Genomic DNA, 230686 nt, shown 5'->3' with positions numbered 1-230686 from the left:
ATATAAATACTCAAATAACTCATGATTTAGAATTGTTTGAAAATACACCGGTTGTTGAAGATGTTGAGTCTGATAACAAAGTAATTGCCACAACAAAGCAGTCCCATGAAAATGAGCCAATATCTAATTTATCTCCTCAAGACATTTTAAAACTTAAAGAACAATCTCTAGAGGGAGAATGGAATTTAGAAAAGTGGGAATATTGGTTTAGAAATAGTGAATTGTCACCTGCTGTTCAAGAACTTGCACAGCATGGATTAATGACTGGTGAGATTAATGGCAAGTCTGTATTTCATATTCCTCAAGAATACGAGAGAATGCTAACTCAGCTTCAACATGCATTAGAAGATGCTTTGAAATTGCAATGGATCAATACGCAATTTTCTGTGCAATATAGGAAGATGGATTCCGTGACGCCTTTCGTTATGCAAGCGACACGGAAACAAAAAGCATTTGATCGGGCCGTGGAGCTACTCAATCAAGAGCCTACAATTAAAAGTTTGATAGACACTTTTGATGCAGAGTTAGCCAATGTTCAGCTCAAGCCCTAATTCAGAAAGTAATAACTAAAGTAAAAAATCGATTTAGTTATAAACTAATAAGTTGATATTGCTCAAGTACGTTTCTCATTTCTTCTGAAATAGCCGTGCTTTTTCTGCTTTTACGGTCAACGAATACATGCACAAAATGTCCTTGGGCTGCTGCTTCATCCTGATTTTGTTTAAAAATTGCGAGTTCATATCTGAGCGATGAATTACCGATTTTGCCAATCGCAACACCGACTTCAATAATTTCTGGGAAAGAAAGTTCCTGTTGAAAGCTACAGGCTGAATCCACCACTAAACCTATGATTTCACTGTTATGGATATCGAAACCTGTTTTTTGAATCAGTAATGAATTAGCAGCGGTGTCAAAATAACTGTAATAAGTCACGTTATTGACGTGTCCATAAATATCATTGTCCGCCCAACGGGTTTGTATTGGGAAAAAGAACTTGAATTGGTCACGTCGTTTTAAAGTCGGTTTGCTCATGCATAAATCGCCTGATAAATATTGAGTGCATCTTGTTCAGTCATCTCTCTTGGATTGTTCTGCAAGAGTCTTGTTTGAAGCATCGCATCCTTGGCTAGTTGTGGAAGTTTAGCTTCTGGAATGTTCAATTCATTGAGTTTTAAGGTTAAACCGCTTTGGTCAAGATGGTTTTGCATATGATCGATAAATAGATCACATAGGCCATCCGTACAACCTGTACTGCGAGGGTCGAGCAATTGCATTAATTCAGCATAGTGTTGCTTCGCATTAGGTGCATTGAATTTAAGCACTTCAACCAAAACTAAAGCATTTGTATGCCCGTGTGATAAATGAAAATGTCCACCTAATGGGTAGGCAAGTGCATGAACTGCACCGACTGGTGCGTTTGCAAATGCTTGTCCCGCAAGCATTGAGCCAACCAACATGTTTTGGCGTGCTTCCATATCTGAACCGTTTTTTAGGACTTTGGCTAAATTTTGGTTGAGAAGTTTTAATGCGTTCTTTGCCAGCATATCTGCGTAGAAATTTTTCTTGATATTTGATGTATATGCCTCTATAGCATGTACCATTGCATCAATACCTGTTGCCGCTGTGATGTGTGCAGGTAGACCTTGAGTGAATGTTGCATCCAGAATAGCAACATCTGCGTATAGGATTGGGGAAACAACGCCCATTTTTGTGGTAGCGCCAGTGGTCACAATAGAAATAGGTGTGACTTCAGAACCTGTTCCAGCAGTGGTAGGTACAAGAATAAGTGCTAAACGTGGTGATTTTGCTTGGTTAATACCATATATCTCACCTAAATTTTGTTGTTGATTCGGATGTGCAAGTAAAGCGATGATTTTTGCGACATCCATGGAGCTACCGCCACCAAATCCGATTACAACATCTACTTTTTCTTGTCGAGCAAAATCCACAGCTTCTAACACGATATGTTCAGGGGGATCTGCTTGAATATCTGAATAGATGACAAAGTCCAGACCAAGTTGATCTAAAATGGTTAATATCGGTAAATGAAGTTTATGCTGCAACATACCAGCATCAGTAACCAATAAAACTTTATGGTACTGATGTTGAGATAGAACATTTTTTAGCTCTTGTATTGAACCTAGCCCTGCAATGATGTTTGGGACAGTTTGAAATTGGAAATGGTTCATACATATATCCTTATTTTTTCATAATAAATACAACATTTTTATATGTGGTGGCTATAGGTTTCAGGACTTAAATAAATTAACATAAGACGCTTGTTAAAGTGTACCAATGAGGTGATTATGCCATCCAAAACGCCATATAAGGTGTTGTGTGTCTGTTTAGGAAATATTTGCCGTTCTCCAACAGCAGAAGCGATTCTCAGACATTATTGTGATGTGCATGGTTTAGATGTGATTGTCGATTCTGCTGGAACTAGCAATTACCATCCAAATAAAGCTCCAGATTTACGCAGCCAACAGCATGCAAGTAAACGCGGTTATGATCTATCGACTATACGTGCTAGACAAATTACATTGAATGATTTTCTTGATTTCGATTTGATCTTGGCAATGGATCATGAGAATTTCAAAGATGTGCAACACTTGAAGACTCAGGCAATTTATCAGTTTGGTTCTAATCAAGTACGTTCAAAAATTGCATTAATGAGTGAGCATGATCCTCAATTTACGCGGCAAGCCATACCTGATCCTTATTATGGGGGAGCGGAAGGCTTTGATCGCGTACTTAATCAGTGCGAATCAAGTAGTTTGGCTTGGGTCAACATTTTAAAAAATCAAATCAGTGCAGGGTAATAGGATTCAACACAATATGCATATACAAGAGCACATTCAGCTTAAATCATTGAATACCCTGAACTTAGATTCTACAGCATCACACTATGTGCAAATCAATCATGCCAACGAAGTCGTTGAAGCTTTAGATTTTGCTAAACAGAATAATCTCAATGTTTTAGTGTTATCTGGAGGGAGCAATATGTTGTTGCCTCAGTATATTCAAGCTCTTGTACTGCACTTAAATATTCAAGGTGTTGAGGTTGTTCGCGAAGATAATCACACAGTTACTGTAAATGTTGGTGCAGGGCAGTCTTGGCATGATTTCGTTTTATATACAACAAAGCAGCAATGGTTTGGTTTACAAAATCTTGCGTTAATTCCTGGGTTAGTTGGGGCCTCACCTGTACAAAATATTGGTGCTTATGGTGTTGAAGTTGGTGAATTTATTGAGTCTGTTCAAGTCTATGATCGTGAGTTAGGGCAATTTACCTCTATTTCCTCTGAGGATTGTAAATTCGCATATCGACATAGTATTTTTAAAGATTTTCCGAATCGTTATATTATCGTTTCTGTCACCTTTAAGCTATTGAAACAAGCTGATTTAAAACTGAATTATGGTGATCTAAAACAAGCTGTTGGTGATGAGCAAAGCGCTGAAAACTTACAAAAGCAAGTTATCTTGATTCGACAAAGTAAGTTGCCTGATCCTAAAGAGTATCCAAATGTGGGGAGTTTTTTTAAGAATCCTGTTCTCAGTCAAATGAGCTTTGACAAAATTGCACAACAATTTCCAAACATTCCTCATTATCCACAAGCAAATGGTAGTGTTAAAGTTGCCGCTGGATGGTTGATCGATCAAACAGGTTGGAAAGGTAAACAATTAGGTTCTGTTGGAATGTTTCACAAACAAGCCTTAGTTTTAGTCAATTATGCTGATGCAACTTTGACTGATGTAAAAAATGCATATAAAGCCGTGCAACATGACGTAAAGCAAAAATTCAGTATAAGTTTAGAACCTGAACCAGTGCTGTATGACGAGCAAGGTTTGATCCAACCACACGGTGAATGAGGAGAATATGGCGAAAGTACATTGGATGGTGAGTTTAGTACGAGTATTTACAATACTTTTTGTACTATTAGGCTGTTTTGTACTTTTTTTATATTCACCATTTTATTCTCAGTTAATTGTCAAAGGATTAAATTACTTTGTTCCTGTAGAAGTTAATCAAGTTGCAGCACAAAGCCAAAAATCTGCTGCGTTGAGTGAGCATGAAACTTTAGAGCCTGGTTCAGATCTATGGATTGCAAGACAAGCTTATTTAAAGCTTATGGAAAAGACCTTTCAATCAGAAAAACCTGAGGATTTGGGGCTGATCCAAGCTCGTTATAAAGTGTTGCAACAGTTAATATTAGAAGAGCAAGAAAAAGAAAATGCTGAAGAACCCAAGCAGGAAATTCCTCTGTTAGCTCAGGCAGCATCATCAGCTCAAGAGCAAGAAAGTTCTGCAAGCGCAGCAGGTACACCTTTTGATTTTTTGCAATCGGATACAGCCAATACCAAAATACAAATGGAAAAGTATTTAGACTTTTTACAAAGCTATCCTATTGATTTATCTGCTTCTGAGGATTCAGCTGAGCAAACAAATACAGATTTGCTCGAGTTGAAAAAAAATAAAGTTGAGACAAAGACTTCAAGAAATAGCTCTGAGCCTTATGCGATTGTTGTATTGGGTGGTGGATTGACACTAGGCGCAAATGGCAAAGATATTGTGGTCAATAATTACACACGCCTGCGCTTGGAAAAGACATTAGAAATAGAGAAAAAATATGATTTGCCGATTGTGCTGAGTGGTGTTGAAGCACCATATATGCAAGCTTGGTTAAATGAACGAGGCATTGAAGCAAAATTACTTGAAAAAAGAAGTATGAATACCTGCGAAAACTCTCGGTTTAGTTCTTTGTTATTACAAAAAAAAGGCGGGGCACCAACGGTACTTTTGATCACGGATGAATACCACATGCCTCGCACACGTCGTTTATTTGCATTAAATGGTATTGAGACTGTTCCAGTGATTGCGCCTATGCCGACGCAATTAACGAAATGGCGTCCTAGTGAGCAAAATTATGATCATAGTCGACGAGCAAACTATGAGATGTTAGCTACAATTCGTGATATGTTGTTTGGCTCTAGTGATTGTCGGGAGATACCATAATGTCAAATATTCCATTTCTAAATCCCACGATCTTAAAGCAACTTGATTTACCTATTCCAAATCGAGAAACCACTCCTCAAGTTCTTGAACCACTAGATTTGACAGTAAGTTTTGAACCAACTAAGCCATTACAAGCATATCGTAAGCTGTATGGTTTGCATTTGTTGGAGTGTGAGCATTGGCAAGGCTATGTAGAAATGCCATTGTTTCGTTTACATGTACAGGTCTTTCAACCCAAAATAGAAAAAATACAGGGTACTGTGTGTTTATTACATGGTTATCTGGAACATAGTGGGATTTACCAACCGATTATCAAAGAAATCTTGGATCAAGGATTTAGTGTAATTACCTATGATCTTCCTGGTCACGGTTTAAGTAATGGTTCACCTGCTAGTATTCAGAACTTTGATCATTACCAACAGGTTCTTAATGCTGTTTATGACGCAGTTCATCATGCAAAACAATTGCCACGTCCGTGGTTGGGAATCGGGCAAAGTACTGGCGGTGCAATATGGATGCATCATCTATTAGAATTTGCCGAGCGACGTGAAGATCCAATAGTTGATCGTGTATTGTTATTATCACCATTAATACGTCCAGCGAAAACGGCTTGGTGGCATAACTCTGTCGGGTTAGGGATTATACGCCGTATAAAAAGCCAAGTCCCTCGACACTTCCGTCGCAATAATCATAATCCTGAATTTTTGCGATTTGTGCGTTTAAAAGATCCATTGCAACCAAGAATGATGGGAATGGATTGGATTCTTGCGATGTCGAAATGGATGTTGGAAATGGAACAACGTCCAGCTTGTCGTATTCCTGTTTGGCTAGCACAGGGTGCGCTCGATCAAACTGTAGATTGGCGCTATAACATTGAATATATACGTCGTAAATTTAGACTACAAACCTTGTTGATGCTAGAAGAAGGTTCACATCAATTAATCAATGAACGTGCAGATATTCGTGCTGCACTAACAGGTTTAATTCCAGCTTTTTTACATGCTAAGCCAAATCATTATTATTACTAATATTTCTTTTTTACCAATGATTTAGATGATACAATTTTTAACAATATAAAAAATATGAAAATTTAAATCATAGGGGTATGCATGATAAGGGGTGCATCTTGGAGCTTCTTTAGCTCTATTCTTTTATGTTTTTCTACGTCTGTTTTTGCTCAAGATCTATACAAGTGTGTTTCTCCACAGGGCACAACTTATCAAAGTCATCCTTGTGCTGCGAAAACTACTCAAAAAACGGCGTGTATGGGCTCGATTTCAAATGGCTTTGAGCATGATTGTAGGAAGAGCGAGCTTCAGCGGCAACGCACAACTGAGAATGAAAGAAATGCCTACACTCAAGATTCTGCACTAAATAAAACTAAGGTAGCTATAGATCAGTCTTCTGAGTTTCAACGAGGCATTGTGCAATTTCCTGAATGTAAACAGCGAATAGATACCTTACAACGCTTAGCGCGTTATGCTGGTAGACAGATGCAGATCATCGAGAATAGTCGGCAGATGTATGCAGCAAGAATATGTACGGCTGAAGGTAGTATCTATATGAGTTGTAATGCAATCACAAACACATTACTCACCCAAAAAAGTTCAACGTGTCCATTCAAGCGAACTTAAATATTTAGCAACAAATTTTTTGATACTAAGAATATGGGGATATGCAATGAAAGTTGTTTTTATTGTTATAGGGTTTATTTTTATAATTTTTTTTATGCTTAATCGTTGCTCTCATCAGGAGTTACCTGCAAATACTCAAGATGCAAATAATCCAATTGCGCAACGACAGAATATTCTAGACCAAATCGTTTTGTTGCAACCACTCAAACAATATGCCAGCAAAGATTATGAATCTATACAGCAAACGGCAAATGGTGTCGTAAATGTAAATGAGATTGAAGCAAGCGTGAGTAGTACATTGTGGTGGAAGCTTAGAGAAATAATAGAGAAAAAAGCAGATGATGAGGGGCAACGTTTATGGGCGAATGCTTATCTTCAACAACTGTATGATGCCAAACGGAAAGGCGATTGTTTCCCAATTTCATTCCCTTTATATAGTAAAACTTCACCGCAACAACGCAGAGCTTTATTAAGTCAGAACACTCAGCAGCAGTCTAGGGAAGCATTAACTTATATATTGACTCATAATGGAAAGCGTTCGGTTGTTGATCGTATGCAAGCGCCAGAGGCATGGTCTCAGGTTGCTGATAAACTTAGACAAGACTATGGTGCTGAAGCAGATTTAATCAATTTAGGTGAAACTGCTGAGGATAAGAATAAACAATGTGAAGTTGTGGTGAGGACTTTTGAATACATTCTTTCACTACCGCAAGAACAACAAGGTCCTGTGATACGCTGGTTTTTAGATAAGCATATTTCTGTAGGCATTTTTTAATAAGATTGTAGATAAAAATGATTAAAAATTTATTTCTTAAACAGACAAGTTTAAAGTTTCTAGCTGTTGTATTTATTCTTGTAGGATTGGTGGCATGTGGTAAAACAACGCATGAACCAAAGGTGGGGGAATATGGTGAAGCATTGGTTAATTCAGTGCGTCTGACATCTAGTGAACTAGAGCAGCTAAATCAAGCTGTTATTAATAAACCCAAAGATACGTTTGATCGTCCAAGTGTTGCTATTGGTTTTCTTGGGGAATCGAATAAGAATCCTTATCGGTTTGTGATAGTTGCTAAAGGTATTGCACCAAATGAAGGTGAGGTCAATTTAAAGTGGATAGGAGGAGTCCAGAGTGAAACCTCTAATGGATATCAACCGCAAATCTTTCAATCAGATGATAAACATAAGTATGAGATGAATGAACCTGTACTGTTAATTGCCAGTTCAGATCCATTTTCCATCAGTGAACAGAGTAATGGTGTTCACTACGATGTTCATGCTGAATTGATGGAGGCATCGAATATTCAGTTTCAATCTGTAGAAGTTCAAATTTGGCAGGGTAAGGGTAGTCTTTATAGTTGGACGTATTATTTAAAATTCCTTGTAATTTTGATGATTCCAATTTTTGCCATATATCGATTAGTTAGCCGCTAAACCATATTTTTTAAACTTGGGCCACTCAAAGAGTGGCTCAATTTCGTTAGAAACTTTTTGCATTAGCCAATTTCCACATACGATAATAGAAATTCTCATCATCGTTTAAATCAGCTTGTAGTAATTCATTTTCTTTTAAGAAAAAATGAATCTGGGCATAATTTTTGATTTCACGATCATTCATACGCTGAGCGAGATGATGTGCTTTGATATCTGATGGATGTTTGAGTCCTGCCGCAGCGATCATTTCTGATAATGCATGCAATGTATTTTTGTGGAAGTTAAACACTCGTTCAGCTTTACTTGGAACATCAATTGCCTTCTGGCGATCTTTATCTTGCGTTGCAACGCCGACTGGACATTGGTTGGTATGGCAACTTTGAGCTTGAATACAACCAACAGCGAACATAAAACCGCGTGCAGAATTGACCCAGTCTGCACCTAAAGCAAATGTACTTGCAATGTCAAAAGCACTAATGATTTTTCCACTCGCACCAACTTTAACTTGGCTGCGTAGACCTGCGCCTACAAGTGTATTATGAACAAATCGCAATCCTTCTCTTAAGGGTGTGCCAATATAGTCACTAAATTCAATCGGTGCCGCACCTGTTCCGCCTTCTGAACCATCAACTACTATAAAATCAGGAACAATTTTAGTTTCCAACATGGCCTTAACAATACCCATGAACTGCCATGGTTGACCGATACAAAGTTTAAAACCGACAGGTTTACCACCTGATAAATCTCTTAACTCTTGTATGAAATGCATCATCTCAATAGGCGTATTAAAACTAGGATGCTTCGCAGGCGAGATACAATCATGTTCTCTTGAAACTCCACGTATTTGTGCAATTTCTTCTGTAATTTTATGCTTGGGTAATATGCCACCATGCCCAGGCTTAGCACCTTGAGATAGTTTCAACTCGATCATTTTGATTTTAGGATTTTTAGCTTGTTGAGCAAATTTTTCAGGATCGAAAAGTCCTTCCGCTGTTCTACAACCGAAATAACCGCTAGCAATTTGCCAAACGATATCACCACCATGTTCTAGATGATAAGGGCTGAGACTGCCTTCACCTGTATCATGATAAAAGTTACCCAATTTGGCACCTTTGTTTAAGGCTCTAATGGCATTTGCGCTTAAGCTACCAAAACTCATAGCGGAAATATTCATGATGGAAGCACTATATGGCTGTTTACATTGGTTATTTCCAATCAGTACACGAAATGTTTCTGTATCTGCAGGTGGGCACGGCGCAATCGAATGCACAATAAATCTATAGTTTGGCTCATATACATCGATAATTGAACCAAAGGGCTTATCAGCATTTTCATTTTTTGCACGTTGATAAACCAAACTTCGCTGCATACGAGAAAAAGGTAAGGCATCCTGATCCGCTTCTATAAAGTATTGGCGAATTTCAGGACGGACATCTTCGAAAATGAAACGAAAATGACCAATGATTGGGTAGTTTCTTAAAATGGCATGCTTTTTTTGAAGTAAATCATACAATCCAACCACGCTTAACAGGCTCGTAACCAACCATAAGCCATTTAATAAAGTGTCAGAAATGAAGTAGTAAATACTATGTGGCGTGTAGATTGTTTTAAACCACGTAATGCTAAGTGCAATAAATATGCAAAGAAACCAAATCGAATGTCTAGAGAAGAATGTATTGAGTAATTTATGTCTTATCGCTTGGGCTGGGCTAGCCATAAACAATCATGCCTTTTAATCATTTTTGATAATAGCACCATGCCAAGAACTGATTATTACCTCAAGTAATGAATTGTTAGATATGAGAATTGTTCTCTAGAATGTTTTAATATTCCATCAATCTTTACGCTTTGAAACTTCTTAAGGATATTTTGATGTGAAAAAGTATCACCAGCTCGTAGCATTTTAAGTAGATCGAAATGATTTTAAATCATTTATTAGTACTGAAAAAAGCATAAAAATTACATATAACATAATTTAATTATGTATTGCATAAATTAAAGCTTTCTTGTAGCATTAATTCATCGTAGAAAACCAAAACAATTTTGTGTTGTTCTGGCTAGTTTTAGGAACGTGAAAAGAACATGGATGATTGAAAAGAATTCTATCTATCCAACTCTTTGATCGATAGTTCACATGATTTGTTAAAGGTAGTTATTGCAACCGAAAATTAACAAAACATGTTGTACAGTATTAAAAACGGATGAATTTATCTAAATAAGGGAAACTAGATGGACATTTTAGATAACCCATTAGAGCTATGTGGATTTGCTTTTATTGAGTTTGTTTCGACGGAAAATGGATTAGATCAAATCTTTGAAACAATAGGCTTTTCCAAAGTCGCAAAGCATAAATCTAAAAAAGTTTATTTATGGCGCCAAGGTAATATCAATATTATTTTGAATTATCAGCCTGAATCTTATGCTTCATTCTTTTATAAAGAGCATGGACCATCAGCATGTGCGATGGGTTTCAGAACTCGTGATGCAGCCAAAGCTTTCAAGAAAGCAATCGAACTTGGTGCAGAACCGATGTATTCACAAGCTGGTCCAATGGAACTCAATATTCCTGCGATTAAAGGAATTGGTGGTATGCCAATCTTCCTTGTAGATCGTGATATTTACGAAAACGATTTTGTATTCTTTGATGATGTTGAGAAAAATCCAAAGGGTGCAGGTCTTAATGAAATCGACCATTTAACTCATAATGTTTACAAAGGACGTATGGAGTATTGGGCGAATTTCTATGAAAAGATTTTCAACTTCCAAGAGATTCGTTATTTCGATATTAAAGGCGAATACACAGGTCTTACTTCTAAAGCATTGACAGCACCAGATGGTATGATTCGTATCCCTTTAAATGAAGATTCAGATAAAGGAAATGGTCAAATCGCTGAATTCCTCGCAGATTTTAATGGTGAAGGCATTCAACACATCGCATTTATTACAGATGATTTACTTTCTACGTGGGATAAGTTGAAAGGGCTTGGTCTTGAGTTCATGACTCCTCCACCTGAAACGTATTACGAGATGTTGAAAGAGCGTTTACCAGAGCATGGTGAGCCAACTGAAGAGTTGAAAAAGCGTGGTATTTTGCTCGATGGCAATACCAAAGATGGTCAGAAGAAACTACTTCTTCAGATTTTCTCGCAAAATATGCTTGGGCCAGTATTCTTTGAATTTATTCAACGTAAAGATGATGATGGCTTTGGTGAGGGTAACTTCAAGGCTTTATTTGAATCGATTGAACGTGATCAAATTCGTCGTGGTGTATTAGAAGCGAAGTAATTTGCTGCTATGAACAAAAAAGCCAAGAATCAAATTCTTGGCTTTTTTTACTATCTAGTTTGAATGAATTGATTAATTGCTGCGACTTCATTCTTAAACAGTTCAAGTTTTTCACTGCCTTCGTGTAGCGGTAGAAACATTTCACTGTCTAGTGCCACAATACAAAATTCCATCGCTCGTTGAGCATTGAAAATAGGTAAGCCAACGGCATTGATCCCAACAAGTAGATCTCCTTGAGCGATCGCCATTCCATGATGCAAAATTTTGTCTTTCATAACTAAAAAATCATCCCATGTTTGTGGTTTGATTGCATAGTGGTTCAGTGCAGCTTTAGTCCATTCTGCATCCATTAATGGTTTCACCACAGCTTCAGGTAAATAAGAAGCAAAAACTCGACCCGCTGCCGAATTGACTAATGGCATGATTGAACCGACTTTGGTTACGATTGAAATGGGATGGTTAGATTCAATTGACTGTACAACCAGTGGTCCTTGAGGCGACCATTTACTGATTTGGATACCACAACCAATTTTACTTTGAAGGTTATAGATCAAGTGCTGAACTAATTGCAAAACATCAGTATGTTGAATGCAACTCAAACCTAAACGCCATGCTTGATCGCCTAGAGCGTATTGACCATCTTCAAGCTGTTTCGCATAATTCATACGAATTAAGCTTACTAAATAGCGGTGAACTTTAGCAGGATGCATATCAAGCTTAGTTGATAAATCCTTTAAAATAATCGGTTTATTATGTTCTAACAGCGCGTTTAATACGGATAAACCGACTTCAAGCGATTGAACCCCACCAGATAATTTTTCTTCAATCATTCAACAACCCTTCATTTAAATTTTATCTAGCAGTAATGGTCAAATCTGTATAAATACATCAGAATTTCGATTAAATAATGCCTGAGCATGATGCAAAATTGAAATCATCTTTTTAAATGACTCAAATTAAAGAATTGTATAAGCATACAGTGGTTTGAGCGTAGATCATATTTGATTTTCAAGATGATAGCATGACATTAAATGAATTAAGTTTACTCATTTTTTGCATTAAAAATCGGCATTGAGCACTTCTCTCAATACCGATTAGATATCTATTTAAGTCATTCAGAGTTTGATTAGAATATATCTATCAAATTTCTTTATGCGCCTAATTCTTCCTCATGTAAGAAATGTGTATGGTGTGGCGCACGTTTGGTACGACTCCATTCCTCAAGCATCTCGACTTTCATTTCTTCTGTGATACGGGCAATTTTTGCATCCGCGTGTACATCGTTATAAGTTAACTCTAAACGATGTCCGTTTGGATCAAAGAAATAAATCGAATGGAAAATACCATGATTCGTTACACCTAAAACTTTGACACCATTTGCTTCTAAATGCTCTTTAGCACGTAGTAAAGTTGCTTGGTCTTCAACTTCGAATGCGATATGTTGAACCCATTGTGGCGTGTTTTCATCACGTCCCATTTCAGGTTGAGTAGGCAATTCAAAAAATGCTAATACATTGCCTTGTCCTGCATCCAAAAATAAATGCATATAAGGATCAAAAGCTTTAGTCGAAGGGACGTGGTCTTCTGCGAATGCTAGGATGAAGTCCATATTGAGCATCTGTTTATACCAATCCACGGTTTCTTTTGCGTCTTTACAACGATAAGCAACGTGATGAATTTTTTTAATTTGGAATGTCATCATTAAACTCCTTTTATCCTTATTCCCAATCTGCTTGTTGTTCTGGCGCAGCATGAAGAAAAGCTGGTAGTGTCAGGCAATATTGATAAATTGATTCGATTTTTGGAAATGCCGTAAGATCAACTTTAAAACGCTTGGCATTGTAAACTTGTGGTATTAAGCAGCAATCTGCAAAGCTAGGACGCTCGCCAAAGCAGAACTTTCCATTGGAAGCTTGCAACTGTGCTTCGAGACTATGGAAGCCTTCTAGAATCCAGTGCTTATACCAATGACTTTTTTGTTCATCGTTTAAATCAAGCTCATTTTGTAAATATTTCAAAACCCTTAAGTTATTTAACGGGTGAATATCCGATGCAATGGCTTGTGAAAAAGCACGAACTTTTGCGCGTTCAATTAAGTTTTTTGGAAGTAAGCTAGTATCTGGATAGTGCTCTTCCAAATATTCCAAAATACTTAAAGACTGTAAAAAAGCTTGGTCTTCGTCTATGAGTGTGGGTACAAGACAGCTTGGATTTAAAGCTTGATATTCAGCACTACGTTGTTCATTTTTAACTAAATGTATTGCTTCAGTCTCGTAGCTCAAACCCTTTAGATTCAATGCAATACGGACTCTAAATGCTGCTGAACTACGAAAATAACTATACAGTTTCATACTGTTCAGCCTCATGCTCAGCGAACGCAAATGTATGTGCGGCTAATATTGTATTTTCAACTTGACCGAAACCAACGCGAATGTCGTCTTTCTCACAGTAACCTTTCATGATGACGCGATCACCATCTTCAAGGAATCCGCGTTTTTCTCCGTTTGAAAGCGTTAGAGGTTTAGTTGTATTCCATGTTAATTCGAGCAAACTGCCATATGAATTCTCAGTCGGTCCAGAGATTGTGCCAGAGCCCATTAAATCACCAACTTGGACATTACATCCTGCAATAGTGTGATGTGTCAGTTGTTGAGCCATCGACCAATACATGTATTTAAAGTTAGTCTCACAAATGAGGTCTGTTTCTTTTGAGCGGGGACTTTGAACTTCTACACTGAGTTTGATGTCAAAACTATTTGCAACATTCTCTTGTAAATAGCAAAGTGGTTTTGGTTCTTGAACAGGTCCTTTGACTTTAAACGGTTCAAGTGCTTCCATCGTCACAACCCATGGTGAAATCGCACTCGCAAAGGTTTTTGCATTAAAAGGCCCTAATGGCACATATTCCCATTGTTGGATATCACGTGCAGACCAGTCGTTGAGTAAAACCATACCAAAGATATGATCCCAAGCATTTTCAATTGCAATAGGTTGACCGAGCTGTGTAGGTTTTCCGACGATAAATGCCGTTTCTAATTCGAAATCAAGTTTACGAGTCGCAGAAAAAATAGGGCGTTCGTCATTAGGTAACTTGATCTGTCCTGAAGGGCGAACGATATCCGTACCACTCACAATCACTGAGCTTGCACGGCCATTGTAACCGACTGGAAGTTCGCTCCAATTAGGCAGTAGTGCATTTTTAGGATCACGGAACATGGTACCTACATTGGTTGCATGTTCTTTAGATGAGTAGAAATCTGTATAACCTGGTACATGAATAGGTAAATGTAAAATAACGTTGTCTTGTTTGATTAAGACACGTTCTTTAAGTTCAGCATTATCTCGTAATAATGGATTCTCAGCAGATAAAAGAGCTTGTAAAGCTTTACGTACGGATTGCCACGAACTTTTACCTGATTCGATAAACTTATTCAAAGTTGGTTGATTAAAATAATTTTCTTTTCCATTAATTTCTAATAGCCCTTGTTCAGCAAGCTCTGCCAAATCAAGTACCCAATTACCGATTGCTACACCGACATGCTTTTCACCCTCAGGTGTTTTACTAAAAATACCGTAGGGTAAATTATGAATTGTGAAATCTGATTGAGGGTCAATTTCAATAAATGAAGTAAGTTTTTGAGCCATCATCTACTTTCCTTGTCTTTAATTTTGCTATGTCGTAGCTAAAAAATGCATTTGAGTTTGATTAATATTATTAAAAACATAGATGTAGAAGTGTTTTTAATGAATTTTGAGTCTTAATCAAACTACTAAAGTTTGCTGAATATCTTCCATCATACTTAAAAATTATAATTACGCAATACATAATTTAATTACTTATATCATAATTATTGTTATTTCTTTAATTTTCTGCTTAGATGCGCACTTACGAGAAAAGTAGATTAAATATTTTTCTATTTCATATAGGCAATAGTGATTAATTTATGATATACGTAATTTAATACAATAAAATTACGTGACAAGGATGAGAATAATCATATGTCAAAACTTGAGCAAGGAAACCTGAAACACGGTTTAAGCAATCGGCATATCCAACTTATTGCACTTGGTGGTGCAATTGGTACAGGATTGTTTCTTGGGATCTCACAATCAATCAAGCTAGCAGGACCATCAGTCATCCTGGGGTATGCAATTGCTGGATTTATCGCTTTTTTGATGATGCGACAATTAGGTGAAATGGTTGTACAAGAACCTGTAAGTGGTTCATTCAGTCATTTTGCTTATAAGTACTGGGGTTCATTTGCTGGCTTTATGTCGGGATGGAACTATTGGGTACTCAATATTTTAGTTTGTATGGCTGAATTAAGTGCGATTGGACTTTATATCCAATATTGGTGGCCAGAAATTCCGACATGGGCATCCGCACTGGTGTTTTTCCTTTTAATTAACGGTATCAATTTATTGCATGTTAAGCTTTTTGGTGAAATGGAGTTCTGGTTCTCTATCGTCAAAATTCTAGCTATATTAGCAATGATTGGCTTTGGATCTTATTTGTTAGCCACAGGTACAGCTGGACCTCAAGCTGGCATTAGTAACCTTTGGGCTCTGGGTGGATTTTTTCCATTTGGTGTTGAAGGTTTAGTAATGGCAATGGCTGTGATTATCTTCGCATTCGGTGGAATTGAATTGTTCGGTATCACAGCTGCTGAAGCTCGTGATCCAGATAAAACATTGCCAAAAGCGGTGAATCAAATTATCTATCGAATTCTGATTTTCTATATTGCGACGCTTTTTGTACTTTTTGCATTATTCCCTTGGAACCAAATGGCAGAAGGTGGTAGCCCATTTGTCATGGTATTTGCGTCATTGGATAGTCAAGGCGTAGCTACGATGCTCAATTTCGTTATTTTGACTGCAGCAGTGTCTGTTTATAACGGTACAAGCTATTGCAGCAGCCGTATGTTATTGGGTTTAGCTCAGCAAGGTAATGCACCGAAGTTCTTAAAGAAAATCAATAAAAATGGTATTCCAACAAATGCCGTATTGGTTTCAGCATTCGTAACAGTATTATGCGTGATCTTGAATTATATTTTCCCTGAAAAAGCATTTGGTTTATTGATGATGCTTGTGGTTGCAGCGATTGTGATCAACTGGATTGTTATTTCATGGACACATTTAAAATTCCGTAAAGCTATGTTGGCGCAAGGTGAAACAACTAAATTCCCAAGTATTGCGTATCCATTCAGTAACTATTTGTGCATCGTATTTATGCTGGGTATCTTGGTGGTTATGTCACTGACAGCTGATATGCGTATCGCAGTGATGATGATACCTGCATGGATTTTATGTCTAATGCTTGCGTATGCAGTGAAGTTGCGTAAATTGCGCAATGCTGAACCAAACGTGGTTTTGAATCCAGATGTTTAAATAGCACATTTCATAATGCATCTAAAAGGACTGAATGAATTTTCGGTCCTTTTTTATTTGTGTATTTTTCAGTTGGAGTTGTTATATCTATTGAGCAGAAATACGTTAAAATTTGAGCCTTATAAAATGAACATGCTAGTTGTTCATTTCAATCTTCAAATAGCAAAAGGCATTTGCATTGTTCCAGTCTTTAAACATCCAAACCCGACTGGGTGGTTTCTATCTGTTTTACTATTCGATAGTTGGAACATTCATGCCGTATTGGAACTTGTATTTACAAGACCAAGGCTTTAATTATCAAGAAATTGGTATTTTGTCTTCTATCGCAATTATTACGCGTTTTTTTGCACCATTAATCTGGGGATGGATCGCTGATAAGTCTGGTAAGCGAATGCTATTGGTTCGGATTGCAACGTGGATGGAAGCTTGTATTTGGTTTGCAATTTTTGTGATTCCAAACAGTTTTCAATCCGTTGCTTTGCTGATGTTGATCTTTAGTTTTTTTCAAAATGCAATCTTGGCTCAATTTGAGGGTGTCACTTTATTTTGGTTAGGTGAAAAAAGAGCGGAACTATATGGAAAAGTAAGGAAGTGGGGTTCTGTCGGTTTTATTGTAGGTGTTTTTGTGATTGGTGCGTTGTTGGAAATTATTCCAATTTCTATGTTGCCGATTTTGCTTTTAGCTGTTTCATTTCTTGCATTTTTATGGTCTTTTAGTATTAAAGAGCCTATACATGCGCCGAGTTCACAAAGGAAATTAGAGTCACTCATTCCTGTATTAAAAAAGCCGACTGTTGCAGCATTTTTTACGATTGAGTTTATTTTACTGTTTTCTCAGGCACCTTTTTATAGCTTTTACAGTAATTTCTTGAAAGAAATAGGATTTAGCACGACTCAAATTGGCAGTTTATGGGCAGCAGGTGTGATCGCTGAGATAGTGATGTTTGCTGTAGCGCAAAAGTTGTTCTTCACACGGTTTTCATGGCGTTCATTAGTGGCAGTGTGTCTAATTTTGACCAGTTTGCGCTGGTTTTTGGTTGGTGTTCTTACAACCAATTATTTCGGGCAGTTTCTAGCTCAATGCCTTCATGCATTTAGTTTTGGTTTATTCCATTTAATTGCAATGAAAGTGATTTTCCAAAACTTTTCACCTGAGCAACAAGGTCGTGGGCAGGCACTATACAGTACGATGTGGGGACTTGGAGTGGCTTCAGGAAGTTTACTGGCAGGGCATTATTGGCAACAATTAACTGGCGCAACAATTTTTTTATATGCAAGTGTAGTGGTGTTATTCGGATTATTGCTGATCTATTGGCTGCCGAATCGGGTGGAAGCAGCAGCCAAAAGTTAATTTAAATTTTAATATTTTGATACTGAGGCATCCAAGGTTGTGCTTGTTCTAATTGTGCTGCTAGTTTCAGTAATTGATCTTCACGTCCGAAAGGCGCAATAAATTGACTCCCTAAAGGCAAACCATTTTTATTCCAATATAGCGGTACGGACATAGCAGGTAAGCCCGTGACATTTGCTAATTGAGTAAATGGAACCCAGCTCAAATTATCCTGAACCATTTTATCGACGAGTTTTCCTTGAGCTAAATAATGTGCTTTCCCGACTTTGAGCAAAGCTTTTAAAATCGGCTTTTGCCAAGCAGAAGTAACAATTTCTCCATTTTTAGGAGCAACAGATGCTGTTGAGGGGGTTAGATACAGATCATATTGCTCAAAGAACAAGTTCATCTGTGTACTGTAGCTTCCCCAATTATTTAAAGTATGAATATATTCGGTTGCACTCGTTTTTGCTCCAAACGCTGCTAAAGCCACCGAATCAAGTTCGAAATCATCATCGGTCGTGTCTGACATTAATTTGATCTGTGCTTGCATATATGAGAATTGACTGAACCATGTAGTAATAAAATCTTTTGCGAGTTCAAGTCCATTAATTTGTGGGCGATCTTCAACAACAATATGCCCAAGTGATTCTAATAGTTTTGCTGTATGTTCGACGGCTTGCATCGCATCTTTCGATACCTTGGTGCCGATTGGGGATTGGGTATTAAAAGCAATTCTTAATTTCTTAGGAGCTTGTTGAATAATATCTATATATTTTTGTTCAGGTGATTGAATCCTAAACAGAGAGCTTTGTTCTGGCCCATGTACAGCATCAAGCATTGCTGCGCTATCTCGGACTGATTTAGACAAAACATGCTGCATTGCAGCACCATGCATCGCTTCACTGTATTGAGGTCCCCAAGGAGTTCGTCCTCGGCTCGGTTTTAATCCAAATAGTCCACAATAGGATGCAGGAATGCGAATAGATCCACCACCATCCCCAGCACCAGCAATAGGAACAATTCCAGCTGCTACAGCAGAAGCAGACCCTCCCGATGAGCCGCCGCTATTATGTTTTAAGTTCCATGGATTTCGGCATGCACCCCAAGCTTCAGGTTCAGTAATTCCTTTGATTCCGAACTCTGGGGTATTCGTGCGACCAAAAGTGATAATCCCCGCATTTTCCCAACGATTGACAATTTCTGCATTAAAGTCAGGCGTATAGTTGAATTTCTTTAGTGAATTGCTTCCATATGACGTTGGAACACCTTGGTATTCTTGAAATAAGTCTTTAACTAAAAAGGGAACACCAGCAAACGCCCCGTGACGCTCTTGCTGAGCGCGTTGTTTGGCTTGTTCATACATTGGAATGATAATGGCATTAAGTTTAGGATTTACCTTTTCATTACGCTCTAATGCAATCTTCAAAAGTTCAGAAGCATGGATCTCTTTATTTTTGACTAATGCGGCTAGTCCGAGACCATCATATTGTACATATTCAGAAAAATTCATGGCTTTTATCCCTAAAGCTAACTCTTTATAAAGTAAACAATATCTATTTTTTAAATATCTAGAATACCCGAAATAAATCGGATAACAATCAAATAAAATCCATATAAAAAATATTGTGTTTATATGGTTATGATTGGGTGATTTTAAATAAAAATATGCTAACTTAAGCCTATGCGACGTTAAGATGACGACTTTATTAAATCTATGAAAAATATTTATATTATTGGATTATTATGGGCTTGCTCGACATGGACTATGGCGGATACAGTCGTAACTGATAAAGCAACAACGGTACAACAAGCAGCGAAAGCAAATGCGATCCGTGTAACTACACGCCCTGAAATTATGGGGTTGTGGGGAATGGAAATTCCAAATAATAAGAAGTGTACCGAATACTACAATTTTCGAGGAATGAGCGATGTTGTGATTAAAAGCGGTAATGAGTGGTCATATGGCTTATATGACTATCAACCTTCAGAAGATCACAAAGAACGATTACCTGCTTTAATTTTGCAAATTAAATATGATAATAACGAAACTGATTGCTCAGGACAAAAACAGGATCAGACTGGAGAGGTTTCTCAATATTTCGTGAAATGGTCAAACGAACATACGATTGATTTCTGTGCTAATGAGAAAGGTGAGAAGTGTTTTGCGACCTTGCGTCGTGTGTTGCCATAATTTGTAGTTGATATAAAAAAGCCTCTTAATTTCTTAAGAGGCTTTTTTATTATGCTTTCTCAGCTTGCGGTTCAAGCTGCTTTAACAAATGTTTTTCTAAATAGTGAATATCCATTGCTTGTTCACAAAAGTTTTTATCTTTTAAGATTAAATCTTTGTGTAATGGAATATTGGTTTTGATGCCTGTCAAAATCATTTCATCAAGTGCTTGACGCATACGAGCTAAAGATGTTTCACGGTCTTTGCCATATGAAATTAGTTTTGCAATCATCGAGTCATAGTATGGCGGAATGCTATAACCCTGATAAATATGAGAGTCTAAGCGAATTCCTGCGCCACCAGGTGCATAAAAACTTTCAATTTTACCTGGTGATGGTAAGAATGTCGTTGGATCCTCTGCATTGATACGGCATTCGATCGCATGACCTTTCACTTCAACTTCATGCTGTTCGATATCTAGACCTAGACCTGCAGCAATTCGAAGTTGTTGTTCAATGATATCAATTCCAGTCACCATTTCAGTAACAGGATGTTCCACTTGAACACGTGTATTCATCTCGATAAAGAAGAATTCACCATCTTCAAACAAGAACTCAAATGTCCCAGCACCACGATATTGCATTAGCTTACAAGCATTTACACAAGCTTCAAGAATATCCGCACGCGCTTGTTCAGGTAAGTTTGGAGCAGGTGCTTCTTCTAGAACCTTCTGATGGCGACGTTGCAATGAACAGTCACGATCATATAGATGAATCGCATGACCATTACCATCACCTAGTACTTGTACTTCAACATGACGAGGTTTTTGCAGGAAACGTTCCATATAAACTGTATCGTCGCCAAACCACATCTCAGCATCACGTTGAGCGGCTTGAACAGACTCAAGTAATGTGTCGACACGTTCAACAATACGCATACCACGACCACCACCGCCAGCTGCCGCTTTCACGATCAATGGAAAGCCGATCTCACGTGCTTCAGCCAATGCATTGTGAATGGTAACAGCGTGATCACAGCCAGGAACAGTAGGTACGCCAGCTTTTTTCATTGCAATAATCGCGGAGACTTTATTCCCCATCAAACGAATATGCTCAGGTCGAGGACCAATGAAAATGAAGCCTGAGTTTTCTACAATTTCTGCGAATTCAGCATTTTCTGACAAGAAGCCATAACCAGGGTGAATCGCATCAGCACCTGTAATTTCTGCGGCAGTAATAATTGCAGGAATATTCAGATAGCTTTCGCTACTTGTACCTGGTCCAATACATACAGCTTCATCGACAAAGCGTAAATGCATTAAATCTTTATCTGCGTCTGAATAGATACCGACAGTTTTAATACCAAGTGTTTTACAAGCCCGAGTTATTCGTAAGGCGATTTCACCACGGTTTGCAATTAATACTTTCTGCAACATAGAAATCCCCAACTTATTAAGCGCGGTAGCGGAAAAGCGGTTGGCCGAATTGGATGACTTCACCATTTTTTACAAGAATTTCTTCAATCACACCGCTCTTGGTTGCTTCGATCGGGTTCATGATTTTCATTGCTTCGATGATTCCGAGTGTTTCACCAGCAGAAACGGTTTGACCGACATTAACAAATGGTGCTTCACCAGGGCTTGCAGCGGCATAGAACACACCAACCATTGGTGATGTTTCAACAGCACCACGAGGAGTTTTTGCTGCTGGAGCCGCTGGAGCTGCCGTTGTAGGCGCAGCCGCCACAGGTGCAGCAGCATACACTGGAGTAGGGCGAGTCAATGAAATAGATTGATCTCCTTCCTTAACTTCAATGGCTTGTAAGTCAGATTCAATCATCAAATCGATGAGTTTCTTGATTTTACGGATATCCATGAGTGCATGTTCCTACAATGTCTAAATTAGTTAGAAGATTGAATTTTTTCAATAGCGTAATCGAGTGCGAAGGAATAACCCTTAGCACCTAGGCCACAAATTACGCCAATGGCTTTATCGGATAGAAAAGAGTGATGTCTGAATGCTTCACGAGCGTGAACATTGGACAAATGAACTTCAACAAAAGGGATTGCAACACCCAATAATGCATCTCGCAAAGCGACAGAAGTGTGGGTGAGTGCAGCTGGGTTAATGATGATAAACTTTACACCTTCAGTTTGTGCTTGATGAATACGATCAACAATTGCACCTTCCCAGTTGCTTTGGAATGTTTCTAATGTAAGAGATGAATCTTTGGCTTGAGCAATTAATTGTTGGTTAATATCGTCTAGCGTGAGATAACCATATACTTCTGGTTCTCGCTTACCTAGCAAGTTCAAATTCGGTCCGTGAATCACCAAAATGGTTGAGCTCATTTAGCCTGCTCCAATTTTAAAATTGCAAATTTAATTTGCAAGATGTCTGCAAAGTTTGCTTATTATGGCACAAAATTCTGCAATTTTTTTATAATTTCTTTTACTGAGTGAAGAAAATTGCATGCCAAGCATGGTGCATATAATGAAAACTTTGCAAGGAAATCGCAATGTTAAAATATGACAAAAAATAGGTTTATTTATTTTTAAAACATTTTAAACCGAACTCACCCGAATCGTTCATGAGATTTGTGTAACTGATGAGTCAATCACTTATAAGTCTTATTTTGATCATAACTTAAGTGAGTGAAAGTGTTGATTTTTTAAACATGATTGAGGCGATATTTAAACATCTCTTAAGATTAAAGCATTGTTTTAATGGGAGTTGTATTGTGCTTTTGTCTACTGCAATCGAGTATGAGAAAATTGCTTTTTGATATTAGAAAATTATGAAAGCTTATAAAATGTTCACTTTGAAAATAGTATTTCTCTTAAACAATTATGCAGATTCGTATAAATTGTAAGTTGGCAAAAATGATGAATTTTCACATTTGTTATGGCAGTTAATGACATGAAAATGTCCGAAAAAGATATCTATTGCTTCGATAATATACTTCCTACTTAAGAGACAACTTTCGATTGGCGTAGTATCTCTTATGGGTCTTTCAAAGCTGTCTTTCAATTGAAGACAGCTTTTTTTTGTCTTTAATTTACTGATGCTGTTTTATAAATCTGAGGTAGTAGACAATTTTGAGCGAGTTCAGTAGATATTTCGGATGATGATTCTAAGGCATTCCATTGCTGCATTTGCTCAAACAACCATTCAAAGTCAGTGACTTTGGGTTGTGCATCATTTTCAATCAGATGGCGAACTATATTTTGTATGGCATGATATTTCTCCACATGCACTTCTTCAGAACATTCAAACTGAATAATATCGAATTCGACTAAAAGGTCCCAAATTGGCGCAAAGTCTTCAATCGATTTAAGCTCTTGCTGTGCTTTGATTAAAGCTCGAGTGAGTGAGATTAATGTATTCGGATGCTGTTCTGCCCAATCATGTGTCACAGCAAGTACTTTATCTGCGACATTTGGGATAATTTGCTGACTTGAACATACAATTTGTCCTAATCCTGCTAGTTCAGCTTGGGTATTCCAAGGCTCACCCACACAGAAACCATCGACTAAATGAGTGCTTAGTGCTTCTACCATATACGATGGCGGTAAGGTTTTTACTTGAATGTTTTTTGCAAGTTCCCTATCTGCCAAAGCAAGCCATTCTTTTAAACAATAATGATGGATAGAATGTTGAAACACATGCGCGAGTGAAACAGGATGATTTTGTTTAAGATAATCTGCTAACTTTTGAGCAGATTGTTCCGCAGTATCGTCTTTTTGAATCTGTAATTGATAACATAGTTTCTGACTCAGGCTAATAAAAGCACGGCTCTCGCTTAAGACCAATGGTGTTTGTAAGGGAATACCTATCTGATCATTGCCAATTGCAGCAGCAGGTAACATAGCAGATAAGCAATGTGCAGCATCGAGTAAACCAAATGCCAGTCGATCGCGTAAACTTGCCCAAGAAGCCTCTTTGATCAGGCGAACATTTAATCCTTCTTCATCAAAAAAACCGCGTTGTTTAGCCCAAAGCAGTGCTACGCAATCAAGTAAAGGAATATAACCAAGTTGCAATTCTGTTTTTTCTAAACTGCTCATTTATTCATCCTTTAGTTGATTGTTTAAAAGCTCTTGTGCATCGAGTAGACGACGTGCCATTTCACCGATGGTCATACGATGACTCATCGCATTTTTTCTTAATAATTGGAATGCTGTATCTTCAGTGAGACCGTGAAGTTGCATCAGTAAAACTTTCGCTTTTTCAATATCTTTTCGATCTGCGAGTTTTGTTTTTGCATCTTTTAGATCACATTCAAGTTTTTTATGCTTTTTATATTGCTCAATCGAAATGTCCAGAATGGTATGTAAACGACTTGGATCGATACCATCAACAATATAGGCAGTGATGCCTGCATCAATTGCTTGTTTGATGGTGTCTTTGTCAGTGTTTTTAGTAAAGAGTACAGTGGGTAGGTCAAAGTTACTTACACAGCTTTCAATAACGTCACGATGTGGATGATCCATATCGAGCAAAATGACATCTGCTTGAAGATGTTCCAATTTGAAAATATTCAGGTGATCAAGAGTAAAGCAAGCAACAACATCAAAATCATGTTCAATTAAACAAGTTTTGATGTATTCAGCTCGGGCTTGATCATCATCAATAAGTGCGATTCTGAGTTTCGGCATAAGTATAAAGATCAAACGATAAGTGTGTGTGCATTTAAGACGATGCACGATGAATGTTGTTTTAAAAGCAAAATTGGTGCCATTGGAGTTATTCTTATTCGGTGCAATCGCTCCTTTAGCATCTACATTATGCGCTTTATTGTATCGTTCATTGATTTCAGAACCAAAGAAAATTTAGAACTATGTTTTAAAACCATAAAATGTATTGTTTTGGTGCGTAAAAAGAGTTCTTTTGAAGCAGAAAGAATTGTGCTTTAAAACGGGTCATCCTCATAAAGCCCTATTTTGTATAGGGGTAAAATGTAGTGCTTAAGCTATTTTTATTTATAAAAATCATTAAAAAACAATAATTAATATAATTTATTGCTTTGCTTTCTTAAAGTTGGCATAGCATTTGCTAAATATTTATTGAGTCAAAGACGACTTTCCAAAAAATTGTAAGACGGCCAACGATGTCCGATCTGATCGGTTTGTTCACACAGATTGCTGTGTCAACAAAGCAATATACGTTCAGTATGGGAGATGGCAATGTCTTTAGATTTATCGGCAAAAAAAGCCACATCAATAAAGTTATTTAACTTTTCTGCACCAGCGATGCGGGCATTCCACATGAGTTGGCTTGCTTTCTTCGTTTGTTTCTTTGCTTGGTTTGCATGTGCACCTTTAATGCCAGTCATTGCAGGTGAATTTCATCTGACTAAAGATCAAATCGCAAATATCAATATCGCAGCAGTCGCAATTACCATCTTAGTCCGTTTGATCGTTGGTCCTTTATGTGACAAGTACGGACCACGTAAAACATATACCGCTTTGTTGATTATCGGCAGTATCCCCGTTTTTGGTGTCGCTTCTGCAAATAGTTATGAATCATTTCTGTTCTTTCGCCTATTAATTGGTGCAATTGGTGCGAGTTTTGTGATTACGCAATACCACACTAGCATCATGTTTGCTCCAAATGTCGTGGGAACTGCAAACGCAGCCTCAGCTGGTTGGGGTAATGCTGGTGGTGGGGCAACACAAGCACTCATGCCGTTATTACTATCTGCATTGGTGATGTTTGGTGTTGAGCAAGCATTTGGTTGGAGACTCGCACTAATCGTTCCAGGTGTCATGATGGTGATCGTAGGTTTCCTTTACTGGAAGTTTACTCAAGATTGTCCTCAAGGTGATTTCAAAGAGTTACGTGCTCAAGGTGTAGTTGTTGGTAGCGATAAAAAAGGTGGTCTAGCAATCTTAATGCATGCTGCACGTAACTACCGCGTATGGATTCTCTTCTTCTCATATGCAGCTTGTTTCGGTATCGAAATCTTTATCCATAACATCATTGCAATGTACTACGTCGAACACTTTAGTTTTGGATTAAAAGAGGCTGGTTTAGCAGCAGGTATCTTTGGTTTGCTCGCATTATTTGCCCGTGCATTGGGTGGGATTCTTTCAGACAAAGTTGCACTCAAAAAAGGCTTGGATGGTCGTACTAAAGTACTGTTTGGATTGATTCTTGGCGAAGGGCTTTTCTTAATGTTGTTCTCGCAAATGAATGGACCTGTACTCGCTATTCTCGTAATGACGGTATTTGCATTATTCACACACATGGCATGTGGTGCGACTTATGCGCTTGTTCCATTCATTGATCGTGAAGCGCTAGGTGGTGTTGCAGGCATCATCGGTGCAGGTGGAAACGTTGGTGCAGTGGCAGCAGGTTTCTTACTGAAAGGTATGTTGGATATTCAAACTTGTTTAATGGTTTTAGGTGGCTTAGTGGTCATTGCTGCGAGTTCGGTCATGCTTATCCGATTTTCGGTAGAGCATAAAGAAAAAGAACAACGTTTATTTGAACAAGCAATTTTAGAACGTGGCTCAGAACAAAACAGCGCAGCTTAATCTCAGATTAGATTTTAGGAGAAACACAATGAAATTAGTGATGATTGGTCACGGTATGGTGGGTCATAAATTCATCGAAGCCATCTTAGAGAAAGCTGATGATGAATTAGAGATAACAATTCTTGCTGAAGAACCACGTATTGCATATGACCGCGTACATTTGACTGAATATTTTTCAGGTAAAACAGCGAAAGATTTATCACTTGCTCGTTTCGATTTTGCCGATGCTCATGGTATCGATTTAAGACTAAATACCAAAGCTATTGCAATTGATACAAAAGAACAAACAGTGACAACTAGTATGGGTGATGTCATCAGTTACGACAAACTTGTACTGGCAACTGGTTCATATGCTTTCGTTCCGCCAATTGCAGGTAATGATCGTGAAAATTGCTTTGTATATCGTACCATCGAAGATTTAGATGCGATCCGTGCTGCAAGCCTAAACGCGACATCAGGTGTGGTGATCGGTGGTGGTTTACTCGGTTTGGAAGCGGCTAAAGCTTTACGTGATTTAAATCTTGAAACACATGTAGTTGAATTTGCTCCACGTTTGATGGCGGTTCAAATCGATGATTTGGGTGGTAAAGTATTACGCCGTAAAATCGAAAACTTAGGTGTAAAAGTTCACACACAAAAAGCAACGCAATGTATCGAAGCTGGCAATAATGCTAAGCATGTAATGAAATTTGCTGATGGTAGTGAGCTTGAAACGGATGTGATTTTATTCTCTGCGGGGATTCGCCCACGTGATGAATTAGCACGTTCAAGCGGTTTAGCACTTGGGGAGCGTGGTGGTATCAAGATCAATGATTACTGCCAAACCTCTGATGAAAATATTTACGCAATTGGTGAATGTGCGCTTTGGGACAATAAAATCTATGGTCTCGTTGCGCCGGGCTATGACATGGCGCGTATTGCAGCCAAGCATATCTTAGCTGAAGAAACACATTGTTTCGCTGGTGCTGATATGAGCACTAAGTTGAAATTGATGGGTGTAGATGTGGCATCGGTTGGTGATGCTCATGGCATGACACCGAATTCGCTTAGCTATTTCTATGCTGATGAAGATGCATTAGTTTATAAGAAAATCGTTGTAGATGCAGATAAAACCAAATTACTGGGTGCAGTACTTGTTGGTGATGCAAAAGAATATAACGATCTTTTACAAATGATGTTGAATGGTATCGCATTGCCAGAAACACCTGAAAGCTTAATCATGCCAGGATTTGCTGATTCTGGTGCGAAAGCGGGCGGTAGCGGTGTGGATTTACTTCCAGACAGTGCAACGATTTGTTCATGTAACAACGTGTCGAAAGCAGATATTTGCCAAGCGATTTGTGATGGTTCGACCTCTTTAGGTGCTTTAAAGAAATGTACTAAAGCAGCAACAGCATGTGGTGGTTGTGCGCCATTAGTTACTCAAGTTTTAAAGTCTGAGTTACAACGTCAAGGTGTAACGGTTAATAACCATGTTTGTGAGCACTTCCCATATTCACGCCAAGAGATTTATCACTTAGTCCGTGTAAATGAAATCAAAACGTTTGATGATTTGATTCAACAACATGGTCATGGTTTAGGTTGTGATATCTGTAAACCAATGACAGCGAACATTTTGGCATCGTGCTGGAATGACTTTGTATTGGAACCAACGCACGCAGGTCTACAAGACAGTAATGACTACTACTTGGGAAATATCCAAAAGGATGGTTCATACTCAGTTGTACCGCGTATGGCAGGTGGTGAAGTTACTCCAGATGGTTTGATTGCTGTAGGTCAAATTGCTAAAAAATATAACCTGTATACCAAAATTACAGGTGGTCAACGCGTTGATTTATTTGGTGCACAACTACACGAGCTACCATTTATTTGGGAAGAATTGAATGCAGCAGGCTTCGAGTCAGGTCATGCTTACGGTAAATCATTGCGTACAGTGAAATCATGCGTAGGTAGCACGTGGTGCCGTTATGGCGTAGATGATTCTGTTGGTTTAGCGATTGAATTAGAAAATCGCTACAAAGGCTTACGCTCACCGCACAAACTAAAAATGGCTGTCTCGGGTTGTACGCGTGAGTGTGCTGAAGCACAAGGTAAAGATGTTGGTGTCATTGCGACAGAAAAAGGCTGGAACTTGTATGTGTGTGGTAATGGTGGAATGAAACCACGCCATGCAGAGCTTTTAGCTTCTGATCTAGATACTGAAACTTTGATTCGTTATATCGATCGCTTCTTTATGTTCTATATCCAAACTGCTGATCGTTTACAACGTACCAGTGTATGGCGTGACAACATGGAAGGTGGTTTAGATTATCTCAAAGCTGTGATTGTTGATGATTCGCTTGGTCTTGCAGAAGAACTTGAAAACCGCATGGCGCATGTCATTGGAACGTATCAAGACGAATGGCGTACTGCGGTAGAGAATCCTGAGATTCGTAAACGCTTCCAAACTTACATTAATGCAAGCGCTGAAGAGCAAGCTGATCCATATATTCAATTTACTGAAGTGCGTGATCAGATCCGTCCATTAAATGAAGCTGAGCGTTCAGTTGATCGTATCCCGATGGTAGAAGCATAAGGAGAATCAAAATGACAAATCTAAAAGACATGAATATGCTTCCAGAAAATCAATGGATTGATGTGTGTCATCTTGATGACATCACGCCAAATACAGGTGTAGGTGCACTTATTGCAGGTCAATCCGTTGCTTTATTCCGCGTAGGGAACGAAAAACGTATTTATGCATTAAGTAATAAAGATCCGTTTAGCCAAGCAAATGTAATGGCGCGCGGTATTATTGGTGATTTGCAAGGTGAGCGTGTTATTGCCTCACCGATTTACAAACAACACTTCAGTTTAGCAACAGGTCGATGCCTAGAAGATAAAGATCAAAAGCTTTCTGTTTTTCCAACCAAAATCGAAAATGGTCGAGTTTGGGTAGGTACTGTTCCGCAAAAAACTTATATTACCAATAATGGTGTTTCTCAAGAAAAACTGAAGCTCGTTTTGATTGGTAATGGTTTGGCTGGAATGCGCTGTCTAGAGGATTTACTCGACATGGCACCTGATCGTTATGATGTGACGGTGATTGGTGAAGAGCCTTGGGGTAACTATAACCGTATCATGCTTTCACCAGTGCTTTCTGGTGAGAAAACTATTGATGACATTATGTTGCATCCACATGCATGGTACAGCGATAAGGGCATCAAATTTATTGCTGACGATCCTGCTATAAAAATCGATCGTACTCGTAAAGTAGTGCATACACAAAAAGGCGAAAGTGTCGATTACGATCGTTTGATTATTGCAACAGGTTCATCTCCATTTATCCCACCTGTACAAGGCGTAGATTTGAAAGGTGTGATCAGCTTCCGTGATATTTATGATGTCAATACCATGATTAAATATTGCGAAACGAAGAAAAATGCTGTGGTGATTGGTGGTGGTTTGCTTGGCTTAGAAGCAGCTTACGGTCTCAAGCAACGTGGCATGAATGTCACTGTTCTTCATTTGATGGATCGCATTATGGAGCGTCAGCTTGATGGTCGTGCGAGTCGTATGTTGCGTCAAAGTATTGAAGAAAAAGGGATTAATATTATCACTGAGGCAAATACTGAAGCATTGATTGGTAAAGATTGTCATGTTAACCAAGTACGTCTGAAAGATGGCACAGTGTTGGATGCCGACCTTGTCGTATTTGCTGTAGGTATTCGTCCGAATATTGCTTTGGCTCAAAGTGCTGGTTTACGTTGTAATCGTGGTATTTTGGTCAATGATACGATGCAAACATTTGACCCAAGTATTTATGCAGTGGGTGAATGTATTGAGCATCGTAATCAGACTTTTGGTCTTGTAGAGCCATTGTGGGGACAAGCATTTATCTGTGCAACACACTTGGCAGAACACGGTAGTTTAACTTTCAAATCACCAACCGTTCCGACTCAGCTTAAAGTTAGTGGTGTTGATGTATTCTCGGCTGGAAATTTTGAACCGAAAGAAGATTACGAAGACATTATCCTGAATGATGAAAAACGACAAATTTACAAGCGTATCATTATTCAGAAAGATAAAGTCATCGGTGCAGTACTGTTCGGTGATACTGAAGATGGCATGTGGTATGCGGAATTGATTGCAGATCAAACACCAATTTCAACATTTAGAAATAAATTGTTATTTGGTAAGGATTTTGCAATGAAGAAAGCAGGTTAATCATCTTTGGGGTTTAGGTTCCTCGGTGCCTAAACCCAAACAGAACGTGAAATTCAGGCATAGATGAAATAGGTGAAGGGGCAGTCATGAACAGTATTCAAAATTTAGAACACAGTCGCTCCGATCAAGCAGAAACAATCATTACAAAAACAACGTGTCCCTATTGTGGGGTTGGATGTGGTGTTGATGTAACGGTAAATCATAAAGCACAAGGAACAACGGTTCAGGTTGCTGGTGATTTGGAACATCCATCTAATTTTGGACGCCTTTGTATTAAAGGCAGTAATTTGGCGGATACTCTAGGATTAGAGACTCGCGTTTTGCATCCGATGTTTGGTCGTAAGAACCATCGTAAGGTAACGACATGGGATGCAGCCATAGAAAAAATCGCAGATCAATTCCAAACTTGTATCGATCAACACGGTCGTGACAGTGTGGCATTTTATGTATCAGGGCAGCTATTGACTGAGGATTATTACGTCGTCAATAAGTTTGTGAAAGGCTATCTAGGTACAGCCAATATCGACACCAATTCACGTCTGTGCATGTCTTCAGCAGTTGCAGCGCATAAGCGTGCTTTTGGTGAGGATATCGTGCCAGCAAGTTACGAAGACTTTGAATTTACCGATATGGTGGTGTTGGTGGGTTCAAATACTGCATGGTGTCATCCTGTACTTTACCAACGCATCATGCAGGCTAAAAGTAAAAATCCAGATTTATTCGTTGTTGTGGTTGATCCCCGTTTTACCAGTACATGTGAACAAGCAGATTTGCACCTTCCAATTTTACCTGGACAAGATGTCGCATTGTTCAATGGTTTATTACAGTATTTATATAAGAATAACTTTATTGATCAACATTTTGTCGATACACATACAGAAGGTTTGGACACTTTACTAGAATCTAGTCAGACTGAAGCTGATTTTGACTCAGTCGTGAAACGTACGGGAATTTCAGCAGAAAAGCTAAAATTCTTCTTCGAAAAATTTGCCACCAATGAAAAAGTTGTGAGCTTATTTTCAATGGGTGTGAATCAATCTTCTCAAGGGGTGAATAAAGCCAATAGCATTATCAATTGCCATCTTTTGACAGGGAAAATTGGTAAGTTAGGTGCTGCGCCATTCTCAATGACAGGTCAACCGAATGCCATGGGTGGCCGTGAAGTGGGTGGTTTAGCCAATATGTTGGCAGCACATATGGACATCGATAATCCATCACACCAAACACTTGTACAAAACTTTTGGAACAGTCCTGTGATTGCCAATCAAGCGGGACTGAAAGCAGTTGACTTATTCCAAGCGGTGGAGTCCGGGAAAATTAAAGCCATATGGATTATGGCAACCAATCCTGTGGTGAGTTTACCTGATGCGGATCAAGTAAAACGCGCATTGAACAAATGTGAGTTTGTCGTGGTTTCAGATATTTGTGCTGATACAGATACCACAGCTTATGCGGATGTGTTGCTTCCTGCGTTAGGTTGGGGTGAAAAAGATGGAACGGTGACCAACTCAGAGCGCCGTATTTCACGTCAAAGAGCTTTTTTACCTGCTCCAAAGCAAGCAAAAGCAGACTGGTGGGCCGTTGCTGAAGTTGCTAAAAAATTAGGTTTTTCTGGTTTTGATTTTAACAATGCATGTGACATCTTTAATGAACACGCAGCCTTATCTGCGTATCAAAATGCAAGTTTGGATCAACGTGATCAAGTTGAAAACTTTCGTTATTTCAACCTAAAAGGACTAATGAATTTGTCTTTGGATGAATATGATCATTTACGTCCGATCCAATGGCCCGTTTGGGAAAAAGGTCAAAGTACTGCGGTTGAGCAGTTATTTGATCAAGGTTTGTTTAGCCATAAAAGCAAAAAAGCAAAACTGATCCCGACAGTTGCAATTGATCCTGTGCATGCAATTTCTGAAGATTATCCATTGGTGTTGAATACAGGACGTATTCGTGATCAATGGCACACCATGACGCGAACAGGTTTATCAGCAAATCTGACCACTCACCGAGCTGAACCATTTTGTGAAATTCACCCGAATGATGCTTTAAAATTTGGTATTCGTGATAAAGCATTGGTTGAAGTGAAGTCGCAATGGGGCAGTTGTGTTCTGCGTGTCACTTTGGCTCAAGGTGTTCGCCGTGGTCAAATTTTTGCACCGATTCATTGGACTGAGCAAGTTGCCTCTGATGCTCGTGTCGGAAAAGTAGTTAATCCAGTTGTAGATGCAATATCAGGCGAACCTGAGTTTAAACATACGCCTGTTGCAATTCAGCCATTCCATACGACATGGCAAGGTGTTTTGTATGTCCGAGATGGGTTTGAACAACAAATCAAAACCTCATTGCAAACATGTGCATGGTGGGCAAAAGTTAAAATAGCCAAAGCAGTTCGTTTTGAAATTGCAGATCGCCACAACTTTGATCAAACGCAGAAGAATTTAAAAAGTTTCTTGCCTTTTGTAGATGAAACTTATGAATGGTTGAGTATTGAAGATGTTTCAGCGCAAATGAGTCATAGCATCATTCTGAAAGATGGGATTTTGATTGCCAGTCTTTATATTGCGCCATCGGATATGTTGCCTGACCGTGATTGGGTTGCGAGTTTATTCAAACGTGAGCGTTTAAGTGCATTACATCGTAAAGCACTGCTTGCTGGTATGCCGATGTCAGCCGCAAATAATGATGGACCATTGGTTTGTAGCTGCTTTAAAGTAGGTAAAAATAAGATCATTGAAGCGATTAAGACGCAGAATATTACTCATGAAAAACAAGTGACAGCTTGTCTAAAAGCGGGTGGTAATTGTGGTTCTTGTTTACCTGAGATCAGAGGTTTGATTAAAACCTGCCAGTTGGAGGCGGAAGCATGAATACAGATTTTCCCGCTACAGATCTCGTGATCTTGGCGGGAGGACAGGCACGACGAATGAATGGGATGAACAAACTATTGCAACAGTTTGATGATCAGATTCAATTGTCAAAAATTTGTCAACGCTTTAAATCGGAAGTTCAGCAGATATGGGTCAATAGTCATCGTGATAGCTCGATCTATAAAAGCATAGAGCCGACTGTTGAATGTTTTTCTGATGATCAAAACGGCTTTTTAGGGCCGTTGATGGGAATGAAAAGTGCATGGTCGCGTGTACAAGCAGAATATGCATTATTTATTCCTTGTGATGTGACTTATATCCCAAATCAAGTCCTTGCAAAGCTGCATAGGGCTTTAGAGAAAAATCCGCAAGCATCAGTTGCGTATGTAAATATCAATGGCGATGCCTTGTATCCATTTTGCTTGTTAAAAAGAGCTAGTTTGTCGATATTAGAAAACCAGCTCGCTGCAAATAAATTAAGTTTAAGAGAAACTTTTAGGCAACTACACGCTCAACACGTTGTCTTTCAAAAGCAAAGCCTGTTTTGTCATAGCATCAATTCATTGGATGAGCTTCAACAATACAAGCAGATGAAAGCTTTTAAACAGATGTTTGTTTCAAACTGATCGGTTAAAAAAGCTTTCTTATTTAGATGTTTATATGGATGTTTAGATTATGGATTTTTGCAAATAAATTTCCATTTCTTCAACTGGAACCATACCACCACCAGTTGCCCAAACAATGTGATTAGCATTATTCATTTGTTGCGCAGTCAGTTGATGCATAGCAGCATATTCTTGGTGCTGACTGATTAAGATTGGACCTAACATTCCAGCTAAGGCTGATGGTTCCAGTTTTAAATTTTCAGATTGATTGAGTAGCCCCAATAATTTATACATGCTTTGATCATCCAGTGTGTAGAAAGCATCGAGTAGTCTCTGCATCGCTCGACCCACAAATCCAGATGCACGTCCTACTGCTAAGCCATCTGCTGCGGTAATGTTATCAATGCCTAGGTCTTGTACTGAGATTTGATCATGTAAGCCTGTTGCTACACCTAGCAACATGCATGGTGAATGAGTTGGCTCTGCAAAAATACAATGTACGTGATTACCCAAAGCCATTTTTAGTCCAAATGCAACGCCACCAGGGCCACCACCAACCCCACAAGGTAAATAAACAAATAAAGGATGGTCATGATCAACCGTAATATTTTGAGATTCTAATTGTGCTTTTAAGCGTTCACCTGCAACGGCATATCCTAAAAATAAAGTTTTTGAATTTTCGTCATCAATAAAAAAGCAATTTGGATTTTTTAATGCTGCTTTACGACCTTCTTCAACTGCAACACCATAATCCTGTGCGTATTCAATAACGGTAACACCATGTGATCTTAATTTATCTTTTTTCCACTGACGCGCATCTGCCGACATATGCACAGTGACATCAAAGCCAAGTTTTGCACTCATGATACCAATCGAAAGTCCTAAATTTCCTGTAGAGCCAACGGCAATACTGTATTGACTAAAAAAATCTCTAAATTCTGGACGATCTAATTTTGAATAATCATCTTCAATTGTTAATAAACCTGCTTGAAGGGCAAGTTTTTCAGCCTGATAGAGCACCTCGTAAATACCGCCACGTGCTTTGATCGATCCTGAGATTGGCAAATGACTGTCCTTTTTTAGCCATAATTTTCCAGTGATATCTTGTTTGAAATGAGCTTCAAGTGTTTGCTGCATCTTTGGAATAGAAACCAGTTCAGACTCAATAATTCCTTTGCTTATCTTAGTCTCAGGAAATACGGACATCAGATAAGGAGCGAAGCGAGCTAAACGATCACGGGCATCATCAATATCATTTTGATTAAGACCAACAAAAGGTAGCCCCATTTCAAGGGTCGTAAAATTTGGATTCAACCAAATTGTTTCTTTAAGCTGAATGAGATCAACAACAACAGAGTGTTCTGCAACAAGGGCTTCAATTTGTTTCGAGTTCATTGGATTATTCATAAGATCTTTCTATTATGGTGAGGAATCGTTAAAGAAATTCCATTCTTTTTAGATATTCATGTATTAAAGGGTTTGGATCAATAAAAATTATATTTTTATGACAATAATCTTGGTCATTTATCAGAACTCTGCTAAGTCAAGTTTTAGCTTTATTTCGGGTGAGTGTACTTGATCTTTTATCAAATAAGTTCTATTTTAGAACTTATTTGATTTTAAGTGGTTGTCCAAATAATTTATTGGGATTTAAGATCATGTTTGGGCAATTAAAATTCAGAAAAATAATCGAGATAAGTGCTTGTCTTGCTTATTTCATCATTTGTAATTTGAGCCTTATTCGCTTTTAAAATCAAAAGACCTTTAGTGAATGAGACTGCAAATCATAGGGAGAATAAAATGCCAATGTCGACTAGCGCTGCAAGACAGGATGTGACTGCTTGTATTTTATGTTCTAGAAACTGTGGTTTAAGTGTTGAAATTGAAAACAACCAATTTAAGAAAATTAAAGGTGATGATCAGCATCCGTTTTCACAAGGTTACATTTGTCAAAAAGCAGCGCGTTTACAGCATTATCAACAACATGCAGATCGTTTAACTCATCCCTTGAAGCGACAAGCTGATGGTTCATTTCAAGAAATTCCTTGGGATCAAGCGATCCAAGAAATCGCAGATCAATTAGTAAAAATTCGTGATGTACATGGCGGAACAGCATTTGCATCGGTTGGTGGTGGTGGACAAGGCAATCATCTAGGAGCGGCTTATGGTCGCCAACTATTGTATGCAATGAAAAGCTTTTATGCCTATAACTCACTTGCTCAAGAGAAAACTGGTGATTTCTGGGTAAATGGACGTTTGTTTGGCAGTCAAGCATGTCATACCACTGAAGATGTTGAACATGCGGATTATGTTTTATTTATTGGAACCAATCCGTTTCAAGCACATGGTATTCCAAATGCTCGTGATACTTTAAAACATATCAAGAAAGATCCAAACCGAACAATGGTTGTATTTGATCCGCGTGTTACTGAAACGGCTAAGCAAGCTGATATCCATGTGCAATTAAAACCAGGTACAGATTCCTATTTGATGTCTGCAATGATTGCGATCATGTTACGCGAAGATTTGTATGATCAAGCATTTATTCAAAAGCATACGCATGGGTTTGAGCAAGTTAAACAAGCATTTTCAGCCATCCCAATTGAGCAATATATTGAGAAGGCAGATGTTTCAGTTGAATTGATCTATCAAATTGTCCGTGATTTTGCCAAAGCTAAGCGTGGTTGTGTTCGTATTGATTTAGGGATTCAGCATACTTTAAACACAACATTAAACGGATATTTGGAAAAACTACTTTATTTACTCGCAGGGCATTTTGGTAAACAGGGAACGAATAACTTACATACTATGTTTATTCCGATCTTGAGCAATACTGATGAGCGTAATCCTAAATATCGTCGTACGGTTCATCATAAGATGTTCCCAATATCAGGTTTTTTCCCACCAAATATTTTGCCTGACGAAATTTTAAAAGCAGGCGAGAAGCGAGTACGTGCAGTCTTTGTAGATAGTTGCAATCCATTGCTCACCTATCCAGATACCGCAGCTTATGAACAAGCATTCCAGTCATTGGAGTTGCTAGTTGTGGTTGATGTTGCAATGACAGAAACAGCGCGATTAGCCCATTATGTGTTGCCAGCGCATAGTCAATTTGAAAAGTGGGAATTTACGGGCTTTAATTTGGAATTCCCACAAAATGGTTTCCATTTACGTCATCCGCTTTTTAAAGCTCAAGCCAATACGCTGCCTGAACCAGAAATCTATACTCGCTTACTTGAAGCCATGGGTGCTATTCCCAAACAATTTCCTTTACTGAATAAGATCGCGCAAAAGGATTCCGCTAAAACAGCATATCTAGGTTATTTTGCTGCACTTGCTGCCAGTTTTGTGAAAAATAAAAAGTTAGTCCCATTTGCGGCATCTATTGTTTATCGAACACTTGGGCAGACACTACCAAATGACGCCGCATCAACGGCTTTATTATTGCCTTTGTGTATGCAGTATTCTGCTCAGTATTATAAAGCTGTCAAACAAGCGGGTTATAAAGGGAATCGTTTAACATTAGGCGTAAACTTATTCCAAGCGATATTGCAAAAACGTTCAGGCGTGATTCTCTCTAAACACAACTATGATGATGTCTGGGATTTAGTCGCTTATAAAGATAAAAAGATTCATTTAGTAATCCCTGAAATGTTGATTGAGCTAGCACAACTGAATCAACAAACTCAAGGTACAAGTGATCAGTTTCCATTTGTCTTATTGGCAGGTGAGCGCCGTAGCTATAACGCAAACCAAATCTACCGTGATCCAGCATGGCGTAAGGTTGATGCAGAAGGTCGCTTGAGAATGAATCCTGAAGATGCAGTTCATTTTGGCGTAGAGACAGGTCACTCATTACAGTGTATTTCGGAACATGGGCAGATTGCAGTGGTTGTAGAGATCGATGAGGGAATGCGAAAAGGGGTTGTTTCGCTGCCACATGGCTATGGTTTACGTTATAACGGGGGGCAGGCGATCGGACCTGAATTGAATCGATTAACTTCGTTAAAGCATTGCGATCCTTTATCGAAAACCCCATATCATAAATATGTGCCTGTACGACTAGAGAAGCCTGCGGCATAGTTGATAGATTGAGTTGATTTGCACTATTTTATTGCGTTTAAATTTATATATGTTTTGAAATAGTGCAATTTCATTTAACGATAATCTGCTATAAATCATCAGATTTTGCTCTAGTATTAAAATGATAAGTTCATTCAACTAAACACAGACTATATGATTGATGAATTTTAGAAATTGGAATAATAATTGCTTAAGTAAAATTCTCATATGTTCAGGAAAATAGATACGCACACAACTTGTGCTGAACAAGATGAGAAAATTCACAATATGAGTGCATATGATGAAGCATGAAATACCTGAAACGAATTTACCGATCTTACAAGATCAGTATGGTCGTATTAAGCGTAAGTTACGTATTTCGGTGACAGATCGTTGCAATTTTAAATGTGTGTATTGTATGCCTGAACATCCTGAATGGATGAAAAAGCAAGATTTATTAAGTTTCGAATCCCTTTTGGTTTTTTGTACTTATATGGTGAAACAAGGCATTGAGAATATTCGTATTACAGGTGGGGAACCTTTAATGCGACAAGGAGTTGTTCATTTCATCCGTGACTTACAGCAACTAAAAAAAATTGGTTTAAAACGTATTTCAATGACGACTAATGGTCATTACCTAGCGAAGTACGCTGATCAATTAAAAGCTGCTGGTTTGGATGATTTAAATATCAGCCTCGATAGTATTGATGCAAAACAATTCAAAGCACTAACCAAGAAAGAACTTAATCCTGTACTAGAAGGAATAAAAGCCGCTCAAAAAGCTGAAATCCCTTTTAAAATTAATTGTGTTTTAATGAAAGATCACAATGATGATCAAATTCTACCGATGGTGAGATGGGCAAAAGATCAAAATATTCCATTACGTTTTATTGAGTTTATGCCGCTAGACGGTGATCAACATTGGACAAAAGATGCTGTAGTAAGCGAAGCAGAAATATTAGCGCGATTAAAACCTCATTATGCTATTGAGCTACTTCAACAAAATCATGAACCAGCACGCCAATATCGATTAGATGATGATTATCGAATTGGCATCATTTCGACGATTACCCACTCATTTTGTGGTGAGTGCGATCGTATTCGTCTAACTGCACAAGGTGAACTATTCAATTGTTTATTTGCTCAACAAGGTTTGAATATCAAAAACGATTTGTTGAACACCATTAAACAACATATTGGTTTATCTGAAGTGTCATATCAAATGTTAGATCAAAAAATTAAACCTTATATCTGGCATAAGGCCAAAGGTTATCACGCGATACAAAACCAACAAGTACGTAAAATTAGTATGCACATGCTTGGAGGTTAGATTGAAAAATATGGAGAGGGTATGCAAACCATAGAAATTAAAATAGAAGCTTTTGGAGAGATAGAAAGATTACTACCCAAACCACTTCAATTTGAGTTTGCTAAAGAAAGTTTAATTTTAGATGTTTTAAATCATATTGTAGATCGTTATCCAGATGCTACAAAGGCTATGGATAAATGTGCTTGCGCGATAGGTGAAGATATTGTGACACGTCAGACCATACTAAATTCATCATGCACAGTGGTACTTTTGTCACCTGTTGCTGGAGGTTAGAAATGCGTGAGTTTTCAAGAGTTCAAGATCAAGCATTAAGTTTAGATATTTTTGATCCTATTCAGTCATTTCCTGAATGTGGCGGGATTGATGTTTTCATAGGAACAGTACGAAACCATCATGAAGGAAAAGCAGTAAAAGCACTTAAGTATACCTCTTACACGCCTGTCGCAGAAAAGATGATTCGTGAGATAGAACAGGAAATTAAAGATAAATATCAAGTTTCTTATGTTCGAGTGATTCATCGTATTGGTTATTTGGATGTGAGTGACACCGCAATTATTGCAATTGCGTATGCTGCGCATCGCCGTGAAGCATTTCAAGCTTGTGAAGAGGCTGTTGAGCGAGTCAAGCATGAAGTTCCAATTTGGAAAGAGGAGTTTTTCACAGATGGAACAAGCCATTACGTTGAAGGCTGTTGTATTCGAAAAGATACTACTGATAATCTTCAATCGAAAAAGCACTTGAGTTCTCCTTTATCAAAAGCAGAATCAACAACGCATCAGCACCATGAACATTGTGCACATGACCATACACACGATTAAATTTAGGAAGTAGAGATGAAAAATGTTGGGATGAAACCCGAAAGTTATCGTGTAGCTGAAGCACAAGCTGTCTTACATGCACCTGCACATTGTATTCAACTCCTACGTGACGGAAATACTGAAAAGGGTGATGCGCTGAAAACTGCACGTATTGCAGGTATATTGGCAGCGAAACGAACGGATGAGCTGATTCCACTTTGCCATCCACTACCGATTTATCGTGCCGATGTTGAATATGAATTAAATGATGATCATGTCGTAATTTTAACCACTGTAGAAACGATTGGTCCTACAGGTGTTGAGGTGGAAGCACTCACAGCTGCCAGTCTTGCAGGTTTAACGTTATATGACATGTTAAAACCGCATTGTGAGCCAGAAGAGCTTTGTTTAGATCAATGTAAATTACTCAAGAAAAAAGGCGGAAAATCACATTTCAAACGTACCTTACGTCAACCTGTTTCTGCTGCAGTGATTGTTCTCTCAGATACTGTGGCAGCTGGTCGCAAACCTGATACGGCAGGAAAGTCAGTTGTTGATACTTTGACAGAAGCTGGTTTTGATCCAATTCATTATCAAATTCTGCCTGATGAATCTGATCAATTAAAGGATCTAGTGTTAGAGCTGACCAAATCTTATGCATGCATTATGACTGTTGGTGGTACAGGAATCGGGAAGCGTGACATAACGGTAGATACGCTTGAGCCATTGTTAGAAAGAAAATTAGATGGTTTGATGGAAGCGGCGCGTTCTTTTGGACAGAAACGTACGCCATATGCGGCTATGTCGCGTGGGGTGGCTGGTTTTATTGATCGTTCGTTAGTAGTGACTTTACCTGGTAGTCGTGGCGGCGCAAGTGAATCAATGGCTGCAATTTTGCCAGCTCTAGTACATATCTTTGATGTTTGCCGAGATTTGCCACATCCAGGGGGATATGAGTAATGTCAGGATGTGGTGCTGAGAAAGGGTTGATCAGTATTGATGATGCTTTGGCGTTGATTCAGTCAACGCCTAGCGCATTGACGGTAGAGCAACTGCCATTAACCGAATGTCTGAATCGTTATTTGGCTCAAGATGTGTATTCTGGGGTCGATTTACCTACTTTTTCACAAAGTGCTGTGGATGGGTATGCAATATGTTCATCCTCTGAAAATCTTCAAGATTCAGTATTTGAAGTCATTGGAGAGATAAAAGCAGGAAGTGAACTTGATCATCAACTTCTGCAGGGACAAGCCATACGTATTTTTACTGGGGGTAAGATTCCAACTGGCACAACACATGTCGCTAGACAAGAAATTGTAAAGATCGAATCAAATAATAAAATCCGATTAGTCGAACATATTCAGCAACAAGCAGATATTCGTTTTGCAGGCGAGGAAATTCAATTAGGTCAGAAGATCGCTGAATGTGGTCAGAAAATTAATATTGGTGCGCTTGCAGCATTGAGTATGATCGGTGTACGAAGTATTGCTGTATATCGACTACCTAAAGTCGCTGTACTCGTCACTGGTGATGAAGTTGCTGAAACACCAGAAGATTTAAAAGCTGGCAAAGTTTTTGATGCAAATGGACCTTTATTAAAAGCATGGTTTGAAGATTACGGCATAGAGGTAAATATTCTGCACATAGCAGATGAGTCTCAACGTGTTACTCAATGTTTTAACCAATTAAAACAACAATATGATGTGATCATCACCACAGGTGGTGTATCTGTTGGGGACTATGATTTTGTCCGTCCTTGTTCATTTGAAGCAGGTTTCGAACAAATATTTTGGAAAGTTAAACAAAAACCAGGTAAACCACTTTTCTTCGCCCAATATATTGAAGATGAGCATCGCTGTTTTTTACTTGGCTTGCCTGGAAATCCAGCTGCAGTTTATGTTTGCATGCAAATCTATGGCAAGGTTTTATTAGATGCATTGCAAAATCAAGATCAATCAGTCAATTGGTTTAGCGGAACATTAACACACGAGCTTAAATCTGATGCACGTGAGCGTTTTTTAAGAATGCAGGCTTATTACGAACATGGACAATTAAAATTAAAAAGTCTAGCTAAGCAACAATCACATATGCTCAGTAATTTAATGCAAGCAAATTGTTTGGTTCGAGTTCCTGCAAATACTAAACTTGAGATTGGACAAGAATTAACAGGTGTATTTATAGTGACTTAATTTTTTGATTACATTATGTAACTAGATTTATTTTTTAGGTGCTGTTGACGAGTTCTGATATTGCATCTAATGAATAAACTGGTTTAGTGTAATGTCAGTATTGTTGTTCTTCTAAATAATACGGTTCAAGACATGGATGGTGTCTTTTAATACTTTAAAAAATAATTAGGTGATAATAATGAAATGGGAAGAAATCGGTGAGCAACCATGTTCTGTTGCTAGAACACTTTCGGTTTTAGGTGATCGTTGGACAATGTTGATTCTACGGAATGCTTTTATGGGTATACGCCGTTTTGATGATTTCCAGCGCAGCTTAGGGCTAACACGTCATGTGTTATCAGAACGTTTAAAACGCCTCGTAGAGCATGAAATTTTAGTTAAAGTTCCTTATGTAGAACGCCAAGAGCGGTTTGAATATCAACTTACTGAAAAAGGACTAGACTTGTATCCAATCATTCTTTCGATGGTACAGTGGGCTGACAAATGGATGGATAAAGGGTTAGGTAAGCCGATAGAATTTACACATAAAAATTGCGGCAAGAAAATTAGCCCCAAAGTGGTTTGTTCTGAATGCGAAGAGCCTATTCATGTAAAAGATGTAAGAGTTGCAGCGGGACCAGGATATTTCGCTTTCGTGGAGCAAAAGAAGAAGACAGCTTAATTCAAATTTCTTCTTGTTCTATCTCATGTTTTATTACGTGAGATAGAACTTCAAAAATTTTAGGGTTTAAGCATTGTGCGACGTTAAATCTAATAAAGTTTTTGTAATTTTTATTTTGACTGAAAGCGTTACCAGGCGCTAAAACAATACCTTTTTCAAGACATTTTTGCGCAATTATTGAGCTATCTAGATTTTCATCTAATTTACACCATAAAAAAATTCCAGCTTGAGGTTTTATCCAAGGCCGAATACCTAATTGTTCTAAGTTTTTTATTGTGTAATCCATTGCCTTAGCAAGCCGTATTTTTAAATCTTCGAGGTATTTTCTATAATTGCTATCCGTAAGTGCAAAATAGACAATCTCTGCAGACAGATGATTTCCTCCAAAACTAGTCGCTATTTTTATATCAGTTAAATCCTCTATCCAATCTAACTTACTTGCAATATAACCTGTCCGTATAGAGCCAGAAAGTGTCTTTGAGAAACTACCAATTTGTATGACTCGGCAAAGTCCATCCAACGCAGCAAGTCTAGGGGCTGGATTTAATTCAAGATCAGCGAAAATATCATCTTCAATTACAATAAGGTTAGAGTTTTCGACAAGTTTCAGAATTTGATAAGCCATTGTTGGAGTTAATACAGACCCTGTTGGATTATGAATACCTGAATTGGTGATATACAGTCGGGGATTATAAGTTGTGATGGCATTTGCGAATGCGTCAAGATCTGGCCCTATTTGAGTATATGGAATGCCAATGATCTGAATTTGATGTACTTTTAATAATGCATGAAAATTAAAATAGCATGGATCATCAACTAAAACGACATCATTTGGCTTAAGAAAGTAACGGCAAATCAGATCAATTGCTTGAGTCCCTGAGTCAGTCAGCAGAATCTGTTCAGATAATGCCTCTATGCCACGATTAGATAATTTGCGAGAGATCAATTCTCTGAGCGGTCGCAAACCAAGTGGTGTTGAATAATCGGTCAGAATATTGTTATGAGTTCTAGAAACCGTTCGAATGGCTTTTCGTATATTTTCGTGTGGCATCCAATCATTTGGTAACCAGCCACAACCCGGTTTTAATACATTTTCTTTTGCTTCTAAAGACTGCCTAGATATCCATAGTGGATCAATATTACGATCAATAAATCTGGGATGAATTTCAGAAATAGACAAAGGTGCTAATGGAGCTGAAACAAAAAAACCGGAACCTGTTTTAGATTCAATGATGCCTTGTGCAGCAAGTCGTTCATATGCTTCAACAACTGTTGATATTGATAAGCCGAGCATTTTGGCTAAAGCACGCACAGAAGGTAGACGTGAACCTGTCATTAGAGAACGTGTTTTAATTTGCTCATTAATATAAGAAATCACAAAATTGATCTTTGTATTCTTCATCTAATATTCGCCAACTGTATTGTGTTCAATACCAATACAGTTATTTAATATTGTACTGTATTGTCTATGGAGCATTCACCTTATCACAGTTTAGATTCTCCTTATAGATTCGGAGAATATATATGAAAGCTGTGAGTAATGGTTGGTTGAATGGATTTCTTGCAGTTGTGATATTTGCAGGCTCACTACCAGCTACTAAAGTTGCTGTGATGGATATGAGTCCAACTTTTGTAACAGTTGCGAGAGCTGCAATTGCAGGTGTATTGGGGTTATTTTTACTTATTTTATCTGGTCAGAAGTTACCAAAACGAGAGGACTGGATTGGTCTTTTATATGTTGCAATTGGTGTGGTTATTGGCTTTCCACTCTTTACAGCTTTAGCAATGAAATATGTGAGTGCAGCACATACTATTGTTTTTATTGGTTTACTTCCACTTGCTACAGCAATTTTTGGAGTGCTACGTAATGAAGAACGACCAAGTTTAATATTTTGGATATTTTCAATCTTCGGCGCTTTAATTGTCTTCGTCTTTATGTTGTTCCAAAGTCATAGTTGGTTATTTAACTATGGTGACTTTCTTATGTTGCTGGCGATTTTATTTTGTGGTTTTGGTTATGCCGAAGGAGGAAAACTATCTAAACATTTGGGAGGTTGGCAAGTGATTTGTTGGGCATTGCTGATCCCGCTTCCCATCATGTTATTTTTTTCCTATTCATATTTACCAGCTAATTTTGAGTTGATCTCGCTGAAAGCTAAATTAGGTTTAGCTTATGTATCGATATTTAGCATGTTGATAGGTTTCTTCTTTTGGTATAGAGGTTTGGCGCAAGGTGGGATTGCAGCTATAGGGCAATTACAACTACTACAGCCTTTATTTGGATTGGCAATAGCATCAATTTTTTTACAAGAACAAGTGAGTCTATCGATGCTTATAGTGACGATTTGTGTAATTGTGTGTGTTGCTTGCGCCAAAAAATTCTCTTGAATCAGAAATATTTACAAACAATTTGCAGGTTTGGGAACACCCGCCAATCGGCTTAAGTGGCGTGCAACTAAACCTGTATTGAACTTCTGCTGTAGTTCAGCATTGTTAATCTCAGGGTTTACCGTTTTCATTAAAAATTTTATTAGTGGTCGGGTAGCTGGAGAATGTCCAAACTGTTGATAAAACTGACGTACAGCATTTAAAACCTCAAAATGCCATTCTGTAAGCTCCAAATCTAATGATTTAGCAAGCTCCTTAGCAACTTCATGGTTCCAAACGGTATAGTCAACTAAATGTCCGTCTTGATCTAGTTCTAATTGCATAAAATAGCCTAAGCAAAAATTAAAAAATATCTTATTTAAGTGTAACACAATGATTAAATTCTAAAATTAAATCAGCAAAATCAGAGTATTGCAAAATGTTGATTTGCGTGTGATTAGTCTGATTTAGTAAATTAACATCTGAATCTAAACAATATATGCTCCGATAATTATTAAAAATTTCATCAGGTACAGCTAACAAAGCTTCACCCATGATCACGATCGGGTCGTCAACTAATGCAAATTGATATAGCTCGCTCCAAACTTTCGCCAGATTGCTATATGGTGCCTGAATGGTAATTAATGTTTTTTTGTTCATGGGGAAATCTCAATCACCAATATAAGACATGATCAAATGATCGAACGAATTCAGGAAGCAGGTTAACCAGTTCTATATCTTGATCAGAATTTTGAACCTCATGACGATCTTTATTTTTTTCTTCAATCAGAATTGGTGTCAAATCATAAAATTCAAAACTTTCCACCATATTGGATGCAATTTTAAAAGCATCACGGAATTGATTAAATTGTAGCTTATTGTTTAGTAGGCTAATTGCAGCGTCTTTGAATAATACTTTGACAGATATACCAAAGGTTGCTAAAACCATAGTAGCAGATAAACTTTCGTTGATTTGCAAACTGGTCAAATTGGGCTGCGTTAGGATGACGAGTACAGTTTTCACACAATTTACCTTTTAAAAGCAACACTCTAATAAAGAACTTAGAATTAAAATTGAATTAACCGCGAACAGCTTTGCACAGCATCAGCTAATTCACCGAGACCGACTAACTCAAATCCTTGAGCTAAGTTGTGATGTTGTAGCGAATGACGTTGCGCATTGTCCGCATCAGTGATTCCTCTAGCGAGAGCAGCACTGACACAGACAGGGAGTCGAATACCAAGTTTTTGCCATTCATGTTTCAAATTACGTTGATCATCAGGAAACCACTGAAAATCATTCGCGACTTGAACACCATCTTGGTAAAAGAAAACACGAAACTCTTCATGCTTGTCTTGCAATGCTTGAGCTAAACCAAAAGCATGCCAAGCGATGATAGACGTTGGTGCTGAGGTAATTAATAGTAGTGTACTCATTGAACATTCACTATAGATATAGTCGGCAAATGATGGACATATTAAAAAGAAGGTAAGTATACAATGATTTTGGTGACAGGTGGTTTAGGCTTTATTGGTTCCCACATTGCCTTGAGTTTATTGGCTCGAGGTCATGAGATCGTCATTGTTGATAACTTAGCTAATTCTACATTGCAAACTTTGGAACGCCTAGAGTATATCTCAGGTATGTATATACCATTTGCCAAGCTCGATGTCCGAAATACACCTGCATTAAATAAAGTCTTTGAACAATACTCAATAGACACTGTTATTCACACGGCAAGTTTTAAATCTTTAGAAGAATCCGTGTTAAAACCACTTGAATATTATAACGATAATGTCAGTAGTATTATGAGTTTACTCCGTGCGATGCAACGGATGGGTGTTCGGCAACTAGTTAATATTTCCAGTTTAGCCGTTTATGGTAAATCAGATGATCAATTGATTGAGGATACGGAATTTAATTATACCTATTCAAATCCTTATATCCGTTCGCAACAAATGGTTGAAGACATCATCGCTGATACTTACAAAGTCGACCATGATTGGAAAATGGTAAATCTAAGATTGTCTAATATTGTTGGTGCATTTGAACATGGGGTTTTAGGGGAATACGTTCCGCAATTGCCTAAAAATATCGTACCACTCGCTTTGCAGGTTGCCGCGATGCAAAGAGAGTGCATTGAACTCCAAAATCAGGCAAATACTACTGATGGTACTGTTGAGCGAAGTTTTTTGCATGTATTGGATGCTTGTGATGCTGTATTAGCATCTTTACATTGGTTATCAACTCAACAAGGTTGCTTAGAGAGTTTTAATATCGCCCATAATGATTTAACTTCAATAAGCAAATTAATTGAAGAAATTAGTAAAGTAACCAAAATGGAGATACGCGTGCAGCCGGCTGTTTATCAACATGAGGAGCTTAGTCAGCTTGGGGCGAATATCGATAAGGCTGCGAAAATATTGAATTGGACTCCTAAGCGTTCTTTAACCCAGATGATTGAGGATGAATGGAGATTTTATCTCAATATTTTGAAGGGCAACTAATAAATAATGATTCTTATTTACATTTATAGCTGCTTTCATTAGGATAGAAATATAAGCCAAAGCACCATCCGCTCTAGCCCATTTATAAAAGTTTATTGATTGAATTTGAGGTGTTTTATGCAAATGCGAATTGAACATGACACGATGGGTGAGGTTGCAGTTCCAAACAATGCTTTATGGGGGGCGCAAACTCAAAGAAGTTTGCAAAACTTCAAAATAGGAAATGAAAGATTACCAAGAGCAATGATTCGTGCGATGGGGCTTGTAAAGAAAGCCGCAGCAATAACTAATGCTGAGTTAAAACAACTGCCTCAAGAGTTAAGCCAATATATCGTAGATGCTGCTGAAGAGGTGATTGAAGGCAAGTGGGATGATCAATTTCCACTTGTAGTGTGGCAAACGGGCTCGGGTACGCAAAGTAATATGAATTGCAATGAAGTGATTGCAAATATTGCAAATCAGAAGCTTGGTCATGCTTTAGGTACCCAAAATCCTGTACATCCAAATGATCATGTAAATCGAGCTCAATCGACAAACGATTCTTTTCCTACAGCGATTCATGTTGCTGCCGCACTTCAAATTAATGAATTATTAATCCCTGCCGTTGAGAAGTTAAAAGATACTCTGCACGCTAAATCAGAAGAATTTAATGTCATTGTGAAGATTGGACGTACACATTTACAAGATGCAACGCCGCTTACATTGGGTCAAGAATTTAGTGGCTATGTCTCACAGCTTGAACATGGACTTAAGCGTTTAAACCAGGCATTAGCTGGTTTGTATGAATTACCACTTGGTGGAACGGCTGTTGGCACTGGGTTGAATGCTCATCCAGACTATGCAGTTAAAGCAGCTGAACAATTAAGTGGTTTGACGGGACTACCTTTTATAACAGCACCTAATAAGTTTGAAGCATTGGCAGGAAGAGATGCTGCCGTATTTGCCTCAGGTGCTCTAAAAACGCTAGCTGTCAGCCTAAATAAGATCGCGAATGATATTCGATGGTTAGCCAGTGGACCACGCTGTGGTTTTGGGGAGTTGCGGATTCCTGAAAATGAACCTGGCTCTAGCATTATGCCTGGCAAAGTCAATCCAACTCAAAGTGAGGCTATGACGATGGTTGTTGCTCAAGTGTTAGGAAATGATACGACGATCAATGTCGCAGGTGCATCGGGTAATTTTGAGCTAAATGTTTTTATGCCTGTGATTGCCTATAATCTTTTACAATCTATTCAATTGCTTGGCGATGCTTGTAATAGTTTTAACGATCATTGTGCAGTAGGAATTGAGCCAAATCGAGATAAAATTGATTATTTCTTGCATAATTCATTAATGTTAGTCACTGCACTTAATCCTGTGATTGGTTATGAAAATTCAGCCAAAGTAGCTAAAACAGCATATAAAGAAAATAAAACCCTTAAGCAGGTCGCTGTAGAACTTGGTTTAGTCTCCGAAGCACAATTTGATGAGGTAGTTAAGCCAGAAAATATGGTCTCTCCAAACACAAAATAAAGCACTTTAAATATATCAAGAAGAAAACCTCACTTTGCTGAGGTTTTTTATGAGTAGTTTTTATAAAGTGAACTGCGTACAATACGCTTTTGATTTATTTGACTGTTGCTTTGTTATGCTCAAAATCTATTTAACAGATACTCAAACTCATATCCAATTTTCAGATATTCCAAATGAAAATCCTGTTAAGTTTCTGTTAAATTTAAAAAAAATATTTCCTAGTACAGCCGATTTATTATTACCTGTACTACCTGAAGACAACAATTTAGAAAACGTAACATGGGAAGCTACATCGAGTGATTTTGATGTATTTAAAAAGCTTGTTGAAGGTTGGGGGATTATTGAGCTACGCCTGAGTGCAATCACAACATATAAAGATAAGAATTTTGCGAATGATTTAGTGAAGAAAGCGCAGATCAGACGTAAGCAAATTTCCCAAAAGCATCCTCAGTTATCATTGATTGAGCTTGATTATATTTTAATGCACGAAATCCATGCTTTGATTGATGCTGAATTAGTAATGATTGGAGAAAAATTTTATTTACCTAAGTTAAGAGAACTTTGGAAAGGAAATTTCTCTGAACAAATTTTGCAATGCAAATTCTAAAAATCTAAAGCAGACAAATCGTCTGCTTTTTTTATTCTTGAGCAAATTTAGAGTAGAATAAAGAACGACCTACAAAGAATTACAACATATTCATGTCTGTATTTCACTACGGCATATATATTGCTTATAGGGATATAAATATTATTGCGGGAGAGAAGTTCTTCAATGAACTCGCCGAAGGAGCAACGACCCCGGAAACTCTCAGGCAAAAGGACTGTAATAATATAAATACAATCTGGAGAGCAGTGCTCTTAATGTAGAAACAACACAATTTATTTTCTACACAAAACACTCACCGAAGGGGAAGGCTTAATGATTAATTGGTAATCATCTGCCGAAACTCTCAGGTACCATGACAGATGGGGCTATACAAAAAAGGAATGCTTTGCATTTCTAGGAGTTAGCTATGCCTCATGTTGTTGTTATTGGTGCGGGGATTACGGGTGTAACGTCTGCATATGAATTAATAAAATTAGGTTATCAAGTGACGGTAATTGATCGTCATCTATTTCCAGCGATGGAAACCTCTTTTGCGAATGGGGGGCAGTTATCCGCTTGTAATGCTGAAGTCTGGAATCAAAAAGCAACAGTGCTAAAGGGCATTAAATGGATGAGTAAAAAAGATGCACCATTGTTGCTCAATCCTTCTTTCAGTGTGCATAAATATCGTTGGTTGGTCGAATTCTTAACACATATTAAAAACTACAAAGCAAATACCATTGAAACAGTGGGTTTAGCACTTATGGCTAGACAACGTCTTTTTGAGGTCGCTGAAAAAGAGAATCTGTCATTCGATCTTGAAAAGCGTGGCATTTTGCACATGTACCATACAAAAGAAGATTTCGAAATTGCAAAAAAAGTGAATGATATCTTAGTAGAAGGAAAACTTGAGCGTAATGCAATCACTCCAGAGGAAATGAGAGCAATAGAGCCTACGTTGACTGGAGATTATTATGGTGGATATTACACAGCTGGAGATGCGACTGGAGATATCCATAAATATTCAGTAGGCTTAGCACAAAAAACTGAAGAATATGGTGTTAATTATCGCTTTGGATTGGATGTTGTAGACGTAAAATGTTTACAAGACAAAGTGATTATTCAATGTAAAAAAAGCTCTGAAAATATGGATGCTGAATCTGAAGAGCACACTGAAATTGAAGCGGATTTGATTGTTGTGTGTGGTGGTGTGGGAAGTTATCAGTTAGCAGATATGCTTGGAGATAGCGTCAATGTGTATCCAGTGAAAGGATACTCAATCACAGTGCAACTCAAAGATGAACGTAGTGTCAAGAATGCACCTTGGGTCAGTCTGTTAGATGAAAGTGCAAAAATTGTGACATCACGCTTGGGCGCAGATCGTTTCCGTGTGGCTGGTACAGCTGAATTTAATGGCTATAACCGTGATATACGTGCTGATCGGATTCAACCATTAATCAATTGGGTTAACCAAAATTTTGATATTTCTACAGAGCATTCAGTACCTTGGGCGGGATTGCGTCCAATGATGCCAAATATGCTGCCTGTCGTTAAGCAAGGTCGACAATCACGTGTTTTCTATAATACGGGACATGGACATTTAGGATGGACCTTATCAGCAGCTACCGCTGTGATTATTAGTCAAGAAATCTCACAAAAATTTCCAAACTAAATTAAAAATGCCGATGTTTATACATCGGCATTTTTTCATAATTCTTCTTAATCATATAAACGATATATTCCTGTAAAACGCTCACATCCTTTTTGATCACTTTTAATAACAAGTAGAGCTTTTTGAAAATCAAACTGATATTGGCATTTCTTTTCATTATCAATAATTTGGTTCTTTTTTTCGGGTGTGCTGTATGCAAGCAGAGACATAGTTTGAGTTTCAATGCGATTGTTTGGATTGCGGTAGGCTATACCTTCAATTTTTAGCTTATCTTTATCAAGTTGATGAATCTGTAAATGCACAGGAAGCTCAGACAATCTACCATTCTCAAATTTTAAATAATGTTGCGTGAGCGTTTGATTCATCGATGTATAAAAGTTCAAATCATCAAAACGCAAATCAAATTGTTGCTGAAAACATGTCTTTGATTTGCATTGTTGAATTTGATTAAGCCAGAGTTTTTGTGTGTCGTGTAAAAGTTGCAAAGGTGCATCTGTAACAAGATAAGCTGTTAAAAACTTATTATTTAGCTTTTGAACATTATCAGAATGTTGCTGTAAGCAAATTTTCTTTCCTTGAAATTTGCTATTAGTGCAATCGATAGATTTCGCGTACACAAATGTTGAGCAAAAACAACTCAATGTAATAATGTAACCCGTTTTCTTTAATTGATTTCTTACAGTGTTAAACAGCATAATCACTTATACTTTCAGTCTAATTTGCTCAACGTACTATAGCGAAATAGAAAGCCTGAATACAAGATTTGTTCGGTATATTGTAAAAGGAAAATCATATGGTTGCTCAAATTCGTATTGGACAAGGGATCGATGTACATGCGTTTGAAGAAGGTGACTTTGTAACTCTAGCAGGTATTAAAATTCCACATACTCAGGGTTTAAAAGCACATTCAGATGGTGACGTTGTATTGCATGCGCTTTGCGATGCGTTATTAGGTGCATTAGCATTAGGTGATATTGGGCAGCATTTCCCAGATACTGATCCACGATACAAAGGTGCTGATAGTCGAGTTTTGCTTAAGCATGTGTATCAGTTAATCTTAGATCGAGGTTATCATCTAAATAATGCAGATATTACAGTTGCATGTGAGCGTCCAAAGCTTGCTAAGCATAATTTAGAAATGCGCCAATCTATCGCTGATGTATTAGAAGTGGATGTGACGCAAATTAGTATTAAGGCAACAACAACAGAACAGCTTGGTTTTACTGGTCGTCAAGAGGGTATTTTAGCGACAGCGACGGTTTTAATTTCTCATCAAGTAAAATGATTTGTGTTAATCAGTGACTGTTCTAATTCTAATGTTGATTTTCTTCCTTGTAGCTGTAATGAAACACTGTGAATTAGACCAGTCCAAGTTTCATTAGGTTCCCATACCTGATGAAGTAACTCTTGGGCAGTTGGCATATCCATATCCATATAATACTGACGATATAAATAAATCAAACAACTCGCACGCATATTCTCTGTGCAGTGTAGCCAGACAATTTCATTTTTAACAAGATGGTCGATTAAATCTAAAACAAGTAAGCATTGATCAGAGCTTGGAACTTCCCAGTCAATTGGAATGTGTATGTAATTCAGCCCGATATCTAAGCAAATTTGATCTTGGTGATTGAGATGATCTGCAGATTTACTAGTAGATAGATTAATAACGGTACTGCACCCATATTCTTTAATATGATGAAGTTGATCTATAGTGGGTTGCGCCGAGTTAAATAAGTGCTCATGGACAAAGGAAAAGTGTGGTACTTGTGATAAAGCTTGTTCTAAGGAAGTCATAATATCTACTATTTAATTAGTTTGCTTCTCAAAATATGAGAAATTTACACTAAAGTATTTAATCTAATATACGTCTTTTACTTCAAGTCTTCAATTTTTGTCAAAAAAAACAGCATCAATTGATGCTGTTTTTTTCATTTAGTCTTTCTTTAAATTTTCATTAAGCAAGAATTCCATTAATGCTTTTTGTGCATGCAAACGGTTTTCTGCTTCAGACCAAACCACAGAGTTTTTGTGATCAAGCATATTTTCTGAAATCTCTTCGCCACGATGAGCAGGTAAGCAATGCATAAACAAACAGTCTGGATGTGCTAAATCCATGAGTTTTTCATTTACTTGGAAGTCAGCAAATGCTTTTTCTCTTAATTTTTGCTCTTCTTCTTGCCCCATGCTTGCCCAAACGTCTGTCACGATCAGATCAGCATTCACTGCTGCATCTTCAGCTTTATTGAAAACTTCAACACAGTCGGCAAATTCAGCTAAAAATTCAGGTTTCGGTTCGTAACCTTCTGGGGATGCAATTTTGAGTTTGAAACCCATCATGTGTGCAGCTTCGATATACGAATTACACATGTTATTGCCATCACCAATCCATGCAACTGTTCGACCTTTGATACTACCTCGATGCTCTTCATAAGTTTGCAGATCTGCAAGAAGTTGGCAAGGGTGATGATCGTCAGTGAGACCGTTGATTACAGGTACAGTAGAATAAGACGCAAAGCGCTCTACGATGTCATGACCGAATGTGCGAATCATAACGATATCTAGCATGCTTGAAATTACACGAGCTGAATCTTCGATTGGTTCGCCACGACCAAGCTGAGTATCGCGCGGAGATAGGAAAATGGCATTACCACCGAATTGGCAAATTCCAGCTTCGAATGAAATACGAGTACGTGTACTTGATTTTTCGAAGATCATTCCCAAAACTTTACCAACAAAAGGCTGGAATACCGTATTGCTATGTTGCATGCGTTTAAGTTCATGAGCACGATCTAAAATGCGTTGCAATTCTAAAGAAGACAGGTCTCTTAAAGTCAGGAAATGCCGAAGCGCCATAATTACTCCCACAATAATTATTGAATAAAAACAATAATTAATTGTTGTTTAATGGGTGGTGAACAAAAAAGGAATTGACTACTATACTATACGCTCAAGAAAAAGCAAAAGAATTAGACTTTTTGATGAGCTTTTAGAAACAAATCAACAGAAAAATCAATATAATCAAATATTTCTTTGTCTTCAGCGGGTACATCTAGACCCATCAAAATACGCCATTCAACATCCCGAAGAATTCCAAAATACATCGTGGCTGAAAATTGTGGCTTTTCGCAAAAAATTTCACCTGAATGATGAGCTTGTTCTAGCGCAAGTGATACACTATTTTGAATGTTCATCGCACATTTATTATAAAGATAGTGGGCAAGGTCGGTATTGTTCTGTGATTGCTCAAGAAACATACGCATGAATGCAATATTTTTAGGCTGTATGATGTGTTGATAAAATCTTTGCAGCGTTTGTACAAGGTAATTTCTTAAGTTTGTAACATTACAAATGTATGGTAAACATATATCTTTGAAGAAGACTTCGCGGCGGTAATCGCAGATCGCAGTGAAAAGCCCTTCTTTATTGCCAAAATACTTATAAATTGATGTTTTTGAACCGCCAGCATGATGAACAATATCATCTAAAGAAACAGCGTCATAACCGCGTTCTAAGAACAGATCAGTTGCACAAATCAGCAGTGCAAGTCGACGCTCTTGCCCACGACGAGTTTGAGGTTGTTCACAACTTGGATAACAAAGATCAGTCATTACTCTGGCTTAGATATAGCGGGATTTTTAATAGTATATCAAAAACCCTATGTAAAGTATGGTTATGAGCTAGATCAATGTTTCAAAACGTCTCAAATAAAAAGCGAGTCACATTGACTCGCTTTTTATGGTTTATGCACTGCGCACTTCGTCATCATCCTCGTCATCAGCAGAGTCCATACCAAGCTCCTTTAACTTTCTGGTCAAGGTATTACGTCCCCAACCTAAAAGTTCAGCCGCATGACGTTTACGACCACGAGTTTGTTGAAGTGCTGCATTAATCAATGTTTTCTCAAACATTGGGGTGGCGATGTCTAAAAGTTTCATTTCGCCATTTTTAAGTTTTTGAATTGCCCATTGACCCAATAACTCATCCCAGTGATGAACAGCAATTCGGTCTACGATTGCAGGACTAGTCGTTGCAACAGATGCAGTTGGATCATTGTTCGATTTTTGGAGAGGAACTTGCTTCAATTCAGCAGGCAGATCTTCAGGATAGACTTCACGACCTGTGATCATGACAGTTAACCAACGGCAGGTATTTTCTAATTGACGGACGTTGCCCGGCCAAGGTAACTGCTGCATGTAATCTGTGGTTTCAGATCTAAGAATTTTAGGGCTTACACCAAGTTCTTTGCCTGCACGAGCAAGGAAGTGTTGAGCAAGCATCGGAATATCTTCGCTGCGATGTGCAAGCTTTGGAATATGAATGCGAATAACATTTAGACGATGATATAAGTCTTCACGGAAGCGACCTTCGTTCACTAATTTTTCAAGGTCTTGGTGCGTTGCAGCAACAATACGCACATCGACTTTTACTGGAACATGCCCGCCTACACGATAGAACTCACCATCAGCAAGTACGCGGAGTAATCTAGTTTGAGTCTCAAATGGCATATCACCAATTTCATCTAAAAATAGTGTACCGCCATTTGCTTGTTCAAAACGTCCTTGATGTTGAGTGTTAGCGCCTGTGAAAGCACCTTTCTCATGTCCAAATAACTCAGTTTCAATCAAGTCTTTTGGAATAGCAGCCATGTTTAATGCAATGAAAGGTTTTGCACGACGTGGTGAGTGTTTGTGCAGAGCATGTGCAACTAACTCTTTACCTGTACCTGATTCACCGTTAATTAATACGGTGATATGAGATTGTGATAAGCGACCAATTGCACGGAAAACCTCTTGCATTGCAGGAGATTCACCAATGATTTCTGTAGATTGCAGAGGTGCTGCTGCTTTGGTTGCTTCTTGTTGCTGTAGCTTATTGAGATGTAGAATCGCACGATTAACTAAAGCGAGTGCTTCATCAATATCAAATGGTTTTGGTAAATACTCAAAAGCACCCGTCTGATAACTTGAGACAGCAGACTCCAAATCTGAGTGTGCAGTCATAATGATGACTGGAAGTTCTGGATGAGTATTTTTAACTTTAGATAAGAAAGTTAAACCATCAATTCCTGGCATCCTGATATCAGTTAGAATGACATCAGGAGCTTCATCGTGTAAACGTTCAAGCGCTGTTTGTGCTTCTTCAAAATTGGTAACGTCAAAACCTTCTTCTTTGAATGTTTTTTCAAGTACCCAACGCATGGCACGATCGTCATCAATTACCCAAATTTTATTTCGTGACACGGTCTGACTCCCAAGGTAGATATAAGCTAAATATGGTTTTTCCAGGAATGGATTGACATTCAATCATTCCGTTATGTTGATGCATAATATTTTGCGCGATACTGAGGCCTAAGCCTGTACCTTTTGCTCGCCCAGTGACTAAAGGGTAAAATACTGATTCTAAAATACTTTCTGGTACACCTGGTCCATTGTCCTCAATATCTACTCTTACCGTTGAACGGTTTAAAACACCATTTATGGTGACGAGACGTTGGATACGAGTGCGAAGGGTAAGCTCTGGTTCAGAATCTACGAAAAATTCTTTATTTTCAGTCATCGCTTGCACAGCATTTACACTGATATTCAGCATGACTTGAATAAGTTGATCTCGGTCAGCCATAACATCTGGCAGAGATAAGTCATAATCACGTGTGATCTTAATTTTTTTCTTGGTCTGGTTCGCGATTAATGATCTAACTCTTTCTAATGGCTCATGGACATTAACATGTTCATAACTTGGTAATTGGCGCGAACCTAACATGGTATCAGCTAGATTAGTCAATCGATCAACTTCATTAATAATGATATCTGTAAATTCTCGATAACTATCATCACTTAAGCTTCGTGCAAGTAATTGTGTTGCTCCACGTATGCCTGCCAATGGATTCTTAATTTCATGAGCAACACCACGAACAAGTTGACGAGCAACTTGATGTTGTTGCACTAAATTTTCCTCTTTCGAAATTTTAAGCATTCGATCGATAGGGTTGAGTTCAATTAATAATAATGGGTGATAGCTTTTACCTGAATTTAATTGGGAAACGGTATAGTCAACATGAATCGGTTTGAAGTTGACATTAATTACCGCTTCACGTCGGGTGTAATGCTGACCACTGTTTAAAGTATTAAGCAAGGCTTCGTAAGTATTAAAAGTATCATCATGTGCATGGAGCAAATTTAAGACAGGTTGACCTGATGCGCGCAATAAACTGATATCAAACAATGCTTCACAAGCTGAATTCAGATAAAAAATATTTAGCTTACTATCGACCAATAAGATGGCAGTCGTCAGATTATCTACTAGAAGTCGATAGTCGATAGTGGTGTGTTGATCCATTTGTGAATCGTCCTGTATTAAAATGGCGCAATTAATATCAATATAAAAGAATAGCCATTAACGTAATGAATCTTAATAATGCAAAATACAAGCCAACTTTGTATTAGCGGAATTTCAATAACTTATTTCGTTAATGTTCTATTTATACGTTATTTTTCACATACATTAAGTTATTTTGAAATTTTATAGTGTTCTAAATTGGTGCAATGTTGGTTTTTGTTAAAAATACTGGTTGTATTTTGGTGCATTACACAAAGAGATGGCTTTGCAGCTATGCGGAAGGCGAGAAAAGACATACAATACGCCGATTCAAGTGGAGCGCAGATTCATGAAGACCCCCAAAGTCGGTTTTGTATCTTTAGGTTGTCCTAAGGCATTGGTAGATTCTGAACGAATTTTAACTCAGTTAAAGACTGAAGGTTATCAAGTTGCATCAGATTATGACGGTGCAGATTTGGTTGTTGTTAACACCTGTGGTTTTATTGAATCTGCAGTACAAGAGTCTTTAGACGCGATTGGCGAAGCCATGAGCGAAAACGGTCGAGTTATCGTAACAGGTTGTTTAGGTAAAGACGAAGACAAAATTCGCCAAATGCACCCAAATGTACTTAAAGTAACAGGTGCGGCAGCATATCAGGATGTAATGGAAGCAGTACATGAGTATGTACCTGCACCGCCAAAACACAATCCTTTTATTGATTTAGTCCCTGAACAAGGTGTGCGTTTGACACCTAAACACTACGCTTATTTGAAAATATCAGAAGGGTGTAATCACCGTTGTACATTCTGCATTATTCCAAGTATGCGAGGTGATCTAGTATCTCGTCCAGTAGGTAGTGTATTAGATGAAGCAGCAGCATTAAAGCGCGCTGGTGTCAAAGAAGTTCTTGTGATTTCTCAAGATACTTCAGCTTATGGTGTGGACACCAAATACAAATTAGATTTTTGGAATGGTCAGCCTGTTAAAACCAAGTTTTACGACATGTGCGAAGCGTTAGGGCAACTTGGTATTTGGGTGCGCCTACATTATGTCTACCCATATCCACATGTTGATGCAGTAATTGATCTAATGGCTCAAGGGAAAATCCTGCCATATTTAGATATTCCTTTTCAGCATGCCAGTCCGCGCATCTTAAAATTGATGAAGCGACCAGCTCATAGTGAAAATACGTTAGAGCGTTTGAAGTTGTGGCGTGAAAAATGCCCTGAATTGGTGATTCGTTCTACCTTCGTGGTTGGTTTCCCAGGTGAAACAGAAGAAGACTTCCAAATATTACTTGATTGGTTAAAAGAAGCTCAGTTAGATCGCGTAGGTTGCTTTACTTATTCACCTGTGGAGGGTGCAACGGCAAATGATCTTCCTGATCACGTACCTGAAGAAATTAAGCAAGAACGTTATGAACGTTTTATGGAAGTCCAACAAGAAATTTCTGCTGCAAAACTACAAAAGCGTATCGGTCAAAAGATGACTGTGCTTGTAGACAGCTTGGAAGATGAATTTCCAGTAGCGGTGGCGCGTTCTTACGCGGATGCACCTGAAATTGACGGTAATGTTTTTGTAGAAGATATTGATAAAAGTGTGATTAAAGCAGGTGATCTGCTTGAAGTCGAAATTACTGATGCGGATGAATATGATTTATTTGCAAAGTTAATTCAGATTAAGTCTGCTTAATATTAAATGCGATAAAAGAATTTATGAGATTGGTCGGTTTGGAGTAAAAGTATGTCAGCTTCTAAAAATCCACGTTATGCACGTATTTTGTTAAAGCTTTCTGGTGAAGCTTTAGCGGGTAATAAAGATATGGGTATTGATGCCCAAGTCCTTGATCAAATGTCGCTTTCGATTGCTCACTTGGTTGGTTTAGGAGTACAAGTCGGAATTGTAGTTGGTGGCGGTAACTTATATCGTGGAAGTCAGTTACAAAAAGACGGTTTGGTTGGGCGTGTAACTGGTGACCAAATGGGGATGCTGGCTACAGTTATGAATGGTTTGGCAATGCGTGATGCATTAGTTCGTCGCAACATTAAAACACGTTTAATGTCTGCTCTTCCGATCGGAACAGTTGTTGAATCTTATTCAAGTCGTGATGCGATTCGTCATTTAAGCCAAGGTGAAGTTTGTGTGTTTGTAGCAGGAACGGGAAATCCGTTCTTTACAACTGATACAGCAGCTTGTTTGCGTGGTATCGAGATTGAAGCAAACCTTATTTTGAAAGCGACGAAAGTTGATGGTGTCTACAACAAAGATCCAAGCAAATATGACGATGCTGTGAAGTACGATAACTTAACTTTCGATCAAGTACTTGATGAAAAACTTGGTGTAATGGACTTAACTGCGATTTGCTTGTGTCGTGACCATAATGTTCCATTGCAAGTTTTTGATATGAACAAATCTGGTGCATTGCTTTCTGTAGTAATGGGCGAAAAAGAGGGTACTCACGTTACGAACTAATGTACGTGAGACCGAAAGCTCTTTATACTAATGTTTAAATATTTTGTAATACCTAATGAATAAGTAAGGAAGATCATATGATTAACGATCTCAAAAAAGATAGCGAACAGCGCATGCAGAAAACACTTGATTCTTTAGAACAAGGTTTTGCTAAAGTTCGTACTGGACGTGCTCACCCATCAATTTTAAATGGTGTGATGGTTCCTTACTATGGTTCTGACGTTCCTTTGAATCAAGTTGCTAACGTAGGTGTTGAAGATTCTCGTACGCTTATTGTTCAGCCATTTGAGCGTACAATGGTTTCTGCAATTGATAAAGCAATTCGTGAAAGTGATTTGGGTTTAAACCCAATTACAGCTGATTCAATTCGTGTACCTTTACCTGCGTTGACTGAAGAAACTCGTCGTGACATGCAAAAAGTTGCTCGTAATGAAGCTGAAAATGCAAAAGTTGCTATTCGAAACATTCGTCGTGATGTTTTAGGTGATATCAAAGCATTATTGAAGGAAAAAGAAATTTCTGAAGATGATGAACGCCGTGCTGGTGAAGATATTCAAAAGATCACAGATAAATATGTTGCAGAAGTAGATAAACGTCTAGCTGCAAAAGAAGCAGAATTAATGAAGGTCTAATTTTTATGACCTTACAAGAAGAACCGCTTCTTCCAAAACATGTTGCCATCATTATGGATGGCAACAATCGTTTTGCAAAAAAAAATAAATTGCAAAAAGGTGATGGGCATCGTGAAGGTAAGAATGTCCTTGATCCGATCGTTGAACATTGTAAAAGAGTGGGTGTTCAAGCTTTAACTGTTTTTGCATTTTCAAGTGAAAATTGGAATAGACCTCAGTTCGAAGTTGATTTGTTAATGAAATTGTTAGAAGACACAATTCATGAACAATTACCTCGAATGGAAAAATTCAATATAGCATTACGTTTCATTGGTGATCGTTCTAAATTATCAAATGAATTAAAAGATTTAATGTTATATGCAGAACAAAAAACGGCATCTTTCAATTCTATGACTTTAACGATTGCAATCAGTTATGGCGGAATGTGGGATATGGCGCATGCAGCCAAGTGTATCGCTCAAGATGTTGTAGATGGAAAAGTTCAAGTAGATCAGATAAATGTTGATTTATTCGATAAATATGTCAGTCTAAATGACTTACCTGCCGTAGATTTATTAATACGTACAGGTGGGGATTATCGTTTATCTAACTTCTTACTTTGGCAAGCGGCATATGCAGAATTGTATTTTACAGATACATTATGGCCTGAGTTTACAGTAAAAGAATTAGACCACGCTTTTGATGTATTTTCAGGGCGAGAAAGACGTTTTGGTAAAACATCTGAACAGATTCAACAAGCGAAAATAGAGAATTAATAATGTTAGAGCGGATTATAACCGCATTGGTATTAGTTGCTGTTGTTTTAAGTTGCATGTTTGCAACGCAATCACATTATCCAATGTTTATTCTTATGATCTTAGCTGCGGGGGTGGCTGGATATGAGTGGTTTAAACTTATGCCTCATGGCGAAGCACTGGTTTCAAAGCCTAAAGCTTGGATTTATGGTGGATGCGTAGCAGCAGTTTCAACTCTTGCGTTGTTTTTTGATGATGTTGCTTTATTACTGTGGGCTGCATCTATTTTAACTTGGCTAGGTAGTATTTACTGGGTCAAAAACTTCCCTGAATCTGATAACTGGTACAATGTATCTTTGTATGCCATAGGTTTTATCCTAATTTCTGCTGCGGTCACCGCATTATATTCAGTTTGGCATAGTTCGCCATGGTGGTTAATGTATTTGTTCCTTCTTGTTTGGGGAGCGGATAGTGGTGCATATTTTGTCGGTCGTAAGTTTGGTAAGAAAAAACTTGCTCCAACAGTTAGCCCAAATAAATCAGTTGAAGGATTATATGGTGGTGTTGCGACGACAGTAATTATTATGTTGGTTGTACAATATTCATATTTAAATTTAACTGCTATTCAACTTATCCTATTTTTAGTTCTATCAATCATCACAGTCTTTGCATCTGTTCTAGGTGACTTGTTTGAGTCAATGATTAAACGCCGTGCTGGAATCAAAGATTCTGGTCGCGTTTTGCCTGGACATGGTGGTGTACTTGACCGAATTGATTCTTTGCTTGCGGCAGCACCAATTTTTGCTGCAGGTATGTATATTTTGAAACTCATTGGTGTAGATCTTTAAATGACGCAAGCTGTATGTATATTGGGTGTCACTGGTTCAATTGGTCAAAGTACATTAAAAGTATTGGAGCAGCATCCAGACCAATACAATGTGTTTGCAGTCTCTGCATATAGTCGTTTAGATGAACTTTTAAAAATATGTAAGCAACATCGTCCAAAAGTTGTTGTTGTGCCTAATGAAAAAGCACTTGAGTTAAAACAACTTTTTAATCAAGAAAATTTAATAAATATAGAGATACTCACTGATCAATCTGGCTTGATTGCAATCGCTGAACATGCCGATGTTGATATTGTCATGGCAGCAATTGTGGGTGCTGCAGGATTACTTCCTACTTTGGCGGCTGTAAAAGCTGGCAAAAGAGTACTCCTAGCAAATAAAGAATCATTAGTTATGTCAGGTGATATTATGATGCAGGCTGCACGTCAGCATGGTGCATTATTATTACCTGTTGATTCTGAGCATAATGCGATTTTCCAGTCTTTACCGCATGATTATCTGGATGTAGAAAGAACAGGACAGCCTCAGTTAGGTGTTTCTCAAATCTTATTAACGGCTTCAGGTGGACCTTTTTTAAATCATACTCTTGATCAATTAAAAGATGTGACACCTCAACAAGCTTGTAAACATCCGAATTGGTCAATGGGACAAAAAATCTCAGTCGATTCTGCCACTTTAATGAATAAAGGTCTTGAGCTTATCGAGGCTTGTCATTTGTTTTCAATTTCAGAACATTTTGTTACAGTCGTGGTTCATCCACAAAGTATCATTCATTCAATGGTGCAATATGTGGACGGTTCAACTTTGGCACAAATGGGAAATCCTGACATGTGTACTCCAATTGCACATGCGTTGGCTTGGCCAAAACGTTTAAAAACAGATGTTCCTGCATTAAACCTATTTGATGTAGCTCACTTAAATTTTCAATCTCCTGACATTATTCGTTTTCCTGCATTAGATCTTGCACGTCAAGCCATGCGTGCTGGTGGGTTGGCACCAACTGTACTCAATGCTGCAAATGAAGTTGCAGTAGCAGCATTTTTAAAACAGCAGATAGGTTTCACACAAATACCACAAGTCGTCGATTATGCTTTGCAAAATGTACAAAATGCTAAAGCAGAAAATATAGACATCATTTTGCATACTGATATGATCGCAAGACAAATTGCTGAAAAACACATTGTGGATATAGGAGGCTAAATCGTATGAATGCACTGTTTATGATTGTTGCAGCGATTTTGTTGCTTGGTCCATTAATTGCGATTCATGAATTTGGTCATTATTGGGTGGCACGTAAACTCGGCGTAAAAGTTCTAGTATATTCAATTGGTTTTGGTCCTACTTTATTAAAATGGCAGTCTAAAAAATCAGGTATTCAATATCAATTGTCAGCATTACCACTTGGTGGCTACGTAAAAATGCTAGATGAACGAGAGGGAAATGTTGCTGCTGAAGATTTGCCGTATGCTTTTAATCGTCAGTCTCCTTGGAAGCGTATAGCTATTGTTGCAGCAGGTCCTTTAATCAATTTGATCTTTGCTATTTTCCTATTTTGGATTCTATTTTTACCTGCTCAAGAACAGCTTAACACGCGTATTGGTAAAATTATGCCAAACACACCAGCTGCTCAAGTTGATTTAAAAGTTGGTGATAAAATCATAGAGGTGGATGGGCAAACAACGCCGACATGGGAAAAATTAAACTATACGCTTGTTGATAGAGTTGGCGAAACTGGACAAGTTTCAGTTGTTGTTGATCGGAATGGTACTGAGAAGCAATTTAGTTTACCGATTAAAGATTTTTTAAAGGATCAGAGCCAATCACCATTGGATGTTTTAGGCTTTCTTCCATACCGTCCAGTGATTCCTGCAACTGTTAAAGAGCTAAGTGAAGATGGTGCAGCGATTCGTCAAGGCATGAAAGTTGGTGATCGTATAGTTTCGATCAATGGTGTCGCCATGAAAGATTGGTTCGATGTTGTTGATGTAGTGCAAAAATCTCCTGAAAAATTACTCAATATTGCTGTTGATCGTAAAGGTCAAATTGTTAACTTACAGGTTATGCCTCAAGGTCAGCGCGATAATATGGGGAATGTATCGGGCGTGCTTGGTGTGAAAAGTGATGTGGGTAAGATCACAATCCCGAATGAATACAAGCAAACAATCCAATATTCACCACTAGAAGCTTTAGGTGTTGCAGTTGATAAAACTGTTCAGCTCTCTAATATGATTTTTAACTCAATTGTTAAAATGGTGCGTGGTTTAATTGGTTTGGATAATTTATCTGGTCCAATTACGATTGCAAAAGTTGCGGGTCAGAGTGCTGAAATGGGATGGCAAACATTTATATCCTTTATGGCATTGATGAGTGTAAGTTTGGGTATTTTAAATCTATTGCCTATTCCTATGCTCGATGGTGGTCATTTAGTTTATTACTTTATCGAAGCAATTCGTGGTAAACCTGTTTCTGAACAAATACAGATATTTGGTCTAAAAGTTGGTATGGTACTGCTCGGTAGCATGATGCTTTTGGCTTTATTTAACGACTTCATGCGCTTATAAGCGCAAATGGAATTTAACTTACTGGAAAATATATGGGCATGCGTCACACACATTTATTAATGCCTTTGGCACTGGTTAGTGCGATGGCAGCGGTACAACAAGTATACGCAGCAGATGAGTTTCTTGCACAAGATATACGAATTGATGGCCTTGTGCGTTTAACACCTGCGAGTATCTATTCGATGTTACCAGTAAATAGTGGCGACAGAGTCAGCGATCCAATGATTGCCGAATCGATTCGTACTCTTTATGCTTCAGGTCTTTTTGATGATATTAAGGCATTTAAAGAAAATAATGTCCTTGTTTTCAAAGTGATTGAACGCCCTGTAATTTCAAAATTGGAATTTAAAGGCAATAAACTTATTCCTAAAGAAGCCTTAGAACAAGGTTTGAAAAAGATGGGAATTGCTGAGGGTGAAGTTTTCAAAAAATCTGCTTTGCAGATTATTGAAACAGAACTTGAGCAGCAATATACACAACAAGGTCGTTATGATGCTGATGTAACGGTAGAAACTGTTGCTCGACCGAATAATCGCGTTGAATTAAAATTGAATTTCAACGAAGGTACTCCAGCAAAAGTTTTTGATATCAATATTATTGGTAATACGGTATTTAGTGACAGTGATATTAAACAGGCTTTTGCTGTTAAGGAAAGTGGTTGGGCATCTGTCGTTACACGTAATGACCGTTATGCACGTGAGAAAATGGCTGCGAGCTTAGAGGCTTTACGCGCTTTATATTTAAATAAAGGTTATATCAACTTTAATATTATTAACTCGCAATTGAATATCAGTGAAGATAAAAAGAATATCTTTATTGAAGTATCAGTTGATGAGGGTAGCCAGTTTAAATTTGGCGAAACAAAATTCTTAGGCGATGCTTTATATAAGCCGGAAGAATTACAAGCTCTAAAACTTTATAAAGATGGTGAAACTTATTCACAAGAAAAAGTGAATGCTGTAAAACAATTATTGCTTCGGAAGTATGGTAATGCTGGTTATTACTACGCTGAGGTAAACGTAGTTCCTGAGATTAATAATCAGACTGGTATCGTTAATTTAAATTACTATATCAATCCAGGTCAGCAAGTTACAGTTCGTCGTATCAATTTCACTGGTAATAGTAAAACAGCTGATGAAGTTTTACGTCGTGAAATGCGTCAAATGGAAGGTGCATTGGCAAGTAACGAGAAAATTGATCTCTCTAAAGTTCGTTTAGAACGTACAGGTTTCTTCAAAACTGTAGATGTCAAACCAGTTCGTGTTCCAAATTCTCCTGACCAAGTTGATTTAAATGTGAATGTTGAAGAACAACATTCAGGTACAACAACTCTTGCTGTGGGTTATTCTCAGAATGGTGGTATTACATTCCAAGCGGGTCTGAGCCAAACTAACTTTATGGGTACAGGAAATCGAGTATCTGTTGATTTATCTCGTTCTGAAACTCAAGATTACTACAACCTCAGCGTAACTGACCCATACTTTACAATTGATGGTGTAAGCCGTGGTTACAACGTCTACTATCGTAAAACCAAGTTAAATGAAGATTATAACGTTAATAACTATGTAACTGACAGTTATGGCGGTAGTTTAAGCTTTGGTTATCCTATCGATGAAAATCAAAGCTTAAGTGCTTCTTTGGGTGTTGATAAGACCAAAGTTAGAACGGGTCCAAGTGTTTCAACTTATATTCGTGACTATTTATTAGCGAATGGTGGTAAAGCTACGGGTAAGTCTACTTGGTGTCCAAGTGGTAAATTTGAAGAAGATCAAGATGGGAAAGTTAAAACTGATCCTGTAACCGGTTTACCTATATGTGAGGGTGGTTACGAAGACTACGAAAGTGCATTTGAAGGCGAATTCTTAACCTATATGCTTAATTTGGGTTGGTCTTACAATACACTGAATCGTCCGATTTTCCCAACTTCGGGTATGTCACATCGAGTTGGTTTAGAAGTTGGTTTACCAGGCAGTGATGTTGAATACCAAAAAGTGACTTATGATGCGCAGGCATTTATGCCATTAGGTAATAATTTTGTACTACGTGGCTATGGTAAGTTGGGCTATGGTAATGACTTGCCGTTCTACAAAAACTTCTATGCAGGTGGTTATGGCTCTGTACGTGGTTATGAAAACAGTACTTTAGGTCCAAAATATCCGAGTGTCATTTTCCAAGAAACAGGAAAAAATGACCCGAATCCGGAAGAAGTTGGTGGTAACGCCCTAGTACAATTTGGTACTGAACTTGCGATACCTTTGCCATTCAAAGGTGATTGGACTCGTCAAGTAAGACCTGTAGTGTTTGCTGAGGGTGCACAAGTCTTCGATACACAATGTGATGTGCCTAAAGGCGATCTTTTAGTTGATGGTAATAGTGTTGATATCAAACAATATTGTAAAGATAACTATAAGTTTGATTTTGGCAACATGCGTTACAGTGTTGGTGTTGGTTTTACTTGGATTACGATGATCGGTCCTTTATCTCTAAGCTATGCATATCCGCTTAATGATAAGAAAGGCGATGATACAAAATCTATTCAATTTGAAATCGGTCGTACTTTCTAAGTACGACTTTCCCCTAAAAATATAGAAAAGGAAGTAAGAAATAATGAAAAGATTATCAATATTGATGGTTGCTTTAGGTTTAACGGTTACAGCAAATGCAGGTGGTATTGCGGTTGTAGACTTAGCTAAAGTCGTTGAAAGTAGTACATATCTAAAGCAGCAAAATGCGAGTTTAGGTCAATCGGTAAAACCTACTTCGACTAAACTAGAGCAGTTAGGTAAAGAAATTGAAGGTCTTCAACAGAAAGCTCAATCAGCGAATCAAGCTGACTTACAAAAACTTTCTGCTCAATACCAAGCTAAAGTTAATGAATTCAATACAACTCAACAAAGTTTACAAACTAAAGTACAGTCATCTCTACAAACGATGAATACAACTTTTGAAAATCGTGTAAAGCAAGCTGCTGAACAATTGAGAAAAGAGAATAACTTAGACTTTATTTTAAATAAAAATTCTACGATTGCCTCTGACGCTCAGTATGATTTAACTGATAAAATGATCCAAAAGGTCAATGCAATGAAATAATCAATGAATAGACGTAGTTATCGTTTAGAAGAGATTGCTCACCTTGTACAAGGTGAGTATATCGGTCAAAAAGATTTTCAGATTCATAATTTAGCAAGTTTAGAAAACGCACAGAATTATCACATTTGCTTTGTAAATGGTGAAAAATACTTAGCACAAGCTCAGGCTAGTCAGGCGGGTGCATACATTGTCACTGAAGCATTAAAAGAACAATTAAGCTCAAAACACAACTTTATCGTTGTTTCAAATCCCTATTTAGCTTTCGCTATGCTCACACATGTATTTGATAAAAAAAATGTGCAAAGAGGAATCGAAAGTACTGCTCAAATTCATCCTTCTGCCATCATTGCTGATGATGCCTATATTGGTCATTATGTTGTGATTGGAGAAAATTGTGTTGTTGGAAGTAATACCGTTATTCAATCCCAAGTCCATCTAGATGATGATGTGGAAATAGGAAAGGATTGCTTCATTGACTCTCATGTAACCATCACTGGTGAATCTAAACTCAAAGATCGTGTACGCATTCATGCTAATACGACGATTGGTTCAGAGGGATTCGGTTTTGCACCATATCAAGGTAAATGGCATCGTATCGCTCAATTAGGTTCGGTATTAATCGGTAATGATGTTCGAATCGGTTCAAATTGTTGTATTGATCGTGGTGCATTAGATAATACTATTCTCGATGATGGTGTCATTATTGATAATCTTGTGCAAATCGCCCATAACGTACAAATTGGTCAAAACACAGCGATAGCTGCGAATTGTGCAATTGCAGGAAGTGTGCGAATTGGCAAAAACTGTATCATAGGTGGTGGAAGTGCGGTTGCGGGACATTTAAATATTGCGGATAATGTGACGTTGACTGGAATGTCAATGGTCACAAAAAATATTTCTGAAGCTGGAACGTTTTCTTCTGGAATTGGTCTTTTTGAAAATAACCATTGGAAAAGAACGGTTGTACGCCTAAGACAATTAGCAGATGTGCCATTGACCCAAATCACTAAAAGGCTTGATCATATGCAAGCTCAATTAGAGTCCCTTGAATCAACCCTTAAGTTACGTAAATAATTTATTATGACTGAGTCAACATCTCCAGCATTTACTATGCCTGAATTACCGATGGATATTCTTACAATTCGTGAATATTTACCTCATCGTTACCCATTTTTATTAGTTGATCGAGTTACGGAAGTTACTGAGAATAGTATCGTTGGTTATAAGAACGTATCTATTAATGAAGAGTTTCTCCAAGGGCATTTCCCGACATATCCAATTATGCCTGGTGTTTTGATCATTGAGGCTCTCGCTCAAGTGTCTGGAATTTTAGGTTTTGTTTTAACCAATCAGAAGCCAAAAGCAGGTTCATTGTTCCTTTTTGCAGGTGCGGAGAAAATAAGATTTAAGAAACAAGTTGTCGCGGGCGATCAGCTTATCTTAAAATCTGAGCTAGTTATGCAAAAACGTGGCATTTACAAGTACAATTGTAGTGCCAGTGTTGACGGTAAGATTGCCGCGACGGCTGAGATTATTATTTCCCATCAGAAAATTGAGCAGACATGAGTAGTCAAAATTTAATTCATCCAACCGCAATTATTGACGCATCTGCAGAAATTGCATCTGATGTACAAATTGGACCGTATTGTATTATTGGTCCAAATGTAACTATTGATGCAGGCACAAAATTACGTTCGCATGTTGTGGTCGGGGGATTTACTAAAATTGGAAAAAATAACGATATTTTCCAATTTTCGAGTATCGGGGAAATTTGCCAAGATTTGAAATATCAAGGCGAAGAGACATGGTTAGAGATAGGCGATCACAACGCTATTCGTGAACATTGTACCTTACACAGAGGTACTGTTCAGGATCAAAGTATTACCAAAATTGGTAGCCACAATTTATTAATGGTAAATACCCATATTGCCCACGATTGTGTTATTGGTAATCATAATATTTTTGCTAATAATGTTGGTGTAGCGGGTCACGTACATGTAGGTGATCATGTGATCGTAGGTGGAAATGCTGGTATTCATCAGTTCTGCCGAATCGATTCGTATAGCATGATTGGTGGTGCGGCGCTTATTCTTAAAGATGTGCCTGCTTATGTGATGGCTTCAGGTAATCCTGCACATGCATACGGAATGAATATTGAAGGTATGCGTCGTAAAGGATGGTCAAGAAATACGATACAAGGTTTAAGAGAAGCGTATAAGTTGATCTATAAATCAGGTTTGACGACTGAACAAGCGATTGCGCAAATTCGAGATGAAATTCTTGAAAATACGCCTGAAGCACAACTCTTTATTGATTCATTAGAAAAATCAACTCGCGGCATTGTTCGTTGATTTATATCTGATTGAATTTGAAAAAGACACTTAGGTGTCTTTTTTGTTTTTTATATCTTAACTTTCTAAAAATTTTTGGCGATACGGTTTGGGTGATAATTCATATGTACGTTTAAAAGCTTGGCTAAATGCTGTTTCAGACGTGTATCCCACCATATTGGCAATTTGTTGAATAGAGTAGTTACTTTTGCGTAAATACTTGCTTGCGAGTCTCATACGGTGTTGCTGTAGATAGGCAAGGGGTGATTCTCCAATCACCTCATGAAACAGGCTTGCAAACTTTGAGCGAGACATACAGCATTGTTCCGCAAGGCTTTCAACAGTCCATGCTAATTCAGGTTGATTATGAATTGATGCTAAAGCATAGCTCAGTTCTGGATGATTAAGTGCACTCAGCCAGCCATGTTTAGTTGAAATATTTTGAATGTGGTCTCTAATACATTTGATCAGTAAAATACTTACAAGATGATCGATAATGATATCTCGACCTGCTTGAATATTTTGTGTTTCGAGGGCTAGAAAATGCAAACCGATTTGTAGCCATTCAGGCGCAGTTGTTTCGCCATGTTGTACATGAATGACTTCTGGCAAGGCTTGCATGAACGGACGAGCCATGATGGTATCCATTTGACAACGGACGGTTAGAATCAGATTTTTTTCTACTGACTCGGTACCAAACTCGATGGCTTCATTTTTATGTCCATCAAACAAATTAGAAATATCTAAAGCATTAACTAACTTTCTTACCGCATTATCAGCTCCAGTATGTTGCTTTCCAGAGGTTATAATGACAATTTCACCTGCGTTCGCAGTTAAACTATTTTGTGAATTTAATTGAATATAAACAGATCCAACCAAAACGATGTGGACGATAAGAGCAGGTTGCTCATGACATAAAAATGACCATTCTCCTTGTGTTTTCAAGTAGATATATTCGGTTCGATTGAGATGTATATCATCAAAAATTTTACTTAAAGCATCCATAAGAACAATAATTTTATATTTCAGTTAGATTATAGGAAGCAGGGTTAATAATTCAATATGTGTTTAAGGGACAAAAACAGGGTGGATTATGCCAAAGACGCTGACATAGGTTTTTTGGACGTTTGCTACTGTCATGTCAATCATTTTCAATCAAAATATGTATATATATACAAAGACATGGATATGATTATGAATGCGCCAGTAAATGTAGAGCAGCCACTTGCGCCTCTAGCAAAATCAAAGTTAGAGTTGGATCGTAAACGTTATTTATGGGCAATTAGTCCTGCATTACCAGTGATTGGTATTGGGATATTAGGTGGTTACCAACTTGCACCACGCCCACTGAAAAAGATCTTTGCTTTAGGTGGTCCTATCTTACTTCATATTGTGATTCCTGCAATTGATACTATCGTAGGGAAAGATGCAAATAACCCAACATCTGAGGAAGTGAAGTTACTAGAACAAGATCCATACTATGCTCGTCTTGTTAAAAGTTTCATTCCTTTACAATATGCTGCAAACATTTATGCGTGTTATTTAACTAGTCGTAAAGATACTTCTTTCCTAGATAAAATTTTACTTGGTATTTCAATGGGTGCGATTAACGGTATTGCAATCAATACTGCGCATGAGCTTAGCCATAAGCATGATCGTCTTGATCATATTTTATCGCACTTAGCGCTTGTACCAACTGGCTATAACCATTTCCGCGTTGAACATCCTTATGGTCACCATAAACGTGCTGCTACACCAGAAGATCCAGCATCTTCTCAAATGGGCGAAACGTTCTATGAGTTTTGGCCACGTACAGTTTTCGGTTCTTTGAAATCTGCGATTGAGATCGAAACGACTCGTCTAAAACGTAAAGGCAAAGAGTTCTGGTCATTAGACAATGAGTTGCTTCAAGGTTGGGGAATGAGCGCAGCTTTCCATGGTTCTATGGTTGGTATATTCGGCAAAGGCGTGATTCCTTATTTAGCGACTCAAGCATTCTACGGAATCAGTTTGTTTGAAGTGATTAACTACATCGAACACTATGGTTTGAAACGTCAAAAAGATGCAAATGGTAAGTATCAACGTACAATGCCAGAGCATAGCTGGAACAACAATAATATCGTAACGAACTTATTCTTGTATCAATTACAGCGTCATTCAGACCATCACGCGTATCCAACACGTCCATTCCAAGCATTGCGTCATTTCGACGAAGCGCCAGAATTGCCAAGTGGTTATGCAAGTATGCTATTACCAGCACTCATTCCACCTCTATGGTTTAAAATGATGGATAAACGAGTTGTTGAACACTACAAAGGTGATTTAAACAAAGCGAACATTTATCCTAAACGTCGTGCGAAAATCTTTAAGAAGTTTGGTGTTGTTGATCAATCGCTTGAACAAACATCTTTAGAGACTGTAACTACGGAATAAGCTGAAAAGCTGCTCCCAAAGCAGAAGCACCAATCAGAGATGATTGGTGCTTTTTTATTTTCTTGTATTAAAACCATTAAAAACAAAGGCTTTATATTTTTAATACTGTATATCTATTTAGATATTTAACTTTAAAAAGAATTTCTGATTATTTAAGAGGCAAACATGACAAAACATTATGATTATATTGCTATAGGTGGTGGGAGTGGTGGTATTGCATCAGTCAATCGAGCGGCAATGTATGGAATGAAATGTGCCTTGATTGAAAGGTCTGAAATTGGTGGAACATGTGTAAATGTCGGTTGTGTACCCAAGAAAGTAATGTGGTATGCAGCACATATCGCTGAATCAATCCATAAATATGCTGAGGATTATGGATTTAATACCCAAATAGAATCTTTTAATTGGCAAACTTTAGTTAAAAACAGACAAGCCTATATAGATCGAATTCATCAATCATATGAAAATAGCCTAAGTAAAAATAATGTGGATTTGATACAAGGTGCTGCCCAATTTGTAAATCAAAATACAATTGAAGTGAATGGTGAAATTTTCACTGCTGATCATATATTGATTGCAACAGGCACACAGCCATTATTGCCTAAGATTGAAGGTGTTGAATATGGAATTGATTCCAATGGCTTTTTTGAACTGAGTGCTTTACCAAAAACAACAGCAGTTATTGGTTCTGGATATATTGCTGTTGAGCTTGCAGGGGTATTAAATGCATTAGGCTCACAAGTTGGATTGTTCATTAGAAAAGATTTTCCTGTCAGAAGATTTGATCAGTTCTTAAGTGAAACTTTGGTTGAGGTAATGCAAGCTGATGGCGTGAAAATTCATACACAAGCTATCCCTCAAAAAGTGACTAAAAATATTGATGGTTCAGTTAATTTACATCTCGAAAATGGTGAGGTGCATAAAGTCGATTGCCTAATTTGGGCGACTGGACGCGAGCCACATACAGCAAATCTAAATTTAGATAAAGCAAATGTTCAGTTGAACGATCGTGGTTATATTGAAGTTGATAAATTCCAAAATACAACTCAGAAAGGGATTTATGCTGTTGGTGATATTACTGGAAAAATGGAACTCACACCTGTTGCTGTTGCTGCAGGTCGGAGACTATCTGAACGATTATTTAACAATAAACCAAATGAATATCTAGATTATGAAAATATCCCAACAGTGGTGTTTAGCCATCCACCGATAGGAACTGTTGGTATTGCAGAACAAGAAGCGATTGAGCAGTACGGAGAGCAGTCAGTAAAAGTCTATAATTCTTCTTTTACCGCTATGTATAGTGCAATTACACAGCATCGCCAGCCAACCAAAATGAAATTGGTTTGTGTTGGTGAAGAGGAAAAAATTGTGGGTATCCATGGTATAGGTTTTGGCATGGATGAAATACTACAAGGTTTTGCAGTCGCTTTGAAAATGGGGGCAACAAAAAGAGATTTTGATAATACCGTTGCAATTCATCCGACTTCTGCGGAAGAGTTTGTGACGATGAGATAAACGAGAATTATATTTCAAAAAAAGGACGTTAATTTAACGTCCTTTTTATTAGTTTTCGAATTAAGCCAAATTATTTCAATTCGCTCGATGATTTACCCAATTCTCGACGTGCGATGATCAATTGCTGAATCTGTTGAGTACCTTCAAAAATATCTAGAATTTTTGAGTCACGTGCCCATTTTTCCAGTAATTCATCTTCACCATAACCTACACTTGCAGCAAGTTCTACACATTTGAGCGTGATTTCATTACCAACACGACCAGCTTTAGCTTTGGCAATAGAAGCTTCTTTTGAGTTTGGTTTTTTGTTGTCTGCCATCCATGTGGATTTAACCATAAGCAGGCGAGCAGCTTCCCATTCAGCTTCCATCCGATAGATTTGCGCAGCTAAGTTTGAAGTTTGTAAATAAGGTGTTTTATAGTCTGGATCAAGCTGATCTTTGAAGATTTCTTTGATACGTTCGAGTGATGCTTTGGCACAACCAATCGCCATTGCTGCAACGAGAGGGCGTGTATTATCAAAGGTTTCCATAACTCCAGCAAAACCTTTTGCGACATCTATCTCAGGATTACCTAATAGATTGGCAGCAGGAACACGACAGTCTATGAAACTAATGACAGCAGTATCTGATGCTTTAATTCCTAGTTTATGCTCCAAACGTTCAACTTTCATTCCTGGCGTACCTTTGGGTACAACAAAGGATTTTATAGCTGCACGACCAAGCTTTTTATCTAGTGTTGCCCAAACTACAACTGAATCGGCACGATCACCTGAAGTGACAAAGATTTTTTCGCCATTTAAGATGTATTCATCACCATCTTGAGTTGCAGTCGTACGAATAGCAGCTGAGTCCGAACCACAACCTGGTTCAGTAATTGCCATGGCTGCCCAAGTCCCTTTAAAACGTTCAAGTTGCTCGTCATTTGCTACTGCCGCTATAGCAGAGTTACCCAAGCCTTGGCGAGGCATACTTAACAATAAACCCGTATCGCCATAGCACATTTCGATAATACCGAGAGCAGTCGACATATTATTGCCGTTTTTGTTACCTGACTCAGTTTCTCCACGTTTGCCAACGGCAGCACCTGCATTTATTCCTTCACCACCTTCATTCATGCCATCAATTAATGATGCCAACATATCCAATTCTTTTGGATAGGTATGTTCGGCTTTGTCATACTTTCTTGAAATTGGGCGCAGTACATTCAAAGCAACTTCATGTGCCTGATCGACCATCATTTTGAATTTTTTAGGATTTTGTAAATTCATTGTAATATCCTCGAATGATCAATTAAGCATGTAAGCCAGAATGTAAGATTGCAGTAGCACGCAAATCACGATACCAACGTTCAACAGGGTGTTCTTTTGTAAAACCATGACCACCTAGGATCTGTACACCATCCGTACCGATTTTCATAGATTTTTCAGCGCACAAAAGTCTTGCAAGGTAAGCTTCACGATGAAATGGTTGACCCGCTTCAGCTAAGCTTGCTGCATTGAGCACCAACATGCGCATTGCATCAATTTCAATAGCCATATCTGCAATCATGAAGGCAACACTTTGACGATGAGATATAGGCTCACCGAAAGCTGTACGTTCATTTGCATATTTGATGCAGTATGCTTTGATCGCCTCGCACGTACCTACAGCCATCGCACACCACATCAAGTTACCCAGATCTACAAATGCTGTGTAATCGAAATCAGCATCACCTAATCGTAAAGCTGGAGTTTGATTGAACTGTAAGGTAGCAGTTTCAGCAGCTTTTAGACCCATCGCTGGATTTGATTTGATGGCAATACTTTCATCACATTGCACGACAAAAATATCAGGTTGACCGTTATATTCTGCACTGACAAGGAATACATCAGATGTATTACCTAAAACGACTAAAGTCTTTTCACCTGTGATATAGAATTGACCATTTTGTTCGGTGGCTTTCGTTTTTAATTGGTATGGATTAAATGCAGGGGTTGCTTCTTGAAATGCAAATGTCGCTGTAATATCTGTGTCTTCAGCAAAACAAGGCAAATACATACTTTGTACTTGTGTTGATCCCCAACGAGTGATGGCATTGATCACGCTGAATGTGCTTAATAATCCAGCTGTAAGACTGAAATCACCTTTAGCTAAGTTTTCAGCAATTAGGATATTACTGACAATATTTTGTTCTGCGGCAACACCACCTAAAGCCTCAGGTAATGCATAGTAGTTCAAGCCTAAATCAACCAAATGCTGCCAAAGTTCTTCGGGGAATTGTGCATTGTGATCTGCATCATGTGCTAAATTGTAAAGCACTTCCTGAGCAAATTGTGACATAGCATCTGATGTCATTTGTTGCTCTTCAGTCAATCCTAAATCAAATAGATTTTTATTAACTTGATTTGGTAAACGTTGTTTGTCAATTGGTTGCGGTTTAAAAGCTTTCTGAGTTTTTGTTAGAACTTTAAAACCAGTTTTTGAACCTTGGTATAGAGACTTTTCTACAAACTTTCTTAATTTGAGTTGATCGAGCACTTCGCTTCCTGCGATTTTAGTGATCAATGATAGCCCGAGACCTTGAGCCTTATTCATCATATTTGACATGATTTTATCCTAGAGGATGATTGTGAATTTATGCTCGCATGCTAAAGCTAAAAAAACTATGTCTTCTTTGACGTGTCAATATTAGAAAGATAAAGGATTAATTAAGTGAATAAAGATAGATAAGTTTATGTTTTTAAATAATTTAAAAAAATGAAAAAAAATTATAGCAAAAAAAAATTGACCAAACTGACAGAGCAGATTGGTCAATATGACTGAATTAATTTGGTTTATGCAAATTGACGAATCATTTTGCGAACATTTGTCTTCGCCTCGATCACTGTCATGAAGGTATAAGCACCAATGAACTTACGGCTAATAAACATAAATTCTTTAGGAGGGACTGAGAAATAACGAGAAGCCATAGACTGAGCAGCTTGTTGCATTACGCGACTATGTAGTTGGCTTTTTTTCCAATCATAACGATCTTGTTCATCCATCACACCAGCAGGCATATCAGGATTATTGCTTGGGTTACTAAAAGCTTCGGTCGCAATTAAAAACACATCCGCCATACCTGGTTTTACACTTTCAGGCATCGAATCAAAAAATTCATAACCTGTCATCGCTTTAACCATAGCAGTTTTGTCATGATCATATCCTGCATGGATAAGATTCCGTGCGACAGAAAGTAGATTGTCATCAAATTGGCGAATTGCACCGAAGTCTAGCAATACAATCTTATCCTTTACATCATCACCATTGCCTAAGCGGACAAGGTAATTACCAAAATTAGGATCAGTTTGCATCTCACCCCATTCGAACAGCTCACGTACTGCAATTTCTAGTGAAGCTTCACCAAGTTGATTACGGCGCTCTTGAGGTAAAGAAAGCATAACAGGGCTGTTGATAGGTACTCCACGCTCAAATGTCATACACAGAACTTTGTCAGCACAGAATTCATCAACAATTTGTGGAACAATATAACGCGGGTCATCTTTCAAGCGTTCTGCGAAACGTCGAGTTGTCGCTGCCTCAATGTCATAATTCACTTCACGGTGCATCATTTCACGAACTTCATCAAACCACTGGTCGAACTCACGTGTTTGAGGAACCATTCGTGTGAGCTTCAGCATGTTTTTGAAAAGATTCATGTCAGAATCAATCGCTTCTGCAACACCAGGGTATTGAATCTTCAATACAACTTCTAAACCATCAGATTTACGAATCGCACGGTGAACTTGTGCCAATGATGCAGTACCGATTGGTTCATGATCAATCGTTAGATCATTGAGTTTTGAACCTAATTGCTCATGTAAGTGCGCTTTGATTGCAGGCCATGCTAAAGCAACAGTTTGATTATTTAGCGTATTGAGTGCTTGAGTGATTTCTTCTGGTAAGAAATGTTCACCATATAAAGCCATCATTTGTCCAATTTTAACAATTGAACCTTTTAATTTTCCAATTTCAGAGACCAAATAATGGGCTTGAACAGCCATCGCTTTTTTACGTTTCTTCTCTTTTTCTTCCTCACTAGAAAACATAGAGGTAGCACTTGCAGTTGCCCAACGAGTTCCAGCAAGTAAAGAAGCTTTTGCAATAGATAAGCGACGATCCACAGACGAGGTTTTTAGATTCTTGAGCTTATCGTTCTGATCTGACATGAAAGAAAAATCCTATGCTGAAATCGGAGGGGGAGGAAAGCCGAGAGTTAAATTGTAGTGGATATTACAGCGTTTGAACGTATTAAAATAGTTCAATCGCTTGAATTATCAGTCTAAATTTGTGATTTAAGTCAACAATATCTAAATAGCCTAAGCAAATTGGAGATGGCTTAAGTCAGCTATTTATACATATGTACTAAATTTTAAACTGAATTTTAAGGGCTGATTTACGTATTAGAGCTGCTCGGTTTGTATGTATATGCTTAATCAACATACGTTTGACAATACTATGATGAAAACCTAAAGCATGAGCTTTCACGATAATAATACTGGGTAATGTGAAGAAAAAGTACTTGGTGTCGTCTAAAGTCGCATTCTCGAAAATACCTTCTTCAACCAAAGTATCACGGAGAAATTGTTTTTCAGCTTGAACGGTAGAAGAAGATTCGTCATCCCAGTAGCTCTGACGCATCGCCATCAGATTATTATGTTTATAACTCATGAAGTTTTTGCGCCATTCTTAATTGCATTCAGTCTTTATATAAGGTTTGTAAAATAATTATCAAGAACTCTATTCAAAATAGCCTAAGCAAATTGAAAATATTTTTTTTAAAATGCTACACTTATCAAACTTAAGAATCATCGAAATAACCCAGATATCAAATGACACCAGCTTGTAAGTTATTGGAAAAAAACAAAATAGCATTCTCGATTCATGAATATGAACATGATGCTAACGCGAAGAGTTTTGGTTTAGAAGCTGCTGAAAAACTCAATTTACGTGTAGAAGAAGTCTTCAAAACATTAATGGTCACAGATGAAAAAAACTATTTTATTGCGATCTTACCTGTAAACCATCAACTCAATTTAAAAAAAGTTGCAGCAGCGGTGGGATGTAAGAAATTACAAATGGCAAATCCTAAAGATGCTGAACGTTTGACTGGTTATTTAGTTGGTGGAATTAGTCCATTAGGGCAGAAGAAACGTCTAAAAACCGTCATTGATGCGACGGCGCAGACATTTAATAAAATATATGTCAGTGGTGGGAAAAGAGGGCTGGATATTGGTTTAGATCCTAATGATCTAGCAAAGTTATTAAATGCAACTTTCTCTGATCTATTGGATAGTTAGAGACTTTATCAGACATCTATAGCTTATACTTTAATACTTCAATCTACTAAAACAATAAAATTTCAGATTCTCATTAGAATATATAATAATGAGAATTATTATCTTTTGTATCTATAATCATCTATTTCTTTATTTTATCTATATTAATCAATGTCTTGAATAATAAACTGCTAGGAAAATATTGTAATTGCTATTATAAATGATAATTATTATCATTAATTTAATCTTATATGCAGTCGTTGCTGTATTTGAGAAGTGTTTTGAGCTCAAACATTCGAAAAAAAACTAACTCTCTCTTTATAGAGGATACCGACAGATGCAATCACTTGCCAATCGGTTGGCGATACAACATTTCGTCAACGCATATACGCAAGAAACTGGCAAAGGTCACTTGCTTAATAAAACACAGCAAAGTCCGCAACAACAAGCGTTTAGCCAAGGTTTGACGCTGTTATCTATTCCGATTAATTCTATTCATGCTCAATGTGATTTCCCATTATCTTATGTCAGCCGAGTTGGTAGACATCGGTTAGCTAATCTTCCTCAAATCGTAATTTCAGGTCAGCCAAAATCATTTAGTCCAGTTGCAATCGTTGGGTTGTTACTTGAAGAACTAGTTTCTGAATCGTCTTTACCTTTGGATGCTGCTTCTTTAGTAGAGAAGTGGATTCAAAGCCGTGATGCATTGCAACAGTTTTTAATACAACGTGAAGCTGATTTTGATGACTTGGTTAAAGCTGGTCAAAGCTTTATTGAAACTGAACAGGCATTGATTTTGGGGCATAGCATGCACCCAGCGCCGAAAAGTAGAACAGGTTTTGTGCATGAGGATTGGCTAAAGTTTTCACCTGAACACAAAGGCAAGACACAACTTCATTATTGGCTAGTGCACCAAGATTACATTGCGGAAGGTAGTGCGACTGATGAACCTATTTCAGCGCAATTAAAAACGGCATTACAGTGGTATTTATCTGAAAATGATCTCAATCTAGTTAAAACCCATAGCGAATATAAATTACTCCCATTGCATCCTTGGCAAGCTCGCTATTTACAGGGTAAAGCTTGGTTTGAACGTTTGAAGCAAACAGGGCAATTGATTGATTTAGGTTTACGTGGCTGGCAATTCTCTCCAACAACATCCATTCGTACATTGGCAAGCTTCAACGCTCCGTGGATGGTGAAGCCATCTCTTTCTGTGATGATTACCAATTCTATTCGAGTCAATTTAGCCAAAGAATGTCATCGTGGTGAATTAACACATCGTCTTTGGCACAGTGAGTTTGGTCAGAATATTCTAAAAAAATGTCCAAGTTTAAAGGCAGTCAATGACCCAGCTTGGATCGCCTTGAAAATTGATGATGAAGTGATTAATGAAAGTATCTGCATTTTTAGAGATCAGCCTTTCCATCCTCAACAGCAAGTCACTTGTATTGCTTCCTTGTGTCAGGATCATCCAAGCAAATCTTTAAATCGTTTTAACGCATTATTTGCCAAAATTTCAAAAGCTCATCCTGAGAGGGGTTTTTCAGAGATTGCTTTAGATTGGTTTACTCGTTTCCTCGAAATCAGTTTGCAACCCTTGATGTATTTATACCATCGTTTCGGTATGGCATTTGAATCACATCAGCAAAATGTGTTGTTGGAGCTGGAAAATCATTTTCCTAAAACTTTATGGCTGCGTGATAACCAAGGTTTTTATTATATTGAAGAGTTTGCGACAGAAATTCTACAAGCGCTGCCTGAGCTGAAAGAAAAAGCCTTTGCGGTAGGTCCGAAAGATTTTGTTGATGAACGTTTTAGTTATTATTTCTTCGGCAATACTTTGTTTGGGATTATTAATGCCATCGGTGCGACAGGCTATATCACTGAAGATGAATTGTTAGCGCATTTAACTGAATTTTTAGAAGAACAATTACAACAATATCCTGATAGCACCTTATTGCAAGGATTACTGTTCAATTCAACTCTGCCTTATAAGGGTAACTTGCTGACACGTTTGCATGAGTTAGACGAATTGATCGCGCCTGTCGAAAATCAGTCTGTTTACGTGCAACTACCAAATCCACTGCGTATTTCACAGAAGGATGTCAGTTATGCTTGATTTTATTGGAATTGGTCTAGGACCTTTTAATTTAAGTCTTGCTAGTTTGTTACAAAACAAAAGCTCACTCGATTACGTGTTTTTTGAGCAAAAGGCACAATTCGATTGGCATGCAGGTATGCAACTACCTAATACGGTATTGCAAGTACCGTTTATGGCTGATTTGGTCTCAATGGTTGATCCAACCAGTCCATTTAGCTTTCTAAATTATCTGCGTCATCAGCAACGTTTGTATAAATTTTACTTTTTAGAGCAGCCACATATTCCGCGTTGTGAATACAACCACTATTGCCAATGGGTTGCAGAACAACTTGATTGTATCGAATACCAATCTCGTGTCTTGAGGATTGAACCCCAAACGATAGGTTTTAAAGTAGTCGTTGAATCAAATGGTGTTCAGCAAAGTTATTTATGCCGTCATTTAGTGATTGGAAGTGGTAATGTGCCATATTTGCCTGAATGTTTGGCAAAGATTCAGAAAGTCCGTCCGCAACAATGTCTGCATTCAGCACAGTATATGACGCATGTAGATACAGATTTACATGGCGATGTTGTTGTACTAGGTTCGGGGCAATCCGCAGCTGAAGTGTTTATCGATTTGTTTGACGAACAGCAAGATACCGACAATCATCAGTTTGATTTGCATTGGTTTACCCGTTCTCAAGGTTTCTTCCCAATGGAGTATGCGCCATTAGGTTTAGAACATTTTAGCCCTGATTATGCACAACATTTTTATGATTTGTCTGCACAGCAGAAAGAACAGCAGTTAAAACAACAAGCCTTGTTATACAAGGGGATTAGTGCAAAAACCATTCGGGAAATTTATCAAAGGCTTTATCACCGTAGCATTGCAGGTCAAAGCATACAGACACATTTACATACTCAATGTGATTTGAAAGATGCGGAAGTATTGGATACACAAAAAATCCGACTGCATTTCGAACATCGTGCTACAGCTCAGTCTTTTCATCTCGACTGTGATTTTCTTGTAGCCGCAACGGGTTATTTCACACCTGATTTTGGTTTTATGCAGTCACTCAAGCCATACATCGAACTTGATCATAAACAGCGTTGGCAGATTACAGAAGACTATCGCGTTGTACACAGGTTGAATGGCCATATCTTTGTTCAAAATCAAGAAATGCATAGTCATGGTGTCGGCACGCCTGATTTAGGTCTTGGTGCTTATCGTGCAGCAACGATCATTAATCAACTGCTTGCTGAACCTCTTTATGAATTAGGCAATCAAGCGCAGACATTCCAACACTTTAATCTCACTCAAAATCCAAAAATTTGTATGGCAGACGACAAAGCACAATCAAAAGAGTGCGTTTGTGAAAATTCTGCCAATAAAAACCATTCAATTTTCAAGAAAACAGAACAAAACGTGATGACAACGCACCCTAATCGTCGTGGTGCTAATACACGGACACAAACTGCTTCTGTACATTCAACTTATGAGAAACTGATATGAACTTTGCAACTTTAAAAATTAATCAGCAGCAATGGCGTGCCGCAGGGCAACGTCTTATTGAAATGGCGATTGCAGAGTTTCTATATGAAGAAATTATTGAAGTTAAATCATTGTCAGCAGGTCGTTATCGTTTAGATTTAGGCAATCGTCAGTATGAGTTTCAAGGACATCAATATCTACTCGGACATTGGAATATTCAGGAAGCTTCGGTACGTGATGTGACTCATAGTCAGGAAAATGATCAACCTGCTTGGAACTTACATGAGTTCATTGTCGCAATGTCTGACAGTTCTAATGTTAAGCCATTTACCAAAGCGTATTTGATCAAAGAAATGAATAATACTTGGCTGGCAGAAGCACATTTGTTCAATGAAACACGTTTGCCAAGTATAGCGGTTTTGACTGAGCCTCATTACAAAGTTGAAGGCATGCTACGAGGTCATCCTTGGCTCATCATGAGTAAGGGGCGTATGGGTTTTGGTTATGATGATTATCTTAGCTTAGCGCCAGAACTTTCTCCTGAAGTTAAAGTGTTGTGGTTAGCTGTACATCGTGATTTAGCAGAGTATCGAAGTACTGAAGATTGGAGTGCCTGCGGTTTATATCAACATGAATTTGATGCCAATGAACTACAGCAGTTCATCAATATTCTCCAAGAAAAAAACCTAGATCCTCAAAATTACTTTTTGATTCCCGTACATGCTTGGCAATGGCATCAATGGCTTGTTCCGACTTATGCCAATGAGATTGTGGATCAGAAAATTATTGAACTGAATATCAGTCAAGATAGTTATGTGCCAATGCAGTCCATTCGTACATTATGCAATACATCAAATCTACAACGTCATTACATTAAACTGCCAGTCAGTATTTTTAATACTGCTGTTTATCGTGGATTACCCTCAAAACGTAATCTTGCTGCTCCAGCAGTGACCGCATGGTTAAAACAGATTCATCAACAAGATCAAGACTTACAAAATACAGGTGTGATTTTCTTGGGTGAGGTTGCAACTTTAACCATTCACCAGCCATGTTTTGACCGCATTGACGGCGCACCATATCAATTTAAAGAACTATTCGGTTGTTTGTGGCGTGAAAGTGTTGATCGCTATGTTGATTCATCACAACAAGTTCTCTCTCAAGCAGCTCTATTACATCGTGATATTTCTGGTCAATCGATCCTGAGCGTGCTGATCAAAGCATCAGGATTAAGTCCTTTAGCTTGGTTAGCTCAATTTGCTCAAGTGTGCATGAGTCCATTGTTACTTTGCTTGTATCGCTATGGTTTGGCATTTTCACCACACGGCGAAAACACGATGTTGGTACATGAAAATGGTGTGCCGAAAGCCATGGTATTAAAAGACTTCATTGACGACATCAATTTAGTGGATGAGGATTTTCCTGAGTTAACCCAGTTACCATCTGAAGCAGACTTATTACTCCGTCACGAAGCGACCGATCTAAGCCATTTTATTTTCACAGGTCTATTCATGGTGCATTACCGTTATATCTGTAATGTGTTCTTGCAAGACTATCCTGAATATTCTGAGCTTGATTTTTGGCAGACCATTTCCAACACGATTGTTGAGTTTAACCAAAGACATCCAGAATTGGCTGAACGTGCTGATAAATTCGCCATGCTGCGTCCAAGTTACACCAAAATTTGTCTAAACCGTGTACGTCTATTTACCACAAGTTATAACGATGAAGCAGAACGTCCTGTTCCTGTCTTCCTTGATCCTATTGCAAATCCAGTTAGCCCAGAAACATTGAAAACATGGGCAGAACAACCTCGCCAAGCGAAAGCTGGCTAATTTTATTCGTCATTTTATAGGTTCGATATGAAAACAATCTCTCAGCAATTACCAGATTATTTTGAATACTTTGAAGATGGTACACAGTACTACTTACGCCAAGTGCAATATCCACAGGATATTCCTTTATTACATCAATGGATGCATGAGCCACATGTAATTCCTCAGTGGCAGTTAAATAAATCGGAACTAGAGTTACAAGTTTACTTCGACAAAATGTTAGCAGATGACCATCACCGTTTATTAATCGTTGGAATTGATGGCAAAGATGTGGGCTATACCGAAATTTATGAAGGTAAACGAGATCGTTTAGGCCGTTATTACGATGGTGATGACAATGATCTCGGTTGGCATCTCCTGTTTGGTGACAAATCTGTGTTTGGCAAAGGCTTCTTGCGCCCAACCATTCGTTTACTCAGCTTTTACATTTTTGAACATTCGAAAGCTAAAAAAATTGTGGGTGAGCCAGATCATACCGTTAAACCTTATGCAGCAGTGGTGGCAGAGCTTTGTTATGAAAGCCAACGTTTAATACCGATGCCTGAAAAAACAGCGATGTTGTACTACTGCTTCAGAGAAACTTTCTATAACAAGTTTGGGGATTATTACCAAACATCACAACAACAGCTAGCAGATCAGCCAGCCAAACTCCTGAGTGTTACATGAGCTTATATATCAATGAAATGCATATCTTAGACATGCGCTTTGCGGCGAATGTCTCTATTGCAGAATTTGAACAATGGTTAGCACGGATTCAGCACTATTTCGAACATAAGCAAAATTTCGTGTTGATCATGCAAACCGATGTAAATACTGAATTTCCTGAAGAATATAGAGCAATCCAAGGCAAATGGTATAAGCAATATAAACAAGATTTTTACCAATATTGCTTGGGTTTTGCTCGTATTGCTCAAGATGAAGAAGATCGTATTCGATTGGATACACCAGCTCTGCACAAAGCTTGGCATGTTCCATATTTTGTGAGCGTAGATAAAGCTGAAGCCACACAATGGGCTTTGCAGAGGTATTTATGAATCAAAATTCATTAAATATTCAGAAAGTCTCAGCCTTGAGCCTGAGTGTCGTGGTGGTTTTATATCTCGCGCATGCCTTACCACTGTATTTTTATAATGTGGCCTTACCTGCGATTCTGCGCCATCAAGGTGTAGATTTACGTTGGATTGGTATGTTGTCGCTGCTCTATATTCCTTGGGCATTCAAGTTTTTTTGGGCACCACTAATCGATCGTTTTTATTTCAAAAAACTCGGTAAACGTAAAACTTGGCTTTTGTTTACGCAAATAGCTTTGGTGTTGGGGGTCGTTGCTTTGGCACTTACCCAATTCGATTACGGTCTTGGTGTATTTGTTATTGTCGGTTTATGGATTTCAACTTTTGCTGCAACTCAAGATATCGCAATTGATGGCTATACGGTCGAAACCTTTTCAGAATCTGAGTATCGACTAGGCAGTATGGCACAAAGTATAGGTGTTGCGCTTGGCAGTATGGTTGGTGGAGCAGCAACTTTATGGCTGTATCAGCTTTATGGTTGGCAAACTGCACTGATTTCCTTAGCCGCAATGACAGCATTGACGATGTTGGCTATTTTCCGAATTAAAGAAAAATCAAATGCAGAGAAAATCTCAAAACAGCAGCCAAGTCTGATCCGTGCATTTAAACGTCCAGAAATGTTATGGGCATTAGCCTTGATCGTATGTTATCGAATTGTCGAAGCACCAGCTATGGCGATGCTTAATCCGATGCTGATTGATCAGAAATGGTCGTTGGCACAGATCGGCGTGCTGATGTCAGTAATAGGTGCAGGGATTGGATTATTAGCCGCTGTTTCAGCTGCATTTTTATTAAAAAAAATAGCCGCAACACAATTGCTGATCTGGGCTGGTTGGGCACGCAGTTTGGTTTACGCCTTGTTGGGTGTAGCCGTTTTGCTCAGTTGGTTGAATCAATGGCATTTACTTCTTTGTGGCTTTGTCATTGTCATTCTTGCCATTCGCTACATCGCAATGACAGCTTTGTATGCACATTTCATGCAGACCAGCTCCAAAGAACAAGCTGGTACTGATTTTACGATTTTAGTTTGCTTCGAACTATTGGTTTATTTCATTGGCGGTGCAGTCTCAGGTTTCTTAGCCAAAGCATTTGGTTATGGAAACTTCTATCTCATTCTCGCAGTTTCATCTGTTTTAAGCGTGTTGCTTAGTCAACTGCTTATTCGCAAAGCAAAACAAACGCAACAACTCATCTAGGGGTCATTTATGAAAGTTCGTTCACTTTCGACATCATTAACACTGCTCAGCTTGGCGATCAGTACGCAACTTTATGCTCAAAATGTCGAACAGACTTCAACCGTAAATCAAAGTGCAACGGTTAAGGCTGAGAAGCCAACTCAACTGGCACCGATTGTTATGACAGCAACTCGCTCAGCTCAAAGTATCGCTGAGATTGCGGGAACTGTTTACAGTATTAGCCAAGAAGACATTGCAAAACAAGCTGCTGCTGGTAAAAGTACCGCAGATATTTTAGGACTGTTGGTTCCATCTTTAACACCAAGTTCAGGTACGACCAGTAACTATGGGATGACCATGCGTGGTCGTACAGTGCAATATATGATTGATGGTGTTCCGCAAACGGGCTCACGCGATAGTTCACGCCAATTAAATAGCATTAGCCCAGACATGATCGAACGTGTTGAAGTCGTGTCAGGTGCAAGTAGTATTTATGGTGCAGGTGCTACAGGTGGGATCATCAATATCATCACCAAAAGAGGTTCGGGTGATGGTGTAAATTTTGAAACCAAACTCGGCGTTACTTCTGGTGATAATTTCAAAAGTGATGCTTTAGCTTATGAAGCGTTTCAGTCTGCATCATTTAACCAAGGGGATTGGAGTGGTTTCTTAGGTGCGAGCTATACACAACGCGGTGAAATTCAAGATAGTCGCGGTGATCGTGTAGGTCCAGAAGTTGCACAAACAGATCGTCAAGATACTGAAACTGTAGATGTGAATGGTCGTTTAAGCTGGCAGTTGGCAGATAAGCAAAAATTAAGTATTGGTGCGCAATACTATAATGATGAGCAGGACAGTGAATATGGCGCTGATTATGGTCCAGGCTTATCTGTTTTACTTCTAGGGGCAAAACCTAGTCAAAAAGCTGTAAAAGGTTTAGAGCTTGATACTCAACCACGTACTAAGCGCAGTGCAGTAAATGCTCAATATGAAAATCAGGATTTTCTTGGTCAGACTTTAAATGCAGAGGCCTATTATCGTACTGAAAAAGGGCGATTCTTCCCTAGTGCAAATGCTTTAGCACATGCATCCATTCCAGGTGGAAGTACATTTATTGTTACCCAATCTGAAACAGATATTGATGTTTTTGGTGCTCGTTTAGCACTTCAAAGTAAGCTCAATCTGGCAGAACGTGCATTAAATCTAATTTATGGTGTGGATTACGATAAGGAAAATGGCAAACAAACAGCACAACTTTATGATCTAAATACTTTTATCAGTAGTAATGGTCTTAAGTTTAAGCCTTTAAATAATTATGCTTTTGGTCCTGAGGTAGATACTGAAAAGCTTGGTTTCTTCTTACAAAGTCAATTTGAAGCAACTGATCGCTTAAATCTACAAGCAGGTATTCGTCGTGAGCGCATCGATAGTGATGTTAAAGACTCAGTTCCATATTCTGAAGCAATGGTTGCCGATTTCGTTCCAACATACCAAGCTAAAACCTTAAAAGGTGGTTCAGTTAAGCATGATGCAACACTCTTCAATGTGGGCGCACTTTATCATTTAACAGATGCACAACAGGTGTTTGCAAACTTCTCGCAAGGTGCAAATTTACCTGATGTACAACGTATGCTAAGAGATGTTCCTGCAAACTTTGTCGTAAGTAACCAAACAATTGATCCAATCAAAGTAAATAGTTTTGAGTTGGGCTGGCGTCTACAAGATGATGCGTTAAGTACAGGGATCACGGCGTTCTATAACAAATCTGATAAGTCATTGAAATTTGGTCCTCCAAGTTTTGCAATTGAAGTTATTGATACAGATGAACGTGTGTATGGTGTTGAAGGTAATGTCAAATATACCGTTTCAGATGATTGGAATGTGGGTGGGACTTTAGCTTATACACGTGGTCAGTTCAAAAACTCAAATGGTAAATGGCAAGAGTTAGATGCAATTCGTGTAGCACCTTTGAAAGCAACGGTTTATTCAGACTGGCAATTCAATGATGGTTTAGGTTTACGAGTACAAGCTTTGGCTATTGATGGTACGGATGAAGCACGTAAAGATGCGATTGCGAATGGTAGTACTCGTCCTCCAGCAGAAATCAAAGGTTTTGCAGTGATGGATGTGATTGCCAATGCAAAAGCAGGTCCAGGAACTTTAGGTTTTGGTGTATATAACGTGTGGAATACGGACTATAAGTCTGTTTATAGCCAAGCAGTTTCAACGGTTTACGGCGATATTTCGAGCTTGGCTGCTCAAGGTCGTACCTATGGTTTGAGCTACACTCTCAAGTACTAATCTTATCCAGAAGGCATCTTTTAGATGCCTTTTCTTTTGATGAATTTCATGATGAACAATCATTTAAAATTTTTAGCTTTGGCTGCGTTAATCAATGGAACGTGTTTTTCCATGATTCTTCCTTTACTGGCACCTTTGACTCGACAGCTACATTTATCCGAATTCCAAGGAGGAGTCATCGTATCCGCAGGGGCGATCTGTATGGCGATCGCTTCAATATGGATCGCAAAGAACAAAAGTAATCAGTCTCCGCAAAATTTAGTGAATTATGGTTTTATGGGAATGACCATAACATGGGCGCTTTTTACTTTCATACTGGCTTTGGGCTTAGAGGCGATTTTGCCATCAGTATTGATTTTCATGTTGTTGGTTTTAAGTCGTGCTTCGACTGGCATTTTTATGGCAATGCCACAAATCGGTCTGCAAAGTTATGCCATGACAGAATCAACTGAAACAACGACTCGTAGCAAGAATATGGCATTGTTTGGTGCGATGAACAGCTTTGGTATGATTGTCGGACCTTTGGCGACTTCGTTGTTATTGTATGGTGGACTATTATTTCCGATGTGGTTCGCGGTTGCTTTACTGGCATTAGTCAGTTTGGCACTCATTATATTTTTTAAGAAAACGGCTGATATAAGATCAGATGCAGATAAGACATCAGAACAAAGTTCAAATACAGTTTTGAATCAGCAAAATATTATCAAACATAGTTTAATTTGGTTGGCTTTAGGTTTTTCTACTTATGTTGCAATCGTGACATTAAACATGACTGCTGGATTTTATATCCAAGATAAATTCTTTCTGAGTAGTCAGCAAAGCGCAGTGTATTTCTCTCAATGTATGGTTATTGTTGGTATCTGTCTGGTGGTGACACAGTTGCTGATCGTAAAAGTGATTAAGCTACAACTACATAGTCTTGTATTAATCGGCATTTTGACCATGTGCTTTGGGTTGCTACTATCTCTTTATGCACAAAGTATTGTGGTATTTCAAGCCAGTTATATTTTCTATGGTATTTCAGTCGCTTGCTTATTACCTGCATTTACAACAGGGGCAGCACAAGCAGTCATACAAGATTCACAAGTAAAAATGGCTGGATATTGCACTGCAACTCAAGCTTTTGGTTTGATTTTTGGTCCTCTAGTTAGCACTTATTTATATCAATTTGATCAAAATCTACCTTTCTATTTTTTATTCGCTTTAATGATATTGGTTGGGATATGTATAGGGTGGATTTTAATCAAAAAGGAACAAGAAGTGAGTTCTTTTGTCGAAGATTAAACGCTTAATATGATTAAAAATCACTCATACATTCTTTTAAAAAGCAAGAAAACTTACATAACTACATCTTAGGACGTAAACATAGATGGCTATTTGGTTATTTATTAATCAAATTTATTTCATTTATTTAACGGTCGAAATTTAAGCTCATTTCTGGGTTAGCCTATTAGAAGTAAAACAATATAAGAGGAGTAAAGATGTTGATTTTTCATGATTTTCCTGTTCAAGGGGCACTTTTTGATATGGATGGAACAATGTTTGATACAGAGCGATTACGCTTTGAAACATTGAAACAAGCATCAGAAGAGCTTATTGGACAGGAATTTTCAGATGAATATTTAATGCAGTGCTTAGGTCTGAGCGCAAAAACTGCAGAGCAACTTGCAAAGAAATTTTATGGGGAAGATGTTCCATATCAAGTGATTAGAAAACGTGCTGATGAGCTTGAGTTGGAATCTGTGCGTCACAATGGTGTTCCAATCAAAAAAGGTTTAATTCAAGTTTTAGAACGATTACGTAAATCTGGTCTAAGAATGGCTGTTGCAACATCAAGTAGACGTGCGATTGCAGAAGAATACTTAATTAATGCCAACGTTTATAAATTTTTTGATCTGTTAGTTTGTGGGGATGAAGTTGAAAAGGGAAAACCTCATCCAGAAATCTTTATTACCGCTGCGCAAAAACTAAATTTACAACCTAGTCAATGTTTGATGTTTGAAGATTCAGAAAATGGAATCTGTTCAGCTCATGATGCGGGTGGTATTACGATTTTATTTAAAGATATTAAAGAACCAAATGATCGAATGTTAGCGAAAGCAAATTTTTATTATCAGGATCTGTATGAATATTTAAATGCTTTAGATCAGTACATCCCTGAAATGGATATGCCACAATTACAAGAACCATTTCCGCAAAGTTTGAATCAATTAACCGTTGGGATTCATGGTTTTGGTGCAATTGGAGGTGGATATATTGCTCAAATCCTTTCGCATTGGGATGGATATACGCGTCCAAAACGTATTTTGGCTTCCACGCGTAATAAGTTGTATTTGGAATCAGTAAATAGTCTTGGTAGCTACAGTATTCGATATGGGCAATCATCTTTTGATGAGCGAATTGATAACTTGACCGTTATTGATGCTGATAATGACAAACAGATGCTTGAAATGTACGCGCAATCTAGTCTTATAGCGTTATGTTTGCCTGAGCATGCGATAGCATCTGAATCAAAAATAATTGCCAAAGGTTTATTGGCTCGTTTCATGTCACAAGACTTGAATAATCATGAACCAATCACTTTTCTAATTATTTTAAACAAGGTCTGTGCGAAATATTTGGTGCTCAAATATATTCGTGAAGCTTTGCTTGAGATCACGGATGAAGATGTTGCTGAGCATATTCTAAGTGAGCATTATTTTTGTGATACGGTGGTCAATCGCATGGTCTCTAAATTGAGTGATCAAGCCTTGTATCGCCAACTCAATATTAAGCATCGTTTATTTAAACAGTATCAAGCCGATTTAAATGAAGAAACGATTGAGTTATCAGATGAAACAGCATTAACTGAAAAACAGGAACGTCAGCTCAGCCAATCATTAGTGGAAATGCGCGAACAGTTCCAAGCGGGGCAGTTTTTACAAAATATGGATTTAATTTTATTCCATAGCGAAACAGATATGCCGATCTATATTGAAAATCGAAGTCCGCTGTTAAATAAAATGCGCCAAATGATCTTAGTTGATCAAATCTCAGATATTCAAATCATTAAAAATCGCCTCTGGAATGGCTGTCATGCCATGATCGCTTGGCAGGCGAGTCTTATTAATCATGAAATGATTGGAATTGCTTTAGCTGATCAGAAGATCAAGAAATTTGCTGAGCAATTGGTGGGTGAAGTGAAATCAGGATTGGTAAATCTTGTTCCGAATCAAGCTAAACAACTTGATCGTATGGCTGAAAGTTTCATGAGCTCATGCCGTTCTGCTTATAAAGATCCATGTGAGCGTGTTGCTCGTGATCCATTGAGAAAACTGAGTTACAACGAACGCGTACTCGGCAGTATTGAAAATCATATCGTGCAACAATTGCCATATAAGTACTTATTACAAGGTGCTGTTTCGGGTTATGTGTATGCGGTTAAGCTTTTAGAAATTCCTGTTGATGAAGTGACTACGCATTTACAAAACGCTATCGAGCAAATGGATATTACTGAGCATGAAAAGAAAGATTTGTTTGAGTTGATTTATACAGCAATGTCTGCTGAATTAAAGATTTCAGAGCTAGGGCAATCTTTTCGTGTTAAAAATGCCGAGTTTGAAACAGCCTAAATGATTTTTAAAATTATTTAATCTTGCCAGTAAATTATGTTTGAATAACACAACTGTCAGATCGTTATTGTCGTTGTGTTATTACAAACATCTACCCAACTCGTAAAAACTGAAATTCGCGACTATCCAGAATGGCATCATGGTCGTACAGATTATGCTTTGTGGTATATCGAAATTGATCAACCAGAGTTAGTTGAATATTTAGATGCGATCAAAATACATTTCTCAGATTTCCTTATTACGTCGAATCAACGTCAGTATCACATTACGTTATTCGTGTGCGGTTTTATAAATACCCATCTTTCTCCATACAATGATGATTTTTCAGCTGAACAATTGTCACTACATCTAAAATCTATCAATCAATTACAACTTGATCCCTTTGAATTAGAACTCACAGCGATCGATAGTTTTAGTAGTGCTTTATTTATTCAAATCATCGATCGAGAAAAAATTTTAGAAAAAATCCGTTCTCAGCTTGCACTTGTCTCGAATGAAATAGCGGCACTGCAATATTGTCCACATATTACGATTGGACTTTATAGCGATGCATGGAGTAGTGATCTTGTTATAGAGCGAATAAAAAGCTTTGAAGCCAAAAGAATTAAAATTCAAGTGAATCAATTAACTTTCGGTTATTATAAGGCTCAGATTTTACAAGGATTACTGTATCCTTATCATCAATTGGTATTAGGTTAATATGTTGCAATTAGTTTTGGGTGGTGCACGTTCAGGTAAGAGCCGATTGGCTGAAAATATAGCTCAGCAGCGTGGAATCCCTGTGATTTATGTCGCCACGGCGCAAGCTTTAGATGATGAAATGCAGCAAAGAATTCAACATCATCAACAGCAAAGACCTAAGCAATGGAAACTTTGTGAAGAGCCTATTTTTCTGGCGGATCAATTATTAAAACTAGATCAAGAACATCAAATCATTTTGGTTGATTGCCTTACCTTATGGTTGACCAATCTATTGTTAGCTGAAGATCAAGATTTGCAGCAGCAACAGACAGAAAAGTTATTAGAAATATTACCCAAACTTAAATCTGAGATTATTTTAGTCAGTAATGAAACTGGGCTAGGTGTCGTGCCGATGGGTGAAATTAGCCGTCGATTTGTGGATGAAGCTGGTCGATTGCACCAAGCATTAGGGCAGCTTGCTCATAAAGTGATGTTTTGTGTTGCAGGCTTTCCAATGATTTTAAAAGATGAGAATTAATATGACTGAACAAAATGCTTGGTACACAGAATCGGCAAAACAAATTGATTTGGAAGCAAAACATCTAGCCGAACAACGACAACAACAACTCACTAAACCAACAGGGGCTTTAGGAGAGTTAGAACAGCTTGCGATTCAGCTAGCAAGTTTACAGGGTACAGTTCATCCCCAAATTCAAAAACCTTGGATCACGATTTTCGCAGGTGACCATGGTGTAGTTGAAGAAAGTATCTCAGCTTATCCTCAAGCGGTGACAGGTCAAATGCTTCAAAATTTCGCGTCTGGCGGTGCAGCAATCAGTGTTATTGCAAAACATCATCAGGCACAGTTACAAGTGATTGACTGTGGAACGGTAGGCGATCCCTATGATTATGTCGGTGTAGATCGACATTGTATTCGTGCAGGAACAGCCAACTTTGCTCAACATGCTGCAATGACTGAACAAGAATGTTTTGCTGCATTAGCATTAGGTAAAGCCAGTGTGGAGCTAGCTCAGTCAGAACAGGCTGATATCTTTATCGCTGGTGAAATGGGGATTGGCAATACTTGTTCTGCTTCAGCCATCGCATGTTTGTTGTTGAATGAAGATGCAGCACAACTGACAGGTGTCGGAACAGGAATTAATAATCAACAATTACAACATAAAATTGCAGTCATCAATCAGGCAATTGAACTCCATCAATCTAATGTTAAGAATGATGCTTTGAAAATTCTAGCTGCCGTGGGTGGTTTAGAGATTGCTGCCATGACAGGAGCATATTTACGTTGTGCTCAAATTGGTTTGCCTATTGTGGTGGATGGTTTCATTAGTTCCGTTGCAGCATTATGTGCTGTTCGCATACAGCCAAGTTGTCGTGACTGGATGCTATTTGGACATCAATCAGCAGAATATGGTCATGTTCGTATTCTTAAAGAATTAAAAGCGCAGCCAATTTTAAAAATGAATCTAAGATTGGGTGAAGGAAGTGGTGCAGGCGCAGCATTGTCAGTGCTGCAATTGGCATGTGTTTTACATAATCAAATGGCGACCTTTGCCGAAGCTGCAGTGACAGGAGATAAAGTTGCGCCTTGATCTACTGCGACATGGTGAAACAACTTTAAGCCATACTTTACGTGGGCATACTGATGATGAACTAACAGAAAATGGTTGGTTGCAGATGCAATCAACCATACAGCAATATGTCGCTGGAGGTACTAATTGGGATGTTATTTTTAGTTCACCTTTACAGCGTTGTCATGTCTTTGCGATCAATTTAGCAGAGCAACTCGAAATACCTTTGCAATTAAATATGCATATCAAAGAAATGTATTTTGGTGATTGGGAAGGTATTTCGACTCAAAGCATTTATGAAAATGAGCCCGAGTTATTGGCAAATTTTTGGCAATTTCCAACAAAATACCATGCACCAAATGGTGAGTCTTTAGAGCAATTTTTACAGCGTGTTCAAGTTGGCTTTGATGAAATCCACACTCAAATGAAAATACACCAATGGAATAGAGCATTAGTTGTTACGCATGGTGGTGTGATTAAATTACTCACTTGTTTAGCACGACATAAACATCTCAATGATGTATTAAAAATGTCTGCTGAGCTTGGGCAATTGTATTCAGTAAAAATGTATAAAAACGATAGTCTCAGTTTTGAGGAAATCAAAGAATGACACCATTTTGGATCGCTTTGCAATTCTTGACTGTTTTACCCATCGAACTAAAACAGATACCAACTGCAAAGCAAAATGGTCAATCTGTACTTTTTTTTCCACTTGTAGGGTTGCTAATAGGATTAATTCTATTTGGACTTTCAATCCTTCTCGTAAAATTACCGATTATTCTTGTTGCAATCATTATTTTAGTGATTTGGATTTGGCTTACAGGTGGACTTCATTTAGATGGTCTAGCGGATACAGCAGATGCTTGGGTAGGTGGTTTTGGTGATCGGGAACGGACCTTAAAAATCATGAAAGACCCAAGTTGTGGTCCTATCGGTGTTCTAAGTTTAGTTATTGTTTGCTTGATGAAGTTTTCAGCTTTATATGTCTTGCTAGAACAACGGCTCTCTGCATTTTTAATCTTAATACCCATGCTGGGTCGCAGTGTTCCTTTATTTTTATTTCTCACAACACGATATGTTCGAGCAAATGGATTAGGGCGGTCAATAACGGATTCTATTCCTAAAACACTAGCATGGATGGTTTTTGTCATTACATTAGCATTACTTTGTGTATTTAAATCGATGGGATTAGTTGCTTTAATCAGCTTTCTATTATTATTGGTTTACTTAAGATTTTTATTTATTAAGAGAATCGGTGGCATCACTGGCGATACGATAGGTGCTGCCATAGAGTTGAGTGAGACAGGTTTAATATTAACTTTTGTGATCGCTTCCTTTTATATCTAAGTGAATTTTTATAGGCTTGATCCTTCTCAAATAAGAAGGATCAATTCCGCTTTAACGTTTTCGAATTGCCAATACACTTCCCAAGATTACCAATACTGTAATCAGTCCCGCAATTGTTGCCAACAGAATGTCTCTAAGCGTTTTATCGATCGGTAACCATGTCCACTTATGCAAATATGCAAAACTAAAGCCCTCTATAGCATCTTGCTGATTTACTTGCGCTGCAATGACACCACTACTTGGCTCTATATAAAGTCTAAGCTGATCATTTAAGTTGGTTTCAACCTTGATCACAGGTAAACGTTTGTTGATAAAACCATATTCACCGCCAAAACGAGTTACCCACGAACTTTGAGTAAAATGCTCTAAAGGTAAGTTTAAATAATACGCTGCCAAATATTTGCTCTGCTCAAGAGGATTCAATTTTCTAGCATGTTTTGCATCGATTAACTCAATCGTTGGTGCAGCGTCTTTTGCACGATGATGGTGATCATGTTCTTTCGCTGCGGTCATGCTCCTTTGTAACTGAGGCTTTCCAGTCAATTGAATCATCCAGCCTGCATGAGCTTGATTTTGATTAAAAGCAATCGGTACAAGATTGAGTCGCTGAATTGGGCGTTGAACTGCCAATTGCCATGCTTCAGGGTTTAAATCTTGCGTATGGAAGATGGGCTGAATATTTACAAGTTCAGGTTTTTTATGCCAAACATGATAAAAACCACTAAACACCCATAACAAGATAAAAACACTTAAACTGATGGCCAGATAACGATGAAAAAATCGAATTGGTTTTTTACCTAAACGGTGATTTTTACGATTGTGAATTTTGAAGAACAACCCGATTCCCATCAAGGTCAAAGCAAGAATGCCAATTAAAGCAATTTGTATCAAAAAACTTTGTCCTGTCCACGGTTGATCTCCCCAAGTCCATGTATGTCCTAAGCGGAAGATCCGTGCCATCCACATTTTCTGATCATTGGAAATCGTTGCTAATCGAGATTGTGCTGGATCGACATAAGCTCTTAAACCAGTATCAAAATCTACACGCCAAACAGGTAATAAACGATTGACGCTTGGATAATCATCGCTAAATTGAGTGACCAGTTCAGCAGAAATAATCTGTTGTTGGCTTAAGCCGGTGTACCATACTGCAAGACGTTTTGCATCTTTTAATTCGGCATCCTCAATAAGTTGCCCAGTATGACGATCAAAATATTCAGCAATATTTTGATTAGGTTTTAAAACTCGATAAGCGATAAGATCTTTATTAAGTTCAATAATTTGTAGTGCAGAAAATTCGGTAATTTTCTGTATTTCTAAGACTTGAGGAACGGACAATCCATCCCTCAAATCAAGCTGTTGGGATGGAGGCATACGTTTTGCAGGTTGTGGTTGGGTTGCACTCATAATTGGATGCAACACACCAGTTAAAGACCACATCAAAACGAGAATGCCAAGTACCATTCCAAAGCCACGATGAAACTTTAGTAGCTTTTTCAATTGGTTGGCATTCATGACTTATTTCCCAAAATGATAACGTAATCCTAATAAATAAGTCCGTGGTGCAGCAGGCGTATAACTGGCTTGGTTATTACTAAACGAGGTACTTTCTGCATAAAGCACATCAGCTGCATTGAGAATTTGCCCATATACCTCATAGGCATTTTTACGATAATTTGCACGTAGGTTTAGAATCGAATGTCCATCATACTTTTCTGTATTGGCATCATTGATCCAGTATGAACCGACATACATACCTTCGACTGAAAGTAATAGTTCTGGTATAGGTTTAATTTGGTACTCGATTGTGCCAAAGCTTTTTGGAGAGCTAGGCATTGTATTGCCGCTATAGTCGAACGCTAGTGATGGTTGAAATTCTTTATATTCATGTTTTGCGATACTGCCTGACAGTTTTAAACGTTGGTCATATTGTTCGCTGAGTTTCCATGTTCCACCAATTTCGATACCTTGATGTAAGGTTTTTCCAGCATTGCGAGGTTCACGTGTGTTGTCTGGTTTAGTATAGCTAAGCACTTCATCTTTACCCTCTAGACGATACAAGGTAATTTCGCCATCTAAGCGATCATCCAATAACTTGAAACGCAAACCTAGATCAACGTTATTAAAGGTTGCTTCTTTCAGGTCAGGTGTGACTAAATTTGCTCCATAAAGACTGCTCACTTCAGGTGGAACAAAGCCTTGTGACCAATTGCTGTAAAGATCTAATTCAGGCGTAATATTCCAAACAAAACCAAGTTGTGGACTGGCTTTGTGAAAATGACGTTTTTCATCTGGAGCACCTGTCACTTTAGAAGGAATAAGCTTATTGTCAAGGTCATAGCTGATCCAGTCATAGCGAGCACCGCCGACTAAGTTTAAGTTTGATAACGCTTGCCAATTTGCTTGTGTGTAAATCGCTTGGTTATTCACATCAACATTAAAATCACGCAGTAATTGGCGTTGTTTAAACCCTGTATAAACACGTGTTTGAGGATCGCGAAACACCTCGATATCATTGGTTTTTGCTTGGTTCGGCGAATACTCCGACATCGCACCAATAATTAATTTCACAGGGTGAAAATTAATGGAATGTTGTAAATTTAAACCATAAGACTGAAAGGCGTTATATGTAGTTTGGCCAGTATATGTCCCAGTAGGTTTGCCATTCTTAACATCAGTACGGATGTTATAACTTGGATTCTGTTCAGTGGTGTTATCACGATAATACAGTGTCGCTTGACTTTGGTTTTGATCATTCCAACTGTGGTTCAATTGAGATGAAAGTCTTGTTGCATCAACTTCACGATAAGTAAAGGTTTGGTAACTGTAACCAGGTCGTTTACTGAAATCATCAGCATTTAAACTACCTGTCATATCTGCTTTGAGATGATTATAGCTAACGATGTTTTTAATTTGGGTGGCATCAGATATGCGCCAATCATGTCTTAAAGTTATACTTTGCTTATTACTTTCAGCATGATCTTGCCAACTATCACCGCGATCACTGGCATAGCCTGAAACTCTAAAGCCATGCTCCCCAAATTCAGTATCAAAGGTATTGGATGCACCTAGATCTAGACGGCGATAACCTTCAGAACTAGCACTTAGACCTAACTCAGCTGTTGGATTTAAACTAGGAGCTTTTGTAAGAAAGTTAATCGTGCCGCCAATTGCATTACTTCCATATAAGCTACTCGCTGGACCACGCAGAATTTCAATACTATCAATCCCAGCCAAATTTACTTCATACAGTGCATTATGGTTAAAAACACCTACAGGACGCACAGATATACCATCTTCTAAATACTGATAAACAGCCGCAGTCGTGATTGGTTGGCGTATAGACATCATGTGCTGTTCATTACCCAAGTCATTCATCAAAACACCTGGTGTTTGATTCACTAACTGACCAATAAATGTCGCATGTTTATCTTCTATATCTTGCTTGCTGATTTTGCTAATTGCAGCAGGAGTATTGCTAATCGATTCTCCCTCACGGCTTGCAGTGACAACAATGGTCGCTAAAGTTTGTGTTTCATCTTTTGATGAAGTTTCAGCTAAAGCAATGGAACTATAAGTAACAGAAAGGCACGCAGCAGCTAATACTGACAAACGAAATTGAGTATTCATATCAAACTCTATAAAAAAGCAATAAACAAGGCGGTACCGCAGTTCTCACTGGATACGATATTTACGGAATTGCGTTTTATAGAGCGAGTGGAGGTGCTTGTTTAATTGGGAAAATATAGTAGATATGTGGTATATGCAGATCTTCTGTCCACGCATAGCATAGGCATCGTACACGAGTAAACCAAGCCAATAAAAATACAAAAATAATTGCAATAAAAGGAACAATTGCAGCAGCGTCAACACCATAAGTACATAAAGGACAATGCTTCATGATCTTGCTTGCAAGCGCAAAAACTTCTTTAGCATGATCACTAAGTAGATTATGTTTTTGATGTTGAAGATGCTGTTCATGCTGCGTTTTATCGTGCATAGCATGATGGTGATGACTTGAATGGCTATCTGAATCTATTAAGCTATTTTGAATATTTGTAACTTGGCAGTGACTCGGCATTGCATACAGTGCAGGTACAACGCCAATATGAACCATCGTGGGTAAGAAAATATGCCAGAGTAAACAAACCAAAGTAATCGCACCAAGAGAGGTACGCCACTTTAGCAAATGTTGACGGAAACTGGACTTCATATCAATGATACGACACAGTGGAAATGTGGCAGCAGTATAGTTAAAAAAATGTTACAGTTCAAAAGAAATACTATATTTAAGAATACAGATATATGCCAGATTACAGTATAAATTTTCCAGATTTTTTCGATGATGAAGAATGGATAATACAATCTAAAGGGTGGATCATTTTAGTATTCACGTATAAAAATGAAAATTATGAATTAAGTTTCTATGACCCTGTTCGTTTGATGCAAACAATAAATGATGATTTAAATTCGAGTCAATATTTTTTACAAGAGAATTTAATAGTCATTCCAAACGTAAATAAGATAAACATTGAGAACGTCATTCAGGATTTTGTAAGCCATCCTCAACTAATAGAAAATTTAAAAATAAAAACAGACTCATAAGAGTCTGTTTTTTTTATATCAATTATTTATTAACGATTTGGTAAAACGTCTTTTAACGCTTCATGCATCTCTAATAGTGCTTTTTCAGTTGTTTCCCAGTCGATGCAGCCATCAGTTACTGATTGACCATAAACAAGATCACATAAGTTTTCAGGAATATCTTGACGACCACCTTTCAAATGACTTTCAACCATGATGCCTACGATTGACTTATTACCATCAAGAATCTGCTCTGTGATGTTTTTAAGAACCAAAGGTTGTAAGTACGGATCTTTGTTTGAGTTAGCATGACTAGTATCGATCATAATCTTATTGCTTACTTTAGCTTTTGCTAAAGCAGCTTCAGCTTCAGCAACAGAAGTTGCATCATAATTTGGCTTACCGTTACCACCACGTAAAACTACGTGTGCATAAGGATTGCCCTTAGTATTGATAATTGCAACTTGACCGTTTTCATTTAAGCCTAAGAAGCTATGACCGTGTTTTACTGATTGCATTGCATTCGTTGCAACTGTTAAACCACCGTCTGTACCATTTTTAAAGCCAACAGGTGAAGATAATCCCGAAGACATTTCACGATGTGTTTGACTTTCTGTTGTACGAGCGCCAATCGCTGACCAAGAAATTAAATCTTGGTAGTACTGAGGTGAGTTAGGATCAAGTGCTTCAGTTGCACAAGGCAAACCTTTTTCATTTAATTCTAGTAAAAGACCACGACCAATATGTAACCCTTTTTCAATATTGAAAGAGTCATTCATATCAGGGTCATTAATTAAACCTTTCCAACCTACTGTTGTACGTGGTTTTTCAAAATAAACACGCATAACTAAATAAAGCGTATCTTTTACTTTTTCGCTCAGCTCTTTCAAGCGATCAGCATACTCATTTGCAGCTTTAGGATCGTGGATCGAACAAGGGCCAATAACGACAAACAAGCGCTTGTCTTTACCATCTAAAATATTACGTACAGTTGCACGTCCTTGTAATACAGTTTGCGACGCAGCCTCAGATAAAGGAAGATCAGCTTTCAGTTCCGCAGGGGTAATTAAAGTTTGAATGCTTTTAATGTTAACGTCGTCGATATCTGGCTGAGAAACTGGATTTGACTGTAGAGTATTCATTGCTGTCACAAATTTAATCAAAAGAAGAGGTTATTTTGTCTACGAATATAGCACGAAAAGCCGACTGATTAACTAGTTATAATCATATTTTGTGTAGAAACAATCGGCATTTTGCTACTTAAACTGCGCTTGTAGAAGTTGTTGTTTGCTGAATGATGACAGCTTGTTGAGTTTCTACTGGCTTTGGTTTCGCTTTGATCGGGTTAACCATAAAGTTAATCCCTAGCGCAAATAATGTGATACCTAGAATTTTACGAATCAAACGTTCTGGCATATGCGAGCTGATCAATGTGCCTGCAATAATTGCTGGAATAGAACCAACCAATAACCACATCAATAATGTAAAATCGACGTTTCCTGAAGACATATGGCTTAGGCCAGCAACTGCTGTCAATAATACTGCGTGTACAACATCGGAACCAATAATACGAATCATAGGTAGATTTGGGAACATAATTACTAAAGCCATGATACCAAAAGCACCAGCACCTACAGATGATAGTGTAACGAACACACCTAAGATGATCCCCATGATGACAATATAATGGCGTTTATGTTGTAAAGCATGTTGCTCGCTTTCCATATTTGCTTGTTCACGATTACGGAAACGGTCAAAGAACTTTTCAATTTGCGCACGAAAGACAATCGAGATACCTGTCAAAGTCAGCATAAAACCAAGTACCATCGTTAATACAGCTTTGTAGTGCGTTGATTGACTTAAATAATGTTCTAAAACCCATGAGGTTGCGAATGACGCAGGAATACTACCGATTGCTAGCCAAATAACGATTGGCCAAACGATATTGAGTTTCTTTGCATGAACAACTGAGCCACAGAATTTAGAGATTGATGCATAGAGCAAATCAGTACCAATTGCGATATGTGGTTCAATTTTGAAAAGGCTAATAAGAATAGGAGTCATCAAAGAACCACCGCCAACACCTGTGATACCTACACAGAAGCCAACCAAAACCCCAGCCATGATAAATTCAATAGGACCAAACATTACCAATATGCCTAATTATGCAAAAACAGGCATATCTTATGCTTTTTTGAGATAACTCGTTGTGATGAATAATGATTTACTTATGCAAAAAAAAGCTAAAGGAAGATTTTTTAATGTCATTTGTGTTTGACTTTAGGTGTTAAGACACGATTGATTTTTAAAACCAATAGGAAGGTGATCGGTGTTGCAAATATCCACCAACTGACAAATCCGATCGATTTTCCCTCAATCCAACATAATAAACTTCCTGAAATTAGGAATAAAAGAAAAGCTAAGATTCGAAATTGCACTTGATAGGTCATCATTATTTTTTGATATTTCAAATGAACATTAGACTGTTGTTTAGAACTACAACGATACAAGATGAACATACCGATTAAAGTCAGTAATAAACTAAAGAAAATCACACATTCACTCCATTTTTAATCAGTTTGCTTTTAATTTTCTGAGTTGACTTGATTTGTATTGGCTGAATGTTTTTATAAATGAATGCTGCAAAACAAGCACAGGCAACAAAGAATAGATCAACACGTAGAAATAACCAGTAACTTTCCAAGTTTGCTATAAGGTCATGATTAAGCAAATAGAACAGGTTATATAAGGGCAAACTGAAAGCGAGCAGAGCAAAGATCACAATCTGAGATTTCCATAAATATTGCTTAGGTGTGAATAAAGCCAATACAAAACTAAGCATCCAAACGCTAAAAAATGTATAAATTTCATAATTAAGATCAGCGCTAGGACTTGATATCAACCGATTCACTAAAAAATAGCTCAGCATAGCAATCGGAAGACCAAGAAAACTTGCAATATTTAAGCGATCAACAAGGTAGTAACCAACATGGAATTTTGGGGATTTATACTGAATTTGTCGTTTAAGACTCCACAGCAATAGCCCTGACGCAATCATCAGACAGCCAAGAACTCCTGAGCAAAAAAAGGCAAATCTTAAAAAAGGTTGGGCAAAAGTTGCCATGTGAAGTCCATAAACTCCAGCATTCAAAGTAGCTATAGCACTATTATTTCTAGTATTACTTAATATCTTTCCCGTTCCATCAAATACGATTTGCGGTTGATTTAGCGTGATTGAACGATCTTTAAGTTGTTTGATCGTTATTACGGCTTGATCCGTATTTGGATTTTTAACTTCAAAAGTAGCAAGTGATTGATCTCCCCATTGTTGTTTGATTCGAGTCAAAAGATCCTCTGTCGATATCATGTTACTAATTTGAAGGGATGTTATCGTATTTGAATTCGTAGCTACGGTTCGTATTTCAGTGAAATATTGATAAGGATTTTCTGGATAGAGTTTTTTCATTCCCCAAGGAAGATATAAATAAAAGAAAATGGCTAAGCCTGTAAACGTTATCGTCAGAAAAAAAGGAAGAGCTAAAACTGATGTCACATTATGAAAATCAAGCCAAGACCGTTGTGATTTAAATGTTCTGAGTGTAAAGAAGTCGGTAAATATCTTTTTGTGGGTAATAATGCCAGATACCAGTGCAATTAACATGATGAATGCTGCAAGGCTTGCGATGAGCCTGCCAATAAACACAGGCATGCCGTATAACTGAAAATGAAAATTGTAAAAAAAGTCGCCGCCTTGAGTATGAGATAATTGAAGTTCTTTGCCTGAATTAGCGTCTAAGCTTTTACTTTCGTAACCACCACTAGCTTTTTCCCAATAAATTTTGTTTACAGGTTCTTCAGAATTAGCAACTTTTAAATACCACGTTTTAGCATCACTAGCATTTTGGGATAGGTAATGAGTTGCAGTTAGGATTGCCGTATCCTGATTGATTTGATATTGCGCAAGTTGTGGCTGCATCCATAAAGTGATTTGATGCCGATAGTAGGAGCTTGTACCCATCAAGAAAATAGCAAATAGCAGCCATCCGAAAATTAAGCCCGTCCAAGCATGTAGCCAAGCCATTGACTGGCGAACACTTTTATTCTGCATTTTTTAATTCAAACCTGCTGATAAGCCAAATAGAAATATGGTGAGTGCGAAACTTGTTAGGGCGAGCTTAGATAAAGAAGTAAAACAAAATCCAACAATGATAAAGCTGAGATAAAAAAATATGGAAATGAATGCTGCTAGATAAATTGCTTCAGCCTTGGCTAAAGAAGCCTGAAAAACTTGAGTAAGGCTCATACATAAAAAAGCTGTGCATACATACCCGATCACAAACGTTAAAAAGAAGCGGAATAAAACATTTAGTTTATCGCTATATGTATTTAAAGAAGTCTTAGGCATGAGTTCACAATGATGTTAAATAGAATGGATTACATATGAAAATGATTCTTGTTTATATTAATGTGTTAATCAATTCTATTCAATTTGACTTTGATCGTAAATATAAATGGATATATAAATAATTAATGCTAATACAGATGATTCATAATATTCACTAATCAAGAACAAATTGTCATCTTTGATGCGATTCAATGTAAAATCATTTTGTTAAAATATTTCAAACATTTGAATGGGGCAGTTGTCTTGTTAAAGCAAAAACTAAAAATTGGGATCGTCGTGGGTGAAGTTTCTGGTGATACGCTAGGAGTTAAACTCATGCGTAGTTTTCGCGAACAAGGCATAGATGTTGAATTTGAGGGTATTGGTGGTCCGCAAATGATCGCTGAAGGTTTTCATAGTTATTACCCTATGGAAATACTATCTGTGATGGGAATTGTGGAAGTCTTAAAAGACCTAAAAAAATTATTTGCTGTACGTGATGGTCTAGTTGAACGGTGGGCTGAACGTCCCGTAGATATTTTTATAGGAATAGATGCGCCAGATTTCAATCTACGTCTATCTAAAACGATTAAAGAAAACAATTTACCAATCAAAACAGTTCAATATGTGAGTCCTTCAGTTTGGGCTTGGCGTCAAGGACGAGTTCATGGCATTAAACGAAGTATAGATTTAGTCCTTTGTTTGTTTCCATTTGAAAAAACATTCTATGAAAATTATGAGGTGCCAGCAGCATTTGTAGGACACCCTTTAGCAAAACAATTACCTCTCAAGAATCCGATTATTGAAGCGAAACATCAATTAGGTTTAGCCGCAAATAAAACTCACATCGCATTACTTCCTGGTAGTCGTCGCGGTGAAATCGAACGATTATTACCATTGTTGACGGATGCTGCCGAGATTTTACATCGTAAATATCCAGAGCTTGAGTTTCTGATACCTGCAATCAATGATGCTCGTAAGCAACAGATAGAGCAGGGTTTACAGAATGTTGGGACGAGCTTAAAGGCTAAAATTCATGTTTTAGAAAATTCAGATGCTGAATCAAAAATTGGACGTATGGTGATGAATGCGAGTGACATAGTTGCTTTAGCATCTGGTACAGCGACACTTGAAGCGATGTTATTGCACCGTCCGATGGTGACATTTTATAAATTAAACTGGTTAACCTATCTAATTGCGAAATTTTTAGTCAAAATTCCATATTATTCTTTGCCCAATATTATTGCTGGCAAAAAGGTAATTGAAGAGTTAATACAAGCAGATGCAACGCCACAGCATTTAGCAACTTCAATTGAAAAATTGATGGATCACGAAACTGCACATATTCAAATGATGCAACATCTTAGTATGCATAAGCAGCTCATCTCAGGGAATACTGAAGATCCAGTCAAAGCGATATTGAACTGTTTGACTTCTTGATAAATAAAAAGGTGGCAACGTAGCCACCTTATTTAAGTCATTCAAGCTCGAAGAATCAGTTCATAGCCTGTATATTTTCGAATATTGATCACTCCAATATCAAGTATCAGGTATTGACCTTTGATACCTTGTAATACACCACGTATTTTTGGAGTCTTATCCAAATTTAGTGATTTTATTTTTTCAGGATATTGTTCCACAGGGTATATAAACTCATGTGGTATTTCATTTTCTAGTAATTCTAGATTTTCATTGAACTCTAGATTTTGACTGAACTCATCACGAATACTTTGAATTTTAGGTGCAAATTCCTCAATGATCTGATCCCGCTGTTCGATTAAATTTAGTGGCTCAGCTTCGCCTTTAAGCAATTTACGCCAATCTGTTTTATCAGCGATTTGAGTGCCAAATAATGTTTCTAAATGTCCTGATAAACGGCGTGAACCCACTTTCATGATTGGGAGAGCTTGTGTCGCACCTTGATCTAACCAACGTGTTGGCATATTCACGATACGGGTGATTCCGATTTTTAAGGCACTAGAGTTCGCTAAATAAACAATATGTGGTTGGAAGCAGACATTGTGTGCAAAATCATTTTCACGGCATGTACCTAAATGATAATGACAGGTTTCAGGCTTCATAATACACAAGTCACATTCAGCTTTTGTTTTAAAGCATTTAAAGCAATGTCCTTGCGAATATGATTTAGGTGTTTTTGCACCACAAGATGTACAAAAAATATTTCCAGTCCATTCAATCTCTAACTCTTGACCCAACACAAACGGTAGATCAGTTTCTGAACGATCTAGGATAAATTTATATTCAACATTTGCCTTGCGTGTTGATTGATCAGTTACACTATGCGTTTTGAGTGCTGCATGCATTTTATGGCAAATGCCCTGTAGTTCCATTAATAAACTCTCATCTTTCTCAATCAAGGGTTGCAGTATGGCTGAACAAAATGTCATCACTTCTATGCTAGACGATTTATCTAAAGAACAGCCGATTCATACTGCACTTTCTATAGGTCAGAAAATTGACCAAAATGCTTCTATTCAATGGAATTATTTTAACGTAACTGACTTTTTAAATCTGCCTTTTACACAGCGATATGATTTAGGTTTTGTATTATTTGATACAGAAGAAATGCAAACTATCAGTGATTCTCAAAAATCCCAACTATTAGTCAAGCTTCGAGATTTGATGGCAAAACGTATTGTTGTCGTGAGTAAATTAACTGATGAAAAGTTACTGCGTTCACTTGGTTTTACTCAATTGATTGATAAAACCACACATGAAAGCGATTTTGCTTTATGGCAGTTTAATATTTTGACTTATAAACATGTTCCTGACTGGTTCAACTCTAAGTTCTGGGCAAATCCTGAAAACTGGGATAAGTTCCGCTGGTGATCAGGTTGGATTTAGCCAAACTAAATCCTTGCTTTTGATTGCAAGTTCTTGCAAAAATTAACAAATCATCTTTGTTTTGTTTTTTCAAAGCAGCGTATTCTTTTGGAATAAATAATTCCAAAGGATAAGTCATGACGGATTTAGCAAACATTGTTGAAATACTGGCGAAACAAGCTTTAGGTGGACAACAGCAAACGACTGGGCAAAGTGGTTTGGGCGGAATTTTAGGTTCAGTTTTAGGTCAACTTGGTGGACAACAACAAAATAATCAAAACCAACAACAAGGCGGTTTAGGCGGAATTCTTGGTTCAGTATTAGGTCAGTTAGGTGCGGGGAATAGTGGTAATTCTACTCAGACCAATAGTAACCGCAGTGGTACAGCACAAACGTTATTGATAGCAGTTTTACCCTTAATTCTTGCATGGATTCAAAAACAAGGCGGTTTGCAAGGTGCTTTAGACAAACTAAAAAATGCAGGTTTAGCAAATCAGGTCCAAAGCTGGGTCGATCCACAGCAACAAAATGCTCAAGATGTTCCAACTCAAAATATTCAAAATTTATTTGATGATCAAGATGTTGAACAAGTTGCACAACAAACACAAGCGCCTAAACAGGCAATTTATGGTGCAATAGCATCAGTTCTACCACAAGTTATTGATTCTTTGACACCACAAGGCTCTAGTACAAATCCTCAAGAAGCAAATCAAGATATTCAGAATGTTTTAAATTTAGTAAGTGGATTCTTAAAGAAGTAAGTAATCAAAAAGAAAAGGGCATTCAAATGAATGCCCTTTTTTTGTAGAACGATAATCTCAATTTAGAAATTATATTCCATACCTGCACCTACAACAGTACGTTTGTTGTCTTCATCTTGCCAATCACGTTTTTGTTGAGCAACAATACCGTAGAAACGAGCTTGTTTGTTGAAACGGTAGTCTAAGCCAACGCCGTATTGGTCAAGTTTACGATCTTCAAAACCATCACGAGCAGTAGTAGCTGATTGGTATTGACCTTTTACAGCAAATGGAGTGTCACCAATCTTATAAGTAAGAGCAGCTACCCAAGCATCTTCTTCCAAACCTTTGTAGTTCGCAAGAATATCTTTACCATTTGTGTCTTTTTTACCAGTATTAAATGCTGTTAAATCATCTTTAGGCTCAGCATGTTGCCATAAAGCACCTAGAACTAAACCTTTAGCACCAATTACGCCAAAGTCCATAGAACCTGTCACACGGTAAGCATCAGAGTAAATATCTTTTAAGCTGTAAGCATTGTATTTACCTTGAACGCCCGAGTTACCTGCAACACCAAGAGCTAAACCAAGATCTTTGTTTTCGTAGTTAACAGAAGCAGAAACTGAATCACCGAAGCTATCACGCTTATCATCGTAACCAGAAGCACCTTCTTTCGAGTCAGAAGTATTTTCACCTTGTTGGAACATTACATTGAAAGTAAGACCAGCAAGTAATTTAGGGTCAGATTCAAAACCAATTACGTTGTTAAGGCGATCTTCACCATACATTGTATTTGTAATATCAAGAATTGTGTGGTCGTTATAAATATCTTGGTTGTTGCCAGCAGCAGTTTTAAAGTAAGAGTCAAATTTACCCACTTTAAGTGCACCGATACCATCAGATTTAAGACCGATGAAACGGTTACGAGCGCTAAGGTCTGTGTCTGAACCAGAACCATCAGTTGAAATAGCCCATTCAGCTAAATAGATTGCAGAAAGTTTGTCAGTTAATTTTTCTTCACCCTTAACGCCAATACGTGAAGCATTAGAGTTAACTTCAGTAACGTCACTTTCCCCATCAAAGTTTTTGTTATCAACATTGTCAAGTGTTACGTTTAACTTACCATACAATGTTGGTGCTGCTTGCGCTGCATTCATGGCTAAAGTTGCTACAGTAGCAGCAAGAAGCAATTTTTTCATTGAGATTTCTCCAAAACACTTTTTTGTAAATGGCTAATGCCTTAGTTACTGTTATAAGCTTGCTTGTGTACAAAAAGTTACACAGCTCACTGACTTGTATGCAGTATCGGAAAACTTTGTGACAGAGAAGTGAAAGAAAGATGACAGTTTGATGACGATTTATATTTGGTAATAATTATATTTATTATTGATTTTTATAGTAATAATAAAAAACGAAGTTATAACTTCGCTTTTTATTATGTGAAAAATTACAGTGCAGCTTTAATTTTTTCTGCTAATTCTTTAATTTTTTCTTGATCGCCCATCTTGGCAGCATGACGCCCCAATTCATGTACTGAACTTGGAATTAAGTGAAAATGCACATGAGGAACAGTTTGCCCAGCAGAAGCACCAGACAATTGCATTAAAACAATACCTTTTGCATCTAATGCAGTTTCAATCGCTCGAGCAATCTTTTGCACAATTTGAATGGTGTATGCAGCAGCATCCGCAGGTAAATCGAGTAGAGTTACTGCAGGTGTTTTTGGGATAACGAGCGTATGACCTTCCGCTTGGGGCATAATATCCATAAATGCGAGTACTTGATCATCTTCATAGACCTTAATCGCAGGTAATTCGCCACGTAAAATTCTCGCGAAAATATTTTGGTCATCGTATGCCATGATTAATCCTTTATATGATGTACTAAGTTAAAAAATTGCTCCCTTAATGATTTCAATAAGAGAGCTATAAATGAACTATTTAAGTAGTTTTATTTGCAATTAAGCTCTTTTTGCCGAGCTTTGATTTGATCGAGACGTTGTTGCTCTTTATCTGAAAATTTTGGCTTAGTCGTATGGCAGTTTTCATTACCATATTTAGCTTTCGCATCAGCGTCTTTAAAACAGAATCCTTTTGATGCATAGATGAGGTTGTAGTCATCTTGCAACTTTTTACATTCTTGTTCTGGTGTGGCAGCTTGGAGATTAAAACCAGTAAAAGAGATTAATCCTGCAATAACTGCAACCGTAAACTTATTCATGAGGTGTTCCTCTATTCAAAAAGGTATAAATCAAGGCTTTATGAAACGATATTCATATGGCATTTGATCCCTACGTACTTACCAATATAAGGCTTATTCATGAAATTTCAATCAATGTGTATTGTTTGAGTGTAATTTTTACTTCATGATTTATTCATATTCAAAAATAAAAAATATATTTTTCATTGACTTAAAGTAAGTTAATTAGCTTTAAATGTAATTTAATAATCTCAAGTTATAAGCATTGAAATAAATGTAATATTTAAAGCACCACATATTTATGCAATGCTATCTAATAAATTTCAGATATCAAAAGTGTCGATGAATAGAATATTGCATAAATAAAGGGTCTTATTTAAGCGTGATTTTAGTCCAAGATTCATACATTTTAACTGCAGCTGAGAAGTCACTATTGGATTCAGCAGTTAAGCTTGCAGCTTGAATGAGACTTTGTGCCAAAGATAATATAGGTGCAGGTAATTTTGCATCGTGTACCAAATCTAGGGCAATTCCCGTATCTTTTGCTAATAAAGGCAAGGCAAAAGTAACAGGAAACTCTCGACTTAAAACACGTTGAGGGAAAATATTCTCAGTGACTAGACTTTTGCCACTAGAAGCATTAATACAATTCAAGGCGGCATCTAGATTTACGCCATGTGCTTTTAATGTTGTAAAACCTTCAGCTACTGACCATAAATTTACAGCGAGCAACATGTTATTAATTGCTTTTACTGCAAAGCCTGCGCCAGACTCGCCTACATGTTGAATAAGTTTTCCTAAAGCTGACATAGCAGGATAGGCACGTTCAAATGCATTAATATCACCACCTACCATAAATGTTAAGGTTGCATTTTCTGCACCTATAGTTTGACCACTGACGGGTGCATCCAAAAATGCTACATCTTGAGCTTTGAGCTGTTCAGCTAGACGACGTGCTGCATCAGGGACACCACTGGTACAATCAACCCAAATCGAACCTGATTTGATGTTGATACTGTTTATTAGGTTTTCAACATCTTGGCTGGTCGGTAAGCAAGAAAAAATCACATCGGCTTGCGCTGCTTGTTCGAGTTCAATGGCAATTGTTCCAAATTCTGTTGCATGTTGTTCGGCTTTACTAAAATTTCGGTTCCAAACATAAACGGTGTCGAAATATTTTGGTAAATGAGCAGCCATGCGATATCCCATGGCACCTAAACCGATAAATGCAACAGATTGAGTCATAGTTTACCTTTTTAAATGTGTTGAACGTTCTTCTAGCCATTTTGTAAGTGTCGGCCAAAACTCGATTGAGCTATTTTGACTAGACATTAAACCTAAGTGTCCGCCAGGTATAAGAGTAAACGTGACATCTTGGCTATTTGTCAACTGAGTTAATGGAAAAGCAGCATCAGCCGTTACCAGTTGATCACTTTTCCCAGCGCCAACTAATAGAGAGCAGTTGATACCTTTTAATTCAATGGTTTTGTTTTTTAGTGTGATTGCACCATTTTTTAATGGGTTCTGCATCCAAACATTAAACAGCATGTCTTGATTAATGCCACCAGGATAATCAATCATATTGTTAAGAAAATGACTTAAAGTTGCATCTTCCTGAACCAGTTTTAGATTATCCAGATTTTTAAGCAGTTGGATATTGCCGTCGATCCAACCTTTAGGATCGAGTAACTTAAAGCCCAAAGAATTTAAAAAACCTGGTGAATGAATCATGAGTTTTGGGAGACGATTATAAATATAGTCTTTAATCGTCGCATTACGTGTTGTCACATAGGCGAGCGTTTTATATAGCTTACCAATATAACCTGATGCATAACTATCAATTGGACTACCCAATACGATTAAATTTTTTACTGCATCTGGTTGATGGCGTGCTGTATATAGCGTGACAAAGATGCCAGCCATACTCCAACCATGTAACGAGATTTCTTTAGATTTCGAATGCTTTTGAATTGCTTCAATGCAACGTGGAATGAACTTATCTATGAATGATAAGAAATCAATATGATAATTTTTATAAGTTAATTTACCCCAATCAATCAGGTACACGTCAAAGCCGCTTTCTTGAAAGTGTTTAACTAAAGAACGGTATGGATATAAATCGTATATATCCATATTAATCGCAAGTGGTGCAACGAAAACAAGAGGTTCCTTATAACGCTTGTTTTCAGAAGCATAGAATCTGACACGTGTTTGTTTAAATTCGGCAATAACTTGATAAGGTGTAGATTGAGATAAGACTAATTTGTCTGCTTCAAATACACGCATAGCGAGATGTTTAAAATTTATTTTTTGCTGTTCCACAAGCGATTTCATCTTTTTAAGTCTCATCATGAGTCAAGATTGCACGAAGTCTAAGCGATTATTGTATCTTTCGCCTTGACCTTAAATACCTTAGGCGCTCAAAATGTTGGCACATTTAGGCGGAATTTAATAACACTTTGTAATATGAATTTAATTTTTGTGCGTAAATTAATCAGATAGGATTCTAGAAGAGAGCAATAGTGATCTTATTGCTTGGTTTTATATTCAAATGTGAGAAAATTTTAGCCAAAGTTAAAATGGGCAGAAACCTATGGGTTCATTCTTTGCAATTTGCAAAACTGTCCAGAGTATAGAATAGAGTGTTCCTGAACCCATTAATCATAAGGCATACAAAACGATGAATCCAAATGATGATTTAGAATATCAACTAGATACGCTTGCAATTCGTACTGGTCATAACCGTACTTTTGAAGGTGAGCATAGTGAACCTATTTTTTTAACCTCATCGTTTGTATGTGAAAGCGCTGCTGATGCTGCTGCGAAATTTTCAGGTCAAGTAGCAGGCAATACTTATTCTCGATATACCAATCCAACAGTACAAGCTTTTGAGAAGCGATTGGCTACGCTTGATGGTGCTGAGCGTGCAGTTGCAACAAGTTCTGGTATGGCTGCTGTACATGCAATTTGTATGGCGTATTTGAAAGCGGGTGACCACGTCATTTGTTCACGTGCTGTATTCGGTTCAATTATTGCCTTATTTGAAAAATATGTAGCTAAATTCGCGGTTGAAGTCACTTTTGTCGATTTAGACGATCTTGAGGGTTGGAAAAGTGCCTTACAGCCAAATACTCGTTTGTTATTTATAGAAACACCATCAAACCCTCTAGCGCAAGTTGGTGATATGCAGGCGATTGCAGATATTGCACATGCACATGGTGCTCTTTTCGCTGTAGATAACTGTTTCTGTACCCCAGCATTACAGCAACCCATCAAATTCGGGGCAGATTTAGTTCTATATTCTGCAACTAAATATATTGATGGTCAGGGGCGTGCACTGGGTGGTGCCGTTGTTGGTAAAAATGATTTACTTGAAGAAGTCAATGGTGTGATCCGTACACTAGGCAATTCAATGAGTCCTTTTAATGCGTGGATATTCTTAAAAGGCTTAGAAACATTGAGCTTACGTATGAAGGCGCATTGTGCGAGTGCTCAGATATTAGCTGAATGGCTCAAGCAGCATGATAAAGTTGAAAAGGTATATTATGCTGGATTGCCAGATCACCCTGGCCATGAATTGGCTAAGAAACAGCAAAAAGGTTTTGGTGGGGTTGTCTCATTTGTTGTGAAAGGAGAGCGTCAAGGTGCTTGGACTGTAATTGATAATACAAGATTCTTATCCATTACAAGTAATCTTGGTGATGTCAAATCAACAATTACACATCCTGCGACGACCTCACATGGTAGAATGTCGGCTGAAGCCAAACAAGCAGCAGGTATTGAGGAGGGTTTAATCCGTGTATCTGTTGGTTTAGAAGATATCAATGATATTATTCGTGATCTGTCACGTGGTTTAGATTTAATTTAACGAGAGAAAGTTATGAACATTAATATGCTCATGCAGCAAGCTCAGCGCATGCAAAAAGACATGGAAACAAATCTTAAAAAAGCCAAAGAAGAGCTTGCGAAAACTGAAGTTCATGCTGAAGCAGGTGGTGGCTTAGTTAAAGTAACCATGACTTGTCGCCATGTTGTAAAACGCATCGAGATCAGTCCTGATTTATTGCAAGATGAAGCGGACATGATTGAAGACTTGATCGCAGCTGCGATGAATGATGCTGCTCGTCAAGCTGAAGCGATTTCAGAAGAAAAATTGCAAGGTGCAAACTCTGGTATGGGTTTACCACCGGGCTTATCTGGCTTGTTCTAATTGATTACTCCCTAAGTTTGAAAAATAAGCTTAGGGGGATTCTTTCTACAAATATTCGAGTTAATTTGTGTTTAGTGAACGATTTGAACAATTGGTTCAAGCATTGCGTATTTTGCCGAGCGTAGGTCCTAAGTCTGCACAGCGTATGGCATTACATTTATTGATGAAGAACCGTGAAGGTGCTTTTGCACTCTCGTATGCATTGCATGAGGCCTCGAGTCATATTCACGAATGCAGAATTTGTCATTCACTCACTGAAAATGAAATTTGTGATATTTGTGCCTCGACAGAGCGTGATTCAAATTTACTGTGTGTGGTTGAGTCACCCGCTGACGTTATGGCAATTGAACAAAGTGGAAGCTTTAGAGGTAAATATCATGTTTTAGGTGGGCATCTATCGCCACTTGATGGTATTGGACCTGAGGAAATTGGCATCCCATATTTAGTGCAGCGTTTAAGTGAAGGTCAAATTGAAGAAGTGATCCTAGCAACTAATGCAACAGTTGAGGGGCAAGCAACGGCACATTATTTGGTAGAAGCGACAAAACACTTGCCAATACATATGACTCGAATTGCACAAGGCGTACCTCAGGGTGGTGAATTGGAATATGTAGACAGTCACACTTTGAGTCAGGCTGTACATAATCGAATGCGTATGAAATAAGACTAAGGTCGATATAATTTATATATTTATTTTAAATTCATGCTGTTAATTTAAACAAATAATTAAATTTTACATTTTGTCTTACATTATCATAGCTATAATTATTTAAATTTGTGGCACTATTGGCTGGCGAAATGGACTTTCGCTGATTTACAAATGGAATAGGGAGTAATTTCATGTTTTGCATGTGGAATACTGAGTAAATTTTTGCATCTGATCTCGCTTGAGCAATAACTGCAATGAAATCGTTGCATCGCTATGTTTTTAATTTTTTTACTTGAGCAATTATGTTTCAGTTTATCCAACAGCAAAAAGATCTAGCTGTTCTCCTCAATCAAATGGAACATTGTTCCACATACGCACTTGATACTGAGTTTATTAAGGTTGATACCTTATATCCGAAATTAGGCGTTTGCCAAATCAATGTAAATGATCAGGTTTCGTTGTTAGATGGCGCTGCCCTAGATTTATCTGATTTTTGGCGTAAGGTTTTTGAAGCTCAGCAGAATATCTTTCATGCATGCGGTGAGGATATTGATCTGATTTATCATTACGCAGATCAAAAGCCATTAAAAAATGTATTTGATACGCAAGTCGCCATGGCTTTTCTTGGTCATGGTTTGCAGGTCAGCTATCAAAATGCATTAAAAACTTGTTTGAATATTGATATCGATAAAGACCAAACACGTTCGGACTGGTTAGCACGTCCACTTAGTCAAGAGCAAATGAGTTACGCCGCAAATGACGTACTATATTTAAATAAGCTGGCAGAAAGACTGAAGTTTGATCTTCAAACAAAGGGTTTATATTCCTATGTTTTAGAGGATTGCCAAAATTTGACTAAAGAAATCGCATTAGAGACACCATTATCTGAACTTTATACGGATATTGGTAATTATCGTCACTCTAGGCGTGAGTTGATGCAATTACAACAATTAAGCATCTGGCGTGAACAAATTACCAAAGCGATGAATCAACCGCGTAGTTTCATACTTAAAAATGCCACAATGATTGATCTAGTGGAAAAGAATCCGCGAAATACTTTTCAGTTGGCACAAGTTAAAGACATGCGACCAAATATTGTTCGTGAGCATGGTAAAACAATTTTAGATCTACTGAAATTTTTACCCCCTGAAGATGAATGGCCATTGCGTTTGGCGCGTCCTGTCAAAAATAACTCCAAAGAAATTGCACCTCGTGTTGATCTATTGATCGAAATGGTGGTCAATAAAACAGGTATTCCAAAGGAAGTGTTGTTACGTAAGAAGTGGTTAAATGCGATTTATGAGCATGTGGTCTTTCATCTCGATGAGCAAGATTTACCCAGCTATTTATTAGGTTGGCGCTATGATCTTTTGACAGAGCCGTTAATTGCACTTTTCAAAGAAGATATTGAGTTTTTAACAACTCAAATGAAGATTTCTAGGTAAATAAGAACAGTATAAAATACGACTGTAGCGTTAACATTCCTTAATGTACCTACAGTTTTTTTCATGTATGCTGTTTTTGATTGATAATGGTTGTGAGTAAACATGCACTGCGATATTTATAGATCGAGTAAAAAAGACGAAATGTATATTTATATTGCTCGTCCAAACTATCCTGAGGATAAAGATCAAGAGAATCCTCTAGAAGTCGTTCCTGAAAATGTCTTGCAAGCTTTTGGTAAAGCAACATTTGTAATGCACTTAGAGTTGCATGCTGAGCGTAAGCTTGCACGTGCAAATGTATTGCATGTATTAGACTCTTTGCAAACCAAAGGCTTTTTTATTCAAATGCCACCAGAAGGTCTTATCAACCCGAATGCTGTAGAACCTGAGGGATTACGCGGTGCTTGAGACTCTAACGGCAATATGGTCACAAATTCTTTCGGTCTTTGATCAATTTCCAGAAGAAAATGTAGCCATTATTGTTTATGTGACTGGAACATTGATTGCATTATGGTGCTGGTATCGTTTGATGTCGCGTTTACCGAATCCAGTAGGTGGAATACTTTGGATTATTGTTTTTGCAATTTTAGTCACACCAACCATCTCTGAGGGGCCTAATTCTGCATTAGCCCCAGCAATCTTTGGACTGATCTTCGGTGTACTTACCAAAGAGCATGTTCTTATTTGGTCAAATTTATCCTTAATTTTATTTGTAATTGGATTAGGATTACTGGTTGGGTTTTGCTGGTCTAAATACACTGCAAATAAAACAGGACACACGGTTTAAATCTACACACAGTTAAATATAGAAAAATAAGGTTTTAAAATGTCTGCTGATACACAACACTTTACTGGTACAGATCAATATATCGCAACCGATAGCCTCAAACTTGCTGTCAAAGCTGCACGAGCTTTACAAAAGCCTTTATTAGTTAAAGGTGAGCCAGGGACAGGTAAAACTTTACTTGCTGAGCAGGTTGCTGAAAGCTTAGGTTTGAAATTGATTACTTGGCATATCAAATCAACGACTAAAGCACAACAAGGTTTGTATGAGTATGATGCTGTATCTCGCTTACGTGATAGCCAGTTAGGTGATGATCGTGTATATGACATTAAAAACTATATTAAACCAGGTAAGTTGTGGGAAGCATTTACCAGCGAAGAACGTTGTGTATTGTTAATTGATGAAATTGACAAGGCAGATATTGAGTTCCCAAATGATTTGTTGCATGAGCTCGACAAAATGTCGTTCTATGTTTATGAGACAGGGGAAACAATTACCGCAACTCAACGACCTATCGTTATCATCACTTCAAATAATGAAAAAGAACTTCCAGATGCATTCTTACGTCGTTGCTTCTTCCATTATATTGAATTCCCTGATGAAGCAACCATGCGTGACATTATTGCTGTTCATTTCCCTAGTATTTCTAATACATTGGTGAGCGAAGCATTACAAATATTCTTCAAGTTGCGCCAAGTGCCAAACCTGAAAAAACCACCATCAACATCTGAATTGATTGATTGGTTAAGCTTACTTATGGCTGATGATATGCCTGAAGATGTGTTGCGCAATCATGACAAATCAAAAGCAATTCCGCCACTGTATGGTGCTTTGATTAAAAATGAACAAGATGTGCAGTTACTCGAGCGTTTAGCTTTTATGTCACGCCGTTAAGAGTGTCTACCAATGTTTGTGAGACTGTTTTACACCTTACGTAAATATGGCGTTCCTGTTACCACACGTGAATTGATTGATCTTAATCAGGCTGTGGCTTCAGGTCTTGTTTTCGCAGATCAAGACGAGTTCTATCAATTGGCTAAAACTGTCTTAGTCAAAGATGAACGATATTTTGATAAGTTTGATCGTGCTATGAAAGATTATTTTGATGGCATTGAAACTTTCGATTTAGATGAATTGCTTAAACAGGTTCATAAACTACCTAAAGATTGGTTTGATCTTGAGCTTTTAGAGAAACATCTAACACCAGAGCAACGTGAAGAACTACAAAAGGCCGGTTCCCTCGAAGAATTGATGAAAATGTTGGAAGAGCGTTTACGCGAACAACATAAAAAGCATCAAGGTGGCAATCGCATGATTGGTACGGGTGGAACTTCACCTTTTGGCGCCTTTGGTGATCATCCAGAAGGTGTGCGTATTGGTGGGCCAGGACGCAAACGTTCGGCTGTAAAAGTATGGGAGCAACGTAAATACCAAAATCTTGATGATGATCAGGTTTTAGGTACACGCCAAATGCAAATTGCTTTACGTCGCTTACGTAAATTTGCACGACAAGGCGCTGCAGAAGAGTTAGATGTAGATGGTACGATCCGTGAGACTGCAAAACAGGGGATCTTAGACGTACAACTGGTTCCAGAGCGCCGTAACCGTATTAAGGTTTTGATGCTATTTGATGTTGGTGGCTCCATGGATGCTTATATTGCTGAATGTGAGAAGTTGTTTAGCGCTGCCAAGTCAGAATTTAAGACACTAGAGTATTTCTATTTCCATAACTGTCTCTATGACTATGTTTGGAAAGATAATCATCGTCGTAGTTCAACGCGTATGAATACATGGGATTTATTCCATACATATGGACGTGACTACCGTGTCATCATCGTAGGTGACGCGAGTATGGCACCTTATGAGCTAAAGTCAGCGGGTGGTTCAGTTGAATATATGAATGATGAAGCTGGTGAGGTTTGGTTAAGACGATTACGCCAACATTTTGATAAAACAGCTTGGTTAAATCCTGAAGTAGAAGGCTATTGGCATTACACACAGACTATTGGCTGGATTAAAGAGATTTTTGAAAATCATATGTATCCGATGACCCTCAAGGGGATTGAAGATATGACACGATATTTATCACGCTAAAAATTGACATTAATACTTTATAAGAATAGGAAAAGACATGGAACATCAAATTAATGGCATTGCTTTGCCTAATGAATTAGGCTTTTTTGGTAATTTTGGCGGTCAATTTATTCCTCCTCATTTAAAAGAGGCAATGGACGAAATTAACAATGCTTATGAAGAAATTCGTCATACAGCTGAATTTCAAGATGAACTTAATGATTTGTTTAAAAATTACGTTGGTCGCCCAAGCCCTTTATTTCATGCGAAACGTCTATCTGATCAACTAGGTGGAGCACAGATTTATTTAAAACGAGAAGATCTTAACCATACTGGTGCTCATAAAATTAATCACTGTTTAGGTGAGGCTTTGCTTGCTAAATATATGGGCAAAAGCAAGGTCATAGCTGAAACTGGTGCAGGACAGCATGGTGTTGCTCTAGCAACTGCTTGTGCATTAGTCGGTATTCCGTGTGAAATTCATATGGGACAAGTAGATATCGAAAAAGAACATCCAAACGTCGTTAAGATGAAAATTTTGGGTGCAAAGTTGGTTTCAGTTACTCAGGGTACTGCAACTTTAAAAGATGCAGTTGATAGTGCTTTTGAAGAATATTTAAAAGATCCTAAAAATTATATTTACGCGATTGGTTCTGTAGTTGGTCCGCATCCATTTCCCAAAATGGTACGTGACTTTCAGTCGATTATTGGAAATGAAATTAAAACTCAAGCAAACGAACGTTTTGGACAAAACCCTGATTATGTAGTTGCATGTGTAGGTGGTGGGTCAAATGCAATTGGTGCTTTCACTGCATTCTTAAATATCCCTGAAGTAAAACTTGTTGGGGTTGAACCAGCAGGTCATGGCTTAGATACGGATAAACACTCAGCTACACTTACATTGGGTAAGCCAGGTCAAATTCATGGTATGGCGTGTTATGTGCTTGAGGATGATCAAGGAGAACCCCTACCTGTACATTCGATTGCATCAGGTTTGGATTATCCTGGTGTAGGACCACAACATAGTTTTCTTAAAGAGTTGGGACGTGTTCAATATGAAACAGCAACAGATCAAGAGTGTTTAGATGCATTTATGACGCTTTCGCGTGTCGAAGGTATTGTGCCTGCTCTAGAAAGCTCCCATTCGGTGGTTTGGGCATTACGTGAAGCACCTAAAATGGATAAAAATACGAAGATCGTCGTGAATCTTTCTGGTCGTGGAGATAAGGATTCAGACTATGTTGCTCAAAAGTTGGGTTTGTAATTTTCTACCTTGATTTAAATTTCATAAACCGTTTCTAGTCTGTAGAAGCGGTTTTTTACTGTTAAATAGGCTTGAATCCCGTTAGAATAAAGCGTTTTTGCTATTTGCATTTTGGAGACGCCTAAGTGGAGCGACCTACAATCAGCCCTGAACATTTACAAGAAGCGGCTGAAAATTTAGTAACCATTCGAGATTTTATTCGTTTTGGTGTAACCGCACTTCGTCAATATGACGCACACTTAGGACAAGGTACTGAAGATTATTTTGCAGAAAGTTCAGCTTTAGTTTTACAAACTTTATCACTAGAGTGGAATGCAGATTCAGAAATTCTAGATGCGAAACTTTTGCCGAGTGAAAAGGCTGAATTCCTCAGTTTGTTAGAACGTCGAATCAACGAACGAGTTCCAACCTCATACTTATTGAATTTGGCATATTTCTTTAATAAGCCATTCTATGTCGATGAGCGTGTTTTGATTCCGCGTTCACCAATTGCTGAATTAATTGAACAGCGTTTTGCACCATACTGCTTAGATGAAAATGGACAAATGCTTGAAGCTTTAAATAGCTTACCTGTTAATCCAAATCCAAAAACACCGCAACGTATTTTAGATATGTGTACAGGTTCTGGTTGTATTGCAGTTGCATTAGCCTATGCATTTCCTGATTCTGAAGTAGATGCTACTGATATTTCTAAAGAAGCTTTAGAAGTTGCTTCCATTAATACAGAACATCACAACAAACAATATCAAGTTGCATTACTGGAATCTGATTTGTTTGCAAAAATTCCAGCTGAAAATCAATATGACCTTATTGTCAGCAATCCACCATATGTGGATGCAGAAGATATGGCCGATTTACCAGAAGAATTTTTGCATGAACCTGAATTGGCACTTGCTGCGGGTCAGGATGGTTTGGATTTAGTGCGCAAAATGTTAGCTCAAGCTGCTGATTATTTGACTGAAGATGGTCTAATCGTCATCGAAGTGGGTAACTCAGAATGGGCAATGCGCCAAAACTTCAATACAGTTGACTTCCATTGGCTCACTTTCCAAAAAGGCGGTTCTGGTATTTTTGCATTAACTGCTGAACAATGCCGCCGTTATAAAGAAATATTTCAGCAATCAGTTCAAAGTTAAGGGGCTAAAACATGGCAGGGAATAGTATTGGGCAACTCTTTAAGGTAACAACTTGTGGTGAATCGCATGGTGCTGGCTTAATGGCAATTGTCGATGGAGTGCCACCAGGTCTTGAACTGTGCGAAGCAGATTTACAACGTGATTTAGATCGCCGTAAGCCAGGTACCTCTAAGTTCGCAACACAACGTAAAGAGCCTGATGAAGTTGAAATCATATCTGGTGTTTTCGAAGGAAAAACAACCGGAACCTCGATCGGTTTACTAATTCGTAATACAGATCAAAAATCAAAAGATTACGGTAATATTGCTCAAACTTTCCGCCCTGGTCATGCTGACTATACATACACGCAAAAATATGGTTTCCGTGATTATCGTGGTGGTGGTCGTTCAAGCGCTCGAGAAACAGCAATGCGTGTTGCTGCAGGTGCTATTGCAAAAAAATACCTAGCCGAGAAATTTGGAATCGACATTCGTGGTCATGTCACTCAAATCGGTAATGAGGTTGCTGAGAAATTAGATTGGAGTGAAGTGCCAAATAATCCATTCTTTTGTGGTGATGTTGATGCTGTCCCTCGTTTTGAACAACTTGTGACTTCATTACGTGAGCAAGGAACAAGTTGTGGGGCTAAACTGGAAATCCTCGCTGAGAAGGTTCCTGTGGGTTGGGGTGAACCTGTTTTTGATCGATTAGATGCTGATATTGCACATGCGATGATGAGCATTAATGCTGTAAAAGGCGTTGAGATTGGAGATGGTTTCGCTGTTGCGGGTCAATTTGGTCACGAAACTCGTGATGAACTCACTACAGATGGTTTTCTTGCAAATCATGCTGGTGGAATTCTAGGTGGTATTTCAAGTGGACAAACAATCCGTGTTGCAATCGCTCTAAAACCGACTGCTAGTATTACAACACCGGGTAAAACAATCACGATTGATCGTGAAAATACAGATGTATTAACTAAAGGGCGACATGACCCGTGTGTAGGTGTGCGTGCTACACCTATTGCAGAAGCAATGTTGGCAATAGTATTGATGGATCATTTTTTAAGACATCGTGCTCAAAATGCAGATGTAGTTCCACCATTTAAACCTATAGAACCATAAAATATAAAGACACCTATTATTAAATTAATAGGTGTCTTTTTTATCAGTGGTTAAAATAATATAAAATTATTTAAATAAATTTAAATTACATTTTAGTAGTTATAATAACTCTGAAACTTTATTATTCGATGTTGCAATGTGATATTGGTTTCGACCATTACTTTTAGCAATATATAATGCGTGATCTGCTTGAGATACAAACTCTGAAAGACTGTCATTTAATGTTGGTGTAATGGTTGCCACACCAACACTGATCGTAACGTGCTTAGATATATTGCTTCGAGGATGCACAATACCAATATTTCTGATTAGTTCCATTAAACGCTGAACTTGAATAATAGCCTGATCTCGATCAGTCATAGAGAACAATAGCAAAAACTCTTCACCACCATACCGAGCAGCTAAATCTCCACTTCTTGATGCAATCGAACCCAACATAATTGCGATACGTCTAAGGCATTGATCACCTTGAATATGACCTAGTGTATCGTTATAGAGTTTGAAGAAATCAATATCAATCATCATGATGGTAAGTGGCATCTCATGTCGAGTGGCTCTTTTCCATTCGTTCTCAAGTACTTCATCTAGATAGCGACGATTTGCTAAGCCCGTTAAAGCATCTTGTTGAGATAAAATTGATAATTGCTGTGCTTGACGCATCAACTCAAGACGATTCAGTTCAATCATGCAATTTTGTAGATAGTTTTCTCGATGTTGTCGATCAGTTGCATAAGCTAAAGCCATGCCTAAAAAACTACTGAAGGTATATGTGCGATGTAAATAAGTCCAATCAATAGAACCATTTAGCCAAGTACTTGCAGCTACACCAATCAATCCACCAGCCCAACCAGCAATAATGGCTGTGTAAAAACGCATTCCAACGAAGCCATAAATAATTACGACGGCATACATCATTGCTGCGTGGAATAAAACGTTATTTTGACCTTGTTCAAGTACGTTGATAAGGGTAAATGTGATTGCAACGGCACCCATTGAACCCAAACAAACGTAATGATCAAACCATTTATTTAGTTTCGGTGCAAATGCAAGTAACCAAGCCAGCATAATGATAATGCCAACCCAGCCATAATAAGCAAACCATTCAAAACGCATGCCTGAAGGGAGAACTTGATAGATACCAAAGCTTAGAAACGCATATAACCCTAAAATAATAGGAGCTCTATAACGAAACTCATAAGCTGCTTCATTTCTATACTGATCTTTGTAGATCGATTCTAATTCTTTAGGAAACCAAACTAAATTTAGCCCGCGAGAAATTAACAAGTCGATTTGTTCTTGTCCCAAAATATTGGAAGCCTTCAACTTCATCTTATCTCTCACCACTCCCAAATATTTTTATACATGTAAAATAGGGATTATTTAAAAAACTATGTTGCATCGAATTAAATTAAAAATTTTTATTCGATAATAAAAAAATAATTAGTGCAAAATTCAACTTTAATTAGTCCCCACGCATCATCCATTGATCGAATTTATTAAAATCTATTAAATAATATAATGATTCAGAGGAATAAAATATCAAACCCTTAAAAACTGTTACAAATTTACCAAGAATGATTGTATATTTGGAGCAATAAGATACAATTTAGAAAAAAGCATCAATCACATACAGAGTGATTGAATTAAGTCATACGAAATAGGATGCATCGCAATGACTGCTATGAATCAATACAGCACAAAATTAGAAATCACTCCTCATTCTGATTGGGCGCAAAAGTTCTGGGATGAGCTTCTACCTGCTAAAGAAAGAGTGAGTAAACATCCATTATTTGTGGACATGGCAAATGGGGATTTAAGCCTTGAGTGCTTTCGTTCTGCATTATTAAATTTTTATCCATTGGTTGCCCATTTTCCGTCATACATGGCAGGTGCATTAGCCAAAGCGACTAACTTTGCTCTAGATGGTGTAACCGAAACCCGAGACTGGTTAATCCAAAATATCAAAGTTGAAGAAAGACATTTAAATTGGTATCAAGATTGGGCAGGTGGATTCGGTTTGACTGTTGAGATGCTAAATAACGTTAGACCTCCTGCGGCGATGAATGCTGTGAATCATTATTTGTGGGATGTAAATTTTAGAGGCGGTTTGGCTGAAAGTATTGCTGCAACAAATTTAGCCATTGAGTGGGCGACAGGTGATTGGACAATCCAGGTCTATAAAGGGATTCAAACTTATACCTCGCATCCTGAAGTCAATATTAATAAAAGATCATTGGCTTGGTTGAGAGCTCATGCGCATTATGATGATTTACATCCATATGAAGCGATGGAATTAATCAAAAGATTATGTGACAAAGATCCTGTTTTACAGAAAAAAGCTTTTCAGGCAGCTCAAGATGGTTTGGCTTATTATGAGTTGGCTTTGGATGAGTGCTATAAAATTCAACATAAAAACTAAGTTCTAATGATAGAAACAGTCACATTTTTATAAAAGTGTGACTGTTTTTTTATAAGTTTGATTTTGTTAAAGTGGATAAAGTTTCTCATCAAAGTTTTCTAATTTTGGAAACTCTAAAGGCGTTAATTGATCTATATTGTTTAAATAATCTTCAAACTTTTCAATGATGTTCATTCTATCTTCATCTTTAATATAAGGAACATGATAAGCAATAAATGGCGGAAGTACCTCAAAACCTACATAAGCCAAACTCCCTCGTTGGATTGAAGATAGGTAAGTTTCTATATAGCCGTGAATTGATTTATCACCAAACATATGCTCACGACCACCCAGAGTCAGACACAGCATCGCTTTTTTTCCAGTCATTCCGCCATGATTGTAAAAGCGTTTTCCACCATAAAAGAGACCAGAAACAAATACTCGATCAATCCATCCTTTTAAGATTGCAGGAACAGAAGTCCAATATAGTGGAAAGCTGAATATAACCAGATCTGCACGTTTAACTTTATCGATTTCTATCTGAATATCTTGCGCAAGTGTTTGATTCTTCTGTGCATGACGTTGTTCAAGTGCATAATTAAAGTAATCAGTTTGGTTGAGTGATTCAAAATCTAATTGTGATGCAACTGGATTGAAATTCATCTCATATAAATCAGAGATTTCTACATAATGTCCTTGTTTTTCAAGTTTTTCTTTAGCAGTATTTTTTAAAGATGATGTGAAAGACTTGGGTTCAGGATGTGCATGAACAATCAAAATATTCATTTAATATTGGCCTTGATGAAGAATTTTATCTTTTTACTATGCCGTAAATAAAAAAGCTGTCATAGTTCATGACCCGACAATATTTACCATTTCACGCCAATGTAAATGATTAATGGAGTGTCAAATGCTACTTTCTAGGTTACCAGGTACATATGTAAATTTATTGATTGAAACTATAGAAGAATGGGGAATTTCATCAGAGGAAGTTCTTGCTGACACACATATTACATTTGAAGATTTACAAAAAACGTATTGGTATGTTGATTCGGAAGTTTTTATTCAATTACTTGAAAAATCAGTCCGTTTAACTGGTAATGCTGCTTTTCCAATCCTTATGGCAAACAAAATGAAAGTATCTCATTATGGAAATGTTGGTATTGCTGCAATGTCCTCAAAAAACCTTGAGCAGGCATTGAGAGTATTAGAAGAGTTTATTGGTCTATACTGCAGTGTATTCAAGCTGAGATTAGAAATTGAAGGTGAAAAAGCATTTTTATATCTTACTTGTATACTAGTTGAATCTGAGAGTACAAATAAATTTATAGCATTTCTTGCGGCAAGCTTTGCGAATATTATAAGAAAGTTGATAAAAACTGAATCAGATATTTTTATTTTTCATAAACAACAACAATTATTTATTAATAATAATTTTGCTTATAAATTTGAGCAAGTAACGGATGCTGTTTCCTTTGACAGAGGGCTATTAAATATACATTTAGAGACTGCAGACGAGATTGTTTTTAAACTTGCAAAGAAACAGTGTATTCGTGATACAGATAAACACATAAAAAGCAGACAAACAAAGTCAATTATACGATCGCAAATCATTGAGCTGATAGAAACAAGTCTGATCCAAAAGAATATTGGTCAATTGAACTTATCTGAGGTTGCCAAGCAGTTAAATATATCTTCAAGAACGTTGCAGCGTTATTTGGAAATTGAAGACACAACATTCAAGGCTTTGATTGCTGAAGTTAGAAAACAATATGCAGAAGCTATGCTGATTCAAAACGAACTATCTATACAAGAAATATCTGAGTCTTTAGGTTATGCAGACGTTTCTCATTTCTCAAGAGCTTTTAAAAATTGGACTGGTGTTACGCCAAAAGCATTTAGGAAGTAAGCATGAATAGATATGTAGTGTAGATTTTTCAAATGCATTGAATTTCGCATAATGTATATTATGTTAAATAGATAATAAGTGACAATAAATTCATTAATATTGATATAGAGTAATGATTACCCTCCAGAACTGTCAAGACTTTTATTACTGAAACTGTCATTGGCATTGGCATTGGCATTGTTTTCAACACATATCTTAGTAAAGTTATGAGTTTCCTACACCAGTTGCTCGCTTTCTATGTACTTAGTACTAGGTAAATGATATTTAGATTATTACTATATAAATGCCACGCATTTGTGGCATTTATGAATTATGAAAAACTATTAACGCCTTGTAATTTTTTGGAGATGCCCGCAATTATTAGGTTCATCATACGAAGCATAACCATTTAGATATTGGTCCACAATTTTATCTATGTGATTGACAACATTAAAATCTTTTGTGAAAAAACCGATAGGCATACTTACAGGCAATCTCTCTGAATCACTCACATGGTAACTAATAGCAACGAGTTCATTTTTAATGAGTAATATTTCAACATTACCATCACAAAATCCTTCTCGTAAACCATTCAATATATTCGCATAGGGTTTAAAATGATTTAACCACTTTTTAGCAGTATTTTTATCATATTGATTCCTGATAGGTAAGAATACTTTTGATAGTGTCCCCTTATTATCCTTAAATGCCTCTTGCAAGGTTTCAAACGCAATCCCTATTTTTGAGGTCATACCCCAAAATGGATTTGATGGTGCAATCCAAATGATTTTCGTTGAATTATTTTCCTGATTAGATCCTTTCACTCGTTTCGAAATAGTATGGATTTCTTTCTCTAATACTTTCCAATTTTCTTGCTGGTAAATTGGACCAACCAATAAATTGTAATTTACCCCATCAAATATCTCACCATTGATACCATCTTGTACATCAGTTAAATTTGTTATATGTCCCTGCTCGTTTAAGAATTGTGAAGTGTAGCAATCTTCAAGTATTCCCTGAGCTTTTACAATTTCCTTTACATTGCTGACACGCTTCATTTGATCTATTTGTTCAGCGAGTAGTGAATGCATCTGATCTGAATGACTCAAATCTGAAAATTTATCTAGTAATAAGGGATCACCTTTATGATCCAATTTAAAATCTACTTTTATCCTTAATGGGTCTTTATAAGTCGGAATTACTGAATTAATCATGTATAAATGAGGTCGATGATTATCCTTGAGTACTGAATTTGGAAGGAAATTGTTTTCCGCAATCTGAAAAAACTCATCTTGAAATTTTGTTCTCACATGATCAGCTGCGTATGCTTCATGTTCTGGAGGTGCATTTATTTTTAAACCGCAAGCCCAATTTCTTATCCCGACATTTTTTTCATTTTTGAAAAAACAAAATGTAGCTAACTCAAATCTTATTTTAGCCGTACTTTCTTCAATCGAAGTCAAACTCACATCTGATGCAACATCAGTAAACAATTTCTTTGCTGAATCTGTCAAACCCAAACGACCATCAGCATTTAATTTAATAAAGTTTTGTTCAATTAAATCATCTATCGCTTCAGTTGCTTCAATCTCTGTTAATCCAAAATACACAGAGATTTGCATTTTAGTCATTGGTGCAATATTAAGCAGACGGAGTATATATTCTCGAATAAAGGATAAACCTTTCCCTGAAACATAGGAGAAATTCACAATGAATTCTTGTGATGGTATTAAAAAATCAATTTCATGATACTTCAATTGTGCGTTCATACCATTTCTCCTTTTAAAGTTTTAGAAAAGACAAATCTGTAGCCTTCATCAATACCTTTTTCTTCCATATGCTTCACCACTTTTCCAAATGGCAGATCTCTATTCCTTCCAGTCCAAACATTCTTATTACCAACTACAATCAATCTATCCATCGCACGAGACAATGCAACATTAATTCGATTTGGCATAATCATGAAGCCAGGAGTATTAGATTTGTCAGAACGTGTGATTGAAACGATGATGATTCGATTTTCTTTGCCTTGATAACTATCCACAGTATCAATGTTGACTAGATCTTTGAAACCTTCCGGCCATGCATTCTGATTGAACAATTGCTGTAAATATCGCTTTTGTTCTGCATACATACAAATAACACCTATAGCTGCATCAGTTTTTCTAACGCTGTTAAGATAATTAATCAAAGCTTCATCTTCAGCAATCTGCTTTAAAATAGTCATAATCGCTTTTGCTTCTTCTTTATTACGAATCTTCCCTCTATTCTGTTTAACTTCCGAATGGAAGGCATCATGCCCCATATCAGATGTATCTACCCATGTTACAGTTGAACGTAATACATCAGCAGTTTGCTCATAATGCTGGGAAATAGTTCGTCCCGAAGATTCTAATTTACCTTTATAAAAAATTTCAGAAACTATATTTCCGATAGGCGTTGCCATTCGGTATTGTGTCCAAAGAGATTCACTAGCTTGTTGGCCATAGCTTGAGTTAAATGCTCTGTCGAAATCACTTTTGAGCAAATTATCAATTTCGTCATAATTACCATATGCCAGTGAAATACCTAGTTTTCTCGCGATCACATTTTTTTGCTCAGGAGAATAATTAGGTGGGAGTTGATGGTGATCACCTACCAATAACACTCTCTTGCCTGATTGCATTGCTATAGCTAACTCACCCGATTGAGAACGAGCTGCTTCATCAATAATGACCCAGTCATATGTGTTTTCACGGATATTCAAATGACCTTGACCAATACCAACACATGTACCAATGACAAGCTGACGAGAACGTGCATAAAATTCATCATAATTTACATAGTCTCCAGAGAGCGTATCAATCATCTCTTTAGTGACTTTAGCTAATGCCAGAACACTTCGGGTTTCCTGAATATTCAATCCAAATCTAGTACTTAATGCTTTTATAATGCGATTTTTTAGTTCAAAATCTATTATGGTATTAGATGAAATTTCTACATTGAACTCATTGACACTTTGGTTGCGAATTGATGCTTCAAGTTCTCGGATTTGAGCAGCTAAGTCGAAATCAATGGTTTTATTCAGTGTGTTTGAATTATCAACTTCATTAATATTCTTAGAGATCTTTTTCAGACGAATTAAATCATCGATTTGCTTAAATAGCTGAAGTTCAAGCTCGACCACTTTGACCATCACTTCGGATTGTAAACCTAATGCTGTAGCCAAAGAAGAAATACGAGTTTTCATCTCTGCTAAAAAGAGTTCACGTTTTTGGGTGGTGATTGCCTTTGAAAACACATCTTTTAAACCATCTGAAACTGTGTTTTCACGATTACTAAATCGAACAACTTCAAGTGGTGTTTCCAAACGAGCACAGTGTTTACGAATACGCTCTGCAGCATTATTTACTGCCTCATGTGACTGACTCACCAAAAGAATATTTTTTACATTTTGCTTTTCAATCAAATAGTGTACAAATGCTGCAATAAATTCAGTTTTACCTGTGCCTGGTGGACCTTGTAACAATGAAAGTGGACCACTATTGATCAATCTTTGAAAAGCTTTTTTTTGCTGAAGGTTTAGACTAATTTGATTGCCATGATCATCTTTTCGGTTATAACGATCGAAATCTTCATCTTTAACTTTTATGTCATAATAATTAGCTGTTAGCTTACATTCTGGATCAAACAATTCAGCCAAATCTGAAATAATGCTCTGTTTATTTAGAATACGTTCAATTGCGTATTTACGTTTTCTTAATGATGCATTACTTTGCATCGAGCGAAAATAAATCACACTCCCTTCTTCTGGAGGATAGCGAGTATTTCTGACCTTAGTAATATGTACTTCATGAAGATTCGATGCCTTTAAATCCACCTCACCCAATTTAAACTCTTTCGTAAATTCTTTTGCTAATTCATCATCGTATTCAATATCTTCTATTTTTTTCCCCTCAGCCTTCAAAGCCTTGTGGTCTATTTTGTTAATAAATGCAAACACCTTATCTGTATCTGAATCATCAAAACTTTCTAAAGGATCCTTTACTGCATCGTAAGGACATATAAAAGTATTGTCTTTCACAAATGCTGTGTCTTTAAGCTCAATTGATGGTGAGGCATCAATTTCTGCATCTAAAATCGCAGTCCATAATTTATGGGTATCCAGTTTTTTTGATGCCTGTTTTAAAGGAATATCCTGTCGCTGATTTTCAGGGGAATCGCTCGAAATAACAATTGGTTGTATAGATAGCTCAGGAAGAATACCTTCTTCAAGCAATTGAAAAGCATCATTTTTTTCAAATAATGGTGTTTCATTCTTTTTCTGATCTGTTTGTAGTCGTTTAGCTATATGTTCTTTAAGCGCAGAGTCTACAATGTCGATAAAGTCGGTTTGTGTATTAAGAAAATTGACAAGCTCAGTATAGTTACGTTGATCAGATGCCTTGATCTGTATTTCAACATTTAAGCTTGCTTGGCTATTCTCTTTTTCTTTTGCTGATAGATAATCTTTTTTACGAGGGGCCATACCACCAAAGATTGATCTGTTACCGCGACTTGAATCATATTGCAATGAATATGTGCCACCAATTCCATTAAACGTTAAGCTCGCTATATGCTCATGTCCCTCAGTACGAGCTGATATCCCAACATACATCTGCATATTTTCAGGATAAATCGTAAAACTTTCGCTCACACGATTATCATATACAGTAATAATTTTCTTGGATTTATGACCTAACCTATCAAAAGCTTGCTTAAATCTCGCAATTCCTTTGAAGCCAAATTCTTCATCTTTCAATTCATTCTGAATTGCTTCAGCCAATATTGGATAATTTTCTGATCCCTCACCAAAATTAAAGCATAGAATCTCGCTCGCCAATTTCATCACTGCATAATTATCACGCTGATAAGCATCAACATCGTATTGCTCTGGTGCATATTGAGTATTTCTAGATTCTTCTCCAGATAAATTAAAATCTGGTATATCAATCAGGTAGATTTGCCCACTATTTTTATCTAATAAAATGTTCTCATCGTGCAAATCACCATGTGATACGTGAGCTTCGTGTAAATCATCAATCGCTGAAATGAGTTTCCCAATATCCGCTAACCGTTCTTCATTGCTTATGTCACAATTCACATCCGCATATTGCTGATATTTCTGACGCCAAGATTGGCTATCAGCAAGATATTCTGTCACAAGATATAGACTTGAAGATTTTTGTGCAATTCCAAAGTCTTCTATTCGTGGAATATATGGAGAATTGATAGCTTTTAGCTTTTCAATTTTCTTGATGAATTTATGTATTTGAAAACCTTCTAAATCGGAGGCGTTAATACCACCAGTGTTGAGCCAGGCCTTAACAAGCAATCCGTTAGAGCAGTACACTTCCTTTTCATCAGTTTCAACAAAGAAATCTATGTCATCGTCAGGTTTAAATTGACGAGAATGATTAATACTATTGCGATATGGCTCTATTAAATTTGCATCGAAAGTGATTATTTCAGCACGCTTAGGCTCTGCCGCATGAAATGCTGTAGTAAATTCCGAGGCATCTTTAAAGCTCTTGTTATAAATTGCGTTATAAAGTACCGGAGCATAGAACGCAGCACTATTTTTTAAGTTATTTTGTAATGACTGTAGACTGCCTTCTGAAATACGCTCCTTATGTAACAGATGCCAAAGCATAATTGCCAAAGCATAAACATCAGACTCAAAGGGTGTGTTGAATTTTGGATTCTCACTTTCAGTTCCGACTGCTTCTATTGCACCGACAGCCAGTTGCTCACGATAATCACCTACTGTTCCTGCAGGTTTAAAATACGCACATGCCAAATTAGAGATTACAACTGATTTCGATTGAGAGAGCCACAAACTATGAGAATTAATATCACGGTGTGCAACTGTTACCTTATGTAATGATTCAAATTGCGACATTATGATCTTAGCAATTTCAAGTAAATCTATTTCGCTATATAAACTTGCATATTTACCAATAAATTCGTTAAAACGAAAATGATTAGTCGGAAACTCAAACAATTCTGCACTTGTCGTAGTAACCTCATCTTGGTCAAACGGGGTCAATGACCTCAAACAATGGTTCCAAAGTTCTTGGTTATGAGTTTTTAAATATTGCAGAACATTGCGCTCTCTTGAAACTATTTGTCCTCGTCCATCTGGAGTTAATCCTTTCACCCCTGATACTTTACTAAAGTCCCACCAGCGAAGGAGTGCTTCATTTTTAAATTGCCCTTTGGTGACTGCATAATATTCTTTATAAATGCCGTTTGGATGATCAAAAATCGTAACTGCAGCTGTATAACCACCAACATTCAATGACCTAGCATTAGTTTGATTTCCCAAAAATAATTCATCAAATATATCGAAATCTTTATTTACCGTACGTTGCATCGGGTGGGTTATCGGAAATTTATCGTTGAACTCAGATGTATTGGCAAGTTTTAAGAAGTCATCCAGTGAAATTGTAAATTCTTTATCAACACCCTGTAGCTGACTAAAGTCTGCATTACCAGTCATCACAACAAAATATTTAATGAATGGTACTCGCCCTTTGTTTGTAAATTTATTCTTATATTTTTCTAATTTGTTCTGTAATGTAAATACCTTGTTCTTTGTCACTGATACAGGAGAAGTCCCCATATCGCGATCACCTTTATACCAACGACCATTAACAGAAGTAACAGGTTGATGATTCCAATCTTTAAGCTCAACAATGATCACATTGCAATGCGTCACAATAACAAGATCGAATTCACCTTCTTTACCTTTTGAATTAGTAAAGCGAAATCCCGCATAACCTTTCCATGGAAACATCTTGCCCTGTTTAGTAAAAGCAGCTCTAATTTTTTCGATAGCGATGATTTCTTGCGATTGAAGACCGCCTTCCCAAATTTTTATGTCCAAAATACCCTCTTAAAATCTCAAAGTTGAAATTTATTAAATACTTACAATGAAGTCACTATAAATTGCTAAAAGAAATTTTTCTATCAGTATTTAGAATTAAATATTCAGCTATTTTTTCGTGGATGTTAAGAAATCAAGTACGGACAGTAACCACTAAAAAAGAAGAGTCTTTAGAACTTTTTGTAGACTTTAATTTTAGAAAATATTGTATTACAGGACAGGTTCATGAACCAATCAAACCTATATATAAGTATATAATTACATAAAATATTAATTTTATTGAATTTTAACAATATAATTAATTATGAAGTAGACTTTAGGTAAACATAAGTTAAATGACTTATACCTGATAATAACTTCATATCTTTCACTCTCTCACCTGTATTCAATAACTTATATGAGTTCTATTTTAATTACGTTCAAATTCCAACCCTCTCATTTTTAACTAGCCTAGGTTATAATGATGGTCTTCCAAAATATTGTTGCTCTATTATGAACACCTCCAATGACCCTCTACACGGCAAAAAACTTGCTGACATTTTGGATGAATTATTGGATTACTACGGTGGCTTTGAAGGCTTAAGTCGTAAAATTGAAATTAGATGTTTTTGCATAGATCCAAGTGTTAAATCATCATTGCGATTCTTGCGTACCACACCATGGGCACGTGAAAAAGTAGAAAGCTTATATTTGTATGTCTTACGCCAAAAAGCCAAACAGAAATCTCAGCTATCAAAATCCTAGTCCCAACATTTTAATTAGCCGATTCTTAATATCTTTTATTAGGAAGCTATATGTTCATAGCAATTGATCTCATTCTGATGGTTTAATGATCTTTCTCACAATATGCTCATGTGTTGGTATAAGTCCTGCTTTCAATCCAAGTGGATTAAATACCTTGTCTAAAACAGATTGCGTAAGTTTTCCTTTATCTTGTTCAATATCGGTTAACGTCCTGCGACTTACACCGACTAAATTTGCATATTGTTCCTGAGACATACCAAGAATATTTTTTCGCAAATACGCCAATAATTGCCCCAATGTAATTTCATTCAATAAATACTGCAGATATAGATCAATAAGAACTTGTTGACGATCTTGAGTCTGATTTTTTGTATTCATAATAGTTCCCATCTTTCTAATTTAGCTTCAACATAGTCAAATGAAAGCGCTGGCATCTCCATAATTTGTTTTGGTACACCTTTATCTATTAATCTTTGTTTTAGCCCGACAAGATGACTTGCTAAAGATTTCAATGTAGTTAGAGACAAATTCGGATCGCATAAATGTGCAAGCTTTTGTGTAATTTGCTCCCATCGATATTCTCCTCCTTCCTCATAAGGACTTCCCCAAGTTGTTGACCTTGTAACAACTTCTGGATCAGCTTTCATTGGAGCAAAATCATAAATTGGGGCAAGCGAAATTTTTCCAGATTGTTTCAGAAATGAAGTATTTCGACCATGATTATCAGAATTACCAAAAATAATATTGAGTAAATCTCGCTGTAACCACTCACAAACGAATTGTGCTGAATCAAACTCTGAATCAATACATATCAGTAAATTGCATAGATTTTCAATCACTTCAAAGTGATTGAGATGGCTACCCGAAGCTTTATTTAATACGGAATAGACAGATTCAAGCCCATGACGATGCCATTTTTGGTTGTGCCATTCGACATCAAATCTTGGTAGCCATAATGATGGATATTTTTCACCTTCGATCAGCTTCATTTCTGTAGTTTCAATCGTATTGAAACCCAACTCTTTTAGCTCTTGATAGTAATAGTATTCAGCTCTGAGAATATTACAGTCGATCTCACTACGATTATTTCTAGGGAATTTAACTAGATAATGTTGATCAGGTTGATCAAAGTTTTGTTGATAAGTATCAATCCAAATATTTTGATCTTTTCTAGCACGAATCAATAATTTAGGAGCTTCACCACCCGCTCCTGTTGCACCACCACTAATTGCACCCATTTGCTGTGCATATTCAAGAAAATCTACATTTCGGTCAGCAACATCACTTTGACTAAAATAACGTAAATGCAGAGTTGATTCAGGATTGATTGGTGGAATAGCTTCTTTAATTCTCAAATTGCCTACGGGTGCGATGCCACCTTTTTCTAATAAAATACTATCTTGCTCAGCATGCGTTAGTCTTTGTAGACCTAGAAAATTCACCCAATAACGGCGTGCAGCACCTGATGGAACAATATCATCTAAAAAACCAAACCATGAACTAGATTCATGTTTTATTAGTATTTGTACAGGTAGCGACAAACTACAGGCATGCTCATCTTGCTTGTCCAAATTGTGGATTGCGTATTCTAAATCGTAAGCTAATTCACTGGCACTTGCTGAGCCTAGTTTAGGTTCTAATAATGTTAGTTCAGCAATATCAAACCAACTTTGATCAAGTAACGCCTGTATTGTTAGTTTTTTCATTGATGTAAATGAGCAATTATTTTCTCAAAAATACTCTATTTTTTTATATTTGTGAATATATTTGCGCATAATTATTTTTTATGTAAGTTTTTGAGCATAAATTTGCTCATAACGATCTGTGGAAAATAACTTTCTCAGTGTCTATTTAAAACCCTTTATTTCATTGTTATACGGTATGAAAAGATAAATGTTTGAAAAATACTATTCCATCTATCGTTCTTAACGTGATCGAACTGTGTATCATTAAACATATTTTCTTTTTGATAAACTTCTTTTTATGAAGAATGCATTTTCTAATCACAAGCAAATTAGCGTGGTTTCTAGTTTCTCCGAACTTATCAGTTCTAATTTTCAAGGAGATAGAAATGCGATTTGTTGGTATAGAAATCTTAATGGGGATTTTCAAGAAATCGTCAAAAAACTTCAGCTAAAGGAAAATATCACTGAGATTTCAGTTGATGATTTATTGGCTTTACAACTTTCTGAATATGGTCGTTTAGCAAGAGAAATCATAATTTCGGATATTCAACAATTAACAGAACTAGGTGCATCACCTACGCTTAACTTAATTCAAAATTACGAACGTGATGATGAGTTAGATTATATTTCGACAGATGTTTATTCATTTCATGTTGATCGCTCGCCTATTCCAACAGATACTTTTTTATGTACCTATCACGGTGCGGCAAGTGAGATTCTGCCAAACGATCAAGTTGAGCAAAAGATTCTAGTTCCTGAAATTAGAGAAAAACTAAAAAATCTACATGATGGACCAGAAGCTGAATTTGAGAATTTTTTAGAAGAATATTTCTTTGATTTGCACTACCGAGCAAAACCTGAGAGTAAACCTGTTAATTTAGGTTTAGGTCATCTATGGCGTTTGGCAGTCGACCATCCAACACAACAAGTTTTACCCTGTGTGCATAGAGCACCGATAGAGATAGATGGAGAATATAGATTGCTGTTGATTTGTTAAAGACTAAAAAAAGATTTTAAAAGCTCACAGAAAAGTGAGCTATACGGAGAAGATTTTTATCACATGCCTTTGTAAAGAAAGAAGCATCCAACGATCAATAACATTAAAGCAAAGCATTTTTTAAGTACGATTGGCGATAAAATATGTGCTGTTTTAGCTCCAAGCTTAGCCGTCATAAAACTCATAATGCTAATACCTAAAAATGCATAGATATGTACAAAACCAATAGTCTTAGGCACATTGATATGCTGTTTCATACCAAAAAAAATAAATCCTAAAGCACCTGCGATGGCAATTGGTAAGCCACATGCTGCCGAGGTTCCGACGGCTTTTTGCATGACTACACCATAATGATTTAGATAAGGAACGGTTAAACTCCCTCCCCCAATACCAAAAATTGCTGAAGCAACTCCGATGCCTGTACCTGCAAATATTTGTCGAGTTGTTGATGGTAATACCTTACCCTGATCGATTACATTTTTCGCCCCAAAGAACATTTTGTAAGCAACCCAGATCACAAATATCCCGATGATCAATTGTAAATTTGCACCAGAAAGTAATCCCGCAATACCAGCTCCTAAAAATGAACCAAGGATTAGTCCTGGTGTTAGATTTTTAAATACAGGCCAAATCACGGCACTGTTTTTATTGTGGGCGATCAATGAACTAATAGAAGTCACAATAATTGTTGCCAATGAGGTTCCCAAAGCCATATGCATGATGACATCTGGTTGGTATCCCATTTGAGTGAATACGATATATAAAAGTGGAACGATAATGAGCCCACCACCCACACCAAAGAGTCCAGCAGCGAAACCAGCTAAAGCCCCGATGGCTAAAAAAATGATTAATTCCACGAGATATTTTCTTAAAATAAAGGGATGAATAGATAGTTGGCTCAGGCAATTTCTGCAATCTGCCCAACTTGATGATAAGCACGGTTAAAGTAGACTAACCCCTGATCATGCTGACCTTGTTGGATAGCTACGATACGACAAATAAAAATGGTATGTGTTCCAACTTCCTGAATCTGCTCAATTTGACAATCAAAACTAACCAAAGCATCTTTTAACACAGGTGCGCCAGTTTCTAATTCTGTCCAACTGCCATATTTAAAACGTTCTTCAGGACTCATCTTAGATGAAAACACTTTAGACATATGCTGATGATGTGCCGCCAAGACGTTCGCAGTGAGAATTTTATTTTCAACAAAGTGTGTATGTGAGCTAGACGCGATATTCATGCATACCAAAAGTGTTGGTGGTGAATCTGTCACGCTACACACAGCTGATGCCGTAAATCCATATCGACCTGTAGAGCCAATCGTTGTTACAACACTCACTGCACTTGTTAATAAAGACATTGCATTTCTAAAGTCTATTGCTTCAATCATTAAATTGTTCCTCAATTGAACCGTACCTTTTAGATTTAGCAATATCATGCTATTCCATTTCTTAGGCACACCATCTGCATGTGTTTTTAAATAGATGCGATTTTTGATCAAGATTGATGCTAAAAGAGACTCATGGCTTGATCATCATTTTGATTGCAAACCATAAATCCTATTTAGCTCAAAATATTAGTTAGATAGTTCTTTTCGAACGATTTCTGCACCTGCGCTTAAAGCATTAAGTTTGCCTCTCGCTACATGGCGAGACAACGGCGCCATGCCACAATTGGTTGATGGATAAAGTTTGTCAGCATCAACAAATTGCAAAGCTTTTCTTAAGGTATCGGCAACTTCTTCAGGTGTTTCGATATTATTAGTAGCAACATCGATCGCACCTACCATCACTTTTTTACCGCGAATTAGTTCAATTAGATCCATTGGTACACGAGAGTTTTGGCATTCTAGCGAAACGATATCAATTTTAGATTTTTGAAGCTTAGGAAAGGCTTCCTCATATTGACGCCATTCTGAACCTAATGTCTTTTTCCAATCTGTATTGGCTTTAATACCGTAGCCATAGCAAATATGTACGGCTGTTTCACATTTCAGACCCTCTAGCGCTCTTTCTAAAGTTGCAACACCCCAATCATTGACCTCATCAAAAAATACATTAAATGCAGGTTCATCAAACTGGATGATATCAACACCAGCTGCTTCGAGTTCTCTCGCTTCCTGATTTAAAATTTTTGCGAATTCCCATGCTAGTTTTTCACGGCTTTTATAATGTCCGTCATATAAGGTATCAATCATGGTCATAGGACCTGGTAATGCCCATTTGATCGGTTGATTGGTTTGTTGACGTAAAAATTTAGCATCTTCAACGAATACAGGTTTTTGACGACTGACAGCACCCACAACGGATGGAACACTTGCATCGTAACGATTTCGAATTCGAACCGTTTCACGTTTCTGGAAATCAACACCATCTAAGTGTTCAATAAACGTTGTGACGAAATGTTGGCGAGTTTGTTCACCATCACTTACGATATCAATGCCCGAGTGTAATTGCTCGTGTAGCGACAGTCTTAAAGCATCTTGCTTAGCCTCATAAAGTTGTTCATCTTGGAGTTTCCATGGCGACCAAAGTTTTTCAGGTTCAGCTAACCAAGAAGGTTTTGGTAAGCTGCCAGCAGTTGATGTCGGTAATAATCTTTTCATAATCAGTAATCTTCTATATCGGTTTACACAGCAGCATAATTTTGTTCGGTGTAGTTCTCAGCCCACTGTTCGAGAATCTCTCGATATGGTTTGATAAATTGCTCTTCAGTGAATTTGCCTTGTTTTACAGCTAACTGACTACGCTCTTCACGGTCGTATACGATTTGCGTTAAAGAGTAATCTTGGTATTTCAAACTTGGTTGATAGCATTTGCCAGCTACAGAGTTAGCATTGTAAATTTCAGGTCGGTAAATCTTTTGGAATGTTTCCATTGTGCTGATTGCACTAATGAGTTCTAGGTTGCTGTAATCACTTAGTAAATCACCTGAAAAATAAAAAGCTAATGGCGCTACACTGTTAGCAGGCATGAAATAACGTACTTTTAATCCCATTTTCTTGAAGTATTCATCAGTTAGAGAATATTCATCTTGTTGATATTCAACGCCCAATACAGGATGTACATTTGCAGTTTGATAATATGTTTTTGTGCTCGACACACTCAGGCATATCACAGGTGCTTTATCAAAATTCGCTTTATATGCCGCTGAGTTGATTAGGTGTTTAAAAAGCTTGCCGTGTAATACACCAAAGTTATCTGGCGCACTAAATTTTGCTTGATTTTTACTGTGTTCTAGTAATAAGACACTAAAATCATAATCACGCACATAAGATGAAAAACTATTACCTACCATGCCATCAATACGCTTATTTGTCTGATGATCAACAATTGTTGTTTTTAACATTTCAATAACTGGAAATTCATGACCATTACCTTCGATATCCATATTTGCTGAAATAATATCGATTTCAACCGAATAACGATCCGCTTTTGGATTATCCCAATGTGCTAAGTCATTGAAACGATTATTGATCATTTGTAAGGTTTTACGTAGATTTTCTTGACGGCTCTCACCTCTTGCTAAATTTGCAAAGTTGGTTGTAAGACGTGTGCTTTCTGAAGGATGATAGTTTTCATCAAAACGAATACTTTTAATAGAACATGTAAATTTTTTACTCATTGTACTACTACCCTAATCTCTAAGATAAAACCTGAATTTCTGTATGAAATAATTTATACATGAATGTTCACATGAGTAAAAATGATTTAATCTAACCAAAAGATGAATAAAATTCATTGTTGTGTGTTTTTATGGGTTTCAGTGCTCTAACCTGAATGAGCTTCATCATGAGCTGAAAAACTATCAGGATATTGATTGAATTATTGCTATAAGGGTGTGTTTGTAATTTGGAATTATTCTTTAGATGATGACATAAAATCTTTCGTTTCTATTTTTTGTTTACAACGATATAAAACTTGAATTTTATTAATCGAATAACAGAATTCCGTAAAAAAAGACGATCCAATTTTTAAGTCAGATCGTCTTTATTCATATCAGTGAATTGGATTTAGAAATTCACCGACCAAGAGAATTGTGCAGTGCGTGGAGCGCCTAGGAACAAATAATCATCCCCAAAGAAGCTTCCCGCATCTCTCCAATATTTTTTATTAAATAGATTATCTACATTGAATCTTAACGTGTTTTCATAGCCATTAGCTTTAAAGTTATAAGCTGCACCAGCATTAAAAACTGTGTAGCTTGGAACTTTTACGCTGCCTATTTTATTGGCATATTTACTTGAACTGTATTGTGTACCAGCCAGTAATCTTAAGCCTTCTACTTGTGGCAATTGATACGATAAGTAAGTTGCAAAGCGTACTTTAGGAACATTCTGAGTTTGATGTCCTTGATATTCAGCGACATCGATCTCTTTTAAGCGTGAACGAGTTAGCGCCAAAGTCGAGACCATATCTAAATTCTGTGTCAAACGTCCTTGCAAGCCAAGTTCTAAACCTAAGTTATGTTGTTTACCATCAGTTAAGTAATAGTTATCAGCATTCGTATATTGATGATCTTGTTCTAGATCAAATATTGCCGCTGTAAACAACATAGATGGTAATTGATGCTTCAATCCCAGTTCATATTGGGTGGATTTGATTGGAGCAAGTGTTTCAAATGCATTACCGACAATCCCTTTTTCTTCATTACCGAAGGCATACCACGGCGCTTGTCCGCCATCACTTAGACCTTTGCTAAATGATGTGTAAACCTGCGTATTTTCCCAAGGTTGATACATCACTGCAAATTGTGGCAAGAATCGGTTTAAATCTGTATCACGAATCTTATTCGCTGCCGCATCATAAGCTTTCTCATCTAAAGAAAGGATTTTTCCACCCATATGAACTGACCATGCGTCATTAAAACGGATTCGGTCTAGTAGATTTAATGCGGTTTGCTGACTATCAAGGGACTTATAGCGATTGCCTAGAGCTACATCTGTAGGCTTATAGTCCACAGTATTGTTATAGATGTTGCCCGTACCAACGAGTTGATTGATTGCATCATATTGAGCACGTCGTTTATAGGTATGAGATAACTCGACATTTAAGCTATGCTGCCATGTCCCTGTTGCGAACTTGCCGTTTAATCCTGTTTTAAATTGATTTGTTAAATAACTATCATCTGGACTACGGAAATCATAAATATCGTAGTTACCTTTTTGATCAAAGGTATTGCCTAAACCTGTAAATTCACAAATCTCACTATAACAACCCCACGGGAATGCTGAATAGTCATCAACGACTACACGGCTTTGCGAAGCGGATAAGTTTGCTGTCCAATCATCATTGAGACGATGCGTATATTTTAAACTCGTATTCAGACTTTCATTAGTAACGGGTTTACTCCAACTTTGATAACCCAGTAAACGATCCCATTCCACATTAGTCGGTACAATTTTTCCATCTAATAATTGATAGCCTGGTACCGAGCGCTGACGTTGGCGTTGTGATTCAATATCAAACTCAAGTTTTGAATCATCAGAAATCTTCCAGTCCAAAGCAACTGAACCGAAAAGACGCTTCCCATTGGTATGCTCTACATACGGATGAATCTCTTCGTGAGCTAAATTGATTCGATAGCCAAATTGTTGATTTTCACCCACGATATCGCCGATATCTGTTGCGATACGATAACCACCCTGACTATCTGTTTCTAATGTAACTGAACGAATATCCTTTGGACGTTTAGTCACGTAATTAACTATTCCACCTGGCGTAGACATACCACTTTGGATTGCGCTGATACCCTTTAAGATCTCGACTTGCTCTTTATTTTCTAACGCAACATTTTGCTCGCCTCTAAGTAAGTTGCCATTGAGTAGATAACTTGAACCTAGATTGAGCGCGAAACCACGCATAATAAAGTTTGAGTAATAGCCAATAGGCGCATAACCATCCCCTACAGAAGCATCATTTTTCACAACGTCAGCCAGTGTTTTTGCATGCTGATCAGCAATGCGTTCGGCAGTAATCGTGCTCACTGAAGCAGGAATTTTAGCAACGGTTTGTTGATTAAAACCTGATAAATTGATTTGAGGTTGGTAGTACACACTTTGAATGGATTGTGCTGCTAAAGTGATAGTTGGAAGTTGCGAAACAGTGTTTTCATCTTCTGCATTTGCGACGACTGAGCTTAGTCCCATACACGAAAATGAACCAACGGTTAGAAGCGCTTTTTGTAAACGAGAAAATGAAAATGGATAAGTTTTCACAGTAGTTGCCTAACCCCAAAAAAGATAATGGTATAACCTGAATTTTCGAGGCTGAGTATTCACAATTTTTGATGCTTGAACAAGCGCCTTTGCTTACATATATCTGAATTTTTAGCTACTCCGATAATCCGACAAACAAAATGACCAGTTCAGCCAAACCGTGTTAGTATTTGAAAAATGACAATTCATCATGTCAAATTAAAAAAGAAAGGAATTGCTATGCTAAAAATGCAACAAATCAACATCACTCAAGAATTCAATGCCCCTGTCGAAAAGGTATTTGCGATCCTCAGCGAACATGAAAATTTGAATAAGCTCTTCGCTCCAGCAAAAGTGACTCGTTTGAGTGATGGTCAAGATGCACGTAATGGGGTTGGTTCAGCGCGTAAGTTATCTATACCACTCACACCTTCATTTGTTGAAACAAATTTAGTCTATAGAGAAAATGAATTGATTGAATACGCGATTACCAGTGGTATTGCACCAATTAAAGCGCATCGCGGCGTAATGAAGTTTACCGATTTGGGAAATAATCGTAGTCGTTTGGACTATACGATTAGCTTTAAGGGGCGTGTGCCTTTTATTGGACCAATTATCAAATTGGCATTACAAAATGGTGTGAGCCGTGGACTTAAAAAACTAAAAGTATAAGTTTTAGAGAAACTTCGTATTCTCTAATTTTAATCTTAACTCCCATAATTTCTGATTGTGGGAGTTTTTATTTGCTGTATAGATCAACTTTTCTTTGAAAATTAATTTCTAAAATAACATTCAGTGCATTTTTACGATAAATTAGATCTATTCAATAATTTACTTAGGAAAAGCGATGACTCTTAAGCAGCTAAAGGCATTTTTAGCACTTGCGCGTACTTTAAATTATGCCAATGCTTCGCTGGAACTGCACTTAAGTCAGTCTGCTTTAAGTCTAAGTATAAAAAGTTTAGAAGATGAACTTGGCGGTAAGTTGTTTAATCGAAATACACGTCGTGTTGAGCTGACTCAAGAAGGTAAATCTCTCATTCCCTACGCAAAAAAACTATTGGCAAATTGGGATGAAATGGAAAATGATGTTAAACAACGCTTTAAATTAAATCGCGGCACACTCAGTATCGCCTCGATGCCCTTTTTTACTCATGCGATCTTGCCTGATGTGATTCATTCTTTTTTATCTGAGCATCCAAACCTTAATTTTTCGATCCATGATATTCCAAATGAAACCATTATAGAGAAAGTTCAAGATGGTATCTTTGAGTTAGGCATTTGTTTTGAACCAGAACTGACGGAAGGCTTAGAGTTTGTGCCTTTGTTTGATGAAGACTTTCTGGCCTTACTTCCTAAAAATCATGCTTTAGCAGACAATGCACGTATTTCGTGGCAACAATTGTTTGCTAATCCTTTTATTACCCTACAAAAGCCATCAATTGTTCGTCACCTAGTTGAGCAAAACTGTTTGCGCAACAATATGACTTTGGATTTGAAAATTGAGTGTCATCAGATTTCTTCGTTATCTAGTTTTGTTGCACATGGCATTGGGGTAAGCGCGATTCCTCGTCATTTTGCTAAGCATATTGATTTAACAGAGAATGTATTACTCGAACTGGAAGATGGAACCATCCACAAAACGGTTGGTATCATCTATAAAAAGAATTTTGAAATATCACATATTTCGGCACAATTTATTCAGTCATTGATAAGGTATAAATTTTAAATAACTCATTATTGTAATTGGTTTAATATTTTTTACTTTTAAATAAATATATTTATTATTAATATTTTCAATAGTTTATGGATTTTAATCTATTGTTTTTTAAGATTAAAATCCATCCAAATAAATCAATTTATTAATTAAACTCATTAATCCTTAAGAAAAATCAACTTCTATCTACCTAGTCCTAATGCTAAAACTAAATCACTAAGGGACGATAGGACAATAATAGAATGAATAAGGTATATGCCAGTGCTGAGGCAGCAATCAAAGATGTGGTTGCTAATAACCAAACCCTTGCCGTGGGCGGTTTTGGGTTATGTGGAATTCCTGAGCAGCTCATTGTCGCGGTTAAAGAAAGTGGTGTAACAGGTCTGACTTGTATTTCAAATAATGCGGGTGTTGATGATTTTGGCCTAGGTATTTTATTGCATACCAAACAGATCAAAAAAATGATCTCATCTTATGTGGGTGAAAATAAAGAATTTGAACGTCAATATCTAAATGGCGAGCTTGAAGTTGAATTAACTCCACAAGGAACATTAGCTGAAAAATTACGTGCTGGTGGTGCTGGTATTCCAGCTTTTTATACGAAAACTGGTGTAGGAACTCTGATTGCTGAAGGCAAAGAAGAACGTAATTTTCATGGTAAAAAATACATTTTAGAAGAATCGCTTACTGCTGATGTTTCTCTTATTAAAGCTTACAAGGCAGATAAAGCTGGAAATTTAATATTCCGTAAGACGGCGCAGAACTTTAATCCTGAATGTGCAATGGCTGGGAAAATCACCATTGCTGAAGTGGAACAAATCGTTGAGATTGGTGAATTAGATCCAGATGAAATCCATTTACCAGGGATTTATGTGAATCGCATTATTTTAAATGCATCACCTGAAAAACGTATCGAACAAAAAACTTTAAGCATGGAGGCAGTTTAAAATGGCTTGGTCACGTAATGAAATGGCACAGCGTGCTGCACAAGAACTCGAAGATGGCTTCTATGTGAACTTGGGTATTGGCTTACCTACCCTTGTTGCCAATTATATTCCAAAAAACATGAATGTATGGTTGCAGTCTGAAAATGGGCTGCTTGGTATCGGCGCATTTCCTACTGAAGAAACCTTAGATGCAGATTTGATCAATGCTGGTAAGCAAACGATTACTGCACGTGCAGGTGCGGCATTTTTCTCAAGTTCAGAATCTTTCGCAATGATCCGTGGCGGTCATGTCAATATTGCGATTTTAGGCGCTATGGAAGTTTCTGAACAAGGCGACTTAGCCAATTGGATGATTCCAGGTAAGAAAGTCAAAGGTATGGGCGGTGCAATGGACTTGGTTGCAGGTGTTCAAAAAGTTGTGGTTCTGATGGAACACTGTGCGAAAGATGGTACACCTAAAATTGTGAAAAACTGTAGCTTACCACTGACAGGTCAAGCCGTTGTTCATCGTGTGATAACGGATTTAGGTGTCATGGATATTACATCTGAAGGTGTTGAACTAATTGAACTCGCAAAAGATGTGACGCTGGAACAAATTCGAGCAGTAACAGGTGTGCCACTAATTTTTGATAAATCTTTAGTGGCATAAATGAGATGAGATATTCTGCTCTTGTCTGTTGAACTGGAGCAGTTTTACGACAACATACATTTAAAGAGATATAAAAATGAGTTCTATTGTTATTGTGTCAGGTAGTCGTACCGCGATGGGCGGTTTTCAAGGTAGCCTTTCTAGTTTAACTGCTCCAGAATTAGGTGCTGCCGTAATCCGTGAGTCTATCCAGCGTGCTGGTATTGCACCAGAGCAAGTCAATGAAGTGATTTTTGGTTGTGTATTGAGTGCTGGCATTGGTCAAGGTCCTGCTCGTCAAGCAATGCGTAAAGCTGGAGTTCCAGATCATGTTGGTGCTGTGACCATCAATAAACTATGTGGTTCTGCGATGAAAGCAGTATTGATGGCATCAGATGCTTTAAAAGCTGGTAGTGCAAATATTGTGGTTGCGGGCGGTATGGAATCAATGACCAATGCACCATATATCCTACCTAAAGCACGTGATGGCTATCGTATGGGACATGGTGAAATCAAAGATCATATGTTCTTGGATGGTTTAGAAGATGCTGAAACGGGTCGTTTAATGGGTTCATTTGCTCAGGATATGGCAAATACCAAGGGCTTCACCCGTGAGCAAATGGATAACTTTGCGATTTCTTCACTCAAAAAAGCTCAAACAGCGATTACAGAAGGATATTTCAAAGATGAAATCGTCGCTGTGGAAGTTAAAACACGTAAAGGTGTTGAGGTGATTGACCAAGATGAGCAACCTCTGAAAGCAAATCTTGATAAGATTCCGACACTACGCCCTGCTTTTAGCAAAGACGGTACGATTACGGCAGCCAATTCGAGTTCGATTTCGGATGGTGCTGCGGCTTTGGTACTTTCTACAGAAGATTATGCACAAGCAAATGATTTAAATGTCTTGGCTAAGATTGTAGCTACTTCGAGTCATTCGCAACATCCAAGTGAGTTTACGATTGCTCCAATTAGTGCGATTCAAAAAGTACTTGATCGTGCTGGCTGGTCAGTTGAGGATGTCGATGCATGGGAAATCAATGAAGCTTTCGCGATGGTGGCTATGGCTCCGATTCATGAGTTAGGTATTGATGAAGCTAAAGTCAATATTCACGGTGGCGCATGTGCTTTAGGTCATCCGATTGGTGCGACAGGTTCACGTATTATTCTTTCATTGATCTATGCATTAAAACGTCTAGGCAAGAAGAAAGGCGTCGCTGCATTATGTATTGGTGGCGGTGAAGCAACAGCTGTTGCAATTGAAATCTAAACTATCAAATATCAGCAAAGCATCTCAATCGAGATGCTTTTTTTTGCATAAAAATGATGTGTGGAAAAGGTTTGATCTAATTTAGATTCATTTTTCTTTCTAGATTGAATGAAAAAATAGATACCAGTCTCATGTAAATCCAGGTGTTTTGATGAATTAAGGGTGGTCAGGAATTGAGCCAATTCACCTCTATTCTTACCCTTTTGATTTTAGGTTCTGTCTGAAATAAAAAAGCACATCAGCCTATCTGATGTGCTTTTAGTGTTTTATAGAAGAATCAAATCATATTAAGTTAAGCATTACTTGATTCGGTCAAGCTAGTTTTTACTTCTTCTACTTGTTGTTGCTCATCATCAAATTTATGACGTTTCAAACTCAATATCGCGCAAATTGCTAACATTGCAGGGATAGAAATCATCACAAAATTCATGGTATGCGGTAAGTTCAAGGTTAATAACAAGCCTGTTAAAATCGGACCGACAATCGCACCAATTCGACCTACACCAGAAGCACAACCAATTCCAGTCGAGCGAACACTTAATGGATAGTATTGCGCAACATAGCTATAAAGAAGGATTGAAGTACCAATCGTCGCTGCGCCAGCAACAGTTACTAAACCATATAAAACATAAGCTGGAGAGTTAAATCCTAAGCCGATCAGTGCCACTACACCTGCCATCAGCATTCCCATGATCACAGGTTTCAAATGGAATTTGTCTGAGAGAATGCCACCACCAATTGAACCAATCATTGCACCAACATTCAAAGCAAACAAGAATAAGATACTCTTGCCGAGTGAATAACCTGCTGCAAGCATTAGTTTAGGTAACCAACTACTTAGTGCGTAAACCATTAATAAGCACATAAAGAACAATACCCAAAACATAAGCGTATTGAATGCACGTCCTTGTTGAAATAAGCCTTTTACAGAACTACCTGTTGGAACATTATCTTCATTTAACACTAAACGCGTATTAATACTGATGCTTTGTTCAGGTGAAATTTTTTGAATGATGCTATGTGCTTGATCAGTTTTGCCAGTTTTAACCAAAAAGGTTAAAGATTCAGGTAGGAATTTCCAGATAACAGGTAATAAAATTAAAGGAATACCAGCAATCAAGAACATGATTTGCCAACCTTGACTCTCAACTAAATAACTTCCGATAAGCGCAGATAGAATTCCACCGATCGCATAACCACTAAACATCGTGCCAACTAAGGTACTGCGAATACGTTTAGGTGCGTACTCTGATGTGAGTGCGACGAGATTTGGCATAACCCCGCCTATCCCTAAACCTGCTAAAAACCGTAAAATACCAAATTCAAAAGGATTAGATGCAAATGCACCTAAAAAAGTAAAACCACTAAAGAAGGTCACACAGATTAAAATTACATTTTTTCGTCCGATTTTATCTGCCAAAGCACCGAATAACATGGCTCCAAACATCATCCCGCACAAAGCAGTACTGGCGAGCATGCCTGCTTGTACAGAAGTGAGAGACCACTCTTGCATAAGTAAAGGTAGAACAACGCCATAAATGACGAGATCGTAACCATCAAAAATAATAATCAATAAGCACCAAAGTAAAATACTCCAGTGAAAAGGTGTAAATTTTGCTTGATCAATTACTGCATTTACATTAACCGTAGATGTTGTCATTCTGCATCTCCTCAATGAGATAAATTCCTAATCATTATTTAAAACGACATAATGCACCTTAAAGAAAAATATTATTATTCAAGGTCTTATTTGTATTAAAAATCATAACTCGCCATCATGTTGATGCGGTTATCAGTCCCTGTGCGACCATCAAAGGTTTCACGTTCACCGTAGACATATTCCATCCCTAAGGTAATTGGCTTGTAAGGGTTGTACATGCCATTGATCCAGCCTTGCCATAGTTCTTTATTTTGAGCTGTGTTGTCTTTATTGATTCGTGCAAATGCATTGTTGCCTTTGGCTTTCATATAGCCATAACCCAATGTTGAACGAAATTGAGTGTTAAATTGATGGGTAATCCCTGTTGAAATTGAATCAAACTCATTGCTTTGAATATGCTTTTGATCATCAATTGCATAACTGCTATTGGTCCACATCAGGAAGCGTCCGTCGCCTTTGATATGGTTATAGTCTGCTTTGAGAAAAGTTTTTGGTGTTAATTGATATTTTCCACCGATACCGACACCCCAAGCCCATTCTTCATCTTGGCTAGTTTTCTTTTCAGCGACAAAACTACGTCCTGAAAGCATAGAGCCATTGGCAAACTTATGATTTACACGTCCAACAAAGGCAGGTAAACGCATTTCATTATCAGGATCAGAGCTTGCTGTATATTTAGGATCTTCTACTGCTAAAGCAAAGCTGGTATTTGCCGTAATATTGTCACTATAACGAACCAATGGTGAGCGTTGTAATGCTCCGCCTACATAGGTCGCAGCATCAATTGTTTCTGGATAATATTCAGGTGCGATAAATGTGGACCATGTCTGACCTAATAACCATTTATCAAAGGTTAAATAGGCATGACGGATACGGAATTGATCACGTGATGCACTACCAAAGAAGTCCATTTCTAATTTTCCACCGACATCACCCATAGCAGTCGGTGTTTTAAAATTAAGACCGATCCGAGAAACACTTGCAGTGCTATGCAAACGATCTTTTTGTTGCGCTTCTTCAGCAGTTCCTTCTAATGGTACGCCGCTGATATTGTTGTACATCGTTGATGCGCCTTTGGCTTGATAAGATGCATCCGCACGCAAATAACCATATAAATTAACCTCTGCACCAGATTTGGTGAGTGATAATTTCGGCGTTGTTGTTTGAACAGGTTCAGATGTCTGTGCAACCATGACCTGAGTAGTGGGCTGAGCAGGCGGAGTTTGCTGTACATAATTTTGCAGCATTGCACGCAACTCTTTTACTTCTTGACGAAGTTGTTCTATTTCTGCATTTTCTGAGCCTGCATAACTTCCAGACATGGCAGTGAGTACAGATAGCGCTAAAACACTTTGTTGAACCGTTAAGATGAATCTTTTCATTAAAATCAATTTCCTTGTTTCATGAACTTTACTTTTCAAGTTCATTTTTTGTTTGCGTTGTATCCTTTGCAGTACTTGATGACTGCATCGCATTTCTTGTTTTAAAACCTAATGATATGATTTTATTTGGTTTTACCTCCTCTCATTGTTTTGTTTAACGCTTTATTTAGACAAAAAGAACCTCACAATAACTATAAAAGTCACTGTTAATTGAACATTTGGTAAAAATAAGAGCTAAATTATTCTTCTAATCATTTATTCCATTATGAATGAGTCCCTTGGGTTATGAGGCTTGAGCAAACTCGGCAATTTCTGCCTTTTTCGCAATCAAACCCTGATACATTAAGATTTGACTATATGAGTGCACGTCTTCAAAACCAATGCCTTGAAGTTGTTGTTGATATTCACTGAATGAAATAGTGAAAAAGTCATTTTCCATGCGATCTAACATTTTTTGGCATTGCTGTTCAGTTAAACCTTGAGCCATGCATAAATAACGTAAAGCTTGTAGATGCTGAGGATTGCTGCAAGGCATCAAATCATAGGTCAATAGCAGTCCACTATTTTTCAAACAACGATGAATACTGCTGTAGAAGTCAGTTTTTTGTTCATCTGCTATAAAGTGCGCGACTAAAATAGAAAGTGCAGCATCAAAAGCAGCACCTTCAGTTAAAGCAAAGTGATCACCATGTACAAATTGTACCTGTGCAGATTTCCCCATTTGTTTGACACGTGTTTCTGCTTTTTCAAGCATAGCTAAGGAAGGATCAAGCGCAGTAAATTTCCAATTAGGATGTCTATTTAGCAGATATTCCAACTCATAACCTGTTCCACATCCAACAATAAGTATGTGTGCAATTGGTTGAAGTACAGACTGTAAAATGGCATCCACTTGTTGATGAATGATTTCATATCCAGGAATTAACTTACGGATATGCTGATCATATTCTTCAACGATCTTTGGACTATTAAAATCTTTTGCCATTCACTGTGATCCTTTTCCTTATGACTTTAAAATGCTGTTTTTTCTATGCGATGTAAAACATCATTTAGTCGAATACGTTTCCAGTTAAATTCAGTTCAGCACGCATAATTTCCTGTAACTTAAACTTCTGCGCTTTGCCTGATGCGGTCATAGGAAATTCATTAAAGAATTTTACGTAACGTGGCACTTTATTATGTGAAATGTGTTCCTTACAGAAACTACGGATGTTGTCTTCATCGGTCTGATGATGTTCATGCAAAATAATACAAGCACATAGTTCTTCACCGTAACGCGTATCAGGTAGACCAATCACTTGCACATCACAGATCGCAGGATGGGTATATAAGAAGTCTTCGATTTCTTTAGGAAAGAGATTTTCTCCACCACGAATGACGACATCTTTGATGCGACCTTTGATTTTGACAAAGCCTTCAGCATCCATCTCCGCAATGTCACCTGTATGCATCCAACCTGCGGCATCAATTACTTCACGGGTTTTTTCCTCTTCCCCCCAATAGCCAGCCATTACTGAATAACCTCTAACGCATAGCTCGCCTAAGGTTCCTTGTGGTACGAGTTGCCCTTCAGGATCGACGATTTTGATTTCGACATGTGGATGAACATGTCCAACCGTACTGACGCGTTTATCAATGGTGTCACTCACGGAGCTTTGTACGCTGACAGGTGAAGTCTCAGTCATGCCATAACAAATCGTGATTTCTGACATATGCATACGATCAATCACACGCTGCATAATTTCACGTGGGCATGGGCTTCCCGCCATGATCCCTGTACGTAAACTAGATAAGTCAAATTCATTAAATTGTTCATGCTCTAAAGTGGCGATGAACATGGTTGGTACGCCGTATGCTGCCGTACAACGTTCGTTGTGAATTGTCTTTAGTGTTTCTAATGGATTAAATACAGCTGATGGATACACCATAGTAGAACCATGTGTGATACAAGCTAGATTTCCCATGACCATACCGAAACAGTGGAATAAAGGCACAGAGATGCATACTTTATCTTGTGGCGTTAAACGAATACCCTCTCCTACAAAATAACCATTATTCAGAATGTTATGATGGGTGAGCATTGTGCCTTTAGGGTTACCAGTCGTTCCTGACGTAAATTGAATATTAATGGTTTCATCAAATTGCAATTGCTGCGTAGCCAATTGTAATTGATCGAGTTGTTCTTGAGTTGGAGGAATGACTAGATCACTGAAACGATGAATCCCTGTATGCTGTTTTTCATCAATTTTGATCACAAACTTTAAGAAAGGCAGACGTTCTGAATGAATAATTTTGTCTGTACAGAAAACAATTTCTGGTGCAATTCGCGTCAAAAGTTCTTGATAATCAGTCGTTTTGAATTGTGAGGCGATGATCAATCCTTTGCAGGAAACTTTATTCAATACATACTCTAACTCATGGCTTTTGTAGGCAGGATTTAAGTTCACTAGGATAATCCCTGCTTTAAAAGCAGCAAATTGAGTGATCGTCCATTCCACGCAGTTTGGTGACCAGATGCCGAGTCGATCGCCTTTCTTTAAACCGAGTTTGAGCAAACTACAGGCAAAAGCATTCACTTCATCTTGTAGTTGTTTATAGGTCAACCGTCTGTTCTGATGTGAACTTACAATCGCTTCTTGATCAGCATATTGCTGACAAGCTTGATCAAATTTTTCTCCAATCGTCATCCCCAATAAGGGTTGTGCACTTGGTCCAGAGGCATAGCTTAACCGTTGTTGTTGCATTGAATCATTCTCCTTGATTCTTTCTAATTCTGTTCTGATTTCATCTCATTGTTATTACTGCAACTATTCTTCAAACTGCCTTGTTTTGATTTTTTATTGTTGTTTATGCCTATTTTTTCCTCACGGCATCCACACAAAAATCAGCAATTTGCTTTGAAAAATAGTCTTTGTGTTGCTGATCAAACTTTGTATTTTGAGCTGGGTCTAGAGGTTCTACGACTACAAAAGTCATCGCGCCAACCACACAAAGTGCGGTGGTATTTAAATCCTCTAACACAAACTCGCCACTTGCATTTCCATCTGCGAGTATTTTTATAATACTTTGTTTAATCAACTGCTTAACACGAAAACGCTCATGCTCTACCAATGAATCAACAGGTTCAAACATGAGTGAATATGCAAGCTGAGGGCTGTTTAGTGCCCTTTTTACAAAGGTTGTTACCGCTTTATGTAACTTCTGTTCCGCCGTTAGATCACTTTCCGTAATCGCATCAATCACCAAAAGTTCGGTATTGATCGCTTCTGACAGAACTTCAATAAGTACCTGACTTTTATTGTCAAAGTAGCGATAAACCAACCCACTTGAAACACCTGCTTGCTCAGCAATTGTTTGTATCTGTGCGTCTTTAAACCCTCCTTCTGAAATCAATTTTCTGGCTGAACTCAAAATCGACTTACGATTTTGTTCCATCCGTTCTTGCATTAAAGATGATCGTTTATAACTCATGAAATTTATTCTCTAACAAATAAAGTGAATTGTAAATCATTTTATGAATCTCTATTCACTTTTTTAAAAATTCATTGTATGGTACTTCTTAAGCACAAACAAGAATGCTTATGGAACAACAAATATAACCAATAGGATGAACACAATGAACCTACGTAGCTTGAATTTTGGTCTGGATGAAACATTGATTGCCCTTCAAGATTCAGTTGCCGCATTTTGTGCAAAAGAAATTGCACCAATTGCTCAGCAAGTAGATCAAGACAATAAATTCCCGAGCCATCTATGGAAAAAGTTCGGTGATATGGGCTTATTAGGCCTAACGGTTTCTGAAGAATACGGCGGCACCAACCTTGGTTATCTTGCTCATATTATTGTTATGCAAGAAATTTCGCGTGCTTCTGCAGCAATTGCACTTTCATACGGCGCACACTCAAACCTATGTATTAACCAAATTAATCGCAACGGTAATGAGCAACAAAAGCAGAAATATCTGCCTAAATTAATTTCTGGAGAATATGTCGGTGCCCTAGCGATGTCTGAACCGAATGCGGGTTCTGATGTGGTCAGTATGAAATTACGTGCTGAACAAAAAGGTGATCATTTCGTTTTAAATGGTTCCAAGATGTGGATTACCAATGGCGGTGATGCGAATGTCTTAGTGGTATACGCAAAAACTGATCCACATGCAGGCGCAAAAGGCATGACCGCTTTTTTAATTGAAAAGGACATGAAAGGTTTTAGTCATGGTCATCACTTAGACAAACTTGGTATGCGCGGCTCAAATACCTATCCATTGTTTTTTGACAATGTAGAAGTACCTGTTGAAAACGTGTTGGGAGGTGTCGGTAACGGCGCTAAAGTCCTGATGAGTGGCTTGGACTATGAGCGTGCAGTCCTTAGCGCAGGTCCACTTGGCATTATGGATGCCTGCATGGATGTCGTGATTCCGTATTTACATCAACGTGAACAATTTGGACAAGCTTTAGGTGAATTCCAATTAATGCAAGGCAAACTTGCTGATATGTATTCAACTTGGCTGGCTTGTAAAGCGCTTGTATATGCCGTTGGTACAGCGTGTGATAAAGCAGATCATGACCGTAGCTTACGTAAAGATGCAGCCAGTGCCATTTTATATGCAGCAGAAAAAGCGACATGGATGGCGGGTGAAGCGATTCAAACTTTAGGTGGCAATGGCTATATCAATGAATTCCCTACGGGGCGTTTATGGCGTGATGCAAAACTTTATGAAATTGGTGCAGGCACATCTGAAATTCGTCGTATGTTGATCGGACGTGAATTGTTTAATGAAACCAAATAATAACGATAAATCAGGATGCATTATATGAATCAATTACAAAGCAAAATTAATGTGCGAAGTGAAGACTTCAAAACAAACCAACAAGCTATGCAGACTTTGGTCAATGATTTAACACAAGTTGCCCAAAATATTGCATTAGGTGGCGGAGAAAACGCACGTCAAAAGCATTTAGCGCGTGGAAAATTGCTTCCACGTGAACGTATAGATCAACTAATTGACGTTGGCACAGCTTTTTTAGAAATCGGACAACTTGCTGCGTATAAAGTTTATGAAGATGATATTCCTGCTGCTGGTGTGATTGCGGGTATTGGACAGGTTAATGGTGTGACATGCATGATCGTTGCCAATGATGCAACGGTTAAAGGTGGCACTTATTACCCACTTACGGTTAAAAAGCATTTACGTGCTCAAGAAATTGCTGAACAAAATCACTTACCTTGTATTTATCTTGTAGATTCAGGTGGTGCGTATTTACCTATGCAGGATCAGGTATTCCCTGATCGTGATCACTTCGGACGTATCTTCTACAATCAAGCACGTATGTCGAGCCAAGGTATTGCCCAAATTGCGGTCGTCATGGGTAGCTGTACCGCTGGTGGTGCTTATGTTCCTGCAATGTCAGATGAAACCATCATCGTGCGTAATCAAGGCACGATTTTCTTGGGTGGTCCTCCTCTGGTTAAAGCTGCTACTGGTGAAGTCGTAAGTAGCGAAGATTTGGGTGGTGGCGATGTACATACGCGTCTTTCAGGTGTTGCTGATCACCTCGCTGAAAATGATGAACACGCGATTGCGATTGCACGTAATATCGTTGCCAATTTGAATAAAAAACCAAACGAACTCAATAAGCAGATTGATGAACCATTGTTTGATGCGAAAGAGTTGTATGGTGTAGTCCCAACCGATGCGCGCAAGCCATTTGATGTACGAGAAGTGATTGCACGTATCGTCGATGGTTCTCGTTTTGATGAGTTTAAAGCTCGTTTTGGTTCAACCTTGATCACAGGGTTTGCATCACTTTATGGGATGCCCGTCGGAATTATTGCCAATAATGGCATTCTATTTTCTGAGTCAGCTCAAAAAGGCGCACACTTTATTGAGTTATGTACCCAACGCAATATTCCGTTGTTATTTATTCAAAATATCACAGGCTTTATGGTGGGTCGCCAATACGAAAATGAAGGTATTGCCAAGCACGGTGCAAAACTAGTGATGGCGGTGGCAACAGCTAATGTACCAAAACTTACACTCATCATTGGTGGTTCTTTTGGTGCAGGTAACTACGGTATGTGTGGACGTGCTTATTCTCCACGTTTCTTATGGACTTGGCCAAACTCACGTATTTCAGTCATGGGTGGTGAGCAAGCAGCCAGCGTACTTTCGACTTTGAAGCGTGATCAGATTGAGCAAAAAGGCGCAGAATGGTCAGCACAAGAAGAAGATGAATTTAAGCAACCAATTCGTGATCAGTACGAACTTCAAGGTCATCCTTACTATGCTTCTGCTCGTTTGTGGGATGACGGTGTGATTGATCCAGCGCAAACGCGTCAAGTACTAGGATTAAGTCTTGCTGCAGCTTTAAATGCACCGATTCAACCGACTAAATTTGGCGTGTTCCGCATGTAAGAGGTGTTTATGATCTATCAATTTTTACAACTGGAACAGCATGATCAGGTGGCATATGTGTGGCTGAATCGCCCTGAGTTACACAATGCTTTCAATACAACGGTGATTGAAGAATTGCATACTTGCTTTAAGCAAATTGCTACCCGTGACGATATTCGAGTTGTAGTTTTAGCAGGTCGTGGTAAAAGCTTTTCAGCAGGTGCAGATCTGAATTGGATGAAACAAGCGGGTCAAGCTTCTACAGAAGAAAATGAAGCCGATGCTTTAAAACTCGCACAGATGCTTGAAGCACTTGCAACCTTAAAACAGCCAACGATTGCACGTGTTCATGGTATTGCTTTTGGTGGTGGTATGGGTTTGGCATCTGCATGTGATATTTGCATTGCCAGTACCGATGCAAAGTTTGCAACCTCTGAAGTTCGACTAGGTCTTGCCCCTTCTACGATTAGTCCATATGTGATTCGTGCGATTGGCGCTAGACAAGCTTCACGCTATTTTTTAACTGCTGAACGTATCTCAGCGCACGAAGCAAAACAAATCGGTTTGGCACATGAAATTGCGGATGCAGAAGATTTAGATAAAAAAGTTCAAGAGATTATTGATGCTTTACTGCTGGGTGGACCACATGCCCAATCAACATCTAAGCAACTGATTCAAATGGTCAGCAATCAAAGTATGAATGATGAATTACTTCGACAAACTGCTCAACACATAGCACAAGTTCGTCAAGGCAGTGAGGCAAAAGAAGGTTTAACTGCTTTCTTAAATAAGAAAGCCCCTGCGTGGACTTCAAATTCTAATAACAACAATTAAGGATGATCAAGATGTTTGAAAAGATTTTAATTGCGAACCGTGGTGAGATTGCTTGCCGTGTGATTCGTACAGCCAAAAAATTAGGTATTGCAACGGTTGCAGTTTATTCAGATGCAGATGCAGATGCACAACACGTTAAACTTGCTGATGAAGCGATTTATATTGGTCAATCTGCTGCAACACAAAGTTATTTACAGGCTGATCGTATTATTCAAGCGGCGATTGATACAGGAAGCCAAGCGATTCATCCTGGTTATGGTTTTCTTTCGGAAAATGATCAATTTGCCTTAGCTTGCCAGCAGCATAATATTTGCTTCATTGGTCCTCCAGTCGATGCCATTTTAGCGATGGGCTTGAAAGCAACCTCTAAAGCTTTGATGGAAAAAGCAGGTGTACCTCTAACACCGGGCTATCACGGAACAAATCAAGATGCTGAATTTTTAAAACAACAAGCAGATCGTATTGGCTATCCTGTATTGATCAAAGCCAGTGCTGGAGGTGGCGGTAAAGGCATGAGTCTGGTAGAACGTAGCGAAGATTTCCTACATTCTCTTGCGTCGTGTAAACGCGAAGCCAAATCGAGTTTTGGTAATGATGATGTACTGATTGAACGTTATGTGATTCAACCACGTCATATCGAAGTACAGGTATTTGGCGACACGCATGGCAACTATGTACATTTATTTGAACGGGATTGTTCTGTTCAACGTCGTCATCAAAAAGTACTAGAGGAAGCCCCTGCTCCGCAAATGCCAAGCGAAAAGCTCGATGCGATGCGTCAAGCTGCAATCGATGCTGCGCGTGCGGTAAATTATGTCGGTGCAGGTACGGTTGAGTTTATTGTTGAACAAGATGGTACGGCGTATTTCATGGAAATGAACACACGCTTACAAGTCGAACATCCTGTGACTGAAATGATTACTGGAGAGGACTTAGTAGAATGGCAATTACGAGTTGCGTATGGTGAGCCATTACCAAAACTCCAACATGAATTACAAATTCATGGGCATGCGCTCGAAGCACGTATTTATGCAGAAGAACCAGAAAAAGGCTTTTTACCTGCAATCGGTAAAATTGATTATCTACGCTACCCAGCGCAAAACCAATATGTTCGTGTAGATAGTGGCATTGTTGAAGGTGATGAAATTACCACTTTCTATGACCCAATGATTGCCAAATTGATCGTATGGGGTAAAAACCGTGAAGCTGCTTTGATTCAAATGCAACACGCGCTGAGTCAATTCCATGTCGATGGTTTAGGCAATAACATTGCTTTTTTGGAAAAGATTGTACGTTGTGATTCATTCAAACAAGCAAAGTTGGATACGAATCTAATCCAACGTGAAGAGCAGTTCTTGTTTAGCCCAGCGAATACAAAACCTGAGTTTGTTGTTGCGACTGCATTTATTGAATTTCTAAGCCAAATGCAAAGCAATCAATCAACTCAAAAACAACTGTGGCTAGCACAACCCTTATGGCGTAGTAATGTGTCTTATCAGCACAGCATTAAATTGAATTATTTAAATCAAAATATTCAAATTAAGTTTTCTGCTGCTGAACAAGGCTTTAACGCAGAATTTAATGGTCAGCAGTATCACATTACAGGTCAATTGACTGATCAGCACAGTGCAAATATTCAAATTGGTGGAATTCAGCAAAAACTTGCCTTTAATCGAGGTGTGCAAGGTATTACCCTGTTCAACGCTGGACAAAGTTATAAGTTTAGCTACTTACGTCAGGATTATAATCAAACTGATGGTCAATCTGAGCAAGGACATCTCAAAGCCCCAATGCCAGGCGTGGTGACACAATTACTTGTTGGTGCAAATCACACTGTGAAGAAAGATGATGTGCTTTTGACGCTTGAAGCGATGAAAATGGAATATACCATTCGCGCTCCAAAAGATGGTGTGATTTTAGATGCCTATTTCCAAGTGGGTGATCAAGTCAAAGCTGGTGATGAGCTTGTGGACTTCCAAGCTGCTGAGGAGGAAGTTGCATGAGTGACTATGTAAAGATTGTAGAAGTTGGGCCTCGTGATGGTTTGCAAAACGAGAAACAAGCTTTAAGCATTGAGCAGCGATTGAGTTTTATCAATGATTTAATTGATGCAGGTTTAAAGTCAATTGAAGTGGGTTCATGTGTATCAGCCAAATGGGTACCACAAATGGCACAGAGCGATGAGTTATTTAAATTGTTGCCACAATGTGATGATTTAAATTTGAGCTTGCTCACGCCAAATCTTAAAGGCTTTGAAGCTGCCTTAGCAGTTGGATGTAAAGAGGTTGCGGTCTTTACCGCAGCTTCTGAGAGTTTTACCCGAAAGAATATCAACTGCTCGATCGATGAAAGCTTAGAACGATTCTCTGAAATTTTCCAAGCCGCGCAAGCAAATAATGTTCGCGTACGTGGTTATGTCTCTTGTATGGTGGACTGTCCTTACGAAGGTGCAATTGATCCCAAACAAGTCGTGAATGTCGTCAAACGGCTACATGACATGGGATGTTATGAGATTTCATTGGGTGAAACCATTGGGACAGCAACACCAGATCGAGTGCAGAAAGTTTGGCAAGCATGCTTAGCGGAACTGGATAGCAAGATTTTGGCAGGACACTTTCATAATACCTATGGTATGGCAATCGCCAATATCTATCAATCCTTACAGCAAGGTATTCGAGTTTTTGATTCCTCACTTGCTGGACTGGGTGGTTGTCCTTATGCCAAAGGTTCATCAGGGAATGTTGCAACAGAGGACTTGTATTATTTACTGTCTCATATTGGATATGAAACAGGCATTCATCTAGAAAAACTGATGTTGGCTAGTCAAAATATCAATCAAACGTTGAACCGAAAAAACTTATCAAATTATGCAAATACTTATCTTCAGCAGTCATGCGCATAAATAAATCTCAGAGATAATTGATAAATGCTCCACTAAAAATAAATTTTAAGGAGCATTCATGTTTTTTGTTTTAATCACTTATTTTTGACTTAAATTTAGATCATTCAGTATGTGTTAATTGATAAAAATAAGAAGTATCTGATTTAATTTTTGGTGAAATATATTGTTCTACCCAATCCAACCAAGCACGAGTTTTTGCATCAATATAATCTCTTGACGGTAATAAGGTATAAACACCAATATCAGGTGAACGCCAATCGGGTAAGACATGACACAATCGACCTGCCCGAACAGCTTCAATCACTGAAAACATCGGTAATAATGCGATTCCCATATCTTGTTGTACGACATCTAATAATAACTCAGGAGTATCAGCCACAATTTGACCGCTCGTACTGATCTCATGAAAACCACCCTTTTCATTAATCAAATGCCATTCAGGTGTAATTGATGGATTGACCAAACGGAGACATGCATGGTTGTACAAATCTTCAGGTGAGTTTGGTATGCCATGCTTTTCTAAATATGCAGGAGATGCGCACAACACTGAAAATATGGTGCCGATACGACGCGATACGAATCTGGAGTCAGTCAGTGATTCAGTTAAATATAAGCTGACATCAATTCCCTTACCTAAAAGATCTGGTGTGTTCTGCGAAGTTCGATATTCAACCGTCAAATCTGGATAGCTTTGGCAAAATTTAGCCATTACAGGCGATATATAATAATGCCCAAAGCTTGCCATACTCAAAATACGCAACCGTCCTTTTGGCTTTGTTGCCGTTCCTGTAGCTTCAGACTCTGCTTCATCTATGATCGATAGCACTTGTCGACAACGCTCAGCATAAAGCGCACCAATATCTGTCAATGCATGCTGCCGTGTAGAGCGTTGCATCAGTTTAACACCAAGCCGTGACTCTAACTCGCTGATCAGACGTGATACCTGAGCTGTGGTCAAATCCATCTGTTCAGCAGCTGCTGTAAAACTTCCACTGTCAATCACTTTCAGGAAAGCATGCATTGCATGCAACAGTCCACCATCGAGATTTTTGCGCATAACGTAAATATCTTTTCCTAAATTACGCATTGTTGCACCAGTTTAGATCAACCACAATGGTAAATATGTACATACATCCATGCGTATTTTTTTGACGGTTCAGCGCATGATTTGATCGTTGTATGTCTATAACTCCAAAAGTCAACTCGGATGTTGAGAAAAGAAAGTAGCTCGAACTACATAATACAAAGGAGACATAAATGAATATCGCTACGACATTTACACCTAAAAAGATACCGACTAAAGATGTATCCCTTGATGATAAATACATAAGCGATAACGGCACGGCTTATATGACAGGTATTCAAGCTTTGGTGCGCTTACCACTCGCTCAAACCCGCCGTGATAGTAAAAATGGTTACCATACTGCTGGGTTTATTTCAGGTTATCGCGGATCACCTGTTGGTAACTATGATAATTTTCTTTGGCAAATTGAAGGAATTTTGAAAGATCATGATGTGGTCTTTCAACCTGGTATTAATGAAGATTTAGCTGCTACCGCGATTTGGGGTACCCAACAAGCCAATTTAGCAGGTCAAGGTAAATTTGATGGTGTTACTTCTTGGTGGTATGGCAAAGGTCCCGGTGTAGATCGCTCAGGTGATGTGCTACGCCATGCCAACCTCGCAGGTACAGCCGAACACGGTGGTGTTGTTGCCCTATTTGGTGATGATCATTCTTGCAAATCCTCCACTGTTCCGCATCAGTCTGAACACGTGATGATCGGTTGCGGTATCCCTATTTTTTATCCAACCTCAGTACAACATATTCTTGATCTTGGTATTCATGCGGTCGCAATGTCACGATTTGCTGGTGTATGGACTTCCATGAAACTCGTGAGTGAAATCGTAGAGACATCAGCATCTGTACATGTTGATGAGGATCGTGTCATTCCAGTCTTGCCTAAAGATGTTAAATTTCCTGATGATGGCGTTAATATTCGCTGGCCAGATCATGGTATCCAACAAGAAGAACGACTTTACAAATACCGCTTACCTGCTGTCTTAGCATATGCACGTGCCAACCAACTCAATAAAGTCACTTGGTCATGTGAAAATGCCCGTATCGGTATCGTTGCGAGTGGCAAAGGTTATCTCGATACGATTGAAGCTTTGCGTATATTAGGGATTGATAACGATATTGCTGAACAAATTGGCTTAAAAGTTTATCAAGTCGGTCTTATTTGGCCTTTGGAACCACAAGGATTACATGAGTTTGCAGAAGGTTTAAAAGAGCTGATCGTTGTTGAAGAAAAACGCCCGATTCTTGAATCTCAAATTAAAGATGAGTTGTATTCACTACCTGATCATCAACGCCCTCATATTATTGGTAAAGCTTGTGATGGTAAGGGCGAATGGAGCACATCTACTGAGGAAGCGCCCTTAATTGGATATTACGAGTTTCAGCCTGAACCAATTGCAAAAATGTTGGCAGCACGTTTTCTCGCCTTGGATATTCCAGTTCATATAAAAGAACAAATTCAAAACAGAGTTGGCTTATTAAAAACAGCTGAACAAGAATCTCAACGTATTTTAGATATTGCTGATCGCAAACCATTTTTCTGTAGCGGATGTCCTCACAATACTTCAACTAAATTACCCGAAGGTAGTCGTGCATTAGGTGGCATTGGATGTCATTACATTGCAGTTTCACTTGATCGTGGTACAGAAACCTATTCACAAATGGGTGGTGAAGGTGTGAGTTGGGCTGGTGCATCGCATTTTACTAATGAAAAACACATTTTCGCTAATCTAGGTGATGGAACTTATTTCCATTCGGGTTATCTTGCTATTCGCCAAGCCATCGCTGCAAAAATTAATATTACTTACAAAATCCTCTACAACGATGCTGTTGCAATGACGGGCGGACAACATGTGGATGGACATTTGAGTGTTGCTCAACTAACGCGTCAGTTAGCCGCTGAAGGGATAAAAAAACAGGTTATCGTGACTGATGAACCTGAGCTGATACATGCCGAAGAAGGTATAGCACCTGATGTAGAAATTCATCACCGTAATGAATTAGATGCAATCCAACGTCAATTACGTGATATTTCGGGAGTAACAGCCCTAATTTATGTTCAAACTTGTGCTAGCGAAAAACGTCGTCGTCGTAAACGTAATGCCTACCCTGACCCTGCTGAACGTTTATTTATTAATACTGATATTTGTGAAGGCTGTGGTGACTGTTCAAAACAATCGAACTGTTTATCTGTCGAACCTGTAGAAACAGAATTAGGTACTAAGCGACAAATTAACCAGAGTACCTGTAATAAAGACTTTACTTGCGTCGAAGGCTTTTGCCCAAGTTTTGTCACTGTACATACACGTGATATGAAACGTCTTGAAAAATTTGAAGGATTTCCTGCTGGCTGGCCAGAAAAACCAATCATTCCTAGCTTGGAAAATACACCGAGCCGAATCATGGTGGGTGGTGTTGGTGGTACAGGTGTGGTTACTTTAGGTGCATTGTTAGGAATGGCTGCGCATCTTGAAGGTAAAGCGACACGTGTCATGGATATGGCAGGATTAGCACAGAAAGGTGGAACAGTATATTCCTATGTACAACTTGCTTCAGATGACGAGCAAATTTCAGCAACAAAAATTCCTGCTGGTCAATGTGATATTTTAATCGGTGCCGATGCAATCGTAGCAGGTAGCAAAGCTGCGTTATCACGCCTAAGAGATGAAGCAGTGGTGATCGTGAATGAAGATGCCTCTCCAACGTTAAGTTTTATTGAATCTCGGGATTGGTATGCTCCGATTACAGACTTAATTACTCGTTTGAAAGGACGTGTACATCACGGAAAACTAATTACATTGCCAGCAGCTAGTATTGCCACTCAAGTACTCGGAGATTCGATCTATACCAACCAAATTCTTTTAGGTATGGCTTGGCAATCAGGAAAAATACCGCTACTAAGAGAAAGTATAGAAAAAGCAATTCAATTAAATGGTACGGCGGTTGATAAGAATATCGAGGCTTTCCGCATCGGTTGTCATCTGAGCAGTGATCCTAGTTTAATTCAGCGTTTAGTCGCAGCGATGCCAAAACTTAATAAACCTCAGACCATGTCGGAACTAATTGAAGATCGTACTACTCGTCTGCGTGAATATTGGAATGAAGTTTACGCCTTGAAGTATAAAAACTTAGTAGAGAGCGCTGCGGAAAAATTACCTGAATCATTAGCTGGAACGATTGCAACTCAACTTTATCGAGTGATGGCTTATAAAGATGAGTATGAAGTTGCACGTTTACTTACAGCTAAAAAATTCAAACAGTCTATAGCCTCACAGTTTGGAGAAGGCTTACGTCTAACCTATCACCTAGCTCCACCTGTACTGGGTGCACATCAAAATATTCGTAAACGTGCTTTTGGATATTGGATCCGTTTCCCTTTGATGCTATTGGCACGTTTACAATGGCTACGTGAAACTTTCCTAGACCCGTTTGCTCGTCAAACAGAACGTCAGCACGAACAAGCGTGGCGTGACCGTTATATCAGCTTTGTCGAGGCTTTAATTGAATCACCTGAAAAATACAATCTGGTCGTTGCGGAGGAAATTGCCAAACTTCCTGCTGAGGTGCGAGGTTTTGGGCATGTGAAAGCGCAAGCGATGAACAGTGCGATACAGCGTTGGGATGAGCTTACAACATCACTCAATAAATCCTAAAATTTTATTCAACTTGTAGGGCTGGCATTTTAATGTTCAGCCTTTCTTATTTAAAATCTGATATGAACTGATCATCTTCCTTTTATTTCATCAAATTTTATTTTGTTTTTCTCTATGTTCTCTAGGTGTGTAGCCCATTACACTCTTGAAGGCTCTGGAAAAATTAGATTCATTACTAAATCCTGATTTTTGTGCCACTTGGGCGATGGTTTTTGTGGAATTTATTAATAACCATCCTGCATATTCAACTGCAACCTCACGATGTAGTTGAGCGAGATTATTTCCTTCATTTGCCAAACGCCTTGTCAGAGTTCGACTTGATAGATGCAAATGATTGGCTATGACTTCCGCATTTATTAATCGATTCTCATCCAATAAGAGTTCGATCAGACGTTTCACTTGCATAGAAACAGGTTTTAACTGCTGAGACATCTGCATTCTTTGTCTTAAGTTGTCTTGTAAAAGCTGAAACATGGTTGGGCTTTGGGTAATCAAAGGAATATCTAAATTTTCTTGTGGAAAATAAAGTACATTTCTATGGCTTGAATCATGAATAATGAATTCAGTGTTGAGCTCTTTAATAAATGCTTGATAGGCATCACTAATTGGATGTTCAAACTCAATCATAATGTTCTTTAAAGGATGTAAAGTAAATGGTTCTATTTTATAAAGAACCATCATCACTAACTCTGTAAAGAATCTATTTTGCTCACCAAAATCACATACTCGTTCAAAAGACAAATAAACATGCTCGTTTTGGATTGATTTATGAACTTTAAATGCAGGCATCATCAATGGGAAAAACTCCAAAGCAGCTTGTAAAGCCTCGCCTATTGAGCGTGCTGCCAAAGCTAACATGCCTAACATCCCATGTGATGTGAGTGGGAAATGCTCAAGAACTTGTAATGATGCTGGACGATCATCAGTACAATACTCTTGAACTAGACTATACGCTCGAAGTAATTGCTCACCATGGATCATCAATAATGGGTCAAGTAAGTCAGATGTATTTAATCCACATTGTGTATGAAACAAGGCTAAATCACCTCCTTTAGCCCTGATTAGGTTGTCGCAAACCTCAATATATTGGATTGGAAAATGTAAATTGCTAAGAGGTGTATAAGCCATTGTTCCCTACTCTTTATCCAAATGATTAACGAGCAAACTTACTTAATGTTGCTTGACTATAAGCAGCGTAAAACAATCCAAAAACTAGCAAAATAGGACCTGCATCTGCGGCTAAACGATAGACATGCCCTTGCTGAATAAATATTTCAGTAATTGGAAGCAACATTAAAAAGTGTAGGATGAGATATGACATTGGCAGACTGACACTACACAATATGAGGAATAATCCCCATTCACGTATCAAATAAGGCTTATTCTGAATCACAGCATACGCCAATAGTGCTACAAATAAAAAGTTTAGGACAGCAAATAACCCCATATGCGTACCACCACTAAGCGTCGTGATACTTGGAACGCCCATATACTTAGCCCAGATCATTAAGATAGTTCCAAGAATTAGTCCAAATAGTATTAGCCAAACTGCAAGTAATCTTACACGACTATGATTTACTTCAATTTTCAAGAAACTCGCATTGATAAAGCAAATACCAACGCCAATTAAGCCGATAGATGCGGCTATAAACCAATAACGTAATCCTTGGTGTTGCAAAACAGCTTGATTGTAGACCTCGATAAGACCTAAAGGTATGTATCGTTCAGCATTTGAAAATAATGAAAGATCTGGTGTGATAGACAAATAATAGATATTGGTTAATAAACACAGGAGCAGTATACCAATTAGTCCACTCACAATAAGAGATCGAGTTTTTGAAATGATTTGTTGAGCTGCTACCAAACTAAATGGTCGATCTTTTTGAAAGCTACGAGATAAACACAACAATAAGTACCCCATAACAAAACACTGCGGTAATAAAATCCCCGCGCCCCAATAATTTGAAGTATTAAAGCTTACATCAGGAAATAATATACCACCCAAAACCCAGTTATAGCGCAGGATTGGTGCAGTTAACAAAGCACCGAAATTAATCGCCATATAAGCTTGATGCTGAGCGTATTCTTTGCGTTTTAAATGATAAATAGATAACCATAAACTAATAGTTACAATAATTACTAAAATCCATAGACCTACATAAAATGAAAACGAATCGTAAATGGTCTGAACAGGTGTAATCGTGAGATAAATTGCAGCTGCAATCATCGCAAGCTGTGCCGTCACCATGTATAAAGCACCAAAGCCTCGATGCCAACGTGGATATCTATGTCGAAAGGCTGGCCAGAACTGTAAAGCGCCAAACAGCATACAAATTCCTCCCATCACATTATGAAATGACAGTACGACCATGTTCTTAATTGGCATTTCTGCATAATGGTACATCGAATAGGTGAAGTAACTATCTGTACCATACGAGTGTTGATCAGATGTAACTTTACTCATTGCATATAACCATACCCCAGAGTGTTGCCAAGCTTGATTCAATGCAGGATCATCAGAATGATCAGTATCAGCAGCTTTGTTGGTTTGGTGACGTTGCTCTAAAATTTGTTCTGAACCAAAGATTGCTGGCGCAATATTTACCCGTCCCATATCAATTGCAAAAATAGCGTATAGACTTAATAAAGATGCACCAAAAATTACGAGGGACTTTAATATCCAACTACGCCAAACATTTTTATTTTTCATTGGAAATAATGGATTTGAACTATCCGTCATCGTTTCAGTCCGCGCAAAAAGTGATAATCGGCATTCAAACAATTTTTTTGTTTTATTTTCAGCCAATACTTATCAAAATCAGCCATTTTTCATTATAAAACAGATTTATTCTGCTCTAACTTCAGTCTCAAACTGAAAATAAGCCTGCTTGGCATCTATTTTGCTTAAACAGTATTACGTTTTATAAAAATTGTAATATTAAGAGGCAGTAGATATGAGTTACGTTGCACGCGAGCTCAGCCAAAAAAGCAAAATGTTATTTGGTTTCGGGTCATTTCTAATACCGATTTTACTGTGGTGTGCTGTGAGTTACTTTCCATTTATTTGGCATCCACAAGTAAAGATTACAGATTCTGGCAGCGTGACCTATTTACAGGTCGATAGTCGAATTGCTAAAGATATTTTCTATACCGAAGCACAAAGTGCTTTAGACCAAGGAAACACACCGCCACAAGGTGTTCTTGTTAATCCTATCTATTTGCCAGCACCGCATGAAGTTGCTATTGCATTAGTAACCGCTTTTACAACACCACCCGCGCAAGCTAATGATCCGTGGTTTCATGAAAGTCTTTGGCACAGTATTAAACTCGTATTTACCGCCTTTTTTATTTCTTCTTTGGTCGGGGTGCCCTTAGGTATTTTGTGTGGTTTTTCTAAAACAATTTCTCAACTTACCGAACCCTTTGTTGAGTTTTTTCGTTATCTACCAGCTCCTGCTTTTGGTGCTTTGGCAGTTGCCATATTAGGTATCAACGATGCACCAAAAATAGCCATTATTATCATAGGTACGTTATTTCAACAGATTTTAATTATTGCCAATACAACTCGATTAGTTGATCGCAGTTTAATTGAAGCAGGTTTTACACTTGGAACGAACAAAACCAAAAGCTTGATTCATGTGGTGATTCCTGCTGCTTTGCCTGAGATTTATCGAGATTTGAGAGTTTTGTTGGGCTGGGCGTGGACTTACTTGATCGTTGCTGAATTGATTGGGAGCACATCAGGTATTACGTGGTTTATTACCCAACAAGCACGTTACCAAAATTTTGACAATGTTTATGCAGCCATTCTCATTATTGGTGTGATTGGTCTGATTTGTGATGTCATTTTAATGAAACTTGGGCAGCAGCTTTTTAAATGGAAATCAGGAGCACACCAATGACAAATACCCATTTCAATGCTCGTGAATATTTTGATCATATTTATGAACGTGCTGTCATCCTAGAAGCAAAACAACTCACGCAAAGCTTCAAACACGGTAAAACTGAACGAACTGTTTTAAACCAAATTGATTTAAAGATTCATAAACGTGAGTTTATTTGTGTGATCGGTCCTTCTGGCTGTGGTAAGTCAACATTCAGTCGGATTGTTGCTGGACTTGATTCTTATTCAGGTGGAGAGATTTTGATTGATGGACAACCGATCATAGGTCCTAGTCCTGAGCGCGGTATGGTGTTTCAAGGATATACACTGTTTCCATGGAAAACAGTCAAAGAAAACGTGATGTTCGGTCCAAAAATGAAGGGACAAAGTGATAGTACCGCTGAGGCTCAAGCACGAGAATGGATTAATATTATCGGCTTAGAAAAATATGAAAATCAGTATCCTCATCAACTCTCTGGTGGAATGAAACAGCGTGTTGCGATTGCTAGAGCATTGGTGAATGAACCCAAAATTCTATTGATGGATGAACCATTTGGCGCACTTGATCCACATACCCGTCAGAAGATGCAACGGCACTTGATGGATTTATGGCAAAATATTGATATCACAATTATTTTTGTCACTCATGATATGGATGAAGCGATCTTACTCGCTGACCGTATCGTCGCACTGAAAGCCAATCCTGGTGAAATAAAAGAAATTATCGAAGTAGATTTACCTCGCCCACGTCATCCAGATCAAATGCTTTGCCCTGAATTTAAAGCATTGCGTCAACGTGTGGATCAACTCGTTCATGCCGATGAAGATCAACTCGATCCAGCACTTGAGGATTTGCCGTTGATTCCTCGTATGACTAAGGTAAGCGAAGATTGAAACGCCGATACGTCAAGAAAGTAAAAAATTTACAGCCCACTTACAAGAGTGGGTTTTTTATATGGAAGTATTCATTGATATATTTAATAGATAAAAAAATCTCCCTCATGAAAGGGAGATTTTTTAAGGGTTAATGATTGAATTTAAAGGTATTTTACTCAATATATAAAACTATTTCACCTCTTCAATAAGCGTTGGGAATATCACGCCATCAACATCCACTTTAGTGGCGTAGACTCCATTTTTAAAATTAAATTCGTTGACGTGATAACTTGAGCCATAGATAGAATCAAAGCTGTCGGATTTGGTAAATACCTTCTTATTTGCTTGCAGATCAAGTAAATGGGTTCCATCAATAAATTGAGCATATTGAGCAGCATCTAAACCAACTCGTTTTGCCATGATTGCTACAGCATCGTCTCGTGTTGCTGGATCATTGATATATTTAACAGTTTTATCCCATACCTGAATGATTTTTTTCCAATCTTCCTTATTTGCAGCAAGGTGTGTCATATTGACAGTCAAAGTATCATAAATCAGTCCCGGCTTATCTTTGGATGAGTAGATGATTTTAGAACCAGCAACCGCTTTTAATGCTTGATTGGCTACAGGTTGCCAAACTGCAATTGCGGATACATCAGGACTTGCAAACACTTGAGGTAATTCATTGGTGACTGCATTCACTAATGTCACTTCAGAATTTGCTACTTTGGCATCATCTAAAGCTGTATTGAGTAAGTGATGATCAACCAATCCTTTCTCAACCGCAATTTTTTTACCTTTCAAATCAGCAATATTATTAATTCCACTTTTGGCAATAATGACATCATTTCCTGCGGAATAATCAGTTGCCAAAATCATGATGCCTTTGGTGCCTCCTGAAGCAATCACCAAGTTATCACCATTGGATACAGAAACAGCATCGAGCTGATTGGCAGAAAATGCATTGATAGATGCAGAATAATCGAACCATTTGAATTCGACATTTACCCCCGCTTCTTTAAACCAACCTTTCTCAATTGCTACCTGCCATGCAACCCAACCTGGCCAATCACTGTAGCCAATCGTAATTGGCTTACTATTGGTACTGCCTTCAGTTTTTGCCTTTGATTCTGGTAGTTTTGCTGTGTTGTCACAGCCCCCTAAAAAAATCGCTGTCAGCACAGATGCTGAAATCAGAGTTTTTTTGATCATCTTATGCTTGCTCCTATTATGCTTTGATATTTAGAACTTTTTGTCACTATGAATGTTTATGTGTTTTGTGCAATTGGCGGCATGACGGCATCCATCAATTCCAAATGCCCTTTAATTACCCCTTTCAATGCAATGAACTGCTGACTAATGGCTTTCAAATCACTACTGACACCTTGCATCAACATGACTTGTAGAACCTTGTCATCATCCAATTGAATATGTAATGAACTAATTACCTGAGCTAAGTGTTGTTGTTGAAGGTCAACAAGTTGTGTTCGAAGTGGTTTTAAACTCACGTCATACAACAATGTCAAAGTGCCAACCATAACTTCATCGTTTTTAGCTAGATCATCGATTAAGTGCCGATTGATCATGTCCAAGATTGCTTGTGAACGACTTTCGTAGTGTTGATCTACAATTTTTTGATCAAGTGCATTCAATGTGGTTTCGGGCACAGTAATACTGATTCGAGCTAACTTTTGCTTGGCCACAGTCTCATACCTTTATTTTGCGTTCTTGGTGATTTTGTTTGATATACAAACCTGCCCTAGCACTAAATAATTCGACTAGAAATTTCTTAATAGGATGTCTTTCTACAGCGTTAGTTTTGACTTCACTCATATCGCAGCTCCTACAAGGGTATTACTAAAATTAGTTTTTGTATTACTTGTTTAGAATGCAGGATATGTGCCAATTTTTAGTGATTGAGATTTGTTGAATAAAGTTAAATTAAATAATAAAAAAAGCCCCACTACGCTGAGGTGGGGCTTGTTTAAAGTACTGTATGGCATCAGTTTATTCCATTGTTATTACTCATGTTCTGGTTATTCTTTTTATACATGTTGGAATGAGCCGATGTGTGTGATTTAGTGATCAAGTTGGTTGCTCTCCTCTATTTATACTGTATATAAATAAAAGCAGAAAGCATGCCAAAATATCAGATAGTTTGGATTCGCTCAGAACATAAGATAAATAAGCTACATAAGTAATGAAAGTAAGAATGAAGCTGATTTCCCAATCTTAAAAATGCCTAAAAAATGTATCAACTCGCACCATTTAGTTACGCTGAATGCATCAAAGTGTGGCTATATTTTACTCAGGTTGGGTCAACTCTTATTTTGTGGGGAACAAGAGCATTTAAGAAAAAAAGCCGTCGAATATAAACACATTCAAAAATGTAATTCTTAAATTAAAAAAGACCGCTTAAGCGGTCTTTTTTATTTCAATCTCATTAAGCCACAGGTGCCAACGTAAACAACACCTGCCCTGTTTTAACAGTTTGTCCTTTTTCGATCGTAATGCTTTCAACCTTCATCCGTTCAGGTGCAACAATCGGAATTTCGATTTTCATAGCCTCGATGACTGCAAGTGTTGCTCCTTCCTCGACAATATCGCCAGATTGACATTCAATTTTCCAAATCGAACCTGGCATATGTGATTCAACTGCACAACCACCATCAGGAATGATGACGGTTTCACCCTCATCAACAGCATCCAAACTCTCTGAGACATATTCTGCAAGACCTGCCTCATGCCAACGACGACGTTCAGCATCAAAGTTAGCTTGTTGAGTTGCTTTAAAACTTGAAATGGTTTCAGCATTGTCTGATAAGAATTGATTATATTCTTTGAGGTTTAAAACACCTTCCTCAATTCTGAGTTTGAGTCGTCCTGCCTTAAAATCCTCACGCATTTGCATGAGTTCTGTTTCAGAAACTTCATAGAATTTAATCTGATCAAAGAAGCGCAATAACCACGGTTTACCTTGCTCAAAGTCTGCATTTCTACGATAGCGAGACCACATTTGAGTCGTTCTACCCACAAACTGATAGCCACCCGGTCCTTCCATTCCATAGACACACATATAAGCACCGCCGATTCCAACAGCATTTTCAGGTGTCCAAGTTCGTGCAGGATTATATTTAGTCGTTACGAGTCGTTGACGTGGATCAAGCGGTGTTGCAACTGGTGCACCTAGATATACATCACCTAAGCCCATCACCAAATAATTTGCGTTATATACCACGTCTTTTACGGCTTGCTTATCTTTTAGACCATTAATGCGACGGATAAATTCGATATTGTCTGGACACCATGGTGCATCAGGACGCACCGTTTGCATATAACGATCAGTTGCCAACTGCGTTTGAGAGTCTTCCCAAGCCAAAGGTAAATAGACAGTACGTGAAGGAACTTGCATTTCAGTCACATCAGGCAATTCTGTTTCTGCTTGTTTGAGTAGGTTCAATAAATTCTGTTGATCCAGTTTGAGTGAGTCATAATGAATTTGAAGTGAACGTATTCCCGGTGTTAGATCAATGATACCTATGATGTTTTGATCTTTAACCCACTGCATTAATGCATGTATGCGGAATCTCAAATTCAGGTCTAAAACCAATTCACCATACTCAACCAACATGTAGTTATTACCAGCGGGGCGATACACCACATTTGGCGTATGATCTTGACCATCTAAACGATCTAATACGGCATCATTTAAGCTATCAAACTCAGCATAAAAGCTTTGACCAAATTGCACATCATTAAGATGCTCAGTACTGAGCATATGATGATAGGTTTGATTTAATTCGGTTGCTTGTTCATATCGAATAGGAACAAATTTGACTTTGTCTCCTGCTTTTAATTGACCTAATTTCCAAAGTTCAGAATGAACAACGACTGCTGGGCAAACAAAACCTCCAAGACTCGGACCATCAGGACCTAAAATGATCGGCATGTCTCCAGTAAAGTCGATTGCACCAATGGCATAGGCATTGTCATGAATATTGGAAGGATGTAAACCTGCTTCACCACCATCTTCACGCGCCCATTCTGGCTTTGGTCCGATCAAGCGAATTCCTGTACGGCTTGAATTGAAATGTACTTCGAAGGAATGTTCAAAGAAGGCATCAATATCTTGTTTGGTGAAAAAATCAGGCGCACCATGCGGACCATACATCACTGCAATTTCCCAACTGTTTGAGAATGTCGGGACTAGTTCTGCATTTAAACTTGTTTGTTGGTCTGAACTAAAAGAAGTGATTGGCAACATATCACCAATTAACAAATTACGTCCTGCATGACCACCAAATTGACCTAAGGTAAATGTCGCTTGTGAACCCAAATATTCAGGAACATTCAAACCACCTTTGATGCCAATATACGTTCTACATCCTGTGATGATTTTACCGCATTTAAGAATTTGCCCTTTCTTGACATTCACCGTTTGCCACATTGGAATGTGCTCACCATCTAAGGTTGACGGCATGTCACCACCTGCAAGCACGATTTGGCTATCACAGTGAAACTTTAAAGTAGGTCCATGCAATGTACATTCTAAACCTGCACTATTGGATGCATTGCCAAGTAGTTGGTTTGCCACGTTTAAAGATAAAGGGTCAATCGCTCCAGACGGTGGTACACCCACATCCCAGTAACCTAAACGCCCAGTAACATCTTGTATGGAAGTTTGAATGCCAGCTTGCAATACTTCGATTTTTTGAGTTTTCCACTCAAAAGTATTGAGGAAACGAGTGGTTTGAGTACCTGCTTTAAACACTTCACAATCAATAATATTCTGTAAATATTCAAGATTGGTTTCGATACCTGCCACCTGAGTTTTGGCTAAGCTATGATTCATTGCTTGAATAGCCGCATCTCGATCATTTGCCGTGACAATAATTTTAGCAATCATAGGATCGTAAAATGATGAAACAGTCGAGCCAGTTTCTACCCATGTTTCATTACGTGCTTGATCATCAAATTCAACAAAGGTCAGTAAACCTGCACTCGGTTGGAAGTTTTTGATCGGGTCTTCAGCATACAAACGAACTTGTATCGAATGCCCTACTGATTTCAAAGATTGTGTTGGTGCTGTCCAGTCGCCACTCGCAAGTGTGACCATCCATTCAACCAAATCCACGCCGTATACTTGTTCTGTGACACCATGTTCAACTTGTAAACGGGTATTTACTTCCAAAAAGTAAAAATCTTGCGTGTCCGTATCCATCACAAATTCAACAGTACCCGCTGAACGATAATTCACGGATTGCATGAGTTGAATCGCAACAGTCTGAATATATGAACGTTGTTGATCATTTAAATGTGGTGCTGGGGTTTCCTCAATAACTTTTTGATTGCGACGTTGAACAGAACAATCTCGCTCACCTAACGCTAAAACTTGTCCTTGACCATCTCCAAATATTTGCACCTCGATATGGCGAGCATTCTGTACAAATTTTTCTAAATACAGTCCTGCATCTTTAAAGTTTGCCTGCGCAAGATAAGAAACTGTTGTGAAAGCATCTTTAAGCTCTTCAGCATTCCATACCAAGCGCATGCCGATACCACCACCGCCTGCGGTACTTTTTAGCATCACAGGATAACCAATGCGCTCTGCTTCAACCAATGCCTCTGCTTCATCAGCCAAAAGTTGGCTACCCGGCAATAGCGGAACATTTGCTTCGATTGCAAGTTCTCGAGCGGTATGTTTCAAGCCAAATGCACGCATTTGAGCTGAGTTTGGGCCTATAAATGCAATTCCTTGCGATTCACATAGATCACAAAATTCAGCATTTTCAGATAGAAAACCGTAACCCGGATGGATGGCATTCGCACCTGTTTGTTTTGCGACTTCTAAAATTTTGTCAACATTGAGGTAACTTTGACTCGCGGGTGCATCACCGATATAAATCGCTTCATCCGCTAAGGTCACATGCAATGAATCTCGGTCTGCCTCAGAGTACACAGCAACGGATTGGACACCTAATTTTTTTAGTGTTCGAATAACACGACATGCAATCGCTCCACGATTGGCGATTAAAACTTTATTAAACATAGATTAAGCCTCCTCTCCATCACGAATCACTAATTGGATCGGTGTCGGGTTATAGGCATTACATGGATTATTCAGTTGCGGGCAATTAGAGATCAGCACGATTAAATCCATTTCTGCTTTGATCTCGACAAATTTACCCGGTGCAGAAATACCATCATCAAATTTCAAATGTCCATCAGATGTAACAGGAACATTCATAAAGAAATTGATATTTGGACCAATGTGACGCACATTCAAATTGTGCTTTTTCGCGATGGGATGTTTGGCTAAGGCATACATGAAGTTGTTACGGCAACTATGCATAGGATAAGTTTCATGTGCATAGCGCACAGTATTACTTTCGCAAGAACATGCACCACCCAACGTGTCATGACGACCACAGTTATCATCATGAATGACTGCAATTAACCGTCCAAAGTTACTGTATAAAGATGTGCCTTTTTCTAAATAGATATATTGATTCATGGCAAGCGTATCTGTAGCGCTATAACGCTCTTCAGGATTTTCTGCTGAGATAAACAACGTATCAACAGCTTGGTTGCCCTCTAAATCGATAATCCGAAAGTATTGCCCTTTTTTGACTTCGCACATCCATGCTTCACCCGCAGGACAAACTTCACTTAATGTAGCTTTTTCAAAAGTATGTAAAACCGTCATGATGCTTCTCCTATAGCTTAATATGCTGAACTCAATGCGTAGTAACGTGCGTTATTTTGAAAAGCACGTTGATTTTGTGGACAGGCATCACGACAAATATCGTGGTCGGCTAAAGAGTTGGCTTTATACAAAGACAATTGAATATCGCTTGGTTGATAGAGCGAACTGTTATCTAAACCATGTGGAGCAGCAGAAAGGAAAACCAGACAATCCATTTCAAAACGTAATTCAATGATTTGGCTGGTATTGTCTGATTGGGTATAGCTTAGAGCACCTTGATCATTGGGACTCACTTTTGAGAAAAGGTTTACGGTTGCACTTAAATCAGTTTGTGACAGTGAAAATTTCGCCATCTCTACCAATAAGCCATCGACACCGTTCTGGTACATTTCATTTCGGGCATCTTGAAAACGACGTTGACCAAATTGTTTGCTGATTTGCTCAGGGCGACTCGCCCCGCAGAAAGTATCATTCCAACCATGGTCATCTTTAACGATCGATGCCATGACACGCCCTAAATCTGAATATAAAACATTGCCCGTCGTTAAAAATGCAGTGTGTTGCCCTTTTAGGGTGTCTGGCATGTTGTAACGTTCGAGTTTATCTTCAGCATTCACACAAAACAGTGAAACATTGGCGTTTGAAGCCAGAGCTTTAAACTGAAGAACGGTCCCTTTCTGAACTCGTCCAGACCAATGATGGCCACCTGGTAGTTTTTCAGTCCAAAGACTCTGATTATTATGATATTCGCCCATTCGCATGACCTCTTTTAAGGTGTAAGTCCAACCTCCCGGGCTTTTATCCCTCCGTGTAGTTCTTGCGAACCGTGAACTCTCGGTCTCAGTCATAGTCAACTTTTATCCGTTGGCTATCGGAACCCTAGATCACTTTATGATGGAACTAATAAAGCAAATGGCATGCCAGTTTAGTAATACGATTTTTTTATTTCGTCATACTTTTTTGACTCAAAACAAGGCATTTTAGTGAAGATGCACTAAAATTATTCGAAATATGACCTGTAATAAAAGTCACAGCCCTTTAAATCTACTTTTAGAAAAAGATGAGATAGATATTAATGCCGATCAATTAATCATGCTTTTGTGATCACTGATTAATAAATATCTCCCTGTCTATTTATAATTTTTTTTCGAGTTGACGATCCATAAGACGAAACAATGGTCGAGTCAGATTCATGACTGCGCTTGGTGCTGTATTTAATAAAGCATTAGCAATCGCACCACTTGGACTTGTAACGCGATAAGGTTTTTTCTGAACAGCTTTCACCAACCAACCCGCTGCTTTCTCTGTATCCAACATTCGCATGTGTTTATAGATTGCAGTTTTTGATGACATTGGTGTTCTAACCATCGGAAAATAAACTATACTCACATCTATACCTTGATCTCCAAGTTCCATTTTTAATGAACGAGAAAAGGATTCAAGTGCAGATTTGCTGGCTAAGTAGGCTGAAAATAGTGGGATTGGGACTTGTGTCGACATGGTTGAGACATTGACGATATGCCCAGTATGATTAGTAAGAAAATGTGGCATTAAGGCTAATGTCAAACGCACAGCAGCAAAATAATTAATTTGCATCGTGCGTTCATAGTCATGTAATCGATCAAGTGCTTGTGTGATTGGTCGACGAATGGATCGTGCCGCATTATTAATCAAAACATCAATTTTCTCGTGTTCAGTTAAAATTTTTTCAATACAGCCCTTTGCATCTTCATCAATTGTGATGTCGACTGGATAAATCCAAGCCTGACCGCCTCGTTGCTCAATCGTACTTTTGACCCTTTCCAATTCTTCTTCGCGTCGTGCAACCAAACAGACTTTAGCGCCTAGATCAGCAAGTTGAATCGCAGCTTGTTCGCCTATGCCACTCGAAGCACCTGTGATGATGATCGTTTTATTATTTAAATTCATGTCATTATCCAATAAGTTATTTTTGACGATCTATGTACTCAATATAACCACGCCCTTCAATCAAAGTATCTTGATATTCACCTTTATAGTGATAAGCACCGACATAACCACTACCCAGACCATAAATCATCGGGGTATCTACACAACCGTTTATAATAGCTATGATTTTTTGTTGGTCTTTAATAACCCATCTAAAGGTTTCGGGTAAATTCATCTCTACACCATCAGGAGAGATTGCAGCTTTATCTTGATAACTTAATACTTCAAATTCTGCTTCAAAACTTTGGTTATATTGATCTAAACCACGTATAAAGGCTTTGCTGACAATTTTCACATCTTTTAGGCGTGTGTCATTCAGTAAAAGCTGAGTGTTATCATCCAAGTTAATAATCTGATAAGTAAAAAAATCTAATGGAATTTTAAAAGCAGAAGGAATGGCTTTATCTCTAATCATATAAGGGCTAATACAGGATGCATATTCAAAAGTACAAAGTCCGTTGATTTTTTGAGACTCTCCGCGATAGCTGACTACACCTTCATACTGTGAAAGCAAACTGAAATGATCGTAAATTGGGCTTTTAATAAACCATGTCACTTTATCTGTATTGGTAATTTTAATATTGAGCTCGAAATCCGTTGTACGTGCATTCACGTGATAGTCTGGATAGTTTCCTGTAATGGTAATGTTTTGCCCCAACTGAATATGCGATCCATCTTCATATAACTGACATTCTTTAGGAATTGAATAACCTTTGAATTGATCAGGATAAGTAGCCGCTGTTCCCATAACCGCAGTTGCATTATTTCGAGGCGAATCTTTGAATACATGATCGGTATCAAATGCCAATGCACCGGGTGTGCCGATAACTGACATAATTGAAAAGAATTGATGAGGTGCTGGTAGTTCAGGAATCATCACCCCATAATGAGTCCAACCAATATGTTTGGCTTGATGATAAGGTTTTAATGCATAGCCTTTAGGAAATTCTTTGCCGTCTTGCGACGCAGAACTGTCAAGTAGTGGGAAAATTGAATGAATCAACGATGTGATTGCAGGTTTTGTCACTAATTTTTCAGTGTTTTTTATCAAAGAGAAATTCATCGTAGGACTCACTTTTATATTTAGCGTTATAGTCAATATAATGCAGAATAAGTTGTTAAATTTGACTTTTAATTACCAAAGATTATGTCAGTTCGATCAAATTGGTTTTTAATAAGATGAATCTTTTTTAATTATAAAATCGTAATTCAAAAGTTTTGGTTTAAATCATGAAAAAAGGTGCATGATTGACATACACCTTTCTTAGATCAAAAGCTTTGAGGCTTAACTTACAGCTTTTGCACGAGCTGCATGCAACTTTTTGTAGCTTTCAATCAAACGTAAATGACGATCCAAACCTTCTAGTTTCATACTAGTAGGCGTTAAACCATAAAAACGAACATTACCTTCTACTGAACCAATAACTGCGTCCATACGTTCATCACCAAACATACGACGGAAGTTCTTTTCGTAATCTTCCAACTCCATCTCTTCATCAAGAATAACTTCTAGCACGACGTTCATACACTGATAGAACAAACCACGTTCTACAGTGTTGGTGTTGTATTGGAGGAATTGCTCAACTAAATCTTTAGCTTCTTCAAATTGCTTCAGAGCAATATAAATAAGAAGTTTTAATTCCAGTAGTGTCAATTGTCCCCAAACCGTATTGTCATCAAACTCTATGCCGATTAAGGTTGTGATTTCAGTATAGTCATCAAGTTCGCATTCTTCTAAACGTTCAACCAGTGCTTCAAGACGTGCGTCATCTAAACGATGAATATTTAGAATATCTTCACGGAATGCCAATGCTTTATTGGTATTGTCCCAAATCAAATCTTCAACTAAATAAATCTCAGAATAATCTGGCACGAGGATACGACAAGCTGTAGCACCTAAATGTTCATAGACAGCCATGTAGACTTCTTTGCCCATTTCTTCAAGAATGCCAAATAATTCAGCAGCCTCATCTGCATTCGAGTTCTCACCATCATTGGTGAAATCCCATTCTACAAAATCATAATCAGATTTTGAGCTGAAGAAACGCCAAGATACCAAACCACTTGAATCAATAAAGTGTTCCACAAAATTATTCGGTTCAGTCACGGCTTCACTTTGGAAGGTTGGCTGAGGTAAGTCATTGAGACCTTCAAAACTACGACCCTGCAATAACTCAGTCAAACTACGCTCTAAAGCGACTTCAAAACTTGGATGCGCACCAAATGAAGCAAACACACCACCTGTGCGTGGGTTCATCAAAGTGACACACATCACAGGGAATTGACCGCCCAGAGAGGCGTCTTTAACCAATACTGGAAAACCTTGTTCTTCTAAGCCTTGGATACCTGCAACAATACTTGGGTACTTAGCCAAAACTTCTTCAGGAACATCAGGTAGTGCAATTTCACCTTCAATAATTTCACGTTTTACTGCACGTTCGAAAATTTCAGATAAGCACTGAACTTGAGCTTCTTCTAATGTATTCCCTGCACTCATACCATTACTCAGATACAAGTTTTCGATCAAGTTTGATGGGAAGTAAACTGTTTCGCCATCAGATTGGCGCACAAAAGGCAGTGAACAAATACCACGTTCAATATTCCCAGAGTTAGTATCGTATAAATGCGTACCTAGTAACTCTTTTTCAGGATCGTAAATCTCAAGACAGTATTCATCTAAGATTTCTTTTGGTAGCTCACCATTTGGTCCTGGTTTAAACCATTTCTCATCTGGGTAATGCACAAACTCTGCGTTTGCAATTTCTTCGCCCCAAAATTGATCGTTATAGAAGAAATTACAATTAAGACGCTCAATAAACTCGCCTAATGCAGATGCTAATGCGCTTTCTTTGGTTGAGCCTTTACCATTGGTAAAACACATAGGCGACTGTGCATCACGAATATGCAGTGACCAAACATTCGGTACGATATTACGCCATGATGCAATTTCAATTTTCATGCCTAAACCAGCCAAGATTGCTGACATATTGGCAATGGTTTCTTCCAAAGGTAAATCTTTACCTTGAATATAAGTAGTACTTTCAGATGCAAGATTTGGCATCAATAAAGCTTGAGCATCTGCATCGATACTTTCCACTTCTTCGATGACAAATTCAGGACCCGTTTGAATAACTTTCTTTACGGTACAACGGTCAATTGAACGTAAAATCCCCTGACGATCTTTTTCAGAAATATCAGCTGGAAGTTCAACCTGAATTTTAAAAATCTGTTTATAGCGGTTTTCTGGATCAACAATATTGTTTTGAGATAATCGAATGTTGTCCGTTGGGATATCACGTGCAGCGCAATAGACTTTCACAAAATATGCTGCACAAAGTGCTGATGATGCCAAGAAATAGTCAAATGGACCAGGTGCAGAACCATCCCCTTTGTATCGGATCGGTTGATCTGCAATTACTGTGAAGTCATCGAATTTGGCTTCTTGTCGAAGGTTGTCGAGGTAATTTACCTTGATTTCCATGCTGGCACCTAAAATATGCTTATAGTTCTATTGCAAGAAATATAAGTTTAAAAATGAATAAATAAGCCAAATCGAAGATAAGAGACTGACTTAGAAAGGATTAATTAGCATTACTTCATTTAAAATCACTTTTAAATCAGTAATGCTAATAAGGACGACTAATTTTACAGAATTATGCGCTGAAATTGAGTAATTTTATTGAACTTTGCAAATTATTTATTGGATTTGGTCAAAACAAATGCATTGAAATTCCAATGACAACTAATGTTTATTTATTTGATAAAAGTTTTCCGCATTACTTCTAAAAATTGCTCGCTGCGCCTCTTCACCTAGTGGTGCTGTCATTTCAATATACGCTTGGATGAGGTCTTTTAAGGTGGTGTTGGGTTTATCCATTGGAAAGTTGGATGCAAATACAATCCGTTCGATACCAAAACTCTGAATCGCATGTTCAATGAGTGGTGAAAGTAAATCTTGTATTTGCAGTACATTCGCCGTTATTTGTTGTTTATAAAATTGATGTCCCAGTACTGGCATCATTAATCCTGAAATTTTGGTATAAACATTTTTTTGTTCAGCTAGTTCTGAAATATCCTCTTTCCATTTTGCAAATATAAGCTCACGCTCAGCTGGTGTTCGCCCCGTTCTTTTTCCGACTTTTCCAAATAATCCGACTGGTGTTGCAAGATGATCTACCATGATCTTTGTATCAGGGAAATTTTGTGCGAGTGATTTGATTTCTTTAATTTGAGTGGAATATCCCCAAGCATCGAATGACAAATTCATCTTTGCTAGATGCTCAAAGCCCTTCAGGAATTTTTTCTGGGTGTATAAATGTGGCTGATCACACCAGCGATGAATACCATCATCTGGATGCCATGCTGCCATTTTACGAATACCACAAAAATGTGGACTGGCATCTTGATGAGCTTTGAGAATATCCAAAAATCTTTTATTTCTTGGATCTGCTGTAGCCACGATACCCGCAAGTTTTAGTTGTTGCTGATTAAAAGGTAAATGATGAATCCATTTTGTTTCTTCAACCACACCAAAGTTTTTTTGGTGATGCCAATTCGCCTCAACATGAATAACACTATCAATCGAACATCCTGCACTATCAACTCGATAATCAAAAGGTAGATATGGTGATAAAGCATATTGAGTGATGCCTAAAGTTTCGATTAAGTCTTTAGGTTTAACAACGCGTACAATTGTGTCCATCAATTTAGGATATTTACCAAATGCCTTGACCAATATCGCTGCTGAGTGTGGCGTAGTGTATGGATTCCACTGATGAATATGGGCATCAAGAATTGGGAAGTTTAATTGGTTCATTTTTATAATCTCTGAAATCCTTTTCTCAAGTTTTATTTAACTTGAAGTGACCTACATATTTATAATTATTTTGAAGTTACTAGATCGTTTGATCACTACCAAATGATTTATATGAATCTATCCATATGAAATAGATTCATTATTTATAACTCAAATAAAGACACTTACCACAAGTCAGTATCTTTAAATATGTGGCTATTCTGTTTGCCCCCATTGAAAAGTCGTTCTCTTGTATTCTATCCCTTCTAAATCATAAACCTGATAAATCGTATCGTATAAAGACTGGATATCTTCACTGTTATCCATGGCTCTTGCTGTAATAAAAATCGGACTGACTGCACCACTATCTAGGATTGGAATATAAAGTAAATGTGGGAATCGAATGGTATCGGCACTAGCAGGAATGACACATAAGCCTTCACCAGCAGCCACCAAACCTAAAGCCAATTGAATTTCTCGTAATTCACGGACATTTTTCGGCACCAAACTATGCTCAGCAAAAATATTTAAAAGTTGGCTTGAAAAATTAGGTTTTGGTGTATTTGGATAAACAAATAATTTTTCATCAACCAAATCTGCTAAATGCACTCCCTCGACGCGTTGAGCAATTGGATGACTTGAATGGGCTGCAACAACTAGTCTTTCTTTGCGCAAAAGTACTCTTTTTACAGCAGGATCGCTGATTCTCAACCGACCAAAACCAACATCTATTCGCCCTTCTTTGAGTGCTTGAAGTTGCTCAGTGGTACTAAGCTCTATCAACTGAATATTTAAATGTGGGTGTTGTTGGCGGTAGAGATAAATAATTCTAGGTAATAAACCAAATAATAATGAACCTACAAAACCAATGGTTAAGGTTCGCTCAATCAAACCAATCCGCTTCGTCATACTCTTAACCTCTTCCGCATTAGACAAAAGTTTTAAGGCATGTTGGTACAAAAATTGACCTGCGGTTGTGGTCTGAAGTGGTCTACTTCCTCGTTCAAAAAGCTGCACACCTAGTTCATTTTCAAGGTTTTGAATTTGCCGACTTAAAGGTGGCTGTGCGATGAACAGCCGTTCTGCTGCTTTGGTAAAGCTTTGCTCTTCAACCACTGCGACAAAATAACGTAAATATCTGAGTTCCATTCTTTATCTCCATACCTAATAGGTATAAAAAAATACATATTCAGTCTTAGACACAGTTTAATCATTCTTTTAAGGTATAGGAAGAGCATAAAGAACCAGTGATGGTGTGAAATGTACAAAACAATCGAAACCATATTAGTCGATATCCCAACGATACGTCCACATAAGCTATCTGTGACGACCATGCAAACCCAAACCTTGGTATTGGTCAAAATCACAACAACGGATGGTCTTGTGGGTTGGGGCGAAGCGACCACGATTGGTGGACTTAATTATGGTGAAGAAAGCCCTGAAAGTGTCAAAGCAAATATCGATACTTATTTTGCCCCGCTCTTATTGTCGATCAAATCTTCAATAAATGTGGCTCAAACACTCAAATTGATTCGTAAAACTATCAATGGCAATCGCTTTGCAAAATGCGCCATTCAAACTGCGCTCTTGGATATTCAAGCGAAACAACTCAATTTGCCACTAAGCGAAGTATTGGGTGGTCGTCTACGTGATCGTCTCCCTGTGCTTTGGACTTTGGCTTCGGGTGATACTGAAAAAGACATCGCTGAAGCAAAGAAAATGATTGAGCTCAAACGCCACAATATTTTCAAGTTAAAAATCGGTTCCAATCCTGTGCAACATGATGTTGATCATGTGATTGCCATCAAAAAAGCTTTAGGACCTGAAATCAGCATTCGTGTTGATGTAAATCGTGCTTGGTCAGAATTGGAATGTATCCAAGGCATTCAGCAGTTGCAAGATGGCGACATTGATTTGATCGAACAGCCTTGTGCGATTGAACAAACTCAAGTGTTGGCTCGCCTTACGCAGCGTTTTGATGTGGCCATTATGGCAGATGAAGCTTTGACAGGTCCTGACAGTGCTTATCGTTTAGCGAAACAGCATGCGGCAGATGTTTTTGCTGTGAAAGTTGAGCAATCAGGTGGTCTGATCGAGGCTTGTGAAGTGGCCAAAATCGCTAAGTTGGCGGGAATTGATCTGTATGGCGGCACTATGTTGGAAGGTCCGATCGGCAGCATCGCTTCGGCGCATGCCTTTAGTACTTTTGACAGCCTTGCCTTTGGTACAGAGTTATTTGGTCCTCTCTTACTGACTCAAGACATTTTAAAAACACCATTGCGTTATGAAAATTTTGAATTGGTGGTGCCAAATACTGCAGGTCTAGGCATCGATATTGACGAAGACAAAATCGAGCAGTTGCGTCGTAAGGCTTAAGGGAGAAAGCGCATGTTATTTCAGGTTCGTATGGATGTGCATCTTCCTGTGGAGATGCCTGCTGAACAAGCCAATCAGATTAAAGCGGTTGAGAAAGCTTATTCGCAAGATTTACAGCGTCAAGGTAAGTGGCGTCATATTTGGCGGATTACAGGACAGTATTCAAACATCAGTATTTTTGATGTCGAAAGCAACGAAGAGCTACACAACATTTTACAGGGCTTGCCCTTGTACCCCTACATGGACATTGAAGTGATGGCATTGAATCGTCATCCCTCTTCGATCCGTGAGGATGATCGTTAATTCACAACACCCCATCGTCACTCGACAGCGTCATCACATGCTCAGAGTGTCGTAGAGATAAGGACAGTGGTACGGCATAACGGATTGAATGACTCTCCGTTTCCCCACCACCTACGCGAGATGCATAGTTAAGGAGAAATCATATGAATCGTCAGGATATTGATGCATTAGTGAAACAAATGAATGTTGATACTGCTACAGGTGCAGTCGATCAACGTGTTCAAAGCATCGTGGTACGTTTATTGGGAGATTTATTCCAAGCAATTGAGGATTTGGATATCCAAGCTTCAGAAGTATGGAAAGGTCTAGAGTATTTTACAGATGCAGGTCAAGCCAATGAATTGGGCTTACTCGCTGCGGGCTTAGGTCTAGAGCATTATTTAGATTTGCGTGCTGATGAAGCCGATGCCAAAGCAGGTGTTTCTGGTGGTACGCCTCGTACGATTGAAGGTCCACTGTATGTTGCGGGTGCACCTGAATCTGTAGGTTTCGCCCGTATGGACGATGGTTCTGAATCAGACAAAATCGATACTTTAATTATCGAAGGTAAAGTGACGGATACAGACGGCAATATCATCGAAGGTGCCAAAGTTGAAATGTGGCATGCGAATAGTTTGGGGAACTATTCTTTCTTTGATAAGTCTCAATCTGATTTCAATCTACGTCGCACCATTCTTTCTGATTTGAACGGTAAATATGTAGCTTTGACCACCATGCCTGTAGGTTATGGTTGCCCACCTGAAGGAACGACTCAGTTTGTTCTGAATAAGTTAGGTCGTCATGGTAACCGCCCTTCGCATGTTCATTATTTTGTTTCTGCACCGGGTTTCCGTAAGTTAACCACACAGTTCAATATCGAAGGCGACAAATACCTGTGGGATGACTTTGCTTTTGCAACACGTGATGGTCTTGTAGCGACTGCTGTCGATGTCACTGACGAGGCTGAGATTCAACGTCGTGGTTTAGATAAACCATTCAAACACATCACTTTCAACATCGAATTAGTCAAAGAAGCGGCTTCTACACCTTCTACTGAAGTTGATCGTCGTCGTGTATCTGCTTAAGCAAGCGTAATTTAGGAACCGAGTTATTGAGATTTAATCAAATAACTCGGGGCTTCCTCCTTAGGAAAGTCGGAGAACGGACATGCCAAAAATTCCAGTAATCAACACGACGCATCTTGATCGCATTGATGAATTGCTTGTTGATAATGAAGAAACAGGTGAATACAAACTTCACCGTTCAGTATTTACAGATCAAGCGATGTTTGATCTTGAAATGAAATATATTTTTGAAGGCAATTGGGTCTATCTAGCTCACGAAAGTCAAATTCCAAAAAATAATGACTTTTATACGACTTATATTGGTCGTCAACCAATCATTATTGCTCGCAATCCTAATGGCGAATTAAATGCCATGATTAATGCTTGTTCACATCGTGGTGCACAACTCTGTCGCCATAAACGTGGCAATAAAGCGACTTATACGTGCCCTTTCCATGGTTGGACATTTAACAACTCAGGTAAATTGCTCAAAGTTAAAGATCCTACCGATGCGGGTTATTCTGACTGTTTTAACCAAGATGGTTCACACGATTTAAAGAAAGTTGCGAAGTTTGAAAGTTATAAAGGTTTCTTATTCGGTAGTTTGAATCCTGATGTTCCCTCTTTGAAAGAGTTTCTTGGGGAAACAACTAAGATTATTGACATGATCGTTGGTCAATCAGAACAAGGTTTAGAAGTATTACGCGGCTCTTCAACCTATACCTATGAAGGTAACTGGAAGCTCACCGCTGAAAATGGTGCTGATGGTTATCACGTATCTGCCGTGCATTGGAACTATGCAGCTACTACACAACATCGTAAAGAAACTGAAGCTGGAGACAACATCCGTGCAATGAGCGCTGGTTCTTGGGGTAAACAAGGCGGTGGATCATATGGTTTCGAACATGGTCATATGTTGTTGTGGACTCAGTGGGCAAATCCAGATGATCGTCCAAACTATCCAAAAGCAGATGAATACACCGAGAAATTTGGTGCTGCAATGTCTAAATGGATGATTGAGCGTTCGCGCAATTTATGTCTTTACCCAAATGTTTATTTGATGGATCAGTTCGGTTCACAGATTCGTGTGCTTCGCCCACTGAGTGTAAATAAGACCGAAGTGACCATTTACTGTATCGCACCAGTTGGTGAAGAGCCTGAAGCGCGTGCTCGTCGTATTCGTCAATATGAAGATTTCTTTAATGCTTCTGGAATGGCGACACCTGATGATTTGGAAGAGTTCCGCGCATGCCAAGCAGGTTATGCAGGCTTAGAGCTGGAATGGAATGATATGTGCCGTGGTTCAAAACATTGGATACATGGACCCGATGATGCAGCAAATGAAATTGGTTTAAAACCTAAATTAAGTGGCATCAAAACTGAAGATGAAGGCTTATATCTAGCTCAGCATCAGTATTGGTTAAAGTCGATGAAGAATGCTATCGCAACTGAGAAAAAGTTAGCTGAAAGCCAAATTTAGGAAGATGCCAAATGAACACAACAACTCAAGCAACTTTAGAAAATATTGCTCAGTTTCTTTATCGTGAAGCACGTTTTCTAGACGATGAACAATGGGATGAATGGTTAAGTTGTTATTCACCAGAGGCTTCTTTTTGGATGCCTGCATGGGATGATGACGATCAGTTAACGGAAGATCCACAGTCTGAAATATCACTGATTTATTACCCAAACCGTCAAGGTTTAGAAGATCGTGTATTTCGTATCAAAACAGAACGTTCATCAGCAACGATGCCAGATACACGGACCAGCCACAATATTAGCAATATTGAGGTGCTCGGACGTGATGGAGACAAAGTCACTGTTCGGTTTAATTGGAACACATTGAGTTTTCGCTACAAAACCAACTACAGCTATTTTGGTATGTCTCGTTATGTGATCGATTTTTCTAACGAACAACCAAAAATCATCAGCAAATATGTGGTGTTAAAGAACGATTATATCAATCAAGTGATTGATATCTATCATCTCTAACCAGCAAGCCCAGCCAAATGGAATTTTGGTTGGGTAAGCGAGATCAAAATTTTTAAATAGGATGATTGCCATGTCTAACCATAATGTAGCACTTCAATTTGAAGATGGTGTGACCCGTTTTATTACAGTTGCACAAGGTGAAACTTTATCTGACGCAGCCTATCGTCAGAAGATCAATATCCCTTTGGATTGCCGAGATGGTGCATGTGGTACATGTCGTGCATTCTGTGAATCTGGTAGTTATAACATGCCAGAAGAAACTTATATCGAAGATGCTTTAACACCAGAAGAAGCTGAACAAGGCTACATACTTGCTTGCCAGTGTCGCCCTACTTCGGATGCAGTTTTCCAAATTCAAGCATCATCTGATGTTTGTAAAACTGAAATTCATAGCTTTCAAGGCACTTTATCACGTGTCGAAAACCTATCTGACTCAACGATTACATTTGATATTCAACTAGATGATGGTCAACCTGAAATTCACTTCTTAGCTGGTCAATATGTAAATGTCGGTATTCCAGGAACATCTGAAACACGTTCATATTCATTTAGTTCAAAACCAGGCAAACGTTTAACGGGTTTTGTGGTACGTAATGTCCCAAATGGTCAAATGAGCGAATTTTTGAGTAAGAATGCAAAAGCTGGTGACAAAATGCACTTCACAGGTCCATTTGGAAGCTTCTACTTACGTCATGTCACTAGACCCGTTTTGATGCTCGCAGGTGGAACTGGTATTGCCCCATTTATGTCAATGCTTCAAGTACTTGAAGAAAAGGGTTCAGATCACCCTATTCGTTTAGTTTTCGGTGTGACAAATGACTTTGATCTTGTCGCAATAGAAAAGTTAGATGAATTGCAAAGTAAGTATCCTTGGTTTGAATATCGAACGGTTGTTGCACATCCTGAAAGTCAACATGAGCGCAAAGGCTATGTAACAGGTCATATTGAAAATGATTGGCTTAACAATGGTGATGTTGACGTATACCTCTGTGGGCCAGTACCAATGGTTGAAGCTGTTCGTAGTTGGTTAGATCAAGAAGGAATTAAACCTGCCAATTTCTTATTTGAAAAATTTTCTGCAAATTAATCAAATCGGAGATCAGCATGATATTTCAAGATAGATTTAAGAACAAAATCGTCATCGTAACGGGTGCTGCTCAAGGGATTGGACGTAGCGTTGCAATTCGGGTAGCCGCTGAAAATGGATATGTGGTTTTAGCCGATCGTTCAGAGTTGGTCGATGAAGTTGCTTCAGAAATCCGTAGCACAGGTGGTCATGCAATCACAGTACAAGCTGATTTAGAGCGCTATGATGGTGCCCAAGCTGTTGTACACAAAGCGATTCAGGAGTTTGGACGTGTAGATGTACTCATCAATAATGTTGGCGGTGCGATCTGGATGAAACCCTTTGATGAATTTAGCGAAGAGCAAATTATCAAGGAAATCAATCGTTCTCTGTTTCCAACTTTATGGTGTTGTCGTGCAGCTCTACCTGAAATGTTGAAGCATCAATATGGGGTCATCGTCAACGTATCGTCTATCGCTACCCGTGGTATCAATCGGATTCCATATTCGGCAGCTAAAGGTGGTGTAAATGCACTTACCGCATCGTTGGCTTTTGAGCATGCCAAAAATGGTATCAGAGTGAATGCGATTGCTACGGGTGGAACAGACGCTCCACCACGTAAAGTACCTCGTAATTCAACTCCACTTAGCGAAGATGAAAAAGTTTGGATGCAACAGGTTGTAGATCAAACCAAAGAAAGAAGTCTGATGGGACGATATGGAACTATCGATGAACAGGTAAATGCCATTCTTTTTCTAGCATCTGAAGAGTCGTCTTATATGACTGGCAGTGTAATTGCAGTTGGTGGTGGTGATCAGGGTTAATTCTGATCTAAACAGCAGGAAATCTTGCAAGGAGGCGCTATGACTAACCTGTTGACGAGTTTAAAAAATGATTGGTCTATTTCAGCAACTATTGCCGGATTTTTAGCGGTTCTGATTTCATATTCTGGTCCGCTTATTATCTTTTTCCAAGCAGCACAAAAAGCCAATATCTCAACAGAAATGATGATTTCATGGATTTGGGGCATATCAATTGGTGCTGCTGTTGCTGGAATCTATCTTTCAATTCGTTATAAAACCCCTGTCATCACAGCATGGTCAGCTCCTGGTACGGCATTATTGGTTTCACTGTTTCCAAATATCTCTTTGAATGAAGTTGTTGCAGCTTATATCACTTCAGCGATTGTCATTTTTATAGTTGGAGCGACAGGATATTTTGACAAATTGCTGAAATGGATTCCTCAAGGAATCGCAGCAGGCATGATGGCAGGGATTTTATTTCAATTTGGGCTCGGATTATTTGTAGCAACGGATTCCATGCCTTTGATCGTTTTCAGCATGTTGCTTTGTTATTTATTAGCAAAACGATATTCACCTCGTTATACCATGCTGTGGGTTTTGTTGTGTGGTGTTTCACTCAGCTTAATTTTGGGAAAAATGAATCCCGTTGAAATGCAGTTTAGTTTTGCTATTCCTCATTTGATTTATCCAGAATGGACTTGGCACTCTACATTTAACTTGGCTTTACCTTTAATTCTTGTGAGTCTGACAGGACAATTTTTGCCAGGTATGGCAATTATGAAACTGAGTGGCTATGACACCCCTGCTAAACCGATTATTACAGCATCAAGCATCGCTTCACTCGCAGTCGCATGTGTAGGTGGAATTACGATTGTACTTGCTGCAATTACTGCTGCTCTATGTATGGGTAAAGATGCCCATGAACTCAAAGAGAAGCGTTATATCGCAGGTGTTGCCAACGGTATTTTTTATATTTTAGGCGGCTTATTTGCTGGCAGTATTGTCATGCTCTTCAGCCTTCTTCCCAAAGAACTCATCGCAGCTTTAGCAGGGTTAGCCCTGCTTGGGGCGATCGGGACAAATGTCATGATTGCGATGAAAGATGATCATCAGCGCGATGCAGCATTAATCACATTTCTTGCAACGGTTTCAGGAATGCACTTTCTTGGACTTAGCTCAGTTTTTTGGGGCATCTGTATCGGTGTTATTGCCCAGATTCTTTTAAATCCTCACACCCACCCAAATACTGTGATGACCCAGTCATCTTCTGAAAAACAGATCAGCAAGACTTGATTGTAGGATGAATTTATTATGATCGACAAATCACAAGCTTCACTGGTTGAAGCACTCTCCCAAATCCAAGATGGCTCAACCATCATGATTGGTGGTTTTGGAACCGCAGGACAACCTGCTGAACTCATCGATGCTCTGATTGAACTCGGGGTTAAAGACCTTGTCATCGTCAATAACAATGCAGGCAATGGCGATTATGGTCTTGCCAAACTCCTAAAAACAGGTGCAGTCCGTAAAATCATCTGCTCTTTCCCACGTCAGTCTGATTCATGGGTGTTCGATGAACTCTACCATGCAGGCAAGATCGAGTTAGAACTCGTCCCACAAGGTAATCTCGCTTGCCGTATCCAAGCTGCTGGGATGGGCTTGGGAGCTGTGTTTACACCGACTGGCTTCGGAACATTATTGGCAGAAGGTAAAGAAACCCGTCATATCGATGGCAAAGACTACGTTCTTGAATATCCAATCAAAGCTGACTTTGCCTTAATCAAAGCTCACAAAGGCGATCGTTGGGGCAATTTAGTTTTTAATAAGTCGGCACGTAACTTTGGACCGATCATGGCCATGGCGGCAGATGTCACCATCGCTCAAGTTTCTGAAGTAGTAGAACTCGGTCAGCTTGATCCTGAACACATTATTACCCCAGGGATTTTTGTTCAGCATGTGGTTGCTGTTAAAGCAACATCACCTGTCGCTGCACAATAAGGAGAATAACAATGAGCTATCAAAAAACTCAGCCGTGATCAAATTGCAGAACGTGTTGCACAAGATATTCCTGATGGTGCCTATGTCAATTTAGGTATTGGCTTACCGACCAAGATTTCAAATTACTTACCTGCCGATAAAGATGTCTTTCTGCATTCTGAAAATGGTTTATTGGCATTTGGCCCACCACCAGCCAAAGGCGAAGAAGACCCTGAACTGATTAATGCAGGCAAAGAATATGTGACCATGCTTACAGGGGGATGCTTTTTCCATCATGGGGATTCCTTTGCCATGATGCGTGGGGGTCATTTGGATATCGCGGTACTGGGTGCATTCCAAGTCGCAGCCAACGGTGATCTTGCCAATTGGCATACAGGTGCAGCCGATGCGATTCCTGCTGTGGGTGGTGCAATGGATTTGGCTGTAGGTGCAAAGAAAGTGTTTATCACCACCGATCATGTCACCAAGCAAGGTGAACCGAAGATTGTTGAGGAGCTTTCTTATCCTGCAACAGGTCTGAAATGTGTTGATCGTATCTATACCGATCTGTGTGTGATTGATGTGACCACAGAAGGTTTAAAAGTGATTGAGAAAGTAGATGGTCTAAGCTTTGAAGAACTACAGGCGTTGACGGGTGCTCAGTTGATTGATGCAACACAGGCTAAAGGATAAGCGACATGACCACGACTTTAAAAAATGCATACATCATTGATGCGATTCGTACCCCCTTTGGACGTTATGCAGGTGGTTTAGCCCCTGTACGTGCTGATGATCTTGGTGCAGTTCCAATTCAAGCCTTAATGCAACGTAATCCAACGGTCGACTGGCAACAGGTGGATGATGTGATTTACGGCTGTGCCAATCAAGCGGGTGAAGACAACCGTAATGTGGGGCGTATGTCCGCATTATTGGCTGGCTTGCCTTATCAAGTCCCTGCAACCACAGTGAACCGTTTATGTGGTTCATCCTTAGATGCGATTGCCATGGCTGCACGTGCAATTAAAGCAGGTGAAGCAAATCTCATTATTGCGGGGGGTGTCGAGAGCATGAGCCGTGCACCCTATGTGATGGGTAAATCGGACAATGCTTTTGGTCGTAGTCAAAAGATTGAAGACACGACTATGGGTTGGCGTTTTATCAATCCAAAGCTCAAAGAAATGTATGGTGTAGACACCATGCCGCAAACTGCGGAGAACGTGGCAGAGCAATTTAAGATTAATCGGATCGATCAAGACCAGTTTGCCCTAAACAGCCAACAACGGACTGCAGCAGCGCAAGCCAAAGGCTTTTTTAAACACGAAATCGTTCCAGTCACGATCCCACAACGTAAAGGTGATGTGGTCGTGATTGATACCGATGAACACCCACGTGCATCGACCACGATTGAAGCATTGACGAAACTTAAAGGTGTGGTGAAAGCAGATGGCACAGTGACTGCGGGTAACGCTTCAGGTATTAACGATGGTGCAGCAGCACTATTGATCGCTTCTGATGATGCGGTTGCTCAATATCAACTTAAACCACGTGCCAAAATTATTGCTGCCACTACAGTGGGTGTTGAACCCCGCATTATGGGTTTTGCCCCTGCGCCTGCAATCAAAAAGTTACTGAAACAAGCCAATCTGACCTTAGAACAAATGGATGTGATTGAGTTAAACGAAGCCTTTGCAGCTCAAGCTCTAGCGGTGACTCGTGATTTAGGATTAACAGATGATGATGCGCGTATCAATCCGAATGGTGGTGCGATCGCTTTAGGTCATCCACTGGGTGCATCGGGTGCGAGATTAGTGACCACCGCACTGAACCAACTTGAACAGATCAAGGGACAATATGCTTTGTGTTCGATGTGTATCGGTGTGGGTCAAGGGATTGCTTTGATTATTCAGCGTGTTGATCTAGATACAGGAGAACAGTAATGCCGATGTTTCAATCCGCAGATGTCATGATTCATTATCAGACCTTTGGTGATGCAAATGCCCCTGCTCTGGTATTCTCCAATTCCCTAGGTACGAATTTTGGGATGTGGCAACAGCAGTTTAATTTTTTTAAAGATCGCTTTTTTGTGATTTGTTATGACACTCGTGGTCATGGTTCATCTTCTACTCCAACTGGTCCTTACACTTTACAGCAGTTAGGTGAAGATGTGATTGCTTTACTAGATCATTTGAAGATTGAAAAAGCCGTCTTTTGTGGAATTTCAATGGGTGGACTAACCGGACAATGGTTAGCGATTCATTATCCATCGCGTTTTAGTCATGTGATTATTGCCAATACAGCAGCGAAAATTGGACAGGAACAAGCATGGCAAGATCGTGCCGAACTGGTACGAAAGCAAGGTTTAGAACCAATTGCTGCAACCGCAGCATCTCGTTGGTTTACCGATCCCTTTATCCAAAGTCATCCTTCAGTTGTCAGCCACCTATGTAACGACTTAAGTGCTGGCAGTGCACTGGGCTATGCCAATTGTTGTGAGGCTTTGGCTAAAGCGGATCTTCGTGATGAACTAAAACAAATCACGATACCTGTTTTAATTATTGCAGGAATTCATGATCCAGTGACCACTGTTACAGATGCTGAATGGATGTTGCAACACATACCAAAGGCTCAGTTGGTTGAAATTAATGCTTCACATATTTCAAACGTTGAAGCACCTGTTGAGTTTAATCAGCATATAAATCAATTTATTTAATATACCTATTGTTATAAAAAAGCAGAGTATTTTTATACTCTGCTTTTTGTCGTCTAAAATTTAGATAGAAAATAATAAATTCAATACCTTAAAGACATAAAGATATATCAATTTAGTTTTTGACTGAATCCCCATAACAAAATAGTTTAAACATTAATAAAACAAAGCTTCACAAATTGGAGGTGAAGGATGTATATGGAAAAAGTCAATATCAATGAAACAATTGATAATGCCAAATTTAGTTTATTTCATTGGAAGGTTTTAGTTTGGTGCTTACTAATTATTATTTTCGACGGCTATGATCTAGTTATTTACGGTGTCGCATTACCATTATTAATGCAGCAATGGTCATTAACTGCTGTTCAAGCAGGATTATTAGCAAGTGCTGCCCTATTTGGAATGATGTTTGGTGCAATGATATTCGGCACATTATCAGATCGTTTAGGAAGAAAGAAAACCATCATGATCTGTGTCACTTTATTTAGTGGTTTTACATTTCTAGGGGCTTTTGCAACCAATCCCGTTGAATTTGCAATTTTAAGATTCATAGCAGGATTAGGTATAGGCGGCGTAATGCCAAACGTTGTTGCATTAATGACGGAATATGCACCTAAAAAAATTCGAAGTACTTTAGTCGCAATTATGTTTAGTGGCTATGCTATTGGCGGTATGACTTCAGCATTATTAGGTGCTTGGTTAGTCAAAGATATGGGATGGCAAATCATGTTCCTGATTGCAGGGATTCCATTGTTAATGTTGCCTATCATTTGGAAATTCCTACCTGAGTCATTGGCATTTCTGATCAAATCTGGAAAGGAAGAACAAGCTAAACAGATCATCAATAAGCTGCTACCTACACGAGACATTCATCAAAATACTCAATTGGTTTTCAATGAAAATATTCATCATGAAGCACCAGTAAAAGCCCTTTTCCAAGATGGTCGTGCATTTAGTACATTCATGTTTTGGATCGCTTTCTTTATGTGCCTATTAATGGTGTACGCATTGGGAAGTTGGTTACCTAAATTGATGTTGCAAGCAGGATATTCTTTAGGCGCAAGTATGCTGTTCTTATTTGCATTGAACATTGGCGGTATGGTTGGTGCAATTGGAGGCGGTGCTTTAGCTGATCGATTCCATTTAAAACCAGTCATTACCTCAATGTTTGTAATCGGAGCTGCTGCCTTAATACTATTGGGATTCAACAGTCCTCAAATTGTTCTCTATAGCTTAATTGCTTTGGCAGGTGCAGCAACGATCGGTTCACAAATTCTTCTATATACTTTCGTCGCACAATTTTATCCAACTACTGTTCGCTCAACAGGTATGGGCTGGGCATCAGGTATCGGTCGTATAGGTGCAATTATCGGACCTGTACTTACAGGTGCATTGCTCACTTTTGAACTACCTCATCAAATGAACTTCTTAGCAATTGCAATTCCAGGTGTGATTGCTGCATTTGCGATCTTCCTCGTCAATCTAAAAGTCTCGGTCAATGTACCTGAAAGTTCAAAATCAACTCTTCAAACACAAGCTTCAGTCAACCAGCAATAAGTAATGTTGCGCCGAGGATCGGCGCAATTCAACACAAAATGGAAATTAAAAAATGCATACATTTAAATGTAATAAGCTTATTTTGTCCTCTATTTCACTCATAGGTGGATTAGTTTCAACTTCACTTTGGGCTGATAATGTAAGCGCTAAAGAAGAATGGAAATTTACCTTAAAAAATGCCTACATCAATCGTAATTTTGAGAATGAAGCACTGAAGGATACTGGAAGTTGGTCTCAAGCTGCCTCTTTGTTTTATAACTCACGAATGCTTGAGACACCATTAAGTATTGCCGAAAAACCTTTGACAATCGGTGTGGATGCTTCCGTTCAATATGCTGTTAGATTAAGTTCAGATAAACATGTGGCTGATACGGTATTACCATTTGATAAAGCGACTCAATCACAAGCTTCCGATTATTTAAAACATGGCGCCACTTTAAAATTAGGTTATGACCAAACCTTGTTGAGTGTTGGTGAGCTTTGGTTAGACTTACCTGTTACTGCCGTAGATACCAGTCGTCAGCTCTTAACATCTTATTGGGGTGCAAACCTTAAGTCACAATTAACTGATCAACTTTACGCAGAAATAGGTCGTGTTGAAAAAGTATCCCCTCGTAATGAAGAAGATTTTCGTAAATTCTCTTTTACTTCAAATGGAAAAACTGAATACTCAGATGGCTTAAATTATATTGATTTACGCTATCAGTTCTCCCCTGATTTAAAGGGAGAATATTATTATGGTAACATGGAGGATTTATACAACAAACATTATTTGGGTTTAGAGCATAATTTGAAAGGTAAAAATTATGTGCTTAATTCGAAATTTAAATATTTTAATGCTCAAGAAGATGGAAATAATTTTAATATTGATGCACAAAATATTGGTTTATTAGAAACATTGAAAGTAAATAATCATACTTTTGGTTTAGGCTATCAGCAAATTATTGGTGAATCTGCCTACCCATTACCAGATGGTTTTCTTCCTGAAACATATTTCATTAATTGGAATGCTACAGGTTTCTTTAAAAAAGATGAAAAATCATATCATTTTATTTATGGTTATAATTTTAAAGATTATATCCCTGGTTTTAATGCAGCCGTAAAATATGTTTATGGTGAGAATTTTGAAACGACTGATGGTAAAAAAAATCATGAAAGTGAGTCTAATATTATCTTGAACTATGCTTTTCAACAGCCCTATCTCAAAGGTTTGGCATTGCAATATATTCGAATTGATTATGATGTGAAGCATGGAAATGATTTTGGTGAGGATCGCATGTTTGTAAACTACACTCATAAATTCTAAAGACTTAAACTTTGTATAGGGATACTCAACTTTATGTAGCGTATCCCTTTTATTTTTAAAACAATATTTTGGTAGGTATTTGGTAGGTAGGAAATTTTTTTAAGCACTCCATACTAAGTTCAAGGTGTAACTCACCTGAATAACAAACAATGGAAAATGGAAGAAGGAATCACTCCATGGCTTTTAAAAATATTGCAGATCAAACAAACGGTTTTTATATCCCTTGCGTTTCTCTCTTTGGTCCAGGCTGTGCAAAAGAGATTGGAACGAAAGCACAAAATCTCGGTGCAAAAAAAGCATTAATCGTTACAGACGAAGGTCTATTTAAATTTGGTGTAGCAGATACTATTTCAGGATATTTGAAAGAAGCTGGTGTAGATAGCCACATCTTTCCAGGTGCAGAGCCTAACCCAACAGATATTAATGTTCACAACGGTGTTAAAGCCTACAACGACAATGGATGTGATTTTATCGTTTCATTAGGTGGCGGTTCATCACACGATTGTGCGAAAGGGATTGGTCTTGTAACTGCTGGCGGCGGACATATTCGTGATTATGAAGGAATTGATAAAAGTACAGTTCCAATGACTCCCTTGATTGCAATCAATACTACAGCAGGTACAGCCTCAGAAATGACGCGTTTCTGCATCATTACCAACACGGATACTCATGTCAAAATGGCAATTGTAGACTGGCGTTGTACACCTCTGATTGCAATTGATGACCCTAAGCTTATGGTTGCAAAACCTGCAGGTTTAACGGCAGCTACAGGAATGGATGCATTAACTCATGCCGTCGAAGCTTATGTCTCTACTGCTGCAAATCCAATTACAGATGCCTGTGCTGAGAAAGCCATTACTATGATCAGTCAATGGTTACGCCCTGCTGTAGCCAATGGTGAAAATATCGAAGCACGCGATGCAATGAGCTATGCACAATATCTAGCGGGTATGGCATTTAATAATGCATCTCTAGGTTATGTCCATGCAATGGCACATCAGCTTGGTGGGTTCTACAATCTTCCTCATGGCGTATGTAATGCGGTGCTTTTACCACATGTATGCGAATTTAATTTAATCGCTTGCCAAGATCGTTATGCAAAAATTGCAGAGTTAATGGGCGTTAATGTTGAAGGTTTCACTGAAACAGAAGCTGCATTTGCCGCAATTGATGCAATTCGTGAACTCTCATCATCAATTGGCATCCCATCAGGATTAACCGAACTTGGTGTAAAAACTGAGGACTTGGCAATAATGGCGGAAAATGCTCAAAAAGATGCTTGTATGCTGACCAACCCACGTAAAGCAACACATGCTCAAGTTGTAGAAATTTTTAAAGCTGCTTTATAACGCTTTCCTCTCAAAAGTAAGCCAGAACTCCGAGACTTGGCTTACTTTTTTGTGGGAATATTAAAATGGTTATATTCCCACTTTTTTTATATAAATTAAAATTCAAAGTAAACAATGATTTATTTAATTTTTTGATCTTTCTACAGAATATCGAGTTCTTTTTCAGGCAAAGCAAATTTCATTTTTTAATTAACGCTAGATAATTCTAATCTCAAATATTCAATCAATATACGTCTTTAAACTTGCTCAAAGATAAGCGTGCAGGATGTTCGCTCGGGAACAATTCCATTAGACGTTCTACAGCATCGATTGCTTCTGGGAAATGGGCCACATGTTTAAGGAGTAGGTCTGTTTCCTTAGTTTTGAAAATCGCATCGCTTAAGCGAGACTCAAGACAATCACGCCATGCACATAAAAATGGACTTTCAGTTTTAGCGAGGAAAACACCTTTATATAATTGAAGTGCCGACGCGACATAACCTGCATCTAAAGCCTGCTCTGCTGACAGAAAATCAGCTTCAACATCAGCCAGTAGACGATATGGGCGAGAACCCAACATACCACCTAAAATATCCCGTAGTTGAGACATTTCTGCTTTGAGCGTACCGATACTCACCTTACGCTCACCATATAATGCTTGATGTAAATTTTCTAAATTCAAGCCATTTGGACATAAGGCTAAAATGACTAATATCTCGACCTGTCTTGGGGTTAATACCAATGATTTATGGTTAAAAATAATTTGAGGCGTGGCAAAGGCACGAATATATAAACGTTGGCGCTGTTGTTCGATTAAAGCAGTTTGAATAATAGATGCACATCGTTCAGCAGCCAATACACCGAGTGTATTGTGTTTTTTCCATGTCGTAGATAAATCAACGACACCTAATACCTGTTTTGAATACGGGTCTAAAATTGGTGCTGCATAGCAGACCCAATCATGAATAGACTCCATGTAATGTTCATTTGAGAACACACAACTTGATTGTTGAGTCTTTAAAGAGAGTGCTAGAGCATTGGTTCCGACCATATCTTCAGCCCACTGCCCACCTGCAATAAAATGTACTTTTTCAGCTGCGCTTTGCATTTGATTACTAGAAGCAGTCCAAATAATCGTACTTCCAACATCACCTACCGCGATAACCATTGAGGATTGTTCTGCAATATGACTTAGTTCATCGGAACAGGTTTCAAGTGCTAGATCCAAACTGCTTTTGTTCTTTTTATTTTGACTTAATAGTGGTGCAGCTAAGCGTTCTTTAGGAATTGAGGACGAAACAGATCGCTGCCATGAACTCGCAATACTTTGACCAAGTTTTTCAGCATTTTGTGGCGACAGACTACTTTGTTTTTTTAGCTGATCAACGGACGAACGATGTTGCAATAACTCTTGTTTTGTAAACATTTGTGTATCCCTCACACTTGATCATGGTTTCCAACCTTTCTCCAACCTTCGCACTTATATCCTAATGAAATAACGTACAAAAGTACCTTATACCAAAGCTGTAGATCGTTAAATCAATTATAAGCAAAGGAATTTATATATGCGTTACATCGATCCTAACCAACCTGGTTCAAAAGTCCAATTTAAATCTCAATATGAGAACTTTATTGGCGGTCAATGGGTAGCTCCTATAAGAGGAGAATACTTCGATAATGTTTCACCTGTCGATGGCAAAGTGTTTACAAAGATCCCTCGTTCTTCAGTTGAAGACATTGAACTTGCTCTCGATGCAGCACATAAAGCAAAAGCTGAATGGAATAAAAGCTCAGCTACAACGCGTTCAAATATTTTATTAAAAATAGCGGATCGTATGGAACAAAACCTTGAGTTTCTTGCAGTTGCAGAAACTTGGGACAATGGTAAACCAGTACGTGAAACTTTAGCCGCGGACATCCCGTTAGCGATAGATCACTTCCGCTATTTTGCTGGATGTATTCGTGCACAAGAAGGCGGAATTTCAGAGATTGATGAAGATACGATTGCCTACCACTTTCACGAGCCTTTAGGCGTTGTAGGTCAAATCATTCCGTGGAACTTCCCGATTTTGATGGCGGCTTGGAAACTCGCACCAGCACTCGCGGCGGGTAACTGTATTGTTTTAAAACCAGCAGAACAAACACCTGTGGGTATTTTACTGGTCTTAGAACTTATCCAAGACATACTTCCACCAGGTGTTCTCAACGTTGTTAATGGTTTTGGTGCTGAAGTGGGTCGACCATTAGCAACTAGTCCTCGTATTGCTAAAATTGCATTTACTGGTTCTACTCAAGTCGGTCAGCTCATCATGCAATATGCAACTGAGAATATTATTCCAGTCACCTTGGAGCTTGGGGGTAAATCACCAAATGTCTTCTTTGAAGATGTGATGGACAAAGATGATGATTATCTTGATAAAGCGCTAGAGGGCTTTGCAATGTTTGCGCTGAATCAAGGTGAAGTATGTACTTGTCCTTCTCGTGCCTTAATTCAAGAAAGTATCGCAGATAAGTTTTTAGAAAAAGCAATCGAGCGAGTTAAACGAATTAAGTTGGGTCATCCATTAGATACTGAAACCATGGTTGGCGCTCAGGCTTCCTTAGAACAGCAAGAGAAAATTCTACGTTGTATCAGCACAGGTCGCGAGGAAGGCGCTGAAGTACTTGTAGGTGGTGGTGCTCGTCAAGAAGTTGGTGAAGGTTTCTATATTGAACCGACGGTGTTCAAAGGACACAACAGTATGCAAATTTTCCAAGAAGAAATTTTTGGACCTGTATTGTCAGTGACCACTTTCAAAGATTTTGATGAAGCAATCAAAATTGCCAATGAAACCATTTATGGCTTAGGAGCTGGAGTTTGGTCACGTTCTGCACATACTTCATACCGTGCAGGTCGTGCAATAGAAGCGGGTCGTGTATGGACAAATTGTTATCACATTTACCCTGCTCATGCGGCATTTGGTGGTTACAAAAAATCAGGTATTGGTCGTGAAAACCATCGCATGATGTTAGACCATTACCAACAAACCAAGAACCTATTGGTGAGCTACTCAACTAAACCAGCGGGTTTCTTTTAAAATTTAAAAAAGCTTATTTATCTCGATAAGTCAGTTTAAAGTAAAGGCAAGTACACGAGTTGTACTTGCCTTTTTAGTTATTAGAAATTCACATAAAAATATCAATTGTCGTGTAGTTGACAGATTTTCAAATAAATATATGTTTAAAGTGCTAGATCGAAACTTAGATCATCCTTGATTTGTACACGATGATGGTCACTTCTAAAACGATATCAATTATTTATCAAAATAAAATTCATTTAGGAAAGCACGGTTTATGGATTCAGGACTGATCACAATATTTTTGCCTATTGCCTTAGCCATCGTTATGGCAGGTATGGGGCTAGAACTAACACTTAAAGACTTTGCGCGAGTCAGCAAACACCCTAAAGCTGTTTTAATTGCATTGTTCTGCCAACTCATTTTATTAGTAGGGATAGCGTTTTTAATTTGTAAAATACTTGCTTTACCACCGCTTTTAGCGGTCGGTTTGATGCTATTGGCAGCATCACCTGGTGGTACGACAGCCAATTTATTTAGCTATTTATATAAAGGTGATATCGCACTTAATATTACTTTAACTGCAATTAACGCTATTATCGCAGCGGTGTTCCTACCCTTAATTGTAAATTTCTCGATTCTGCATTTTATGAATGAAGGACAGCAAGTCGGTCTGCAATTTACTAAGGTTTTACAAGTTTTTCTAATTATTTTAGTGCCTGTATGCATCGGAATGATCATTCGTCATTATGCACCGCATGTTGCTGAAAAACTGAATCGTCCTGTACGAATCTTTGCCGTGGTTTTTCTGCTGATTATCATTCTAGGCGCAATTATCAAAGAGCGAAGCAACTTGGTAGATTATTTGGGACAGATTGGTTTAGCAACCGCACTATTCTGTGCTATTAGTTTAATGGTTGGATATTTCGTGCCACGAATGTTAGGCATTAGTTCATATCAAGCACGTGCATGTGCATTTGAGATCGGTATTCATAACAGTACCTTAGCCATGACAATTGCACTCACGATTATGGCAAGTACCACCATCGCAATGCCTGCCGCGGTATACTCCATTTTCATGTATATCTTCGCGACTATATTCGGCATATTAATTACGAAATTTGCCCCTCAAGATGCTGTAAAAACAGTCTAATCTAAGATTTTTATCAAAAAAAGCGTATAGAGATGCTATACGCTTTTTTTATGCATAATCGAATCACAATTGCGTTAACTGTGCTTTAAGTTTTGATCCAGACCATACTTTCGGTTCTGATTCTGCCTGTTTGACTAGCTCAATTAATTTTTGGTTAATTGGTGCTGTAAGATTCAACTGTCTAGCTAAATTAACAACTTCACCATTAATCCAATCGATTTCAGTTTTTCTTCCAACCATTAAATCATCAGCCATCGAAGAACGCGCAAGTGGATCAATCGCGAGCATTTTCTTACTGATAATCTTAAATATAGGATTGGGTAGTTTTAAAATTTTAGGAATAAATTGTGCTGGAATTGGAGTCAGTTTTGCTGGTTTGATTTTGGCTATTTTTAATAGATTTAATGTTTCTAATTGAGCAAGTGCCAAACACTGACGATATTCTCGAATAGATAATTCTTGTTTCAGTGGAAGTTGGGATAGCGCATTGATTGAATTATTTAAGTTCAATAATAATTTTGCCCATTGCACAGCTTGCATATCTTGTTCTAACTGAAATTCTAACTTTGCTTCTTGAAATGCAAGCACGAGTTCAGCTAATTGCTCATGGTTTTTTACATACAAAGCACCATCTGTTCCTTGGTGGAATCGACCATTCCCCAAAGCTGCCACATTAAAAGGTACCATTCCTTCGAGTATAATGTGGTCTGTTAAAATTCGTTTTAGAATTCCCACATTACTTAAGCCATTTTGAAAACTAATAATAATGGTCTTTTTCTTTAAAATATCTTTTAATTCAAGGGCTACTTGTTCAGTAGATGTTGATTTTACGCAAACAAAGACAATATCAACATGAGCTGCTACATTGTGATCAATGCTCATTTGTAATTGATTTACAGAAATAGTTTGCTTGAATCCTGTGTAATCTGAAACAGTTAAACCATAAGTTTGAAGTGCTTGCTGAATTTTAGGACGAACAATAAAATTTATGTCATAGCCAGCAGCAACGAGTCTACCGCCAAGATAGCATCCAATACTACCTGCACCATAAATACATATTTTCATTGATCAACTCTAACTACTGTTTTTCTATTGCTACTTTCCTAACATAATCAATATTACGGAGTAGATTTGTCAGCTAGCTTACAAATTTTAAATTTTGCTCAAGAAAAAGCCCAATATTGAATTGGGCTTTGAACTTATAAAATAGCTTATGCGTTAAGGCTTGGATCAGCTAATAAAGTTTCAGCAGCAAGTTTCCCCAAATTATTAGAGGCTAATGGACTATCACCCGTTAACAGTTTTCGATCTTGGTGTACTTGCCCTGTGATTCCCTTATTTAGGATTTCCACACCAAGCTTTTCAAGATTTTCGCCGACGAGCCACGGCAATTGTCCTGGCATATATCCAATATCAATATTGGCACCTTTATCTAATGAATCTGGAAAAACACAGACTTGATAGCCTTTAAAAATATAATCATTTGGACTTTCATCAACTGCGGCTGCTAATAAAGAAGCTGGACCATGACATAAAGTAATAACATATTTGTCATTATCCACTGCCCATTTTAATAAAGCCTTAACTTCTTTACTCTGAGGAATTTTAGCCAAAACTCCATGACCACCTGGAATGAAAATACCAGCATATGGTGAATCAGCACTTAAAGCTTGATCTAAAATATCTGCCAATTTTAGTGGTGATTTAAGTTGTTTCTCGTACTTGTGATAGGTATCCAAAACCACTTGCTCTTCTTTTGGCATCGCCCACATTTCCAGTTTAACTGGATTACCTGAAAGTGTTGCAACATCAAAGGCAAAACCAGCATTGTCTAAATGGAACATCGGTAACAACATTTCTACTGGATGATTTCCTGTAGAAAAGAACTTGTCATTTTGCATCAGAATATAGCGTTCATCCGTTGCAATCATGAGGATCTTTTTATCACCTTGATATGGATTTGGGTATGTAGTTCCGTCATAGTCAGTTTTAGGAGCCGTATACTGACTTAGAGAATAAGGTGATGGAAAAAAAGCATTATCTTCAGCTAGATCTGGGGTTGGGTTACGATTATCTGTATTTGTTGTCATGTTTAAATTCCTCGTAGGATATGTTTGATTTACATATTGCTTTTCCAAGTGATCATTCTCAAGCTTGATGTATAAATAGGCATAGATTGAATACGATTAGGCAAAATTACGATTTAATTTCGAGTACCACTTTTCCAATATGTTCACTGCTTTCCAAACATTGGTGTGCTGCTGCAACCTCTTCAAAAGTAAAAGTCTTATAAATAATCGGTTTACATTGACCTGTTTCGATTAGTGGCCAAACAAACTGTTCCAATTCTTGGGTAATTTTTGCTTTTTCATCATTGGTTCGAGCACGCATCGTTGAGCCAGTCACCACAGCGCGTTTGAGCATGAGTTCTTGAATATCAAAACCATCTACTTTTCGACCGCCCATAAATCCGATAATCACCAGTCGCCCATCTCTTTTTAGCAATCTCAGATTCTGATTAAAGTAAGCAGCACCGATAATATCTAAGATCACATCAACACCTTGCTGATCTGTGAGTGATAAGATTTCTTGTTCAAAATTTTGTCTCTTGTAATTAATAACCGTCGAAATTGAGCTTAATTTTTCTACTTTTTCTTCACTTCCCACTGTGGAAAAAGTTTGAATACCCATCGCATGACATAAGCTCAACGCTGTAGAACCAATTCCACTTGCACCTCCGTGAATCAACACGGTTTCATTCTTTTTTAACTGTCCGATCTGAAATAGATTTGCCCATACTGTGAAATAAGTTTCTGGAATAGCTGCTGCTTCAATAAAGCTCAGATTTTTGGGAATCGCTAAAGTTTGATTTGCTGGAACAGCACAGTATTCTGCATATCCTCCGCCGTTGGTCAGCGCGCAGACTTTATCACCGACTTTAAATTTTTCTACTTTTGAACCGATTTGAGAAATGATGCCAGCAACTTCCAATCCTGGAATTTGCGTTACACCTTTCGGCATCGGATACAACCCTTGTCTTTGCAAAATATCAGGGCGATTGATGCCTGTGGCATAGACTTCAATTAATACTTGATCTTCTTTAATCTCAGGTTTTTTACCTTGTACAACTTTTAGAACTTCAGGACCGCCAGCTTGAGTAATTTCGATATATTTCATTTGTTCGCTACTATTTTGATTCATGATTTACTCATTCCTTATCTATATTTACTTCAGTTTGATTAGGAGAAAAACCAAACTGCTTTTTAAACTCTCGACTAAATTGAGATGAGCTTTGATAACCAACAGCATAAGCTGCTTGAGCAACGCTTTGGTTTTCGTTTTGCAACATTTGTTTTGCCTTGTGCAACCGTGTAACTTTGAGATACTGCAAAGGTGAATGTAATGTGACTTGTTTGAATGCTTTATGAAAGGCAGAAATGCTCATATTGGCTTGCTCAGCAAGCATTTCCACTGTTAATTTCTCTGTAAAATGATGTTGAATATATTCACAAATCTTATAAATCTGTCGTAAATTGCCTTGAACTACTAATCCTGTTAAAGCATCTGCACCCGAATGTTGAATAACTCGATACAATAACTCTCGTTTAATTTGTTCACCTAAAATCAAGCTGTCTTGTTCAGAACTTAAAGTTTTTAATAATCGTATCAATACATTCGAAATGGTTTCATCATATTGAATTACACTCATGCCTGTAGTGAGTGGTTTAAATTGCTCATTTTCAAAATATGTTTTTGCTAATAACTCATTTACCGTATCCGCCTCTAGTTTCATGCTGACTGCAATCATAGGCAATTCAGGACTCGCTACCGTATCACAATCAAATGGCATAGACACGGAGACGATTAGGCATTCGCCTTGCTGAAATGCATAGGTTTCAGTTCCGATATAACCACGTTTACTGCCTTGTAAAACAAAAACTAAGGTCGGTTCTTGCAATACGGCTAATGGTGGTGTGTTGTGATCTACACGCATCAAAGTGATGCCATCTATCGCCGTAGCAAAGAAGCCTTCTTTATCCACAAGTTTTAGAAAAAGTGAGCTAAGTATTTGATCATTCATCATGTTTCATCTGATGATTGTAAATTTGATCTTTATTATTAAATAGAAAATGAATAAAAGCTGTTAGTTTTATGCAGGATTAGGCATAGAAAAGAGAGTTTTAAACATCTTAATTTGATTAAGATGATCAAAAAGGAAGTGGTTATCCTTTCTTATCTAAATATTCTAAATAGAAAAGATTCTGAAGTTAATTTTAGTACTTCTTATTGAAGTATTGTTTTTTAAGCATGAGACCTATTCCAATACCCAAAAAATATGAATTGTAGCAATAAACCCAAAGTTCATCGGATATGAATGGAGACAATAACAACAAATATAAAAAAAAGAATACAACTACAATACCTGATAAAGCATATGAAATAATTTTTCTTCTTGTTGATTTTCCATCTTGTGTAGTCATTATTTTAAGTAAAAACTTTGCACAGCCTCTAAAAACAATTTCATAAAACTTTCCAAATAAAAAACCTAGAATAAGACCTAAAAAAACAATTATGGGTAGATTATCCAGCATATAAAAATCATTCTCAAACAATAAATGAAGATGTAAGAATACCAATTAATAAAAAAACATAATTCTAAAATGCTACCAATATGCCTATAGTTTAAGTTAATTAATTTTTAAAATTAGCACGTTACAACAAAACTAGGTTTTGGTCGTAAAAACAATTGTTTCCACGTTGAAACTGTTAATTTTTTCTTAATTTATATCAGACAAATAGTACATTCTAATAAAACTGACTCGAATCCAACATCTGTAAAGTAATTTTTTTCACTTCATCACGACTTTGCATAATATGTGCTTCAATCGCTTGAATGGCTTCATCTACTTTACGATTAAAAATATAACCCAGTATTTTCTGATGCTCCTGATAAGTCGCTTCAACGCGATAATCTTTAGAGAAGTCTAAACGACGAATGATACGGATTCGCTCACTCAAATCACGATGAATTCTTGCCATTTCATTATTTCCAGAGGCGCGAACCAAAGCGCAATGGAAATCTTCATCTTGTTGTGACAGTTGTTTAATGTCTTTTAGATATTGTTGTGGTTCAATCAACCATAAATCTTTTAAAACGGATAATTCAACCGAGTTTTGATGATCCATCTGACAAAGTTTACGAATCGAATCTTTTTCTAATACGATCCTCACATCATAAAGTTCTTCATAATACCGAAAATTGAGCGGTCGGATTTGCCAACCGCTACGAAAACTCACATCAACATAACCCTCTTGTTGCAAACGATATAGTGCTTGTCGGATTGGGGTGCGACTTACATCATAAGCTTTTGCAACTTCAGATTCAGTGAAACGTTCACCTGGCATCAGTTTGAAATCAAAGATATCATTCTTGATGCGTTGGTAAACTAGCTCAGACAAATTGTCTGAGCTTTTTGTTGTTTTTATTTTGGTTTCTTTCATGCAACCTTGCCTTATTCCATATAAACCAGTGGTTCACCACTATGTACGGTTTGCCCTGCTCTACAAATAATGGCTTTTACAATGCCATCTTCTTCTGCATAAACAGGAAGTTCCATTTTCATTGCTTCAATAATAGCAACAGTTTCGCCTTTTTTAACCTCTTGACCATGTTCAACAAAAATTTTCCAGATATTACCTGTCATCGATGCATTTAATGATGCTAAATGACTGTAATCAGCATGGTTATTTTCTTGAATCTGTTCTTCAGGTTGAGCTGCAAACTCCTCTTTCCAGCGATCCACTTCAGTTGTGAATGCTTGTTGTTGCTTAGCTTTAAACTCGGCAATACTTTCAGCTTCATTCTCTAAGAATTTTACATAATCCGAATAATCGAATTCTGTTTCTTCAATCTTGATCTCAGCACGACCATTTTCAAAGTCAGCACGCCATTGATTGAGTTCTTCTTCTGTAACCTCAAAATATTTAATTTGATCAAAGAATTGTAAGAACCATTGTTTATCGCCAAATTGTTTGTTTTTCTTAAACTTGTTCCAAATTGGTAAAGTACGCCCTATCAATTGATATCCGCCTGGTGAATCCATGCCGTAGATACACATGTACATGCCACCAATACCCACTGTTCCCTCTGCGGTAAAGGTACGTGCTGGATTATATTTAGAACTGAGTAAACGATGGCGTGGATCGATTGGTACAGCACATGGTGCAGTTAAATACACATCACCCAAGCCAAGAATTAAATAGTTCGCATCAAAAATAATATCTTTAACTTCATTCCGATCTGCCAAACCATTAATGCGTTGGATAAAGTCAACGTTATTTGGCAACCACGGTGCTTTTGAGCAAACACTTTCTTGATAGCGTTCTACAGCTCCTAAAGTCGCACTGTCTTCAAACGCCATTGGCAAATGTACGATACGAGATGGGATTTTTAATTGGCTCAAATCGTCCATCTCTTTTTCGAGTTGAAGTAATTGAGCAATCAATTGTGATTGTGGAATTACTAAGCCATCGTATTTAATCTGTAGTGAACGAACACCCGGTGACAGTTCCAATACGCCTGCAATTTTTGCATCACGAATCATTTGAATAAGTTGATGCACTCGTAAACGTAAAGCTATATCTAAAACATTTTCGCCGTATTCTAAGAGAATATAACTATCACCTGCTTGGCGATACACTGTTTTTGGCGATAATTCATTTGGTTCACGTTGTGCCAAAATCGTACTGACAACCTCTTGAATTGGCTCAATTGTTTCTACAATTTTGCTTGCTTCCGCAAAGTTTTGGATATTTTCAATTTGCTGACGTTCAAGTTCATTGGCTTGTGCAACACTAATAGGATAAAAGCGAATTTTATCATCGGCTTTAAGTTGTCCCACTTTCCAAAGTTCTGCTTTGGCAATCGTCACAGGACAAACGAAACCGCCTAAACTCGGACCATCTTTCGCCAAAATCACAGGGAAATCGCCTGTGAAGTTAATTGCTCCGATCGCATATTCACAGTCATGGACATTTGATGGATGTAAACCTGCTTCACCACCATTTTCTCGTGCCCAGCTTGGCGTTGGTCCTGATAAACGCACACCTAAACGATTTGAGTTAAAGTGAACTGTCCACTCTGATGCAAAAAACTCTTCTACATATTCAGGTTTAAAGAAATCTGGTGCGCCGTGCGGACCATATAACACCGCAATTTCCCATTCATTACTATATTCAGGAATCAATTCAGCCGATAACGCTTGAGGTTCATCATGTGCGAGTGGCAATTCTGCACTAGCAAATGCTGGATCAACCATTTTAATCATGTCACCGACACGTAAGGTACGACCTGCATGACCACCAAAATTACCAAGCGCAAAGGTAGAGCGACTACCTAAATAAACAGGAACATCCAAACCATTTCGAACTGCTAAATATGTACGGCAACCTGATTCTACTTGACCGATTTTTAGAATTTGTCCTGCTTTAACTTCTACAGGCTTCCAAAAATCAATTTCCTGATCATCTAACAACGCAGTACAGCTTGCTCCCGCCAAAGCAATAATCGTATTTGTGTGAAACTTTAATGTTGGTCCAACTAAGGTAAACTCGAAACCTGCGGCTTTAGCATCATTCCCAACAATACGATTGGCAAGCTGAAATGCATAGTCATCCATTGGACCAGATGGCGGTACACCAATATCCCAGTAGCCTGTACGACCTGGATAATCTTGAATTGAACTCAAAGTCCCTGCTTGAACCACTTCAATCACGTTTGGCGTGTAATTGAAATCATCCAACATTCTTGTCCAAATTTGCATAGATTCAAAGCGCTGGTCTGAAACGATGGCACGTGCGTAATCTAAGTTTGTGCTGATACCATTTAAGCGTGTTTCAGCCAATACATTCTTTAATTTTTCAATAGCACTAGCACGATCATCAGCATGTACAATAATTTTGGCAATCATCGGGTCGAAGTATTGAGAAATCTCTGTGCCCGTTTTCACCCAAGTATCAACACGTGTACCTTCAGGAAAGGCAACCTCTGTCAGTACACCGGGACTAGGCTGGAAATTTTTAACAGGATCTTCAGCATAAACACGAACCTCAATCGCTGCGCCTTTAGGCTGAATATTGTTGAGATATGTCCAATCAAGTTCATCACCAGCAGCCACTTTGAGCATACATTCAATTAAGTCTAAGCCTGTAACCATCTCAGTGACTGGATGCTCAACCTGTAAGCGTGTATTCACCTCTAGAAAATAAAATTCATCTCGATTTGCATCGTAAATAAACTCTACTGTTCCCGCACTACGATAATTAACGGATTTACCTAATTCCACTGCTGCTTGATGTAGTTTTTTTCGTGTCGCCTCAGGTAAGTTTGCCGCTGGAGTTTCCTCGACCACTTTCTGGTTACGACGTTGCAAAGAGCAATCACGCTCACCAAATGCAACGACTTGCCCTTTTCCATCACCAAAAATTTGTACTTCAACATGACGCGCTTTATCAATAAAGCATTCAATAAATACGCCTGCATCCTTAAAGAATTGTTCACCCAAACGTTTTACACTTTCATATGCATCGGTTAAAGCTTGTGGCGTATCACAACGGGTCAAACCAATACCACCACCGCCAGCAGTACTTTTCAACATAATTGGATAGCCGATACGATCTGCGGCAGTCAGTGCTTCTTCTAAGCTATCCAATAATCCAGTTCCTGGTGTCATTGGTACATCGGCAGCAGCAGCTAATTCACGAGCACGGTGTTTTAAACCAAATTCTAGTATTTGCTCAGCTGTAGGCCCCATAAAAGCAATATTATTTTCTTCGCAAGCACGAGCAAAATCGGCACTTTCAGAAAGAAAGCCATACCCAGGAAAGATTGCCTCTGCCCCAGTTTGTTTAGCTGCCTGAATTAATTTTTCGATACTCAAATAAGTATCGACTGGTTTTAAACCATCTAATCCAATCGCAATATCAGCATCTTCGACATGTTGCGCATAACGATCACTATCCGAATACACAGCAACACTGGTTACACCTAATTTTTTAAGTGTGCGAATCGCTCGAACAGCAATTTCACCACGGTTTGCAATAAGTACAGTTTTAAACATGATGATTTCCCCCCAATTAATTCGCTGTGTTTGCTGCTTGGCTGTTACGATGCTGGATATAGGCTCTCCATCCACCAAAATGACTAATATTCTCTGCATCATCTATGCCATAAGGCTCACAGATAAAACCTTTCACCCAGCGCCCATCTTCTAATTCGACATTGCCCATCCCTAAAGGTGTTGGAATCTCTGCCACAAATTCACCAAATCGAGCAGTAGGAACATCCCACAATTCAACAATGATGCTTTGTCCATCTTGCTGACGTGCTAAGCCGGGTTTCGGCGGAACCGTTCCATTCAAAGCATAAAGCGCATAGTTTTTAGAAGTTGTTGTGGTTTCGATGTGCACGGCATCGCGTGTGGTTAATTGAAAATTTAGCGGCATACCTGTCAAATGAGCACCGACGACTGCAACGCGAATATGATGTTGTGAAATAGGTGTAGAAGAACTTAAAGGCAGAGCTTTATCCAATGCCCCTAATTTCAGTGCAAGATAGTTTTGCCAAGCTTTGCCAAAATGAACTAATGCTGCATCATGCCAAGCTGGTGCAATTAGAGTGATCCCAAATGGTAAATGGTCAGCCCTAAATCCTGCTGGTAAAGCTAAAGCACTCAAATCTGCCAAGTTGGTAAAGTTAGTGTAGGTTCCTAAATGAGCGTTATATTCAATCGGATTTTGTTCAAGCTGCTCAATGGTATAAATTGTAGGTGCGGTTGGAACAATTAAGGCATCAAAGTCAGCCAGTCTTTGTTGGATTTTTCGAGCTAAATCTTGTTTTAAATATTCTGCATTGTAGGCATCCACCGCTGAATATTTTTCGCCGTTTTTAATAATTTCTAATACCGTTGGATCAAATGCATCAGGATTGGTTTTCAGTAAATATTCAACGGCTGCGGTACGTTCTGCCACCCATGAACCTTGATATAGTTGCGCTGCCAATTGCTCAAAATCTGAAAAATCAATTTTAGTGATTTCAGCATTTAATGACTCAAGTAATTGGATTGTTTGCTGAAATGCTTTTTCAGCCTGTTCATCTCCAAAGAAATTTAGTTTTTCTGGAATGGCAAATTTTAATTTGCTAGAGAAATGCGCTGGCACATTCTTTGGATGCTTACGTGAATAACTGTCCAATGGATCATATGCTTCTAAAACATTTGCAACCAAATCTGCGTCTATAACGGTTAAGGCAAAGATCGAAATACAATCTAGACTTTTACATGCAGGCAATAAACCACGATTTGAAAACCGCCCTTTGGTTGGCTTTAACCCAACAATATTGTTAAACGCTGCGGGTACACGCCCTGAACCTGCGGTGTCTGTGCCTAATGCAAATGGGACAAATCCACGAGCAACCACACTTGCTGAACCAGAACTTGAGCCACCACTGACATATTTAGAGTTAAATGTATTTGCAACAGCACCATATGGAGAGCGAGTTCCTACTAAACCCGTTGCAAACTGATCAAGATTAGTTTTACCAACTACGATTGCACCTGCTTGCTTCAACAAACGCACTGTTTCAGCATCTTGTACTGCAATTGTATTTAATGCCTTACAAGCTGCGGTAGTTACAAACCCTGCAACATCAATATTATCTTTCACTGCAAACGGAACGCCGTAGAGTGGAAATTGTTTTGCTAAACTCTCAGCTTCTTTAGTTATTTCATTGAGAAATTGAATTTGCTGTTCAATCTGTTTTACCGTCGCAATTGAAATCCACACATTATCTTGAGGATCAATTGATGCAACTAAATCTTTTAAAGTATCAAGTTGGATTTCATTTTTTGAATAAGCTGTTTGCCACTCTGAAATTGTCCAACCTAAAGTTTTTATCTCATGCATTTTATGAATCCCATCTTGTATACAAGTTTGGATAAATAAATGCAGAAAGTGTGCCAGTTTGTTTTTTACATAAAATTCAATTAATTACCTTATTCACCATGAACTTTTAAACTTGTAGATTAACTAATGGTGCTAAAAAGGCTTTGTTTTAATGCACGTGCGCCACAATTCAGCAAGATGCGATTTTATTTAAGAGCTTAAGCTTAGTTTTAGAGCAGAGTTTTTCTTGAATTTTGCAATTTGAGAAATTGAAGCTATGAGTTTGATCATTGTCAGCAATTAGCTTTGAGCAGAACAAAAATCCTGATCTTTAGAGCATCTATATTAGGTTTTTTTGAAATTTTGAGAGGCTTCATTATGTAGCATTGATGATGCAAAAGCATCATCAATGCTAAACGTTAATAATTAGAAGTGAATAACTGTACGAATTGATTTACCTTCATGCATTAAATCAAAAGCTTCGTTGATCTCTTCAAGTGGCATTGTATGAGTAACAAAAGGAGCAAGTTCAATTTCACCCTTCATTGCATCTTCAACCATTTTAGGTAATTGTGAACGACCTTTCACACCACCAAAAGCAGTGCCCATCCACTTACGACCTGTTACTAATTGAAATGGACGAGTCGAAATCTCCTGACCTGCACCTGCTACACCAATAATAACGGATTGCCCCCAACCACGATGAGCACATTCCAGTGCAGAGCGCATCACATTGGTATTACCAATACATTCAAAAGAGTGGTCTACTCCCCAACCTGTCATTTCAACGATCACTTGTTGGATGGGTTGATCATAATCTTTAGGATTTAGGAAATCAGTTGCACCAAACTGTTTTGCAAGTTCAAATTTATCTGGATTAGTATCGACGACAATAATACGTCCTGCTTTGGCTTGGCGTGCACCTTGTACAACGGCTAAACCAATACCTCCTAAGCCAAACACCGCAACACTATCACCTTCTTGAACTTTGGCAGTATTGTGGACTGCACCAATGCCTGTCGTCACGCCACAACCTAACAAACAAACTTGTTCATGATTTGCTTCTGGATTGATTTTCGCTAAAGAAACTTCTGCGACTACAGTATATTCACTAAAAGTTGAACATCCCATGTAGTGATAAATCGGTTGACCATTATAAGAAAAACGAGTGGTACCATCAGGCATCACACCTTTACCTTGCGTTGCACGCACAGCTACACATAAATTAGTTTTACCAGATTTACAGAACAAACATTCTTTACACTCAGCTGTGTATAGTGGGATTACATGATCACCCACAACTACACTAGTAACGCCTTCACCAACTTGAACGACTACACCAGCACCTTCATGACCTAATACTGCTGGAAACACACCTTCAGGGTCATCACCTGACAAAGTAAAGGCATCTGTATGGCATACACCTGTATGGGTAATTTTGATAAGTACTTCACCTGCTTTTGGTGGTTCAACATCTAACTCTACAATCTGCAATGGTTGACCTGCGGCAAAAGCAACAGCTGCACGTGATTTCATACCTTCATCCTTTATAAATCATGTAATGTTTTATGTTTCTGTAACAGTTAACTGATTTTATGCTGATATTCAACATCATCAAGTAGATATAGTGCTATCTTTACATAAGTAAGCAACATTTCACGATAAAAATGATAAAGAATTTATACCACTTTAGAAGTATAGCGCTTGTTACAGTATTCGCATTAGGTGGTTGTTCATTACCAGCCAATCAGAGTCATGATCGGAGTAATATTTTGCAAATAAAAACTAAATGGATGAGTGATCCCCAAGCCGATCAGAATATTAAAAATGGACTAACTGCATATCTTGCTTTAGATGATGCTTTCCTTAGCATCGCTTCTCGTATTTATTTGATTCGCAATGCAAAACATACCCTTGATCTGCAATATTACATTTGGAATGATGATGCAATTGGAAACTTAATGTTACTCGAATTGCTCAATGCGGCCGATCGTGGAGTAAAAATTCGTTTATTAATTGATGACCAAAATGGTATTAAATTAGATAAAACACTAAAATCATTATCTCAACACCCAAATTTTGAAATTAAAATTTTTAATCCATACAGATTTAGGCATTTAAGATTTATTGACTATATTTTTAGATTCAATCGTATTAATCACAGAATGCATAATAAATTGACGATTGCAGATGCTTCTATCGCTGTAACAGGTGGAAGAAATATCAGTAGTGAATATTTTGAAGCCAGTGATCAATTCCAATTTAGCGATATGGATATTTTGTTCTATGGAAAAGCGGTGGATCATGCCAATTCAATCTTTAGAATGTTTTGGGATGATCAATTAAGTTATTCTTCAGGTCAATTAATTGGTGAAGGAACTGCTTCAGAATTGGATTCTCTCAGACAGACCTACAAAGCCATTGATAGACTTAACACAAGTACTGAAGAAAAACTCGAAACAGCTCAAGATTACTTAAAAATTCGTCTACAAAACTATCCTATCCAATGGGCTAAAGCATATTTTGTTGCAGATCATCCAAACAAAGCTTTGAATGAAGCGAAAGATAATGAGCTTTTATATCCTCAAGTTCTAAAAATTATGGGAAAACCCGAAGAACACATGGAATTAGTTTCAGCTTACTTTGTACCAACAGCACGTGGTACAAAATATCTCAGTGAATTATCTCAAAATGGAATTAAAGTACGTGTATTAACGAATAGTTTAGTCGCAAATGATGTTGCTGTTGTTCACTCCTTTTATAGTAAATATCGTAAACCACTATTACAGAATGGAGTTCAACTTTATGAATTTAAGCCTAATATTGAGCGAAAAAAACGGACTTGGTATGAAGTCGCTACTGGTAGTGTTATTCCAGTAAAAGTTAAAAATCGTTCCAGTTTACATGCAAAATTTTTTGATGTGGATGGTAAAGTATTTATTGGATCTTTTAACTTTGATCCTCGTTCCGCTCATTTAAATACCGAAGTTGGTTTAGTGGTTGAATCCAACCATCTACAAGACCAAATTACAGCGATGCTTGACCAACATTTACTACAAGTTGCCTATCAACTTAAACTTGATGAAAATGGAAATATCGTTTGGTATGAACATAATCAAGATGGTGAAATAATTAAACATCATCATGATCCTGAGAGTACTGCATTTCAGCGTTTTACGATGAATGTTGTATCTTATTTTCCTGTGGAATGGATGATGTAACCTTTACTCAAAAATAAAAATACAAACTAAATATTAATTTTTTAAATGAATAAATCTATGTAACCTGAAAAATTTTATACTCATCATTGATTTCGTTAATACCTATTGCAACATAAAATTTTCAAAAAAATAATCAATTTTTTAATCTAAAGATATTTCAAACAAACATAGTCCTTCTATTTCTAAAGATATTTTTATCTTCTGAAATGATGCTTGTCTGAGCGCATCTAAATGTTCTTGTTTATTCATATAAAGTTGATCATTTTGCATGGCGTTCGGTGCACACAGATGATCGCAAACTAAATAGGTCGCTTTCGGCTTTAAAAGTGTTTTAACTATTTTATGGAAATTTTCAGCATGTCTTTTATGTCTGAGTTCATGAAGAGCTTGATGGATAATAATAAAATCATATTTTTGATCTAAAGTATCTTGCCAATCAGGTTCTTTAAAATTACAGATAAGATATGTTGCTCGTGATCTTTCAATCACATTTAATTTTTCTTGAGCAAGTTGATGCATCACCTCAGAAAAATCAAAGGCAGTATATTCAATATTAGGCAATTGGGAGAGCAAGTATTGACCAAGAAAACCAGGACCTGAACCAAGTTCCAAGACTTGGCATTTATCAAGTTTACGCCGTGCAATCAGATCTGAGTAATAAGTAAAGAAATCTTTTCTCCACGGACGCTTAACATTCGCTGTTTCTTGCCATTCAAATGCATCAGCGTAATTTCGCAGATCAATTGAACTTTCAACATCTTTCATTATGATTCTCTGTATTTAACTAAACCAAGCCAATTTCTTCAAAAAATAGCTTGTATGCTTCTGCCTTCTTATCTAGAGCTAAAGGATAAGCACGTGACGATGAAGGTAAACGATATAAACTTAACTCTCGCTCCATATAGTTTACTTGCACAGATTGTCCAATCATCGGTTTAATGGGGTTCTCAGGAAAATGCTGCATCAGTGTATCTGTCGCTTTATCACCAGTCGTCATAATGGTGTGACATGCAGGAATTTGGATGAGTAATTCTGACAAATCTGTAGGCGTGACTATTTCTAGAAATTTATCAGATGCATTACCTTGTAATCTTTTAATTTGAAATGCGGTATCGAATATTCCTACTCCAATTTCTATCAAAAATTCACGAATTTTTTGTTCTTTAAAGTTTTTATTTGATAAATCAAGGAAATAGTTTTTATCTTTGAAAAATATTAATCCGAATATTCGCCACATGTCATTTTGATAATTTGGATAATAAAAATTCATCTTCCATCTATTTCGAGGAGGAGGAAAGCTTCCCAACATTAGCAACTTAGCATTATATGGTAAGAATGGCTTCAGTGGATGTGTTTCAATTTCAAAAATAGTCATTAAAATCTAACAACATGAAAAATTTAAAACAGTTTAATCAATTATTCTGTATCAAAATAGCTTTCTCATTTCTAATAGAAAATAAACAAGGAAGATAACGTGTATCTTCCTTTTTTATCAGTTTTTTAATCAGCGTTTAAAAAAATTGAATGGTAACTTTAAATACCGCACACCATTACTTTCTGGTTCTGGAAAACGACCTGCATCCATATTGATTTGTATAGATGGCAGAATCAACTTTGGCATCGCCAAAGTCGCATCACGTGCCTGACGCATCTTTACGAAATCTTGTCGATCGGTATCAGATTTCAAATGAATATTACTTTGTTTCTGTGCAGCAATTGTTGTCTCATAGAAATACTCATTTCTACCTTCAGGCTTATAATCATGGCATAGATAAACACGCGTATCATCAGGTAGTTCATATAACTTTTGAACAGAATCAAAAAGTATATCCGCACTTCCTTTAGGAAAATCACATCTCGCCGTACCATAATCTGGCATGAATAAAGTATCACCAACAAAGACAGAATCACCAATGACATAACTCAAGCACGCTGGCGTGTGTCCAGGCGTTGGAATATTGTAAGCATCTAGATGACCAATCTTAAAATGCTCATCATCTTTAAAGAGATAATCAAAAGTTTGGTGTGAATTAAACATCTTCACATCAAGATTGTATATTGAGCTAAAGGTCTCTTGCACAATACCGATCTTTTCACTCATCGCAATCTTGCCACCCAAATGTTCTTTGAGATACTGAGATGCGGTTAAATGATCTGCGTGGACATGTGTTTCTAGTATCCACTCAACCTTTAACTGATGAGTCTTTACGAAATCAATAATTTGATCTGCACTATGAGTTGATGTAGTAGCAGATGCAGCATCATAATCTAGAACACTGTCAATTACGGCACATACTCTAGTTTCGGGGTCAGTCACCACATAACTAAATGTATTTGTATTTTCATCAAAAAATGCTTTGACTTGAGGATGTTGCATCTAATCTCTCCTACTTATCGTTCTGCCCATATGCGATGAATAAAGATACCGAGGAACATTGCTCCGATAAAATACCATGCTTCAGCATAGCCTAACCCGATCAGAGTAATTGCAGGTGCAGGACATACACCAGCTATCCCCCAACCTATACCGAACAGCATCGAACCAACGATCAATTTTTTATCGATCTGCTTATTAGTGGGTAATGAAATTACTTCACCGAATAATGTTTTTGGATTTCGGATAGCTTTTTGGAATGGAATGATGGCAATCGCAATAGCCCCAATCATCACAAACATTAGGCTAATATCCCACTCACCAAAAATGTCTAAAAATCCTAAAACTTTTTCAGGATTTGACATACCTGAGACCATTAGTCCTAGTGCAAATAATCCGCCAAATATGAACGCAAATACATTTTTCATATCGCAACTCCTAAAATATGGCGAATAACGAATACAGTCACGATTCCAGCTAGCATAAATGTGACCGTTGCAACGATCGAACGCACTGATAAGCGACTCATACCACAGATACCATGACCACTAGTACATCCCGAACCTAATCGCGTGCCAAAACCTACCAAGATTCCAGCAATGATTAATCCAATTGGTGAGGATTTAATAACAATCTCAGGTTCAACAAATAATTGGTAAATGAAAGGAATGATGAATAAGCCAGACAAGAACCAAAATGCAGGATTATTCAAAAGTGATTTAGGTTGTAAAACCTGCGCAAGCAAGCCACTAATCCCTGCAATACGACCATTTACATACAAATAACCCACTACTGCAATTCCAAGGATAGCACCGCCAATCAAAGCTAAAATAATGCTAGACATTGTTTTACTCTTTAAAACATTATATGTTTTTATAATATATTATTTTATATATTTAATGAAGTAATTATTCAAAAACTATACAAATCTTTTTGTACCTTTTTTCAACCATTTTCTATGTGTATTAAATTAAACATATGATTTAATTTAATAATTTATCTCAATTAATTTTTAACAAAAAATAAATTTTAGACCATTGGAAAAAAACTCCAACGCTCTGTTCAATTTTACGCTTTACAACCTCGTCCTTTTAATTTAAACAACCGTTAGAGCCAAGTTGATGTTATCTAAAGTTAAAAAAACTAAGTAATAATGCTCATAAAATTTGATATCGTCTTTTCTAGTTTAACTATTATTAGCATAAATAATGGCTAGGTTGTTAACTAAAACATAAAGTTTTTAATCAAGCGATTCTCAAGTTTGAGCTAATTTTAATTTATTAATTTTATATGGTTTTTACAGACTAATTCTCTATAGTTTTCTATCTAAGCTGCCGTATACAGTTATACGACAGCTAGTTTTTTACAATCTAAGAAATCTCTACAAGCGGTATGCTCTTGTCATCAGACAACACTTATACCAGTTCTTCAATTCCTATTAATGTAGGTAACTTATCAATTAATTTGTTTAATTCATCATTTGCAGGTGAAATACAACCAGTGTAATGACTCAAACGTGTTGTAGTACCATCTGCTTGTTTCCACCAAAAATAAGAACTAGGTTTATCTGTTGCAGTTTGCACACAACCTGTTGTTTTTACATTAGAACCAGTTTCTGGACGATACGTTTTTAATTCACTTTGTAATTTCTTATACACAGCTGGATCTACTTGAAGATCGCGTGTGCCCGTTACTTTAGTGTATTGTTTGCCCTCGAAATGAACTGTTCCATTAGGTGAAACTTCAACTGAATAAATTGGACATGCACCAAAACATGGGCTTGTTGAATAACGGATCGTTTCTTGAGCTACATTTTGAGATTGCTCAGGTGTTGAAGCACAACCAACTAATGCCAATGTAAAAAAACCTGAAAGTAATAATTTTTTCATTTGTTAATCCGTTGTAAAGTTTAGTCAATAAATTTATCAAATAGTGAAATAGTTGTCATTTATATTGGTTTTACAATGATTAAATTTTCAATTTTGCTTAGGCTATTTTTATAAAAAATTAATTTATGGCTTGTGATTGCAATATTAAACGAGCGAGTTCTAAATCATCTGGATAAGTGATTTTGATATTATCTGAACGACCTTGTACAACTTGTACGGGTTCATTTACATATTCAAGTGCACTTGCCTCATCAGTAATTACAATTTGATCTTTCAGTGCTGTCTCTATTGCATTTTTTAATATGCTTATCTTTGCCACTTGTGGTGTTTGAGCTTGCCACAATAGATCACGACTCACTGTTTTCTCTATTTGATGGTCTTCAACTACTTGTTTTAATGTATCTCGAACAGGTATAGCTAAAATGGAACTCTGATCTGACTCTATAGCAGTAATTATCAATTTTTCGAGACAATCTTTTGTAACGCAAGGGCGTGCTGCGTCATGTACGAGAACCCAATCATTTTCATCTGCAATATTTAATAAATACATCAAAGCATTTAATACCGAATGAACCCGCTCAGCTCCCCCCTTACAAAAGTGAAGCCTATCTAAGTGCTCAAAAGCTAATGTCTGGGCAAAGTTATCGCTCTCACCTATAGCGATAACACATCCAGCTAACTGCAAAGTATTTAGCCTGTTGACCGTATGCTCAATTACTGTACGCTGAGCAATATATTGATATTGTTTTAATTCAGATTTTGAAAAACGACTACCTGAGCCTGCTGCTGGTACAACAGCCCATAATTTAGTCTGGATTTTCATTGGTTGGGGCATCTAATTTTGCATTTGGATCGATATAGATCGGTTTGTAATGGGTACTGATCGTACTCATTTGCACAAAGGTCTCATTTGGTTTGATTAAACCTAGATCGAGACGTGCATGTTCTTCAATCGCTTCAGTTCCATTTTTTAAGTCAAAAACTTCAGCCGCTAAAATGCGATTACGCTCTTTTAGCTCTTCATTGATTTCAGCTTGCTGCGTGATTTGTTGAGCTAAAGCTTGATGAGGGAAATATCCTCCCTCACCTAACCAAAATTGGTACTGTAAGCTTGCAATCAAAACGATTGCAAGCAACAGAATCAATTTACTCGAAGTTGATCGAAAGACTTCTAGCATAATTCAGAGATTATTTTAAACCTTTGAATTCAGCTTTACCGCGGTAAGCTGCTTTAGTCAATTCTTCAATACGAAGTAATTGGTTATATTTTGCAACGCGGTCAGAACGGCATAGAGAACCAGTCTTAATTTGACCAGCTGCTGTACCTACTGCCAAGTCAGCAATAGTCGAATCTTCTGTTTCACCAGAACGATGTGAAATAACAGTTGAATAGCCATTTGCTTTAGCAAGATAGATAGCATCTAATGTTTCAGTCAAAGTACCGATTTGGTTATATTTGATAAGAATAGAGTTACCTACTTTCTCATCAATACCACGTTGTAAAATCTTAGGGTTTGTTACGAATAAATCGTCACCAACCAATTGGATTTTGTCACCAAGAATTGATGTTAAGTAGCTCCAACCCTCCCAATCAGATTCATCCAAACCATCTTCGATCGAGATGATAGGATATTGATTCGCAAGACCAGCTAAATAATCAGCAAATTGATGGCTTGTGAAAGCACGGTTACCTTCGCCTTCTAAAACGTATTGACCGTTTTTGTAGAACTCAGAAGATGCGCAGTCCAAAGCAAGCATCATGTCAGAACCAGCTTTATAACCAGTTAATTCAATTGCTTGTAAAATAACTTGGATCGCTTCCTCATTAGAGCGTAGGTTAGGTGCAAAACCACCTTCATCACCAACTGCAGTATTTAAACCTTGTTTCTTTAAAACTGATTTTAAAGAGTGGAATACTTCAGCACCAGCACGTAACGCTTCAGCAAATGAAGTGAAACCAACTGGCTCAATCATGAATTCTTGAATATCAACAGTGTTATCTGCATGCTCACCACCGTTGAGGATGTTCATCATCGGTACAGGCATAGTCAAGATAGTTTGACCACGAAGGTCTGCGATATATTGGAAAAGAGGAAGTTTCTTTTCTTCAGCAGCAGCACGCGCAGCAGCTAAAGAGACTGCTAAAGTTGCGTTTGCACCTAATTTTTCTTTGTTTTCAGTGCCATCAAGCGCGATCATTGTATTATCAATGTCTTTTTGCTCAAAAACTGATTTACCCAACAAAGCGTCACGAATCAATGTGTTAACATTGTTAACTGCTGTACGAACACCTTTACCTAAGTAACGTGATTTATCTCCGTCACGAAGTTCTAAAGCTTCACGAGAACCAGTTGAAGCACCAGATGGTGCACATGCACGACCAACAACCCCAGATTCTAAAATTACGTCTGCTTCGATGGTTGGGTTACCACGAGAGTCCAAAATTTCGCGTGCACGGATGTCAACGATTTGGCTCATGAACAATTCCTCTGTTTAATGAATAAAAAGATGTATTTTCATACATCAATGGGTATCTAACTTTTTGAATCCTTTAACTAAAGTATCCAATTCTTTTAACTGTGCCAAGAATGGCTCTAATTGAGATAAGCGTAATGCACATGGTCCATCACATTTCGCTACTTCAGGCTCTGGATGTGCTTCTAAGAACAGACCAGCTAAACCAGTCGCCATGCCTGCACGTGCTAACGTCGTAATTTGGGCACGACGACCACCAGCTGAATCAGCACGTCCACCAGGTGTTTGCAGTGAGTGCGTCACATCAAAGAACACAGGGACATTCATTTCTTTCATGATGTCAAAACCAAGCATATCAACAACTAAGTTGTTATAACCGAATGCTGAGCCACGTTCACAAAGAATTAGTTTGTCATTTCCAGCTTCAAGACATTTATGCAAAATATGGCGCATTTCATGTGGAGCTAAGAATTGTGCTTTTTTAATATTGATAATGGCTTGAGTCTTAGCCATCGCCTCAACCAAATCAGTTTGACGACTTAAAAAAGCAGGTAATTGAATAATGTCAGCAACTTCTGCAACTGGAGCTGCTTGATATGGTTCATGCACATCAGTAATGATAGGGACATTAAATTGTTTCTTAATGTCAGCAAGCCATTCAATCCCTTTTTCTAAACCAGGGCCGCGAAAAGAATTCAAACTTGAACGATTCGCTTTGTCAAAGCTCGCTTTGAACACGTAAGGAATATCTAAGCGCTTGCAGATGTCAATATAAGTTTCAGCAATTTCGAAAGCTAAATCTTTTGATTCTAATACGTTCATTCCGCCAAATAATACAAATGGCAAATGATTTGCCATTTGTATATCGCCTAAACGTACAACTTCTTGTGGTTTTAATTGTGACATTTAAACTTTCCCAGTTTATTTAAAGAACTGCATTATTTACCTTGTTGGTGCTGTTTTTTCGCAGCATCAATAAAACCAGCAAATAATGGATGTCCATCACGTGGTGAACTTGTAAATTCTGGGTGGAATTGTACAGCAATAAACCAAGGATGTTCAGGAATTTCTACAGTTTCAACTAAATGTTGTACAGAAGAATAACCTGAAATTTTCATACCAGCTTCTTCAAGCGTAGGAATGAAACGATCATTCATTTCATAACGATGGCGATGACGCTCAGTAATTTCAGCTTTACCATAAACTTCGCGAGTTTTAGTACCTTCAACCAATTCTGACTTTTGAGCACCAAGACGCATTGTTCCGCCTAAGTCTGATTCAAGACTGCGCTGTTGTAATTCGCCACGCTCGTCTAACCATTCAGTAATTAAGCCAATTAATGGATATTTAGTTGAACGATTAAACTCTGTAGAGCTTGCTTCTGGAATACCTGCTACATTGCGAGCATATTCAATTACAGCAAGTTGCATACCTAAACAAATACCCAAGAAAGGTATTTTATTTTCACGTGCATACTGGATCGCACGCATTTTACCTTCAGTACCGCGCTCACCAAAACCACCTGGCACAAGGATCGCATCAGCTGTATTTAAAACACTAATATCTTGTTGTTCAAGATCTTCAGCATTTACATAATCAATCTGAACTTTTACGCGATTTTGGATACCAGCATGTAAAAGTGCTTCATTGACAGATTTATATGCATCTGGCAATTCAACATATTTACCAACCATAGCTACACGTACCGTGTACTCTGGATTGAGTAATGCTTCAACAACGTTATCCCAATCTTCAAGATTTGCTTCAGGAAGATCATTAAAACCAAAACGTTCACAAATTAAATCGTCAACATTCTGCTCATAAAAATTACGTGGGATTTGGTAAATTGTTTTCGCATCTTTACAAACAACAACTGCACGCGCTTCTACGTTAGTGAAAAGAGCAATTTTACGTTTAGTATCAGCATCAACATCATATTCAGTACGACAGATTAAAATGTCAGGTTGAATACCGATTGAAAGTAATTCTTTAACTGAGTGTTGAGTAGGCTTTGTTTTTAACTCAGCAGCTGATTTAATATACGGCAACAAAGTCAAATGCATGAGCATTGTACGTTTATGACCCAACTCAACCATAAGTTGACGAACCGACTCCATAAATGGAAGTGATTCGATATCACCAACAGTCCCGCCAATTTCTACAATAGCAACGTCGTAACCTTCACCTGCACGAAGAACACGCTCTTTAATATTGTCAGTAATATGCGGAATTACTTGAACTGTACCGCCTAAGTAATCACCACGACGTTCTTTATTCAAAACATCTTGATAAACACGACCACTTGTAAAGTTGTTTAATTTGGTCATTTTCGCACGACGTAAGAAACGTTCGTAATAGCCCAAATCTAAGTCAGTTTCAGCACCATCCTCTGTGACGAAAACCTCACCGTGCTGGAATGGACTCATGGTACCTGGATCGACATTAATGTATGGATCCATTTTCACCATAGTGACTTTTAAGCCACGGGCTTCCAAAAGTGCAGCAACAGAAGCAGCAGAAATACCTTTACCTAGTGATGAAACTACACCACCAGTGACAAAAATAAAATGGGTCATTGAGTTTCTCGTACAATCGAGCCGAAATCGGCCTACAATGTTGTG

202 protein-coding genes, 1 pseudogene and 2 riboswitches (1 of these 205 cut by a window edge) are annotated in these 230686 nt (G+C 38.0%); of the genes and pseudogenes, 110 read left to right on the top strand and 93 right to left on the bottom strand.

Annotated features, from left to right (window positions below; all coding sequences use genetic code 11):
- Positions 1-551, top strand: partial view of a DNA polymerase III subunit gamma/tau gene (gene dnaX, locus H2677_RS08700; RefSeq protein WP_212638333.1) — the final stretch only. 1561 nt of this gene lie to the left of the window's left edge; 551 of the gene's 2112 nt are visible here — the last part of the coding sequence; its start codon lies beyond the left edge, outside the window; the stop codon is at positions 549-551.
- A 37-nt stretch (positions 552-588) separates the two neighbouring features.
- On the opposite strand, the gene H2677_RS08695 is transcribed toward dnaX, so the two are convergent.
- Positions 589-1032: an acyl-CoA thioesterase gene (locus H2677_RS08695; protein ID WP_212638332.1), complete on the bottom strand. Its 444-nt coding sequence runs from the start codon at positions 1030-1032 to the stop codon at positions 589-591.
- The gene (locus tag H2677_RS08690; RefSeq protein WP_004954669.1) at positions 1029-2189 is read right to left on the bottom strand and encodes an iron-containing alcohol dehydrogenase; all 1161 of its coding nucleotides are present in this window, start codon (positions 2187-2189) and stop codon (positions 1029-1031) included. Before H2677_RS08690 ends, H2677_RS08695 begins: the two co-directional genes overlap by 4 nt.
- A gap of 117 nt (positions 2190-2306) precedes the next feature.
- On the opposite strand from H2677_RS08690, the gene H2677_RS08685 reads away from it, so the two are divergent.
- The 7 genes from H2677_RS08685 (at position 2307) to H2677_RS08655 (ending at position 8079) form a co-directional block, all read left to right on the top strand.
- Positions 2307-2819, top strand: a complete 513-nt coding sequence (locus tag H2677_RS08685) for a low molecular weight protein-tyrosine-phosphatase (protein WP_004954667.1) — start codon at positions 2307-2309, stop codon at positions 2817-2819.
- Between the two features lie 16 nt (positions 2820-2835).
- Positions 2836-3870 (top strand): UDP-N-acetylmuramate dehydrogenase, encoded by a 1035-nt coding sequence (gene murB, locus H2677_RS08680; RefSeq protein WP_212638331.1) that lies wholly within the window; start codon positions 2836-2838, stop codon positions 3868-3870.
- A 7-nt stretch (positions 3871-3877) separates the two neighbouring features.
- Positions 3878-5014, top strand: a complete 1137-nt coding sequence (locus tag H2677_RS08675) for a YdcF family protein (RefSeq protein ID WP_212638330.1) — start codon at positions 3878-3880, stop codon at positions 5012-5014.
- Entirely contained in the window at positions 5014-6042 is a 1029-nt protein-coding gene (locus tag H2677_RS08670) for an alpha/beta hydrolase (protein WP_004954660.1), read from the top strand. Before H2677_RS08675 ends, H2677_RS08670 begins: the two co-directional genes overlap by 1 nt.
- Positions 6043-6123: 81 nt before the next feature.
- The gene (locus tag H2677_RS08665; RefSeq protein WP_125298631.1) at positions 6124-6648 is read left to right on the top strand and encodes a DUF4124 domain-containing protein; all 525 of its coding nucleotides are present in this window, start codon (positions 6124-6126) and stop codon (positions 6646-6648) included.
- A gap of 46 nt (positions 6649-6694) precedes the next feature.
- Positions 6695-7423: a hypothetical protein gene (locus H2677_RS08660; protein ID WP_212638329.1), complete on the top strand. Its 729-nt coding sequence runs from the start codon at positions 6695-6697 to the stop codon at positions 7421-7423.
- A gap of 17 nt (positions 7424-7440) precedes the next feature.
- Positions 7441-8079: a hypothetical protein gene (locus H2677_RS08655; RefSeq protein WP_004954654.1), complete on the top strand. Its 639-nt coding sequence runs from the start codon at positions 7441-7443 to the stop codon at positions 8077-8079.
- 46 nt (positions 8080-8125) lie between these two features.
- On the opposite strand, the gene H2677_RS08650 is transcribed toward H2677_RS08655, so the two are convergent.
- A complete protein-coding gene (locus H2677_RS08650) occupies positions 8126-9796 on the bottom strand; it encodes an FMN-binding glutamate synthase family protein (protein WP_212638328.1) in 1671 nt (556 codons plus the stop codon).
- 512 nt (positions 9797-10308) lie between these two features.
- Here H2677_RS08650 and hppD point away from each other — a divergent pair.
- Positions 10309-11364: a 4-hydroxyphenylpyruvate dioxygenase gene (gene hppD, locus H2677_RS08645; RefSeq protein WP_004954650.1), complete on the top strand. Its 1056-nt coding sequence runs from the start codon at positions 10309-10311 to the stop codon at positions 11362-11364.
- A gap of 50 nt (positions 11365-11414) precedes the next feature.
- Here the strand turns inward: hppD and H2677_RS08640 are convergent, their stop codons facing one another.
- The 4 genes from H2677_RS08640 to fahA all read right to left on the bottom strand — a co-directional run bounded on the left by H2677_RS08640 (position 11415) and on the right by fahA (position 15009).
- A complete protein-coding gene (locus tag H2677_RS08640; RefSeq protein ID WP_004915500.1) occupies positions 11415-12194 on the bottom strand; it encodes an IclR family transcriptional regulator in 780 nt (259 codons plus the stop codon).
- Between the two features lie 320 nt (positions 12195-12514).
- Complete coding sequence (locus tag H2677_RS08635) at positions 12515-13063, bottom strand: VOC family protein (protein WP_004954640.1); 549 nt, start codon at positions 13061-13063, stop codon at positions 12515-12517.
- 19 nt (positions 13064-13082) lie between these two features.
- A complete protein-coding gene (maiA, locus tag H2677_RS08630; protein WP_199955106.1) occupies positions 13083-13715 on the bottom strand; it encodes a maleylacetoacetate isomerase in 633 nt (210 codons plus the stop codon).
- Positions 13702-15009, bottom strand: coding sequence for a fumarylacetoacetase (gene fahA, locus H2677_RS08625; protein ID WP_212639598.1), 1308 nt, complete (start codon positions 15007-15009; stop codon positions 13702-13704). Before fahA ends, maiA begins: the two co-directional genes overlap by 14 nt.
- 354 nt (positions 15010-15363) lie before the next feature.
- Here fahA and H2677_RS08620 point away from each other — a divergent pair, with 354 nt between their 5' ends.
- Together H2677_RS08620 and H2677_RS08615 are read left to right on the top strand one after the other, a co-directional pair.
- Entirely contained in the window at positions 15364-16752 is a 1389-nt protein-coding gene (locus H2677_RS08620; RefSeq protein ID WP_004954630.1) for an amino acid permease, read from the top strand.
- A gap of 178 nt (positions 16753-16930) precedes the next feature.
- Positions 16931-18103 (top strand): MFS transporter, encoded by a 1173-nt coding sequence (locus H2677_RS08615; protein ID WP_212638327.1) that lies wholly within the window; start codon positions 16931-16933, stop codon positions 18101-18103.
- Position 18104: 1 nt separating this feature from the next.
- Here the strand turns inward: H2677_RS08615 and H2677_RS08610 are convergent, their stop codons facing one another.
- On the bottom strand, positions 18105-19595 hold the full coding sequence (locus tag H2677_RS08610) for an amidase (RefSeq protein WP_212638326.1): 1491 nt from the start codon (positions 19593-19595) through the stop codon (positions 18105-18107).
- 204 nt (positions 19596-19799) lie between these two features.
- Between H2677_RS08610 and H2677_RS08605 the strand changes: the two genes are divergently transcribed.
- On the top strand, positions 19800-20276 hold the full coding sequence (locus H2677_RS08605) for a hypothetical protein (protein WP_004915526.1): 477 nt from the start codon (positions 19800-19802) through the stop codon (positions 20274-20276).
- Between the two features lie 49 nt (positions 20277-20325).
- Here the strand turns inward: H2677_RS08605 and accC are convergent, their stop codons facing one another.
- The 5 genes from accC to H2677_RS08580 all read right to left on the bottom strand — a co-directional run bounded on the left by accC (position 20326) and on the right by H2677_RS08580 (position 24912).
- Positions 20326-21690, bottom strand: coding sequence for an acetyl-CoA carboxylase biotin carboxylase subunit (gene accC, locus H2677_RS08600; protein ID WP_004915529.1), 1365 nt, complete (start codon positions 21688-21690; stop codon positions 20326-20328).
- A 16-nt stretch (positions 21691-21706) separates the two neighbouring features.
- Positions 21707-22129, bottom strand: a complete 423-nt coding sequence (gene accB, locus H2677_RS08595; RefSeq protein ID WP_004915532.1) for an acetyl-CoA carboxylase biotin carboxyl carrier protein — start codon at positions 22127-22129, stop codon at positions 21707-21709.
- A gap of 26 nt (positions 22130-22155) precedes the next feature.
- On the bottom strand, positions 22156-22605 hold the full coding sequence (gene aroQ, locus H2677_RS08590; RefSeq protein WP_004954622.1) for a type II 3-dehydroquinate dehydratase: 450 nt from the start codon (positions 22603-22605) through the stop codon (positions 22156-22158).
- Between the two features lie 702 nt (positions 22606-23307).
- A complete protein-coding gene (locus H2677_RS08585) occupies positions 23308-24321 on the bottom strand; it encodes an ABC transporter substrate-binding protein (RefSeq protein WP_212638325.1) in 1014 nt (337 codons plus the stop codon).
- Complete coding sequence (locus H2677_RS08580; RefSeq protein WP_004915545.1) at positions 24322-24912, bottom strand: ANTAR domain-containing response regulator; 591 nt, start codon at positions 24910-24912, stop codon at positions 24322-24324.
- Between the two features lie 49 nt (positions 24913-24961).
- Between H2677_RS08580 and H2677_RS16130 the strand changes: the two genes are divergently transcribed.
- The 6 genes from H2677_RS16130 to mobA all read left to right on the top strand — a co-directional run bounded on the left by H2677_RS16130 (position 24962) and on the right by mobA (position 34492).
- On the top strand, positions 24962-25090 hold the full coding sequence (locus H2677_RS16130) for a hypothetical protein (protein ID WP_017397303.1): 129 nt from the start codon (positions 24962-24964) through the stop codon (positions 25088-25090).
- Between the two features lie 350 nt (positions 25091-25440).
- Positions 25441-26793: an MFS transporter gene (locus tag H2677_RS08575; RefSeq protein WP_004915549.1), complete on the top strand. Its 1353-nt coding sequence runs from the start codon at positions 25441-25443 to the stop codon at positions 26791-26793.
- 28 nt (positions 26794-26821) lie between these two features.
- A complete protein-coding gene (gene nirB, locus H2677_RS08570) occupies positions 26822-29368 on the top strand; it encodes a nitrite reductase large subunit NirB (RefSeq protein WP_004954617.1) in 2547 nt (848 codons plus the stop codon).
- 11 nt (positions 29369-29379) lie between these two features.
- The gene (nirD, locus tag H2677_RS08565; RefSeq protein ID WP_212638324.1) at positions 29380-30999 is read left to right on the top strand and encodes a nitrite reductase small subunit NirD; all 1620 of its coding nucleotides are present in this window, start codon (positions 29380-29382) and stop codon (positions 30997-30999) included.
- Between the two features lie 86 nt (positions 31000-31085).
- Positions 31086-33866: a nitrate reductase gene (locus tag H2677_RS08560; protein WP_212638323.1), complete on the top strand. Its 2781-nt coding sequence runs from the start codon at positions 31086-31088 to the stop codon at positions 33864-33866.
- Positions 33863-34492 (top strand): molybdenum cofactor guanylyltransferase, encoded by a 630-nt coding sequence (gene mobA / locus H2677_RS08555; RefSeq protein WP_129262684.1) that lies wholly within the window; start codon positions 33863-33865, stop codon positions 34490-34492. The genes H2677_RS08560 and mobA overlap by 4 nt, the downstream gene beginning before the upstream one ends.
- Positions 34493-34534: 42 nt before the next feature.
- Here mobA and H2677_RS08550 read toward each other — a convergent pair whose 3' ends face one another.
- Positions 34535-35866, bottom strand: coding sequence for a D-serine ammonia-lyase (locus H2677_RS08550; protein ID WP_212639597.1), 1332 nt, complete (start codon positions 35864-35866; stop codon positions 34535-34537).
- Positions 35867-36271: 405 nt separating this feature from the next.
- On the opposite strand from H2677_RS08550, the gene H2677_RS08545 reads away from it, so the two are divergent.
- The 7 genes from H2677_RS08545 to H2677_RS08515 all read left to right on the top strand — a co-directional run bounded on the left by H2677_RS08545 (position 36272) and on the right by H2677_RS08515 (position 43510).
- Positions 36272-38554, top strand: coding sequence for a molybdopterin-dependent oxidoreductase (locus tag H2677_RS08545; RefSeq protein WP_212638322.1), 2283 nt, complete (start codon positions 36272-36274; stop codon positions 38552-38554).
- 271 nt (positions 38555-38825) lie between these two features.
- The gene (moaA, locus tag H2677_RS08540; protein ID WP_407929285.1) at positions 38826-39863 is read left to right on the top strand and encodes a GTP 3',8-cyclase MoaA; all 1038 of its coding nucleotides are present in this window, start codon (positions 38826-38828) and stop codon (positions 39861-39863) included.
- 21 nt (positions 39864-39884) lie between these two features.
- Positions 39885-40136, top strand: a complete 252-nt coding sequence (locus tag H2677_RS08535; protein WP_039047879.1) for a MoaD/ThiS family protein — start codon at positions 39885-39887, stop codon at positions 40134-40136.
- A 2-nt stretch (positions 40137-40138) separates the two neighbouring features.
- Positions 40139-40681, top strand: a complete 543-nt coding sequence (locus H2677_RS08530; protein ID WP_004954600.1) for a molybdenum cofactor biosynthesis protein MoaE — start codon at positions 40139-40141, stop codon at positions 40679-40681.
- A 15-nt stretch (positions 40682-40696) separates the two neighbouring features.
- Positions 40697-41620, top strand: a complete 924-nt coding sequence (gene moaCB / locus H2677_RS08525) for a bifunctional molybdenum cofactor biosynthesis protein MoaC/MoaB (RefSeq protein WP_212638320.1) — start codon at positions 40697-40699, stop codon at positions 41618-41620.
- Positions 41620-42849 carry a molybdopterin molybdotransferase MoeA gene (locus H2677_RS08520; protein WP_212638319.1) on the top strand — a complete coding sequence of 410 codons (1230 nt, stop codon included), beginning with the start codon at positions 41620-41622 and terminating at the stop codon, positions 42847-42849. Before moaCB ends, H2677_RS08520 begins: the two co-directional genes overlap by 1 nt.
- A gap of 178 nt (positions 42850-43027) precedes the next feature.
- The gene (locus tag H2677_RS08515) at positions 43028-43510 is read left to right on the top strand and encodes a winged helix-turn-helix transcriptional regulator (protein ID WP_125298649.1); all 483 of its coding nucleotides are present in this window, start codon (positions 43028-43030) and stop codon (positions 43508-43510) included.
- Between the two features lies 1 nt (position 43511).
- On the opposite strand, the gene H2677_RS08510 is transcribed toward H2677_RS08515, so the two are convergent.
- Positions 43512-44912: an aminotransferase-like domain-containing protein gene (locus H2677_RS08510; protein WP_212638318.1), complete on the bottom strand. Its 1401-nt coding sequence runs from the start codon at positions 44910-44912 to the stop codon at positions 43512-43514.
- Between the two features lie 122 nt (positions 44913-45034).
- Here H2677_RS08510 and H2677_RS08505 point away from each other — a divergent pair, with 122 nt between their 5' ends.
- Positions 45035-45898: a DMT family transporter gene (locus H2677_RS08505; protein ID WP_212638317.1), complete on the top strand. Its 864-nt coding sequence runs from the start codon at positions 45035-45037 to the stop codon at positions 45896-45898.
- Positions 45899-45909: 11 nt separating this feature from the next.
- Here the strand turns inward: H2677_RS08505 and H2677_RS08500 are convergent, their stop codons facing one another.
- Genes H2677_RS08500 through tusD form a run of 4 tightly spaced genes read right to left on the bottom strand, consistent with a single transcriptional unit; the run spans position 45910 to position 47314 of the window.
- Complete coding sequence (locus tag H2677_RS08500; protein ID WP_039047884.1) at positions 45910-46221, bottom strand: TusE/DsrC/DsvC family sulfur relay protein; 312 nt, start codon at positions 46219-46221, stop codon at positions 45910-45912.
- A gap of 31 nt (positions 46222-46252) precedes the next feature.
- Positions 46253-46537, bottom strand: coding sequence for a hypothetical protein (locus H2677_RS08495; RefSeq protein WP_212638316.1), 285 nt, complete (start codon positions 46535-46537; stop codon positions 46253-46255).
- 13 nt (positions 46538-46550) lie between these two features.
- Positions 46551-46901 carry a hypothetical protein gene (locus H2677_RS08490; RefSeq protein WP_004915593.1) on the bottom strand — a complete coding sequence of 117 codons (351 nt, stop codon included), beginning with the start codon at positions 46899-46901 and terminating at the stop codon, positions 46551-46553.
- Between the two features lie 44 nt (positions 46902-46945).
- Positions 46946-47314 carry a sulfurtransferase complex subunit TusD gene (gene tusD, locus H2677_RS08485; RefSeq protein ID WP_004954585.1) on the bottom strand — a complete coding sequence of 123 codons (369 nt, stop codon included), beginning with the start codon at positions 47312-47314 and terminating at the stop codon, positions 46946-46948.
- Between the two features lie 63 nt (positions 47315-47377).
- Between tusD and H2677_RS08480 the strand changes: the two genes are divergently transcribed.
- From H2677_RS08480 to H2677_RS08465, 4 genes are all read left to right on the top strand, one after another.
- Positions 47378-48385 (top strand): SDR family NAD(P)-dependent oxidoreductase, encoded by a 1008-nt coding sequence (locus H2677_RS08480; protein ID WP_004915596.1) that lies wholly within the window; start codon positions 47378-47380, stop codon positions 48383-48385.
- A 117-nt stretch (positions 48386-48502) separates the two neighbouring features.
- Complete coding sequence (gene fumC / locus H2677_RS08475) at positions 48503-49897, top strand: class II fumarate hydratase (protein ID WP_212638315.1); 1395 nt, start codon at positions 48503-48505, stop codon at positions 49895-49897.
- 115 nt (positions 49898-50012) lie between these two features.
- Positions 50013-50504, top strand: a complete 492-nt coding sequence (locus H2677_RS08470; RefSeq protein WP_005402678.1) for a hypothetical protein — start codon at positions 50013-50015, stop codon at positions 50502-50504.
- Between the two features lie 137 nt (positions 50505-50641).
- Positions 50642-50731: riboswitch (glycine riboswitch) on the top strand.
- Between the two features lie 179 nt (positions 50732-50910).
- Positions 50911-52155, top strand: coding sequence for a D-amino acid dehydrogenase (locus H2677_RS08465; RefSeq protein ID WP_212638314.1), 1245 nt, complete (start codon positions 50911-50913; stop codon positions 52153-52155).
- Between the two features lie 47 nt (positions 52156-52202).
- Here the strand turns inward: H2677_RS08465 and H2677_RS08460 are convergent, their stop codons facing one another.
- A complete protein-coding gene (locus tag H2677_RS08460) occupies positions 52203-52850 on the bottom strand; it encodes an A1S_1983 family putative colistin resistance protein (protein ID WP_099948740.1) in 648 nt (215 codons plus the stop codon).
- Between the two features lie 98 nt (positions 52851-52948).
- Between H2677_RS08460 and ispF the strand changes: the two genes are divergently transcribed.
- Positions 52949-53440, top strand: coding sequence for a 2-C-methyl-D-erythritol 2,4-cyclodiphosphate synthase (ispF, locus tag H2677_RS08455; protein WP_212638313.1), 492 nt, complete (start codon positions 52949-52951; stop codon positions 53438-53440).
- Here ispF and H2677_RS08450 read toward each other — a convergent pair.
- From H2677_RS08450 to glnL, 5 genes are all read right to left on the bottom strand, one after another.
- Positions 53428-53952, bottom strand: coding sequence for a protein tyrosine phosphatase family protein (locus tag H2677_RS08450; protein WP_151958339.1), 525 nt, complete (start codon positions 53950-53952; stop codon positions 53428-53430). The two genes, ispF and H2677_RS08450, sit on opposite strands and share 13 nt — an antisense overlap.
- Before the next feature lie 138 nt (positions 53953-54090).
- Positions 54091-55011 carry an ornithine carbamoyltransferase gene (argF, locus tag H2677_RS08445; RefSeq protein WP_004954568.1) on the bottom strand — a complete coding sequence of 307 codons (921 nt, stop codon included), beginning with the start codon at positions 55009-55011 and terminating at the stop codon, positions 54091-54093.
- 113 nt (positions 55012-55124) lie between these two features.
- A complete protein-coding gene (locus H2677_RS08440) occupies positions 55125-55766 on the bottom strand; it encodes a TetR/AcrR family transcriptional regulator (RefSeq protein ID WP_004954566.1) in 642 nt (213 codons plus the stop codon).
- A gap of 132 nt (positions 55767-55898) precedes the next feature.
- Positions 55899-57398, bottom strand: coding sequence for a nitrogen regulation protein NR(I) (gene glnG, locus H2677_RS08435; RefSeq protein ID WP_087539284.1), 1500 nt, complete (start codon positions 57396-57398; stop codon positions 55899-55901).
- Positions 57385-58494: a nitrogen regulation protein NR(II) gene (gene glnL, locus H2677_RS08430; RefSeq protein WP_004954561.1), complete on the bottom strand. Its 1110-nt coding sequence runs from the start codon at positions 58492-58494 to the stop codon at positions 57385-57387. Before glnL ends, glnG begins: the two co-directional genes overlap by 14 nt.
- Positions 58495-58822: 328 nt before the next feature.
- Here glnL and rimO point away from each other — a divergent pair, with 328 nt between their 5' ends.
- From rimO to lpxA, 12 genes are all read left to right on the top strand, one after another.
- Positions 58823-60166 carry a 30S ribosomal protein S12 methylthiotransferase RimO gene (rimO, locus tag H2677_RS08425; RefSeq protein ID WP_004915625.1) on the top strand — a complete coding sequence of 448 codons (1344 nt, stop codon included), beginning with the start codon at positions 58823-58825 and terminating at the stop codon, positions 60164-60166.
- Positions 60167-60217: 51 nt separating this feature from the next.
- On the top strand, positions 60218-60946 hold the full coding sequence (pyrH, locus tag H2677_RS08420; protein WP_004662027.1) for a UMP kinase: 729 nt from the start codon (positions 60218-60220) through the stop codon (positions 60944-60946).
- A gap of 77 nt (positions 60947-61023) precedes the next feature.
- On the top strand, positions 61024-61578 hold the full coding sequence (frr, locus tag H2677_RS08415) for a ribosome recycling factor (RefSeq protein WP_004915629.1): 555 nt from the start codon (positions 61024-61026) through the stop codon (positions 61576-61578).
- Positions 61579-61583: 5 nt separating this feature from the next.
- Positions 61584-62333 carry a polyprenyl diphosphate synthase gene (uppS, locus tag H2677_RS08410; protein WP_004915632.1) on the top strand — a complete coding sequence of 250 codons (750 nt, stop codon included), beginning with the start codon at positions 61584-61586 and terminating at the stop codon, positions 62331-62333.
- Positions 62334-62335: 2 nt separating this feature from the next.
- A complete protein-coding gene (locus H2677_RS08405) occupies positions 62336-63160 on the top strand; it encodes a phosphatidate cytidylyltransferase (RefSeq protein ID WP_004954552.1) in 825 nt (274 codons plus the stop codon).
- Positions 63161-64357, top strand: a complete 1197-nt coding sequence (gene ispC / locus H2677_RS08400) for a 1-deoxy-D-xylulose-5-phosphate reductoisomerase (RefSeq protein ID WP_212638312.1) — start codon at positions 63161-63163, stop codon at positions 64355-64357.
- A gap of 5 nt (positions 64358-64362) precedes the next feature.
- The gene (rseP, locus tag H2677_RS08395; protein WP_004915640.1) at positions 64363-65718 is read left to right on the top strand and encodes an RIP metalloprotease RseP; all 1356 of its coding nucleotides are present in this window, start codon (positions 64363-64365) and stop codon (positions 65716-65718) included.
- Between the two features lie 32 nt (positions 65719-65750).
- Positions 65751-68282 (top strand): outer membrane protein assembly factor BamA, encoded by a 2532-nt coding sequence (gene bamA / locus H2677_RS08390; RefSeq protein ID WP_212638311.1) that lies wholly within the window; start codon positions 65751-65753, stop codon positions 68280-68282.
- A 43-nt stretch (positions 68283-68325) separates the two neighbouring features.
- Complete coding sequence (locus tag H2677_RS08385) at positions 68326-68808, top strand: OmpH family outer membrane protein (RefSeq protein WP_004915646.1); 483 nt, start codon at positions 68326-68328, stop codon at positions 68806-68808.
- A gap of 3 nt (positions 68809-68811) precedes the next feature.
- A complete protein-coding gene (gene lpxD / locus H2677_RS08380) occupies positions 68812-69882 on the top strand; it encodes a UDP-3-O-(3-hydroxymyristoyl)glucosamine N-acyltransferase (protein ID WP_212638310.1) in 1071 nt (356 codons plus the stop codon).
- Positions 69883-69888: 6 nt separating this feature from the next.
- Positions 69889-70374, top strand: coding sequence for a 3-hydroxyacyl-ACP dehydratase FabZ (gene fabZ / locus H2677_RS08375; RefSeq protein ID WP_004915652.1), 486 nt, complete (start codon positions 69889-69891; stop codon positions 70372-70374).
- Positions 70371-71159: an acyl-ACP--UDP-N-acetylglucosamine O-acyltransferase gene (gene lpxA / locus H2677_RS08370; RefSeq protein ID WP_004954536.1), complete on the top strand. Its 789-nt coding sequence runs from the start codon at positions 70371-70373 to the stop codon at positions 71157-71159. The genes fabZ and lpxA overlap by 4 nt, the downstream gene beginning before the upstream one ends.
- A gap of 57 nt (positions 71160-71216) precedes the next feature.
- Here lpxA and H2677_RS08365 read toward each other — a convergent pair whose 3' ends face one another.
- Entirely contained in the window at positions 71217-72143 is a 927-nt protein-coding gene (locus H2677_RS08365; RefSeq protein ID WP_004954535.1) for an AraC family transcriptional regulator, read from the bottom strand.
- 189 nt (positions 72144-72332) lie between these two features.
- Here H2677_RS08365 and H2677_RS08360 point away from each other — a divergent pair, with 189 nt between their 5' ends.
- A complete protein-coding gene (locus tag H2677_RS08360; protein WP_212638309.1) occupies positions 72333-73571 on the top strand; it encodes an alkane 1-monooxygenase in 1239 nt (412 codons plus the stop codon).
- 165 nt (positions 73572-73736) lie between these two features.
- Complete coding sequence (gene gorA / locus H2677_RS08355) at positions 73737-75089, top strand: glutathione-disulfide reductase (RefSeq protein ID WP_212638308.1); 1353 nt, start codon at positions 73737-73739, stop codon at positions 75087-75089.
- A 70-nt stretch (positions 75090-75159) separates the two neighbouring features.
- Here gorA and H2677_RS08350 read toward each other — a convergent pair whose 3' ends face one another.
- From H2677_RS08350 to H2677_RS08335, 4 genes are all read right to left on the bottom strand, one after another.
- Positions 75160-76359: an acyl-CoA dehydrogenase family protein gene (locus H2677_RS08350; protein ID WP_212638307.1), complete on the bottom strand. Its 1200-nt coding sequence runs from the start codon at positions 76357-76359 to the stop codon at positions 75160-75162.
- A 22-nt stretch (positions 76360-76381) separates the two neighbouring features.
- Positions 76382-77668, bottom strand: coding sequence for an acyl-CoA dehydrogenase family protein (locus H2677_RS08345; protein ID WP_212639596.1), 1287 nt, complete (start codon positions 77666-77668; stop codon positions 76382-76384).
- Between the two features lie 236 nt (positions 77669-77904).
- Positions 77905-79278: an ABC1 kinase family protein gene (locus tag H2677_RS08340; protein WP_212638306.1), complete on the bottom strand. Its 1374-nt coding sequence runs from the start codon at positions 79276-79278 to the stop codon at positions 77905-77907.
- Positions 79279-79474: 196 nt separating this feature from the next.
- Positions 79475-79780: a hypothetical protein gene (locus H2677_RS08335; RefSeq protein WP_212638305.1), complete on the bottom strand. Its 306-nt coding sequence runs from the start codon at positions 79778-79780 to the stop codon at positions 79475-79477.
- A gap of 161 nt (positions 79781-79941) precedes the next feature.
- Here H2677_RS08335 and ybaK point away from each other — a divergent pair, with 161 nt between their 5' ends.
- The 15 genes from ybaK (at position 79942) to H2677_RS08260 (ending at position 97572) form a co-directional block, all read left to right on the top strand.
- On the top strand, positions 79942-80409 hold the full coding sequence (ybaK, locus tag H2677_RS08330) for a Cys-tRNA(Pro) deacylase (RefSeq protein WP_004954520.1): 468 nt from the start codon (positions 79942-79944) through the stop codon (positions 80407-80409).
- Positions 80410-80725: 316 nt separating this feature from the next.
- A complete protein-coding gene (locus H2677_RS08325) occupies positions 80726-82510 on the top strand; it encodes an IucA/IucC family protein (protein ID WP_212638304.1) in 1785 nt (594 codons plus the stop codon).
- Positions 82503-83984 (top strand): acinetoferrin biosynthesis monooxygenase AcbB, encoded by a 1482-nt coding sequence (gene acbB, locus H2677_RS08320; protein ID WP_212638303.1) that lies wholly within the window; start codon positions 82503-82505, stop codon positions 83982-83984. The genes H2677_RS08325 and acbB overlap by 8 nt, the downstream gene beginning before the upstream one ends.
- The gene (gene acbC / locus H2677_RS08315; RefSeq protein ID WP_212638302.1) at positions 83981-85798 is read left to right on the top strand and encodes an IucA/IucC family protein; all 1818 of its coding nucleotides are present in this window, start codon (positions 83981-83983) and stop codon (positions 85796-85798) included. The genes acbB and acbC overlap by 4 nt, the downstream gene beginning before the upstream one ends.
- Before the next feature lie 27 nt (positions 85799-85825).
- Complete coding sequence (gene acbD / locus H2677_RS08310; RefSeq protein WP_004915699.1) at positions 85826-86464, top strand: acinetoferrin biosynthesis acetyltransferase AcbD; 639 nt, start codon at positions 85826-85828, stop codon at positions 86462-86464.
- On the top strand, positions 86461-86832 hold the full coding sequence (locus H2677_RS08305; protein WP_212638301.1) for a hypothetical protein: 372 nt from the start codon (positions 86461-86463) through the stop codon (positions 86830-86832). Before acbD ends, H2677_RS08305 begins: the two co-directional genes overlap by 4 nt.
- Positions 86829-88064: an MFS transporter gene (locus tag H2677_RS08300; RefSeq protein ID WP_212638300.1), complete on the top strand. Its 1236-nt coding sequence runs from the start codon at positions 86829-86831 to the stop codon at positions 88062-88064. Before H2677_RS08305 ends, H2677_RS08300 begins: the two co-directional genes overlap by 4 nt.
- A gap of 9 nt (positions 88065-88073) precedes the next feature.
- A complete protein-coding gene (locus H2677_RS08295) occupies positions 88074-90344 on the top strand; it encodes a TonB-dependent receptor (protein ID WP_212638299.1) in 2271 nt (756 codons plus the stop codon).
- A 24-nt stretch (positions 90345-90368) separates the two neighbouring features.
- On the top strand, positions 90369-91628 hold the full coding sequence (locus H2677_RS08290; RefSeq protein WP_328706005.1) for an MFS transporter: 1260 nt from the start codon (positions 90369-90371) through the stop codon (positions 91626-91628).
- Between the two features lie 197 nt (positions 91629-91825).
- Positions 91826-93955, top strand: coding sequence for a bifunctional mannitol-1-phosphate dehydrogenase/phosphatase (mtlD, locus tag H2677_RS08285; protein ID WP_212638298.1), 2130 nt, complete (start codon positions 91826-91828; stop codon positions 93953-93955).
- Positions 93956-94030: 75 nt separating this feature from the next.
- Positions 94031-94654, top strand: coding sequence for a 2'-5' RNA ligase family protein (locus tag H2677_RS08280; RefSeq protein WP_212638297.1), 624 nt, complete (start codon positions 94031-94033; stop codon positions 94652-94654).
- Position 94655: 1 nt separating this feature from the next.
- Positions 94656-95174, top strand: coding sequence for a bifunctional adenosylcobinamide kinase/adenosylcobinamide-phosphate guanylyltransferase (gene cobU / locus H2677_RS08275; protein WP_212638296.1), 519 nt, complete (start codon positions 94656-94658; stop codon positions 95172-95174).
- Between the two features lies 1 nt (position 95175).
- A complete protein-coding gene (gene cobT / locus H2677_RS08270) occupies positions 95176-96246 on the top strand; it encodes a nicotinate-nucleotide--dimethylbenzimidazole phosphoribosyltransferase (RefSeq protein ID WP_212638295.1) in 1071 nt (356 codons plus the stop codon).
- On the top strand, positions 96236-96835 hold the full coding sequence (locus H2677_RS08265; RefSeq protein ID WP_212638294.1) for a histidine phosphatase family protein: 600 nt from the start codon (positions 96236-96238) through the stop codon (positions 96833-96835). Before cobT ends, H2677_RS08265 begins: the two co-directional genes overlap by 11 nt.
- Positions 96832-97572: an adenosylcobinamide-GDP ribazoletransferase gene (locus H2677_RS08260; RefSeq protein WP_212638293.1), complete on the top strand. Its 741-nt coding sequence runs from the start codon at positions 96832-96834 to the stop codon at positions 97570-97572. Before H2677_RS08265 ends, H2677_RS08260 begins: the two co-directional genes overlap by 4 nt.
- Before the next feature lie 51 nt (positions 97573-97623).
- On the opposite strand, the gene H2677_RS08255 is transcribed toward H2677_RS08260, so the two are convergent.
- From H2677_RS08255 to H2677_RS08245, 3 genes are all read right to left on the bottom strand, one after another.
- Entirely contained in the window at positions 97624-99087 is a 1464-nt protein-coding gene (locus H2677_RS08255; protein ID WP_212638292.1) for a PepSY domain-containing protein, read from the bottom strand.
- Between the two features lie 3 nt (positions 99088-99090).
- Positions 99091-101202, bottom strand: a complete 2112-nt coding sequence (locus tag H2677_RS08250; RefSeq protein WP_212638291.1) for a TonB-dependent receptor — start codon at positions 101200-101202, stop codon at positions 99091-99093.
- A 76-nt stretch (positions 101203-101278) separates the two neighbouring features.
- On the bottom strand, positions 101279-101785 hold the full coding sequence (locus H2677_RS08245; protein ID WP_212638290.1) for a hypothetical protein: 507 nt from the start codon (positions 101783-101785) through the stop codon (positions 101279-101281).
- Positions 101786-101877: 92 nt separating this feature from the next.
- On the opposite strand from H2677_RS08245, the gene H2677_RS08240 reads away from it, so the two are divergent.
- Entirely contained in the window at positions 101878-102177 is a 300-nt protein-coding gene (locus H2677_RS08240; protein WP_212638289.1) for a hypothetical protein, read from the top strand.
- Positions 102178-102206: 29 nt separating this feature from the next.
- On the opposite strand, the gene H2677_RS08235 is transcribed toward H2677_RS08240, so the two are convergent.
- From H2677_RS08235 to H2677_RS16045, 5 genes are all read right to left on the bottom strand, one after another.
- A complete protein-coding gene (locus H2677_RS08235; protein WP_004954481.1) occupies positions 102207-103298 on the bottom strand; it encodes a 3-deoxy-7-phosphoheptulonate synthase in 1092 nt (363 codons plus the stop codon).
- Between the two features lie 118 nt (positions 103299-103416).
- Complete coding sequence (locus tag H2677_RS08230) at positions 103417-104304, bottom strand: sulfite exporter TauE/SafE family protein (protein WP_212638288.1); 888 nt, start codon at positions 104302-104304, stop codon at positions 103417-103419.
- A gap of 116 nt (positions 104305-104420) precedes the next feature.
- Positions 104421-104711 carry a DUF1634 domain-containing protein gene (locus H2677_RS16050; RefSeq protein ID WP_228301641.1) on the bottom strand — a complete coding sequence of 97 codons (291 nt, stop codon included), beginning with the start codon at positions 104709-104711 and terminating at the stop codon, positions 104421-104423.
- Entirely contained in the window at positions 104708-106264 is a 1557-nt protein-coding gene (locus tag H2677_RS08225) for a PepSY-associated TM helix domain-containing protein (RefSeq protein ID WP_212638287.1), read from the bottom strand. The genes H2677_RS16050 and H2677_RS08225 overlap by 4 nt, the downstream gene beginning before the upstream one ends.
- Before the next feature lie 3 nt (positions 106265-106267).
- Entirely contained in the window at positions 106268-106561 is a 294-nt protein-coding gene (locus tag H2677_RS16045; RefSeq protein ID WP_228301640.1) for a hypothetical protein, read from the bottom strand.
- A gap of 243 nt (positions 106562-106804) precedes the next feature.
- On the opposite strand from H2677_RS16045, the gene lpxB reads away from it, so the two are divergent.
- Complete coding sequence (gene lpxB / locus H2677_RS08220) at positions 106805-107980, top strand: lipid-A-disaccharide synthase (RefSeq protein WP_212638286.1); 1176 nt, start codon at positions 106805-106807, stop codon at positions 107978-107980.
- Positions 107981-108021: 41 nt separating this feature from the next.
- Here lpxB and H2677_RS08215 read toward each other — a convergent pair whose 3' ends face one another.
- A complete protein-coding gene (locus H2677_RS08215) occupies positions 108022-108891 on the bottom strand; it encodes a DUF2797 domain-containing protein (protein WP_004954464.1) in 870 nt (289 codons plus the stop codon).
- 37 nt (positions 108892-108928) lie between these two features.
- On the opposite strand from H2677_RS08215, the gene H2677_RS08210 reads away from it, so the two are divergent.
- Positions 108929-109390, top strand: a complete 462-nt coding sequence (locus H2677_RS08210; RefSeq protein ID WP_212638285.1) for a DUF6231 family protein — start codon at positions 108929-108931, stop codon at positions 109388-109390.
- Positions 109391-109521: 131 nt separating this feature from the next.
- On the top strand, positions 109522-110145 hold the full coding sequence (locus H2677_RS08205) for a YidB family protein (protein ID WP_212638284.1): 624 nt from the start codon (positions 109522-109524) through the stop codon (positions 110143-110145).
- A gap of 62 nt (positions 110146-110207) precedes the next feature.
- On the opposite strand, the gene H2677_RS08200 is transcribed toward H2677_RS08205, so the two are convergent.
- The 5 genes from H2677_RS08200 to H2677_RS08180 form a co-directional block, all read right to left on the bottom strand.
- Entirely contained in the window at positions 110208-111323 is a 1116-nt protein-coding gene (locus tag H2677_RS08200; protein ID WP_099948707.1) for a porin, read from the bottom strand.
- Between the two features lie 248 nt (positions 111324-111571).
- On the bottom strand, positions 111572-111985 hold the full coding sequence (locus tag H2677_RS08195; RefSeq protein ID WP_004954452.1) for an HIT family protein: 414 nt from the start codon (positions 111983-111985) through the stop codon (positions 111572-111574).
- Positions 111986-112074: 89 nt separating this feature from the next.
- Positions 112075-112344, bottom strand: coding sequence for a YARHG domain-containing protein (locus H2677_RS08190; RefSeq protein WP_004954451.1), 270 nt, complete (start codon positions 112342-112344; stop codon positions 112075-112077).
- Between the two features lie 351 nt (positions 112345-112695).
- Entirely contained in the window at positions 112696-113568 is an 873-nt protein-coding gene (locus H2677_RS08185; protein ID WP_212638283.1) for an NAD(P)-dependent oxidoreductase, read from the bottom strand.
- Positions 113569-113571: 3 nt separating this feature from the next.
- Positions 113572-114657, bottom strand: coding sequence for an alpha/beta fold hydrolase (locus tag H2677_RS08180; RefSeq protein WP_004915776.1), 1086 nt, complete (start codon positions 114655-114657; stop codon positions 113572-113574).
- Between the two features lie 346 nt (positions 114658-115003).
- Between H2677_RS08180 and H2677_RS08175 the strand changes: the two genes are divergently transcribed.
- The 11 genes from H2677_RS08175 to aroC all read left to right on the top strand — a co-directional run bounded on the left by H2677_RS08175 (position 115004) and on the right by aroC (position 124987).
- Positions 115004-116191: an O-succinylhomoserine sulfhydrylase gene (locus H2677_RS08175; protein ID WP_212638282.1), complete on the top strand. Its 1188-nt coding sequence runs from the start codon at positions 115004-115006 to the stop codon at positions 116189-116191.
- 12 nt (positions 116192-116203) lie between these two features.
- Complete coding sequence (locus tag H2677_RS08170) at positions 116204-116533, top strand: YbaB/EbfC family nucleoid-associated protein (protein ID WP_004915785.1); 330 nt, start codon at positions 116204-116206, stop codon at positions 116531-116533.
- Between the two features lie 67 nt (positions 116534-116600).
- A complete protein-coding gene (gene recR / locus H2677_RS08165) occupies positions 116601-117197 on the top strand; it encodes a recombination mediator RecR (RefSeq protein WP_004915789.1) in 597 nt (198 codons plus the stop codon).
- 287 nt (positions 117198-117484) lie between these two features.
- Positions 117485-118627: a ribonuclease D gene (locus tag H2677_RS08160; RefSeq protein WP_004915794.1), complete on the top strand. Its 1143-nt coding sequence runs from the start codon at positions 117485-117487 to the stop codon at positions 118625-118627.
- A gap of 147 nt (positions 118628-118774) precedes the next feature.
- Positions 118775-119035 carry a YcgL domain-containing protein gene (locus H2677_RS08155; protein WP_233739022.1) on the top strand — a complete coding sequence of 87 codons (261 nt, stop codon included), beginning with the start codon at positions 118775-118777 and terminating at the stop codon, positions 119033-119035.
- The gene (locus H2677_RS08150) at positions 119028-119414 is read left to right on the top strand and encodes a hypothetical protein (protein ID WP_004915801.1); all 387 of its coding nucleotides are present in this window, start codon (positions 119028-119030) and stop codon (positions 119412-119414) included. Before H2677_RS08155 ends, H2677_RS08150 begins: the two co-directional genes overlap by 8 nt.
- A gap of 39 nt (positions 119415-119453) precedes the next feature.
- Entirely contained in the window at positions 119454-120305 is an 852-nt protein-coding gene (locus H2677_RS08145) for an AAA family ATPase (protein ID WP_004915804.1), read from the top strand.
- A gap of 12 nt (positions 120306-120317) precedes the next feature.
- On the top strand, positions 120318-121505 hold the full coding sequence (locus H2677_RS08140) for a vWA domain-containing protein (protein ID WP_004915807.1): 1188 nt from the start codon (positions 120318-120320) through the stop codon (positions 121503-121505).
- Between the two features lie 37 nt (positions 121506-121542).
- Complete coding sequence (trpB, locus tag H2677_RS08135) at positions 121543-122748, top strand: tryptophan synthase subunit beta (RefSeq protein ID WP_212638281.1); 1206 nt, start codon at positions 121543-121545, stop codon at positions 122746-122748.
- Between the two features lie 125 nt (positions 122749-122873).
- Complete coding sequence (prmB, locus tag H2677_RS08130; protein WP_042893544.1) at positions 122874-123884, top strand: 50S ribosomal protein L3 N(5)-glutamine methyltransferase; 1011 nt, start codon at positions 122874-122876, stop codon at positions 123882-123884.
- An 11-nt stretch (positions 123885-123895) separates the two neighbouring features.
- Entirely contained in the window at positions 123896-124987 is a 1092-nt protein-coding gene (gene aroC, locus H2677_RS08125; protein WP_212638280.1) for a chorismate synthase, read from the top strand.
- Between the two features lie 99 nt (positions 124988-125086).
- On the opposite strand, the gene H2677_RS08120 is transcribed toward aroC, so the two are convergent.
- A complete protein-coding gene (locus tag H2677_RS08120; protein WP_004954432.1) occupies positions 125087-126316 on the bottom strand; it encodes a GGDEF domain-containing protein in 1230 nt (409 codons plus the stop codon).
- A gap of 343 nt (positions 126317-126659) precedes the next feature.
- Here H2677_RS08120 and H2677_RS08115 point away from each other — a divergent pair, with 343 nt between their 5' ends.
- Positions 126660-127406 (top strand): TenA family transcriptional regulator, encoded by a 747-nt coding sequence (locus H2677_RS08115; protein WP_212638279.1) that lies wholly within the window; start codon positions 126660-126662, stop codon positions 127404-127406.
- Positions 127407-127472: 66 nt separating this feature from the next.
- Here H2677_RS08115 and H2677_RS08110 read toward each other — a convergent pair whose 3' ends face one another.
- On the bottom strand, positions 127473-128171 hold the full coding sequence (locus tag H2677_RS08110; RefSeq protein WP_212638278.1) for an NAD(P)H-dependent oxidoreductase: 699 nt from the start codon (positions 128169-128171) through the stop codon (positions 127473-127475).
- A 124-nt stretch (positions 128172-128295) separates the two neighbouring features.
- Between H2677_RS08110 and H2677_RS08105 the strand changes: the two genes are divergently transcribed.
- Positions 128296-129294 (top strand): AraC family transcriptional regulator, encoded by a 999-nt coding sequence (locus tag H2677_RS08105; protein WP_212638277.1) that lies wholly within the window; start codon positions 128296-128298, stop codon positions 129292-129294.
- A 323-nt stretch (positions 129295-129617) separates the two neighbouring features.
- On the opposite strand, the gene H2677_RS08100 is transcribed toward H2677_RS08105, so the two are convergent.
- Both H2677_RS08100 and H2677_RS08095 read right to left on the bottom strand, forming a co-directional pair.
- Positions 129618-131042, bottom strand: coding sequence for a hypothetical protein (locus tag H2677_RS08100; RefSeq protein WP_212638276.1), 1425 nt, complete (start codon positions 131040-131042; stop codon positions 129618-129620).
- Complete coding sequence (locus H2677_RS08095) at positions 131039-136180, bottom strand: AAA domain-containing protein (protein ID WP_212638275.1); 5142 nt, start codon at positions 136178-136180, stop codon at positions 131039-131041. Before H2677_RS08095 ends, H2677_RS08100 begins: the two co-directional genes overlap by 4 nt.
- A 492-nt stretch (positions 136181-136672) precedes the next feature.
- On the opposite strand from H2677_RS08095, the gene H2677_RS08090 reads away from it, so the two are divergent.
- Positions 136673-136924 (top strand): VF530 family protein, encoded by a 252-nt coding sequence (locus H2677_RS08090; protein WP_129262783.1) that lies wholly within the window; start codon positions 136673-136675, stop codon positions 136922-136924.
- 69 nt (positions 136925-136993) lie between these two features.
- On the opposite strand, the gene H2677_RS08085 is transcribed toward H2677_RS08090, so the two are convergent.
- Both H2677_RS08085 and H2677_RS08080 read right to left on the bottom strand, forming a co-directional pair.
- Positions 136994-137302: a helix-turn-helix domain-containing protein gene (locus H2677_RS08085; RefSeq protein ID WP_212638274.1), complete on the bottom strand. Its 309-nt coding sequence runs from the start codon at positions 137300-137302 to the stop codon at positions 136994-136996.
- Positions 137299-138630, bottom strand: coding sequence for a type II toxin-antitoxin system HipA family toxin (locus H2677_RS08080; protein ID WP_129262787.1), 1332 nt, complete (start codon positions 138628-138630; stop codon positions 137299-137301). Before H2677_RS08080 ends, H2677_RS08085 begins: the two co-directional genes overlap by 4 nt.
- Before the next feature lie 277 nt (positions 138631-138907).
- Between H2677_RS08080 and H2677_RS08075 the strand changes: the two genes are divergently transcribed.
- Positions 138908-139606 carry a DUF1826 domain-containing protein gene (locus H2677_RS08075; protein ID WP_212638273.1) on the top strand — a complete coding sequence of 233 codons (699 nt, stop codon included), beginning with the start codon at positions 138908-138910 and terminating at the stop codon, positions 139604-139606.
- A 59-nt stretch (positions 139607-139665) separates the two neighbouring features.
- On the opposite strand, the gene H2677_RS08070 is transcribed toward H2677_RS08075, so the two are convergent.
- The 5 genes from H2677_RS08070 to H2677_RS08050 form a co-directional block, all read right to left on the bottom strand.
- Entirely contained in the window at positions 139666-140463 is a 798-nt protein-coding gene (locus H2677_RS08070; protein WP_212638272.1) for a sulfite exporter TauE/SafE family protein, read from the bottom strand.
- Positions 140464-140504: 41 nt separating this feature from the next.
- Positions 140505-140999: a flavin reductase gene (locus tag H2677_RS08065; RefSeq protein WP_212638271.1), complete on the bottom strand. Its 495-nt coding sequence runs from the start codon at positions 140997-140999 to the stop codon at positions 140505-140507.
- Between the two features lie 186 nt (positions 141000-141185).
- A complete protein-coding gene (locus tag H2677_RS08060) occupies positions 141186-142214 on the bottom strand; it encodes a methionine synthase (RefSeq protein WP_087540915.1) in 1029 nt (342 codons plus the stop codon).
- 23 nt (positions 142215-142237) lie between these two features.
- Entirely contained in the window at positions 142238-143233 is a 996-nt protein-coding gene (locus H2677_RS08055) for a DUF1852 domain-containing protein (protein ID WP_212638270.1), read from the bottom strand.
- 388 nt (positions 143234-143621) lie between these two features.
- Positions 143622-145826, bottom strand: coding sequence for a TonB-dependent siderophore receptor (locus H2677_RS08050; RefSeq protein WP_212638269.1), 2205 nt, complete (start codon positions 145824-145826; stop codon positions 143622-143624).
- A 219-nt stretch (positions 145827-146045) separates the two neighbouring features.
- Here H2677_RS08050 and H2677_RS08045 point away from each other — a divergent pair, with 219 nt between their 5' ends.
- The 5 genes from H2677_RS08045 (at position 146046) to H2677_RS08025 (ending at position 150367) form a co-directional block, all read left to right on the top strand.
- Entirely contained in the window at positions 146046-146477 is a 432-nt protein-coding gene (locus tag H2677_RS08045; RefSeq protein ID WP_004911109.1) for an SRPBCC family protein, read from the top strand.
- A 175-nt stretch (positions 146478-146652) separates the two neighbouring features.
- On the top strand, positions 146653-147534 hold the full coding sequence (locus H2677_RS08040; RefSeq protein ID WP_212638268.1) for a LysR family transcriptional regulator: 882 nt from the start codon (positions 146653-146655) through the stop codon (positions 147532-147534).
- 230 nt (positions 147535-147764) lie between these two features.
- Complete coding sequence (locus H2677_RS08035; RefSeq protein WP_039048228.1) at positions 147765-148469, top strand: CoA transferase subunit A; 705 nt, start codon at positions 147765-147767, stop codon at positions 148467-148469.
- Between the two features lies 1 nt (position 148470).
- Positions 148471-149118: a CoA transferase subunit B gene (locus H2677_RS08030; RefSeq protein WP_004954392.1), complete on the top strand. Its 648-nt coding sequence runs from the start codon at positions 148471-148473 to the stop codon at positions 149116-149118.
- A 76-nt stretch (positions 149119-149194) separates the two neighbouring features.
- Positions 149195-150367 carry a thiolase family protein gene (locus H2677_RS08025; protein ID WP_212639558.1) on the top strand — a complete coding sequence of 391 codons (1173 nt, stop codon included), beginning with the start codon at positions 149195-149197 and terminating at the stop codon, positions 150365-150367.
- Between the two features lie 292 nt (positions 150368-150659).
- Here H2677_RS08025 and H2677_RS08020 read toward each other — a convergent pair whose 3' ends face one another.
- From H2677_RS08020 to H2677_RS08000, 5 genes are all read right to left on the bottom strand, one after another.
- On the bottom strand, positions 150660-152027 hold the full coding sequence (locus H2677_RS08020) for an MFS transporter (protein ID WP_168153819.1): 1368 nt from the start codon (positions 152025-152027) through the stop codon (positions 150660-150662).
- A gap of 95 nt (positions 152028-152122) precedes the next feature.
- Positions 152123-153409, bottom strand: a complete 1287-nt coding sequence (locus H2677_RS08015; RefSeq protein WP_212639557.1) for a DcaP family trimeric outer membrane transporter — start codon at positions 153407-153409, stop codon at positions 152123-152125.
- A 283-nt stretch (positions 153410-153692) separates the two neighbouring features.
- Positions 153693-154394: a class I SAM-dependent methyltransferase gene (locus H2677_RS08010; RefSeq protein ID WP_212639556.1), complete on the bottom strand. Its 702-nt coding sequence runs from the start codon at positions 154392-154394 to the stop codon at positions 153693-153695.
- A 64-nt stretch (positions 154395-154458) separates the two neighbouring features.
- Positions 154459-156153: an AMP-binding protein gene (locus H2677_RS08005; RefSeq protein WP_125298727.1), complete on the bottom strand. Its 1695-nt coding sequence runs from the start codon at positions 156151-156153 to the stop codon at positions 154459-154461.
- Positions 156154-156262: 109 nt separating this feature from the next.
- Complete coding sequence (locus H2677_RS08000) at positions 156263-156880, bottom strand: TetR/AcrR family transcriptional regulator (RefSeq protein WP_004911136.1); 618 nt, start codon at positions 156878-156880, stop codon at positions 156263-156265.
- 145 nt (positions 156881-157025) lie between these two features.
- Between H2677_RS08000 and H2677_RS07995 the strand changes: the two genes are divergently transcribed.
- The 5 genes from H2677_RS07995 to H2677_RS07975 are packed head-to-tail and all read left to right on the top strand — an operon-like array spanning position 157026 to position 163539.
- Positions 157026-158198 carry an isovaleryl-CoA dehydrogenase gene (locus H2677_RS07995; RefSeq protein WP_125298728.1) on the top strand — a complete coding sequence of 391 codons (1173 nt, stop codon included), beginning with the start codon at positions 157026-157028 and terminating at the stop codon, positions 158196-158198.
- Between the two features lie 24 nt (positions 158199-158222).
- Positions 158223-159824: a carboxyl transferase domain-containing protein gene (locus H2677_RS07990; protein ID WP_004954375.1), complete on the top strand. Its 1602-nt coding sequence runs from the start codon at positions 158223-158225 to the stop codon at positions 159822-159824.
- A gap of 9 nt (positions 159825-159833) precedes the next feature.
- Positions 159834-160637, top strand: a complete 804-nt coding sequence (locus tag H2677_RS07985) for an enoyl-CoA hydratase/isomerase family protein (protein ID WP_212639555.1) — start codon at positions 159834-159836, stop codon at positions 160635-160637.
- Positions 160638-160648: 11 nt separating this feature from the next.
- On the top strand, positions 160649-162640 hold the full coding sequence (locus tag H2677_RS07980; protein ID WP_212639554.1) for an acetyl/propionyl/methylcrotonyl-CoA carboxylase subunit alpha: 1992 nt from the start codon (positions 160649-160651) through the stop codon (positions 162638-162640).
- On the top strand, positions 162637-163539 hold the full coding sequence (locus H2677_RS07975) for a hydroxymethylglutaryl-CoA lyase (RefSeq protein WP_212639553.1): 903 nt from the start codon (positions 162637-162639) through the stop codon (positions 163537-163539). Before H2677_RS07980 ends, H2677_RS07975 begins: the two co-directional genes overlap by 4 nt.
- A gap of 100 nt (positions 163540-163639) precedes the next feature.
- Here the strand turns inward: H2677_RS07975 and H2677_RS07970 are convergent, their stop codons facing one another.
- On the bottom strand, positions 163640-164596 hold the full coding sequence (locus H2677_RS07970) for a LysR family transcriptional regulator (RefSeq protein WP_026057409.1): 957 nt from the start codon (positions 164594-164596) through the stop codon (positions 163640-163642).
- A 200-nt stretch (positions 164597-164796) separates the two neighbouring features.
- Between H2677_RS07970 and H2677_RS07965 the strand changes: the two genes are divergently transcribed.
- Complete coding sequence (locus H2677_RS07965) at positions 164797-168270, top strand: indolepyruvate ferredoxin oxidoreductase family protein (protein ID WP_212639552.1); 3474 nt, start codon at positions 164797-164799, stop codon at positions 168268-168270.
- Positions 168271-168360: 90 nt separating this feature from the next.
- On the opposite strand, the gene H2677_RS07960 is transcribed toward H2677_RS07965, so the two are convergent.
- A complete protein-coding gene (locus tag H2677_RS07960; RefSeq protein WP_212639551.1) occupies positions 168361-169398 on the bottom strand; it encodes an AraC family transcriptional regulator in 1038 nt (345 codons plus the stop codon).
- Between the two features lie 25 nt (positions 169399-169423).
- Positions 169424-171010: a DUF2306 domain-containing protein gene (locus H2677_RS07955; protein ID WP_212639550.1), complete on the bottom strand. Its 1587-nt coding sequence runs from the start codon at positions 171008-171010 to the stop codon at positions 169424-169426.
- A gap of 214 nt (positions 171011-171224) precedes the next feature.
- Here H2677_RS07955 and H2677_RS07950 point away from each other — a divergent pair, with 214 nt between their 5' ends.
- Positions 171225-172172, top strand: a complete 948-nt coding sequence (locus H2677_RS07950; protein WP_212639549.1) for an ABC transporter permease — start codon at positions 171225-171227, stop codon at positions 172170-172172.
- Positions 172169-173047 (top strand): ABC transporter ATP-binding protein, encoded by an 879-nt coding sequence (locus H2677_RS07945; RefSeq protein ID WP_125272698.1) that lies wholly within the window; start codon positions 172169-172171, stop codon positions 173045-173047. Before H2677_RS07950 ends, H2677_RS07945 begins: the two co-directional genes overlap by 4 nt.
- Before the next feature lie 171 nt (positions 173048-173218).
- Here H2677_RS07945 and H2677_RS07940 read toward each other — a convergent pair whose 3' ends face one another.
- From H2677_RS07940 to H2677_RS07895, 10 genes are all read right to left on the bottom strand, one after another.
- Positions 173219-174241 carry an ABC transporter substrate-binding protein gene (locus H2677_RS07940; RefSeq protein ID WP_212639548.1) on the bottom strand — a complete coding sequence of 341 codons (1023 nt, stop codon included), beginning with the start codon at positions 174239-174241 and terminating at the stop codon, positions 173219-173221.
- A gap of 56 nt (positions 174242-174297) precedes the next feature.
- Positions 174298-174732 carry a CopG family ribbon-helix-helix protein gene (locus tag H2677_RS07935; protein WP_004954346.1) on the bottom strand — a complete coding sequence of 145 codons (435 nt, stop codon included), beginning with the start codon at positions 174730-174732 and terminating at the stop codon, positions 174298-174300.
- Positions 174733-175472: 740 nt separating this feature from the next.
- The gene (gene uca / locus H2677_RS07930) at positions 175473-179078 is read right to left on the bottom strand and encodes an urea carboxylase (RefSeq protein WP_212639547.1); all 3606 of its coding nucleotides are present in this window, start codon (positions 179076-179078) and stop codon (positions 175473-175475) included.
- Between the two features lie 3 nt (positions 179079-179081).
- Positions 179082-179735, bottom strand: a complete 654-nt coding sequence (locus H2677_RS07925; protein ID WP_125298739.1) for an urea amidolyase associated protein UAAP2 — start codon at positions 179733-179735, stop codon at positions 179082-179084.
- Between the two features lie 17 nt (positions 179736-179752).
- Positions 179753-180496 carry an urea amidolyase associated protein UAAP1 gene (locus H2677_RS07920; RefSeq protein WP_407929293.1) on the bottom strand — a complete coding sequence of 248 codons (744 nt, stop codon included), beginning with the start codon at positions 180494-180496 and terminating at the stop codon, positions 179753-179755.
- Positions 180497-180520: 24 nt separating this feature from the next.
- Positions 180521-180629, bottom strand: a riboswitch (guanidine-I (ykkC/yxkD leader).
- Between the two features lie 240 nt (positions 180630-180869).
- Positions 180870-181664, bottom strand: coding sequence for an SDR family NAD(P)-dependent oxidoreductase (locus H2677_RS07915; protein ID WP_212639545.1), 795 nt, complete (start codon positions 181662-181664; stop codon positions 180870-180872).
- A gap of 16 nt (positions 181665-181680) precedes the next feature.
- Positions 181681-182766, bottom strand: coding sequence for a DUF6670 family protein (locus H2677_RS07910; protein ID WP_212639544.1), 1086 nt, complete (start codon positions 182764-182766; stop codon positions 181681-181683).
- 222 nt (positions 182767-182988) lie between these two features.
- Entirely contained in the window at positions 182989-185184 is a 2196-nt protein-coding gene (locus H2677_RS07905; RefSeq protein WP_212639543.1) for an OsmC domain/YcaO domain-containing protein, read from the bottom strand.
- Positions 185185-185445: 261 nt separating this feature from the next.
- Positions 185446-186519, bottom strand: a complete 1074-nt coding sequence (locus tag H2677_RS07900; protein ID WP_212639542.1) for an amidohydrolase family protein — start codon at positions 186517-186519, stop codon at positions 185446-185448.
- Between the two features lie 195 nt (positions 186520-186714).
- Positions 186715-187647, bottom strand: a complete 933-nt coding sequence (locus H2677_RS07895) for a LysR family transcriptional regulator (protein ID WP_004954319.1) — start codon at positions 187645-187647, stop codon at positions 186715-186717.
- 111 nt (positions 187648-187758) lie between these two features.
- Here H2677_RS07895 and H2677_RS07890 point away from each other — a divergent pair, with 111 nt between their 5' ends.
- From H2677_RS07890 to mdh, 15 genes and pseudogenes are all read left to right on the top strand, one after another.
- Entirely contained in the window at positions 187759-188874 is a 1116-nt protein-coding gene (locus H2677_RS07890; protein WP_212639541.1) for a muconate/chloromuconate family cycloisomerase, read from the top strand.
- Positions 188875-188886: 12 nt separating this feature from the next.
- Positions 188887-189177, top strand: a complete 291-nt coding sequence (gene catC, locus H2677_RS07885; RefSeq protein ID WP_004911173.1) for a muconolactone Delta-isomerase — start codon at positions 188887-188889, stop codon at positions 189175-189177.
- Positions 189178-189320: 143 nt separating this feature from the next.
- Positions 189321-190241 (top strand): catechol 1,2-dioxygenase, encoded by a 921-nt coding sequence (gene catA / locus H2677_RS07880; RefSeq protein ID WP_212639540.1) that lies wholly within the window; start codon positions 189321-189323, stop codon positions 190239-190241.
- Positions 190242-190323: 82 nt separating this feature from the next.
- On the top strand, positions 190324-191700 hold the full coding sequence (gene benA / locus H2677_RS07875; RefSeq protein ID WP_212639539.1) for a benzoate 1,2-dioxygenase large subunit: 1377 nt from the start codon (positions 190324-190326) through the stop codon (positions 191698-191700).
- Between the two features lie 11 nt (positions 191701-191711).
- Positions 191712-192212 carry a benzoate 1,2-dioxygenase small subunit gene (gene benB, locus H2677_RS07870; RefSeq protein ID WP_212639538.1) on the top strand — a complete coding sequence of 167 codons (501 nt, stop codon included), beginning with the start codon at positions 191712-191714 and terminating at the stop codon, positions 192210-192212.
- Positions 192213-192282: 70 nt separating this feature from the next.
- Complete coding sequence (benC, locus tag H2677_RS07865; protein WP_151826030.1) at positions 192283-193299, top strand: benzoate 1,2-dioxygenase electron transfer component BenC; 1017 nt, start codon at positions 192283-192285, stop codon at positions 193297-193299.
- Between the two features lie 17 nt (positions 193300-193316).
- Positions 193317-194102 carry a 1,6-dihydroxycyclohexa-2,4-diene-1-carboxylate dehydrogenase gene (locus H2677_RS07860; RefSeq protein WP_212639537.1) on the top strand — a complete coding sequence of 262 codons (786 nt, stop codon included), beginning with the start codon at positions 193317-193319 and terminating at the stop codon, positions 194100-194102.
- Between the two features lie 39 nt (positions 194103-194141).
- On the top strand, positions 194142-195374 hold the full coding sequence (gene benE, locus H2677_RS07855; RefSeq protein WP_212639536.1) for a benzoate/H(+) symporter BenE: 1233 nt from the start codon (positions 194142-194144) through the stop codon (positions 195372-195374).
- 18 nt (positions 195375-195392) lie between these two features.
- The gene (locus H2677_RS07850; protein ID WP_004911194.1) at positions 195393-196079 is read left to right on the top strand and encodes a 3-oxoacid CoA-transferase subunit A; all 687 of its coding nucleotides are present in this window, start codon (positions 195393-195395) and stop codon (positions 196077-196079) included.
- A gap of 11 nt (positions 196080-196090) precedes the next feature.
- Positions 196091-196751 (top strand): annotated as a pseudogene (locus H2677_RS07845) (3-oxoacid CoA-transferase subunit B).
- A 5-nt stretch (positions 196752-196756) separates the two neighbouring features.
- A complete protein-coding gene (gene pcaF / locus H2677_RS07840) occupies positions 196757-197995 on the top strand; it encodes a 3-oxoadipyl-CoA thiolase (protein ID WP_212639535.1) in 1239 nt (412 codons plus the stop codon).
- Complete coding sequence (gene pcaD / locus H2677_RS07835) at positions 197995-198768, top strand: 3-oxoadipate enol-lactonase (protein WP_212639534.1); 774 nt, start codon at positions 197995-197997, stop codon at positions 198766-198768. The genes pcaF and pcaD overlap by 1 nt, the downstream gene beginning before the upstream one ends.
- A gap of 189 nt (positions 198769-198957) precedes the next feature.
- On the top strand, positions 198958-200322 hold the full coding sequence (locus tag H2677_RS07830) for an aromatic acid/H+ symport family MFS transporter (RefSeq protein WP_004911205.1): 1365 nt from the start codon (positions 198958-198960) through the stop codon (positions 200320-200322).
- Between the two features lie 52 nt (positions 200323-200374).
- Entirely contained in the window at positions 200375-201628 is a 1254-nt protein-coding gene (locus H2677_RS07825; protein WP_212639533.1) for an OprD family outer membrane porin, read from the top strand.
- Positions 201629-201804: 176 nt separating this feature from the next.
- Positions 201805-202977 (top strand): iron-dependent methanol dehydrogenase, encoded by a 1173-nt coding sequence (gene mdh / locus H2677_RS07820; RefSeq protein WP_004911209.1) that lies wholly within the window; start codon positions 201805-201807, stop codon positions 202975-202977.
- A gap of 223 nt (positions 202978-203200) precedes the next feature.
- Here the strand turns inward: mdh and H2677_RS07815 are convergent, their stop codons facing one another.
- Complete coding sequence (locus tag H2677_RS07815) at positions 203201-204382, bottom strand: hypothetical protein (RefSeq protein ID WP_004911210.1); 1182 nt, start codon at positions 204380-204382, stop codon at positions 203201-203203.
- A gap of 139 nt (positions 204383-204521) precedes the next feature.
- On the opposite strand from H2677_RS07815, the gene exaC reads away from it, so the two are divergent.
- Positions 204522-206033, top strand: coding sequence for an acetaldehyde dehydrogenase ExaC (gene exaC / locus H2677_RS07810; protein ID WP_125298756.1), 1512 nt, complete (start codon positions 204522-204524; stop codon positions 206031-206033).
- A gap of 256 nt (positions 206034-206289) precedes the next feature.
- Positions 206290-207165, top strand: a complete 876-nt coding sequence (locus H2677_RS07805) for a bile acid:sodium symporter family protein (RefSeq protein ID WP_004954284.1) — start codon at positions 206290-206292, stop codon at positions 207163-207165.
- Positions 207166-207228: 63 nt separating this feature from the next.
- Here the strand turns inward: H2677_RS07805 and H2677_RS07800 are convergent, their stop codons facing one another.
- From H2677_RS07800 to H2677_RS07765, 8 genes are all read right to left on the bottom strand, one after another.
- Positions 207229-208230, bottom strand: a complete 1002-nt coding sequence (locus H2677_RS07800; RefSeq protein ID WP_212639532.1) for a 2-dehydropantoate 2-reductase — start codon at positions 208228-208230, stop codon at positions 207229-207231.
- A gap of 146 nt (positions 208231-208376) precedes the next feature.
- Entirely contained in the window at positions 208377-209255 is an 879-nt protein-coding gene (gene hchA, locus H2677_RS07795; protein ID WP_212639531.1) for a glyoxalase III HchA, read from the bottom strand.
- 106 nt (positions 209256-209361) lie between these two features.
- Positions 209362-210366 carry an NAD(P)H-quinone oxidoreductase gene (locus tag H2677_RS07790; RefSeq protein WP_212639530.1) on the bottom strand — a complete coding sequence of 335 codons (1005 nt, stop codon included), beginning with the start codon at positions 210364-210366 and terminating at the stop codon, positions 209362-209364.
- Positions 210367-210373: 7 nt separating this feature from the next.
- Positions 210374-211249 carry an AraC family transcriptional regulator gene (locus H2677_RS07785; RefSeq protein WP_212639529.1) on the bottom strand — a complete coding sequence of 292 codons (876 nt, stop codon included), beginning with the start codon at positions 211247-211249 and terminating at the stop codon, positions 210374-210376.
- 722 nt (positions 211250-211971) lie between these two features.
- A complete protein-coding gene (locus H2677_RS07780) occupies positions 211972-212667 on the bottom strand; it encodes a GntR family transcriptional regulator (RefSeq protein WP_046738140.1) in 696 nt (231 codons plus the stop codon).
- Positions 212668-212678: 11 nt separating this feature from the next.
- A complete protein-coding gene (gene uca, locus H2677_RS07775) occupies positions 212679-216284 on the bottom strand; it encodes an urea carboxylase (protein WP_212639528.1) in 3606 nt (1201 codons plus the stop codon).
- 16 nt (positions 216285-216300) lie between these two features.
- The gene (gene atzF / locus H2677_RS07770; RefSeq protein ID WP_212639527.1) at positions 216301-218127 is read right to left on the bottom strand and encodes an allophanate hydrolase; all 1827 of its coding nucleotides are present in this window, start codon (positions 218125-218127) and stop codon (positions 216301-216303) included.
- 405 nt (positions 218128-218532) lie between these two features.
- Positions 218533-219642 (bottom strand): S-(hydroxymethyl)glutathione dehydrogenase/class III alcohol dehydrogenase, encoded by a 1110-nt coding sequence (locus tag H2677_RS07765; RefSeq protein WP_004954259.1) that lies wholly within the window; start codon positions 219640-219642, stop codon positions 218533-218535.
- A gap of 131 nt (positions 219643-219773) precedes the next feature.
- Here H2677_RS07765 and H2677_RS07760 point away from each other — a divergent pair, with 131 nt between their 5' ends.
- Complete coding sequence (locus H2677_RS07760; RefSeq protein WP_212639526.1) at positions 219774-221327, top strand: phospholipase D family protein; 1554 nt, start codon at positions 219774-219776, stop codon at positions 221325-221327.
- A gap of 141 nt (positions 221328-221468) precedes the next feature.
- On the opposite strand, the gene H2677_RS07755 is transcribed toward H2677_RS07760, so the two are convergent.
- The 11 genes from H2677_RS07755 to H2677_RS07705 all read right to left on the bottom strand — a co-directional run bounded on the left by H2677_RS07755 (position 221469) and on the right by H2677_RS07705 (position 230641).
- A complete protein-coding gene (locus H2677_RS07755; RefSeq protein ID WP_212639525.1) occupies positions 221469-222092 on the bottom strand; it encodes a class I SAM-dependent methyltransferase in 624 nt (207 codons plus the stop codon).
- A gap of 19 nt (positions 222093-222111) precedes the next feature.
- Complete coding sequence (locus H2677_RS07750) at positions 222112-222702, bottom strand: uracil-DNA glycosylase family protein (protein ID WP_004954248.1); 591 nt, start codon at positions 222700-222702, stop codon at positions 222112-222114.
- Positions 222703-222831: 129 nt separating this feature from the next.
- Positions 222832-223704, bottom strand: coding sequence for an MBL fold metallo-hydrolase (locus H2677_RS07745; RefSeq protein WP_099948632.1), 873 nt, complete (start codon positions 223702-223704; stop codon positions 222832-222834).
- Between the two features lie 14 nt (positions 223705-223718).
- Positions 223719-224129 (bottom strand): DUF6691 family protein, encoded by a 411-nt coding sequence (locus H2677_RS07740; protein ID WP_004911272.1) that lies wholly within the window; start codon positions 224127-224129, stop codon positions 223719-223721.
- On the bottom strand, positions 224126-224545 hold the full coding sequence (locus H2677_RS07735; RefSeq protein ID WP_004954238.1) for a YeeE/YedE family protein: 420 nt from the start codon (positions 224543-224545) through the stop codon (positions 224126-224128). The genes H2677_RS07740 and H2677_RS07735 overlap by 4 nt, the downstream gene beginning before the upstream one ends.
- Before the next feature lie 571 nt (positions 224546-225116).
- The gene (locus H2677_RS07730; RefSeq protein WP_129262836.1) at positions 225117-225590 is read right to left on the bottom strand and encodes a DUF6438 domain-containing protein; all 474 of its coding nucleotides are present in this window, start codon (positions 225588-225590) and stop codon (positions 225117-225119) included.
- Between the two features lie 118 nt (positions 225591-225708).
- Positions 225709-226413, bottom strand: a complete 705-nt coding sequence (gene ispD / locus H2677_RS07725; RefSeq protein WP_212639524.1) for a 2-C-methyl-D-erythritol 4-phosphate cytidylyltransferase — start codon at positions 226411-226413, stop codon at positions 225709-225711.
- Positions 226397-226768, bottom strand: a complete 372-nt coding sequence (gene ftsB / locus H2677_RS07720; protein WP_004911282.1) for a cell division protein FtsB — start codon at positions 226766-226768, stop codon at positions 226397-226399. Before ftsB ends, ispD begins: the two co-directional genes overlap by 17 nt.
- 10 nt (positions 226769-226778) lie before the next feature.
- Entirely contained in the window at positions 226779-228068 is a 1290-nt protein-coding gene (gene eno / locus H2677_RS07715) for a phosphopyruvate hydratase (RefSeq protein ID WP_004911285.1), read from the bottom strand.
- Between the two features lie 45 nt (positions 228069-228113).
- Positions 228114-228971, bottom strand: a complete 858-nt coding sequence (gene kdsA / locus H2677_RS07710; protein ID WP_004954227.1) for a 3-deoxy-8-phosphooctulonate synthase — start codon at positions 228969-228971, stop codon at positions 228114-228116.
- 32 nt (positions 228972-229003) lie between these two features.
- Positions 229004-230641, bottom strand: a complete 1638-nt coding sequence (locus H2677_RS07705) for a CTP synthase (protein WP_004911289.1) — start codon at positions 230639-230641, stop codon at positions 229004-229006.
- Positions 230642-230686 lie beyond the last annotated feature (45 nt).

This window comes from Acinetobacter junii (genome assembly GCF_018336855.1).
Taxonomy (GTDB): domain Bacteria; phylum Pseudomonadota; class Gammaproteobacteria; order Pseudomonadales; family Moraxellaceae; genus Acinetobacter; species Acinetobacter junii.
Note: the sequence above shows the minus strand (reverse complement) of the source record. Positions and strands in the feature narration are given on the sequence as shown.

Bases quoted from the DNA above. Each gene is read 5' to 3' on its own strand.
- H2677_RS08575 (WP_004915549.1), top strand. From the start codon at position 25,441: ATGTCTTTAGATTTATCGGCAAAAAAAGCCACATCAATAAAGTTATTT.
- H2677_RS07915 (WP_212639545.1), bottom strand. From the start codon at position 181,664: ATGAATTTAAATAATAAAACGATCATCATCACAGGTGCTTCGAGTGGC.
- H2677_RS08335 (WP_212638305.1), bottom strand. From the start codon at position 79,780: ATGAGTTATAAACATAATAATCTGATGGCGATGCGTCAGAGCTACTGG.
- H2677_RS08160 (WP_004915794.1), top strand. From the start codon at position 117,485: ATGTTTCAGTTTATCCAACAGCAAAAAGATCTAGCTGTTCTCCTCAAT.
- H2677_RS08510 (WP_212638318.1), bottom strand. From the start codon at position 44,912: ATGAAGAATACAAAGATCAATTTTGTGATTTCTTATATTAATGAGCAA.
- mdh (WP_004911209.1), top strand. From the start codon at position 201,805: ATGGCTTTTAAAAATATTGCAGATCAAACAAACGGTTTTTATATCCCT.
- lpxD (WP_212638310.1), top strand. From the start codon at position 68,812: ATGAATAGACGTAGTTATCGTTTAGAAGAGATTGCTCACCTTGTACAA.
- H2677_RS08325 (WP_212638304.1), top strand. From the start codon at position 80,726: ATGCAATCACTTGCCAATCGGTTGGCGATACAACATTTCGTCAACGCA.
- cobT (WP_212638295.1), top strand. From the start codon at position 95,176: ATGACTGAACAAAATGCTTGGTACACAGAATCGGCAAAACAAATTGAT.
- H2677_RS07745 (WP_099948632.1), bottom strand. From the start codon at position 223,704: ATGCAACATCCTCAAGTCAAAGCATTTTTTGATGAAAATACAAATACA.
- H2677_RS08520 (WP_212638319.1), top strand. From the start codon at position 41,620: ATGTCAGGATGTGGTGCTGAGAAAGGGTTGATCAGTATTGATGATGCT.
- catA (WP_212639540.1), top strand. From the start codon at position 189,321: ATGAATCGTCAGGATATTGATGCATTAGTGAAACAAATGAATGTTGAT.
- H2677_RS07995 (WP_125298728.1), top strand. From the start codon at position 157,026: ATGAACCTACGTAGCTTGAATTTTGGTCTGGATGAAACATTGATTGCC.
- H2677_RS08360 (WP_212638309.1), top strand. From the start codon at position 72,333: ATGAATGCGCCAGTAAATGTAGAGCAGCCACTTGCGCCTCTAGCAAAA.
- H2677_RS08175 (WP_212638282.1), top strand. From the start codon at position 115,004: ATGAATCCAAATGATGATTTAGAATATCAACTAGATACGCTTGCAATT.
- H2677_RS08665 (WP_125298631.1), top strand. From the start codon at position 6,124: ATGATAAGGGGTGCATCTTGGAGCTTCTTTAGCTCTATTCTTTTATGT.
- H2677_RS08100 (WP_212638276.1), bottom strand. From the start codon at position 131,042: ATGAACGCACAATTGAAGTATCATGAAATTGATTTTTTAATACCATCA.
- H2677_RS07985 (WP_212639555.1), top strand. From the start codon at position 159,834: ATGATCTATCAATTTTTACAACTGGAACAGCATGATCAGGTGGCATAT.
- benB (WP_212639538.1), top strand. From the start codon at position 191,712: ATGAACACAACAACTCAAGCAACTTTAGAAAATATTGCTCAGTTTCTT.
- H2677_RS08685 (WP_004954667.1), top strand. From the start codon at position 2,307: ATGCCATCCAAAACGCCATATAAGGTGTTGTGTGTCTGTTTAGGAAAT.
- H2677_RS08545 (WP_212638322.1), top strand. From the start codon at position 36,272: ATGCCAATGTCGACTAGCGCTGCAAGACAGGATGTGACTGCTTGTATT.
- tusD (WP_004954585.1), bottom strand. From the start codon at position 47,314: ATGAGTACACTACTATTAATTACCTCAGCACCAACGTCTATCATCGCT.
- H2677_RS07750 (WP_004954248.1), bottom strand. From the start codon at position 222,702: ATGACTATTTTTGAAATTGAAACACATCCACTGAAGCCATTCTTACCA.
- H2677_RS07850 (WP_004911194.1), top strand. From the start codon at position 195,393: ATGATCGACAAATCACAAGCTTCACTGGTTGAAGCACTCTCCCAAATC.
- H2677_RS08205 (WP_212638284.1), top strand. From the start codon at position 109,522: ATGACGGATTTAGCAAACATTGTTGAAATACTGGCGAAACAAGCTTTA.
- nirD (WP_212638324.1), top strand. From the start codon at position 29,380: ATGACAAATCTAAAAGACATGAATATGCTTCCAGAAAATCAATGGATT.
- H2677_RS08635 (WP_004954640.1), bottom strand. From the start codon at position 13,063: ATGACATTCCAAATTAAAAAAATTCATCACGTTGCTTATCGTTGTAAA.
- H2677_RS08255 (WP_212638292.1), bottom strand. From the start codon at position 99,087: ATGAATGCCAACCAATTGAAAAAGCTACTAAAGTTTCATCGTGGCTTT.
- H2677_RS08670 (WP_004954660.1), top strand. From the start codon at position 5,014: ATGTCAAATATTCCATTTCTAAATCCCACGATCTTAAAGCAACTTGAT.
- catC (WP_004911173.1), top strand. From the start codon at position 188,887: ATGTTATTTCAGGTTCGTATGGATGTGCATCTTCCTGTGGAGATGCCT.
- H2677_RS07975 (WP_212639553.1), top strand. From the start codon at position 162,637: ATGAGTGACTATGTAAAGATTGTAGAAGTTGGGCCTCGTGATGGTTTG.
- H2677_RS07945 (WP_125272698.1), top strand. From the start codon at position 172,169: ATGACAAATACCCATTTCAATGCTCGTGAATATTTTGATCATATTTAT.
- H2677_RS08385 (WP_004915646.1), top strand. From the start codon at position 68,326: ATGAAAAGATTATCAATATTGATGGTTGCTTTAGGTTTAACGGTTACA.
- H2677_RS08695 (WP_212638332.1), bottom strand. From the start codon at position 1,032: ATGAGCAAACCGACTTTAAAACGACGTGACCAATTCAAGTTCTTTTTC.
- H2677_RS08020 (WP_168153819.1), bottom strand. From the start codon at position 152,027: ATGACAACATCTACGGTTAATGTAAATGCAGTAATTGATCAAGCAAAA.
- H2677_RS08460 (WP_099948740.1), bottom strand. From the start codon at position 52,850: ATGCTGTTTAACACTGTAAGAAATCAATTAAAGAAAACGGGTTACATT.
- H2677_RS08655 (WP_004954654.1), top strand. From the start codon at position 7,441: ATGATTAAAAATTTATTTCTTAAACAGACAAGTTTAAAGTTTCTAGCT.
- rimO (WP_004915625.1), top strand. From the start codon at position 58,823: ATGAAGACCCCCAAAGTCGGTTTTGTATCTTTAGGTTGTCCTAAGGCA.
- H2677_RS08120 (WP_004954432.1), bottom strand. From the start codon at position 126,316: ATGAAGTTGAAGGCTTCCAATATTTTGGGACAAGAACAAATCGACTTG.
- H2677_RS08025 (WP_212639558.1), top strand. From the start codon at position 149,195: ATGAGTTCTATTGTTATTGTGTCAGGTAGTCGTACCGCGATGGGCGGT.
- H2677_RS08470 (WP_005402678.1), top strand. From the start codon at position 50,013: ATGCTCAAAATCTATTTAACAGATACTCAAACTCATATCCAATTTTCA.
- H2677_RS07970 (WP_026057409.1), bottom strand. From the start codon at position 164,596: ATGCGCAAAAATCTCGATGGTGGACTGTTGCATGCAATGCATGCTTTC.
- H2677_RS08500 (WP_039047884.1), bottom strand. From the start codon at position 46,221: ATGCAATTAGAACTAGATCAAGACGGACATTTAGTTGACTATACCGTT.
- H2677_RS08295 (WP_212638299.1), top strand. From the start codon at position 88,074: ATGAAAGTTCGTTCACTTTCGACATCATTAACACTGCTCAGCTTGGCG.
- acbC (WP_212638302.1), top strand. From the start codon at position 83,981: ATGAACTTTGCAACTTTAAAAATTAATCAGCAGCAATGGCGTGCCGCA.
- H2677_RS08060 (WP_087540915.1), bottom strand. From the start codon at position 142,214: ATGAAAAGATTATTACCGACATCAACTGCTGGCAGCTTACCAAAACCT.
- H2677_RS08465 (WP_212638314.1), top strand. From the start codon at position 50,911: ATGCCTCATGTTGTTGTTATTGGTGCGGGGATTACGGGTGTAACGTCT.
- H2677_RS08290 (WP_328706005.1), top strand. From the start codon at position 90,369: ATGCCTTTTCTTTTGATGAATTTCATGATGAACAATCATTTAAAATTT.
- pcaD (WP_212639534.1), top strand. From the start codon at position 197,995: ATGCCGATGTTTCAATCCGCAGATGTCATGATTCATTATCAGACCTTT.
- H2677_RS08675 (WP_212638330.1), top strand. From the start codon at position 3,878: ATGGCGAAAGTACATTGGATGGTGAGTTTAGTACGAGTATTTACAATA.
- H2677_RS16130 (WP_017397303.1), top strand. From the start codon at position 24,962: ATGAATGTTGTTTTAAAAGCAAAATTGGTGCCATTGGAGTTATTCTTA.
- trpB (WP_212638281.1), top strand. From the start codon at position 121,543: ATGGAACATCAAATTAATGGCATTGCTTTGCCTAATGAATTAGGCTTT.
- H2677_RS08340 (WP_212638306.1), bottom strand. From the start codon at position 79,278: ATGTCAGATCAGAACGATAAGCTCAAGAATCTAAAAACCTCGTCTGTG.
- H2677_RS08110 (WP_212638278.1), bottom strand. From the start codon at position 128,171: ATGAATATTTTGATTGTTCATGCACATCCTGAACCCAAGTCTTTCACA.
- H2677_RS08350 (WP_212638307.1), bottom strand. From the start codon at position 76,359: ATGAATTTACAAAATCCTAAAAAATTCAAAATGATGGTCGATCAGGCA.
- H2677_RS16045 (WP_228301640.1), bottom strand. From the start codon at position 106,561: ATGCCTAAGACTTCTTTAAATACATATAGCGATAAACTAAATGTTTTA.
- H2677_RS07925 (WP_125298739.1), bottom strand. From the start codon at position 179,735: ATGACGGTTTTACATACTTTTGAAAAAGCTACATTAAGTGAAGTTTGT.
- H2677_RS08495 (WP_212638316.1), bottom strand. From the start codon at position 46,537: ATGAACAAAAAAACATTAATTACCATTCAGGCACCATATAGCAATCTG.
- exaC (WP_125298756.1), top strand. From the start codon at position 204,522: ATGCGTTACATCGATCCTAACCAACCTGGTTCAAAAGTCCAATTTAAA.
- H2677_RS07960 (WP_212639551.1), bottom strand. From the start codon at position 169,398: ATGGCTTATACACCTCTTAGCAATTTACATTTTCCAATCCAATATATT.
- H2677_RS08620 (WP_004954630.1), top strand. From the start codon at position 15,364: ATGTCAAAACTTGAGCAAGGAAACCTGAAACACGGTTTAAGCAATCGG.
- H2677_RS08030 (WP_004954392.1), top strand. From the start codon at position 148,471: ATGGCTTGGTCACGTAATGAAATGGCACAGCGTGCTGCACAAGAACTC.
- frr (WP_004915629.1), top strand. From the start codon at position 61,024: ATGATTAACGATCTCAAAAAAGATAGCGAACAGCGCATGCAGAAAACA.
- H2677_RS07990 (WP_004954375.1), top strand. From the start codon at position 158,223: ATGAATCAATTACAAAGCAAAATTAATGTGCGAAGTGAAGACTTCAAA.
- moaCB (WP_212638320.1), top strand. From the start codon at position 40,697: ATGAAAAATGTTGGGATGAAACCCGAAAGTTATCGTGTAGCTGAAGCA.
- H2677_RS07740 (WP_004911272.1), bottom strand. From the start codon at position 224,129: ATGAAAAATGTATTTGCGTTCATATTTGGCGGATTATTTGCACTAGGA.
- bamA (WP_212638311.1), top strand. From the start codon at position 65,751: ATGGGCATGCGTCACACACATTTATTAATGCCTTTGGCACTGGTTAGT.
- H2677_RS08305 (WP_212638301.1), top strand. From the start codon at position 86,461: ATGAGCTTATATATCAATGAAATGCATATCTTAGACATGCGCTTTGCG.
- ybaK (WP_004954520.1), top strand. From the start codon at position 79,942: ATGACACCAGCTTGTAAGTTATTGGAAAAAAACAAAATAGCATTCTCG.
- benC (WP_151826030.1), top strand. From the start codon at position 192,283: ATGTCTAACCATAATGTAGCACTTCAATTTGAAGATGGTGTGACCCGT.
- H2677_RS08245 (WP_212638290.1), bottom strand. From the start codon at position 101,785: ATGAAGTCCAGTTTCCGTCAACATTTGCTAAAGTGGCGTACCTCTCTT.
- ispC (WP_212638312.1), top strand. From the start codon at position 63,161: ATGACGCAAGCTGTATGTATATTGGGTGTCACTGGTTCAATTGGTCAA.
- H2677_RS08405 (WP_004954552.1), top strand. From the start codon at position 62,336: ATGTTAGAGCGGATTATAACCGCATTGGTATTAGTTGCTGTTGTTTTA.
- H2677_RS07890 (WP_212639541.1), top strand. From the start codon at position 187,759: ATGTACAAAACAATCGAAACCATATTAGTCGATATCCCAACGATACGT.
- pcaF (WP_212639535.1), top strand. From the start codon at position 196,757: ATGACCACGACTTTAAAAAATGCATACATCATTGATGCGATTCGTACC.
- H2677_RS08210 (WP_212638285.1), top strand. From the start codon at position 108,929: ATGGCTGAACAAAATGTCATCACTTCTATGCTAGACGATTTATCTAAA.
- H2677_RS08530 (WP_004954600.1), top strand. From the start codon at position 40,139: ATGCGTGAGTTTTCAAGAGTTCAAGATCAAGCATTAAGTTTAGATATT.
- H2677_RS07790 (WP_212639530.1), bottom strand. From the start codon at position 210,366: ATGAATCAAAATAGTAGCGAACAAATGAAATATATCGAAATTACTCAA.
- H2677_RS07805 (WP_004954284.1), top strand. From the start codon at position 206,290: ATGGATTCAGGACTGATCACAATATTTTTGCCTATTGCCTTAGCCATC.
- H2677_RS08225 (WP_212638287.1), bottom strand. From the start codon at position 106,264: ATGCAGAATAAAAGTGTTCGCCAGTCAATGGCTTGGCTACATGCTTGG.
- H2677_RS08250 (WP_212638291.1), bottom strand. From the start codon at position 101,202: ATGAATACTCAATTTCGTTTGTCAGTATTAGCTGCTGCGTGCCTTTCT.
- H2677_RS08040 (WP_212638268.1), top strand. From the start codon at position 146,653: ATGACTCTTAAGCAGCTAAAGGCATTTTTAGCACTTGCGCGTACTTTA.
- mobA (WP_129262684.1), top strand. From the start codon at position 33,863: ATGAATACAGATTTTCCCGCTACAGATCTCGTGATCTTGGCGGGAGGA.
- H2677_RS07830 (WP_004911205.1), top strand. From the start codon at position 198,958: ATGTATATGGAAAAAGTCAATATCAATGAAACAATTGATAATGCCAAA.
- hppD (WP_004954650.1), top strand. From the start codon at position 10,309: ATGGACATTTTAGATAACCCATTAGAGCTATGTGGATTTGCTTTTATT.
- H2677_RS07910 (WP_212639544.1), bottom strand. From the start codon at position 182,766: ATGAATTTCTCTTTGATAAAAAACACTGAAAAATTAGTGACAAAACCT.
- ispD (WP_212639524.1), bottom strand. From the start codon at position 226,413: ATGAAAATCCAGACTAAATTATGGGCTGTTGTACCAGCAGCAGGCTCA.
- uppS (WP_004915632.1), top strand. From the start codon at position 61,584: ATGACCTTACAAGAAGAACCGCTTCTTCCAAAACATGTTGCCATCATT.
- H2677_RS08640 (WP_004915500.1), bottom strand. From the start codon at position 12,194: ATGATTGAAGAAAAATTATCTGGTGGGGTTCAATCGCTTGAAGTCGGT.
- H2677_RS07825 (WP_212639533.1), top strand. From the start codon at position 200,375: ATGCATACATTTAAATGTAATAAGCTTATTTTGTCCTCTATTTCACTC.
- H2677_RS08170 (WP_004915785.1), top strand. From the start codon at position 116,204: ATGAACATTAATATGCTCATGCAGCAAGCTCAGCGCATGCAAAAAGAC.
- H2677_RS08215 (WP_004954464.1), bottom strand. From the start codon at position 108,891: ATGGAACTACAGGGCATTTGCCATAAAATGCATGCAGCACTCAAAACG.
- H2677_RS08650 (WP_212638328.1), bottom strand. From the start codon at position 9,796: ATGGCTAGCCCAGCCCAAGCGATAAGACATAAATTACTCAATACATTC.
- H2677_RS08195 (WP_004954452.1), bottom strand. From the start codon at position 111,985: ATGGCATACGATGACCAAAATATTTTCGCGAGAATTTTACGTGGCGAA.
- H2677_RS08180 (WP_004915776.1), bottom strand. From the start codon at position 114,657: ATGAAATCGCTTGTGGAACAGCAAAAAATAAATTTTAAACATCTCGCT.
- H2677_RS08365 (WP_004954535.1), bottom strand. From the start codon at position 72,143: ATGGATGCTTTAAGTAAAATTTTTGATGATATACATCTCAATCGAACC.
- H2677_RS08000 (WP_004911136.1), bottom strand. From the start codon at position 156,880: ATGAGTTATAAACGATCATCTTTAATGCAAGAACGGATGGAACAAAAT.
- murB (WP_212638331.1), top strand. From the start codon at position 2,836: ATGCATATACAAGAGCACATTCAGCTTAAATCATTGAATACCCTGAAC.
- H2677_RS07900 (WP_212639542.1), bottom strand. From the start codon at position 186,519: ATGAACCAATTAAACTTCCCAATTCTTGATGCCCATATTCATCAGTGG.
- H2677_RS08480 (WP_004915596.1), top strand. From the start codon at position 47,378: ATGATTTTGGTGACAGGTGGTTTAGGCTTTATTGGTTCCCACATTGCC.
- H2677_RS08230 (WP_212638288.1), bottom strand. From the start codon at position 104,304: ATGTTTGGTCCTATTGAATTTATCATGGCTGGGGTTTTGGTTGGCTTC.
- cobU (WP_212638296.1), top strand. From the start codon at position 94,656: ATGTTGCAATTAGTTTTGGGTGGTGCACGTTCAGGTAAGAGCCGATTG.
- H2677_RS07950 (WP_212639549.1), top strand. From the start codon at position 171,225: ATGAGTTACGTTGCACGCGAGCTCAGCCAAAAAAGCAAAATGTTATTT.
- fahA (WP_212639598.1), bottom strand. From the start codon at position 15,009: ATGGCTCAAAAACTTACTTCATTTATTGAAATTGACCCTCAATCAGAT.
- H2677_RS08535 (WP_039047879.1), top strand. From the start codon at position 39,885: ATGCAAACCATAGAAATTAAAATAGAAGCTTTTGGAGAGATAGAAAGA.
- H2677_RS08145 (WP_004915804.1), top strand. From the start codon at position 119,454: ATGTCTGCTGATACACAACACTTTACTGGTACAGATCAATATATCGCA.
- H2677_RS08200 (WP_099948707.1), bottom strand. From the start codon at position 111,323: ATGAAAAAATTGCTTCTTGCTGCTACTGTAGCAACTTTAGCCATGAAT.
- H2677_RS08015 (WP_212639557.1), bottom strand. From the start codon at position 153,409: ATGAAAAGATTCATCTTAACGGTTCAACAAAGTGTTTTAGCGCTATCT.
- uca (WP_212639547.1), bottom strand. From the start codon at position 179,078: ATGTTTAATAAAGTTTTAATCGCCAATCGTGGAGCGATTGCATGTCGT.
- H2677_RS07955 (WP_212639550.1), bottom strand. From the start codon at position 171,010: ATGACGGATAGTTCAAATCCATTATTTCCAATGAAAAATAAAAATGTT.
- atzF (WP_212639527.1), bottom strand. From the start codon at position 218,127: ATGCATGAGATAAAAACTTTAGGTTGGACAATTTCAGAGTGGCAAACA.
- H2677_RS08005 (WP_125298727.1), bottom strand. From the start codon at position 156,153: ATGCAACAACAACGGTTAAGCTATGCCTCTGGACCAAGTGCACAACCC.
- accB (WP_004915532.1), bottom strand. From the start codon at position 22,129: ATGGATATCCGTAAAATCAAGAAACTCATCGATTTGATGATTGAATCT.
- H2677_RS07765 (WP_004954259.1), bottom strand. From the start codon at position 219,642: ATGAAATCACGTGCAGCTGTTGCTTTTGCCGCAGGTCAACCATTGCAG.
- H2677_RS08075 (WP_212638273.1), top strand. From the start codon at position 138,908: ATGAAGAATGCATTTTCTAATCACAAGCAAATTAGCGTGGTTTCTAGT.
- nirB (WP_004954617.1), top strand. From the start codon at position 26,822: ATGAAATTAGTGATGATTGGTCACGGTATGGTGGGTCATAAATTCATC.
- H2677_RS08105 (WP_212638277.1), top strand. From the start codon at position 128,296: ATGCTACTTTCTAGGTTACCAGGTACATATGTAAATTTATTGATTGAA.
- H2677_RS08660 (WP_212638329.1), top strand. From the start codon at position 6,695: ATGAAAGTTGTTTTTATTGTTATAGGGTTTATTTTTATAATTTTTTTT.
- glnL (WP_004954561.1), bottom strand. From the start codon at position 58,494: ATGGATCAACACACCACTATCGACTATCGACTTCTAGTAGATAATCTG.
- H2677_RS08010 (WP_212639556.1), bottom strand. From the start codon at position 154,394: ATGGCAAAAGATTTTAATAGTCCAAAGATCGTTGAAGAATATGATCAG.
- acbD (WP_004915699.1), top strand. From the start codon at position 85,826: ATGAAAACAATCTCTCAGCAATTACCAGATTATTTTGAATACTTTGAA.
- H2677_RS08065 (WP_212638271.1), bottom strand. From the start codon at position 140,999: ATGATTGAAGCAATAGACTTTAGAAATGCAATGTCTTTATTAACAAGT.
- H2677_RS08080 (WP_129262787.1), bottom strand. From the start codon at position 138,630: ATGAAAAAACTAACAATACAGGCGTTACTTGATCAAAGTTGGTTTGAT.
- H2677_RS08045 (WP_004911109.1), top strand. From the start codon at position 146,046: ATGCTAAAAATGCAACAAATCAACATCACTCAAGAATTCAATGCCCCT.
- H2677_RS08035 (WP_039048228.1), top strand. From the start codon at position 147,765: ATGAATAAGGTATATGCCAGTGCTGAGGCAGCAATCAAAGATGTGGTT.
- rseP (WP_004915640.1), top strand. From the start codon at position 64,363: ATGAATGCACTGTTTATGATTGTTGCAGCGATTTTGTTGCTTGGTCCA.
- H2677_RS08560 (WP_212638323.1), top strand. From the start codon at position 31,086: ATGAACAGTATTCAAAATTTAGAACACAGTCGCTCCGATCAAGCAGAA.
- pyrH (WP_004662027.1), top strand. From the start codon at position 60,218: ATGTCAGCTTCTAAAAATCCACGTTATGCACGTATTTTGTTAAAGCTT.
- H2677_RS07895 (WP_004954319.1), bottom strand. From the start codon at position 187,647: ATGGAACTCAGATATTTACGTTATTTTGTCGCAGTGGTTGAAGAGCAA.
- ftsB (WP_004911282.1), bottom strand. From the start codon at position 226,768: ATGCTAGAAGTCTTTCGATCAACTTCGAGTAAATTGATTCTGTTGCTT.
- H2677_RS08515 (WP_125298649.1), top strand. From the start codon at position 43,028: ATGAAATGGGAAGAAATCGGTGAGCAACCATGTTCTGTTGCTAGAACA.
- H2677_RS08190 (WP_004954451.1), bottom strand. From the start codon at position 112,344: ATGAATAAGTTTACGGTTGCAGTTATTGCAGGATTAATCTCTTTTACT.
- H2677_RS07905 (WP_212639543.1), bottom strand. From the start codon at position 185,184: ATGGAAATCAAGGTAAATTACCTCGACAACCTTCGACAAGAAGCCAAA.
- H2677_RS07920 (WP_407929293.1), bottom strand. From the start codon at position 180,496: ATGCGAATGGGCGAATATCATAATAATCAGAGTCTTTGGACTGAAAAA.
- H2677_RS08440 (WP_004954566.1), bottom strand. From the start codon at position 55,766: ATGACTGATCTTTGTTATCCAAGTTGTGAACAACCTCAAACTCGTCGT.
- H2677_RS08585 (WP_212638325.1), bottom strand. From the start codon at position 24,321: ATGAGCAGTTTAGAAAAAACAGAATTGCAACTTGGTTATATTCCTTTA.
- H2677_RS07940 (WP_212639548.1), bottom strand. From the start codon at position 174,241: ATGATCAAAAAAACTCTGATTTCAGCATCTGTGCTGACAGCGATTTTT.
- H2677_RS08690 (WP_004954669.1), bottom strand. From the start codon at position 2,189: ATGAACCATTTCCAATTTCAAACTGTCCCAAACATCATTGCAGGGCTA.
- H2677_RS08450 (WP_151958339.1), bottom strand. From the start codon at position 53,952: ATGACTTCCTTAGAACAAGCTTTATCACAAGTACCACACTTTTCCTTT.
- H2677_RS07705 (WP_004911289.1), bottom strand. From the start codon at position 230,641: ATGACCCATTTTATTTTTGTCACTGGTGGTGTAGTTTCATCACTAGGT.
- H2677_RS08055 (WP_212638270.1), bottom strand. From the start codon at position 143,233: ATGAGTAAAAAATTTACATGTTCTATTAAAAGTATTCGTTTTGATGAA.
- maiA (WP_199955106.1), bottom strand. From the start codon at position 13,715: ATGAAACTGTATAGTTATTTTCGTAGTTCAGCAGCATTTAGAGTCCGT.
- lpxA (WP_004954536.1), top strand. From the start codon at position 70,371: ATGAGTAGTCAAAATTTAATTCATCCAACCGCAATTATTGACGCATCT.
- H2677_RS07965 (WP_212639552.1), top strand. From the start codon at position 164,797: ATGAATATCGCTACGACATTTACACCTAAAAAGATACCGACTAAAGAT.
- H2677_RS08235 (WP_004954481.1), bottom strand. From the start codon at position 103,298: ATGAATACTCTACAGTCAAATCCAGTTTCTCAGCCAGATATCGACGAC.
- H2677_RS07755 (WP_212639525.1), bottom strand. From the start codon at position 222,092: ATGAAAGATGTTGAAAGTTCAATTGATCTGCGAAATTACGCTGATGCA.
- H2677_RS08260 (WP_212638293.1), top strand. From the start codon at position 96,832: ATGACACCATTTTGGATCGCTTTGCAATTCTTGACTGTTTTACCCATC.
- H2677_RS07760 (WP_212639526.1), top strand. From the start codon at position 219,774: ATGATAAAGAATTTATACCACTTTAGAAGTATAGCGCTTGTTACAGTA.
- eno (WP_004911285.1), bottom strand. From the start codon at position 228,068: ATGAGCCAAATCGTTGACATCCGTGCACGCGAAATTTTGGACTCTCGT.
- benE (WP_212639536.1), top strand. From the start codon at position 194,142: ATGACTAACCTGTTGACGAGTTTAAAAAATGATTGGTCTATTTCAGCA.
- H2677_RS08185 (WP_212638283.1), bottom strand. From the start codon at position 113,568: ATGACTCAATCTGTTGCATTTATCGGTTTAGGTGCCATGGGATATCGC.
- H2677_RS08610 (WP_212638326.1), bottom strand. From the start codon at position 19,595: ATGAATTTTTCTGAATATGTACAATATGATGGTCTCGGACTAGCCGCA.
- H2677_RS07980 (WP_212639554.1), top strand. From the start codon at position 160,649: ATGTTTGAAAAGATTTTAATTGCGAACCGTGGTGAGATTGCTTGCCGT.
- fabZ (WP_004915652.1), top strand. From the start codon at position 69,889: ATGACTGAGTCAACATCTCCAGCATTTACTATGCCTGAATTACCGATG.
- H2677_RS08300 (WP_212638300.1), top strand. From the start codon at position 86,829: ATGAATCAAAATTCATTAAATATTCAGAAAGTCTCAGCCTTGAGCCTG.
- H2677_RS08090 (WP_129262783.1), top strand. From the start codon at position 136,673: ATGAACACCTCCAATGACCCTCTACACGGCAAAAAACTTGCTGACATT.
- accC (WP_004915529.1), bottom strand. From the start codon at position 21,690: ATGTTGCAGAAAGTATTAATTGCAAACCGTGGTGAAATCGCCTTACGA.
- H2677_RS08240 (WP_212638289.1), top strand. From the start codon at position 101,878: ATGCCAGATTACAGTATAAATTTTCCAGATTTTTTCGATGATGAAGAA.
- ispF (WP_212638313.1), top strand. From the start codon at position 52,949: ATGGTTGCTCAAATTCGTATTGGACAAGGGATCGATGTACATGCGTTT.
- H2677_RS08580 (WP_004915545.1), bottom strand. From the start codon at position 24,912: ATGCCGAAACTCAGAATCGCACTTATTGATGATGATCAAGCCCGAGCT.
- argF (WP_004954568.1), bottom strand. From the start codon at position 55,011: ATGGCGCTTCGGCATTTCCTGACTTTAAGAGACCTGTCTTCTTTAGAA.
- H2677_RS07735 (WP_004954238.1), bottom strand. From the start codon at position 224,545: ATGTCTAGCATTATTTTAGCTTTGATTGGCGGTGCTATCCTTGGAATT.
- fumC (WP_212638315.1), top strand. From the start codon at position 48,503: ATGCAAATGCGAATTGAACATGACACGATGGGTGAGGTTGCAGTTCCA.
- gorA (WP_212638308.1), top strand. From the start codon at position 73,737: ATGACAAAACATTATGATTATATTGCTATAGGTGGTGGGAGTGGTGGT.
- acbB (WP_212638303.1), top strand. From the start codon at position 82,503: ATGCTTGATTTTATTGGAATTGGTCTAGGACCTTTTAATTTAAGTCTT.
- H2677_RS07815 (WP_004911210.1), bottom strand. From the start codon at position 204,382: ATGTTTACAAAACAAGAGTTATTGCAACATCGTTCGTCCGTTGATCAG.
- H2677_RS08140 (WP_004915807.1), top strand. From the start codon at position 120,318: ATGTTTGTGAGACTGTTTTACACCTTACGTAAATATGGCGTTCCTGTT.
- benA (WP_212639539.1), top strand. From the start codon at position 190,324: ATGCCAAAAATTCCAGTAATCAACACGACGCATCTTGATCGCATTGAT.
- aroC (WP_212638280.1), top strand. From the start codon at position 123,896: ATGGCAGGGAATAGTATTGGGCAACTCTTTAAGGTAACAACTTGTGGT.
- H2677_RS08115 (WP_212638279.1), top strand. From the start codon at position 126,660: ATGACTGCTATGAATCAATACAGCACAAAATTAGAAATCACTCCTCAT.
- H2677_RS08605 (WP_004915526.1), top strand. From the start codon at position 19,800: ATGAAAAATATTTATATTATTGGATTATTATGGGCTTGCTCGACATGG.
- uca (WP_212639528.1), bottom strand. From the start codon at position 216,284: ATGTTTAAAACTGTACTTATTGCAAACCGTGGTGAAATTGCTGTTCGA.
- mtlD (WP_212638298.1), top strand. From the start codon at position 91,826: ATGTTGATTTTTCATGATTTTCCTGTTCAAGGGGCACTTTTTGATATG.
- H2677_RS08085 (WP_212638274.1), bottom strand. From the start codon at position 137,302: ATGAATACAAAAAATCAGACTCAAGATCGTCAACAAGTTCTTATTGAT.
- H2677_RS08550 (WP_212639597.1), bottom strand. From the start codon at position 35,866: ATGAACTCGAAACAAATTGAAGCCCTTGTTGCAGAACACTCTGTTGTT.
- H2677_RS07860 (WP_212639537.1), top strand. From the start codon at position 193,317: ATGATATTTCAAGATAGATTTAAGAACAAAATCGTCATCGTAACGGGT.
- kdsA (WP_004954227.1), bottom strand. From the start codon at position 228,971: ATGTCACAATTAAAACCACAAGAAGTTGTACGTTTAGGCGATATACAA.
- hchA (WP_212639531.1), bottom strand. From the start codon at position 209,255: ATGACAACAAATACAGATAATCGTAACCCAACCCCAGATCTAGCTGAA.
- H2677_RS07780 (WP_046738140.1), bottom strand. From the start codon at position 212,667: ATGAAAGAAACCAAAATAAAAACAACAAAAAGCTCAGACAATTTGTCT.
- aroQ (WP_004954622.1), bottom strand. From the start codon at position 22,605: ATGAGCTCAACCATTTTGGTGATTCACGGACCGAATTTGAACTTGCTA.
- H2677_RS07730 (WP_129262836.1), bottom strand. From the start codon at position 225,590: ATGAAAAAATTATTACTTTCAGGTTTTTTTACATTGGCATTAGTTGGT.
- H2677_RS07800 (WP_212639532.1), bottom strand. From the start codon at position 208,230: ATGAAAATATGTATTTATGGTGCAGGTAGTATTGGATGCTATCTTGGC.
- H2677_RS07785 (WP_212639529.1), bottom strand. From the start codon at position 211,249: ATGATGAATGATCAAATACTTAGCTCACTTTTTCTAAAACTTGTGGAT.
- H2677_RS08345 (WP_212639596.1), bottom strand. From the start codon at position 77,668: ATGATGAATAAGGCTCAAGGTCTCGGGCTATCATTGATCACTAAAATC.
- H2677_RS08505 (WP_212638317.1), top strand. From the start codon at position 45,035: ATGAAAGCTGTGAGTAATGGTTGGTTGAATGGATTTCTTGCAGTTGTG.